Origin of the sequence: Amycolatopsis mediterranei (assembly GCF_026017845.1) — a bacterium.
GTDB lineage: Bacteria > Actinomycetota > Actinomycetes > Mycobacteriales > Pseudonocardiaceae > Amycolatopsis > Amycolatopsis mediterranei.
This window is the reverse complement of record NZ_CP100416.1, coordinates 6,742,326-6,955,891: the sequence shown is the minus strand read 5'-3', so window position 1 is coordinate 6,955,891 and position 213,566 is coordinate 6,742,326. Positions and strand designations below refer to the sequence as shown.

General features: G+C 71.1%; 214 protein-coding genes, 1 tRNA gene and 3 pseudogenes. 110 read left to right on the top strand and 108 right to left on the bottom strand.

Features of this window, described 5'->3' with window-relative positions:
• The coding region (locus tag ISP_RS30850) for an aspartate/glutamate racemase family protein (RefSeq protein WP_265049872.1) at positions 1 to 326 on the bottom strand (326 nt) is incomplete at its 3' end.
• Positions 323 to 1,744 carry an NCS1 family nucleobase:cation symporter-1 gene (locus ISP_RS30845; RefSeq protein ID WP_013227811.1) on the bottom strand — a complete coding sequence of 474 codons (1,422 nt, stop codon included), beginning with the start codon at positions 1,742 to 1,744 and terminating at the stop codon, positions 323 to 325. The genes ISP_RS30845 and ISP_RS30850, both read right to left, overlap by 4 nt.
• A gap of 209 nt (positions 1,745 to 1,953) precedes the next feature.
• Here ISP_RS30845 and ISP_RS30840 point away from each other — a divergent pair, with 209 nt between their 5' ends.
• From ISP_RS30840 to ISP_RS30825, 4 genes are all read left to right on the top strand, one after another.
• Complete coding sequence (locus ISP_RS30840; RefSeq protein WP_013227810.1) at positions 1,954 to 2,607, top strand: GntR family transcriptional regulator; 654 nt, start codon at positions 1,954 to 1,956, stop codon at positions 2,605 to 2,607.
• Between the two features lie 205 nt (positions 2,608 to 2,812).
• Entirely contained in the window at positions 2,813 to 3,973 is a 1,161-nt protein-coding gene (locus ISP_RS30835; RefSeq protein WP_013227809.1) for an acyltransferase, read from the top strand.
• An 89-nt stretch (positions 3,974 to 4,062) separates the two neighbouring features.
• Positions 4,063 to 5,763, top strand: coding sequence for a CTP synthase (locus ISP_RS30830; RefSeq protein WP_063606961.1), 1,701 nt, complete (start codon positions 4,063 to 4,065; stop codon positions 5,761 to 5,763).
• Complete coding sequence (locus ISP_RS30825) at positions 5,760 to 6,389, top strand: NUDIX domain-containing protein (protein ID WP_013227807.1); 630 nt, start codon at positions 5,760 to 5,762, stop codon at positions 6,387 to 6,389. The genes ISP_RS30830 and ISP_RS30825 overlap by 4 nt, the downstream gene beginning before the upstream one ends.
• Positions 6,390 to 6,485: 96 nt before the next feature.
• On the opposite strand, the gene ISP_RS30820 is transcribed toward ISP_RS30825, so the two are convergent.
• On the bottom strand, positions 6,486 to 7,013 hold the full coding sequence (locus ISP_RS30820; protein WP_013227806.1) for a DUF1707 domain-containing protein: 528 nt from the start codon (positions 7,011 to 7,013) through the stop codon (positions 6,486 to 6,488).
• 107 nt (positions 7,014 to 7,120) lie between these two features.
• Between ISP_RS30820 and xerD the strand changes: the two genes are divergently transcribed.
• The 6 genes from xerD to ISP_RS30790 all read left to right on the top strand — a co-directional run bounded on the left by xerD (position 7,121) and on the right by ISP_RS30790 (position 12,038).
• Positions 7,121 to 8,023 (top strand): site-specific tyrosine recombinase XerD, encoded by a 903-nt coding sequence (xerD, locus tag ISP_RS30815; RefSeq protein WP_034286377.1) that lies wholly within the window; start codon positions 7,121 to 7,123, stop codon positions 8,021 to 8,023.
• Between the two features lie 147 nt (positions 8,024 to 8,170).
• Positions 8,171 to 9,142 (top strand): ParA family protein, encoded by a 972-nt coding sequence (locus ISP_RS30810; protein ID WP_013227804.1) that lies wholly within the window; start codon positions 8,171 to 8,173, stop codon positions 9,140 to 9,142.
• Positions 9,139 to 9,558 (top strand): hypothetical protein, encoded by a 420-nt coding sequence (locus ISP_RS30805; protein ID WP_013227803.1) that lies wholly within the window; start codon positions 9,139 to 9,141, stop codon positions 9,556 to 9,558. The genes ISP_RS30810 and ISP_RS30805 overlap by 4 nt, the downstream gene beginning before the upstream one ends.
• On the top strand, positions 9,558 to 10,460 hold the full coding sequence (locus ISP_RS30800) for a segregation and condensation protein A (protein ID WP_013227802.1): 903 nt from the start codon (positions 9,558 to 9,560) through the stop codon (positions 10,458 to 10,460). Before ISP_RS30805 ends, ISP_RS30800 begins: the two co-directional genes overlap by 1 nt.
• On the top strand, positions 10,457 to 11,299 hold the full coding sequence (gene scpB, locus ISP_RS30795; protein ID WP_013227801.1) for an SMC-Scp complex subunit ScpB: 843 nt from the start codon (positions 10,457 to 10,459) through the stop codon (positions 11,297 to 11,299). The genes ISP_RS30800 and scpB overlap by 4 nt, the downstream gene beginning before the upstream one ends.
• Positions 11,286 to 12,038, top strand: a complete 753-nt coding sequence (locus ISP_RS30790; RefSeq protein ID WP_013227800.1) for a pseudouridine synthase — start codon at positions 11,286 to 11,288, stop codon at positions 12,036 to 12,038. Before scpB ends, ISP_RS30790 begins: the two co-directional genes overlap by 14 nt.
• Before the next feature lie 9 nt (positions 12,039 to 12,047).
• Here ISP_RS30790 and ISP_RS30785 read toward each other — a convergent pair whose 3' ends face one another.
• Entirely contained in the window at positions 12,048 to 12,875 is an 828-nt protein-coding gene (locus ISP_RS30785; protein ID WP_013227799.1) for a class I SAM-dependent methyltransferase, read from the bottom strand.
• Positions 12,876 to 12,945: 70 nt separating this feature from the next.
• On the opposite strand from ISP_RS30785, the gene ISP_RS30780 reads away from it, so the two are divergent.
• Entirely contained in the window at positions 12,946 to 14,775 is a 1,830-nt protein-coding gene (locus ISP_RS30780) for a Xaa-Pro dipeptidyl-peptidase (RefSeq protein ID WP_013227798.1), read from the top strand.
• Here the strand turns inward: ISP_RS30780 and ISP_RS30775 are convergent.
• Genes ISP_RS30775 through ISP_RS30765 form a run of 3 tightly spaced genes read right to left on the bottom strand, consistent with a single transcriptional unit; the run spans position 14,772 to position 16,861 of the window.
• Positions 14,772 to 15,965, bottom strand: coding sequence for a cation:proton antiporter (locus tag ISP_RS30775; protein WP_013227797.1), 1,194 nt, complete (start codon positions 15,963 to 15,965; stop codon positions 14,772 to 14,774). The genes ISP_RS30780 and ISP_RS30775 overlap by 4 nt on opposite strands.
• Before the next feature lie 8 nt (positions 15,966 to 15,973).
• Complete coding sequence (locus ISP_RS30770; protein ID WP_014467392.1) at positions 15,974 to 16,456, bottom strand: cation:proton antiporter regulatory subunit; 483 nt, start codon at positions 16,454 to 16,456, stop codon at positions 15,974 to 15,976.
• Between the two features lie 36 nt (positions 16,457 to 16,492).
• Entirely contained in the window at positions 16,493 to 16,861 is a 369-nt protein-coding gene (locus ISP_RS30765) for a DUF4267 domain-containing protein (protein WP_013227795.1), read from the bottom strand.
• 112 nt (positions 16,862 to 16,973) lie between these two features.
• Between ISP_RS30765 and ISP_RS30760 the strand changes: the two genes are divergently transcribed.
• The 9 genes from ISP_RS30760 to ISP_RS30720 all read left to right on the top strand — a co-directional run bounded on the left by ISP_RS30760 (position 16,974) and on the right by ISP_RS30720 (position 32,043).
• Positions 16,974 to 17,519, top strand: a complete 546-nt coding sequence (locus ISP_RS30760) for a TetR/AcrR family transcriptional regulator (protein WP_013227794.1) — start codon at positions 16,974 to 16,976, stop codon at positions 17,517 to 17,519.
• A 90-nt stretch (positions 17,520 to 17,609) separates the two neighbouring features.
• Positions 17,610 to 18,314: a (d)CMP kinase gene (cmk, locus tag ISP_RS30755; RefSeq protein WP_013227793.1), complete on the top strand. Its 705-nt coding sequence runs from the start codon at positions 17,610 to 17,612 to the stop codon at positions 18,312 to 18,314.
• 164 nt (positions 18,315 to 18,478) lie between these two features.
• The gene (locus tag ISP_RS30750) at positions 18,479 to 19,039 is read left to right on the top strand and encodes a lysophospholipid acyltransferase family protein (RefSeq protein ID WP_013227792.1); all 561 of its coding nucleotides are present in this window, start codon (positions 18,479 to 18,481) and stop codon (positions 19,037 to 19,039) included.
• Positions 19,040 to 19,056: 17 nt separating this feature from the next.
• Positions 19,057 to 20,517 carry a ribosome biogenesis GTPase Der gene (der, locus tag ISP_RS30745; protein WP_014467391.1) on the top strand — a complete coding sequence of 487 codons (1,461 nt, stop codon included), beginning with the start codon at positions 19,057 to 19,059 and terminating at the stop codon, positions 20,515 to 20,517.
• Between the two features lie 332 nt (positions 20,518 to 20,849).
• Positions 20,850 to 24,746, top strand: a complete 3,897-nt coding sequence (locus ISP_RS30740) for a Pls/PosA family non-ribosomal peptide synthetase (protein WP_013227790.1) — start codon at positions 20,850 to 20,852, stop codon at positions 24,744 to 24,746.
• Between the two features lie 88 nt (positions 24,747 to 24,834).
• Positions 24,835 to 26,256 (top strand): M1 family metallopeptidase, encoded by a 1,422-nt coding sequence (locus ISP_RS30735; protein WP_013227789.1) that lies wholly within the window; start codon positions 24,835 to 24,837, stop codon positions 26,254 to 26,256.
• A gap of 187 nt (positions 26,257 to 26,443) precedes the next feature.
• A complete protein-coding gene (locus ISP_RS30730; RefSeq protein ID WP_013227788.1) occupies positions 26,444 to 28,738 on the top strand; it encodes a glycosyl hydrolase family 95 catalytic domain-containing protein in 2,295 nt (764 codons plus the stop codon).
• 26 nt (positions 28,739 to 28,764) lie between these two features.
• Entirely contained in the window at positions 28,765 to 31,041 is a 2,277-nt protein-coding gene (locus ISP_RS30725; protein ID WP_013227787.1) for a glycosyl hydrolase family 95 catalytic domain-containing protein, read from the top strand.
• 78 nt (positions 31,042 to 31,119) lie between these two features.
• On the top strand, positions 31,120 to 32,043 hold the full coding sequence (locus ISP_RS30720; RefSeq protein WP_013227786.1) for a peptidylprolyl isomerase: 924 nt from the start codon (positions 31,120 to 31,122) through the stop codon (positions 32,041 to 32,043).
• A gap of 141 nt (positions 32,044 to 32,184) precedes the next feature.
• Here the strand turns inward: ISP_RS30720 and ISP_RS30715 are convergent, their stop codons facing one another.
• The 3 genes from ISP_RS30715 to ISP_RS30705 form a co-directional block, all read right to left on the bottom strand.
• Positions 32,185 to 33,927, bottom strand: a complete 1,743-nt coding sequence (locus ISP_RS30715; RefSeq protein WP_013227785.1) for an FAD-dependent oxidoreductase — start codon at positions 33,925 to 33,927, stop codon at positions 32,185 to 32,187.
• A complete protein-coding gene (locus ISP_RS30710; protein ID WP_013227784.1) occupies positions 33,924 to 35,669 on the bottom strand; it encodes a maleylacetate reductase and hydroxyquinol 1,2-dioxygenase domain-containing protein in 1,746 nt (581 codons plus the stop codon). Before ISP_RS30710 ends, ISP_RS30715 begins: the two co-directional genes overlap by 4 nt.
• 75 nt (positions 35,670 to 35,744) lie before the next feature.
• Positions 35,745 to 36,620 carry a helix-turn-helix domain-containing protein gene (locus ISP_RS30705; protein WP_013227783.1) on the bottom strand — a complete coding sequence of 292 codons (876 nt, stop codon included), beginning with the start codon at positions 36,618 to 36,620 and terminating at the stop codon, positions 35,745 to 35,747.
• Positions 36,621 to 36,702: 82 nt separating this feature from the next.
• Between ISP_RS30705 and ISP_RS30700 the strand changes: the two genes are divergently transcribed.
• The gene (locus tag ISP_RS30700) at positions 36,703 to 37,440 is read left to right on the top strand and encodes a DUF4184 family protein (protein WP_013227782.1); all 738 of its coding nucleotides are present in this window, start codon (positions 36,703 to 36,705) and stop codon (positions 37,438 to 37,440) included.
• Here ISP_RS30700 and ISP_RS30695 read toward each other — a convergent pair.
• Both ISP_RS30695 and ISP_RS30690 read right to left on the bottom strand, forming a co-directional pair.
• Entirely contained in the window at positions 37,414 to 38,295 is an 882-nt protein-coding gene (locus ISP_RS30695; protein WP_013227781.1) for a PDR/VanB family oxidoreductase, read from the bottom strand. The two genes, ISP_RS30700 and ISP_RS30695, sit on opposite strands and share 27 nt — an antisense overlap.
• Before the next feature lies 1 nt (position 38,296).
• A complete protein-coding gene (locus tag ISP_RS30690) occupies positions 38,297 to 38,917 on the bottom strand; it encodes an MSMEG_1061 family FMN-dependent PPOX-type flavoprotein (RefSeq protein WP_034286365.1) in 621 nt (206 codons plus the stop codon).
• A gap of 56 nt (positions 38,918 to 38,973) precedes the next feature.
• On the opposite strand from ISP_RS30690, the gene ISP_RS30685 reads away from it, so the two are divergent.
• On the top strand, positions 38,974 to 39,591 hold the full coding sequence (locus tag ISP_RS30685; RefSeq protein ID WP_176742110.1) for a TetR/AcrR family transcriptional regulator: 618 nt from the start codon (positions 38,974 to 38,976) through the stop codon (positions 39,589 to 39,591).
• Here ISP_RS30685 and ISP_RS30680 read toward each other — a convergent pair.
• The 3 genes from ISP_RS30680 to ISP_RS30670 all read right to left on the bottom strand — a co-directional run bounded on the left by ISP_RS30680 (position 39,581) and on the right by ISP_RS30670 (position 42,010).
• On the bottom strand, positions 39,581 to 40,852 hold the full coding sequence (locus ISP_RS30680; protein ID WP_013227778.1) for a right-handed parallel beta-helix repeat-containing protein: 1,272 nt from the start codon (positions 40,850 to 40,852) through the stop codon (positions 39,581 to 39,583). The two genes, ISP_RS30685 and ISP_RS30680, sit on opposite strands and share 11 nt — an antisense overlap.
• Before the next feature lie 96 nt (positions 40,853 to 40,948).
• Complete coding sequence (locus tag ISP_RS30675; protein WP_013227777.1) at positions 40,949 to 41,377, bottom strand: aminoglycoside phosphotransferase/kinase family protein; 429 nt, start codon at positions 41,375 to 41,377, stop codon at positions 40,949 to 40,951.
• 54 nt (positions 41,378 to 41,431) lie between these two features.
• Positions 41,432 to 42,010, bottom strand: coding sequence for a LuxR C-terminal-related transcriptional regulator (locus ISP_RS30670; protein ID WP_013227776.1), 579 nt, complete (start codon positions 42,008 to 42,010; stop codon positions 41,432 to 41,434).
• Between the two features lie 22 nt (positions 42,011 to 42,032).
• Between ISP_RS30670 and ISP_RS30665 the strand changes: the two genes are divergently transcribed.
• Positions 42,033 to 43,022: a histidine kinase gene (locus ISP_RS30665; RefSeq protein ID WP_013227775.1), complete on the top strand. Its 990-nt coding sequence runs from the start codon at positions 42,033 to 42,035 to the stop codon at positions 43,020 to 43,022.
• Here ISP_RS30665 and ISP_RS30660 read toward each other — a convergent pair.
• Entirely contained in the window at positions 42,964 to 43,695 is a 732-nt protein-coding gene (locus ISP_RS30660) for a polysaccharide deacetylase family protein (protein ID WP_014467388.1), read from the bottom strand. The genes ISP_RS30665 and ISP_RS30660 overlap by 59 nt on opposite strands.
• 110 nt (positions 43,696 to 43,805) lie before the next feature.
• Here ISP_RS30660 and ISP_RS30655 point away from each other — a divergent pair, with 110 nt between their 5' ends.
• The gene (locus ISP_RS30655; RefSeq protein ID WP_013227773.1) at positions 43,806 to 44,015 is read left to right on the top strand and encodes a helix-turn-helix domain-containing protein; all 210 of its coding nucleotides are present in this window, start codon (positions 43,806 to 43,808) and stop codon (positions 44,013 to 44,015) included.
• Positions 44,015 to 44,677 carry a Clp protease N-terminal domain-containing protein gene (locus ISP_RS30650; protein WP_013227772.1) on the top strand — a complete coding sequence of 221 codons (663 nt, stop codon included), beginning with the start codon at positions 44,015 to 44,017 and terminating at the stop codon, positions 44,675 to 44,677. The genes ISP_RS30655 and ISP_RS30650 overlap by 1 nt, the downstream gene beginning before the upstream one ends.
• 35 nt (positions 44,678 to 44,712) lie before the next feature.
• Here ISP_RS30650 and ISP_RS30645 read toward each other — a convergent pair whose 3' ends face one another.
• A complete protein-coding gene (locus tag ISP_RS30645) occupies positions 44,713 to 45,519 on the bottom strand; it encodes an NAD-dependent epimerase/dehydratase family protein (RefSeq protein ID WP_013227771.1) in 807 nt (268 codons plus the stop codon).
• A 23-nt stretch (positions 45,520 to 45,542) separates the two neighbouring features.
• Complete coding sequence (locus tag ISP_RS30640; RefSeq protein WP_013227770.1) at positions 45,543 to 46,352, bottom strand: IclR family transcriptional regulator; 810 nt, start codon at positions 46,350 to 46,352, stop codon at positions 45,543 to 45,545.
• Positions 46,353 to 46,505: 153 nt separating this feature from the next.
• On the opposite strand from ISP_RS30640, the gene ISP_RS30635 reads away from it, so the two are divergent.
• From ISP_RS30635 to ISP_RS30605, 7 genes are all read left to right on the top strand, one after another.
• Positions 46,506 to 48,014 (top strand): sodium:solute symporter family protein, encoded by a 1,509-nt coding sequence (locus ISP_RS30635; RefSeq protein WP_014467387.1) that lies wholly within the window; start codon positions 46,506 to 46,508, stop codon positions 48,012 to 48,014.
• A gap of 49 nt (positions 48,015 to 48,063) precedes the next feature.
• On the top strand, positions 48,064 to 48,999 hold the full coding sequence (locus ISP_RS30630) for a 5-dehydro-4-deoxyglucarate dehydratase (RefSeq protein WP_013227768.1): 936 nt from the start codon (positions 48,064 to 48,066) through the stop codon (positions 48,997 to 48,999).
• Complete coding sequence (locus ISP_RS30625; protein ID WP_013227767.1) at positions 48,999 to 50,255, top strand: glucarate dehydratase family protein; 1,257 nt, start codon at positions 48,999 to 49,001, stop codon at positions 50,253 to 50,255. The genes ISP_RS30630 and ISP_RS30625 overlap by 1 nt, the downstream gene beginning before the upstream one ends.
• Before the next feature lie 4 nt (positions 50,256 to 50,259).
• Positions 50,260 to 51,387, top strand: coding sequence for a hypothetical protein (locus tag ISP_RS30620; RefSeq protein WP_013227766.1), 1,128 nt, complete (start codon positions 50,260 to 50,262; stop codon positions 51,385 to 51,387).
• A gap of 15 nt (positions 51,388 to 51,402) precedes the next feature.
• Entirely contained in the window at positions 51,403 to 52,857 is a 1,455-nt protein-coding gene (locus ISP_RS30615) for an aldehyde dehydrogenase (NADP(+)) (RefSeq protein ID WP_013227765.1), read from the top strand.
• Positions 52,858 to 53,164: 307 nt separating this feature from the next.
• Complete coding sequence (locus tag ISP_RS30610; protein WP_014467386.1) at positions 53,165 to 55,537, top strand: polysaccharide lyase 8 family protein; 2,373 nt, start codon at positions 53,165 to 53,167, stop codon at positions 55,535 to 55,537.
• Positions 55,538 to 55,608: 71 nt separating this feature from the next.
• Positions 55,609 to 57,057, top strand: a complete 1,449-nt coding sequence (locus ISP_RS30605; protein ID WP_013227763.1) for a flavin-containing monooxygenase — start codon at positions 55,609 to 55,611, stop codon at positions 57,055 to 57,057.
• Positions 57,058 to 57,063: 6 nt separating this feature from the next.
• Here ISP_RS30605 and ISP_RS30600 read toward each other — a convergent pair whose 3' ends face one another.
• A complete protein-coding gene (locus ISP_RS30600; RefSeq protein ID WP_013227762.1) occupies positions 57,064 to 57,693 on the bottom strand; it encodes a winged helix-turn-helix transcriptional regulator in 630 nt (209 codons plus the stop codon).
• An 88-nt stretch (positions 57,694 to 57,781) separates the two neighbouring features.
• On the opposite strand from ISP_RS30600, the gene ISP_RS30595 reads away from it, so the two are divergent.
• The gene (locus ISP_RS30595) at positions 57,782 to 58,150 is read left to right on the top strand and encodes a VOC family protein (protein ID WP_013227761.1); all 369 of its coding nucleotides are present in this window, start codon (positions 57,782 to 57,784) and stop codon (positions 58,148 to 58,150) included.
• Between the two features lie 237 nt (positions 58,151 to 58,387).
• Here the strand turns inward: ISP_RS30595 and ISP_RS30590 are convergent, their stop codons facing one another.
• From ISP_RS30590 to ISP_RS30565, 6 genes are all read right to left on the bottom strand, one after another.
• Positions 58,388 to 58,510 (bottom strand): ribosomal protein bL36, encoded by a 123-nt coding sequence (locus ISP_RS30590; RefSeq protein WP_013227760.1) that lies wholly within the window; start codon positions 58,508 to 58,510, stop codon positions 58,388 to 58,390.
• Between the two features lie 76 nt (positions 58,511 to 58,586).
• Entirely contained in the window at positions 58,587 to 59,750 is a 1,164-nt protein-coding gene (locus ISP_RS30585) for a VWA domain-containing protein (protein WP_014467385.1), read from the bottom strand.
• A 35-nt stretch (positions 59,751 to 59,785) separates the two neighbouring features.
• Positions 59,786 to 61,969 (bottom strand): DUF5682 family protein, encoded by a 2,184-nt coding sequence (locus ISP_RS30580; RefSeq protein WP_013227758.1) that lies wholly within the window; start codon positions 61,967 to 61,969, stop codon positions 59,786 to 59,788.
• On the bottom strand, positions 61,966 to 63,054 hold the full coding sequence (locus tag ISP_RS30575) for an ATP-binding protein (protein ID WP_013227757.1): 1,089 nt from the start codon (positions 63,052 to 63,054) through the stop codon (positions 61,966 to 61,968). Before ISP_RS30575 ends, ISP_RS30580 begins: the two co-directional genes overlap by 4 nt.
• Positions 63,051 to 64,436: a DUF5691 domain-containing protein gene (locus ISP_RS30570; RefSeq protein ID WP_013227756.1), complete on the bottom strand. Its 1,386-nt coding sequence runs from the start codon at positions 64,434 to 64,436 to the stop codon at positions 63,051 to 63,053. The genes ISP_RS30575 and ISP_RS30570 overlap by 4 nt, the downstream gene beginning before the upstream one ends.
• Before the next feature lie 40 nt (positions 64,437 to 64,476).
• A complete protein-coding gene (locus ISP_RS30565; RefSeq protein ID WP_230468442.1) occupies positions 64,477 to 65,796 on the bottom strand; it encodes an SWIM zinc finger family protein in 1,320 nt (439 codons plus the stop codon).
• A 154-nt stretch (positions 65,797 to 65,950) separates the two neighbouring features.
• On the opposite strand from ISP_RS30565, the gene ISP_RS30560 reads away from it, so the two are divergent.
• Both ISP_RS30560 and ISP_RS30555 read left to right on the top strand, forming a co-directional pair.
• A complete protein-coding gene (locus ISP_RS30560) occupies positions 65,951 to 66,460 on the top strand; it encodes a PadR family transcriptional regulator (protein WP_013227754.1) in 510 nt (169 codons plus the stop codon).
• Complete coding sequence (locus tag ISP_RS30555; RefSeq protein ID WP_013227753.1) at positions 66,460 to 67,059, top strand: GyrI-like domain-containing protein; 600 nt, start codon at positions 66,460 to 66,462, stop codon at positions 67,057 to 67,059. The genes ISP_RS30560 and ISP_RS30555 overlap by 1 nt, the downstream gene beginning before the upstream one ends.
• Positions 67,060 to 67,187: 128 nt before the next feature.
• On the opposite strand, the gene ISP_RS30550 is transcribed toward ISP_RS30555, so the two are convergent.
• Positions 67,188 to 69,254 carry an AMP-binding protein gene (locus ISP_RS30550; protein ID WP_013227752.1) on the bottom strand — a complete coding sequence of 689 codons (2,067 nt, stop codon included), beginning with the start codon at positions 69,252 to 69,254 and terminating at the stop codon, positions 67,188 to 67,190.
• A gap of 298 nt (positions 69,255 to 69,552) precedes the next feature.
• The gene (locus tag ISP_RS30545; RefSeq protein ID WP_013227751.1) at positions 69,553 to 70,491 is read right to left on the bottom strand and encodes a helix-turn-helix transcriptional regulator; all 939 of its coding nucleotides are present in this window, start codon (positions 70,489 to 70,491) and stop codon (positions 69,553 to 69,555) included.
• A 97-nt stretch (positions 70,492 to 70,588) separates the two neighbouring features.
• Between ISP_RS30545 and ISP_RS30540 the strand changes: the two genes are divergently transcribed.
• On the top strand, positions 70,589 to 70,981 hold the full coding sequence (locus ISP_RS30540) for a VOC family protein (protein ID WP_013227750.1): 393 nt from the start codon (positions 70,589 to 70,591) through the stop codon (positions 70,979 to 70,981).
• Here the strand turns inward: ISP_RS30540 and ISP_RS30535 are convergent.
• A complete protein-coding gene (locus ISP_RS30535; protein WP_014467383.1) occupies positions 70,935 to 71,375 on the bottom strand; it encodes a hypothetical protein in 441 nt (146 codons plus the stop codon). The two genes, ISP_RS30540 and ISP_RS30535, sit on opposite strands and share 47 nt — an antisense overlap.
• Positions 71,376 to 71,461: 86 nt before the next feature.
• Here ISP_RS30535 and ISP_RS30530 point away from each other — a divergent pair, with 86 nt between their 5' ends.
• The 8 genes from ISP_RS30530 to ISP_RS30495 all read left to right on the top strand — a co-directional run bounded on the left by ISP_RS30530 (position 71,462) and on the right by ISP_RS30495 (position 79,471).
• The gene (locus ISP_RS30530) at positions 71,462 to 72,307 is read left to right on the top strand and encodes a helix-turn-helix domain-containing protein (RefSeq protein ID WP_230468441.1); all 846 of its coding nucleotides are present in this window, start codon (positions 71,462 to 71,464) and stop codon (positions 72,305 to 72,307) included.
• Positions 72,304 to 72,492, top strand: a complete 189-nt coding sequence (locus ISP_RS30525; RefSeq protein ID WP_071831515.1) for a DUF397 domain-containing protein — start codon at positions 72,304 to 72,306, stop codon at positions 72,490 to 72,492. Before ISP_RS30530 ends, ISP_RS30525 begins: the two co-directional genes overlap by 4 nt.
• A gap of 49 nt (positions 72,493 to 72,541) precedes the next feature.
• Complete coding sequence (locus tag ISP_RS30520) at positions 72,542 to 73,291, top strand: 3-hydroxybutyrate dehydrogenase (RefSeq protein ID WP_013227748.1); 750 nt, start codon at positions 72,542 to 72,544, stop codon at positions 73,289 to 73,291.
• Positions 73,292 to 73,327: 36 nt separating this feature from the next.
• The gene (locus ISP_RS30515) at positions 73,328 to 74,695 is read left to right on the top strand and encodes an MFS transporter (RefSeq protein WP_013227747.1); all 1,368 of its coding nucleotides are present in this window, start codon (positions 73,328 to 73,330) and stop codon (positions 74,693 to 74,695) included.
• Positions 74,696 to 74,755: 60 nt separating this feature from the next.
• Positions 74,756 to 76,609 (top strand): helix-turn-helix domain-containing protein, encoded by a 1,854-nt coding sequence (locus tag ISP_RS30510; RefSeq protein WP_013227746.1) that lies wholly within the window; start codon positions 74,756 to 74,758, stop codon positions 76,607 to 76,609.
• A 153-nt stretch (positions 76,610 to 76,762) separates the two neighbouring features.
• Entirely contained in the window at positions 76,763 to 76,936 is a 174-nt protein-coding gene (locus ISP_RS30505; protein ID WP_014467382.1) for a hypothetical protein, read from the top strand.
• Between the two features lie 115 nt (positions 76,937 to 77,051).
• Positions 77,052 to 77,291, top strand: a complete 240-nt coding sequence (locus tag ISP_RS30500; RefSeq protein WP_013227745.1) for a hypothetical protein — start codon at positions 77,052 to 77,054, stop codon at positions 77,289 to 77,291.
• A complete protein-coding gene (locus tag ISP_RS30495; RefSeq protein WP_013227744.1) occupies positions 77,288 to 79,471 on the top strand; it encodes a TOMM precursor leader peptide-binding protein in 2,184 nt (727 codons plus the stop codon). The genes ISP_RS30500 and ISP_RS30495 overlap by 4 nt, the downstream gene beginning before the upstream one ends.
• A gap of 117 nt (positions 79,472 to 79,588) precedes the next feature.
• Here ISP_RS30495 and ISP_RS30490 read toward each other — a convergent pair whose 3' ends face one another.
• The gene (locus tag ISP_RS30490) at positions 79,589 to 80,791 is read right to left on the bottom strand and encodes an extracellular catalytic domain type 1 short-chain-length polyhydroxyalkanoate depolymerase (protein WP_013227743.1); all 1,203 of its coding nucleotides are present in this window, start codon (positions 80,789 to 80,791) and stop codon (positions 79,589 to 79,591) included.
• 215 nt (positions 80,792 to 81,006) lie between these two features.
• Between ISP_RS30490 and ISP_RS30485 the strand changes: the two genes are divergently transcribed.
• The gene (locus ISP_RS30485; RefSeq protein ID WP_013227742.1) at positions 81,007 to 82,311 is read left to right on the top strand and encodes a tannase/feruloyl esterase family alpha/beta hydrolase; all 1,305 of its coding nucleotides are present in this window, start codon (positions 81,007 to 81,009) and stop codon (positions 82,309 to 82,311) included.
• Positions 82,312 to 82,319: 8 nt separating this feature from the next.
• Here the strand turns inward: ISP_RS30485 and ISP_RS30480 are convergent, their stop codons facing one another.
• The 4 genes from ISP_RS30480 to ISP_RS30465 all read right to left on the bottom strand — a co-directional run bounded on the left by ISP_RS30480 (position 82,320) and on the right by ISP_RS30465 (position 86,167).
• Complete coding sequence (locus tag ISP_RS30480; protein WP_013227741.1) at positions 82,320 to 82,721, bottom strand: hypothetical protein; 402 nt, start codon at positions 82,719 to 82,721, stop codon at positions 82,320 to 82,322.
• 335 nt (positions 82,722 to 83,056) lie between these two features.
• A complete protein-coding gene (locus ISP_RS30475; protein ID WP_013227740.1) occupies positions 83,057 to 84,037 on the bottom strand; it encodes a TolB-like translocation protein in 981 nt (326 codons plus the stop codon).
• On the bottom strand, positions 84,034 to 85,287 hold the full coding sequence (locus ISP_RS30470) for an MFS transporter (RefSeq protein WP_378251290.1): 1,254 nt from the start codon (positions 85,285 to 85,287) through the stop codon (positions 84,034 to 84,036). Before ISP_RS30470 ends, ISP_RS30475 begins: the two co-directional genes overlap by 4 nt.
• A gap of 4 nt (positions 85,288 to 85,291) precedes the next feature.
• Entirely contained in the window at positions 85,292 to 86,167 is an 876-nt protein-coding gene (locus ISP_RS30465; RefSeq protein WP_013227738.1) for an alkaline phosphatase family protein, read from the bottom strand.
• Positions 86,168 to 86,389: 222 nt separating this feature from the next.
• Between ISP_RS30465 and ISP_RS30460 the strand changes: the two genes are divergently transcribed.
• The 6 genes from ISP_RS30460 to ISP_RS30435 are packed head-to-tail and all read left to right on the top strand — an operon-like array spanning position 86,390 to position 90,298.
• Positions 86,390 to 86,644, top strand: a complete 255-nt coding sequence (locus ISP_RS30460; protein ID WP_013227737.1) for a hypothetical protein — start codon at positions 86,390 to 86,392, stop codon at positions 86,642 to 86,644.
• Positions 86,641 to 87,633 (top strand): FAD:protein FMN transferase, encoded by a 993-nt coding sequence (locus tag ISP_RS30455; RefSeq protein WP_013227736.1) that lies wholly within the window; start codon positions 86,641 to 86,643, stop codon positions 87,631 to 87,633. Before ISP_RS30460 ends, ISP_RS30455 begins: the two co-directional genes overlap by 4 nt.
• A complete protein-coding gene (locus tag ISP_RS30450; protein ID WP_013227735.1) occupies positions 87,630 to 88,181 on the top strand; it encodes a ferric reductase-like transmembrane domain-containing protein in 552 nt (183 codons plus the stop codon). Before ISP_RS30455 ends, ISP_RS30450 begins: the two co-directional genes overlap by 4 nt.
• The gene (locus ISP_RS30445; protein WP_013227734.1) at positions 88,178 to 89,308 is read left to right on the top strand and encodes an NADH-ubiquinone oxidoreductase-F iron-sulfur binding region domain-containing protein; all 1,131 of its coding nucleotides are present in this window, start codon (positions 88,178 to 88,180) and stop codon (positions 89,306 to 89,308) included. Before ISP_RS30450 ends, ISP_RS30445 begins: the two co-directional genes overlap by 4 nt.
• Positions 89,305 to 89,499, top strand: coding sequence for a ferredoxin (locus ISP_RS30440; protein WP_034286349.1), 195 nt, complete (start codon positions 89,305 to 89,307; stop codon positions 89,497 to 89,499). Before ISP_RS30445 ends, ISP_RS30440 begins: the two co-directional genes overlap by 4 nt.
• Positions 89,500 to 89,554: 55 nt before the next feature.
• Entirely contained in the window at positions 89,555 to 90,298 is a 744-nt protein-coding gene (locus ISP_RS30435) for an SIR2 family NAD-dependent protein deacylase (RefSeq protein WP_013227733.1), read from the top strand.
• 73 nt (positions 90,299 to 90,371) lie between these two features.
• Here the strand turns inward: ISP_RS30435 and ISP_RS30430 are convergent, their stop codons facing one another.
• The 4 genes from ISP_RS30430 to ISP_RS30415 all read right to left on the bottom strand — a co-directional run bounded on the left by ISP_RS30430 (position 90,372) and on the right by ISP_RS30415 (position 94,156).
• Entirely contained in the window at positions 90,372 to 90,923 is a 552-nt protein-coding gene (locus ISP_RS30430; protein WP_013227732.1) for a YciI family protein, read from the bottom strand.
• 55 nt (positions 90,924 to 90,978) lie between these two features.
• A complete protein-coding gene (locus ISP_RS30425; RefSeq protein WP_013227731.1) occupies positions 90,979 to 91,263 on the bottom strand; it encodes a hypothetical protein in 285 nt (94 codons plus the stop codon).
• A gap of 234 nt (positions 91,264 to 91,497) precedes the next feature.
• Complete coding sequence (locus tag ISP_RS30420; RefSeq protein ID WP_230468440.1) at positions 91,498 to 93,153, bottom strand: serine/threonine-protein kinase; 1,656 nt, start codon at positions 93,151 to 93,153, stop codon at positions 91,498 to 91,500.
• Between the two features lie 37 nt (positions 93,154 to 93,190).
• Positions 93,191 to 94,156: an SDR family NAD(P)-dependent oxidoreductase gene (locus tag ISP_RS30415; RefSeq protein ID WP_013227729.1), complete on the bottom strand. Its 966-nt coding sequence runs from the start codon at positions 94,154 to 94,156 to the stop codon at positions 93,191 to 93,193.
• A 104-nt stretch (positions 94,157 to 94,260) separates the two neighbouring features.
• Between ISP_RS30415 and ISP_RS30410 the strand changes: the two genes are divergently transcribed.
• Positions 94,261 to 94,833 (top strand): DUF6069 family protein, encoded by a 573-nt coding sequence (locus tag ISP_RS30410; protein ID WP_013227728.1) that lies wholly within the window; start codon positions 94,261 to 94,263, stop codon positions 94,831 to 94,833.
• On the top strand, positions 94,830 to 95,255 hold the full coding sequence (locus tag ISP_RS30405) for a nitroreductase/quinone reductase family protein (protein ID WP_013227727.1): 426 nt from the start codon (positions 94,830 to 94,832) through the stop codon (positions 95,253 to 95,255). Before ISP_RS30410 ends, ISP_RS30405 begins: the two co-directional genes overlap by 4 nt.
• 21 nt (positions 95,256 to 95,276) lie before the next feature.
• On the opposite strand, the gene ISP_RS30400 is transcribed toward ISP_RS30405, so the two are convergent.
• The 5 genes from ISP_RS30400 to msrA all read right to left on the bottom strand — a co-directional run bounded on the left by ISP_RS30400 (position 95,277) and on the right by msrA (position 100,869).
• A complete protein-coding gene (locus ISP_RS30400) occupies positions 95,277 to 96,080 on the bottom strand; it encodes an ABC transporter permease (protein ID WP_013227726.1) in 804 nt (267 codons plus the stop codon).
• Positions 96,077 to 97,054 (bottom strand): daunorubicin resistance protein DrrA family ABC transporter ATP-binding protein, encoded by a 978-nt coding sequence (locus ISP_RS30395; RefSeq protein WP_014467380.1) that lies wholly within the window; start codon positions 97,052 to 97,054, stop codon positions 96,077 to 96,079. Before ISP_RS30395 ends, ISP_RS30400 begins: the two co-directional genes overlap by 4 nt.
• A gap of 79 nt (positions 97,055 to 97,133) precedes the next feature.
• Positions 97,134 to 97,643, bottom strand: a complete 510-nt coding sequence (locus ISP_RS30390) for an OsmC family protein (RefSeq protein ID WP_013227724.1) — start codon at positions 97,641 to 97,643, stop codon at positions 97,134 to 97,136.
• Between the two features lie 76 nt (positions 97,644 to 97,719).
• Positions 97,720 to 99,996 carry a M4 family metallopeptidase gene (locus ISP_RS30385; protein ID WP_034286347.1) on the bottom strand — a complete coding sequence of 759 codons (2,277 nt, stop codon included), beginning with the start codon at positions 99,994 to 99,996 and terminating at the stop codon, positions 97,720 to 97,722.
• A gap of 357 nt (positions 99,997 to 100,353) precedes the next feature.
• The gene (gene msrA / locus ISP_RS30380) at positions 100,354 to 100,869 is read right to left on the bottom strand and encodes a peptide-methionine (S)-S-oxide reductase MsrA (protein ID WP_013227722.1); all 516 of its coding nucleotides are present in this window, start codon (positions 100,867 to 100,869) and stop codon (positions 100,354 to 100,356) included.
• A gap of 139 nt (positions 100,870 to 101,008) precedes the next feature.
• Here msrA and ISP_RS30375 point away from each other — a divergent pair, with 139 nt between their 5' ends.
• A complete protein-coding gene (locus ISP_RS30375) occupies positions 101,009 to 101,389 on the top strand; it encodes an STAS domain-containing protein (protein WP_013227721.1) in 381 nt (126 codons plus the stop codon).
• A 15-nt stretch (positions 101,390 to 101,404) separates the two neighbouring features.
• Here ISP_RS30375 and ISP_RS30370 read toward each other — a convergent pair whose 3' ends face one another.
• Both ISP_RS30370 and ISP_RS30365 read right to left on the bottom strand, forming a co-directional pair.
• Positions 101,405 to 102,115 carry a 2OG-Fe dioxygenase family protein gene (locus ISP_RS30370; RefSeq protein WP_013227720.1) on the bottom strand — a complete coding sequence of 237 codons (711 nt, stop codon included), beginning with the start codon at positions 102,113 to 102,115 and terminating at the stop codon, positions 101,405 to 101,407.
• Between the two features lie 28 nt (positions 102,116 to 102,143).
• Positions 102,144 to 103,010, bottom strand: a complete 867-nt coding sequence (locus ISP_RS30365; RefSeq protein ID WP_014467379.1) for a helix-turn-helix domain-containing protein — start codon at positions 103,008 to 103,010, stop codon at positions 102,144 to 102,146.
• A 347-nt stretch (positions 103,011 to 103,357) separates the two neighbouring features.
• Between ISP_RS30365 and ISP_RS30360 the strand changes: the two genes are divergently transcribed.
• On the top strand, positions 103,358 to 103,792 hold the full coding sequence (locus tag ISP_RS30360) for a hypothetical protein (RefSeq protein ID WP_013227718.1): 435 nt from the start codon (positions 103,358 to 103,360) through the stop codon (positions 103,790 to 103,792).
• Positions 103,793 to 103,802: 10 nt separating this feature from the next.
• Here the strand turns inward: ISP_RS30360 and ISP_RS30355 are convergent, their stop codons facing one another.
• Positions 103,803 to 104,108: a hypothetical protein gene (locus ISP_RS30355; RefSeq protein WP_013227717.1), complete on the bottom strand. Its 306-nt coding sequence runs from the start codon at positions 104,106 to 104,108 to the stop codon at positions 103,803 to 103,805.
• Positions 104,109 to 104,230: 122 nt separating this feature from the next.
• Here ISP_RS30355 and ISP_RS30350 point away from each other — a divergent pair, with 122 nt between their 5' ends.
• Both ISP_RS30350 and ISP_RS30345 read left to right on the top strand, forming a co-directional pair.
• Positions 104,231 to 105,136 (top strand): hypothetical protein, encoded by a 906-nt coding sequence (locus tag ISP_RS30350; protein WP_013227716.1) that lies wholly within the window; start codon positions 104,231 to 104,233, stop codon positions 105,134 to 105,136.
• Between the two features lie 78 nt (positions 105,137 to 105,214).
• On the top strand, positions 105,215 to 105,652 hold the full coding sequence (locus ISP_RS30345) for a L,D-transpeptidase (RefSeq protein WP_013227715.1): 438 nt from the start codon (positions 105,215 to 105,217) through the stop codon (positions 105,650 to 105,652).
• On the opposite strand, the gene ISP_RS30340 is transcribed toward ISP_RS30345, so the two are convergent.
• Complete coding sequence (locus ISP_RS30340; protein WP_235204789.1) at positions 105,607 to 106,014, bottom strand: hypothetical protein; 408 nt, start codon at positions 106,012 to 106,014, stop codon at positions 105,607 to 105,609. The two genes, ISP_RS30345 and ISP_RS30340, sit on opposite strands and share 46 nt — an antisense overlap.
• Positions 106,015 to 106,046: 32 nt before the next feature.
• Complete coding sequence (locus tag ISP_RS30335) at positions 106,047 to 106,484, bottom strand: hypothetical protein (protein ID WP_013227713.1); 438 nt, start codon at positions 106,482 to 106,484, stop codon at positions 106,047 to 106,049.
• A gap of 105 nt (positions 106,485 to 106,589) precedes the next feature.
• Here ISP_RS30335 and ISP_RS30330 point away from each other — a divergent pair, with 105 nt between their 5' ends.
• Positions 106,590 to 107,951 carry an NAD-dependent succinate-semialdehyde dehydrogenase gene (locus tag ISP_RS30330; RefSeq protein WP_013227712.1) on the top strand — a complete coding sequence of 454 codons (1,362 nt, stop codon included), beginning with the start codon at positions 106,590 to 106,592 and terminating at the stop codon, positions 107,949 to 107,951.
• A 37-nt stretch (positions 107,952 to 107,988) separates the two neighbouring features.
• On the opposite strand, the gene ISP_RS30325 is transcribed toward ISP_RS30330, so the two are convergent.
• From ISP_RS30325 to ISP_RS30245, 17 genes are all read right to left on the bottom strand, one after another.
• Positions 107,989 to 108,828 carry a tyrosine-type recombinase/integrase gene (locus tag ISP_RS30325; protein WP_013227711.1) on the bottom strand — a complete coding sequence of 280 codons (840 nt, stop codon included), beginning with the start codon at positions 108,826 to 108,828 and terminating at the stop codon, positions 107,989 to 107,991.
• On the bottom strand, positions 108,828 to 109,298 hold the full coding sequence (locus ISP_RS30320) for a hypothetical protein (RefSeq protein WP_013227710.1): 471 nt from the start codon (positions 109,296 to 109,298) through the stop codon (positions 108,828 to 108,830). Before ISP_RS30320 ends, ISP_RS30325 begins: the two co-directional genes overlap by 1 nt.
• A 94-nt stretch (positions 109,299 to 109,392) precedes the next feature.
• Positions 109,393 to 109,605, bottom strand: a complete 213-nt coding sequence (locus ISP_RS30315; RefSeq protein ID WP_013227709.1) for a helix-turn-helix domain-containing protein — start codon at positions 109,603 to 109,605, stop codon at positions 109,393 to 109,395.
• Between the two features lie 14 nt (positions 109,606 to 109,619).
• The gene (locus tag ISP_RS30310; protein WP_013227708.1) at positions 109,620 to 111,215 is read right to left on the bottom strand and encodes a replication initiator; all 1,596 of its coding nucleotides are present in this window, start codon (positions 111,213 to 111,215) and stop codon (positions 109,620 to 109,622) included.
• Positions 111,215 to 111,601, bottom strand: coding sequence for a hypothetical protein (locus ISP_RS30305; RefSeq protein WP_013227707.1), 387 nt, complete (start codon positions 111,599 to 111,601; stop codon positions 111,215 to 111,217). Before ISP_RS30305 ends, ISP_RS30310 begins: the two co-directional genes overlap by 1 nt.
• Positions 111,598 to 113,142: a cell division protein FtsK gene (locus tag ISP_RS30300; RefSeq protein ID WP_013227706.1), complete on the bottom strand. Its 1,545-nt coding sequence runs from the start codon at positions 113,140 to 113,142 to the stop codon at positions 111,598 to 111,600. Before ISP_RS30300 ends, ISP_RS30305 begins: the two co-directional genes overlap by 4 nt.
• Before the next feature lie 332 nt (positions 113,143 to 113,474).
• Positions 113,475 to 113,726, bottom strand: a complete 252-nt coding sequence (locus ISP_RS30295) for an AMED_5909 family protein (protein ID WP_014467377.1) — start codon at positions 113,724 to 113,726, stop codon at positions 113,475 to 113,477.
• Positions 113,707 to 113,973, bottom strand: coding sequence for a hypothetical protein (locus tag ISP_RS30290; protein WP_013227704.1), 267 nt, complete (start codon positions 113,971 to 113,973; stop codon positions 113,707 to 113,709). The genes ISP_RS30295 and ISP_RS30290 overlap by 20 nt, the downstream gene beginning before the upstream one ends.
• A 246-nt stretch (positions 113,974 to 114,219) precedes the next feature.
• Entirely contained in the window at positions 114,220 to 114,672 is a 453-nt protein-coding gene (locus tag ISP_RS30285) for a hypothetical protein (protein ID WP_013227703.1), read from the bottom strand.
• Between the two features lie 36 nt (positions 114,673 to 114,708).
• Positions 114,709 to 114,981, bottom strand: a complete 273-nt coding sequence (locus ISP_RS30280) for a hypothetical protein (protein WP_034286343.1) — start codon at positions 114,979 to 114,981, stop codon at positions 114,709 to 114,711.
• A gap of 103 nt (positions 114,982 to 115,084) precedes the next feature.
• Positions 115,085 to 115,642 carry a flavoprotein gene (locus tag ISP_RS30275; protein WP_013227701.1) on the bottom strand — a complete coding sequence of 186 codons (558 nt, stop codon included), beginning with the start codon at positions 115,640 to 115,642 and terminating at the stop codon, positions 115,085 to 115,087.
• Between the two features lie 4 nt (positions 115,643 to 115,646).
• Positions 115,647 to 116,882, bottom strand: a complete 1,236-nt coding sequence (locus tag ISP_RS30270; RefSeq protein WP_013227700.1) for a helix-turn-helix domain-containing protein — start codon at positions 116,880 to 116,882, stop codon at positions 115,647 to 115,649.
• A gap of 271 nt (positions 116,883 to 117,153) precedes the next feature.
• Complete coding sequence (locus tag ISP_RS30265; RefSeq protein ID WP_141748458.1) at positions 117,154 to 118,005, bottom strand: DUF5677 domain-containing protein; 852 nt, start codon at positions 118,003 to 118,005, stop codon at positions 117,154 to 117,156.
• 35 nt (positions 118,006 to 118,040) lie between these two features.
• Positions 118,041 to 118,706: a hypothetical protein gene (locus tag ISP_RS30260; protein ID WP_141748459.1), complete on the bottom strand. Its 666-nt coding sequence runs from the start codon at positions 118,704 to 118,706 to the stop codon at positions 118,041 to 118,043.
• A 446-nt stretch (positions 118,707 to 119,152) separates the two neighbouring features.
• Entirely contained in the window at positions 119,153 to 120,145 is a 993-nt protein-coding gene (locus tag ISP_RS30255; protein ID WP_141748460.1) for an LPO_1073/Vpar_1526 family protein, read from the bottom strand.
• A 696-nt stretch (positions 120,146 to 120,841) separates the two neighbouring features.
• Positions 120,842 to 121,540: a hypothetical protein gene (locus ISP_RS30250; protein WP_141748461.1), complete on the bottom strand. Its 699-nt coding sequence runs from the start codon at positions 121,538 to 121,540 to the stop codon at positions 120,842 to 120,844.
• A 33-nt stretch (positions 121,541 to 121,573) separates the two neighbouring features.
• Positions 121,574 to 124,363, bottom strand: a complete 2,790-nt coding sequence (locus ISP_RS30245; RefSeq protein ID WP_013227699.1) for an AfsR/SARP family transcriptional regulator — start codon at positions 124,361 to 124,363, stop codon at positions 121,574 to 121,576.
• A 117-nt stretch (positions 124,364 to 124,480) separates the two neighbouring features.
• Here ISP_RS30245 and ISP_RS30240 point away from each other — a divergent pair, with 117 nt between their 5' ends.
• Together ISP_RS30240 and ISP_RS30235 are read left to right on the top strand one after the other, a co-directional pair.
• Complete coding sequence (locus ISP_RS30240) at positions 124,481 to 124,624, top strand: hypothetical protein (RefSeq protein WP_014467376.1); 144 nt, start codon at positions 124,481 to 124,483, stop codon at positions 124,622 to 124,624.
• Between the two features lie 161 nt (positions 124,625 to 124,785).
• A complete protein-coding gene (locus ISP_RS30235; RefSeq protein ID WP_014467375.1) occupies positions 124,786 to 125,157 on the top strand; it encodes a DUF742 domain-containing protein in 372 nt (123 codons plus the stop codon).
• Here the strand turns inward: ISP_RS30235 and ISP_RS30230 are convergent.
• Together ISP_RS30230 and ISP_RS30225 are read right to left on the bottom strand one after the other, a co-directional pair.
• Complete coding sequence (locus tag ISP_RS30230) at positions 125,144 to 125,974, bottom strand: alpha/beta fold hydrolase (RefSeq protein ID WP_013227697.1); 831 nt, start codon at positions 125,972 to 125,974, stop codon at positions 125,144 to 125,146. The genes ISP_RS30235 and ISP_RS30230 overlap by 14 nt on opposite strands.
• A 64-nt stretch (positions 125,975 to 126,038) precedes the next feature.
• Entirely contained in the window at positions 126,039 to 126,662 is a 624-nt protein-coding gene (locus tag ISP_RS30225) for a TetR/AcrR family transcriptional regulator (RefSeq protein WP_013227696.1), read from the bottom strand.
• A 29-nt stretch (positions 126,663 to 126,691) separates the two neighbouring features.
• Between ISP_RS30225 and ISP_RS30220 the strand changes: the two genes are divergently transcribed.
• Positions 126,692 to 127,552 carry an SDR family NAD(P)-dependent oxidoreductase gene (locus tag ISP_RS30220; RefSeq protein WP_013227695.1) on the top strand — a complete coding sequence of 287 codons (861 nt, stop codon included), beginning with the start codon at positions 126,692 to 126,694 and terminating at the stop codon, positions 127,550 to 127,552.
• Positions 127,553 to 127,604: 52 nt separating this feature from the next.
• A complete protein-coding gene (locus tag ISP_RS30215; protein ID WP_013227694.1) occupies positions 127,605 to 128,621 on the top strand; it encodes an aldo/keto reductase in 1,017 nt (338 codons plus the stop codon).
• Positions 128,622 to 128,624: 3 nt separating this feature from the next.
• Here the strand turns inward: ISP_RS30215 and ISP_RS30210 are convergent, their stop codons facing one another.
• Positions 128,625 to 129,203 (bottom strand): DinB family protein, encoded by a 579-nt coding sequence (locus ISP_RS30210; RefSeq protein WP_013227693.1) that lies wholly within the window; start codon positions 129,201 to 129,203, stop codon positions 128,625 to 128,627.
• Positions 129,204 to 129,216: 13 nt separating this feature from the next.
• Positions 129,217 to 132,486 (bottom strand): glucodextranase DOMON-like domain-containing protein, encoded by a 3,270-nt coding sequence (locus tag ISP_RS30205; protein ID WP_013227692.1) that lies wholly within the window; start codon positions 132,484 to 132,486, stop codon positions 129,217 to 129,219.
• A gap of 123 nt (positions 132,487 to 132,609) precedes the next feature.
• Between ISP_RS30205 and ISP_RS30200 the strand changes: the two genes are divergently transcribed.
• A complete protein-coding gene (locus ISP_RS30200) occupies positions 132,610 to 133,020 on the top strand; it encodes an ATP-binding protein (protein ID WP_013227691.1) in 411 nt (136 codons plus the stop codon).
• Between the two features lie 3 nt (positions 133,021 to 133,023).
• Here ISP_RS30200 and ISP_RS30195 read toward each other — a convergent pair whose 3' ends face one another.
• From ISP_RS30195 to ISP_RS30170, 6 genes are all read right to left on the bottom strand, one after another.
• Complete coding sequence (locus ISP_RS30195; RefSeq protein WP_013227690.1) at positions 133,024 to 133,755, bottom strand: GAF and ANTAR domain-containing protein; 732 nt, start codon at positions 133,753 to 133,755, stop codon at positions 133,024 to 133,026.
• Positions 133,756 to 134,026: 271 nt separating this feature from the next.
• Positions 134,027 to 134,329 (bottom strand): STAS domain-containing protein, encoded by a 303-nt coding sequence (locus ISP_RS30190; RefSeq protein ID WP_013227689.1) that lies wholly within the window; start codon positions 134,327 to 134,329, stop codon positions 134,027 to 134,029.
• Positions 134,326 to 138,411, bottom strand: coding sequence for a SpoIIE family protein phosphatase (locus ISP_RS30185; RefSeq protein WP_013227688.1), 4,086 nt, complete (start codon positions 138,409 to 138,411; stop codon positions 134,326 to 134,328). Before ISP_RS30185 ends, ISP_RS30190 begins: the two co-directional genes overlap by 4 nt.
• Positions 138,412 to 138,473: 62 nt before the next feature.
• Complete coding sequence (locus ISP_RS30180; RefSeq protein ID WP_013227687.1) at positions 138,474 to 138,905, bottom strand: ATP-binding protein; 432 nt, start codon at positions 138,903 to 138,905, stop codon at positions 138,474 to 138,476.
• Positions 138,902 to 140,485: a PP2C family protein-serine/threonine phosphatase gene (locus ISP_RS30175; RefSeq protein ID WP_013227686.1), complete on the bottom strand. Its 1,584-nt coding sequence runs from the start codon at positions 140,483 to 140,485 to the stop codon at positions 138,902 to 138,904. Before ISP_RS30175 ends, ISP_RS30180 begins: the two co-directional genes overlap by 4 nt.
• Positions 140,485 to 140,865, bottom strand: coding sequence for an STAS domain-containing protein (locus ISP_RS30170; RefSeq protein ID WP_013227685.1), 381 nt, complete (start codon positions 140,863 to 140,865; stop codon positions 140,485 to 140,487). Before ISP_RS30170 ends, ISP_RS30175 begins: the two co-directional genes overlap by 1 nt.
• 168 nt (positions 140,866 to 141,033) lie before the next feature.
• On the opposite strand from ISP_RS30170, the gene ISP_RS30165 reads away from it, so the two are divergent.
• Positions 141,034 to 141,417, top strand: a complete 384-nt coding sequence (locus tag ISP_RS30165; RefSeq protein WP_037373710.1) for an STAS domain-containing protein — start codon at positions 141,034 to 141,036, stop codon at positions 141,415 to 141,417.
• 21 nt (positions 141,418 to 141,438) lie between these two features.
• Here the strand turns inward: ISP_RS30165 and ISP_RS30160 are convergent, their stop codons facing one another.
• Entirely contained in the window at positions 141,439 to 142,662 is a 1,224-nt protein-coding gene (locus ISP_RS30160; RefSeq protein WP_013227683.1) for a PP2C family protein-serine/threonine phosphatase, read from the bottom strand.
• Between the two features lie 81 nt (positions 142,663 to 142,743).
• Between ISP_RS30160 and ISP_RS30155 the strand changes: the two genes are divergently transcribed.
• Complete coding sequence (locus ISP_RS30155; protein WP_013227682.1) at positions 142,744 to 143,463, top strand: histidine phosphatase family protein; 720 nt, start codon at positions 142,744 to 142,746, stop codon at positions 143,461 to 143,463.
• On the top strand, positions 143,441 to 144,310 hold the full coding sequence (locus ISP_RS30150; protein ID WP_013227681.1) for an NAD(P)H-hydrate dehydratase: 870 nt from the start codon (positions 143,441 to 143,443) through the stop codon (positions 144,308 to 144,310). The genes ISP_RS30155 and ISP_RS30150 overlap by 23 nt, the downstream gene beginning before the upstream one ends.
• Positions 144,311 to 144,459: 149 nt before the next feature.
• Here ISP_RS30150 and ISP_RS30145 read toward each other — a convergent pair whose 3' ends face one another.
• The 3 genes from ISP_RS30145 to ISP_RS30135 are packed head-to-tail and all read right to left on the bottom strand — an operon-like array spanning position 144,460 to position 146,900.
• Positions 144,460 to 145,179 carry an SDR family oxidoreductase gene (locus ISP_RS30145; protein ID WP_013227680.1) on the bottom strand — a complete coding sequence of 240 codons (720 nt, stop codon included), beginning with the start codon at positions 145,177 to 145,179 and terminating at the stop codon, positions 144,460 to 144,462.
• Positions 145,176 to 146,036, bottom strand: a complete 861-nt coding sequence (locus ISP_RS30140; protein WP_013227679.1) for an oxidoreductase — start codon at positions 146,034 to 146,036, stop codon at positions 145,176 to 145,178. Before ISP_RS30140 ends, ISP_RS30145 begins: the two co-directional genes overlap by 4 nt.
• Before the next feature lie 42 nt (positions 146,037 to 146,078).
• A complete protein-coding gene (locus tag ISP_RS30135; protein ID WP_013227678.1) occupies positions 146,079 to 146,900 on the bottom strand; it encodes a helix-turn-helix transcriptional regulator in 822 nt (273 codons plus the stop codon).
• Positions 146,901 to 147,115: 215 nt separating this feature from the next.
• Here ISP_RS30135 and ISP_RS48165 point away from each other — a divergent pair, with 215 nt between their 5' ends.
• Both ISP_RS48165 and ISP_RS30120 read left to right on the top strand, forming a co-directional pair.
• On the top strand, positions 147,116 to 149,350 hold the full coding sequence (locus ISP_RS48165) for an extracellular catalytic domain type 1 short-chain-length polyhydroxyalkanoate depolymerase (protein WP_013227677.1): 2,235 nt from the start codon (positions 147,116 to 147,118) through the stop codon (positions 149,348 to 149,350).
• A gap of 63 nt (positions 149,351 to 149,413) precedes the next feature.
• Positions 149,414 to 149,626: a hypothetical protein gene (locus ISP_RS30120; protein ID WP_013227676.1), complete on the top strand. Its 213-nt coding sequence runs from the start codon at positions 149,414 to 149,416 to the stop codon at positions 149,624 to 149,626.
• Positions 149,627 to 149,792: 166 nt separating this feature from the next.
• Here the strand turns inward: ISP_RS30120 and ISP_RS30115 are convergent, their stop codons facing one another.
• Positions 149,793 to 150,308, bottom strand: coding sequence for an ATP-binding protein (locus tag ISP_RS30115; protein WP_230468439.1), 516 nt, complete (start codon positions 150,306 to 150,308; stop codon positions 149,793 to 149,795).
• 246 nt (positions 150,309 to 150,554) lie between these two features.
• On the opposite strand from ISP_RS30115, the gene rho reads away from it, so the two are divergent.
• Positions 150,555 to 151,616 (top strand): transcription termination factor Rho, encoded by a 1,062-nt coding sequence (gene rho, locus ISP_RS30110; protein WP_013227674.1) that lies wholly within the window; start codon positions 150,555 to 150,557, stop codon positions 151,614 to 151,616.
• Positions 151,617 to 151,620: 4 nt separating this feature from the next.
• Here rho and ISP_RS30105 read toward each other — a convergent pair whose 3' ends face one another.
• From ISP_RS30105 to ISP_RS30085, 5 genes are all read right to left on the bottom strand, one after another.
• On the bottom strand, positions 151,621 to 151,797 hold the full coding sequence (locus ISP_RS30105) for a hypothetical protein (protein WP_014467373.1): 177 nt from the start codon (positions 151,795 to 151,797) through the stop codon (positions 151,621 to 151,623).
• Positions 151,798 to 151,829: 32 nt separating this feature from the next.
• Positions 151,830 to 152,108, bottom strand: a complete 279-nt coding sequence (locus ISP_RS30100; RefSeq protein ID WP_013227673.1) for a hypothetical protein — start codon at positions 152,106 to 152,108, stop codon at positions 151,830 to 151,832.
• Between the two features lie 332 nt (positions 152,109 to 152,440).
• Positions 152,441 to 152,641 (bottom strand): DUF3072 domain-containing protein, encoded by a 201-nt coding sequence (locus ISP_RS30095; RefSeq protein ID WP_013227672.1) that lies wholly within the window; start codon positions 152,639 to 152,641, stop codon positions 152,441 to 152,443.
• A gap of 66 nt (positions 152,642 to 152,707) precedes the next feature.
• Entirely contained in the window at positions 152,708 to 153,130 is a 423-nt protein-coding gene (locus tag ISP_RS30090; RefSeq protein WP_013227671.1) for a hypothetical protein, read from the bottom strand.
• A gap of 61 nt (positions 153,131 to 153,191) precedes the next feature.
• Positions 153,192 to 154,247 (bottom strand): C40 family peptidase, encoded by a 1,056-nt coding sequence (locus tag ISP_RS30085; protein ID WP_013227670.1) that lies wholly within the window; start codon positions 154,245 to 154,247, stop codon positions 153,192 to 153,194.
• Between the two features lie 420 nt (positions 154,248 to 154,667).
• On the opposite strand from ISP_RS30085, the gene ISP_RS30080 reads away from it, so the two are divergent.
• Positions 154,668 to 155,498: a peptidoglycan-binding domain-containing protein gene (locus ISP_RS30080; RefSeq protein WP_013227669.1), complete on the top strand. Its 831-nt coding sequence runs from the start codon at positions 154,668 to 154,670 to the stop codon at positions 155,496 to 155,498.
• Between the two features lie 83 nt (positions 155,499 to 155,581).
• On the top strand, positions 155,582 to 156,397 hold the full coding sequence (locus ISP_RS30075) for an LLM class flavin-dependent oxidoreductase (RefSeq protein WP_013227668.1): 816 nt from the start codon (positions 155,582 to 155,584) through the stop codon (positions 156,395 to 156,397).
• Here the strand turns inward: ISP_RS30075 and ISP_RS30070 are convergent.
• Positions 156,339 to 157,292 carry a threonine/serine dehydratase gene (locus ISP_RS30070; protein WP_013227667.1) on the bottom strand — a complete coding sequence of 318 codons (954 nt, stop codon included), beginning with the start codon at positions 157,290 to 157,292 and terminating at the stop codon, positions 156,339 to 156,341. The genes ISP_RS30075 and ISP_RS30070 overlap by 59 nt on opposite strands.
• A gap of 84 nt (positions 157,293 to 157,376) precedes the next feature.
• Here ISP_RS30070 and ISP_RS48385 point away from each other — a divergent pair.
• Together ISP_RS48385 and ISP_RS30060 are read left to right on the top strand one after the other, a co-directional pair.
• Positions 157,377 to 157,505 (top strand): annotated as a pseudogene (locus tag ISP_RS48385) (LysR family transcriptional regulator); the annotation flags it as partial.
• 73 nt (positions 157,506 to 157,578) lie between these two features.
• Positions 157,579 to 157,851 carry a LysR substrate-binding domain-containing protein gene (locus tag ISP_RS30060; protein ID WP_013227666.1) on the top strand — a complete coding sequence of 91 codons (273 nt, stop codon included), beginning with the start codon at positions 157,579 to 157,581 and terminating at the stop codon, positions 157,849 to 157,851.
• A gap of 379 nt (positions 157,852 to 158,230) precedes the next feature.
• Here the strand turns inward: ISP_RS30060 and ISP_RS30055 are convergent, their stop codons facing one another.
• Positions 158,231 to 159,166 carry a LysR family transcriptional regulator gene (locus tag ISP_RS30055; RefSeq protein ID WP_013227665.1) on the bottom strand — a complete coding sequence of 312 codons (936 nt, stop codon included), beginning with the start codon at positions 159,164 to 159,166 and terminating at the stop codon, positions 158,231 to 158,233.
• Between the two features lie 73 nt (positions 159,167 to 159,239).
• On the opposite strand from ISP_RS30055, the gene ISP_RS30050 reads away from it, so the two are divergent.
• Genes ISP_RS30050 through ISP_RS30035 form a run of 4 tightly spaced genes read left to right on the top strand, consistent with a single transcriptional unit; the run spans position 159,240 to position 162,254 of the window.
• Entirely contained in the window at positions 159,240 to 160,154 is a 915-nt protein-coding gene (locus ISP_RS30050) for a DMT family transporter (protein ID WP_013227664.1), read from the top strand.
• A gap of 10 nt (positions 160,155 to 160,164) precedes the next feature.
• A complete protein-coding gene (locus tag ISP_RS30045; protein ID WP_013227663.1) occupies positions 160,165 to 161,061 on the top strand; it encodes an NAD(P)H-binding protein in 897 nt (298 codons plus the stop codon).
• A complete protein-coding gene (locus ISP_RS30040; RefSeq protein WP_013227662.1) occupies positions 161,058 to 161,672 on the top strand; it encodes a CPBP family intramembrane glutamic endopeptidase in 615 nt (204 codons plus the stop codon). The genes ISP_RS30045 and ISP_RS30040 overlap by 4 nt, the downstream gene beginning before the upstream one ends.
• 6 nt (positions 161,673 to 161,678) lie before the next feature.
• Positions 161,679 to 162,254: a SecDF P1 head subdomain-containing protein gene (locus ISP_RS30035; protein ID WP_013227661.1), complete on the top strand. Its 576-nt coding sequence runs from the start codon at positions 161,679 to 161,681 to the stop codon at positions 162,252 to 162,254.
• A 4-nt stretch (positions 162,255 to 162,258) separates the two neighbouring features.
• On the opposite strand, the gene ISP_RS30030 is transcribed toward ISP_RS30035, so the two are convergent.
• Positions 162,259 to 162,729 carry a MarR family winged helix-turn-helix transcriptional regulator gene (locus ISP_RS30030; RefSeq protein ID WP_013227660.1) on the bottom strand — a complete coding sequence of 157 codons (471 nt, stop codon included), beginning with the start codon at positions 162,727 to 162,729 and terminating at the stop codon, positions 162,259 to 162,261.
• Positions 162,730 to 162,811: 82 nt separating this feature from the next.
• On the opposite strand from ISP_RS30030, the gene ISP_RS30025 reads away from it, so the two are divergent.
• The 3 genes from ISP_RS30025 (at position 162,812) to ISP_RS30015 (ending at position 164,817) form a co-directional block, all read left to right on the top strand.
• Complete coding sequence (locus tag ISP_RS30025; RefSeq protein WP_013227659.1) at positions 162,812 to 163,453, top strand: FMN-dependent NADH-azoreductase; 642 nt, start codon at positions 162,812 to 162,814, stop codon at positions 163,451 to 163,453.
• A 165-nt stretch (positions 163,454 to 163,618) separates the two neighbouring features.
• Positions 163,619 to 164,125 carry a hypothetical protein gene (locus ISP_RS30020; RefSeq protein ID WP_013227658.1) on the top strand — a complete coding sequence of 169 codons (507 nt, stop codon included), beginning with the start codon at positions 163,619 to 163,621 and terminating at the stop codon, positions 164,123 to 164,125.
• 65 nt (positions 164,126 to 164,190) lie between these two features.
• Positions 164,191 to 164,817 carry a response regulator gene (locus ISP_RS30015; RefSeq protein WP_013227657.1) on the top strand — a complete coding sequence of 209 codons (627 nt, stop codon included), beginning with the start codon at positions 164,191 to 164,193 and terminating at the stop codon, positions 164,815 to 164,817.
• Here ISP_RS30015 and ISP_RS30010 read toward each other — a convergent pair.
• Complete coding sequence (locus ISP_RS30010; protein ID WP_013227656.1) at positions 164,798 to 168,163, bottom strand: indolepyruvate ferredoxin oxidoreductase family protein; 3,366 nt, start codon at positions 168,161 to 168,163, stop codon at positions 164,798 to 164,800. The two genes, ISP_RS30015 and ISP_RS30010, sit on opposite strands and share 20 nt — an antisense overlap.
• Positions 168,164 to 168,329: 166 nt before the next feature.
• On the opposite strand from ISP_RS30010, the gene ISP_RS30005 reads away from it, so the two are divergent.
• Entirely contained in the window at positions 168,330 to 168,770 is a 441-nt protein-coding gene (locus tag ISP_RS30005; protein ID WP_013227655.1) for an Lrp/AsnC family transcriptional regulator, read from the top strand.
• 287 nt (positions 168,771 to 169,057) lie between these two features.
• The gene (locus ISP_RS30000) at positions 169,058 to 170,287 is read left to right on the top strand and encodes an HNH endonuclease signature motif containing protein (RefSeq protein WP_013227654.1); all 1,230 of its coding nucleotides are present in this window, start codon (positions 169,058 to 169,060) and stop codon (positions 170,285 to 170,287) included.
• Between the two features lie 194 nt (positions 170,288 to 170,481).
• Here the strand turns inward: ISP_RS30000 and ISP_RS29995 are convergent, their stop codons facing one another.
• Both ISP_RS29995 and ISP_RS29990 read right to left on the bottom strand, forming a co-directional pair.
• Entirely contained in the window at positions 170,482 to 172,101 is a 1,620-nt protein-coding gene (locus ISP_RS29995; protein ID WP_013227653.1) for a thiamine pyrophosphate-binding protein, read from the bottom strand.
• Positions 172,098 to 172,871 carry a cyclase family protein gene (locus ISP_RS29990; protein WP_013227652.1) on the bottom strand — a complete coding sequence of 258 codons (774 nt, stop codon included), beginning with the start codon at positions 172,869 to 172,871 and terminating at the stop codon, positions 172,098 to 172,100. Before ISP_RS29990 ends, ISP_RS29995 begins: the two co-directional genes overlap by 4 nt.
• A 110-nt stretch (positions 172,872 to 172,981) precedes the next feature.
• Here ISP_RS29990 and ISP_RS29985 point away from each other — a divergent pair, with 110 nt between their 5' ends.
• The 9 genes from ISP_RS29985 to ISP_RS29945 all read left to right on the top strand — a co-directional run bounded on the left by ISP_RS29985 (position 172,982) and on the right by ISP_RS29945 (position 183,356).
• Positions 172,982 to 173,377 (top strand): GntR family transcriptional regulator, encoded by a 396-nt coding sequence (locus ISP_RS29985; protein WP_013227651.1) that lies wholly within the window; start codon positions 172,982 to 172,984, stop codon positions 173,375 to 173,377.
• Between the two features lie 10 nt (positions 173,378 to 173,387).
• Complete coding sequence (locus tag ISP_RS29980; RefSeq protein ID WP_013227650.1) at positions 173,388 to 174,272, top strand: ABC transporter ATP-binding protein; 885 nt, start codon at positions 173,388 to 173,390, stop codon at positions 174,270 to 174,272.
• Positions 174,269 to 175,240, top strand: coding sequence for an ABC transporter permease (locus ISP_RS29975; RefSeq protein WP_013227649.1), 972 nt, complete (start codon positions 174,269 to 174,271; stop codon positions 175,238 to 175,240). Before ISP_RS29980 ends, ISP_RS29975 begins: the two co-directional genes overlap by 4 nt.
• Positions 175,241 to 175,393: 153 nt before the next feature.
• Positions 175,394 to 176,938, top strand: a complete 1,545-nt coding sequence (locus ISP_RS29970; RefSeq protein WP_230468438.1) for a trypsin-like peptidase domain-containing protein — start codon at positions 175,394 to 175,396, stop codon at positions 176,936 to 176,938.
• A complete protein-coding gene (locus ISP_RS29965; protein ID WP_013227647.1) occupies positions 176,935 to 179,148 on the top strand; it encodes a serine/threonine-protein kinase in 2,214 nt (737 codons plus the stop codon). Before ISP_RS29970 ends, ISP_RS29965 begins: the two co-directional genes overlap by 4 nt.
• 4 nt (positions 179,149 to 179,152) lie before the next feature.
• Positions 179,153 to 180,583 (top strand): VWA domain-containing protein, encoded by a 1,431-nt coding sequence (locus tag ISP_RS29960; RefSeq protein ID WP_013227646.1) that lies wholly within the window; start codon positions 179,153 to 179,155, stop codon positions 180,581 to 180,583.
• Positions 180,580 to 181,695 (top strand): membrane protein, encoded by a 1,116-nt coding sequence (locus ISP_RS29955; RefSeq protein ID WP_013227645.1) that lies wholly within the window; start codon positions 180,580 to 180,582, stop codon positions 181,693 to 181,695. Before ISP_RS29960 ends, ISP_RS29955 begins: the two co-directional genes overlap by 4 nt.
• Positions 181,695 to 182,981, top strand: coding sequence for an ABC transporter substrate-binding protein (locus ISP_RS29950; RefSeq protein ID WP_013227644.1), 1,287 nt, complete (start codon positions 181,695 to 181,697; stop codon positions 182,979 to 182,981). The genes ISP_RS29955 and ISP_RS29950 overlap by 1 nt, the downstream gene beginning before the upstream one ends.
• A 24-nt stretch (positions 182,982 to 183,005) precedes the next feature.
• Positions 183,006 to 183,356, top strand: a complete 351-nt coding sequence (locus ISP_RS29945) for a CU044_2847 family protein (protein WP_013227643.1) — start codon at positions 183,006 to 183,008, stop codon at positions 183,354 to 183,356.
• Positions 183,357 to 183,360: 4 nt separating this feature from the next.
• Here ISP_RS29945 and ISP_RS29940 read toward each other — a convergent pair whose 3' ends face one another.
• Complete coding sequence (locus ISP_RS29940; RefSeq protein WP_013227642.1) at positions 183,361 to 184,215, bottom strand: SAM-dependent methyltransferase; 855 nt, start codon at positions 184,213 to 184,215, stop codon at positions 183,361 to 183,363.
• Between the two features lie 84 nt (positions 184,216 to 184,299).
• Positions 184,300 to 184,494, bottom strand: a complete 195-nt coding sequence (locus ISP_RS29935) for a hypothetical protein (protein WP_013227641.1) — start codon at positions 184,492 to 184,494, stop codon at positions 184,300 to 184,302.
• 215 nt (positions 184,495 to 184,709) lie between these two features.
• Between ISP_RS29935 and ISP_RS29930 the strand changes: the two genes are divergently transcribed.
• Positions 184,710 to 185,444 (top strand): sugar phosphate isomerase/epimerase family protein, encoded by a 735-nt coding sequence (locus ISP_RS29930; protein ID WP_013227640.1) that lies wholly within the window; start codon positions 184,710 to 184,712, stop codon positions 185,442 to 185,444.
• Entirely contained in the window at positions 185,441 to 186,541 is a 1,101-nt protein-coding gene (locus ISP_RS29925; RefSeq protein WP_013227639.1) for a Gfo/Idh/MocA family protein, read from the top strand. The genes ISP_RS29930 and ISP_RS29925 overlap by 4 nt, the downstream gene beginning before the upstream one ends.
• Here the strand turns inward: ISP_RS29925 and ISP_RS29920 are convergent.
• Positions 186,538 to 187,125, bottom strand: a complete 588-nt coding sequence (locus ISP_RS29920) for a TetR/AcrR family transcriptional regulator (RefSeq protein ID WP_013227638.1) — start codon at positions 187,123 to 187,125, stop codon at positions 186,538 to 186,540. The two genes, ISP_RS29925 and ISP_RS29920, sit on opposite strands and share 4 nt — an antisense overlap.
• 123 nt (positions 187,126 to 187,248) lie before the next feature.
• On the opposite strand from ISP_RS29920, the gene ISP_RS29915 reads away from it, so the two are divergent.
• Both ISP_RS29915 and ISP_RS29910 read left to right on the top strand, forming a co-directional pair.
• Entirely contained in the window at positions 187,249 to 188,025 is a 777-nt protein-coding gene (locus ISP_RS29915) for a DeoR/GlpR family DNA-binding transcription regulator (protein ID WP_034286332.1), read from the top strand.
• Positions 188,022 to 189,221 carry an MFS transporter gene (locus ISP_RS29910; protein ID WP_013227636.1) on the top strand — a complete coding sequence of 400 codons (1,200 nt, stop codon included), beginning with the start codon at positions 188,022 to 188,024 and terminating at the stop codon, positions 189,219 to 189,221. The genes ISP_RS29915 and ISP_RS29910 overlap by 4 nt, the downstream gene beginning before the upstream one ends.
• A 7-nt stretch (positions 189,222 to 189,228) precedes the next feature.
• On the opposite strand, the gene ISP_RS29905 is transcribed toward ISP_RS29910, so the two are convergent.
• Positions 189,229 to 191,283 (bottom strand): leucine-rich repeat domain-containing protein, encoded by a 2,055-nt coding sequence (locus ISP_RS29905; RefSeq protein ID WP_013227635.1) that lies wholly within the window; start codon positions 191,281 to 191,283, stop codon positions 189,229 to 189,231.
• 40 nt (positions 191,284 to 191,323) lie between these two features.
• Entirely contained in the window at positions 191,324 to 192,292 is a 969-nt protein-coding gene (locus ISP_RS29900; protein ID WP_013227634.1) for a cation diffusion facilitator family transporter, read from the bottom strand.
• A gap of 55 nt (positions 192,293 to 192,347) precedes the next feature.
• Between ISP_RS29900 and ISP_RS29895 the strand changes: the two genes are divergently transcribed.
• On the top strand, positions 192,348 to 192,704 hold the full coding sequence (locus ISP_RS29895; RefSeq protein WP_013227633.1) for an ArsR/SmtB family transcription factor: 357 nt from the start codon (positions 192,348 to 192,350) through the stop codon (positions 192,702 to 192,704).
• Here the strand turns inward: ISP_RS29895 and ISP_RS29890 are convergent.
• Both ISP_RS29890 and ISP_RS29885 read right to left on the bottom strand, forming a co-directional pair.
• Positions 192,701 to 193,510 (bottom strand): MerR family transcriptional regulator, encoded by an 810-nt coding sequence (locus ISP_RS29890; RefSeq protein ID WP_013227632.1) that lies wholly within the window; start codon positions 193,508 to 193,510, stop codon positions 192,701 to 192,703. The two genes, ISP_RS29895 and ISP_RS29890, sit on opposite strands and share 4 nt — an antisense overlap.
• Positions 193,494 to 194,792 carry an amidase family protein gene (locus tag ISP_RS29885; protein WP_013227631.1) on the bottom strand — a complete coding sequence of 433 codons (1,299 nt, stop codon included), beginning with the start codon at positions 194,790 to 194,792 and terminating at the stop codon, positions 193,494 to 193,496. Before ISP_RS29885 ends, ISP_RS29890 begins: the two co-directional genes overlap by 17 nt.
• A gap of 126 nt (positions 194,793 to 194,918) precedes the next feature.
• Here ISP_RS29885 and ISP_RS29880 point away from each other — a divergent pair, with 126 nt between their 5' ends.
• Positions 194,919 to 195,074 carry a hypothetical protein gene (locus ISP_RS29880; protein WP_014467369.1) on the top strand — a complete coding sequence of 52 codons (156 nt, stop codon included), beginning with the start codon at positions 194,919 to 194,921 and terminating at the stop codon, positions 195,072 to 195,074.
• Positions 195,075 to 195,120: 46 nt separating this feature from the next.
• Positions 195,121 to 195,567 carry a nitroreductase family deazaflavin-dependent oxidoreductase gene (locus ISP_RS29875; RefSeq protein WP_230468437.1) on the top strand — a complete coding sequence of 149 codons (447 nt, stop codon included), beginning with the start codon at positions 195,121 to 195,123 and terminating at the stop codon, positions 195,565 to 195,567.
• Between the two features lie 18 nt (positions 195,568 to 195,585).
• Here ISP_RS29875 and ISP_RS29870 read toward each other — a convergent pair whose 3' ends face one another.
• Positions 195,586 to 196,017: an Hsp20/alpha crystallin family protein gene (locus tag ISP_RS29870; RefSeq protein ID WP_013227629.1), complete on the bottom strand. Its 432-nt coding sequence runs from the start codon at positions 196,015 to 196,017 to the stop codon at positions 195,586 to 195,588.
• Between the two features lie 106 nt (positions 196,018 to 196,123).
• On the opposite strand from ISP_RS29870, the gene ISP_RS29865 reads away from it, so the two are divergent.
• From ISP_RS29865 to ISP_RS29855, 3 genes are all read left to right on the top strand, one after another.
• Positions 196,124 to 196,732, top strand: coding sequence for a DUF3156 family protein (locus ISP_RS29865; protein ID WP_013227628.1), 609 nt, complete (start codon positions 196,124 to 196,126; stop codon positions 196,730 to 196,732).
• 62 nt (positions 196,733 to 196,794) lie between these two features.
• Complete coding sequence (locus tag ISP_RS29860) at positions 196,795 to 197,031, top strand: DUF6480 family protein (RefSeq protein WP_013227627.1); 237 nt, start codon at positions 196,795 to 196,797, stop codon at positions 197,029 to 197,031.
• 29 nt (positions 197,032 to 197,060) lie between these two features.
• Positions 197,061 to 197,234: a hypothetical protein gene (locus ISP_RS29855; RefSeq protein WP_014467368.1), complete on the top strand. Its 174-nt coding sequence runs from the start codon at positions 197,061 to 197,063 to the stop codon at positions 197,232 to 197,234.
• Here the strand turns inward: ISP_RS29855 and ISP_RS29850 are convergent.
• Positions 197,231 to 198,034, bottom strand: coding sequence for a cellulose-binding domain-containing protein (locus ISP_RS29850; RefSeq protein ID WP_230468436.1), 804 nt, complete (start codon positions 198,032 to 198,034; stop codon positions 197,231 to 197,233). The two genes, ISP_RS29855 and ISP_RS29850, sit on opposite strands and share 4 nt — an antisense overlap.
• Positions 198,035 to 198,266: 232 nt before the next feature.
• On the opposite strand from ISP_RS29850, the gene ISP_RS29845 reads away from it, so the two are divergent.
• Positions 198,267 to 198,350: transfer RNA gene (locus ISP_RS29845), tRNA-Leu, on the top strand.
• Here the strand turns inward: ISP_RS29845 and ISP_RS29840 are convergent.
• From ISP_RS29840 to ISP_RS29830, 3 genes and pseudogenes are all read right to left on the bottom strand, one after another.
• Positions 198,332 to 200,086 (bottom strand): recombinase family protein, encoded by a 1,755-nt coding sequence (locus tag ISP_RS29840; protein ID WP_013227625.1) that lies wholly within the window; start codon positions 200,084 to 200,086, stop codon positions 198,332 to 198,334. The two genes, ISP_RS29845 and ISP_RS29840, sit on opposite strands and share 19 nt — an antisense overlap.
• Entirely contained in the window at positions 200,076 to 200,240 is a 165-nt protein-coding gene (locus ISP_RS29835) for a hypothetical protein (protein WP_155258935.1), read from the bottom strand. Before ISP_RS29835 ends, ISP_RS29840 begins: the two co-directional genes overlap by 11 nt.
• A pseudogene (locus ISP_RS29830) lies at positions 200,237 to 200,917 on the bottom strand (cell division protein FtsK); the annotation flags it as partial. The gene ISP_RS29835 and the pseudogene ISP_RS29830, both read right to left, overlap by 4 nt.
• A gap of 108 nt (positions 200,918 to 201,025) precedes the next feature.
• On the opposite strand from ISP_RS29830, the gene ISP_RS29825 reads away from it, so the two are divergent.
• Positions 201,026 to 202,666, top strand: a complete 1,641-nt coding sequence (locus ISP_RS29825; protein ID WP_326938356.1) for a WD40 repeat domain-containing protein — start codon at positions 201,026 to 201,028, stop codon at positions 202,664 to 202,666.
• Positions 202,667 to 202,865: 199 nt separating this feature from the next.
• On the top strand, positions 202,866 to 203,240 hold the full coding sequence (locus ISP_RS29820) for a hypothetical protein (protein WP_230468434.1): 375 nt from the start codon (positions 202,866 to 202,868) through the stop codon (positions 203,238 to 203,240).
• A gap of 216 nt (positions 203,241 to 203,456) precedes the next feature.
• On the opposite strand, the gene ISP_RS29815 is transcribed toward ISP_RS29820, so the two are convergent.
• Positions 203,457 to 204,038 carry an aldehyde dehydrogenase family protein gene (locus ISP_RS29815; RefSeq protein WP_265049871.1) on the bottom strand — a complete coding sequence of 194 codons (582 nt, stop codon included), beginning with the start codon at positions 204,036 to 204,038 and terminating at the stop codon, positions 203,457 to 203,459.
• A 362-nt stretch (positions 204,039 to 204,400) separates the two neighbouring features.
• On the opposite strand from ISP_RS29815, the gene ISP_RS29810 reads away from it, so the two are divergent.
• A complete protein-coding gene (locus ISP_RS29810) occupies positions 204,401 to 205,087 on the top strand; it encodes an MlaD family protein (protein ID WP_141748526.1) in 687 nt (228 codons plus the stop codon).
• A 47-nt stretch (positions 205,088 to 205,134) separates the two neighbouring features.
• Here the strand turns inward: ISP_RS29810 and ISP_RS29805 are convergent.
• A pseudogene (locus tag ISP_RS29805) lies at positions 205,135 to 205,914 on the bottom strand (transposase family protein).
• Between the two features lie 133 nt (positions 205,915 to 206,047).
• Here ISP_RS29805 and ISP_RS29800 point away from each other — a divergent pair.
• The 3 genes from ISP_RS29800 to ISP_RS29790 all read left to right on the top strand — a co-directional run bounded on the left by ISP_RS29800 (position 206,048) and on the right by ISP_RS29790 (position 207,481).
• On the top strand, positions 206,048 to 206,371 hold the full coding sequence (locus tag ISP_RS29800) for a hypothetical protein (protein ID WP_176742215.1): 324 nt from the start codon (positions 206,048 to 206,050) through the stop codon (positions 206,369 to 206,371).
• Positions 206,372 to 206,414: 43 nt separating this feature from the next.
• Positions 206,415 to 206,852, top strand: a complete 438-nt coding sequence (locus tag ISP_RS29795) for a hypothetical protein (RefSeq protein WP_013227620.1) — start codon at positions 206,415 to 206,417, stop codon at positions 206,850 to 206,852.
• A gap of 80 nt (positions 206,853 to 206,932) precedes the next feature.
• On the top strand, positions 206,933 to 207,481 hold the full coding sequence (locus ISP_RS29790) for an integrase core domain-containing protein (protein WP_013227619.1): 549 nt from the start codon (positions 206,933 to 206,935) through the stop codon (positions 207,479 to 207,481).
• A gap of 123 nt (positions 207,482 to 207,604) precedes the next feature.
• On the opposite strand, the gene ISP_RS29785 is transcribed toward ISP_RS29790, so the two are convergent.
• Positions 207,605 to 208,645 (bottom strand): effector-associated domain 2-containing protein, encoded by a 1,041-nt coding sequence (locus ISP_RS29785; protein ID WP_013227618.1) that lies wholly within the window; start codon positions 208,643 to 208,645, stop codon positions 207,605 to 207,607.
• A 243-nt stretch (positions 208,646 to 208,888) separates the two neighbouring features.
• On the opposite strand from ISP_RS29785, the gene ISP_RS29780 reads away from it, so the two are divergent.
• The gene (locus tag ISP_RS29780; protein WP_141748525.1) at positions 208,889 to 209,149 is read left to right on the top strand and encodes a hypothetical protein; all 261 of its coding nucleotides are present in this window, start codon (positions 208,889 to 208,891) and stop codon (positions 209,147 to 209,149) included.
• 690 nt (positions 209,150 to 209,839) lie between these two features.
• Here ISP_RS29780 and ISP_RS29775 read toward each other — a convergent pair.
• From ISP_RS29775 to ISP_RS29770, 3 genes are read right to left on the bottom strand one after another with little or no spacing between them, the layout of a single operon-like run.
• Positions 209,840 to 210,187, bottom strand: a complete 348-nt coding sequence (locus tag ISP_RS29775; RefSeq protein WP_141748524.1) for a hypothetical protein — start codon at positions 210,185 to 210,187, stop codon at positions 209,840 to 209,842.
• Between the two features lie 37 nt (positions 210,188 to 210,224).
• Positions 210,225 to 210,455, bottom strand: coding sequence for a hypothetical protein (locus ISP_RS48380; RefSeq protein WP_412162407.1), 231 nt, complete (start codon positions 210,453 to 210,455; stop codon positions 210,225 to 210,227).
• A gap of 31 nt (positions 210,456 to 210,486) precedes the next feature.
• A complete protein-coding gene (locus tag ISP_RS29770) occupies positions 210,487 to 210,906 on the bottom strand; it encodes a hypothetical protein (protein ID WP_014467361.1) in 420 nt (139 codons plus the stop codon).
• Positions 210,907 to 211,351: 445 nt separating this feature from the next.
• Between ISP_RS29770 and ISP_RS29765 the strand changes: the two genes are divergently transcribed.
• The gene (locus ISP_RS29765) at positions 211,352 to 213,208 is read left to right on the top strand and encodes an NACHT domain-containing protein (RefSeq protein ID WP_013227617.1); all 1,857 of its coding nucleotides are present in this window, start codon (positions 211,352 to 211,354) and stop codon (positions 213,206 to 213,208) included.
• The last annotated feature ends 358 nt before the right edge of the window (positions 213,209 to 213,566 follow it).

The following is a 213,566-nucleotide window of genomic DNA, read 5'->3' as shown; positions in this document are numbered from 1 at the left end:
CGGCGGCGTGGCGGGAGGGCGTGTGGGGGGGGGGGCGGGTTTTTGGCGAGGCCGGGGTCGGCCCGCTGTGGGCGCGCCCCCCCGGGGCGTGGAGCCCCCACCGGGGCCCCCACGACGGCGTCGAACGGCTCCTCCAGGCCCCGCAACAGGTCCAGCACGGCCGCGGCGGACAGGAAGCTGTCCAGCCAGCCTTCGGCCGACTCCGGGCCCCAGCGTGGCGTTTTGGCGAGGATCTCGGTGCCGGGGCTCGCGGCCGCGCGGGCCCCGGCTTCGATCTCCTTCGTCATCGCCTCGGTGGTGTTGCAGTTGGTGACGACGATCCTCATCGGTGTTTCCTGGAAACCGCGAAGTACAGGGCAGCCGACGACGCCGTGCCGATGAACCACGAGTACGGCGCGGCCGACGCGAAGTACGGCACCAGCGCGATGACCGCGGCCAGCGCGGCGGTCGGGAAGAACGTCACCAGCGCGCGCGGGTTCACCCGCGGGTAGGTCCCGCCGACGACGAACAGCTGGGCGACGTCGACCTTGCCGCGCCGGATCAGGTAGTAGTCGACGATCATGATCCCGAACAGCGGGCCGAGGAACGCGCCGAGCCCGCCGAGGAAGTAGTTGACCACCGCCGGCGAGGAGTACAGCTTCCACGGCAGCACGCACAGGGCGGCGACCGCGCTGATCATCCCGCCGACGGTGAAGCTGATCCGCTTCGGCCAGATGTTGGCCAGGTCGTAGGCGGGGGAGACGAAGTTGGCGACGATGTTGACGCCCATGGTGGCGATGGCGAACGTCAGCGCGCCGACGATGAGCACCGGTGTGTTGTGCACCTTGGACAGCAGCTCGGCCGGGTCGGTGATCGCCTCGCCGAACACCTGCATGCTGCCCGCGGTGACGACCACCGACAGCAGCGCGAACGCCGTCGAGTTGATGGGCAGGCCCCAGAAGTTGCCGCGCCGCACGGTCTTCTGGTCCGGGGCGAACCGGGAGAAGTCGCAGAAGTTGAGCATGAGGGTGCCGTAGGTGGCCAGGATGAGCCCGGCCGCGCCGAACCACTGCCGGATCTGCTCGCCGGTGGACAGCTGCTTCGGGCTGCTGGTGAAGGAGATGTTCCAGTGCCCCGCGGCGAGGATCCAGACGGCGAGGGCGATCATCACGACCCAGATCGCCGGGCCGCACCAGTCCTGGAACTTGCGCACCGACTCCATGCCGCGGGTCAGGATCAGCGCCTGGACCGCCCACAACGCGACGAAGCAGATCCAGCCGAGCGCGTGCAGGCCGAGGAAACCGTGTTCGGTCAGCGGTTTCAGGCCCGGGTCGATGGCGAGCACGAGCAGCGTGATGGCGACGCTCGCGAGGTAGGTCTGGATGCCGTACCAGAAGATCGCGATGACCGCCCGGATCAGCGCGGGCAGGTTGGCGCCGAACGTGCCGAAGCTGATCCGCGCCACGACCGGGAACGGCACGCCGGTGCGCTGGCCGATCCGGCCCATCAGGTTCATCCCGGCGTAGATGATGACGAACCCGAACAGCAGCGCGGTGAACACCTGCCACGCCGACAGCCCGAGCACGAACAGGCCGGCCGCGAAGGTGTAGTTGCCGAGGTTGTGCACGTCGGACATCCACAGCGCGAAGATGTCGTAGACCTTCCACCGGCGTTCTTGGGCCGGGGCGAGGTCTTCGTTCCAGAGGCGGGGGTCGGGCGGGGTGGTCGTCTCTTGCGACGGTTCGGTGAGCGGGGCGGCGGTCATGCGGGCCCTCCGGTCGACTGATGCTCTCGGGGGTTCCGGGTGGCGGAGCCCCCGGCCGGGGCGGAGCCCCGTTTGATGCAGTGCGGCGACGGCGATTTGGGATACCAAAATTTGGAATCCCAAATATCGCCCCGGCGTCCACGCGAGTCAACCCTCCGGCCGATAAACTCGTGTTACGGCCGGTTACGGCGGTGTTGAAGGAGGGCTGCGTGGACGAGCGGCAACCCCTCGCGGCCACGCGGCAGCGGGTGCGCGAGGAGCTGCGCGAACGGATCCTGACGGGCCGGCTCCGCCCGGGCGACCGGCTGGTCGAGCGCGAGCTGGCCGAGGACCTCGGCGTCTCCCGCGTCCCGGTCCGCGAAGCCATCCGTGCGCTCGAGGCCGAGGGGTTCCTCGTCGTCCAGTCGCCGCGCCGGGTGGTCGTCCGGCAGCTGGCGCAGGTCGACGTCGAGGAGCTGTTCGACGTCCGGGAGGCTCTCGAAGGCCTCGCCGCGGGGCTCGCCGCCGAGCGGGCGGGTGCCCCCGAGCTCAAGCGCCTCGACCGCGTCCTCGCCGACGCCGCCCGCGCGACGGCCCGCGGTGACGCGGCCCGGATCACCGTCCTCAACTCGCGCTTCCACGACGAGATCGTCGCCATCGCGGGCAACGCGCTGCTGACCACCATGCTGCAGCCGCTCGAAGGCCGGCTCCGCTGGCTCACGAGCCAGAACGAGCACTGGACCGAGCTGCTCGACGAACACCGGCGGCTGTACGAGGCGATCGCCTCGGGGGACGCCGAGCGGGCGAAGGCGTCCGCGGTCGAACACGTGCGCGTCAACCGCGAGGTCACGCTGAGGTCACTCTTTCCGCAGGTCACAGCTTGATGACGAAGGTCACGCTGCGTACCTGACGGCTCACCCGATAACATGATCGCGGGCGCTTCGCTCCTTGAGCGGAAGTGGCATATCCGACACGCCCCAGGAGCCCTGCCAACAGGCGCTTCCCAGCAGCTTCATGGGAAATTCACAGAATGGGTGGCAAGTCTGACAACGTGAACCACGCCGACGACGGTGCCGGATCGGCGGCACGATGACGACTGCCCAGGCCACGCTCGAGGCCCCCGCCCGCGCTGCGAGACCGGGCGGCAAAGCGCCCTACCTCCACCAGATCGACCTCTTCCGGTTGATCACGTTCGCCTGCGTCATCCTCATCCACGTGGTGGGCGCGACGAACTTCGCGCAGGACGTCGGGGCCAACGCCGTCGAGACGCCGCTGCACTTCACCCGCGAGGCCTTCTTCGCGCTCACCGGGTTCGTGCTGGTGTTCCAGAACCGCCGCCGCGAGATCACCGCGGGTGACTTCTGGCGACGGCGGCTGCCGCTGGTCGCCACGCCCTACCTCGCGTGGTCGATGTTCTTCTGGGCCTACGGCCTGGTGACCGGGGTGCAGCAGCCGGGCTCGCTCGAGGCGTCGATGCGCCTGCTGCTCAAGGACCTCGTCACCGGCGGCGCCTGGTACCACCTGTACTTCCTGCTCGTGACGATGCAGGTCTACCTGCTGTTCCCGGCGCTGATGAAGCTGCTGCGGGCGACCGAGGGCAAGCACAAGTGGCTGCTGCTCGGCAGCGGGCTGGTGCAGGTCGGCGTGACGCTGTTCATGACCTACCAGCCGCTCGGCGTGAGCTACGAGACGATCACCCACCTGTACGGCACGATCCTGCCGTACCAGTTCTACACGCTGTTCGGCGCCGTGGTGGCCATGCACTTCGAGACCGTGCACGCCTGGGCGGGGCGGCACCGGCTGCTGCTCGGCGGCACGCTCGTGGCGGTGCTCACGGGCACCGAGTGGTACTACCTGCGGACTGTCCACAGTGGAACTTTCCCGCAGGTGGCCAGCGACCCGTTCCAGCCGTACCTGATCCCCTGGTTCCTCACCGTCATCGCGGCGATCTACGCGCTGGCGACGAGATGGGCGGCGCGCCGCCGGGAGGGCAGCCGCGGGGCCAGGGTGGTGTCCTGGGCGGCGAACCGGTCGTTCAGCATCTTCCTGGTCCACCCGCTCGCGCTGGCCCTGCTCGGCCCGGCGATCCCGCACGTCGCGGAGCGCTTCGGCGCGCCGTGGCTCAGCGTGATCATCTACCTGGCGACGATCGTCCTCACGATCCTGATCGTGGAGGTCCTGCGGCGGCTGCCGGGCAGCCGGGCGCTGACGGGCCGGCCGCGGCTGCGTCCGGCGAAGGTTGCGGCTTAAGTCACCCGTGCGGGTGGCCCAGGTCATATCCGGCGTCTGGGGCATGTCACAACGCGCGGATCCGCAGCAGTGGGATATGCTGGCGGCCCGTGGGACTTCAGTCACGGGCAACCAAGTACGTTTTTGTCACCGGAGGCGTTGCCTCCTCTCTGGGTAAGGGACTCACGGCTTCCAGCCTGGGTCAGCTCCTTACCGCACGCGGGCTTCGCGTCACGATGCAGAAGCTCGACCCCTATCTCAACGTCGACCCCGGGACGATGAACCCGTTCCAGCACGGTGAGGTGTTCGTCACCGACGACGGCGCCGAGACCGACCTCGACATCGGGCACTACGAGCGGTTCCTCGACCGCGACCTCGACGGCAAGGCCAACGTCACCACCGGCCAGGTCTACTCCGAGGTGATCGCCAAGGAACGCCGCGGCGAGTACCTCGGCGACACCGTGCAGGTCATCCCGCACATCACCGACGAGATCAAGGCCCGGATCACCGCGGCGGCCGAGCCCGACGAGAACGGCCAGTCGCCGGACGTCGTCATCACCGAGGTCGGCGGCACGGTCGGCGACATCGAGTCCCTGCCGTTCCTGGAGGCCTGCCGCCAGGTCCGCCACGACGTCGGCCGTGACCACTGCTTCTTCCTGCACGTCTCGCTGGTGCCGTACCTGGCGCCGTCGGGCGAGCTCAAGACGAAGCCGACCCAGCACTCGGTCGCCGCGCTGCGCAACATCGGCATCCAGCCCGACGCGCTGGTCTGCCGGGCCGACCGGGAGATCCCCGAGGACCTCAAGCGCAAGATCGGCCTGATGTGCGACGTCGACACCGAGGCCGTCATCGCCTGCCCGGACGCGCGGTCCATCTACGACATCCCGAAGGTGCTGCACAGCGAGGCGCTCGACGCCTACGTCGTCCGCCGCCTCGGCCTGCCGTTCCGCGACGTCGACTGGACGGTGTGGGGCGACCTGCTCGACCGGGTGCACAACCCGAACGAGGTCGTGCGGATCGCCGTGGTCGGCAAGTACATCGACCTGCCGGACGCCTACCTGTCGGTCACCGAGGCGCTGCGTGCGGGCGGGTTCGCCCACCGCGCGAAGGTCGAGATCGTCTGGGTCGCCTCCGACGACGCGCAGACCGCGTCCGGCGCGGCCTCCGTGCTGTCCGATGTGGACGGTGTGCTGATCCCGGGCGGGTTCGGCATCCGCGGCATCGAGGGCAAGGTCGGCGCGATCGAGTACGCGCGCACCCGCGGCGTCCCGCTGCTCGGCCTGTGCCTGGGCCTGCAGTGCATGGTCATCGAGGCCGCGCGGCACCTGGCCGGCATCACCGACGCCGGGTCCTCGGAGTTCGACGAGAACACCACGCACCCGGTGATCTCGACCATGGCCGACCAGCGCGACGTCGTCGCGGGGGAGCGGGACATGGGCGGCACCATGCGCCTGGGCGCCTACCCGGCGAAGCTCAAGGCGGGTTCGCAGGTCGCGAAGGCCTACGGCACCACCGAGGTCTCCGAGCGCCACCGCCACCGCTACGAGGTGAACAACGCCTACCGCAAGCAGCTCTCGGAGGCGGGCCTGGTCTTCTCCGGCACGTCGCCGGACGATCGCCTGGTCGAGTTCGTCGAGCTGCCCGCCGAGGTGCACCCGTTCTTCGTCGGCACGCAGGCGCACCCCGAGCTCAAGAGCCGCCCGACCCGGCCGCACCCGCTGTTCAGCGCGTTCGTCAAGGCCGTGGTGGACCGCAAGGTCGCCGAGCGGCTGCCGGTCGAGCTGCCCGAAGCCCCGGTGGCGGCCCGGTGACCGCGCCGGGCGAGCACGAGTTCAGCGTCGCGTCCAGCCGGGACGTCCACATCGGACGCGTCGTCGGCCTGCGGATCGACGACGTCGTGATGCCGGACGGGGAGACCGCGGTCCGCGAGGTGATCGAGCACCTCGGCGCGGTGGCGATCGTCGCGCTGGACGAGGAGCAGCAGGTCACCCTCATCCACCAGTACCGGCACCCGATCGGGCACCGGCTGTGGGAGCTGCCCGCGGGCCTGATCGACCACCTCGGCGAGGACCCGGTCGGCACGGCCAAGCGCGAGCTGGTCGAAGAGGCCGGGCTGGCCGCGTCGGACTGGGTGACCCTGGTCGACGTCGCGGCGTCGCCGGGCTTCACCGACGAGGTGGTCCGGGTCTTCCTGGCCCGTGGACTGTCCGATGTGGACCGCGACGTGCTCGGCGAGGAGGAGGCGGACCTGGTCATCCGCAAGTTCCCGCTCGCCGAGGCGGTCCGGATGGCCCTGGCCGGCGAGCTGCTCAACGGCGCCACCGTCTCCGGCGTGCTGGCCACCCACGCGGTGCTCACCGGCGTGGCTCCGGCCCGCCCGGCGGACGCCCCGTGGGCGGACCGCCCGACGGCGTTCGCCAAGCGCAAGCAGGCCTGACCCCAGCGCCCCAATGTGGCCTTCGGTGCGTTCAACGCACCGAAGGCCACATTGGGTGCGTTCAACGCAACCAAGGCCACATTGGGGCGCTCGGGGCTAGGGGCGCAGCGGGCGGCCCTCGGCGTCCGAGCCGCCGTTGACCAGGAGCACGATGCCGTCGATGATCGGCCACAGCACCCCGACCCCGGTGCAGAACGTGGCGAAGAGCTGAGCCACGCCCAGCGCGGTCTGGCCGGTGTAGAACCGGCCGACGCCGAAGGGCAGCAGGATCTGCAGCACCCCGGCCACCGTCTTCGACCGGGGCGAGTACGGCATGGGCATCGACGGCGCGTACGGCACCGGGGCCGGTGGCGCGTACGGATCCGGCCCGTACATCGGCAGCTGCGTGGTGGGTTGCGCGTACACCGGCGCCGACATCGGCGGCGGCCCGAAGAACCCCGGGTGCGGCGGCGGCAGGTCGCGGAACAACGGCCGCAGGTCGCCCAGCGTCGTGGCCGCGTAGGCGTCGGTCACCCGGATCTCGTACTCGTCCGGGGTGATGCGGCCCATGCCGAAGTGGTCGGCGAGCAGCCTCGCCGCTTCCTCGCGCTCGGCCGTCCCGATGCGGAGCTCGTCGGACCCCATGAATCCAAGGTAACCGCGTGCCGCCGGGAACGGGGTTTCTGCCGGGTCACGAGTGCCGGGCGGCCTAAGGTGACCGCGTGGCCTCCAGCCCGCACCGCACGGCCGACGTGATCGCCGCCTACCTCGACCACCTGGTCGTCGAACGCGGGACCGCACGCAACACCCTGGACAGCTACGCCCGCGACCTGCGCCGGTACGCCGCGCACCTGGACGGCCTGGGCGTCGCGAAGATCGCCGACGTCACGTCCGCGCACGTCACGGCCTTCGGTGCCGCCCTGCGCGAGGGCGACGACGAACACCGGCCCCTGGCCGCGTCGTCGGCCGCCCGGGCCCTGGTCGCCGTGCGGGGCCTGCACAAGTTCGCGCACGCCGAGGGCCTCACCGAGCACAACCCGGCCCGCGAAGTCCGGCCGCCGACGCCGGCGAAGCGGCTGCCCAAGGCGCTGCCGGTCGACGACGTGCTGCGGCTGCTCGAGACCCCGCCGCCCGACGGCGAGCGCGCGCTGCGCGACCGGGCGCTGCTGGAGCTGCTCTACTCCACCGGGGCGCGGATCTCCGAGGCGGTCGGCCTGGACGTCGACGACGTCGACGGCGCCGAGCGGACCGTGCTGCTCGACGGCAAGGGCGGCAAGCAGCGGCTGGTGCCGATCGGCCGTCCCGCGCTCGCCGCGCTGCACGCCTACACCGTCCGCGCCCGCCCGGCGCTCGCCGTCCACGGCCGGGGCACGGCGGCGCTGTTCCTCAACGCCCGCGGCAGCCGGCTGTCGCGGCAGAGCGCGTGGCAGGTCCTCAAGGACACCGCCGGACGGGCGGGCATCACCGCCGTCGTTTCGCCGCACACCCTCCGCCACTCCTTCGCCACGCACCTGCTCGAGGGCGGCGCCGATGTCCGGGTCGTCCAAGAACTTCTCGGCCACGCGTCGGTGACGACGACCCAGGTGTACACGCTGGTCACGGTCAACACTTTGCGCGAGGTGTACGCCACGGCGCACCCGCGAGCACTGGGCTAGACGGCCCTATAAAGCGTCAAGGGCCTTGCCAGCCTGCACCGACGGTCGAGTGACATTGCCCCGTCGAGTCCGGCGCGTTGCTTTGCCGGGGCTCCGACTCCGCGCATAGGCTGCGGCGGACGCTGACGAACAAGGAGCTTTCGCGCCATGTCGACACCGAACCAGCCGGCCCCTTCGGCCGAGTCCGCCGGGTCGGCGGCGGCGAACCTCAGCCAGGTCACCATCGCCACGCCCGCGATCCACGACGGCGACGAACAGCACGAGCGCAACGGCAAGAAGGTCAAGCTCGAAGGCATCGGCCCGACCGGCCGCCCGATCCGCGAGCACCCCGACCCGGCGCCGCTGGACAAGCACGGCCCGGCCAAGATCATGGCGATGTGCAACCAGAAGGGCGGCGTCGGCAAGACGACGTCGACCATCAACCTGGGTGCCGCCCTCGCCGAGTACGGCCGCAAGGTGCTGCTCGTCGACTTCGACCCGCAGGGCGCGCTCGCCGTCGGCCTCGGCATCCAGCCGCACGAGCTCGACCAGACGGTCTACAACGCCATCATGGAGCGCTCGGTCAGCGCCACCGACGTGCTGATGAAAACCCGCGTCGACGGCGTTGACCTGCTGCCGAGCAACATCGACCTGTCCGCGGCGGAGGTCCAGCTCGTCGCGGAGGTAGGGCGCGAGCACACGTTGTTACGGGTCCTGCGTCCGGTCATGAACGACTACGACTATGTTCTTGTCGACTGCCAGCCCTCGCTCGGCTTGCTCACGGTGAACGCGCTGACCGCCGCGGACGGCGTGATCATCCCGCTGGAGTGCGAGTTCTTCAGTCTGCGAGGCGTCGCCCTCCTGATCGACACCATCGAGAAGGTCCAGGAACGCCTCAACCCCAAACTGGACATAGTCGGGATTCTCGCCACCATGTACGACCCGAGAACCCTGCATTCGAAGGAGGTCATGGCTCGCGTGGTGGAGGCATTCGGCGAGACCGTGTTCGACACGGTCATCAACCGCACGGTGCGGTTCCCCGAGACGACGGTCGCGGGTGAGCCGATCACGACCTGGGCGCCCAAGTCGGCCGGCGCGGCGGCGTACCGCCAGCTGGCCCGCGAGGTGATCGCTCGGTGAGCAGGCGCGCTTCCCTGCCCGGAGCGTCGGAACTCTTCAGGATTACGACCAGCACCGCCAGCCCCGCCCTCGATCTCCCTCCCCAGCCACCGCCCGAGCCCGTCGAGAAGCCCCAGCCGAAGCCCGCGGGCGACGACCGGGCCGACCAGCTCGCGCGCAGTGCGGCTCCGCACGGTTCGGGCCGGACCAAGCACGACGCGAAGATCACCGTGTACGTCTCCGGCGACGAGCTCGTCGCCATGGAGCAGGCGCGGTTGACGCTGCGCGCGAAGCACGACCTGGTCGTCGACCGCGGCCGGCTGGTGCGTGAAGCCGTGGCGGTGCTGCTGGCCGACTTCGACCAGAACGGTGAGGAATCGGTGCTGGTGCAGCGGCTGCGGGTGGTCGGCTCAGACGGCGGCGAAACCGAGGGCTGATGGACGAGCCGGCACCGGCTCCGGAGGAACAGGCACCCGAAGAGCACCAGACGGTGCACGGCGGGATGATCCCCGAAGGCGTCAACACCGAAGAACTGAGCACGTCGAAGTTCAAGGTGCGGCTGGCCAACTTCGAAGGGCCGTTCGACCTGCTGCTGCAGCTGATTTCGCAGCACCAGCTCGACGTCACCGAAGTGGCGTTGCACCAGGTCACCGACGACTTCATCGCGTACACCCGCGCGCTGGGCACCGACTGGAACCTCGACGAGACCACGGAGTTCCTGGTCATCGCGGCGACCCTGCTCGACCTCAAGGCCGCGCGGCTGCTGCCGTCGGCCGAGGTGGAGAACGAGGACGACCTTGCCCTGCTCGAGGCCCGCGACCTGCTGTTCGCGCGGATCCTGCAGTACCGCGCGTACAAGCAGGTGGCGGCGCTGTTCGGCGAGCTGGAACAGAACGCGCTGCGGCGCTACCCGCGGTCGGTCGCCCTGGAGGAGCGGTTCGTCGGGCTGCTGCCCGAGGTGATGCTGGGCGTGACGCCGCAGAAGTTCGCCGACATCGCGGTGGCGGTGTTCCGGCCGAAGCCGCCGCCGACGGTGTCGATCGCCCACATCCACATGGGCCGCATTTCGGTGCGCGAGCACGCGGCGATCCTGCGGGTGATGCTGGCCGAACGCGGCCAGGCGACGTTCGGCGAGCTGGTCGACGACTGCGAGCACACGGTGGAGATCGTGGCGCGCTTCCTGGCGCTGCTGGAGCTCTACCGCGAGGCGACGGTCCAGTTCGAGCAGACCGAGGCGCTGGCCGAGCTGCACGTCCGGTGGACGGGCGGTTCGAAGGAAGAAGCCTCCGCCGCGGCCGAGCTCGACCGCACCGCCGGAGACGAAGAGGAGTACGGGTGAGCCCCGAGAACGACGAAGTGGCCGAGACGCCGGAGCCGCCCACGGCCGAAGAACCCGAGCAGGCCGCAGCCGAGCTCGCGCTCGAGGAGGCGTTGTCCGGCGAGCCGGTGACCGAGGACGGCGAGCCGGTCGAGCCACTGGCCGAGGAGGGCGCTGCCGCCGAGCCGGAAGCGCCGGTCGAGGATGCGCCCGCCGAGCCGTCCGAGCCCGAAGCGCCTGCCGAACCCGAGCCCGGCCCGGCCGATCCCGAGTCCGGCCTGGTCGCCGCCGGGGACGCCGACGCCATGCCGGACGTCACCTCCGACGAGGCCCTCGAAGCCGCCCTCGAAGCGCTGCTCCTCATCGTCGACTCGCCCGCCGGCGAAGAACTCCTGGCCGGCACCCTCGGCCAGCCCAAGTCGCGGATCGTCGTCGCCCTGCGGACCATGGCGCAGAAGTTCACCGACCGGGCGTCCGGGATCGACCTGCGGCGCGTCGGCGAAGGGTGGCGGTTCTACACTAGGGACGTCTACGCCCCGTTCGTGGAGAAGCTCCTGCTGGACGGCCAGCGGTCGAAGCTGACCCGGGCCGCGCTGGAGAGCCTCGCCGTGATCGCGTACCGGCAGCCGGTGACCCGGGCCAGGGTCGCCGCGGTGCGCGGCGTGAACGTGGACGGCGTGATCCGGACGCTGCTCGCGCGCGGCCTCATCGAAGAGATGGGGACCGATCCCGAGACGACCGGCACGCTGTACGTGACGACCGAGCTGTTCCTGGAGCGACTGGGGCTGTCGTCACTGAACGACCTGCCCGCCATCGCTCCGTTGCTACCCGAAGTGGACACCATCGATGACATCCAGTGAACACCCCGACGGCGTCCGGCTGCAGAAGGTGCTGTCGCAAGCCGGGGTCGCCTCCCGGCGCGCGGCGGAGGACCTGATCGTCGCCGGCCGGGTCGAGGTGGACGGCGAGGTCGTCACCGAGCTGGGCCGCCGCGTCGACCCGGACGCCGCGATCATCCACGTCGACGGCACCCGCGTGAACCTGCGCGACGACCTGATCTACCTCGCCCTGAACAAGCCCAAGGGCGTGCACTCGACGATGTCGGACGACCGTGGCCGCCCGTGCGTCGGCGACTACCTGCGCGGCCGCTACGAGGAGACGCCCGGCGTCGTGCACGTCGGCCGGCTCGACGAGAACACCGAGGGCCTGCTGCTGCTGACCAACGACGGCGACCTCGGGCACCGGCTGATGCACCCGTCGTACCGGGTGCTCAAGACCTACCTCGCCGAGGTCGACGGCCTCGTCCCGCGCGGGCTCGGCAAGGAGCTGCGCAACGGCTGGGAGCTGCCGGACGGCATCGTCAAGGTCGACCAGTTCCGGGTCAAGGACATGCACTCCGGCAAGTCGCTGGTGGAGCTGGTGATCCACGAGGGCAAGAAGCACATCGTGCGCCGCCTGCTCAAGGACACCGGGCACCCGGTGCTCAAGCTGGTCCGCACCGCGGTCGGCGACGTCCAGCTCGGCAACCAGCGCGTCGGCTCGATCCGCCGGCTGACGAAGACCGAGGTCGGCGCGCTCTACCGCAACGTCGAGCTCTGACGCCGGTTGTCACCGCACGGCGGTGACGAAGCCGCCGGCGGTCGCGTCGTCGTCCGAAGGCCGGCCGTAGGCGGCGGCCAGCTCGGCGCGGGTGACCGTCGACGGCTCCCAGCCGTGGGCGGCCAGCCATTGCGGCGCCCGGCCGCCGAGCCCGCCGCGCCACAGGTCCGTGACGTGCTTGCCGCCCGCGGCCGCCTTCGCGCGGGCGATCAGGCTCCCCGGCGGGGTGCCCGGCCGGTGCTCGAACGCGATCCGGCTGCCCGGCGCCGCCAGCTCGCCGACGGTGGTCAGCAGCCGCTCGGCCTCCTCGGGGGTCAGGTACATCAGCAGGCCTTCGGCCAGCCACGCGGTCGGCACGGCGGGGTCGAACCCGGCTTCGCGCAGCGCGGCGGCCCAGTCTTCGCGCAGGTCGGCGGGCACGACGACCCGCGCACACGCCGGTTCGGCGCCGTGCCTGCCGAGCACCTCGTCCTTGAACGCCAGCACCTCCGGCAGGTCCAGCTCGAACAGCCGCGTGCCGTCCGGCCAGGCGAGCCGGAACGCCCGGGTGTCCAGCCCGGCCGCGAGGAGCACGACCTGCGCGCAGCCGGCGCCGAGCAGATAGTCGTCGTAGAACCGGGTGCGGATCACGACCTGCGGGTAGAACATCGCGCCGAGCCCGGCCTGCGGTCCCTCGGGGGAGGTACCGGGCAGCGCCGAGCGGCCCGCCTCGAAGAACGCGGCCGCGTAGGGATCGTCGAACAGGCGGTCCGGGCGGCGGCTTTCGTAGGCGCGCAACGCGGCGACACCGATGGCCGTCCGGCTCACCGCGGGCAAGGACTCGGTCACGAATCCCAACGTACGCCCGACTTTCCGCCGTAGCAGGCCAGGACCCGGGCTCGCTAGCGTGACCGGTATGCGACTCGGAGTGGTGAGCGGGATCCTCGCGGTGCTCCTGTCCGGCACGGTGGCCCCGGCCGCCGCGGCGTCCCCGGGGAGCGAACCGGTCTACGACTACGCGAAGGCGGTCCGCGAGACCGTCTGGGTGGACATCGGCCGCGACGGCGACGGCGACGGCCGTTCGGACCGCGTCGCCGCCGACATCGTGCGGCCGAGCGAGGCCACCTCGCGCGTGCCGGTGATCATGGACGCCAGCCCGTACTACTCGTGCTGCGGGCGCGGCAACGAGAGCGAGCTGAAGTCCTACGACAGCGCCGGGAAACCGGTGAAGTTCCCGCTGTTCTACGACAACTACTTCGTGCCGCGGGGCTACGCCGTGGTGCTGGTCGACCTGGCCGGGACGAACCGCTCGGCCGGCTGCGCGGACGTCGGCGGCGCCTCCGACGTCGACTCGGCCCGCAAGGTCGTCGACTGGCTGAACGGCCGCGCGACCGGCTACAGCGCGAAGACCGGCGGCAGCGCGGTGACCGCGAGCTGGAGCACCGGGAACGTCGGGATGATCGGCAAGTCCTACGACGGCACGATCGCCAACGGCGTCGCGGCGACCGGCGTCGCCGGGCTGAAGACCATCGTCCCGATCTCGGCGATCAGCTCCTGGTACGACTACTACCGCTCGGACGGCGCGACCTTCGGCTTCAACCCGGCCGGCCTCGCGCAGACGGTCGAAGCCCGCAACAGCGGGCAGAACTGCTCGGCGCAGAACCAGGTCCTGACGCAGGGCGCCACCGCGAACGGCGACTACGGGCCGCTCTGGGCGGACCGGGACTACGTCCGGCGGGCCGGCACCGTGCGGGCCAGCGTGCTGCTGTCCCACGGCGTCAACGACCTCAACGTCAAGACCATCCACTTCGGACAGTGGTGGGCCGGGCTGAACGTCGAGAAGAAGATCTGGCTGTCGCAGACCGGGCACGTCGACCCGTTCGACTACCGGCGCGCGGACTGGGTCGACCTGCTGCACCGGTGGTTCGACCACTACCTGCTCGGGATCGGCAACGGCGTGCAGAACGGGCCGCAGGCCAGCGTCGAGCGGCAGCCGGACCAGTGGGCGGACCAGAGCGCGTACCCGGCGGCCGGTGCGGTGGCGACGACGTTGCGGCCGGGCGTGTCCGGCACGCTGGGCACCTCGCCGGCGTCCGGGACGGCGTCGTTCACCGACAACCCCGGCTTGGGCGAGGACACCTGGGTGACCGATCCGGGGAGTGCCGCGCTGACCTACTCGACCGGGTCGTTGGCCTCGGACCTGCAGGTTTCCGGCACGACTTCGCTGACCGTGACGGCGACGCCGAGCACGTCGTCGGCCCGGCTGTCGGCCCTGCTGGTGGACCTCGGCCCGGCGACGATCCGCAACTTCGCGGGCAGCGGCGAGGGGATCAAGACGGGGACGTCGGAGACCTGCTGGGGCTCGTCGACGTCCGGCGACGACGCTTGTTACCGCGTGGCGACGGCGGACGCGAAGAAGGTGAGCTACACGATCCTCAGCCGCGGCTGGGCGGACCTGGCGAACTACGCATCCCTGTCCCAGGAGCGCCCGTTGACACCGGGAACGGCGTACACGATGACGTTCCGGCTGGCGTCGACGGACCACATCGTGCCCCGCGGCCACGCACTGGCGCTGATCATCGGCGGCACGGACGGCAGCTTCATCCGCGGACCCGCCCAGCCGGGCCGGGTGACGCTCGACCTGGCCCGGACATCGGCCTCGGTCCCGCTGCTGGGCATCCCGCCCGCGGCGACGACCCACCCGGCCCCGGCCGTCGGCGAGCACGTGCCGTCGGCGGACCGGGCGGACCTGCGCTAGTTCGCCTCGGCCGGCGTCGTCTTCGGGGCCGTTTTCCGGTGCAGGGCGCGGGCGACCGGCTCGACGACCCGGGCCGCCGTCGGGCCGAGGATCGCCATCAGCAGGACGTACGCGGTGGCCAAAGCGGCCAGCTCGCCGGTGACCGCGCCCGCCGCCACCGCCAGGCCGGCGATGACGATCGAGAACTCGCCCCTCGCGACCAGGGCCGCGCCGGCCCGCACGCGGCCCAGGCGGCCGATGCCCTGGCGGCGCGCGGCCCACCAGCCGGTGCCGACCTTCGTCAGCGTCGTCACGACCGCCAGCACGATGGCCCAGCCGAGCACCGGCGGGATCGACGCCGGGTTCGTGTTGAGCCCGAAGACCACGAAGAACACCGCCGCGAACAGGTCACGCAGGGGTTCCAGGATGCGCGTCGCGTTCTCCGCCGTGGAGCCGGAGATCGCGATGCCGAGCAGGAACGCCCCGACCGCCGCCGACACCTGCATCGCCGACGCCAGCCCGGCCACCAGCAGCGCCGCGCCGAGGACCTTGAGCAGGAACACCTCGCGGTCCGGGCTGTCGACGGCCGCCGAGACGTACCGGCCGAACTTGAGCGCGACCACCAGCACCACGGTGATCACCAGCAGCGAGATGCCGACGGCCTCCAGGCCGCCGAGCAGGGAGACGCCGCCCAGCACCGCGGTGAGGATCGGCAGGTAGAGCGCCATCGCGAGGTCCTCGAACACGAGGATCGAGAGCACCACCGGCGTCTCGCGGTTGCCGAGCCTGCCGAGGTCGCCGAGCACCTTGGCGACGATCCCGGACGACGAGATGTACGTGACGCCAGCCAGCACCATCGCGCCGACCGGGCCCCAGCCCAGCAGCAGCGCGACGGCCGCGCCGGGGGCGGCGTTGAGGACGATGTCGAGCAGGCCCGCCGTCCACGAGCGGCGCAGCCCGGTGAACAGCTCGGCCGCGGAGTACTCGAGGCCGAGCAGCAGGAGCAGCAGCACGACGCCGATTTCGCCGGCCAGGTGCGTGAAGCCGCCGATGTCGGTCAGCGGGATCAGGCCGCCGGAGCCGAAGCAGAGGCCGCCGAGCAGGTAGAGCGGGATGGGGGAGAGGCCGATCTTGCCGGCCAGGCGCCCGAGCACGCCCAGCACGAAGAAGACCGCCCCCAGTTCGATCAGGGACAGCGCGGTGTGGTTCATCGGACCGCTCAGCCGTACTTGAGGATCTTGGCGGCGGCTTCGAGGCCCTCGCCCGTGCCGACCGCGACCAGCAGGTCGCCCCCGGTGAAGGTGAAGTCCGGCGCCGGCGACGGGTGCACCTGGCCGGCCCGCGCCACCGCGACCACCGAGACGCCGGTGCGGGTGCGCATCGCGGTGTCGCCGAGCGTCCGGCCGTCGAACGGGCCGGACGGCTTGATCGGCAGCTGCCGCGTGCTGATCCCCGGCAGGTCCCGGTGCTCCTCCGTCAGCTGCGCGACCAGCTGCGGCGCGCCGAGCAGGTTGGCCAGCGCGCCGGCCTCGTCCGCGGTGAGCGGGATCGAGGCGGCGCAGGCATCGGGATCGTCCGATTTGGACACGATCAGCTCGATGTGGCCGTCCCGCTGGGTGACGACGCCGATGCGGCGGCCGGTACGGGTGGCGAAGTCCTTGCGGACCCCGATGCCGGGCAGGGGAGTCACTTCGACGTTCACCAGACCACGGTAACCCACGTGTCCGATTCGCGGCGTTCAGCCGAGCAGCAGGAGCAGGCTCGCGACGACCATCACGGCGGCGGTCAGGCCGTGGACGCCGAAGGCGATGGCCTTCTTTCCCCGGTGGCGCAGGACGATCAGCATGTCGAAGACGGGCCAGACGGCCGCGGTGAGCATGACCCAGCCCAGCGCGTGCGGGTCGCCGTAGATCATCAGGGCCAGCGGGATCAGGCCCGCCCCGATGTCGCGGCCGCCCTTGACGTTCAAGAACGTCTCGGCGTTCTCGGGGACTTCGCCGAAGCCGAAGCCCGCGGCGATCTTCGCCGGCGCGAAGAGGTAGTTGAGGCCGATGTAGATGATCCCGAGCGCGACGATCGCGGTGAGGACGTAGCCGGTGACGAGCATGGTGTTCCCTCCAGTTTTCTAGCATCGCTAGGATTGCTAGCAACGCTAATCTAGCGGCGCTAGTTTGTCTAGCAGTGCTAGCATGTGACCTATGACCCAGCGACAACGGCGAGTGCGCGACCGGACCGAGCGAGCGCAGCGGATCGTCACCGCGGCCCGGGAGCTCGCCGAGGCGGAGGGCTGGGACGCGGTCACCACGCGGCGGCTCGCGGCGCTGATCGAGTACAGCCAGCCGGTGCTCTACAGCCACTTCCCCGGCGGCAAGGACGCGATCATGGCGGCGGCCGCCCTGGAGGGCTTCGCCGAGCTGGCCGCGGTACTGGCCGGAGCGCGCGACAGCGGTCTCGCCGGAATCGCGGGCGCGTACATCGAGTTCGCCGCCGCGAAGCCGGCGCTCTACGACGCGATGTTCACGCTCGCGTCCGAGCTGCCCTTCGCCCAGGACGACACCCCGGAGGTGATGAAGGCGAACTTCGCGGAGCTGCTCGCGGTCATCGAGCCGGTGGCGGGACGCCACGATGCCGGCGTGCTGACCGAGGTGTTCTGGAGCACGCTGCACGGCCTGGTGACCCTGGATCGCGGCCGGCGGCTGTCCCCGGCCCACCGTGACGAGCGTCTCGCGCTGGTGGTGGCGCGCTTCGGCACGCGGGGCGACTGATCTCCTCCGGGGCCCGACCGGCAGAATGGACGCCGAGCCGACCGAGACGAGAACGCGAGGAGAGTGCCGGTGACGGGAGCCCTACGTGGTGTGGTCGCGCTGGACGGCCCGTCGGGGACCGGGAAGACCACCGTCGCCCGCAAGCTCGCCCAGCGCCTCGGGGCCGGCTACCTCGACACCGGGGCGATGTACCGGATGGTCACCCTGGCCGTGCTGCGCGCCGGCGTCGACCCGGCCGATGCGAGCGCCGTCGCCGCACTGGCCGACCGGGCCGAGTTCACCATCGGCACCAGCCCCGACCGGCCCGAGATCCGCCTGGCCGGCGAGGACGTCGCCGCCGACATCCGCGGGCCGGAGGTCACCAAGGCCGTCTCGCCCGTGTCCGCCGTGCCGCACGTGCGTGAGCTGCTGGTCGCGCGGCAGCGGCAGATCATCGACGACGTCGTGGCGCACCGCGGCGGGATCGTCGTCGAGGGCCGGGACATCGGCACCGTCGTCGCGCCGGATTCGCCGCTCAAGGTCTTCCTGACCGCCTCGGCCGACGTCCGCGCGTCGCGCCGCAGCACCCAGGACACCGCGGCCGGGCGCCAGTCGTCGGTCGCCGACGCGCTGGCGAGCGTCGAGCGCCGCGACCACCTCGACTCGACCCGCACCGCCTCGCCGCTGCGCGCGGCCGACGACGCCGTGCCCGTCGACACTTCGGAACTGTCGATCGACCAGGTGATCGTCGCCCTCAGTGAGCTCGCCAGCCACCGCGGACTGCTGGCGGGGTGCAAAGAAGAAGTGGCGCGATGACTGATGGTTCTGGGGCCAAGCCCCAGACCCGTCCAGGGGGGCAAGCCCCCCTGGACCCCCCGAAAGCCGGGTGTGACGGACTCCCCGAGGGATCCGTCGGCGCACTCCACGACGCCGGACGGGTCGTCGCCCGGTACTATCTGCGCTCGGCGTTCCGCATCCGGGTGCACGGCCGCGAACGCGTCCCCGCCACCGGGCCGCTGCTCGTGATCGCCAACCACAGCTCCATGATCGAGCCGCAGCTGATCTTCGGAATGCTTCCGCGGCGTTCGGCGTTCCTGGTCAAAGCCGAGATGTTCGGCGGGATCGCCGGCAAGTTCCTGCTGACGGTCGGGCAGATCCCGCTCAAGCGCGGCGAGATCGATCGCAAGCCGCTGCTGACCGCGGTCGGCGTCCTGAAGGACGGCGGAGTCGTCGGGATCTTCCCCGAAGGCACCCGCGGTGCCGGGGACGTCGGCTCGGCCGAACGCGGCGCGGCCTGGCTGGTCCGGGCCTCCGGCGCGACCGTGCTCCCGGTCGCAACGCGGGGCACGCTCAAGCCGGCCGAGGGCAAACGACGGTTCCGGCCGCGGGTGGACATCCTCGTGGGCGAGCCGTTCTCGCCGAAGGTCGGCCCCGGGAAAACCGGGCTCGACCAGGGCACCGAAGAGCTGCGCGGTGAGCTCGCGGCGCTCGTGAAGACTTTGGACGATTGGCGTTCCGAAAACGGATTCGGCTCGCCATAAGGGAAATTGGGTCAGTGATGGAAGAGTTGGACAGCGTCGGCGAAGTCGACGGCACCTGGTCGGAAGAGACCGAGTTCGCCGCGCTCGACGCGCAGATCGAGGCGGCGGAAGCGGCCGAGGAGGCCGCCCTCGCGCAGCCGGTGCTCGCCGTCGTCGGCCGCCCGAACGTGGGCAAGTCGACGCTGGTCAACCGCATCCTCGGCCGGCGCGAAGCCGTCGTGCAGGACGTGCCGGGCGTGACCCGCGACCGCGTCGCCTACGACGCCTACTGGGGTGGCCGCAAGTTCACCCTGGTCGACACGGGCGGCTGGGAGCCGGACGCGACCGGCCTGCAGGCCTCCGTCGCCGCCCAGGCCGAGCTGGCCATGCAGACCGCGGACGCGGTGCTGCTGGTGATCGACGCCTCGGTCGGCGCGACCGCCACCGACGAAGCCGTCTCCAAGGTGCTGCGCCGCTCGAAGAAGCCGGTGCTGCTGGCCGCCAACAAGGTCGACGACGACCGGCTGCTCGCGGACACCGCGTCGCTGTGGTCGCTCGGCCTCGGCGAGCCGCACCCGGTCAGCGCGCTGCACGGCCGCAGCTCCGGCGATCTGCTGGACGCGATCCTCAAGGCGCTCCCGGAGTCGCCGCGCGAGGGTGGCGCCGCCACGTCGGGCCCGCGGCGCGTCGCGCTGGTCGGCAAGCCGAACGTGGGCAAGTCGAGCCTGCTGAACAAGCTGTCCGGCGAGGAGCGTTCGGTCGTCGACTCGGTGGCCGGCACGACGGTCGACCCGGTCGACTCGCTGGTCGAGCTGGACGGCGAGACCTGGCGGTTCGTCGACACGGCGGGCCTGCGCAAGCGCGTCAACTTCGCCGCCGGCGCCGAGTACTACGCCTCGCTGCGCACCAAGACCGCGATCGACGCGGCCGAGGTCGCGATCGTGCTGCTGGACGCGGCCGAGCCGCTGTCCGAGCAGGACCTGCGGGTGCTGACCATGGTCGTCGAGGCCGGCCGCGCGTGCGTGCTGGCGTTCAACAAGTGGGACCTGGTCGACGAGGACCGCCGCTACGCGATGGTCCGCGAGCTGGACCGCGGCCTGGTCCGGGTGCCGTGGGCGGAGAAGGTCAACATCTCGGCGCTGACCGGCCGTTCGGTGCGCAAGCTGGCGCCGGCGCTGCGCACGGCGCTGGCGTCGTGGGACAAGCGGGTGCCGACCGGCCAGCTCAACGCGTGGCTGTCCGACCTGGTCGCGGCCACCCCGCCGCCGGTCCGCTCCGGCAAGCAGCCGAAGGTGCTGTTCGCGACGCAGGCCGGCATCCGCCCGCCGACGCTGGTGCTGTTCACCACCGGCTTCCTCGAGGCGGGCTACCGCCGGTTCATCGAGCGCAAGTTCCGCGAGCAGTTCGGCTTCACCGGCAGCCCCGTCCGGGTGAATGTCCGGGTTCGCGAAAAGAAGGCGAAGCCCAAGGTCGGCGGAAAAGCCGCCCGAACGCGGTAATTCCCGACAGTTTCGGACGACACGCGTCCCTGAGCGGACGACACGCGTACCTGGATGGACGACACGACGAATCTTCGGCGATCCGGCGTGTCGTCCGGCCAAGTACGCGTGTCGTCCGGCTGGATGCGCGAGTCGTCCGGTCCGGGGTGAGGTCCGACACTCCAGCGTGATCCGGGAGATATCTTTCGTTCATCTTGCGTTAGAGTGAAAGGTCGTTGCGGGCGCCTCACTGGGAGAGCGAGCCCGGTTGAGGCTCCCGAAAGGTGAGTGGTGGGCTTGCGCGCCCATGGTTTGTCCTTGCACGTCTTCGTTCCGGTCGAGGTGAACGTCCGATGACCGTCACGATCGAACCCACCGGATCCGCTGCCGCGGTGACGGCTGAAGTGACTCCGGCCCCGGTCGCCGACCGGGCCCTGTTCTGGTCCGGCCTCGGCGCCGGCGAACGCACCCTGCTCGACGTCCTCGCCGCCACCGCGGAGCGGCACCCGAACGCCGCCGCGATCGACGACGGCGTCACCACCCTGACCTACCGGCGGCTGCTGGAGGAGATCGACGCCTACGGGCGCCGCCTCCAGGGCTACGGCGTCGGCCTCGGTGACCGCGTCGGCATCCGGATCTCCTCCGGCACGGCCGAGCTGTACATCGCCATCCTCGCCACCCTGTCCGTCGGCGCCGCCTACGTGCCGGTCGACGCGGACGATCCGGACGAGCGCGCCGAGCTGGTCTTCGAAGAAGCCCAGGTCGCGGCGGTCGCCACCGATGGCAAGATCAACGTCCACAGCACGCCGGGCGGCCGCGAAGGCACCCCCGGCCCGGCTGACGACGCGTGGATCATCTTCACCTCCGGCTCCACCGGCAAGCCCAAGGGTGTCGCCGTCACCCACGCGAGCGCCGCCGCCTTCGTCGACGCCGAGGCCGAGCTGTTCCTCACCGAGGAGCCGATCGGCCCCGGCGACCGCGTCCTGGCCGGGCTGAGCGTCGCCTTCGACGCCTCCTGCGAAGAGATGTGGCTGGCCTGGCGGCACGGCGCCTGCCTGGTCCCGGCGCCCCGCGCGCTGGTCCGCACCGGCGTCGATCTCGGCCCGTGGCTGGTCGCGCAGCGCATCACCGTCGTCTCGACCGTGCCGACGCTGGCCGCGCTGTGGCCCGCCGACGCGCTCGAAGACGTCCGCCTGCTCATCTTCGGCGGCGAAGCGTGCCCGCCGGAGCTGGCCGAGCGCGTCGCCGTCGAAGGCCGCGAAGTCTGGAACACCTATGGCCCGACCGAGGCCACCGTCGTCGCCTGCGCCGCGCAGCTGACCGGCGACGGGCCCGTCCGCATCGGCCTGCCGCTGGTCGGCTGGCAGCTCGCGGTCGTCAACGAAGAGGGCGTGCCGGTCGCCATGGGCGAGACCGGCGAGCTGGTCATCGGCGGCGTCGGCCTGGCCCGCTACCTCGACGCGGCCAAAGACGCCGAGAAGTTCGCGCCGCTGCCCTCGCTGGGCTGGCAGCGCGCCTACCGCTCCGGCGACATGGTCCGCGCCGAAGAGGAAGGCCTGCTGTTCCTCGGCCGGCTCGACGAGCAGGTCAAGCTCGGCGGCCGCCGCATCGAACTGGGCGAGGTCGATGCCGCGCTGCAGGCCCTGCCGGGCGTGCAGGGCGCGGCCGCCGCGGTCCGCCGCACCAAGGCCGGCAACCAGGTCCTCGTCGGGTACGTCGTCCCCGGCACCGAGCCGTTTGACCTCGACCAGGCCGCGACGCGCCTGCGCGAGCACCTGCCCGCCGCGCTGGTGCCGCTGCTCGCCGTCGTCGAGGACCTGCCGACCCGCACCTCCGGCAAGGTCGACCGCAACGCTCTCCCGTGGCCGCTGTCGACAGTGGAGGCGTCCGGGCTGACCCCGACCGAAACGTGGGTCGCCGAAGGCTGGGCCGAGATCCTCGGTGTCTCGGTCGACAGCCCGAAGGCGGACTTCTTCACCCACGGCGGCGGCAGCCTGACCGCCGCCCAGGTGGTCGCCCGCATCCGCACCCGGCACCCGCAGGTGTCGGTGGCCGACATCTACGCCCACCCCAAGCTGGGCGCGCTGGCCGCGATGCTGGACGCGCTGAGCGGCCAGGCCACCGAACGCCGGGACATCGCGCCCACCAAGCGCCGCGCCGGGGTGATCCAGACGGCGCTGATGGTCCCGCTGACGGGTCTCGTCGGGCTGCGCTGGGCGACGCTGGCCGCCGCGCTGTCGAACATCCTGTCGCTGCTCGGGTTCGCCTGGGCGCCGACGCTGAGCTGGGCGTGGATCGGCCTGGCCTGGGTGGTGCTGTTCAGCCCGGCGGGCCGGATCGCCATCGCCGCGGGCGGCGCGCGCGTGCTGCTCTCGGGCGTGCGCCCCGGCACCTACCCGCGCGGCGGCAGTGTCCACTTGCGACTCTGGACGGCCGAGAAGCTCGCGGAGTTCAGCGGCGCGGACAGCGTCGCCGGCGCGTCCTGGATGACGACGTACGCGAAGGCGCTCGGCGCGCGGATCGGCAAGGACGTCGACCTGCACTCGCCGCCGCCGGTCACCGGCTTCCTCAAGCTGGGCCGCGGTGCCGCGATCGAGCCCGAGGTCGACCTGACCGGCCACTGGGTCGACGGCGACGTCGTGCACATCGGCAAGGTCCACGTGGGTGCCGACGCCCGCATCGGCGCGCGCAGCACGCTGTTCCCCGGTGTCCGCGTCGGCAAGGGCGCGGAGATCGCGGCCGGGTCGACCGTCCGCGGCGCCGTCCCGGCCGGGCAGCGCTGGGCCGGTTCGCCCGCCGCGCGCGTGGCCAAGGACGAGCGCGACGCGCTGAAGTGGCCGTCGAGCCGGCCGCCGCGGTCGCACTTCTGGGCCGCCGTCTACGGCGTGACCTCGCTGGCGCTCGGCTTCCTCCCCGGCGTGGCCGGGCTGGCCGGGGTCGCCGTGCTCGGTTACGGGATCGCGGGCGCCCCGACGCTGCTCGACGCGTTCACCCGCGCGCTGGTCTTCGTGCCGGCCGCGACCGCCGCGTACTTCCTCGCGTACATGCTGCTCGTGCTCGTCGGCGTCCGGTCGCTGAGCATCGGCATGGTCGAGGGCTACCACCCGGTGCACGGCCGCGTCGCGTGGCAGGTCTGGGCGACCGAACGCCTGATGAGCATGGCCCGCGAAGGCCTGTTCCCGCTGTACGCCAGCCTGTTCACGCCGGTCTGGCTGCGGCTGCTGGGCGCGAAGGTGGGGCGCAACGTCGAGGCGTCGACCGTGCTGGCCCTGCCGAAGATGACCAAGGTCGACAGCGGCGCGTTCCTGGCCGACGACACCATGGTCGCCACCTACGAGCTCAACCACGGCTGGCTGCACGTCGCCCCGGCGCGGATCGGCAAGCAGGCCTTCCTCGGCAACTCGGGGATGACCGCGCCCGGCCGTTCGGTGCCGAAGCGCGGCCTGGTCGGCGTTCTGTCTTCGACGCCGCTGAAGGCGAAGAAGGGCTCGTCGTACCTCGGGATGCCGCCGCTGCCGGTCCGCCGCGCGATCGGCGACACCGACACCAGCCGCACCTACACCCCGGCGCTGCACCTCAAGGCGGCGCGGGCGCTGGTCGAGCTGTGCCGGATCGTCCCGGTGATGTGCGGTGTCGCGCTGACCGTCGTGGTCGCCTTCGGGCTGCTGTGGACGGCGTCGGCGTTCGGCTTCGGTGTGGCCGCGCTGCTGGCCGGGCCCGCGTTGCTGGCCGCCGGGGTCGTCGCGGCGCTGACCGCGACGGTGATGAAGTGGCTGCTCGTCGGGAAGTTCCGCGAGGTCGACCACCCGCTGTGGAGCTCCTTCGTCTGGCGCAACGAGCTGGCCGACACCTTCGTCGAGGCCCTGGCCGTGCCGTGGCTGATCGGCTCGGTCGGCGGCACCCCGCTGCTGACCGCGTGGCTGCGCACGATGGGCGTCAAGATCGGCCGCGGCGTCTGGCTGGAGACGTACTGGCTGCCCGAAGCGGACCTCGTGTCGCTGGGCGACGGTGCGACGATCAACCGCGGCTGCGTCGTGCAGACGCACCTGTTCCACGACCGGATCATGAGCATGTCGAGCGTCACCCTCGGCGAGGGCGCGACGCTCGGCCCGCACGGCATCGTGCTGCCGGGCGCGGGCATCGGCGCCCGGACGACGGTCGGCCCGGGCTCGCTGGTGACCCGCGGCGACGAGGTGCCGGCCGACACGCGCTGGCTGGGCAACCCGATCTCCACGTGGCCGGGCAAGTAGAAAGTCACGAAGTACCCACCAGGCTCGCCGGACTCACCCGTCCGTGCGAGCCTGGTTTCAGTACGGCTCGAGGAAAGGTTCGGCACGGGTGATTTCGAAGGCTCCTGCTCCCGCACCCGGCGCGGACACCTCCGGCGACCCCTACCTGCCCGCCCACGGCAACGGCGGCTACCGGACCCGGCACTACGACCTGAACCTCGACTACAAGGTCGCGCCCAACCGGCTGTCGGCGTCGGCGGTGATCACCGCGGAGGCGACGCAGGCGCTGTCCCGCGTCAGCTTCGACTTCGGAACGTTCCGGATCAACCGCGTGCTCGTCGACGGCAAGCCCGCGAAGTACCTCAAGCGCGGCGCGAAGCTGCACGTCAAGCCGGCGAAGCCGATCCCGGTGGGTGCCGTGTTCACCGTCGAGGTCCACTACGTCGGCAACCCGCACCCGGTGGGGAGCCGCTGGGGTGACGTCGGCTGGGACGAGCTGACCGACGGCGCGCTGGTGGCGAGCCAGCCGGTCGGCGCGCCGTCGTGGTTCCCGTGCAACGACCACCCGTCGGACAAGGCGGCCTACCGGGTGAGCGTGACGACGGCGTCGCCGTACCTGGTCGCGGTCACCGGCACGCTGGTCGAGCGCACGACGTCGGCCAGCACGACGAAGTGGGTGTTCGAGCGGCGCGAGCCGACGGCGACGTACCTGATGAGCGTGCAGATCGGCCGCTACGACGAGGTCGAGCTGACCGGCCGCGGCTGGTTCCCGCACACGGGCGTGCTGCTGCGCCGGCTGAGCCTCGGCATCGGGCGCGCGAGCGGCCAGGTCGAGTCGATCTTCGAGACGGTGCCGCAGCGCGCCGCCGTACCGCCGCGCCTGCGGCGGGCGTTCGACCGCGACTTCGGGCGGCAGGGCCGGATGATGGAGTTCCTGCAGCGGCTGTTCGGCGCGTACCCGTTCGCGGAGTACGTCATCGTGGTCACCGACGACGACCTCGACGACCCGATCGAGGCCCAGGGCATGGCGATCTTCGGCGCCAACCACGTCGACGGCCGCCGCACCCACGAGCGGCTCGTGCTGCACGAGCTGGCCCACCAGTGGTTCGGCAACAGCCTGACGGTGGCCGACTGGCGCCACATCTGGCTGAACGAGGGCTTCGCGACGTACGCCGAGTGGCTGTGGTCGGAGGAGTCCGGCGGCCAGTCCGCGGCGGCGCTGGCCCGCGCCTGGCACGCCCGCATCAAGATCAAGCCGGCGGACGTCCGCATCGCCGACCCGGGGGTGACCCGGATGTTCGACGAGCGCGTCTACAAGCGCGGCGGCCTGACGCTGCACGCGCTGCGGGCGGAGATCGGCGACCCGGCGTTCTTCGCGCTGCTGAAGTCGTGGGCCGAGGAGCACCGGCACGGGCTGGTCACGACGGAGGCTTTCGTCGCCGCGGCCGAGGCGCACGCGGGGCGCTCGCTGGGGGCGTTCTTCACCCGCTGGCTGGACACGCCGGCGTTGCCCCCGCTGCCCGGTTCGTAAGTCCTTTCGTTCACGGTCGTGACAACTCGTTCACGGCTCTGAACACATGCGTCCTTTCGGCGGGATACATCCGATGTATCTTCGGCTTTCTCGCGAACAACTCTGGTATTTCGGCTCTGTGTCTGGAAACATCCCCGGCGCCCACCGTTGATCTCGGCGAAACGTAGTATGAATCCGGAGGCACTTCATGGACGCAGTGTCCCGGCGGACGGTGCTCCGCTCCGCCTCGGTCCTGGCCGGGGCCGCCGCCTTCGGGGGTTTGTGGGCCCGAGCCGCCTCGCCCGCGCTCGCCACCGGCGGGAACCCGCATCGGGAGGTCGCCGCCGATGCCCGGATGCTCTGGCGGCGGCTGCCGAAGAACTGGCAGGAAGGCCCGTTCCTCGCCAACGGCTACCTCGGCGCGCAGGTCTACGCCGGCAAGACCCCGCAAGAGCTCAAGGTCATGCTGAGCCACACCCAGGTGCAGGACCAGCGGATCCAGTGGGAGGCCGGGATCGGGCTCTCGCGGCTGCCCATCGGCTTCCTCACGCTCACCCTGGCCGGCGCGATCACCGCCGTCGACTGGACCCTCGACCTCTACAACGCCGAGCTCGGCGGCACCATCACCACCACGCAGGGCTCGGTCGCCTTCTCCGCCGTCGTGCACAACGACCTGAGCGTGCTGCTCGTTTCGCTGACGCCGAGCGCGGGCGAGGCCGGCGCCACCTGGGCGTTCCAGCCGCTGGAGTCGGCGACCACCCGGACCGTCCGCAAGCCGCCCGAGTACGTCGCCAACCCGGCGCCCGAGACCGGTGACGGCTACTGCGCGCAGCCCCTGCTCGCCGGCGGTGGGTACACCACCGCGTGGCAGGAACGCGCGATCGGCACGCGACGGCTGTTCGCCGCCGCCGTCGCCTACAGCTTCCCGGGCACCACGCACACCGCGGACGCCCGCGCGGCCGTCCGGAAAGCGCTTGCCGTCCACCCGGACCTCCTGCTCGCCCGGCACCGCCGCTGGTGGAACGACTACCACCGGCGCAGCTTCGTTTCGGTGCCCGACAAGCAGGTGCAGCGGTTCTACTGGATCCAGCTGTACAAGATCGCGGCCGCCACCCGGGCGGACGGGCCGGTTGTTTCCGAATGGGGGCCGTGGTTCCCCGAGGTCGGCAACAGCTGGACCGCCGTCTGGTGGAACCTCAACGTCCAGGTCACCTACCCGATCGTCAACAGCGCCAACCACCCCGAGCTGGACGCCGTCACCGAGACCTTCCGGCGCGACCACGCGAACCTCGAGGTGTCCGTCCCGCCCGCGTACCGCGACGGCGACACCTACGCCCTCTCGCACCCGGGCGACTGGCGGCTGCGCCCTGGCGGCACGCGTTCGGTGGGCGTCCCCGGGACGACGTCCAAGACCGACCAGACCGGGAACCTGTTGTGGGGCCTGCACAACGTGTGGCTGGCCTACCGGCACCACTTGGACAAGCGCGTGCTGCGCGATGTCCTGTACCCGACGCTGGCGAAGGCGCTGAACTTCTACCGGCACTTCCTGTTCACCGGCCCGGACGGCTCGCTGCACCTGCCGCTGACCCGGTCGCCGGAGTACGCCGACGCGCCCGACTGCACCTACGACCTGTCGCTGATCCGGTGGGCGGCGCGCACGCTCGTCGATTCCGCCCGCATCCTCTGCCTGGACGAGCCGCGCGTGCCGATCTGGCGGGAAATCGGCGCGAAACTCGTGCCGTACCACGAGGACCCCGCGAACGGCGTGCTGATCGGCGACGGTGTCCCCTTGGCCGCCTCGCACCGGCACTTTTCGCACCTGCTGTGGCTGTACCCGCTGCGGGAGAAGGTCTGGGACCGTCCGGACGACCGCGACGTCATGACGCGCACGTTCAAGCACTGGGTCGCCGACCAGACGGCGTGGCACGGCTACAGCTACGCGGCCGCGTCGTCGATGAGCTCGGTGATGGACGCGCCCGAAGAAGCGTTGCGGTACCTGAAGTTCTTCCTCGACCGGAACGTCGTGGCCGACACCGAGCTGACCGCGAACACGATGTACCGCGAGGGTGCCAACTTCGCCATCGAGAGCCCGATCACCGCCGCCCAGTCCGTGGTGGACATGCTCATGCAGGGTTCGGGCGCGGTGCTCAAGGTCTTCCCGTCGGTGTCGGCGACCTGGCGCGACGCCTCGATCGCCGGGCTGCGCGCGGAGGGTGCGTTCCTCGTGGACGCCTCCCGTCGCGACGGCAAGACCGAATTCGTCCGCGTGCACAGCGAAGCCGGCGAACCGCTGGTGCTCCAGCACGGCGTCCTCGGGGAGGTCGACGTCCGCGACGAGCACGGCCGCCGGCTGCCGTGGCGGCCGGCCGGGCCCGGCCGGATCGCGATCGGGCTGCTTCGCGGCGGCACCGCCGTGGTCACCCCGCGGGGTGACCGGCCGGACTTCGCACCGCGGGACGTCCCCGCGCTCGGCCCCGCCCCGGCGTGGGGCCTGCCGAACTGAACCCCGCTTTCGACAAGGAGGTCGGAATGGACATCACCCGCAGAACCGTGCTCGGCGGGGCACTCGCCGGGCTGGCGGTGGGCGCGGCCGGGATCACGCCGGCCCTCGCGGACGTGCCGGGCAGCGACGACTTCGGCTGGGCCGGGTTCCTGGGCACCGCGGACCTGTACTGGCGGCGGCTGCCGAAGACCTGGTACGAGGGCCCGTTCCTGGGCAACGGGTTCCTCGGCTCCGGCATCTACGCCGAGCCCGGGCAGAACGCGATCCGGTTCAACGTCCAGCACAGCCAGGTCCAGGACCACCGCCCGGAGTTCGGCTCGCTGTTCGGCCTGGCGCGGCTGCCGATCGGGTACTTCACGCTCGAGCCGGTCGGGGCGATCACCGCGATCGACTGGCGGATGGACCTGTGGAACGCCGAGCTGACCGGCACGATCACGACGGCGGCGGGCAGCCTGAGCCTGCGCGCGATCGTCCACACCGGACAGTCGCTGCTCGCGGTCGAAATCCGGCCGTCCGAAGGGGAGCGGGCGTTCAAATGGGTGTTCCACCCGGCGGTCGCGGTCAGCCCGCGGGCCGATCCGGTGTGGAACAAGCCGCCGCCGGCCGGCTACACCGCGAACCCGCCGGTGCAGCTTTCGGCCAGCGGTGACGCGCAGCTGGCCGTCCAGCCACTGCCGGCCGGCGGCGAGCACGTGACGGCGTGGCGTGAAGTCACGCGCGGCGGCGCACGCACCTTGTACACGTCGGTGGCGTGGTCGCACCCCGAGAAGACGTCGGCCGCGCGGGCGCTGGGCACGGTCCGCCGGGCGTGGGAGTTCGGCGCGCTCACCCAGGACCACCGGCGCTGGTGGCACGACTACTACCGGCGCAGCTTCCTGTCCATTCCGGACACCCGGCTGCAGGGCTTCTACTGGATCCAGCTGTACAAGGTGGCTTCGGCGGCCCGGCGCGAGGCGCCGGTGATGGCGACGTCCGGACCGTGGCTGGAGAACACGCCGTGGCCGGCGACCTGGTGGAACCTCAACGTCCAGCTCGAATACTGGCTCATCCACGGCTCGAACCACCTCGAGCTGGACGCGGTCAGCTACGCGCTGGACAAGTACCGCGCCAACCTCACCAGCCAGGTGGCGCAGCCGTACCAGGCCGATTCGGCGGGGATCCCGCGGACGACCGACATGACGCTGCTCAACGGCGTCTCGAATCCCACCAGCGGGTTCCCGGTCGGGATCCCGGGGCAGGACACGCCGACGCCGGAGGTCGGCAACCTGACCTGGGCGCTGCACAACGTGTGGCTGTCCTACCGGCACACGATGGACCGGAAGCTGCTGTACGGCACCCTGTTCCCGTTGCTGCGCCGGGCGATCAACTACTACCTGCACTTCCTCGCGCCGGGGCCGGACGGGCGGCTGCACCTGCCGCCGACGTTCTCGCCCGAGTACGGCGTCAACGCCCCGGACTGCAACTACGACCTCTCGCTGATCCGCTGGGGCTGCAAGACGCTGCTCCAGACCGCGCCCGGCGATCCGCTGGCGCCGAAGTGGCGCAACGTCCTGGCGACGCTGGTGGACTACCCGGCCGACGCCAACGGCTACATGATCGGCGCCGGGGTGCCGTTCGCGAAGTCGCACCGCCACTACTCGCACCTGCTGCAGATCTACCCGCTCTACGACGTCACCTGGGAACAGCCGGAGCACCGGGCGATCATCGAGACGTCGCTGAACCACTGGGTCGGCTTCGAAGGGGCGCTGCAGGGCTACACCTTCACCGGGGCCGCGTCGATGTCGGCGCAGATGCTGCGCGGCGACCAGGCCGCGTTCTACCTCGGGGAGCTGCAGCAGCGGTTCATCCAGCCGAACACGATGTACAAGGAGTCCGGCCCGGTCATCGAGACGCCGCTTTCGGCGGCGAAGTCCCTGCAGGACATGCTGGTGCAGAGCTGGGGTGGGGTGATCCGGCTGTTCCCGGCGGTGCCCGCGGCCTGGGGCGACGTCGCACTGCGGGACTTCCGCACCGAAGGCGCGTTCCTGCTCAGCGCGTCCCGGGCCGGCGGGAAGACGCGCTGGCTGAAGGTGCACAGCGAAGCCGGAGCGCCGTGCGTGCTGCGGCCGGGCATCGACGGCGACCTCGCGGTGACGGACGCGCGGGGCCGGGTTCGGCGCTGGCGGCGGCTGGCCAACGGGGACGTCCAGGTGGAACTCGGCTGCGGCGAGGAGGCGTTCGTCTACCGGAAGGGGGATCGGCCGGACTTCGGTGTCCGGCCGGTCGCGCCGGGTGGGGCGAGCGTGCCCTGGGGCCTGCCGTGAGCTGAGCCGGCTTTCCGGGTTCACGCCCGGGAAGCCGGCCCGCACGGCAGAATGGGCTCTCCGACGAGGGGAGCGCGGATGAGCGAGCCGGACGGCAGGCCCGGGCCGGGCGGGCCGCCGTACCACTACCCGCAGTGGCAGCCACCGGTGCCGCCGAAGCGGACGTCCCCGGCCGCCGTGGTGCTGATCGTCGGGTCGGTCGGGGTCGTCATCCTGATGGTGCTGGCCTTCGTGGCCTGGGGTTATCCCGGGTTCCTGCGCGAGCCGGACGGGCGGGGGGACGTCGCGCCGGGGCGCTGGCCCGCCATGTCGGCGACGGTCGTGCCGCCGACGCCGACGCCTACGTCGCCGAGCACCCCGGTGACCCTGCCGGGTGGACGGGCTCCGATGCCGAAGCGGACGAAGCCGCTGGCCGACCCGGTGACGTGCGCGTTCACCCCGGACTCCACCTCACCGGCACCGAAGAAGGTCGCGCTGCCGCCCGACGGGCCGGCGCCGTCGACCGGGACGGCCGGCGTGCGGCTGGCGACGACCGCGGGCGACCTCGGCCTCACCCTGGACCGCGCGCTGGCGCCGTGCACCGTGGTGAACTTCCTGAGCCTGGCGAAGCAGGGCTTCTACGACGGCACGTCGTGCCACCGGCTTTCGGTGACCACGGGCCTGCAGATGCTCCAGTGCGGCGACCCCGTCGGCGACGGCACCGGCGGCCCGGGCTACACGATCCGCGACGAGCTGTTCCCCGAGCTGACCTACGGCCGCGGCGTCGTCGCGATGGCGAAGACGTCCGCTCCGGACTCCGGCGGTTCCCAGTTCTTCCTGGTCTTCGGCGAGACCACCATCCCGCCCGAGTACACGGTGTTCGGCAGCATCGACGACGCCGGCCTGGAGATCCTCGATCGGGTCGCCCGCGGCGGGATCGACCGGTCGAAGCCGGCCATCGGCGACGGCAGCGGTCCCCCGAACACTCCGGTGACCTTCAACCACGTCACCACGACCCCGTGACTCGCGGGATCGAAGGGTCGACTCGCGTGATTGAGAGGCCGACACGCGTGATTGAAGGGTCGACACGAGCTGCCGCGGCCGGTTCGCCGTGTCGTCGCTCCAATCACGCGAGTTGACCTTCTCATCACGCGTGTCGACTCCTCAATCACGGTCGAGGAGCGTGCGAAGGGCCTTGATGAGAGACTCTGTGGGGGTGGGGGACTGCGTGGGGTGGCGGTAGGCGACGTAGCTGTCGGGGCGGATCAGGAGGCAGCCGTCCTCGTCGATGCCGCTCAGGCGGGACCAGTCGCCGTAGGCGTCGCGGACGCCCGGCTCGCCGATGCGGACCGTCCGCAGGTCCAGGCCCAGCTCGGCGCCGGCCTTGGCCGCCGCGTCGCGCCACGGCGTGCCGGTGAGCCCGGTCAGGAGCGTCCAGCGGCCGCCGCCCACGAGGTCCAAAGTGGACACGCGCCGCCCGTGCGCGCCGACCAGCCACGCGTGCGGCAGCTTCGCCCCCGGCTCGGTGCTCGGCCGGTGGAACAGCTCGGGATCGCGGCCGGGCACCGGCGGGACGCCGTCGGGCAGCACCGCGCCCGAGACGTACCGCTGGTCCAGCTCGACGCCGTGCGCGTTGAACTCGTAGTGCTTCAGCTCGATCGCCTGCTCCAGCTCACGCCGTTTCCGCGCTCCCTCGGCCGTCGGCGCGAGGCAGGTCTCGAGCCCGGCCGTGATGCCGTCGGCGTCGGTGCCGCCGGAGATGCCGAGGGCGGCGAAGATCGGCCCGAACTGGTCGCGGCTGAGGTTCGCCCGATCGACGATCTGCTTGCCGACCGGCGCCCGTTCGGCGGTGTAGCTGTCCAGCAGCCCCTCGCCCGCCTCGCCGCGCAGCACCATCGCGAGCTTCCACGCCAGGTTGTAGGAGTCCTGGATGGACGTGTTCGAGCCCAGCCCGTTGGACGGCGGGTGCCGGTGCACAGCGTCCCCGGCGCAGAACACCCGGCCGGCGCGGTACTCGGTCGCGTAGTTGTGGTTGACCGTCCACAGTGACGTCGAGGTGATTTCGACGTCCAGCGAAGGGTCGCCGACCAGGTCGCGCACCAGCCGCGTCGCTTCCTCGGCGTCGACATCGGGCGGCGGCTGGGCGATGTCGTAACCCCAGGTCAGCAGCCATTCGTTCCACGGCCGCACCATCCGGACCAGGCCCATCCCGATCCCGCCGAGGTGCGCGCCCGGCCGCATCACCCAGTACAGGACGCTCGGCCGGTGCGCCACGTACCGCGCGAGGTCGGCGGTGAACGTGATGTTCATGCTGCCCGCCTTGCCGGTCTGCCCGGCGATGGGCAGCCCGGCCTGCTCGGCGACGCGGCTGCGGGCGCCGTCCGCGCCGACGAGGTACTTGGCGCGCAACGTGAACTCGTCGCCGCGCACGCGATCGCGGAAGCGGGCCGTGACCCCGGAATCGTCCTGGGTGCAGGAAAGGAACTCCGTGTCCAGCCGCAGTTTCGCGCCCCGCGCGGCGGCTTCGCTCACCAGGATCGGCTCCAGGTAGGTCTGCGGCAGGTCGATCATGTGGCACGGGCTGGCGGCGGCGTATTCGGACGCCGACCGGTCGCCGGTGCCCCAGCTGGCGATCCGGCCGATCTCCGGCCCGGTCAGCGACGTGCAGAGCACGGTGTCGCCCATCAGCTCGGGCGGCGTCCCGGCGGCGAGGGCCTTGTCCTCGACGCCGAGGTCGCGCAGCACCTCCATGGTCCGCTGGTTGGTGATGTGGGCGCGGGGCGTGTTGGCCGTCCAGCCGTACTTGGTGGCCAGCACCGTGGGCACGCCGTAGGTGGCGAGCAGCAGCGCCGCGGAGCCGCCGGCCGGGCCGCTGCCGACCACGATGACGTCGGTGTCGTAGTTCACGCGCTGCTCCCTGAGATCCGGAAGGTGAAGTCGAGCCGGCCTCCGGCGAAGTCGGCGATCAGGCCGTCCTTGACGCCGAACACGGTGTCCGAGTCGAGGTAGTCCCCACCGGCGACGAACAGCTGCGTGATCAGCGTGCGGTAGCCGGGTTTGGCGATCATGAAGTGCAGGTGCGGTGCCCGGTAGGGGTGCCGCCCGACGGCGTCGAGCAGTTGTCCGACCGGGCCGTCGGCCGGGATCGGGTACGCGCTCGGCACGATCGTCCGGAAGCGCAGCCGTCCTTCGGCGTCGGTGCGGAACCGTGCGCGCAGCACCGGACCGTCGACGTCGGGCAGCTGGACGTCGTAGAAACCGTCCTCATTGGACTGCCAGACGTCGACGATCGCGTCCGCCACCGGCACGTCCGCGGTGTCCACCACCCGGATGTCCGTCCACAACGGAGTGCCGGACAGACCCGCGGCGAGGTCGGCGCCCTGTGGGGTCTCCGGCGGGCCGTCCACGTAGAACGGGCCGAGGACGGCCGACGGCGTCGTGTCCGGCGTCCGTGAGTTGGTCAGGACGTCGACCACGCTCGACACGCCGAGGGTGTCCGACAGCAGGATGAACTCCTGCCGCGTGTCGGTGGTGATGTGCCCGGCGCGGGTCAGGAAGCCGATCGCGTACTCCCACTCGTCCTGGGTGAGGTCGGTGCGGATCGCGTACCCGTGCAGCGTCTCGACCAGCTCGGTCAGCAGCAGGCGCACCCGGTCCGGCGCCCCGGCGAAGCTGTCGACCACCTGTTTCGTGAGCGCCTTGAGGCTGGGGCGCGCGGCCGGGCGCGTGCCGTGCAACGCCTGACGCAGCAAATCCGGCTCGCCCTCGATGTCGGCTTCGGTGAGACCCAGCTCGGCCAGCGAATGCGGGATCGGCAGGGACGCGGCGAGCTCGAAGACGTCGTCCGCGTCGTCGAGCCCCTGGTGCGCCATGACGTACGGGAGCAGGACGGCGTGGGTTTCGGCGTGCGGCAGGCCGAACTTGCCGCCCAGGTGGTGGCAGAGCCGGTGGTGCAGGCCCATTTTCACCGTGTCGAGGCACGTCCCCGCGAGCCACGCACCGCGCAGCGCGTCGGTGCGGGCGTCCACATCGGACGGATCGGCCGCGATCCGCGGCAGGGCGGCCATGAGCCGCTTCGTCGCTTCCGCGGCGAGCAGGTCGGTCATCGGGTTGGCGTCCGGGGCGTAGCGCGCTTCGACGGCGTGGGCGAGCGCGTTGAGCCCGCTCGCCGCCGAGACGGGGACCGGCAGCTCGAGGGTGAGTCCGACGTCGTAGAGGACGGTCTCCGGCCGGACCGCCGGGGTCCGCCGGGTGGTCTTGCGGCCGTCGGCGGTCTCGCCGAGGACCGACGTCAGTTCGGAACCCGCGTACGTCGTCGGGACGATCAGCTGCGGCAGGTCCGTCCGCAGCGCGATGGCCTTGGCCAAGCCCGTCGCCGAGCCGCCGCCGATCGCGACGACGCCGTCGACGTCGTGCTCGGCGACGACCTTGAGCGCGCGCTCGGTGACGTCGACCGGGGTGTGCATGGTGGCGTCTTCGAAGCGCGCGGCCAGCCGGGGGCCGAGCGCCGCCGCGGCCCGGTCGCCGTGGCGCGGACGGCCGATCAGCAGAACGCGGCCGAGCCCGAGGCGATCGGCCTCCGCGCCGAGGGTGTCGAGCGAGCCGAAGACCACCCGGACGGGGTTCGCGGCGTAGCTGAACGAGGTCATGCGAGGCAGTATCAAGCCGCAAAGGCGCCCGGTCCTGCACGTTCGAGCCGTGCAACAGCACGAAACGCGCGTTGTTCAGCCGGAGCGGCGCAGGGCGGCCGGTGTGGTGCCGAGCTGGGCGCGCAGCACCCGCGTGAGGTGCTCCTGGTGGGAAAACCCGCAGCGCACGGCGATCTCGGCGATCGGGTCGTCGCCCGTGCGCAGCAGCAGCCCGGCCTGTTCGACGCGCAGCCGCAGCAGGTAGCGGTGCGGCGGCAAGCCGGTGCGGGCCTTGAACCGGCGGGAGAACTGGCTGACGCTCAGCCCGGCGAGCGCGGCCAGGTCGGCCAGCGGCACCGGCTCGGCCAGCCGTTCGGCCATCAGGTCGCGGACCCGCGCGAACTGGCGGTCGGACAGGCCGCGGGCGGGCTCGGGCTCGGGGACACGCCCGGCCCGGTGCCGGCGCACGAGCTGGGCCGCCACGAGCGCGCCGAGCTGGTCGGCGTAGGTGCGGGCGCCCGGCTCCCAGTCGCGGACGACCCCGTCGAGGCCGAGCACGAGCTGTTCGAGCAGCGGATCGTGGCTGCCGAGCTCCTCGGCGAGCCGCACGGGCGCGTGCTCGCCGGCGGCGTCCTGCACGGCGTCGTCGGCGAGGTAGACGTGCACGGTGTCGAGCTCCCCGCCCAGCTCCACCGACAGCTCGGCGTGCGACGGCTGCAGGAAGAGCCCACCGGCCGGCATCCGCCGGCTCTGTTCGCGCGCGGTCCCGACCCCGCGCCGGACGGTGACCGGGCCGTCGACGTGCAGGATCAGCTGGTGGCTGCGGGCGGCCCCGAACTCGGCGCGGTAGGGACGTTCCCGCTGGCGGGAGACGTAGACCCGGTCCCAGCCGAGGCCGGCGCTGGTCCGGTCGGGGCGGACCCAGGGCAGCGCGAGGATGCCGTTGGTGTCGGCCAGCCCGAGTTCGCCCACGCTGCCTCCTCGACGTCGAGGCTGAGCGCGATGGTACCCGCCCTAAGCTGGGCGCCCGGACAGTCAGACACGGGGGAGTCCGTTGCCCTTCACCTTCGCGCACCCGGCCGCCGTGGTGCCGCTGGCCCGGTGGCTGTGGCTGCCCGGCCTGGTCGCGGGTTCGCTCGCGCCCGACGTCGCCTACTACGTGCCCATCCCGGGTGGCGCCCTGACCCACGAACCCGCCGGCCTGGTGAGCGTGGACCTGCTGCTCGGGCTGGCGCTGGTGGCGGCCGGGTACGCGGTTCTCGCGCCGGTCCTGGCGTTCGGGCCGGCCGGCTGGCGGGAGCGGGTGCCCCGCCCGGCCGGCCGCGTCCCGTGGCTCGGCTCGGTGGTCTCGGTCCTCGTGGGAGCGGCGACCCACCTGCTCTGGGACGCCTTCACTCACACCGGCGGCTTCGCCGTGCGGCACTGGGCGTGGCTGCGGGTCTCCGTCGCCGGCCCGCACCGGCTGTACAACGTCATCGGGTACGTGTCGTCGACCGGTGGCCTGGTGCTGCTCGCGGTACTTGTCGTGCGCTGGTACCGCCGGGCACCGCGGGCCGAGCGGGCGTGGCCGGCGCTGCCCCGCACCGGCCGGACGGTGGTGGCGGCCGGGCTCGGCGCGGGGCTGGTGGTGGGAGCGCTGCTCGGGCTGACGGACCCGGTGAGCCGGGTCAGTGGCTACGACTGGGTGAGGTGCCTGCTGATCGGCGCGGTCCGCGGCGGCTTCGTCGCGGCGGCCTGCTACGTCGTCGCGTGGCCGCTGATCCGATCAGAGGTCCAGCACGAGCCGCGATGACCGCGCGCGGGACACGCACGGGTACATCCGGCCCGCGGCGGCGCCGATGTCGTCGCGGTGCTCGGGTTCCCCCTCGACGACCGTGACCTCGCAGCTGCCGCAGACCCCTTCCCGGCACGCGGACGGCACCGGGCGTCCGGCGTGGTTCAGCGCGTCGAGCAGCGACTCGTCCGCCGGGACCTGGATCGTGCCCCCGGAACGGGCGCACACGACCTCGAACGCGGTGTCCGGCCCGAACGTCCGCCGGGTGGGCTCGAACCGCTCGGTGTGCACCCCGGGGAACACCGCCTCGGCCGCGTCCACCATCGACGCCGGGCCGCAGCAATACACCTCCGCGGCCGGGAATTCCTCGGCCAGGGCCGCGAAATCGGGGCGCGCGAGCCGCACGCGATCTCCGTAAAGCGAGGTGAGTTCCGCGGCGAACGGCCGGGACCGGCCCGCGTACACGAGCGTGACCGCGGCACCGGAAGCGACGGCGGACCGCAGCATCGGCACGATCGGCGTGATCCCGATCCCGCCCGCCACGAACAGGTACTCCGCGGCCGGGAGCAGTGGGAAGTGGTTGCGGGGCAACGAAACCGAGAGCGTCCGGCCCGGCTGCAGGAACAGGTGGATGTATTCGGAGCCACCGCGGCTCAGCGGGTCGTGGCGGACCGCGATGCGGTAGGCCGACAGGTCGCCGGGGTCGCCGCACAGCGAGTACTGGCGCGTCAGCCAGTTCGGCAGCTCCAGGTCGATGTGCGCGCCCGGCTCCCACGGGGCCAGCGGGCCGTCGTCACCGCGCAGGACCAGGGAGACGACGTCGTCGGTGACGTGCTCGACGTGGTCCAGGATGGTTTTCTGCAGTTCGGGCACGTCAGTACAGCTTCCGGTAGCCGTCTTCGAGGAGCTGCTCGAACAGCGCCGGGTCGACGTTCATCTTCTCGGCGGCCATCTCGGCGGCCGACGGCAGTTCCGCCGCCAGCGCCTGGCTCGCCGGGTCCCACAGGCGCGACCGGATCAGCGCGCGGCCGCAGTGGAAGTACACCTCGGCGACGTCGACGACGACCGCCAGCATCGGCGCCTTCGCCTCGGTGCGCATCCGGGCGAGCACGTCCGGGTCGTCGGTCACGTACGCGCTTCCGTTGACCCGCAGGGTTTCCCGCATGCCGGGGACGAAGAACAGCAGGCCGACGCCGTCGTTCTCGGCGATGTTGCGGAACGAGTCGGCGATCTTGTTGCCGAGCCGGTCGGGCAGCGCGAGCGTGCGCTCGTCGAGGACCTTGACGAAGCCGGGGTAGTCGCCGCGGGGCGAGCAGTCGGCGCGGCCCGCCGCGTCCGCGGTCGCCAGCGTCAGGAACGGCGAGAGCGCGATGAAGTGGCGGGCGTACTGGTCGATGCGGTCGCCGATCTTGGCCTTGATCATCGCCTCCGGCTCGCCCAGCCGGGCCCGCACCTCGGCGGGGGAGACGTGATGCAGCGTATTTGTGCTGGTCATGGCACAATTATGAGCAAACATTCAGATCTTGACTACTCGCTTTCCCGGGGGAAGCCGTGCCGTCGGACCAGCGCCGCATCCAGCCACGTAAACAGCCGCGTCAGGTGCGCGCCGAGCTGACCCGGCAGCGGATCCTGACGGCGGCTGCTCACGTTTTCGCCGACCACGGCTACTCGGCCGGCACCACCAACCGCATCGCCGAGCGCGCCGGCATCTCGATCGGCTCGCTGTACCAGTACTTCCCGAACAAGGACGCGATCCTCGCCGAACTGCTGACCCGGCACCTCGACGACGGTACGGCGGCCCTGGCGAAGCTCCTGGCCGGCCCGCTGCCCGGTCCGATCGAAGAGGTCTTCCGCGTCTTCGTCCGGCTCGCGGTCGAAGCCCACCTCGACGACCCCCACCTGCTGCGCATGCTGCGGGAGCAGGCCCCGCGGTCGAACGAGCTGATCGAGCGGCTCGACGGGCTGAAGCGGACCATGGTCGACCACACCCGCGTCCTCCTGGAGGGGCACCCCGAGGTCCACGTGGCCGACACCGCCACGGCGGCCCGCCTGATCTTCGCCACGGTCGAGCTGGCCGTCCACGACCTGCTGGCCGAGCCCGACCCGACCGACGCCCGGCGGCTCGAGGACGAGATGGTCGCGATGCTGACGCGGTACGTCAGGGGGTGAACCGGTAGGCGCCGGCGTCGATCCGCGTGCCGACCGCGTTGCCGTCGATGTCGATGTCCGCGTACTTCTCGACGCCGAGCCCGATGGCCGGGCTGCCGGTCTTGAGGGTCAGGTTCGTCGCGGACGTGAACATCGGATCGGCGACCTTGTCCGTGGCGCCCGGGGTGAACTGCCGCTGGCCACCGTAGAAGACGTTGTGGTCGGTCGCGGTCCAGCCGGTGTCGGCGTACCCGACCTTCATCGCGGCCTGGATGACGTTCTGGGTCAGCTTGAGCGTCTGGTTGGTGCAGCCGCCGTAGCAGACGAACCCTTCGGACTCGGCGTGGCCGAGCCGGACGGAGTTGTTGCGGAAGACCGTGCCGGTCACCGGGCCGTTGCCGTCCTGGGCGCCGCGCGTCACGATGCCGCCGCGCGTCTTGGCGCCGAAGACCGCGTTGTACTCGTAGACGTTGTTGCGGGACAAGCCGTCCGGGTCCTTCGCGTTGGTGCCGAGCTCGGTGAAGGACTCGTTGTCCTCGGAAATGTTGTGGTGGATGACGTTGTCGGAGCCGTAGAAGACCTCGACCGCGGCGCCGTCGAGGCCGCCGAAGTCGTCGCTCACCGCGATCGACCCGCTGATCCGGTTCCAGCCGATGTCGGAGCCGTTGCCCTGCACCAGGATCGCGAAGGCGCCGGAGTCGTCGTTGCCGCCCGGTGTCACGACGGTCATGTGGTTGTTGTCGACGAGGTCGTTCTGGGTGACCTCGGTCCCGTCGGCGCTCGGCGCGATGTAGACGCCCGCGCCGGCGCCGGTGATGTAGTTCGAGAGGACTTTGTCGTGGTCCCCGCCGACCTCGACGCCGGCCCATGAGCAGCGCCCGGCATCGGCCGCGACGCCGACCTGAAGGTCCTGCACGGTGAGGTAGTCGCCGGGCAGGTTGACGCAGGCTTCTTCGTTGCCCTGGACGATCGGGCGTGCGCCGTCACCGTAGGCGCCGATGGTCACCGGCGCGGAATCCGACCCCTTGCCGAGGACACTGAGGCCGCCGGTCCAGGTCCGGCCGCGCCGCAGCAGCACGGTTTCGCCGGGCTTCAGTTCGGTTGCGGCGACCTTGGCGAGGGACTTCCACGGCGCGGCCTGGGTCCCGGCCGCGTTGTCGTTGCCGAGGGTTTGGTCGACGTAGTAGGTGTTCGGCGCGGCGGTGGCCTCGGTGGCGGTGACCGTTGTGGCCGCGAGAGCGGCGAACACGCCGAGCGAGAGCAGTTTCCACTGGTTCGACATGGCCCGCGACGCTAACCCGGGCGGGTACACGGGCCGTACAAGTCAGCCGAGCCGTCCCCGAGGACGTAGCAGCCCATCAATGGACGGCCGTCTCGGTCACCACCCGCAGGCACCCCGCTCTGGTCCCCGTTCGTCGAGGAAGCCGGTCGACGGCCACAGCCCGGGATCGGTGTGGTCCCACCGTGCCCAGCGCGGGTTCGGCAGCGGCGGCTCGACATCGACCTCGGTCAGCTCGGACACCAGCCGGGCGAAGACCGCCGCGTAGCGCACGGCGACGTCCGGGGAGCCGCCGCGCAGCATTTCCCCGCCGGGCAGGAATTCCTCGGCGTGGACGGCCAGCGTGCCGACGGCGGTCACGGGGGTGAGCGGCCGCGGGCACGGGAACCCCCGCTGCGCCAGCCGGGCCTGAGCCTCGACACAGGCCGCGGCCCTGCCCTCGTTCTCCCGTGCCTTGACCACGACTTCCCGTCCGTCGGCCAGCCGCAGGCCGATCACGGCCGACAGCGACCGCCGTTCGAACAGCACGCCGGACGGCGCCGCGCGCAGGTGGCCGGTGCACCAGGACGGAAGCCAATCCGTTCAGCGGTCCCTGGCCGCGAGGGCCGCCTGGGTGCGGCTGGTGACGCCCAGCTTGGCCAGCACGTTCCCGACGTGCACCTTGACCGTCCGCTCGGCCAGCCGCAGCCGGGCCGCGATGTCCCTGTTGGACAGTCCTTCGCCCAGCAGCTCCAGCACGTCCCGCTCACGCGGCGTCAGCACACCACCGCCGCTGAGGGCCGATGCCGCCGCCGGGCTCAGTGCCGTCACGCCCTGGTGGGCCGCCCGGACGGCGGCCGCGAGCTCGTCGCCCGAGGCGTCCTTCAGCACGAACCCGGCCGCGCCCGCGGTGAGGGCTTCGCGGATTTCGCGGGGACGGCCGACCGTCGTCAGCATCAGCACCCGGGGTGCCGCCGGGCCGAGCCGGCGGAGGACTTCGAGGCCGTCCATCCCGGGCAGGTACAGATCGAGCAGCACGACGTCGGCTTCGACGGCCGAAGAAAGCAGCTCCGGGCCGCTCGCGTACTGGGCGACGACGTCGAGGTCCGGCTGCGCGCCCAGGATCAGCGCGATGCCCTCGCGCACCAGCGCGTGGTCGTCGACGACCTGAACCCGGATCATGCCCGCACTCTACTGTCGGCCCATGCGCCAGTCTTTCGTCACGACGGCGGCCGTCGCCGCGGTGTTCTTCGCGAGCGGGGCGTGGACACCGCACCAGGGGTGGCTCGCCGCCGGGCTCAGCGCGGCCCAGCTCGTCCCGCTGCTGTGGTCGCGTCGCGCCCCGGCCCTCGTGCTCGCCGTGGTGACCCTCGCGACGGCCGGGCACCTGCTGCTCGAGCCCCCACGCAACGCGATGTACGTGCCGGTGCTGCTCGCCCTCCACAGCACGCCGCAGCGCTGGCTCGCGGCGGCCGCGACGCTGGTCGTCGGCGCCGCCGTGTTCCCGGCGAAGGGCCCGCTCGACGGCACGGTCCTGGCGGTCACGATCTCCGCGGTGGCCTGGCTGCTCGGCGCCGAACGCCGCCGCGCGCTCGCCGAGCGGGCCGAGCGCGCGGCCCGGCGGCTGCACGACACGCTCGCCCAGACCACGGCCGTCATGCTGGTGCAGGCCGAGACGCTGCGCGCGGTCGGCGACCTGACCGACGCCGACCGCGAGCGCCTCGACACCCTCCTGGCCGCCGGCCGAGGCGCGCTGACGCTCGTCCGCCGCACGCTGGACGACCTGCGTGACGACGCCGAACGCGCCCCGGACCTCGCCGAGGTGCTGGCCCGGCTCCGCACCGCGGGGCTGGTCCTCGACCGCGACCCGGTGCTGCCCGCGCTGCCGCGCCCGGTGCGGGAGCTGGCCGAGCGGTTCGTCGCGGAAACGGCGGTGAACGCCTTGCGCCACAACGGTCCCGGCGTCCGGCTGCGGCTCGACGTCGAAGCCGGCGACCGGCTGACGATCACCGCGCGCAACACGATCGAGGGAACCCCGCACGAAGGCGACGGCTACGGGCTGGCCGGCCTCGCGGAGCAGGCCGCGGCGGCCGGGGGAGTGCTGACCCGCGGCCCGCGGGACGGCGAGTGGGTGGTCAGCGTCGAGCTGCCAGCAGCTGCGACACGGTCACGAACCGGTAGCCGCGCTGCTTGAGCCCGTCGAGGATCGGCCCGAGCGCCTGGCGGGTCTGCGCGCGGGAGCCGTACATCGCGTGCAGCAGCACGATCGAGCCCGGCCGCACCTGGCCGAGGACAGCGCTTTCGACGGTGGCCGCGTCCGGGGTGCCGTCGGAATCCGGCGCGACGTCCCAGGTGATCGTCGTGCGGTGGTGTTCGGCCAGGTAATGCGGGAGGGCGAAGAGCTTCTTGCCGTTCGGTGGCCGGAAGAGGATTTCGCCGGTGTACCCGGCAGCGCGGATGAGGGCATCGGTGGCTTCGACCTCGTCGGCGACCCACGACGGCGTCACGCCGATCATCCGGTCGTGGCTGAAGCTGTGGTTGCCGAGCTCGTGCCCGGCGGCGGCGATGTCGCGGGCGAGGTCCGGGTGTGCGGCCATGTCCCGGCCGATGAGGAAGAAGGTCGCGGGTACCTGACGGCTGTTCAGCGTGTCCAAGATCGCGTGGGTGCCCGCGGGATCGGGCCCGTCGTCGAAGGTGAGAGCGACGAGCTTCTCGGTGGTCTCGACGCGGTCCACCAGGGTGCCGAAGAACTGGAAGGTCCGCGACTTCGACACCTCGAACAGCACGACCGCACCGGTGAGCACGACGACCAGCGCGCTCGCCACGACGATCGTCCACTTCCGGGCACGGCGGGATTTCAAGATCATGGCGCCACCCTGGCGGTGGTGCCGGGACGCGGGGAAGCCGCAAAGGTACTAGTACCCGTCAGCATATGTTGACGACTCGATCGGGTCAGCATATGCTGACACGGGTGAGCATGACGACCGATCTGGACCACGCGGTCCGCAGCACCGATCCGGACGTCGCGCTGCGGGCGGTCGCACGGCTGCGGCGGCTGACCGAGCAGCTCGAGGCCGATCAGGTGGCCGCCGCGCGGAGGGCCGGCTGGTCGTGGCAGGACATCGCCGAGCGGCTCGGCGTCACCAAGCAGACCGTGCACCGCAAGCACCGGAGCCGGGAGGGCTGATGTTCAAGGGGGACCATCCCGCGGTGGGGCGGGTGATGCGCCGGGCGTCCGAGCTGGCGCGGGAGTTCGGGCACGCGCGGGTCGGCAGCGAACACCTGCTGCTCGCGCTCACGGAGGGGCCGCTGCCCGGCCTCGGCGGCGTCGAGCAGGTGGTGCACCGGGCCGCTCCGGACGGCGCGGGCGTGGCCGCCGACCGGGAGGCGCTGGCCGTGCTCGGCGTCGACCTCGGGCCGCTGCCGGGAGCCCTTGCGGATCGGCGGCCGGCGAAGGAGCCCCTGTTCCCGCTGGGAGCCGGGAAGGCCCGGCGGCGGTGCGCCCGTGCGGTGCCGCCGATCGGCCTGGACCTCCAAGCCGTTTACGCCGCGTCCTTGCGGCTCGCGCTGGCCCGCCGGGAACGCCGGCATCGCGTGGAACACCTCGCGCTGGCGCTCGTCGCGCTCGATCCCGGCGCCGACTGGGTGCTGCGCGCCGCCGGCGCCGACCGCGGAGAACTGCTCGACCGGCTCGCCTCCGCCTTCCCGCCGCCGCGGCGCAACCGGATGCTGCGGGCCGAACGGCGGGTGGGGTGCCGGTCGAGGTGCCGCGACATCGTGCGCGGCTACCAGCACACCACGGGCCGCACGGCGGTGGCGCCGTCGGCGTTGGCCACGCTGGTGCACTGAAGGAGGGGCACCCCGGGAGGTGCCCCTCCGGTGGGTCAGAGGGGGTTGAACACGCCCAGCGGCGCCGTGCAGAACGGGCCGCCGACGTACTCGGCCGCGGGGCCCGTCGGGGCCGGCTTCGATGCCAGCTGGTCCGCGTACACCTCCGCGTCGTCCAGGGACTTGTAGCCCAGGGCCTCCGCCTCCGCCAGCGAGTAGATCCGGCGCGTGTTGTCCGAGACGCCCCAGATCAGCCGGTACCCCGGCGACGGCGCCGCAAGGCACGCCTCGAACAGCCGTGCGCCGTCGTCCGGGGAGAGCCACGTCGTCAGGCCGCGCGGGCCCAGCGGCAACGGCGTCTCGAAGCACGAACCGATCCGGATCACGATCACGTCCATGCCGAAGCGCGAGTGGTACAGGCTCCCCAGCGCCTCGATCGCCGCCTTCGAAACCCCGTAGAACGTGTCCGGCCGCGGCGACGAGTCCGCCGGGAGGTCGGAATCGACGCGGCGGAAACCCACCGCGTGGTTGCTCGACGCCAGGATCACCCGCTGGACGCCCGCGGCCCGCGCCGCCTCCAGGACCGTCTGGGTCCCGTTGATGTTGACGTCCAGGGTCGCTTCCCACGAGTTCTCGCGGCTGTGCCCGCCCAGGTGGATCAGCGCGTCGACGCCTTCGCACGCTTCCGCCATCGCCGCCGGATCGGTCACCGAGGCCGTCACGATCTCTTCGGAGTCGGAAGACGCCGTCTGCGGGGCCAGGTCGAGCAGGCGCAGCACCCGGCCCGGGCGCCGCAGGCGGGGGCGCATCAGGGTGCCGACGACTCCCGCCGACCCGGTGATGAGCACGCGCTGGTCCGTCATGGGGTTCCTCTCACACAGAAGGGTTAACGGATGCCGGCCCGGCGCAGCTGCTGCCCGAGCTCGGCGGTGGTCTCGGCGAGCAGTTCGCCGACGCGGCGGGCGTCGTCGTCGGTCACCTGGGCGATGGGCATCGAGCAGCTGATCGCGTCGGTGCCCGGGATGCGGTAGGGGATCACCGCGGCGACGCACCGGACGCCCAGCGTGCCTTCCTCGACCTCGGCGGCGTACCCGCGCTCGCGGGTGGCGGCGAACTCGGCGTGCAGGCCTTCGAGCGTGGTGATCGTGTTCGGCGTCAGCGCGGTCAGCGTGGCCGGCATCAGCGCCTCGATCTCGTCGTGCGTCAGCTCGGCCAGCAGCGCCTTGCCCAGCGCGGTCGCGTGCGCGGGCAGCGTGCGCCCGACGCGGGAGACGAGGTGCGTCGACCGCTGCGACTCGCGCGTCTCGAGGTAGACGACCTCGGTGCCGTTGCGGCGCGCGAAGTGCGCGGTGAAGCCGGTCTTCTCCCGGATGCGCTCCAGGGCTTCGGTGGCGAACGGGACGACGGCGTCGCGGTCCAGGTACGCCGTGCCGCAGATCAGCGCCCGGACGCCGAGGCGGTAGCGGGCGGTGTTCGCGTCCGCCTCCAGCCAGCCGGCCTCCAGCAGCGTCCGCAGCAGGCCGTGCAGCGACGAGCGCGGGAAGCCCGTGCGCGCGTGCAGATCGGACAGGGACAGCCAGACGTCGTTCGCCGCGAACGTCTCGATGAGGTCGACGGCCCGCCGCGCGGATTTGACGCCCGAAGTCTCGGCGGGGGCGCCATCGGCCGCTGCCGGGTTGTCCACCTTCTGCGGCATTTGTGCGCCTCCGTCCGGCCGTTGACTTGTGACCCCGGCCATATTAGCGTCCCGAACAACGTTCTTATGGATGAACATAATCACTATAACAGACTCCGTTCATAGATGTGAACAGTGGCACCACATCGACGTGGACGCGGAAGGGAGCCTGCGGTGCACGCACTCGACTGGGCGATGGTCTGCGCGTATTTCGCGCTGATGATCGTGATCGGCTGGTGGTCGCACAAGAGAGTCAGCGACGTCAAGGACTTCTTCACGGCCGGTGGCAAGATGCCGTGGTGGCTGGCGGGCATCTCCCACCACATGTCCGGCTACAGCGCTGTGCTTTTCGTCGCGTACGCGGGCGTCGCGTATACCACCGGCGTCACCGTCTACTTCTGGGGTTTCGCGAGCATCGGCATCGGCGTGGGCATCGGCAGCTGGCTGTTCGCCGCCCGCTGGAACCGGTTGCGCTCGAAGCTCGGCGTCGCCTCCCCGCTGGAGTACCTGGCCAAGCGGTACAACGTGCCGACGCAGCAGGCGCTCGCGTGGAGCGGCAGCCTGCTGAAGATCTTCGACATCGCGGCCAAGTGGTTCGCCGTCGCGACGCTGCTGCACGTGTTCGCCGGGCTGGACTACAACCTCGGCATCCTCATCACCGGCGCGGTCACCCTGGTCTACTGCACCATCGGCGGCCTGTGGGCCGACGCGCTCACCGACTTCGGTCAGTTCGTCATCCAGGCCATCGCCGCGATCGTGATGATCGTCGTGGTGCTGGGCAAACTGGGCGGGATCTCGGCGCTCTGGACGATGTGGGACAAGCTGCCCGAGGGCCACGTCGATCCGGTGACGTCCAAGTACACCACCATCTTCCTGCTCGTCTACGTGCTCGTGAAGACGCTGGAGTACAACGGAGGCATGTGGAACCTGGCGCAGCGGTACATGGCCGCGCCGACCACGAGCGCGGCCAAGCGCGGCGCGCGCCTTTCGTCCGCGCTGTACCTGGTGTGGCCGCTGGTGCTGATGTTCCCGATGTTCGCCGCCCCGCTGCTCATCCCCGGCGTCAAGGACCCGACGCAGTCGTACGCGATCATGACCACGACGTTCCTCCCGCCGGGCCTCGTCGGCCTGGTGCTGGCCGGGATCTTCTCGCACACCATGGCGATGGTCTCCTCCGACGCCAACGCGATCTCCGCGGTGATCACCCGCGACATGATCCCGGCGATGTTCCGCCGCACCCGGCAGTGGACCGACGTCCAGGGCCTCAAGGCCGCGCGGATCACCACGGTGATCTTCGTCGCGCTGACCATGCTCGTGGCCACCCAGGCGCAGAACCTCGGCGGCGTGCTGCAGATCGTCGTCAACTGGGTCGCCGCGCTGATGGGGCCGATCTCGATCCCGCTGCTGCTGGGCATGCTGCCGTGGTTCCGCAAGTGCGGCCCGCGCGCGGCGCTGATCTCCTGGGCGGGCGGCCTGATCGACTACGCCCTGGTGTACTACGTGTTCAAGGCGAACCAGACCGTGCTGGTCGCGACCCCGATCCTGGTCTCGCTCGCCCTGTACATCGGTCTCGGCCTGCTCGCCCCCGAGCGCAGTGCGGCCGCCGATGAGATCGTCGACACCGTGAACCTCGCCGACGACGACGTCGACCGCAAGAAGGAAGGCACGACCGTGCCCGCCTGAGGCAGGCCACACCCGGCCGAACCCGAAAAAGGACGAGAGAGCAGAACTGATGGCACAGAACGAGATCGAGCTGGACGGCCTGCTGGCGTTCCCCCTCACCCCGTTCACCGAGGACCTCGAGGTCAACCTCGACGCACTCGCGGAGAACGTGGAGAGCCACATCGCGGCGGGCGCCGGTGCGCTGTTCGTGGCGTGCGGCACCGGCGAGTTCAGCTCGCTCTCGCCCGCCGAGCACGCCTCGGTGCTCACCCGGGCCCGGGAGGTGGCCGCCGGCCGCGTCCCGGTCTGGGTGGGCGCCGGGGGCGGCGCGGCGTCGGCGCGGGCCGGCATCGCGACAGCGCAGGCGGGTGGTGCGGACGGCGTCCTGCTGCTGCCGCCGTACCTCGTCACCGGGCCGTCGTCGGGCCTGGTCGACTTCGTCCGCTACGCCGTCGGCCACTCGTCCGTGCCGGTCATCGTGTACCACCGCGGCACCGGCGTGTTCACCGCGCCGGCCGCGGCTTCGCTGCTGGACATCCCGTCGGTCGTCGGGCTCAAGGACGGCTACGGCGACGTCGAGTGCATGACCCGGATCGTCACCACGATCCGGTCGCTGGACACCGAGCGGGCGCGGAACTTCCTGTTCTTCAACGGGTTGCCGACCGCGGAGGTCTCGGCCAAGGCGTACGCCGCGATCGGCGTCGCCCGGTACTCCTCGGCGGTGCACTGCTTCGCGCCGGAGATCGCCCACCGCTTCCACCGCGCGCTCGGCGAAGGCGACACGCGCGTGATGGACGCCCTGCTCACCGGGTTCTACCTGCCGCTGGTGGCGTTGCGGGACGAGACGCCCGGCTTCGCCGTCTCGCTCGTGAAGGCCGCCGCCCGGCTGCGCGGCGACAAGGTCGGCCCGGTCCGGCCGCCGCTGGTCGAACCGACGCCCGAGCAGGTCCGCCGGCTCGAGAAGGTCGTGGAGGACGGCTTCGTGACGCTGAAGGGGCTCGGCTGATGCGAATCCTCGACGTGGTGCTCACCCCGGTCGCGTTCGCGGACCCGCCGCTGCTCAACGTCATGGGCGTGCACGAGCCGTTCGCGCTGCGCAGCATCGTCCAGGTCAAGTGCGAAGACGGGATCGTCGGGCTCGGCGAGTCCTACGGCGACGACGCCTTCCTCGGCGAGGTGCGCAAGGTGCTGCCGCGGCTGCGCGGCCACGACGTTTTCGACCTGCCGGGCCTCCAGCGGCTGGTCGCCGAAGCGCTGTCCGACACGGTGCTGACCGATGCGCACGGCCTGATCGGTGGGTTCTCCATCCGCAAGACGATCGCGAGCGTGTACTCGCTGTTCGAGGTCGCCTGCCTGGACGCCCAAGGGCACCTCCTGGGCCGTCCGGTGACCGACCTGCTCGGCGGCCGGGCCCGCGAAGCGGTCGAGTTCTCCGCCTACCTGTTCTACAAGTACGGCAAGCACGTCGACGGCCGCGAAGACTCCTGGGGCGAGATCACCACGCCCGAGACGCTGGTCGGGTCGGCGAAGCGGATGTTCGACGAGTACGGCTTCCGCTCGATCAAGCTCAAGGGCGGGGTCTACGAGCCCGCGCAGGAGATCGAGGGCGTCCGCGCGCTGGCCGAGGCGTTCCCCGGGCACCCGCTGCGGATCGACCCGAACGGCGCCTGGACGGTCGAAACGAGCATCCGGGTCGCTTCCGAGCTCGACGGTGTCCTCGAGTACCTGGAGGACCCGACGCCGGGCATCGACGGGATGGCCCAGGTGGCCGCCGAGGCGTCGATGCCGCTGGCCACCAACATGTGCGTGGTCAACTTCGGCGACGTCGAGCCGGGGTTCCGGGCGCGCGCGATCGGCGTGCTGCTGTCCGACCACCACTTCTGGGGCGGGTTGCGGGCCACGCAGGCGTTGTCGGTGACGTGCGAGAGCTTCGGCGTCGGCCTGTCGATGCACTCGAACAGCCACCTCGGGATCAGCCTGGCCGCGATGGTGCAGGTCGCCGCGGCGACGCCGCACCTGACCTACGCCTGCGACACGCACTGGCCGTGGAAGGTCGAAGACGTCATCGAACCCGGGGTGCTGGAGTTCGCCGACGGCGCCGTCGCGGTGCCGACCACCCCGGGGCTCGGGATCACGCTCGACGAGGACGCGCTGGCGAAGCTGCACGAGAACTACGTCCGATGTGGACTGACCAAGCGGGACGACGTGACGTACATGCGGAACTTCGTCGCCGGTTTCGAACCGAACACGGCGAGGTGGTGAGCCGGTGAAGGTGACGGGATACGCCTACCCCTGGGACGTCCTGGAGGACGGGTTCGCCGCCCGGGCCCGGGATCTGGGTGTCGACGAGGTGGCCGTGGCGCTGTCGTACCACAGCGCCCGCGCGGCGACGCCGTGGTCGCCGTCCCGGACGGCCGTCGTGGCGCGGCACGCGGCCTTCTACCGGCCGGTGTCCGGGGAGTGGGGCACGCTGCGTCCGTCCACTCCGGACTGGGTGTCGTCTTCGGATTCCGGGGGTGACGCCGTCCGGCTGCTCAACGCGGCCGGGATCCCGGCCGCCGCCTGGATCGTGCTGACCCACAACTCCCAGCTCGGCTACGAACACCCGGACGTCGTGGTCCGCAACTGCTTCGGCGAGGCCTATCCGTGGGCGTTGTGCCCATCACAGCCCGCCGTGCGCGAGTACGCGGCGAAGGTGACCGCGGAGGCCGTCGCGGGGCTGGAGCTGGCTTCGGTGATCCTCGAGGCCTGCGGCCCGCTCGGCGCGGTGCACCAGCACCAGCACGAGAAGACCGACGGCGTGTGGGCGCCCGCGGTGGCCCGGCTGCTGTCGATCTGCTGCTGCGAAGCCTGCGCTGCTTCCTGGGACGTCGACGCGGAAGCCGTCCGGGCCCAGCTCGTCGAGGAGGTGCGGCGGCTGATCGCGACCGGGGATCTGCAGATCACCGGCGATCGGCTGCCCCCGGAGCTGACGCAGCTGCTGCTGCGAGCCCGGCAGAAGGCGACCGACGAGCTGCGGGCCGCGGTTTTGGCCACGCTCCCGGAGGGCATCCGGATCGTGCTGCACGGCGCGCTCGACCCGTGGGTCACCGGCGCGCTGCCCGGGCTGACGCCGTCGGCGCCCGACGACGTCGACGCGGTCGTATTGTTCGGGTGGGCCCCCGCGACGGGTGCCGAGGCCGTCGCGGCGGCCCGGGAGGCCCTGCCCGAACGGGTGGCGATCGCGAGTTACATCACCGCGGTCGCCGCCGCGCCGGTGCCGGACATCGCCGCGTACGTCGGCGAGCTGGCCAAGGCGGGGGCCGCCGAGCTGCACCTGTACCACCTCGGACTGGCCGGTCCGGGTCGCTGGGGCGACCTGGGCACGGCCACCGCCGCCGCCCATGAGAACTGAGGAGCTGTTCCACCCATGAGCCAGGCCACTGACGCTGCCACGCTCGAGAAGATCCTGGCGGGAGCCGCCGACGCCGCCCGTCCCGCCGCCGAGGCGACCCCGGCCGAACGCGCGGGCTGGCTGACCGCCGTCGCCGACGCCCTCGACGCCGCCGCGGGCGAGCTCGTCCCGCTGGCGCACGCCGAGACGCACCTGCCGGAGACCCCGCGGCTGGCCGGCGAGCTGAAGCGCACGACGTTCCAGCTGCGCCTGTTCGCCGAGGTCCTCACCGACGGCGAGTACCTCGGCGCCACCGTCGACCACGCGGACCCGGACTGGCCGATGGGCCCGCGCCCGGACATCCGCCGCGTCAAGACCGCGATCGGGCCGGTGCTGGTGTTCGCGGCCAGCAACTTCCCGTTCGCGTTCAGCGTCGCCGGTGGTGATACGGCGTCCGCGCTGGCCGCGGGCTGCCCGGTGGTCCTCAAGGCCCACCCCGGGCACCCGGAGCTGTCCGCGCAGACGGGCTCGATCGTGCGGGAGGCGCTGATCAAGGCGGGCGCTCCGGCGGCCCTGTTCAACGTGATCTTCGGCCAGGAGGAAGGCGTCACCGCGCTGAAGGACCCGCGGATCGCGGCGGCGTCGTTCACCGGCTCGATCCCCGGCGGGCGGGCCCTGTTCGACATCGCGAACGCGCGGCCGCGGCCGATCCCGTTCTACGGCGAGCTGGGCAGCGTCAACCCGGTGGTGGTCACCGAGGCCGCGATCGCCGCGCGCGGGGAAGCCGTGGCGAAGGGCTACGCCGGGTCGTTCACCCTCGGCGCCGGCCAGTTCTGCACCAAGCCGGGCCTGCTGTTCCTGCCGGAGGACCACGGCCTGACCGACGTGCTGCGTTCGGCGCTGGACGGCGCCCCGGCCCAGCCGATGCTCAACGACCGGATCGCTTCCGGTTTCTCCGCTCAGCTGTCCGCGCTGCGGGAGGTCCCGGGTGTCGAGGTCGTGTCTTCGTCGGATTCTTCTTCGCCCGCGTTCACCCCGACGCTGCTGACCACCACCGGCAAGCAGTTCCTCGAGGGCGGCGACACCGTGCACGAGGAGTGCTTCGGGCCGGCGTCGCTGATCGTCACCTACGCCGACCAGGCCGAGCTGCTGCGCCTGCTCGACGTGATCGAACCGGGGCTCACCGCCACGATCCACGGCGAGGAGTCCGATGTGGACTGGCTCCGGCCGGTGCTGCCCTCGCTGGCCCGCATCGCCGGCCGGCTGCTGTGGAACGACTGGCCCACCGGCGTGACGGTGAGCTGGGCCCAGCAGCACGGCGGCCCGTACCCGGCCACGACGGCCCCGACGACGACTTCCGTCGGCACCGCGGCGATCGAGCGGTTCCTGCGCCCGATCGCCTGGCAGGGCTTCCCGGACGCCCTGCTCCCCGAACCCCTGCAGGAGGCCAACCCCTGGCAGCTGCCCCGCCGCACCGACGGCTCCCGCTGATCCGCAGATTCCGCTGACCGCCGCGGGGGCGCCCCCCGGTTCCAGCCTATCGCTCGGCACCGACAGTTTCCGTTGATCCGGCGCCACTGACCCCACACCACCGATCGGCGCCACCGACCCGCGGGGGCGCCCCCCGTTTCCACATTACCGCTCGGCACCGACAGTTTCCGGAGCCGAGAGCCGGAAAAGTCACCTTCGGGGCACCAGATGCCCCGAAGGTGGCACACACAGAACAAATTCCGCCGCCGCACAACTGAATCCCCGTTCCCCGCAAGCCAAGGATGTCTTGATCCTGGAAGGCGTTGTCATGCCCGTGAACCGGAGAAATGCCCTGCGCGGCGGTGCCCTGGCGGCCGCTTCCACCGTGCTCCTCACCCGCCCGGCCTTCGCCGCATCCGCGGCCACGCCCGCGGCGAAAGCGGCCGGCCCGGTGCCCGCCGCGACCGCGCCGATCGTCGCCGCCTACCGGCAGCTGCAGACCGGCATCAACCGGCCGTCGCCGGAACGCGCCGCGGCGCTGGCCAACCTCGGCCGGGTCGCCAAGGCCTACAACGCGAGCCTGTCCGTCGCCGGCGGGGCTGCTCCACTGTGGACGGACCTGCCGCTCGGTCCTGGCAGCGACTACACGACGTCGATGTACGCGCGGCTGCGCGCGATCGCCGTCGACTGGGGCACGCCGGGCGGGGCGCTCTCCGGCGACCCCGTGGTGCTCGACCGCATCAAGTCGGCGCTGGAACTCATCAATGCCAGCCAGTACAACGAAACCGTGGGCGAAATCGGCAACTGGTACACGTACGAAATCGGTATCCCGTACTACCTGCTGCACACGCTGTCGGTGGTCGCGGACCAGCTCACCGCGGAACAACTGGCCCGCTACCTGGCGCCGGTCAAGCGGTTCGTCGGCAACCCGAACCTGCGCGCGAACAACGCGTCGGTGGTCGAAACCGGCGCCAACCGCGCGGACAAGGCCCTCATCTCGATCGTCTCGGGCGCGCTGCTGGGCGACACGGCGTGGATCAAGACCGGCATCGACGCGCTCACCGACGTCGCGGGCGGGGGTGCGGCGAGCGTCGTCGCCAAGCTGGATCGCGCGGCGGGCGACGGCTTCCACGTCGACGGCTCGTTCATCCAGCACGACACCATCCCCTACCCCGGGCACTACGGCATCGTGCTGCTGACCGCGCTCGCCGGCGCCATCCACGTCACGCAGGGCACCGCGTACGCGCTCCCGCAGCCGCTCAAGGACAAGATCTACGCGCTCGTCGCCGACAGCTACGCGCCCTTCGTCTACGCGGGCGCGCTGATGGAGCCGGTGCGCGGGCGGATGCTGTCGCGCCAGGGGGAGACCGGCCACGACATCGGCCACCAGCTCACCGTCGCGACGCTGGTGCTGGCCCGGACCGCGTCGGGCAAGACGAAGAGCGACCTCAACGCGCTGGCCGCGAAGTGGATCAAGGAAGGCGAGTACGCGCCGCTGCTGAAGATCCCGGACCCGGAGCGGTTCGCGCCCGGCCCGGACCTGGTGGCGACGCCGGGCATCGAGTTCGCGCAGGACATGCTGGCGTCGGGGGCGCGCCCGGCGCGGGTGGTGGCGACGCACCGGATCTTCGGCCAGCAGGACCGGATGGTCCACGTCACCGACGACTGGTCGGCGTCACTGGGCGTCAGCTCGACGCGGATCTCGCGCTACGAAGCCATCAACGGCCAGAACATGAAGGGCTACCACGTCGGCGACGGCGTGCTCTACACGTTCCTGCCGAGCGCCAAGGGCCACTACACCGACGCCTACTGGCCGACGGTGGACCCGCTGCTGCTGCCGGGCACGACCGAGCACGACGGCCCGGTCGACCCCAAGTTCGGCGGCGTGCCGGTGGGGCCGGACCCGCACACCGGCGGCGTCCGCTGGGACGAGCGGTACGGCGCGTACGCGTTCGGCTTCAAGAACTGGGACGGCTCGCTGGTCGCGAAGAAGTCGTGGTTCTTCACCCCGGACGGCATCCTCTGCCTCGGCGCCGGGATCACCAGCACGTCGCCCTACGCCGTGCGCACGACGATCGAGAACCGCAACCTCGGCGAGGGCGGCCGCGGGACGCTGCTGGCCGACGGCCGGCGCGTGGCCACCGACCTCGGGAAAGCCTCCGCGCTGCGGCGGCCGCGCTGGGCGCACCTGGAGAACGTCGGCGGGTACCTGCTCCTCGACGACGCCTCGGTGACGGCGTTGCGCGAAGACCGGACGGGCGCGTGGCGCGACATCGACACGGGCGCCAACACCAAGGGCACCACGACACCGAACACGCGCCGGTACCAGAAGCTGGTCCTGGAACACGGCGTGAAGCCGACGGACGCGAAGTACGCGTACGCGGTGCTCCCGGGCGCTTCGGTGATCGACACGCTCACTGCGTCCTGGGCGTGGCGGGTGCTGGCGAACACCCCGGTGGTACAGGCGATCCGCGTGGCCGGCGGCACGGTGCTGGCGAACTTCTTCGCGGCGGGCACGGTCGGCGACCTCGGCGTGTCCGGGCCGGCCTCGGTGGCGATCGGGCGGTGCGGGGCCCGGACCCAGCTCGCGGTGTCGGATCCGACGCAGCTGCAGGACAGCGTCACGGTGACGGTGCGCGGCCGATCCGTGGAGGTGCCGCTGAAGGGCACGTTCGGCGCGACGAAAGTGATCGCGGTGTAGGCAGACCTCCCCGCCGGGCCGGTGCCCCGACCCGGTCCGGCGGGGTCCCCACCTCGGTTAGGCTGCCGGTCATGACCGAGCACGTGGACGTCCTGATCGTGGGCGCCGGCCTGTCGGGGATCGGCGCGGCCTGCCGCCTGCAGGAGCGCTTGCCGGGCAAGACGTATGCGGTGCTGGAAGCGCGCGACACCATCGGCGGCACCTGGGACCTGTTCCGGTACCCGGGAATCCGGTCCGATTCGGACATGTTCACCCTCGGTTACCCGTTCCGGCCGTGGAAGGACCCGAAGGCGATCGCGGACGGGCCGTCGATCCTGAGCTACATCCGCTCGACGGCCGAGGCGTTCGGCGTGACCACCCATATCCGCTTCGGGCACCGGGTCGTGCGGGCTTCGTGGTCGTCGCCGGACGCGCGGTGGACGGTCTCGACCGCGCACGGCGCCACGTTCACCTGCCGGTTCCTGTACCTGTGCAGCGGCTATTACTCGTACGAGTCCGGGCACGTCGTCGACTTCCCGGGCCGCGCGGAGTTCGCCGGGGAGATCGTGCACCCGCAGCACTGGCCGGATTCGCTGGACCACACGGGCAAGCAGGTCGTGGTGATCGGCAGCGGGGCGACGGCGGTGACGCTGGTCCCGGCGCTCGCGTCGCGCGCTTCGCACGTGACGATGCTGCAGCGGTCGCCGTCGTACATCGTGGCGAGGCCGGGGCACGACGCGCTGGCCGACCGGCTCCGCGCGCTGCTGCCGGAAAAGCTCGCCCACCGGCTGATCCGCGGCAAGAACGTGGTCATGGGCACGCTGTTCTTCCAGCTGATGCGGCGCCTGCCGGACCGGACGTCACAGGTGCTGCGCAAGCGGGTGGCGGCGCAGCTGCCCGCGTCGATCCCGGTGGACCCGCACTTCGTGCCGTCGTACGACCCGTGGGACCAGCGGCTGTGCCTGGTGCCGGACGCGGACCTGTTCCGGGCGTTGCGCTCGGGCCAAGCGGACATCGTGACGGACCGCATCACGCGGTTCACCACGTCGGGCGTGGCTTTGGAGTCGGGTCGCACGCTGAAGGCCGACGTCATCGTGACGGCGACCGGTCTGCGGCTGGTGGCGTTCGGCGGGATTTCGCTGACGGTCGACGGGCGGGCCATCGAGCCGGGGGAGCAGCGGGCGTACAAGGGCACGATGTTCGGCGGCGTGCCGAATCTGGCGTGGTGCATCGGATACACGAACAGCTCGTGGACGCTGCGGGCGGACCTGGCGTCGCAGTACGTGTGCCGCCTGCTCGCGTACCTGGACCGGAACGGGTACGCGTTCTGCGTGCCGGACGCGGCCTCGGCGTCGGGCGCGGGCCGGCCGCGGCCGATCGTGGACCTGCAGTCGGGGTACATCAAGCGGGCCGCCCACGGCCTGCCGAAGCAAGGCGGGCGACGGCCCTGGACGATGCGCCAGAACTACCTGCTGGACCTGGCGGACATGCGGTTCACCCGCGTGGACGACGGGGTGCTGCGCTTCGGCCACGCGGGCTGAAGGTGCTCAGCTTTCGTGCTCGTGCAGCAGCCTGCGGACCGCGTTCCGGTCGCCCTCGATCGTGATCCGGTTGTCGGCGATGGCCTTCTCGAGGTCGGAAGGCTGCTCGAGCAGGGCGTTCAGCGTCGACGGGTCGGTCCGGATCGCCGCGTCCGGGGCGCCGGGCTCGCCCGGCTCGATCGTCAGGCGGCCCGGCTCGGTGCGGACCGTCCACACGCGAGCGTCCAGTTCGACGCGGTAGCAGGCGGTGCCGCGCGGGCGGGCGGACCCGCGGAGGAACAGCAGCACGGAGGTGACGCCGAGGGACGCGGGCCGGGGGAGCGGGACTCGCGCGCCCCACGCGCCCAGCGCCAGCACGACCGGCTCCAGTTCGCGGCCCCAGCCGGTGAGCTCGTAGACCGTCGACGCGGCCGGGGGCGGTAGCTGCCGGCGCGTCACGACGCCGTGGCTCTCGAGCTCGCGGAGCCGGTCGGTGACCAGGTTCGAGCTGGCGCCGGGGAGCGCGCGGCGGACGTCGGAGAACCGCTGCGGCCCGAGCAGCAGTTCGCGCACCACGAGCAGGGCCCAGCGTTCCCCGACGACGTCCAAGGCGCGGGCGATCGTGCAGGCGTCCCCGTAGCTGCGGCTCGTCGGCATGGTCCTAATGTACAACTCGGTGGTTGTTTTTAACAACTGGATGGGCGTACGGTCGGCCCTGTCCGCACGTCGACGGAAAGGAACGGTCATGGGCCGGCCAGTCGTGCACTTCGAGATCATCGGTACCGACCCGGCGCGGCTGCGCGGGTACTACGGCGAGCTGTTCGGCTGGGACTTCGACACGTCCGGCCCGGTGTCGGACCAGGTGTCGGAACCGGGCGAGTACGGGTTCACGGAGACGGACACCATCCCGGGCGGCGTCGGCGGCGGCGCGGGTTTCGAGGGTCACGTGGTGTTCTACGCAGGCGTCCCGGACGTCGCGGCGGCGCTGGCCGAGGCCGAACGCCTCGGCGGCACCCGCCGGATGGGCCCGGACCGCGTCCCGGGGCGCGACCTGGTGGTCGCCCACTTCACCGACCCGGAGGGCAATCTCGTCGGCCTCGCAGGCCCGGCCTGACCCGGCGCTTGCGCCAGGGGGCATCTCGCGTGATTGGGAGGACGACTCGCGTGATTGAGGAGTCAACTCGCGTGTTTGGAGGGACGACACGCGTGATTGGAGGGGCATCTCGCGTGATTGGGGAGGCATCTCGCGTGATTGAAGGGGCATCGGGCTGATGCCTGCGTGATGCCCCTTGGGATGCGGCAGGGCCCCGGAACCCACGTGGGTTCCGGGGCCCTGCCGGGTCGCGTGCGGTCAGCCTTGGCGGGCCTTCGAGCGCGGGTTGTCCTTGTTGATCACCAGGATCTTGGACCCCCGGCGGATGACCTGGGCGCCCGGCTGACGGGCGAGCGAGCGGATCGAGCTGCGAACCTTCATGGCGAGCCGTCCTTCCTGCGGGAGCTGTCGTCCCACGTCTGCTTCAACCGGCGGGCCGTCAGTTTCATTCCGCAACTCAGCTGCTCTCGCGGGCTGCCCAGCTCTGCAGGTCGTCGCCGCGGATGGCTGCGGCCATCAGGTCCGGGAACTGGTCCGGGGTGCACGCGAAGGCCGGGATGCCGAGCTCGGCCAGGGCCGCCGCGTTCTCGTGGTCGTACGACGGTGCGCCGGAGTCCGACAGCGCCAGCAGCGTCACCACCTGGACCCCCGCGCCGGCCAGCTCGGCGATCCGGTGCAGCAGTTCCTCCTCGTCCCCGCCCTCGTAGAGGTCGCTGATCAGCACCAGCAGCGTCCGCTCCGGGCGCTCGACCAGGCCCTGGCAGTACGCGATCGCCCGGTTGATGTCCGTGCCGCCACCCAGCTGGGTGCCGAACAGGACGTCGACCGGGTCGGCGAGGTGCTCGGTGAGGTCCGCGACCTCCGTGTCGAACGCCACGAACGACGTCTTCAACGCCCGCATCGACGCCAGGACCGCACCGAACAGCCCCGAGTACACCACCGACTCCGCCATCGAGCCCGACTGGTCGACGGCCAGGATCACGTCCCGTTGCACCGCCTGCTGCCGCCGGCCGAAGCCGATCAGCTTCTCCGGGACGATCGTGCGCAGCTCGGGGGAGTAGTGCTTCAGGTTCGCGTGGATCGTGCGGGCCCAGTCGACGTCGCCGGGGCGGGGCCGGTGCGTGCGCGACGCCTTGTCCAGCGCGCCCCGGATCGCCGCGCGGGTGCGTTCGGCGAGCCGTTCCTCCAGCTCGGTGACGACCTTGCGGACCACCTCGCGCGCGGTCTCCTTGGTTTCCTCCGGCAGCACGCCGTTCAGCGACAGCAGCGTGCCGACCAGGTGGACGTCCGGCTCGACTGCCGACAGCAGCTCCTTTTCCAGCAGCATCCGGGTGAGCCCCAGCCGGTCGACCGCGTCGCGCTGCATGACCTGCACGACGGTGCTCGGGAAGTAACGCCGGATGTCGCCGAGCCAGCGCGCGACCCGCGGCGCCGAGGCACCCAGGTTCGCGCTGCGCGGGCCGCCCGAGGCTTCCTCGTCGGGCTTGTCGTAGAGGGCGGCCAGCACCGCGTCCACGCCACTGTCCTCTTCGGACAGCTGAGCATCGGTCAGTCCGGGCCCGGCGCCGTCCCCGCCCAGCACCAGCCGCCAGCGCCGCACCCGGTCGGTGGCAGTGCTCATCGCCGCCTCCGCGGGAGGGAGTCCGTCGGCGGTGGTCATGCCCCCACCCCCAACAGCGTCGCCAGGACCGGAAGTACGCGCTCCGCACGGTCCTCGTCGAGTTCGTCGGCCACGGGCACGACGCGAGCGGCGCCGGTGAGCCCGGCCGCGCGCTGCCCGATCGCTCGTTTCTCCGGTCCGCTGAACGCCCCGAACGTGCGGCGCAGCAACGGAAGCACCTCGGTGAAGACGTCGTCGGGGATCGCCGCCAGCCACGCGTCGATCACCCGCAGCAGGCCTTCGTCGTGCACCAGCAGCAGGGCCCCGCCGTCGAAGAAGCCCTCGACGTAGGCCGCGCCCGCCGACGGCACGACCCCCGGCGTGAGGGCCCGGCCCAGCCGCAGTTCGATGTCGAGCGCGTCGAGCAGCCCGGCGTCGTGCAGGATCCGGGTGAGCCGTCCGGCCAGCAGCGGGGGCAGCGACGGCCGTTCGGCCAGCCGGGCCAGCGCCGCCAGCCAGCGTTCCTTCGGCTCGTCGCCCAGCAGCGAGGTCGCGTCGTGCACTCCGTCGACGAGCTTGGCCAGCCGGGCCGCGGCGTCGTCGTCGATGCCGTGGGCGGCCGGGGGCAGGCCGGCGCAGATCCGGTCGAGCATCCGGTCGGCGACCGCCCGCAACGCGCCGGTGTCCGTGCCGCGGACGTTGCCGTACCGGGTCGCCCTGGCCAGCGCGGGCAGGGCCGACATCAGCCGGGCGACGTCCGCGTCCGCCGCCGCGCGCGCGTCGAGCGCCGCGAGTGCTTCGGGCAGCGCCTCCGGCAGGTCGGCGAGCAGGCAGTTCTCGACGGCCGTGGTGACTTCGTCCAGCGGTGGCGTGCCTTCGACCGTGCCCCGGACCGCGGCGGTGGCCGCCGACGGCACGGTGGTGCCGTGCACCGCGGCCGCGACCAGGTCAACCTCGAACGACGGTTCCCAGGCCAGCGCCCAGGTTTCGCGGAAGGTGCCCTTGTTCCGCCGCGCGGACGCCTCCCGGCTGCCCCACTCGATGCCGAGGATCCGCAGCCGGTGCAGCAGCTTCGAGCGATCGAGCCCGCCCGGCGTCCGCAGGTCGAGGTCGAGCTCCTTGACGACCGGGTCCTTCTTGAGCCGCAGGCGTTTCGCGGTTGCGGTCAGGTCCGCGGCCAGCGGCGGCTGCGGGACGCGCTCGGGCACCTCGCCGAGCCGTTCGCCGACCACCAGCCGCCGCGTGACCAGCTCGACCTGCACCTCGTCCCCGCCGCACAGCACGGACCGGGTGGCTTCGGTGACCTCGGCGAGCCCGGCCGACGACCGGCCCCGCAGCGTCGCGAGCGTCTCGGCCAGGCGGACCGCCTCGATGACGTGCGCGGTCGAGACCGGCAGGTCCTCCTCCCGCAGCACCGCGGCGACGCCGGTCAGCCAGCGCGTGGTGACGTCTTCGGGGGTGGTGAAGAGGTGGTGGTACCAGCCCGGCGATCGCACGCCGGCGCCGTAGCCGCTGGCCGTGGCGAGGCGCCCGTGCGTCCACGGCACCCAGGTGCACGCGACCTTCCGCTTCGGGAGTCCTTTGAGGACGGCCTGGTCGTGCGACGCCGGTGGCAGCGGATCCGCCAGCGCGGGCACGTGCCAGGCGCCGCAGACGACGGCGATGTTCTCGAAGCCGTCCTTGCGGGTGCGGCGCAGCACCGAGCGCATGTACGCCTCGCGGCGGGCTTCGTTGCCCTGCGCGGGTTTTTCGTCTTCCCGCACCGCGCTCATCGCCTCGGCGATCACTTCGAACGGGCTTTCGGTGTCCCGCCGCGACTCGACGACGTCGTCCCACCAGCGTTCCGGGTCGTCGTACCCGCCGGCCGAGGCCAACAGGGCGAGTGGGTCGACCGGTGGGCCGGTGTGCTCGTCCGGCCCCGCGGCGAACGTGTTCGCGGCCGGCAGGTCGCAGAACCGCACCGGGATCCCGGCCTCGCGGGCGTAGGCGAGCGCCTGCCATTCGGGGCTGAAGACGGCGAACGGCCAAAACGCGGCGCGCGAGACGTCGTCGGTCGCGTAGGCCAGCAGCGCGACCGGGGGTGCCATGGCCGGGTCTTCGGTGAGCTCGACCAGGGCGTCGGCCTCGGGTGGCCCCTCGATGAGCACGACGTCGGGTTCGAGTTCGGCGAGCCGCGCCGCCACGGCCCGGGCGGATCCCGGGCCGTGGTGGCGGATGCCGAGCAGGTGGGTCGCCGTCACGAAAGCTCCTGGCCCGCCCGGTAGAAGTCGGCCCAGCCGTCGCGTTCGCGGACCACGGTCTCCAGGTATTCGATCCAGATCGCGCGGTCGGCCACCGGGTCCTTGACCACCGCGCCGTGGATGCCCGCCGCGATGTCGTGCGGGCGCAGGACGCCGTCGCCGAAGTGGGTGGCCAGGGCGAGCCCGCCGGTGAGCACGCTGATCGCCTCCGCGGTCGACAGCGTGCCGGACGGTGACTTCACCGCCGTGCGGCCGTCTTCGGTGCGGCCCGAGCGCAGCTCGCGGAACACCGTGACCACGCGGCGGATCTCGGCCAGCTCGGCGGCCTCCGCGGGCAGCTGCAGCGCCGTGCCCAGCTCGGCGACCCGCCTGCTGACGATCTCGACCTCCGCCTCGGCGCTGTCCGGCAGCGGCAGCACGACCGTGTTGAACCGCCGCCGCAGCGCGCTGGACAGCTCGTTGACGCCCTTGTCGCGGTTGTTGGCCGTTGCGATCAGGTTGAAGCCCGGCCGGGCCTGCACCTCGGTGCCCAGTTCCGGGACCGGCAGCGTCTTCTCGGACAGGATCGTGATCAGCGAGTCCTGGACGTCGGCGGGGATGCGCGTCAGCTCCTCGAGCCGGGCCAGCTTGCCGTCCCGCATCGCGCGCAGCACCGGGCTTTCGACGAGGGCGGCGGCGCTTGGGCCCTCGGCGATCAGCCGGGCGTAGTTCCAGCCGTAGCGGATCGACTCCTCGGACGTGCCCGCGGTGCCCTGCACCAGCAGCGTCGAATCGCCGCTGATGGCCGCCGAGAGGTGCTCCGACACCCACGTCTTCGCCGTGCCGGGCACGCCGAGCAGCAGCAGCGCGCGGTCGGTGGCGAGCGTGGCGACCGCGACCTCGATCAGCCGCCGCGGACCGACGTACTTCGGCGTGATCACCGTGCCGTCCGGCAGGGTGCCGCCGAGCAGGTACTCGACGACGGCCCAGGGCGAGAGGTTCCAGTTCGGCGGCTTCGCCCGTTCGTCGGCGGCGGCCAGCGCGGCCAGCTCGGCGGCGTGGTCCTGCTCGGCGTGCGGCCGGAGGACGGTGGCGGGGGCGGTCATGCGAGCTCCTCGTACATTTCGCGGCGGAAGTTCAGCGTTTCGGTGAGCGCCCGGCGCCACGGCCCGGCGTCCATGGTCAGGCGGGTGGTGGCCAGCGGGTGGCGCAGGCACTGCGGCGGCACCGCGCGCGCGATCACGACGGCGGCGTGCGAAACCAGGCGGTGGTCGTCCTGACGGGCGATCCAGTCGAGCAGCGCGGTGCCGAGTTCCTTCGTCCACGGCCGGGGCAGTTCGTGCACCAGCCGCGCGAACGATTCGACGGGCAGCCGGCTCACCAGGTGCCCGACCGTGGCGGCCTGGCCGGCCGGGCTCAGCACCCCGAGCAGCGGCGGCGTGGTGCGCCCGCCGGGGTCGGCGCCGATGAGGGCCTGCGCCCAGGTTTCGTCGCGCTGGCGCAGGGTGGCGGTGGCCCAGGAGTCCCGCAGCACGGCGGCCGGGCAGCCTTCGACGGCCATCCGCACGACCTCGGCCGGCGGGCCGAACTCGGCCCAGAAGGACAGCGGCGCGGCCGCGACGAGGGTGCGCAGCCGGACGGTGCCGTCGCCGCGATCGCCGGAGGGCAGGGAGACGGTGAGCACCCGGTCCCGGCGGTGGACCAGCGGGCGCAGCCGTTCGGCCATGCTCCGGCCGTAGCGCGTGCCCGGCAGCCGGCCGAGCAGATCGGCGGCCTGTTCGCGGACGGCGGCGGCCCGATCGGCGAGCGCAGCCTCGAGGAAGGCTTCGTCGCCGGCCCGGACATGCCCGGCGAGGACGCCGAGGAAGTCGGCGCGGATGTCGGCGGGCTCGGTCTTCCACGACGTGGTGAGGGCTTCGCGGGCGGCGTCGGGATCCTGGGCGAGCTTGGTGCCGAGCCACCGGCGGCGCTGGGCGAGGCTGCCGTACTGCCAGACGTCTCCGGATTCTTCGGCAGGCGCGGCCAGGAACGCCCAGTCGGGGTTCCGCTGCCCGAGCCAGGCGCCGACGGACCCGGCGACGGCCGCCAGCGGCCCGCGCAGGGCGACCTTGGTGCGCGCGGCCTCGGCGAGCAGCGGCAGGGTTTCCGGCGGCACGCGGTAGCCGGTGCCTGCCACGATGCCGAGCCACTCGAGCAGGAGGTCGGGGTGACTGGCGGCGAGCAGCCGGCCGAGCCGCTCCCGGGCCGGCGGCGGCACGAAGGGCCGTTCGTCGGCGGCGGCCACGGGGAGTGGCCGGACGTCGTGCAGCGGCCGCCGCCCGGCCCGCCGGTAGGTGCTGAGCACGGCCGCGGCGGTGAGCAGCTGTTCGGCGGGATCGGCACGGCCGGCGATGAGCTCTCGGACGGCGGCCGGCTGGGCGGCGGGGTCCAGGGCGCGCCGCCGGGTGCCGAGCAGGGCGGTGCCGACGAGGTCTTCCCAGGCCTTCATCGGGACACCTCGGATTCCTGGTGGTAGTAGTGGAAAACGGTCACAGCCGCACCGCCCGGTTCTCGTGCCAGCACGTCAGCGGCCGCAACCCCGCCGGGCTCCACTCGCCGGCCACCGTCAACGGGCGCCCCGCCGACAGCGCCGGCAGTGACCACGGGAACGCGTACGGCACCAGCGGCATCGCCGTTCCGTCCTTTTCGGACAGACACCAGCCGCCTGCGTGCTCCGCCGGGGTGACGCCCGACAACAGCACCGGCCAGCGCTCCAGCCACGGGTCCGCCGCCATCGCCTGTGTGTGCGCCGCCAAGGCGTCCGCGATCGAACCCCCTTCGGCGGTCGGAGCCGCGAGGGGGATTCCGCGCTCCGCCACCAGGGCCCGCAGCGGCGCCGCGCCCGGGTAGAACGCCAGTTCGGCGGTCAGCCGGTGGCCCGGTGGCAGCGTCGCGTCCAGGGGACGGCCCGGTGGGGCGAACGACAGCACCAGCGCGTCCCGGCCCGTGCCGAGGCCGCGCAACCACGTCCGGCGGGTGAGCAGCCGGTCGTTCTCCTCGTCCGCCGCGCCGGTGATCAGCCAGTCGTCCGCGACGCGCTCGCCGGTCTCCAGCACCCGGGCCGTCTCCACCGAAAACCCCAGCCGCGTGCGGACGGTATCCGCCAGCGCGGGCGGCAGCGACTCCAGGCGCGTGGCCGCGTCGGCGAGCAGGTACAGCTGGGACAGCTCGGCCAGCAGCGCCTCCGGCCAGTCGCGGCGGCCGACGATCCCCGCCGCCCGGCGCAAGCCGCCCGCGAGGCCCGACGCCTGTGCGTCGACCATCCGCGCCGCGACCGTGCGCAGCTCTTCCCCGCCGTTGCGCTCGAAGCGCGCGAAACCGGCCCCGATCCGGTCGGTCAGCCAGACCTTCAGCTCCGCGACGCCGCCTTCGACGCGGGCCGCCCGATCGGCAGCGCGCCGGGCGGCCGCCTCCTCGTCCTTCGGGCCCGCCGCCTCGGCGCGGTTTTCCGCCCGGCGGGCGCGGTCGGCGCGTTCGGACAGCCACGCGTGCACCCAGTCGGGTGGTTCCGCGCCGTCGACCCGGCCGGCCGCCCAGAGCAGCAGCAGCCCCAGCGCGTGCTTGCACGGGAACTTCCGGCTGGGACAGGAACACCGGAACGCGGGCTCGGCCAGCTCGACGCACGTCTGGTACGGCTTCTTGCCACTGCCCTGGCAGAAGCCCCACACGGCGTCTTCGGACGCACCCGCGCCCGACCACTTCGCCGGCGTGGCGAGCGCCCGGCCCGCCTTCTCCGAAGCGGGATCCGGCGCCAGCCCGGCCACGCGTTCCGCGGTCCACGGCACCGCCGTCACCACCTGTCCCCCCACTGTGCTCCCTCGCTTTCCGGTCCTTGCTGAAGCATGCCAGCACCCACCGACATTTTTTGGGGGGCTCGGGTGGCGGAGCCCCCGACCTGGGGCGAAGCCCCAGATGTCACCGACAATTTCCGGAACGCGAGTATTCTAGTGCTAGAGTAAGAGCGTGCTGACCGACGCGGAACTGACGGTGCTCGGCCTGGTGGTCGAGCGGCCGAGGCACGGCTACGAGCTGGACGAAGTCGTCTCGGAGCGCGGCATGCGCGACTGGACGGCCCTCGGCTTCAGCTCGATCTACTACGTCCTGGGGAAACTCCGCGAGAAAGGCCTGGTCGCCGAGGTCGCGGGCGAACGCCCGCACCCCAAGGCCAAAAAGACGTTCACGGCCACCGAAGCGGGCCGCAAAGCGTGCGCGGCGGCCGCCGAAGCCGCCGTCGCGGAGCTGCGCCCGGTGCACCCGCCGGTGCTCGTCGGCCTGGCGAACAGCCCGGCCGTGCCGCCCGAACGCCTTGCGGCCGCGCTGGCCCGGCGCGCGGAAGCCGTAAAAGAGCGGCTGGCCGAGGTCCGCCGCGCGGCCGCGGCCCAGGAACACGCCCCGCCGTTCGTCCGCGCGATCTTCGACTACTCCATCGCCCAACTCGAGGCGGAAGCCCGGTGGCTGGAAGGAATGACCTGATGCCCTACGACGTCAAGAAGGACCTGAAGCAGCTCTACGCGCCCAAGAACACCGACTGGGCCCTGGTGGACGTCCCCGAACAGCGGTTCCTCGCGATCGACGGCCGCGGCAACCCGAACACGGCGGAGAGCTACCGGAAAGCCGTCGAAGCGCTCTACGGCTTCGCCTACACGATCAAAATGGTGGCGAAGCAGCGCGGTGAGGACTTCGTCGTGGGCCCGTTGGAGGGCCTGTGGTGGGCCGAGGACTACGCGGCTTTCACCGTGCGCGCCAAGGATTCCTGGCAGTGGACCATGCTCATCGCGCAACCGGAGTGGATCGGCGAAGACGCCGTCGAGGAGGCCCGGGAAACGGTGCGGCGCAAGAAGAAACTCGAGGCGCCGGTGCGGTTGGAGAAGCTGCACGAGGGCCGCTGTGCGCAGGCGCTGCACATCGGGTCGTACGACGACGAAGGTCCGCTGCTGGCCCGCCTGCACGACGAATACCTTGCGGCGCAAGGCCTGAAGCCGACCGGCTTGCACCACGAGGTGTACCTCGGTGATCCGAGACGGGTGGAGCCCGCGAAGCTGCGGACGGTGCTGCGCCAGCCGGTCGGCTAGATCGCCGCTCGTTGGCCGGTCGCCAGCGCCCCAATGTGGCCTTCGGTGCGTTGAACGCACCGAAGGCCACATTGGGTGCGTTGAACGCAACCAAGGCCACATTGGGGCGCTTGAGGCGACCGCCGCGGTCAGTATTCGCTGGTCGCCGGCCAGGTGTCGTCGTGGAGGAGGCGCTTGAGGATCTTGCCCGTCGCGTTGCGGGGCAGGTCCGGGACGAAATACACGTCCCGCGGCACCGCGAAGCGAGCCAGGCGGTGGTGGATGTACTGGCGGATGTCCTCCGCGTGCAGCGACGCACCCCGGCGCGGGACGACGTACGCCGCCAAGCGCTGGCCCCACTCCGCGTCCGCCACGCCGACCACCGCCGCGTCGTGCACGCCCGGGAGCGCCACCAGCGCCTCTTCCACCGGGCGGGGAAACACGTTCTCGCCGCCCGAGACGATCATTTCGTCGGCCCGGCCGGTGACGAACAGGCGGCCCGCCGCGTCGAGGTAGCCGACGTCGCCGCTGGCCATCATGTCCGCCGCGCGAGCCGGGTCCGTTCCGCTCGTGTAGCCCTCGAACAGCATGTCGTTGCCGACGAAGATCTGGCCCTCGCCGCCCGGCGGCACCGGCTTGCGGTCCTCGTCCAGGATCGCCAGCCGCGTGCCGAGCGGGCAGCGGCCGGCCGTCGTCGGTGCCGCGCGCAGGTCGGCCGGGTCGGCGATGCTGGCCCAGGACACCTCGGTCGAGCCGTAGAAGTTGTAGAGGACGTCGCCGAAGGTGTCCATGAACGACGTCACGAACGGCCCGGACATCGCCGAGCCGCTGCTGGCCACGATCCGCAGCGACGACAGGTCGTAGCGCGCGCGGATCCGCTCGGGCAGGTCCATGATCCGCTGCAGCATGATCGGCACGGCGAACAGCGCGTCGCACTTCTGCTCGGCGATCGTCCGCAACGTCTCTTCGGCGTCGAACTTGCGGATCAGCGCGAGCGACGCCCGCAGCGCCATCCCGATCTGCATCGCGGCGAGGCCCCATGTGTGGAACAGCGGCGCGGCCACGAGCAGCCGGTCGCCGGAGCGCAGCGGGATCCGGTCGAGGATCGCCGCGGCGGTACCCAGCCCCTTCGGCGTGGGGCGCCGCGCGCCCTTCGGCGTCCCGGTGGTGCCGGAGGTGAGCACGATCAGCCGGCCGGGCCGCTCGACCGGCTTCGGGCGGTCGGCGGGTGCGGCGTGGATCAGCTCGTCGACGGTGGGGTAGCCGGCGTCGGCGTCCGGCCAGGTGCTGATCCGCGCGAAGTCGCCCGGCACGTTCGCGATCGTCTGGGCGAACTCGTCGTCGGCCAGCACGGCGGAGGGCTGGTGCTCGGCGAGCACGTCCTTGACCGAGGCGGCGGACAGGCCGGTGTTCAGCAGGATGACGTCGGCACCGAGCTTGCTGGCCGCGACGAACGACTCGATCATCGCGGCGTGGTTGCGGCACATCAGCGCGATCCGGTCGCGTTCGACGACGCCGAGTTCGCTCAGCGCGTTGGCGAGCCGGTCGCTGCGCTCCTGGACCTGGCGGAAGGTGCGGACGCTGCGTTCGTCGTGCAGGGCGAGCTCGTCCGGGACGCGGGCCGCCGCGGCCTGGTAGCCGCCCGCGACCGTGGCGCCCCACTGCGCGAGGGAGTTCAGCTGGCGCGCGACTTTGTCCGGCCGCCCGGCGCTGACCACCCCGGCGCGCAGCAGGATGCTCGTGGTGCGCAGCTTGGTGGCCTTGTTGGTCTCGCTCTCGGTGCCGGGGTCGTGCTCCCCGGCCAGGTGCAGGTCGAGGCGCCGGGCGAGGGCGCGGACGTCCTTCTTGATCGTCGACACCAGTTCCAGGTACGACGGCGGCAGCATCATCCGCACGAACAGCTCGGTCTGGCCACCGGCCAGCGGTCTCAGCTCCAGGGAGACCCAGGTGCCCTCGTCGGGGACGCCGCACCACACGACGTGCTCGCCCGGCCGGTAGACGACGGCCTGCATCTGCGTCTCGAGCATCGGTCCCCGCGCCGGGACGATCCGGACCACGGCCTTCGGGCCGCGCCCGCGCCCGGCCGGCTCCTGGATCTCGCACCAGCTGATCTCCGGCACGAACCGCGAGTACCACTCCGGCGATCCGACGATCTGCCACACCACGTCGGGCGGGTGTCCGACCACGGCACTCGCCTCGACCACATCGTCACGCATTGTCTGCCCTCACCGAGGTGTCGCCGAACGCACGTTCAGGTCACGGAGGCGTCACAATAGCAGCAAACGGGTGATCAGGGATACTCCGAACGGCCAGATACCGGCCGGTAACGGACACTCCGAGTGTGCTCCGCTGCCGTCCATTGTAGACCGATGAACGGCGTTCACCAAGCTGAGGGGTGATCACGGCCGTTCGACATGATCGACGTGCAAGGTCCGGAAAGTGTGCAAGTGCCTTTCGGGAGGTAGTGAGGCTGGACGGCACGTTTGCGACATCCGGTGTCATAACGGGCAGCGATCACGTCCGATAGCGCGCGACCAGCTCCGCACCGAGCCGGGCCAGTTCCGCCTGCACCGACGCCGGGCCCTCGACCTCGACCAGTGCGCCCCACCCGGCCAGCTCCTGCGCGATCATGACCGGCGCCGGCGCGGCCACCCGCGCGCGGACCCGCTCCCCGGGCAGCTCGGCGACCAGCTCGCAGTGCCGTCCGAACCGGTCCTGGAGCACCCCGAAGTGCCGGCGGCCGAGCACCACGTCCGCACTCAGCAGTGAGCGGCGCTTCTCCATCTCTTCGACGACCTCCTGCCAGACCGCCGCCAGCTCGAAGTCCGACGGCCGGTCCGCGGGCTCGTCGGTCGGAGTGGCCGAGACGATCCGGTCGACGCGGAAGGTGCGGCGGCCCTTCGCCGTCCCCGCGACCAGGTACCAGACGTCGTCCTTGTCGACCAGGCCCCACGGATCCACGAGCCGCTCGGACTTCTCGCGCCCGGCGTACGCGAGCCGGACCCGGCGACGGGCGATGACGGCGTCCCGCAGCAGCGAGACCATCGGCGGCCGGTCCTTCGGGCGCTCGCCCCAGCCGGCCTGGTCGACGACGACCGCCTCCGCCGCCGCCTCGGCGTCCGCCCGGAACGTGCCGGGCAGGGCGCCCATCAGCTTCCGCAGCGCCGATTTGACCTCGGGAGCGCCCGCCGCGGCCGGACCGGCCAGCAGGAAGAGCGCCTGCGCCTCGCGGGCGCTCAGGCCGGAGAGATCGGTGCGCGCGCCGCCGACGAGCTGCCAGCCGCCGCCGCGGCCCGGCTGGGGGTAGACGGGCACCCCGGCCGCCGAGAGGGCTTCGAGGTCACGGCGTGCGGTGGCGACGGAGATCTCCAGCTCCGCCGCCAGTTCGGCGGCCGTGACGCGGCCGCGCGTCTGCATCAGCAGGAGGGTGGCCACGAGGCGGTCGGCGCGCATGGGAGCAGTCTCGCAAACAAAGTGGTCACTCGATGAGCACTTTTGCTCCGCATGCTGACTCCACAAGCTCGAACGAGGCGCTTCAGAGGAGCCGGACATGCTGCGAGGAATGGCCACCGTGACGTACTACGCCGAGGACCTCGAGGCCGCGAAGGCCTGGTACGCGGAGTTCCTGGGGGTCGAGCCGTACTTCGACGTCCCCGGGTACTCCGAGTTCCGCATCGGCGACTACCGGCACGAACTCGGCATCATCGACCGCAAGTACGCCCCGTTCACGCACGCCGAACCGGGCGGCGAGATCGTCCGCTGGCACGTCGACAACCTCGAAGCGACGTTCGCGCGCCTCCTGGAGCTGGGCGCGAAGGAGTACGAGCCGATCATCGAACGCGGGCCCGGGTTCGTGACGGCCTCGGTCGTCGACCCGTTCGGCAACGTCCTCGGGATCATGACGAACGTGCACTATCTCGCGGTGCTGGCGGAACGCTCATGAGCCGGTACGCCTCCTTGACGCACTTTTCGCACCGCTCGTGCCGCTCGGTCCGGCCCGCCGGATCGGTGCCGTAGAAGGGGAAGCACCCCGCGCCGCAGCTCGCGAAGTAGATCAGGCCGAGCCGCACCTCGCCGCGGCCGACGTAGTGGGACAGCCGGCGCCGCGGCTCCGGCCCGCACTCGGGGATCCAGCCGTGGGCGGGCAGCCGCGCGGCGGCGATCTCGTCGAGCACGCCCGCGCGGCTGATCAGGTCGGCGCCGAGGCAGCTGAGGCGCTCGCCGAGGTCGCGCAGGCCGTCCGCGCGCAGGGGCGGGCCGGTCAGCCAGGCGAGGTCGCCGGGGAGCGTTTCGGCGAGGTCGCGAAGACGGGTCAGAAGGGCGTGGTCCGGGTCCATGACCAGCAGCGAACCTGACGCGGATCCGCGACACCAGCCGACGGACGGCGAAGGGAAATGTCGGACCCCGATGACAGAATGCGGTCATGGCGACACCCTTCGCGACACCCCGGGCGAGAGCGCTCGGGTTCGGGCTGCGCACCTGCCGGGAAGCGCGGAATCTCGGCGTGCGGCAACTGGCCCGGAAGATCGGCGTGCATGCGCAGGAGCTGTCCAACTGGGAGTACGGCAAGCGGATTCCCAAGGTGGAACAGGTGGCGCTGCTGATGGGGGCGCTCGTCGTGGAGCCGGGGGAGCGGGCGAGGTTGCTGGACCTGGCTCGCTCGGCCCACGAGCCGAGCTGGCTGGAGAAGAGGGTGCCCGGTGTGGCGCCGAGTGTTTCGAGCTATGCCGAGCACGAGCGCGCGGCAACGGCGATCTTCGATTGGGAGCCCGCGGTGATCCCGGGACTTTTCCAGACCCCGGACTACATCCGGGCCTTGCTGAGCGGCCAGGAGCAGCCTGATCAGATCGAGCGGATCGTGCATGCGCGGATGGCGCGGCGGGAAGTGCTGGCGAGATACCACCCGCTCGACTACCACGTGGTGGTGGGCGAGGGCGCTCTGCGGGCCGAGGTCGGCGGTGTGCCGGTGATGGCGGAGCAGCTTCAGCACCTGCTGCACGTTTCGATGCGGCGGAATATCCGGCTTCAGGTGCTCCCGGTGCGGGCTAGTGCGCAGGCGATCACCCACAATTTCGGTGTGCTCGAGTTCGAGGCCCTCCCGGCGATTGTTTTCGTGGAGCTCTACCGGGCGAGCGCCTACCTCTACGATGCTGATCAGGTGGCCAGTTACCGCGCGGCGGCGAAGACCATGGCGGCCTCGGCGATGGACGAGCACGAGAGCGGCGAGTTCATCCGGGAGGTGATCGCCGACTTGGGAGAGGCAGCATGACCTGGCGGAAGTCCAGCTACAGCGCGACTCAAGACAAGTGCGTCGAAGTGGCGCTCGGACCTGCGGCAAAAATCCGCGACACCAAGGACCGCTCCGGCGGCACCCTCGAAATCTCCACCCGATCGTGGGGCGCCTTACTCTCCGCATTGTGTCGGCCGAACACACTGGATCTTCCCCAGATGTAGTCCTCGCGCACATAGCTAGCGACCGGGGTCACGCTTACCGTTCCCCTCCATGACCAGCGATCTGGACGGGCGCACCGCCCTCGTCACCGGCGGTGCGAGCGGCATCGGCCTCGCCTGCGTCCGCGCTCTCGCCGCGGCCGGGGCGAAGGTGCACGTCGTCGACATCGACGAACACCGCACCGAGGCCGTCGCCTCCGAGGTGGGCGGCTGGGCGCACGTCGCCGACCTCACCGACCCCACCTCGATCGATGCCCTGCCCGCCGAAGTCGACGTCCTGGTCAACAACGCCGGGATCCAGCACGTCGCGCCCCTCGAAGACTTCCCGCCCGAGGTCTTCACGCGGATCCAGGCCCTGATGGTCACCGCTCCTTTCCTGCTCATCCGGCACACCCTCCCCGCGATGTACGCCCGGGGGTGGGGCCGGATCGTCAACATGTCGAGCGTCCACGGGCTGCGCGCCTCCGCCTTCAAAGCCGCTTACGTCGCTGCCAAACACGGCCTAGAAGGCCTGTCGAAGGTCGCCGCCCTGGAAGGCGCCGAACACGGCGTCACGAGCAATTGCGTGAACCCCGGGTACGTCCGCACTCCGCTGGTCGACGGGCAGATCGACGCCCAGGCCGCCGAGCACGACATCCCGCGTGAGGACGTCGTCGCCGAGGTCCTCCTCAAGCGGGCCGCGATCAAGAAGCTCATCGAACCCGAGGACGTCGCTTCCCTGGTGGTGTGGCTGTGCTCCCCGCACGCCGGCCACATCACCGGGGCCTCCATCCCGCTCGACGGCGGTTGGACCGCCGCTTAAGCAACGCCCTACCACCACAAGGAAGTGGAGCCCGCAGTGAGCCAACCCCACCGGTCGGCGATCGCCAAGATCGTCGGCGCGAGCCTGATCGGCACCACCATCGAGTGGTACGACTTCTTCCTCTACACCTCGGCCGCCGCCCTTGTCTTCAACAAGCTGTTCTTCCCGACGGCGAACCCGCTCACCGGCACGCTGCTGGCGTTCCTGACCTACGCCGTCGGCTTCCTCGCCCGCCCGGTCGGCGGCCTGGTCTTCGGCCACTTCGGCGACCGGCTCGGCCGGAAGAAACTCCTGGTCGTCAGCCTCGTGCTGATGGGCGGCTCGACCTGCCTGATGGGCGTCCTGCCGACGTACGCCACCGCGGGTGTCCTGGCGCCGATCCTGCTCACGCTGCTCCGGCTCGTCCAGGGCTTCGCGCTCGGCGGGGAATGGGGCGGGGCCGTCCTGATCGTCTCCGAACACGGCGACGACCGCCGCCGCGGTTTCTGGGCGAGCTGGCCGCAGTGCGGCGCGCCCGGCGGGAACCTGCTGGCCACCGCGGTGCTGGCGATCCTCTCGGCCACCCAGTCCGACGCGACGTTCATGTCGTGGGGCTGGCGCGTCCCGTTCCTGCTCTCGGGCGTGCTGCTGCTGATCGGGCTGTGGATCCGGCTGGCCGTCGCCGAGTCGCCGGTCTTCCTGGCGGCTCAGCGCCAGGCCGAGGCGCGCGCCGAGAAGCACGTGCCGGTGGTCGAGGTCTTCCGCAACAGCTGGCGGCAGGTGCTGATCACGATCGGCGCGCGGATGGCCGAGAACGTCTCGTACTACGTGATCACCGCGTTCATCCTGGTGTACGTCACGACCGGGCTGCACCTGCCGAAGGGCGTCGGCCTGACCGCGGTGCTGATCGGCTCCGCCGTGCACTTCGTGACGATCCCGCTGTGGGGTGCGCTGTCCGACCGCGTCGGCCGCCGTCCGGTCTACCTGTTCGGCGCGATCGGGATGGCGTTGTGGGGCTTCGCGTTCTTCGCGCTGCTCGACACGAAGTCGTCGGCGGTGATCGTGCTGGCCACGACCGTCGGGCTGGTGTTGCACGGCGCGATGTACGGCCCGCAGGCCGCGTTCTTCGCCGAGCAGTTCCCGACCCGGGTGCGCTACACCGGCCTTTCCGTCGGCGGCCAGCTCTCGTCGATCGCCGCCGGGGCCGTCGCGCCGCTGATCGCCGTCGCGCTGTTCTCCAGCTGGGGCAGCACCGTGCCGGTGTCGCTGTACGTCGCGGCGATGTGCCTGATCACGGTGATCGCGCTGCTTTCGGCCCGGGAAACCCGCGGCGAATCGCTGCAGGACGACGTCGAGGCGGAGACGGCGACCGTTTCGCCCACTGTGCCGATCGTTACTAATCCGACCACAGCCACGGCCGAATGACTTCGTGGCAACGGTTACGCGCCGCGCGGGGGTCGGCCTACTTTTGGCCGGATTAGTAACATGACCGCCGTGACCGCACCCTCGGACGCGTTGCGCCGGCTGCTCGACCTGCTCGCCTCCGGGGCGAGCACCGAGCAGCTGGCGCACGTCGTCGTGGCCGCCCGCGCCGAGGGCGCCCTCGACCCGGCCGACCTGGCCGCGCTGGCCAGCGCGGGCGAGCTGGCCCTGCGGATCCGCGAGACCCTGGCCGAGCACCGGCGGCGCGAGGCCCGGCTCACCGCGTTGTTCGAGACCGCGAGCGAGCTCGCCGCACTGTCCGATCCGGACACCGTGCTGCGCTCGATCGTCCGGCGGGCGAGGGCGCTGCTCGGCGTCGACGTCTCCTACCTCAGCCTCAACGACGAAGCCGAGGGCAAGACCTACATCCGGGTCAGCGACGGCTCGGTGTCGGCGGAGTTCCAGCAGATCGTGCTCGGCATGGGGGAGGGCCTCGGCGGGCTGGTCGCGCAGACCGCGCGGCCGTACGCGACGTCGGACTACTTCAACGACGACCGGTTCAAGCACACCCGGCCCATCGACTCCGGCGTCGAAGACGAGGGCCTGACCGCGATCCTCGGCGTCCCGCTGGCCATCGGCCCGAAGGTGCTGGGCGTGCTCTTCGCGTCCGACCGTGCCGCCCGGGAGTTCTCCGCCGACGAGGTCGCGCTGCTGTCGTCGCTCGCCGACCACGCGGCGATCGCCCTGGACAGCGCGAACCTCCTGGACCAGACCCGCCGCGCGGTCGCGGAACTCAACGAGGCCAACGCGACGATGGAACGCGCCGAGGACGCCCACGACCGGCTCACCGACCTCGTGCTCCGCGGGGGCGACCTGCCGGACGTCGCCGACGCGGTCGCGGCCGTGCTGCACGGAGAGCTCACGGTGTACGACGCCGACGGCACGCTGCTGGCGAGTTCGGCGGATCCGGTGGCCCTCGATCCGGACGCGCTGGCCGCGGCCCGCACCACCGGGCGCGCGGTGTCCACAAAGGACAACTGGGTGTGCGCGGTGCAGGCGGGACCGGAACTGCTCGGCAGCCTGGTGCTGGCCGGTCGCCCCGGGCTCGGCGACCCCGACCGGCGGCTGTTCGAACGCGCCGGCGTCGTGACGGCGTTGCTGCTGATGCTGCGGCGATCGGTGGTGCGCGCCGAAGACGAGGTCCGCGGCGAGCTGCTGACCGACCTGCTCACCGCGCCCGGCCGCAATCCCCGGGCGCTGCTGGCTCGCGGCCGCCGGCTGGGCATCGACCTCTCGGCCCCGCACGCGGTGCTGGTCGCCCACGCCGACGGCGGCTCACGGCGGCGCGTGGCGAGCGCGGCCGCCCGGTACGCGACGCTGGTCGGGGTGCACGCCGAAGAGGTCGTGCTGCTCGCCACCGGCGACCCGGACGAGCTGGCCCGCCGCGTCGCGGCCGACCTCGGCTCGGCGACCGGCCGCCCGGTCACGGTGGGCGCCGCGGGGCCGGCGAGCGGCCCCGCGGCGATCGCGGAGGCCCACGCGGAGGCAGCGCGCTGCGTCCGGGCGTTGCTGGCGCTCGGCCGGACCGGCGAAGGCGCGGCGATGGCGGGGCTGGGCTTCCTCGGCCAGCTCCTCGGCGACCGCGCGGACCTGGACGTGTTCGTCCGCCGGACGCTGGGGCCGGTCCTGGACTACGACGAGCGCCGCGGCACGGAGCTGGTGGCGACGCTGCGGGCCTACTTCGCGAACGGCGCGCAGCTGGCGCGCACGAAGGACGTGCTGCACGTCCACGTGAACACGGTGGTGCAGCGGCTGGAGCGGGTGGCGTCGCTGCTGGGGGAGGACTGGCAGGCGCCGGATCGGGCGCTGGAGATCCAATTGGCGCTGCGGCTGCACCGGCTCGGCGCACCGCGGTGATTCTTCGATTTCCTTCGATTTCTTCGAGATTGCCGCGGACCAGTAGCCGTTGCGCCGCTCGGCAGCCCGGTGCGTCGGCCGCCCGGGTCTAGCGGGCCGTGGCCTGGCCGGGCACCGTGGAAACCGACGGATATCGCCGATGATGGGGGTTTCATGAAGGAATTCGAAAGCGCGCTCGCGTCCGCGTTCGAGGTTGGCCCGGCCGCGGTGCCCGGGCTGGCGATCGACCAGCTCGACGGCCGGTCGGGTACCGGGGCCGGCCCGGTGCCGATTTGCTACACCTGGGTGGCGGATCCGGTTCGCCCGTCGGTCAGCCCCTGTCGGTGATCGAATCCGGGAATGCCGCCGGATGAACGCGGGAAACCGCCCGACCAGCCCTATCGAATCGCTCGGCGAACGGGCACGGTGGAAGTTGACGTCCACTGGAATCGAGGGGGTTTCCGTGAGTGAATTCCAACGTGCACTGACCGCCGTGTTCGAAGCAGGGCCGCCCGAGGTGCTCGACCTGAGGATCGACCAGCTCGACGGCCGGTCCGGCGCCCGGCGTTCCGGACCGGTACGGGCGTGTGTCGCCACCTTCTGCGCCGAGCCGGTGCGGTTGTGCGTCTTGTGCGTCTGCGCCGAGCCGGTCCGGTTGTACCTGCCCGAGGTGGCCGAGCCGGTGACCGCGGCCGCCGGGTGACCGAACCGCCGCCGGTCGTCGGGTTCAAGCGGCACCTGCGGACCGCGGTGGTGCCCGGCGACGCGGTCTACGTGCTGTCCGAAGACGGTGCGACGGCGCTGCGCGGGCCGCACCTGGAGTCCCTGGTTCCGTTGCTGGACGGCACCAGGGACTTCGCGGCCCTGCGCCGGGACCTGCCCGCCGACGTCCCCGCCGAAGAGGCGTCCGGGGTGCTGACCCGGCTCGCCGAAGCCGGGCTGATCGGCTTGCGCCCGGCGGCTTCCACGCCCGAACTGGCCTACTGGGACGCCGTGGGCGCCGAGCCGGCGCGCGGCCGGGTCGCGTTGTTCGGCGGGGATCCCGCGTCGGCGGACGTCCTGCGCGCGGCCGGGCTCACCGTGGCCGAAGAAGCCGAGCTTTCCGTGGTGCTGTGCCACGACTATCTCGGCGAAACACTGTCCGAAGTGGACGCCGAACACCGCGCGTCCGGACGTCCGTGGCTGCTCGCCAAACCCCTCGGGGCGCGCTTGTGGCTCGGCCCGTTCTTCACCCCCGGCGACGGCCCGTGCTGGCACTGCCTGGCCGCCCGCCTGTGGGGCAACCGGCCCGCCGAGGCCCACGTCCGCGCCGCGCTCGGCCGGCCCGGGCCCCTGCCGCGCCCGGAGGTCACGCTCACCCCGCTGACCGCCGTCGCGCTCAACCTGGTCGCGCTCGAGGCGGTCAAGTGGCTGGCCGGGCAGCGGTACCCGGGCCAGCGGGCCCTCTGGACGTTCGACAGCCGCGACCTGACCGGCGAACGGCACGAGGTGCGCGCCCGGCCCCAGTGCCCGTCCTGCGGAAACCCGGAGCTGGTGCGCGAACGGACGCGCCGGCCGGTGGTGTTCGAGTCCCGGCCCAAGTCCCGCACCGACGGCGGCGGGCATCGCGTGCTGCCGCCGGAGCAGGTGCTCGACACCTACCGGCACCTGGTCAGCCCGCTGACCGGCGTCGTCAAGGAGCTGCGCCGCGACACGCGCGGGCCGGCCCTGTTCGCGTCGTACCGCTCCGGACCCAACATCGCGCTGGGCCGGCGTGGCGCCGATCGGCTGGCCACGGCGTTGCGCAGCCAGAACGGCGGCAAGGGCGTCACCCCGATCCAGGCCGAGGTCGGCGCGCTGTGCGAGGCCCTCGAACGGCACAGCGGCCACCACGACGGTGACGAAGAACGGGTGCGGGCGAGCTTCCGTTCGCTGGGCGACAAGGCGGTGCACCCCGGCACGTGCCAGCTGTTCCACGAACGCCAGTTCGCCGACCGGGCGCGCACCAACGCGAATCACGGGCCGTTCCAGCACGTCGTCGAGCCGTTCGACGACGACGCCGTGCTGGACTGGACCCCGGTGTGGTCGCTCACCCGCGGCGAACACCGGCTGTTCCCGACCGCCATGCTGTACTTCGGCGCACCCGGGCCGCCGTCCGTGCTCGCCGACTCCAACGGCAACGCCGCGGGCGGCACCCTGGAAGACGCCGCGCTGCAGGGAATGCTCGAGGTCGTGGAACGCGACGCCGTCGCGCTGTGGTGGTATAACCGCACCCGGCAGCCGGCGGTCGACCTGGACGCGTTCGGCGACCCCTGGATCGCCGAGCTGCGCGAGGCGTACGCGGGTCTGGGCCGCGAACTCTGGGTCCTCGACCTGACCGCCGACCTGGGCGTGCCCGTGCTGGCCGCGGTCTCCCGGCAGACCGGCGGGGCGCGCGAGGCGATCATGCTGGGGTTCGGCGCCCACCTCGACCCGGCCGTCGCGGTGCGGCGCGCGCTGACCGAGCTGAACCAGATGATGCCCGCGCTCCTCGACGGGTGGGACGGCGGCGACGACCCGGACGCGGCGCGGTGGCTGCGGGACGCGACCGTGGCCGGCCAGCCGTACCTCCTGCCGGACCCGGCGCTCGGCCTGGCCCGCTTCGATGACGTCTCGTCGCCGGACCTGCTGGCGGACTTGCGGCTGGTGCAGGCCCGGCTCGAAGCCGCCGGCCTCGAGGTGTTCGTGCTCGACCAGACGCGGCCCGACATCGGCCTGCCGGTGGTCAAGGTGATCGTGCCGGGCCTGCGCGGGTTCTGGGGGCGCTTCGCGCCCGGGCGGCTCTACGACGTGCCGGTGCGGCTCGGCCGCCTGGCCGAGCCGACCGCCTACGAAGACCTCAATCCGATGCGGATCTTCCTTTAGGTGTGCATGTCGGTCAGCGCGGCGGGTCCGACGCAGTGAATGACTCATTCATGTCGTCCGACGACAGGAATGAGTCATTCACTGCATCGCTGCGGGGGCCGGGTGGCGGAGCCCCGGTCAACACTGCCCGTCGGCGAGGACCCAGTAGCCCGGGGACGTCTCCCGCAGCGCGTGCACGGTGAAGGTGTTCCACAGGCCCATGGCCTGGTTCGAGCCGTTCGCGTACGTCTGGCCGGCGCTCTGGTGCGCGCGGCCGGCCTGCGTGTGGGCGTAGTTGCTGGCGCTCACGCAGGTACCCGGCGGCGTGGTGGTCGTGGTCGTGGTGGTCGTCGGCGGCGGGGTGGCCGTCGTCGTGCCCGATCCCTGGTCCAGCCCGAAGAACACGCCGGTGTAGTAGCTCGAACAGATCCCGGCGAGGAAGTACGCGCCGGTGCTGCCGCACTGCGTCGTGCCGGTGCCCGGGTCGACCGCGGTGCCGTGGCCCATGCCCGCGATCGAGTACAGCTGGACCTGGCCGGCGTAGTTCGTCAACGTCGTGCCGCCGGGCAGGGACTGCGTGCTCGTCGGGGTCTGGGAGACGCCGTGCACCGCGGTCCACTGGTCGCGCAGCTCGGTGCCGTTGACCGGGTAGACGGTGTAGTCGCCGGTGCCCTGCCAGATCGCCACCCGCGGCCACGGGCCGCCGTAGCCGGGGTACTGCGCCTTGACCTTCGCCGCCCACTGCGCCGGCGTCAGGTGCTGGTCGTTCTGCTGGCAGTTCGTCGCTTCGGTGACGCTCGTGGCGCACTGGGCGGGCAGCCCGGCGTTGATCCCGCCCGCGGCGAAGACGTCCGGGTACGCGGCCAGCAGGTCGGCGGTCATCCCGCCGCCGGCCGAGAGGCCGGTGACGAACACCCGGGCGGGGTCCGAGCCGTGGTCGGCGATCGCCTTGTCCACCATGGACTTGACGGAGGCGGCTTCGCCGTTGCCGCGGGTGTCGTCGGCGGTGGAGAACCAGTTGAAGCACTTCAGCGAGTTGTTCGCCGTCGACTGCTGCGGGAACACGACCTCGAACCGCCAGCGGTCGGCCAGCTCGGGCCAGCCCGAGTGGGCGTAGTAGTCCGCGGCGCTCTGCGTGCAGCCGTGCAGCGCGACGACCACCGGACGGCCGGTCCCGAGCCCCGCGGGGGTGTAGGTGTACATCGCCAGCGCCCCGGGATTGGCGCCGAAATTGCCGACCGGTACGAGGGACGACGGCGGCGGATCGGCGGCGGCCACCCCGACGGTGGTGAGCACGGCGGCGGTGATCGCGGCGAGTCCGGCGAAGGCGAGCTTGCGCATGGTGAGCTCCTTCTCGTCGTTGAGAGGGTCTCGGTGACGTTAAGACGGCCGCGCGGCCGGAGACCATGTGGCCGTCCACCACATCGGCTCGCCCGTTCATGGTGACCGGCGGGATGGCTCCGGGGCGCCGCACGCGGTTGGGTTCGGGTATCGCGACGAGGCGGAGGTGGACCGTGCGGGGTTGGCTGGCTGGGGTTCTGGCGGGAGCGCTCGCGGTGACGTTGCCCGCGCCGGCGTCGGCTGCGGCCGGGCGCTGCTCGGTGCACGTGCCCGGGGCCGGGATGTCGGTGGCCGCGTGCCTGGACGACCTGACGACGACCGGCACCGTCGCGTCCGGGCACACCGTCGAGGCCGACTGGGCCGGGCTGACGTCGGCCGGGCTGCCCACCTTCGGTGCGGTGCCCGGCGTGCAGGTCGACGGGTACTTCCCGGACACGTCCACGGCGAACACCAACCACGGCTGGAACCACGACGCGCAGTTCGTGCTGCGCCTGCCGGACCGGTGGAACGGCGGCCTGGTCGTCTCCGGCTCGCCCGGCGTGCGGCGCCAGTACGCGAACGACCGCGCGATCGGCGACCAGGCGCTCGCGGAGGGCTACGCGTTCGCCGCGACCGACAAGGGCAACACCGGCGCGGCGTTCTTCACCGACGGCGTCCGGCCGGGGGACGCGCTGGCGGAGTGGAACTCCCGCGTCACGCAGCTGACGCTGGCCGCTCGCGCCGCCGCGGCCCGGCACTACGGCCGTCCGGTCGCGAAGACCCTCGCGGCCGGGCTGTCCAACGGCGGGTACCTCGTGCGGTGGCAGCTGGAGAACCGGCCCTGGCTCTACGACGGCGGCGTCGACTGGGAAGGGACGCTGTGGCGCGCCGACGGGCCGAACCTGCTCACGTTCCTGCCACCGGCGCTGCGGGCGTATCCGGCGTACGCGGCGGGATCGCCGTCGGCCCACCAGTCCATTTTGGACGCCGGCTTCGCGCCGGGGTCGGAGTTCCTGTGGGACTACCACTACCGCGTCTACTGGGACCTGACGCAGCGGATCTACCGCGAGGAGCTCGACCCGTCGTTCGACGGCCCGGCTTTGGGTGGCACTCCGTTCTGTGCTTCGGGAACGCCGTCCTGTGACGCCGACTACGTGTATGCGTCCCGGCCGCCTTCGGTGGCGCGGGCGGTCGAGCGCATCTCGCTGACCGGCCGGATCGGCAAGCCGCTGCTGACGCTGCACGGCACGCTCGACACGCTCCTGCCGATCACTCGCGACTCCGACGTCTACGACCGCATGATCACGGCGGCGGGACGCGGGGCACTGCACCGGTACTACCGGATCGAGGGCGGCAACCACGTCGACGGCCTGGCCGACGCCTTCCCGGACCGGCTGCGTCCGCTGGGCCCGTGCTTCCGGACGGCGTTCGACACGCTGGCGGGCTGGCTGGGCGGCACCCGTCCGCCGGCCTCGGCGACGATCGCCCGCCCCGCCGGAGCGACCCCGGCGGAGCTGGCCCGCACCTGCTCGCTGGGCTGAGCGCGCGGTCAGTCCAGTTTGCGCAAGCCGTCGAGGATGCGGCGCATCAGGTCCGAGTCCGGCGGGGCGAACGCGAACCGCGGGGCCGCGAACCCGGCGGTGGCGGAGGCCGGCGGGGGGAGGAAGCCCGCCACGCGGGACGGCAGCCGGGCCGGGGCCGGTTCGCGGCGGGTCTGGGCCGGGATCGGCAGCGTGGGCAGGGCGACCGTGCCCGCGTCGGCCAGCTGCCGCGCGGCTACCTCGCGGCGGAGGCGCGACTGGATCCCGGCCACGGTGAAGTCCGGCTCCGGGTCGGGGACGGCCGGGGACCGGCGCGGCCGCCGTTCCAGGGTGATCGCCCAGGCCGCCGCGGCGAAGGCCGGCAACAGCACCCCGGCGACGATCGCGAGACCCGGCAGGTCGACGGCCATCAGGCGGCCCCGGGCACAGGTAGGAGCATGACGTTCACTTCCGGACGGACGGTACTTCCGCAGCATGGCCGACACCTGGATATTCGACATTAACGAATTTTCGCGGACCCCGAAGCCATCATGAATGACGGTCGACGCTCCCGCAAGCGGCCGAACGGGGTCGACCGTCCGGACGGTAAAACTGCAGCTCAGCACGGGTTTCGCGGTGGGTAGACCGCGCCTCTCACCCAGTAATACGGCCGGCGGTTCGATCCGGTTCACCGCATTTTCGCGCGATTCGGTGCCTTACCGGGAAAGGTGCCTCGGCGGCACCCGGCCGGAGTCCGCCGCGACGCTCACGAACCCAGGGCCGCCGGGGAGTCGGCGTCCGGGATCAGCAGCCGGGCGGCGCCGGAGCCGTCGGCCGGGACCGACCAGACGTCCGCGTGGCCCGGGCCGCGGGGCAGGCCGTAGCCGATCGTGTGGTCGTCGAGCCAGGCCGGCTGGTCGTCGACGCTGCGGGTCTCCGCCAGCGGGGTCACCTTCGAACCCGCCAGGTCCAGCACCGACAGCCGCCAGCCCTTGGCCGGGTCGCCGTCCACGGCGGACTTGAACGCCACCCGCGTCCCGTCCGGGGACAGCGACGGGCACTCGACGTTCTCGCGCAGGGTGCGGACCGTGTGCGCGGCGAAGTCGCCCGCGACCAGGTAGCGGCGGCCTGCCGTCGACATCGTCGCGTAGAAGCGGCGGTCGTCGCGGGTGAACGTCACGCCCCAGAAGTTGAGGTCGGCGGCCTGGTACGGCTTCCCGTCGAGCGTCACCGCGTAGTCCTCCAGCGTGCCCGCCAGGTCGCCGGTCGCGGTGTCGAGGATGCCGGCGCGGGTGGAGAACGTGCCGCCGTTGTACGAGTCGCCGGTGACGAAGACGGTCCACGCGAGCATCCGGCCGCTCGCCGACACCCGCGCCCGGTTCGGCAGCCCGACCAGCGGGATCTCCCGCTGCACGGCCAGGCCGGAGTCGAGCACCGCCAGCTGGTAGGTGGTCAGGTCGCCGTCCTGGCGCAGGCAGAGCCCGGTGCCGCCGGCCGCGTACACCCGCGCGCACGACAGCGGCGACACCGTCCGCGGGCCGCCGGGGTCGGCGACCGGCACCGTGGCGACGTGTCCGCGGTCGGCGTCGCCGGTGCTGCGGAACAGCAGCCGCGGGCCGGGCTCGAGGCTGACGACGCCGGTCGCGGTGGGGTCGTGGCCGCGCGCGCTCGCGAACCCGACGTAGGCGACCGCCGCCCCGGCGAGCACCAGCACGCCGGCGATCGCGATGAGGATCCGGGTTTTCACGCCGGCACCTTCCGCGGGGCGAGCACCGCGAACGTGACGCCGATCGCGACCACGGCCCCGCCCGCGGCGACCACGATCGCGAGGTCCGCGCCCCAGAACTGCCACGCCAGTCCGAAGAGGACGGACGAGGTGAAGTAGGCGAGCGCCTGCACGGTCTGGACGAGCGAAATTCCGGTGGTGCGCAACGACTCCGGCAGCAGCGGGCCGGCGAGCGCCATCAGGACACCGTCGGTCGCCGCGTAGAACGCGCCGTACAACGCCAGGGCGAGCACGAACAGCGGCCAGCCGGACACCGGCCCGGCCAGCAGCAGGTAGACCAGCGCCAGCGCGCCGTAGCCGCCGAGCACCACCGGCAGCCGCCCGACCTTGTCGGCCAGCACGCCCAGCGGCGCGGCGAGCAGCAGGTAGCTGAGGTTCGTACCGACCGCGAGCAGCGGGAACCAGCCGGTGGCGATGTCCTCCTTGTGCTGCAGCAGCAGGTAGACGAACCCGTCGCCGACCGTGGCCAGCCCGAGCACGCACGCGGCCACCAGCAGCCGCCGCACGCCGCTGCCGCGCAGCAAGGCCGCCGCCGCGCGGGGGGAAACCGGGTGCGCGGCCGATTTCGGCGTCCGGCGGTCGCGGACGAACAGCACCAGCAGGAGCACCCCGATCGCGGCGATGCAGAAGCTGACGAAGAACACGGCGTTGAAGGCTTCGGGGTCGGTGGCCCCGACGGCGGCCAGCACGGCGAGCGCGACCAGCGGCCCGGCGAACGCGCCCACGCTGTCCATCGCGCGGTGCACGCCGAAGGCCCGCCCGAGCAGCGGTTCGGGTGCCGACAGCGTGATCAGCGCGTCCCGGGGCGCCGTCCGCAGGCCCTTGCCGGTGCGGTCGAGGGTGATCACCGCGCCGATCGCGGCCGCCGACGCTCCGGCGGCGAGCAGGCCGAGCTTCGCCACCGCGGACAGCGCGTAGCCGGCGCCGGCCACGACCTTGCGCCGCCGGACCCGGTCGGCGACGTACCCGCCGACGATCCGCAGCAACGCCGTCGCGCCGGTGTAGAGGCCGTCGACCAGCCCGTACGCGGCGGGGCTCAGGTGCAGCCCGAGGACGAGGTACACCGGCAGGACCGCGGTGACCATCTCCGAGGAGACGTCGGTGACCAGGCTGACGGCACCCAGCGCGAAGACGTTCGCGCCGACCGCCGAGAGCTTGGGCTTGGACACCGCCCCAGCATGCTCTCGGCGGCCGATGGTGGACAGGTACACGCGGTTACTGCCAGACGTCGAGGATCGGCGACTTGCTCGCGGCGCTGCCGATGCCGGGCAGGCCGTAGGCGGCCTCGATCGTGCGCAGGACCGTGTAGTGGTTGATCGACTCGCTGTAGCTGCCGACCTTGACGCCGGCGCCGGTGAACGTCGTGAAGATCTGGTTGACCGACGTGCCGCTGTCCTCGTCGAAGGTGGTGATCAGCAGGCTGTTGTGCGTCTTGGCCCACTGGGCGTAGGCGTCGAGGTGGTTCTTCAGCCAGGTGTCGCCGGTGCCGATGCTGCAGTCGTGCATGTCGTTGCACATATCGGGCGTGACGAACGAAACGGTCGGCAGCTGGGTGAAGTCGCTCGGGAAGGCGGAGTAGCGGAGGTTGCTGGTGGCGGGGACGTTCGAGAAGTCGACCCAGCTGTTGTGCTTGCGCCGGTAGGTGCCGCTGGAGCAGCCGGTGTAGCCGTCCGAGGGCATGGCTTCGGAGTAGCCCTTGAAGGTCTTGCCCGCGCCGATCAGCTGCTGGCCCAGGTTGGCCTTCGCACCGAGGTTGGCCGGGCAGGTGTCGTCGGTGACGCCCTGCGTCGCGCCGGAGAAGAGGGCGACGTAGTTGGGCTGGCTCGGGTGGGTGATCGCGAAGGAGTTCGTGAACTTCGCGCTCTGCGAGGCGAGGGTGTTGAAGTAGGGGGCGCTGGAACTGCCGTTGATCGAGGAGTACTTCTTGTTCTCGAACATCACGAGGACGATGTGGTCGAACGCCGGCACGGCCGCGGCGGTCGGCCGGACGGCGGCGGACTCGTCCGTCCGGGTGACGACGGCCGCCGTGGCGGCGCCGGCGGTGACCAGGGTGGCCGCGGCGAACGCGGCGAAGATCCGCTTGCGGATCATGGGTCCTCCAGCACTGAGGGGGTGGGCGCCTCATGGTGCCCACGGCAGGGGGCCGGTGCGTGAGGTGCTGTGGTCCGGTTCGTGAACACCAGGAAACCTCCGGCGGACAACGGAAAGAGTGGGTGAATGGCTTTCCGGTGTCAACCTCCTTTGGTTGGGGCGTCAGGGCTTTGACAGGTCGTTCCCAGCTCGTTCAAAGGAACGGCGCCGACACTCGGTGCCATGGAATCCATCACCCCGGCCGGACCCGCCCGCCGCGAGCAGGGACGCCGCAAGGCCGCACTGGCGACGGCGGCGGCCGCGGTACTGGCCGCCGCTGCAGCCGGCGCCATCGGCTTCGGCCTCTCGACGGCTTCGGCGGACACCACGCAGAACTCCACGACCACTTCGACTGATTCCCAGGACCAGCTCCAGGCGCCCGACAGCGGCTTGAGCAGCGGCTCCGGCCACGCGCACACCGGCTCGGGTGCGTCGTGACCACGGCGTTCCCGGCGCTGGGCACGACGGCGGAGCTGCTGGTGACCGACCCGGCCCGGCTGGGCGCGGCGGTCGCGGTGCTGCGGGAGGAGCTGGCGGCCATCGATGCGGCGTGCAGCCGGTTCCGGCCGGATTCGGAGATCTCGCGGCTGCACGAGGCGGCCGGGCGGGAGGTCCGGGTGGGGCCGTTGCTGGCGGAGGCATTGGGGGTGGCGTTGCGCGCGGCCCGCTTGACGGAGGGGGTGGTCGACCCGACGGTGGGGGCGGCGGTGCGAGCGTTGGGGTACGACCGCGATTTCGCCTTGGTTGCCGGTGATCGGAACGCGGAGGGACTCGGCGGTGCCGATGATCGGTGCACCGCGGCGGAGCTGAGCCAGGAGCGCGCCGAGGCCGCTGACCTGTACCCCGCATCCGTCCCCGCGCCCGGCTGGCACCGGGTCCTCTTCGACCCCGTCCGGCGGCTCGTCGTCCTCCCGCGGGGTGTCCACCTCGACCTCGGCGCGACCGCCAAGGCCCTCGCCGCCGATCGGGCCGCCCGGCGGATCCACGCCACCGTCGGCTGCGGGACCCTGGTGAACCTCGGCGGCGATCTGCGCGCCTTCGGGCCGCCGCCCACCGGCGGCTGGCTGGTCGCCCTCGGCGACGATCACACCGAGGCCGTCTCCCGGCCGGATGCCACCGTCGCCCTGCACCGGGACGGCGCGCTCGCCACCTCCGGGACCACCCGGCGGCGCTGGCGCCACGGCGGCCGGACCGTGCACCACATCGTCGATCCGCGCACCGGCGACGTTCCCGAACCGCGGTGGCGCACCGTCACCGTCGCCGCCAAGTCCACTGTGGACGCCAACACCGCGAGCACCGCGGCGATCGTCCTCGGCGCCGGCGCACCCCGCTGGCTCGAGCAGCGGCACCTCCCCGCGCGGCTGGCCGGCGTCGACGGCGACGTCGTCACGACACCCGGCTGGCCCGGAGAGCGGGAAGCGGCATGAGCTCCGCGGTGTGGTACTTCAGCCGCGCGACCGGGCTCGTTTCGCTGGTGCTGTTCACCGGTGTCGTCGTCCTCGGCGCGCTCGGCGCCGGCCGGTTCGCCACGCGCGAGTGGCCGCGGTTCGCCGTCGCCGCCGTGCACCGGAACCTCGCGCTGACCAGTCTCGCGTTCCTCGCGGCGCACATCGCGTCGGCGGTCCTCGACGGGTACGTCCCGCTCGGCTGGCTCGACGTCGTCGTCCCGTTCGGCGCGGACTACCAGCCGCTGTGGGTCGGGCTCGGCGCCGTCGCGATCGACCTGGTGCTCGCGATCGTCGTCACCAGCCTCGTGCGCACCCGCCTGCCCGCGCGGGTGTGGCGCACCGTGCACTGGCTGGCCTACCTGTGCTGGCCGGTCGCGCTGGTGCACGGCTTCGGCATGGCCGAGGACGACTCCGCGTACGGCTGGATCGTCGCGCTCGACGTGCTCTGCGTGCTGGCCGTGCTGGGTTCCGTGGGCTACCGCGCGGCCCACGTCCGCAAGTTCGCTGCCCTGGGAGGCACCCGATGAGCATCCTGCCCCCGCACCGGCTCGACCTGGCCGGCCACCGGCGCCGCAACGGCGTCGTGCCGTGGGTCGCCTACCACGGCGACGACGGCCGCGACCGGCTGATCGAAGCCGTCGAGGCGGCGGACCTGCGCGGCCGCGGCGGCGCGGGCTTCCCGACGGCGGTGAAGCTGCGCGCGGCCCGGTCGAAGCGCTCGATCGTCGTCGCGAACGGGTGTGAAGGCGACCCGCTGAGCCGGAAAGACGTCGCGCTGCTGACGCTTTCGCCGCACCTCGTCCTCGACGGCCTGCAGCTCGCCGCGCACGCCATCGGTGCCGCCGAGGCCGTCCTCTGCGTGCACGCGGACAGCCCGGCGCTGCCGGGCGTCGCCGCGGCCCTCGCCGAGCGCGAAGACCGGGCGCCGGTGCGGGTCGCGCAGGTCCCGCGCCGGTACGTCGCCAGCGAGGAGACCGCGCTCGTCCGGTACCTGACGTCGGGGGACGCGCGGCCGCTCGGCAAACGGCCCCGGCCTGCCGAACGCGGCGTGCGCGGGCGCCCGACGCTCGTGTCCAATGTGGAGACCCTGGCGCAGCTGGCCTCGGTGGTTCTTCTGGGGCCGAACCACTACCGGGCGTCCCGGACCGAACTCGTCACGGTCACCGGCGCGGTCCGGCGGCCCGGCGTCGTCGAAGTGGCCGCCGGGACGTCCCTGGCGGACGCGCTGGCCGCGGCGGGTGGCGAAGCGGAGCCGGTGCAGGCGGTGCTCGCCGGCGGTTACGGCGGGACGTGGACGGCGGAGCTCGGCGGCGGTGTGCCGGGGATTGCGGCGGTGCACGCGTTGCCGGTGCGTGCGTGCGGGCTCGAGTACACGGCGAAGGTGCTGGCGTTCCTGGCGGCCGAGTCGGCCCGGCAGTGCGGGCCGTGCACGTTCGGGTTGCCCTCGATCGCGGCGGACTTCGCGGAGTTGGTCCGCGGCGGCCCGGCGGCGCCCCGGCTGGCCCGCCGTCTCCCGCTGCTCACCGGCCGCGGCGCGTGTGCCCACCCGGACGGCGCGGCCCGCCTCGCGGCGAGCGCGCTGCAGGTGTTCGACGCCGACGTCCGCGCCCACCAGGCCGGCGGCCGGTGCCGGGTCCCGGCGGGTGTCGCATGAAGGTGACGGTTGACCCGATCAGGTGTCGCGCGCACGGGTTGTGCGCCGATCTGCTGCCGGAACTGGTGCGGCTCGACGAGTGGGGCTATCCGGTGGTGGCTCCGGGCCCGGTGCCGGCGGAACTGGCGGCGGAGGCGCGTGCCGCGGCCGCGGCGTGCCCGGCATTGGCGTTGCGGCTGCGGAAAGACTGAGCCGGTGCGGTAATCCGGTCGTGCCCTCGTGGTGAAGCGGTTAGCCTTCGCGACCATGGACGGCAAGCTCATCGACCGGATCCGCGGCGCCTGGCGGGTCGCCGCGCTGACCGGCGCGGGCATCTCCACCGCGTCCGGGATTCCCGACTACCGCGGCCCCGAAGGCGTCTGGACGCGCACGCCGAGTGCGGTGAACGCCTTCACGCTCGAGAACTTCATGGCCGACGCCGACGTGCGGCGGGAATTCTGGCGGACGTACGCGGGGCACGCCGCCTGGCGCGCCGAACCGAACGCGGCCCACCGCGCGCTGGCGGAACTCGACGGCGCGGGCGTCGCCGTCCGGGTGCTCACCCAGAACGTCGACGGGCTGCACCAGCGGGCCGGTCTCGCCGCGCGCAAGGTTCTCGAACTGCACGGCACCATGCACACCACGCGGTGCACCGGGTGCGCGGCCGGCTTCCCGACCGCCGAAATCCTCGAGGCGGGCGACGACGACCCGTCGTGCCCGCGCTGCGGCGGCATTCTCAAGCTCGACATCGTCCTTTTCGGACAGAGGCTCGACGGCGACATCCTCGGCCAGGCCAGGAACATCGCGGCGGCGAGCGAACTCTTCCTGGCCATCGGCAGTTCGCTGCAGGTGGAGCCGGCGGCGTCGCTGTGCACGGTCGCGGTGGGGGCCGGAGCGACGCTGGTCGTCGTCAACCGCGACCCGACGCCGTACGACGACGACGCCGATTTCGTGCTGCGGGACGACATCGAGGCCGTCGTGCCGGAACTCTGCGCCGCGGTGAACCGGTGATCCGCGAAAGCCCGCGGCGGCGACTGGCCCGCGATCCGGCCGATCCCGGACGAGGGTGACGTCGGGCTGCGCATCATGTGGCTGGACCTGCGGTGACCCGCCCGCCGAACCGCCAGGTATGCACTTCGACGGCGGCGTACCGATCCGGGGTGAGGACGGCGCGTGCCGCGCTCAGGGTCGCCGCTCTCGTCAGCGCGGCGGTGCCGAGCCAGGCGGTGCCGTCGTCGGACAGGAGTGGTCCGTAGGCGATGAGGTCGTGCCCGTCCGGTGGTTCGACGTCGGCGGGCGGCCCTTCGCCGAGGCCGAGGACCAGGTAGCCGGCCGGCTCGCCGGGGGAGTCCCACATCGTGGTTCTCAGGGTGTTGCGCCACCGGCGCAGCAGGACGTCCCGGTATCCGCCGGCCTGGTAGGTGGGCTCGTCGAAGGCGAACGCGCGAGCCGCGGCCGGGTCCGGCAGGTCGAGGGCGTGCACGCTGCCGGTGGGGGTGCCGGCGTCGTCCAGCGTCGGGCCGCGGGCGATCATCCGGGCCGCGTAGTGGTCCATGTAGGCCCAATGCGCTTCCAGCGTCACCTGCCGCAGCGCCGATGACCCGGGGCGATCGCGGTGGTAGCAGAAGAACTCCATGGACCGAACACTAGCTTTCGGCCGGTCAGCGAATGATCGAATGGGGCGCTTTCGTTCAAGACTGGTCCCGTTCGGTCAGTTCTTCGGCGAAGATGGTGTCGATCTTCCGGGCCGCCGTCCGCAATTTCGCGATGCTCGCCACCAGCAGCGTGAATGCGGCTGCGGGCACCACGAGCAACACGGGCGACCACCCGAAACCGGTGACGGCGACGACGCAGACCAGCGCGAAGATCAGGAAAACTGCCCGGCCGGCGACCCGCGGCCACGCGGGACGGGGCTTGGCGTGCCGGCCGCGAGGTGTGCGGAGAACCGGCCGCGCGAGGGCAGCGTGGACACTCATCCAGACCTCCGGAAATATCGTCGAACCGGCGGGAGGGGATTCCCGGCGGCAGTGCCCGGCGCGGAACGACGCGCCGATGGCACGTGGTGTGTGTCGGGCCGGACGGGGCTCCGGTTACCTGTCGTTATTGGTTCGAGTCCCAATTCACGAAATCGAATTACGGCGCGTTCCGGACGGTTTCCGCACTAGGGCCGTTGGACCCGGTTTCGCGTGCCGGAGGTCCCGTGCCGCCGGTCAGGAGTCGTGGCCTTTGCCTTTGCCCTTGCCGGGGTTTTCGGTCTTCTCGGGCTTGCCGCCCTGCTTCGGCGGCTGGGCGGCGGTCGCCGGGGTTTCGTGGGTGACGGCGGCGGGCTCGAGCGACGCCGGTCCGCTGGTGGCCGGCCCCCGGCTGCCGGCGTCGGAGGGCGGCGCGGAGGTACCGGATTCGGCGAGCGGGGTGGACGACGAAGGTGCGGAAGTGGCGACCGGAGTGTGCGCGGCGGGTGGCTGGGCGGGGGAGCTGGTCCCGCTCTGCTGCTCGACCAGCACCAACGCGGCCACGGCAGCCACGGCGGCGGCGGTCATCCCGGCCGCGACGGCCAGCCGGCGGCGCTTCGGGCTTTCGGCCGGGGGTGCGGCCGCGACGGGATGGAGGTGGGTCGGCGCATCGTCGGCGGGCCAGTCGTGGCCGCCCGAGGTGGTGTCGTGTGTCGAGGCCGCGTCGGCGGTGGGCCGGCTGGGGTCGGCCGAGGGGGTGTCATGTCTCGACGCCGCGTCGGCGGTGGGCCGGCCGGGGGCGGCGGCCGTGGCGGTGCTGCGTGCCGGAGTCGCCTCCTGGTGGGCCGCGTCCGCAGCACCCGAGCCCGCAGCACCCGAGCCCGCTGCACCTGAGCCCGCAGCACCCGCGACCGGGCGGCGACGCCACCGCGGGCTGCGCTCCAGCCGGCTCCACGGCAGCGTCGGCGGCGGGGCGTGCAGCATGTCCAAGGCCTTCGCGGCCGTCGGCCGGTCGGCGGGCTCGCGCTGCGTCATCCGGCGCAACGTGTACGCCAGCGCCGCCGGTGCGTCCTCCGGGATGCGCGGTGGTCTCGTCAGCCGGGCCATGGCCGCCTCGACCATCGTGCCCGGGTACTCCCGTTGTCCCGTCAGGCATTCCAGCAGGATCAAGCCCAGCGCGTACACGTCCGCCGGCGGGCCCGCCGGCTCGCCCGACACCTGCTCCGGCGCCAGGTACGCCGCCGTCCCGGGGATCAGGCCCGTGCCCGTGATGTGGGTGGTGTCGAGCGCGTGGGCGATGCCGAAGTCACCGATCAGGGGACCGTCCGCGGACAGGAACACGTTGGCCGGCTTCAGGTCGCGGTGCACGATCCGCCGCGCGTGGACGTGGGCCAGCGCCTCGGCGAGCCCGTCGGCCAGCGCCGTCACGTCCGCCGCCGGCATCGGACCGCCCAGGAGGCGCTCCGCGAGGTTCTCGCCCTCGACGAGCTGCATCACCAGGTACGTCCGGCCGTTCTCGTCGCCACTGTCCAGCAGGGCGACCACGCCCGGGTGGCTGATGCTGCCCTGGATCGTCATCTCGCGCAGCCGGCGCCGCTGGTCGAGCGCCACCGCGTCCCGGTCGTAGATCTTCACGGCGACCTCGCGGGTCAGCCGGACGTCGTAGGCGCGGTAGACGCGGGCCGTGGCGCCGCTGCCGATCAGCCGGCCGACCTCGTAGCGCCCGCCCAGCAACCCGGGTGGGTGCTCGTCGTCGAGGGCGCTGCGTGGGGTGATGGTGAATTCACCGAGTGCATAACGGCCACGGGTGACTTCTGCCCCGTCCCTCGTCGGCGGGCGCCCCGTTCTCCCGGCTTCGTCGGCCACGGGCGCCAGGTACCCCGGTCCCGTGGACGGCAAACGTCGGAAGATCACGAAGAGAGTATCGTCCGAGGCCCCGCCGACGTGACAATCACTCCTGCGCGAACGCGTCCACGCCGGTCAGCCGGGCCGACAGCGTCCACAGGCGCGCGGCCTGCTCACGGTCGACGGCGTACTGGCGGACCCCGGACTCGGCGAGGCCCTCGGCGCCCTCCGGCGCGAGCTCGGCGACGTCGCAGTCCTCCAGGTACAGCCCGCCGAGCCCGGCCAGCTGCGGCGAGGTCGCCGCCCAGACCGTGGTCGCGGCGCCCTGCTCGGGGGTCTTGAACCGCACCAGGTAGTTGCCGGCCTCGTCGATCCAGCCGCGTTCGATCATTTCCGCCCGCGGCAGGTGCCGCTGCAGCGGTGTCATGATGCCGCCGGGGTGCAGCGCGAACGCGTGGACGTCCTTCTCGGCGCCCAGCCTGTCGAGCTGGACGGCGAAGAGCACGTTCGCGGTCTTGGCCTGCCCGTAGGCCTGCCACTTCTCGTAACCGGTCTCGAAGTGGACGTCGTCCCAGCGGATCGGCGAGTAGTGGTGGCCGCGCGAGGACAGCGAGACCACGCGGGCGCCCTCGGCGACCGCCGGCCACAGCCGGTTGACCAGCGCGAAGTGGCCGAGGTGGTTGGTGGCGAACTGGGCCTCCCAGCCCGGCCCGACGCGGGTCTCGGGGCAGGCCATGATGCCGGCGTTGGCGATGAGGAGGTCGATCCGCCGTCCGGTCGCCAGGAAGCGCTCGGCGAACGCGCGGACGCTCTCCAGGTCGCCCAGGTCCAGCTCGTCGATCTCGACGCCTTCGATGCCGGCGAGCGCTTCCTCGGCGGTCTCGCGGCGGCGGGCCGGGACGACGACGTGGGCGCCGGCGCCGGTCAGCGCGCGGGTGGTTTCGAGGCCGATCCCGGAGTACCCGCCGGTGACGACGGCGAGTTTCCCGGTGAGGTCCACGCCTGCGACGGCTTCGGCGGCCGTGGTGGTGGCGCCGAAGCCCGAACCGATCTTGTGCTGTGCGGTGGTCATGGATCCGACGCTACGAGCTGGAGTGCACTCCAGCGCAAATCGCGGCCGGGGCCGAAACGGGGGACAATCGGCGGGAGAGGCACACCCGACCCAGGAAGGCTCTGATGGCCGACTACTACGGGAACCAGCCCCAGGACGTCCGCCCGGGCATCGACGCGCGCCGCCTGTGGGCGGGCGGCGTGGCGACGGCGGTGGTCGCGGCCCTGCTCGCGGTCGTCGGGCTGCTGATCGCACGCGGGATCTTCGAGGTCGAAGTGCTCGCCCCAAAAGGCGAAGGCGTCTGGGGCAACGCGAGCACCACGACGTACGCGCTGGTCGCCGCCGCGGTGGCCCTGCTCGCCACCGGGCTGATGCACCTGCTGAGCGTGGCGACGCCGGCGCCGTCCCAGTTCTTCGGCTGGATCATGGTGCTCGTCACGTTGATCGCGGTGGTGCTGCCGCTGACCCTGACGGTGGCGCCGAGCGCGAAGATCGCCACGGCGGTGATCAACCTGGTGATCGGCCTGGTCATCGCCGCGGTGGTGAACAGCATGGCGGCCAGCGCCCGGACGCTGCACCGGCGCCGCACCCAGCAGCAGAGCGCGCCGCCGCCGAACCGGCAGCAGGGCGCGCCGCCGCCGCCGACCCGGCAGCAGTGGACCCAGCAGGACCCGCCGACCCGGTACTACGACCGGTGACCGTCGTGGACATCCGGGAGACCAACCGCCGGGTGATCGAGCAGTTCCGCGCGGGCGGCGAGGTCGAGGGCATGCACCGCGAGCGCCTGGCGCTGCTGACGACGACGGGCCGGCTTTCCGGCGAGCCGCGGACGGTTCCGATGATGGTCCACCGCGACGGCGAGAGGTGGCTGGTGGTGGCGTCCAACATCGGCGCGCCCCACCACCCGGACTGGTACCTGAACCTCGAGGCCGACTCGCGGGTGCGCGTCGAGGTGGACGGCCGGTCCTTCGACGCGGAGGCGCTGCCGCTGCTGGGCGCGGATTACGTGCGGACGTGGACGGAGCTGGAGAAGGAGTACCCGTTCCTGGCGGATCACCAGGCGAAGGCCCGGCAGGCCAGGCGGGTGATCCCGATCGTGGAACTGTCCGAAGAGGACTGATCTAGTCCTCTTCGGACGGTCCTACTTGCTCGCCACGCGGCGGTACCGCGCCGTCGCCAGGGGGGCGAAGATCGCGATGATCGCCAAGCAGCACAGGATCGCGTACAGCGCCGCGTTCTCCGCCGGCCAGCCTGTCGGCGGGACGCCGAAGCGGTTTCCGAACAGGTCCCGCGTCGCGTTGATCACCGCCGTGAACGGGTTCCACTCCGCGATCGCCTTCAGGAACGGGGGGAGCGTGTCCGTCGGGACGAACGCCGAGGAGATGAAGCTCAGCGGGAACATCCAGATCAGCCCGGCGCTCTGCGCCACCTCCACACTGCGCGCCGCCAGGCCGATCAGGGCGCCGACCCAGGACAGGGCCCACGCGAACATCAGCATCACCAGGTAGCCGAGCAGCGCGTCCCAGAAGCTGCCGCGGATGCGCCAGCCGACCAGCAGCCCGCACAGCGACATCACGATCAGCGCCACCACGCTCACGACCAGGTCCGACGTCGTGCGGCCGAGGACCACCGCGATGCGGGACATCGGCAGCGAGCGGAACCGGTCGATGATGCCCTTCTGCAGGTCGTTCGCGAACCCGATCACCGTGAACGCCGAGTTGAACGCCACCGTCTGGGCGAAGATCCCGGCGATCAGGAACTCGCGGTACGCGGCGCCGCCCGCTTCGCCGCCGATCGCGTTGCCGAAGACGTAGGCGAACAGCAGCACGAACATGATCGGCTGCAGCGTCGCCGCCATCAGCCAGTCGGGGTTGCGGCGGACGTTCATCAGGTTGCGCCACGTGACGATGCCGCCGTCGGAGATGCCCTTCGCGAACGCGTTCATTTCGAGACCCCTTCGGTCGACGAGGCGCCGTGGCCGGTCAGGGACAGGAAGACGTCGTCCAGCGTCGGCCGGTGCAGGCCGACGTCCTGGACGGTGATGCCTTGGGAATCGAGCCGCCGCAAGGCCTCGATCAGCGCTTTCGGCCCGGTGTCGACCAGGATTTCGGCGCGCCGCGTGTGGGCGTCGCCGGCCGGCTCGCCGGTGCCCACCTCGCGCAGCACATCCAGGGTCTTCGGCAGGTCCGCGGCCGAGGCGACGACCAGCTCCAGGCGTTCGCCGCCGGTCTGCGCCTTCAGTTCGTCCGCCGTGCCGCGGGCGATCACCCGGCCGTGGTCGATCACCACGATCGAGTCGGCGAGCTGGTCGGCCTCTTCGAGGTACTGCGTGGTCAGCAGCACGGTCGTGCCGTCGGCGACGAGCTCCTTGATGACCTCCCAGGTGTCGAGCCGCCCGCCCGGGTCGAGGCCGGTGGTGGGCTCGTCCAGCACCACGACGGTGGGCTCGGCGATCAGCGCGCCGGCCAGGTCGAGACGCCGCCGCATGCCCCCGGAATAGCCCTTCGCCGGCCGGTCGGCGGCCTCCTCGAGCCGGAACCGCGTGAGCAGCTCCCGGGCGCGGGAGCGGGCCGCGGCCTTCTTGCGGCCGTAGAGCCGCCCGACCATGTAGAGGTTCTCGAACCCGGTGAGGTTCTCGTCGACGGCGGCGTACTGGCCGGACAGCCCGATCCGCTGCCGCACCTCGTCCGGCTCGGCCAGCACGTCGTACCCGGCCACGTGCGCCGACCCCGAGTCGGGGCGCAGCAGCGTGGTCAGGATGCGCACGGTGGTGGTCTTCCCGGCGCCGTTCGGGCCGAGCAGGCCGAGCACCTGCCCGGCCGGGATGTCGAGGTCGACGCCGTCGAGCGCGCGCGTCGAACCGTAGGTTTTCACGAGCCCGCGTACCCGGACGGCTGGGTCCGGTTCCGGCTGTGGCATGGCGGCTCCCCCTTCAGGTGACCCCGACAAGCTAGGCCACCCTGCCCGGTTTGTCCTCGGGGTTTCTCCCTGAGACGGCTCAGCCTGCCGAAAGCGTGACGGCGAACTCCGGGGGCGTCCGCAGCGACTGGAACACGACGCAGTAGCGCTCGGTCAGCTTCTTGAGCGTCGCCAGCTGGTCCTCGCTCGCGTCGGTGTCGAGGTCGAACGCCAGCCGGATAGCGCGGAAGCCCACCGGAGCGTCCTTCGCCACGGCGAGGGTGCCGCGGAAGTCGAGGTCGCCTTCGGCCCGCACGCGCCCGCCCCGGACGGTCAGGCCCAGCGACGTCGCGACGGCCCGCAGAGTCACCCCCGCGCACGCGACGAGCGCTTCGAGCAGCATGTCACCCGAACAGGCGAGGGTGCCGTCGCCGCCCGTGGCCGGGTGCAGGCCGGCCTCCACGACCGCGCGGCCGGTTTCGACCTTGCACGAGATGCCGAGGCCGGCCAGCTCGGCGTCGGCGTGCAGCGTGATCAGCGCGCTTTCCGGGTCCTCGCGGTACTTGTCCTTCAGCGGCGCCTGGGTCGCCCGCAGTTCTTCGGTGTCCATCCGCCGATTCTGCTCCTGGAAACGCGGAAGCGGGGAGGCCGGAATCCCGGCCTCCCCGCTCCTACGGTTCAGTTGTTCAGCTCAGGGTGACGGCCACGTCGTCGATGACGAACGAGGTCTGCAGCGAGCTGTCTTCGGTGCCGGTGAACTTCAGCGCGAGGGTGCCGCCGGCCGCCGACGAGACGTCGATGGTCTTGAGCGCGTACCCGGACGCCTTGTTCAGGTTGGAGTAGCTGCCCAGCGTCGTGCTGCCGTTGGTCACGGTCAGCTTGTCGTAGGCGGTGGAGGTGGTCGTCTCCGCGGTGTCGATGTGCAGGTAGAACGTCAGGCTGGCGTGGCAGCCCGCCGGGACGCTCACCGACTGCGCGATCGACTCGGTGGTGGTGGAGCCGTAGCCGTCGAGCCAGGACGAGTAGGTGCCGCCGTGCGCGGCCTGACCCTGCGAGGCCCACTGGCCGATGGAGCCGGTGGTGCCGGTCCAGCTGCCGCTACCGGATTCGAAGCCGCCGTTGACGATCTTCTGGCCGGAGCAGCCGGTGGTGGTGCCGACGGTCCAGCTGAACGACGCCGTGCCGGTCTTGTTGGCCGCGTCCTTCGCCGTCACCGTGACGCTCGAGGTGCCCGCGGTGGTCGCGGTGCCCGAGATGACGCCGGTGGAGGCGTTGATCGACAGGCCGGCCGGCAGGCCGGTGGCGGTCCAGGAGTACGGCGCGGTGCCGCCCGAGGCCGACAGCGGCAGGTTCACCGCGGTGCCGGTGACGGTCGACTGGTTGCCCGGGTTGGACACGGTGACCGTGCCGGTCGCCGAGCAGGTCGGGTCGGCCGACTGCGCCGGGACGGAGATCGCGTCCCACGCCGCCTTGACGGTGTTGAACTCGGTGCAGCTGCCCGGGAACAGGTTCTTCGCCGCGGTCAGCGTCCAGGTGCGGTACTTCAGGTACGAGCTGCCGGAGGTCTTGAGCAGCATCGCGTTGTAGAAGATCTTCACCGCGGTCTGCACACCGAGGCCGGTGACCGTCGAGCTGTTGCACGTGGTGCTGGTCGGCTGGCCGTTGGTCGGGTTCGTGCCCTCGGCCAGCAGGTAGAACCAGTGGTTGCCGGGGCCGGCGGCCGCGTGCACCTCACCGTTGGGAACGCTGCTGTCGTAGCAGTTCTTGTCGCCCAGCGCCGACGGGTTGTACATGTTGCGGATCGGGCCGGAGCCGACCAGGTTCACCTGCTCGCCGACGAGGAAGTCCGGCTGGTCGTAGGGAGCGGGCTCGTTCGCGAACCACTCGGTCGAGGCGCCGAAGACGTCCGCGACGAACTCCTGGGTGCCCGAACCCGAGATGCCGCCGGGGGTGTGGTCGTCGATGCCGTGGCCGTGCTCGTGCGCGACGACGTCGATCGAGCCGATCCAGCCGCCGGCGGTGTTCTTGCCGATCTGGACCTGGCTGCCGTCGTAGTAGGCGTTCTGGTCGTTCAGGCCGACGCGGATCGGCCAGCCGCCGCCGTTGCCGTCGAAGCTGTTGCGCCCCAGCCACTGCGAGAGCATCTTGTTCTCGGTCTGCGCGGCGAACAGCGCGTCGACGCAACCGGTTTCGCGGTTGCTCGCGGTGCCGTTGCCCCAGAGGTCGTCCGGTCCGCTGAAGGTCGTGTTGTTGGCCGCGTCCTGGCAGGACGTGTTGGTGATGGTCGGGTCCTTCAGCGAGTACGTGCTGCCCGAGTGCGTGGTGTCGAGGTGCACCGGGTTCGGCCCGTTCCACGCGCTGGTGCCGTCACCGTTGAGGACGTGCTCCTGGGTCTTGAGCACCTTGCCGGTGGTGGCGTCGACGATGACGTCGAGCCGGCTCGGGCCCTCGGCGTCGCGGCCGACGACGGTGCTCTTCCACGCCAGGGTCGGGGAACCGAGCGCGAAGACGACCTGCTGCGCGGGGCTCACGCTGTCCACCGCGGACAGCTGCTGCCGCGCGGTCGCCTCGGCCGCGGCCTGCGAGACTTTCGCCGTGTTCGTGGCGAGGTCGATCGTCTGGTCCTGGGCGACGGAGGTGCCGAGCACCTGGCCCGTCGAGTCGGTCGCCACCACGAAGTCGCCGCCCACCACGGGCAGGCCCTTGTAGCTGCGCTCGTAGGGGATGTACTTCAGGCCGTTGGTCGCGGAAATCGCTTTCTGGGCCAGGAAAACGTCGTCCGCACTCGCGTGCAGCGCGGCGGGACGGCTCGCTACGAGCCCGGCCGCCGCCGACACGGCCAGGGTCTGGGCGTCCGGGACGGCGTTCGGGGTGGCGGGCTGGGCCTGGGCGGTGGTGGTCGTGCACACCGCGGCGATCAGCGCGCCGCTGGCGGCCAAGACCAATGGACGTCTCAGGTGCATCGGGGGAGCTCCTCCGGGCAGGGCGAACCGGCCCGGGGTCGAGCCGGGCCGAGAACGGGGACGACGGGGAAAAATGGTGCGGCTTAGCGGAAATCAGCATCCGGTGTGAAAGCCCCGTGAACAAGCGACGAACGTAGGAGTCTTATCGGCGAGTAGCAATACATCGCAAATGGGACATTCGACACGATTGGGATCTTGGGCGACGAGTGTCCACTGAGGACTGAATGGAGATCACCGCCGTTCGGGCGATCTTCACCGCTGCATCGGGGGCCGGGTGGCGGAGTCCCGGATGGCACTGCGTCCAAACGCCGAAGGCCCCTTCGCCAATCGGCGAAGGGGCCTTCGGTGGTACTGGTGTCAGGCGGTCTTCTCGCGCTTCGGGAGCTTCCAGCCCGGGCGCACGAAGTGGCACGTGTACCCGTTCGGGATGCGCTGCAGGTAGTCCTGGTGCTCCGGCTCGGCCTCCCAGAAGTCACCCACCGGGCTGACTTCGGTGACGACCTTGCCCGGCCACAGCCCCGACGCGTCGACGTCGGCGATCGTGTCCTCGGCGACCCGCTTCTGCTCGTCGTTCTCGAAGAAGATCGCCGAGCGGTAGCTCAGGCCGATGTCGTTGCCCTGGCGGTCCTTCGTCGTGGGGTCGTGCACCTGGAAGAAGAACTCGAGCAGGTCGCGGAACGTGGTCTGCGCGGGGTCGTAGATCACCTCGATGGCCTCGGCGTGCGTGCCGTGGTTGCGGTAAGTGGCGTTCTGGACGTCGCCGCCGCTGTAACCGACCCGGGTCGAGATCACCCCGGGCTGACGGCGGAACAGCTCCTGCATGCCCCAGAAGCAGCCGCCGGCCAGGACGGCCCTTTCGGTTGACGTGGTCACGGCGTCACTCCTTCTCCTCGTGCGGTGCTACCGCCCGTTACAACTGCCCCGGACCCGCGATGATTCCACGCGGGTATTACGGAAGCCTGACGTGACGTGGGACGATGGTCCCGGGACGGGATGACTCCCGGGAGGCGCGATGCGCAACGACGACATCGCCTCGGAACGCTCCGGCGGCGTGCTGGTCGTCGAGATGTGTGGCGAGCCCGGCATCACGACGGTGCTGCGCCGGGCGTCGGTGCTCGAGACCGCTCTCTGCGGACTGCCGTGGCCCCGGCTGCTGGTGATCGACCTCGCCCGGCTGGACTTCCTCTCCGAACGCGGGGTCCGCGGCCTGCTCGAGGCGATCGAGCGCTGCCGCGACCGGGGCCTGCCGGGGTGCCTGGTCGCCTCGCCGGGCACGGGCGTCGAACGGGTGGTCCGCCGCACCGGGCTCGCCGAGCTGGTGCGGGTGTTCCCGGACCGCCTGGCGACGATCGCCGCCTACCAGCCGGTCGAGATGCGCTGGCTGCCCTGCTGAGCGTCAGCGTCAGCGTCAGCCGAGGCCGTAGGTCTGCGGGTGGTCGACCGTGCAGACGAGGGCGTCGCGCCGGGCGCGCCCGCCGTCCGGGGCGATCAGCGGGCTGGCGGTGTGCAGGAAGCGGGCGTCCTCGAACACGATCAGCTGCCCCGGCTCCAGCCGCTGGGTGTGCACCGCGGTCCCCGGCGCGCCGGGGCGGAACAGCGACGTCTCCGCGCCGGCGCCGGCCCGGTCCACGACGTAGACGAAGACGAACTCCTCGCCGTCGGCGTGCGGGCGCGTCACGACGTTGGTGAACGTCCGGAAGAGGTTGACGCCGAACGTTCCCCGCAGCTGGCGGCGGCCTTCCGGGATGAGGCCGAGCGCGGCCCGGATCCAGGACGCGAACAGCGGATCGTGCGCCACGGGCGTCCGGGCGTACTCGCGCCGCCCGGGGCGGCCGCCCCGGTCCTCGATGGCGATTTCGGAGTGCTCGGTGAGCACCGGGGTCTCGCCGTCCCACGCGTACTCGACGACGTCGCGGGCGCGCTCCCGGTCGGCGGGGATGTCGCCGGGGTAGCAGCGGAGGACGTCCGGGGTGAAGTACGTGCTCAGCAGGTGCTCGCGCAGGCGCGCGCCGGGCAGCCCGAGCTCGTCGTCGGACACGACGAGGTAGCCGTCGGTGTCGAGCCGCTTCCGGTACAGGTGGAGTTCTTCGCCTGCGGGAACGGGAAAGTCGAAAGCCATGCGTTGTCCCAACGTGAAGGGAAGGGGATCAGCCGAACTGCGCGGTCTGGATTTCACGGATCAGGGCGCGGCTTTCGTCGGGTTCGAGGGAGGCGGCCACGAGGGCGTCGTGGTAGCCGCGGTAGTACTCGACCGTCTTGGCGGTTTCGATGTGCCGAAACCCGGCGTGGGTTTCGATGTGCACGATGTCGCGGTCGAGCTCGTTCTCGAACTCGAAGTAGGCGTACATGCAGCTCATCGAGAACAGCGGGGGATGGGCGAAGGGGAACACGCGCAGTTCGATGTTCGGCGCGGTCGACCGTTCGACCAGGTGGTCCAGCTGGGCGTGCATGATCTCGCGGGAGCCGACGAACTGCCGCAGGGCGGACTCGTGGGTCACCGCGACCAGTCTCAGCGGCTCCATGTCCTCGCGTTCGGCGAGGACGTGCTTGCGGTGCTCGCGCAGGTCGACGAGCCGGTCGACCTCCTCGGCCGACCACCACGGCTCGTGCGTCGAATACTGGGCCCGGGCGTAGTCGGGGGTCTGCAGGAGCACCGGCAGCAGCGGGATCGTGTAGATCCGGGCCACCGAGGCTTCGGACTCGTACGCGAGGTGGGCGTCGAGGCCGGGGGTCGCCGTGGTCTGCGAGTAGTCGGTCCACCAGCCCTGCCGCCCGGACGCCTTCACCCAGCGCATCAGCCGCTCGGCCAGCTGCGTGTTCTCGATGCCGTAGAAGCGGATCAGGTCGCGGACGTCCCTGGCCTGCGGGCTGCCCTGCGCGTTCTCCAGCCGGGACAGCTTCGACGTCGAGATCAGCAGCGCTTCGGCCACTTCCTCGAGGGTCCGGCCGGATTCGTCACGCAGGCCCTTGAACGTGTCCGCGATCCGGCGACGCGGCACGATCGGACCTTGCATGGGGGCCATGGGACCTTCGTTCTCGCGGTGGGTCGTTCGCGATGGGATCCAGCTCGTGGGTTTCCCACCGCGCCGCGGACCCTACTCCTTTCGGTCGCTGATGGTGGTAAGCCACCCCTCGATCGCGTCAATTGGTGGGTTTCCGCTGGTGAGCCGCCTGCTGGGCCGAACGGGTGTTCCACCCTGGGATTCCCCCGTGGGAATTGCAAAACGAGACTTCCCGGAGCGACACTTGCAGGACAAGGCCGGAGCAGGCCCGGAACCCAGGACGACCCAGGACAGTGAGGACGCACCAGGACGACGACAGGGACCGGACCGGCCGACGGCGCCGAGGGGAAGGAATCGCCATGTTCGTCGTGCTGAGACCGGGTGTGCTGATCAAGGTGCTGGCCGCCACCGCCTTCGTGGCCTTCCTGCTCTACCTGTTGCTCGGCGGCCTCGCCTCGGGCCCGGCGGGCTCATCCGGCCCGCCGCCCGCCGCTCCCGCCGCCGGCGGCAGTGACCTGCTCGCGCGGACCGTGCCGACGCCGTACGTCGTGGCCGGGACGGGCAAGAACGGCCTCAACGTCCGCTCGTGCGCGGCCGCGACCTGCCGCCGGACCGGCTGGGTCGCCGAGGGCGGCACGTTCGAGGCGGAGTGCTGGACGCACGGCACGCCGGCGTCCGCGGACGACCGGTGGCTGCGTGGCACGGTCGCGGGGCACGCCGGCTACGCGGCCGCGCACTTCCTCCGCGGCAGCGGGGCGCCGGAGTGCGGAACGAGCGCCGCGCGCCGGATGTGAGGGTGCGCGCTCACTCGCCGCGCATCGAGCGGCGGATCTCGGCCAGCCGGTCCTTGGCCGCCTGGTCGCGGTCGGCGATCTGCTTGTCGAGGGTCTCGGCGGTGTTCTCGGTGCCGAGACCGGCGACGTCGACCGAGCCGAGCGACGTGGTGTACCGGTTCTCGATCTTGTCCCGGACGAAGTCGAAGCTGGGCACCCCGCCCTCGCTGTAGTCCGGGTCCGGCAGCGGCGGCGACGGGATCGCCAGTGCCGCGGTGGGGGTGTCGTCGACGATCTCGCCCTCGACCACGTTCGGGTCGCCGTCGGGTGTGCTCATCTCCCGACCTTAGCGCCGGTGTGGGCAGTCCGGCCGCGATCAGTGGGTAATTCGGCCGTGGACCGGTCCGGCGCGGTGGGGAATTCTCGATGCGCACAGCCGGTGTCCGGAGGGAGCAGACCATGAGTGCCGGGGCCTACCACGCCGAAACGGCGGAGATGGGAACGATCGCCCACGCGGTCGAAGACGTCGGGTCGTCCTTCCTGTCGGCCACCCGCGACCTGGAAGGCCTGGTGCTGGACGCGTTGTCGTTCGCCGGGATCGGCAGCGGCGTCGCGGCCGCGAACTCGGCGCTGCACTCGACGCTGGGCAGTGCCCTGCAGAAACTCCTGCACCTCCTGACGAACGTGAACCAGAACGTCCGGACGGCCGCGGACGGATACCGCGCCGCCGACTCCGACGTCGCCCAGGCCTACGGCGGCGGGCAGAGCGGGGGCGGCGCCGCCGCGGCAGCCGCGCCGCAGCAGCTGGACCCCCGGGTCGTCGACTCGATCATGCGGTCCGAAGGCGCGACGGGCGAGCAGGGCGGCGTGCCCGAGGCGTACGGCTTCCGGCAGAACATGCACAACGGCTACGACCGGATCATCGCCGCGCGCGAGGAGTACGGGATCGGCAGCGCCGAGGAACGCGCGGTCGTCGCCGACCTGATGACCGCGAACGCGCGCACGGCGGGCGCGCTCAACTTCACCGATCCCGGCACCCAGGCCGCGATCATGTCCGGCGCGCACATGCGCGGCGCCGGCGGCGTCCGCGCGATCCTCAACCACATGGCGGGGGAGGACATCGTGCGCAGTTCGCGGACGCTGGGCGACGCGACCATCCAGCACGTCCAAGGGCTGACGCCGGAGCAGTTCCAGCAGGAGTTCCGCGACGCCCGCGTCGAATACGACCGGCAGATCTACGGCGGGACGAACACCACCCAGGGCGGGCACACGCAGAACTGGTGGGACCGCTACGGCACCGGCCTGACCCGCCGCTATGACCGCGAGCAGGCCGAATTCCTCGGGCTTTCGCAACCGCAGCATTGATTTTTCGGTCCTGCGGGTTCGAAGATCGCCCGAGTGGGCACTCTCTTTGTGTAGCCGAACGACAACGGGAGGCACACGATGAACCGGAGGATGATCGCACTACTGGGCGGGGTCGCCGCGATGGCGGGGACCGTGGCGTTCGCGGGAACGGCCGAAGCGGCGCCGACGCCGTGCAGTGCCGAAGCGAAAGCCTGCGTCCAGCGCAGTTCGAATACCGCGTGGCTGACCGACGGCGCCGGGAACGTCACCTACGGCGGCGTCCCGATCACCGTGGGGCTGCCGAAGTACCCGACCCCGCTGGGGAAGTTCCACGTGCAGTACAAGGACATCGACCACTACAGCAAGCAGTTCAACGGGCCGATGCCGTACTCGGTGTTCTTCACCAACACCGGGGTCGCGTTCCACCAGGGCAGCCTGAAGGTCAAGTCCCACGGGTGCGTACACCTTTCGCACGATTCCGCGGTGACGTTCTACAACTCGCTGCACCCGGGTGACGTCGTCGAGGTCGTGCCCTGATCCGTCCAAACCGGACGATCGAGGAGCGCGCCGGTGACGGCGCCGAACACCAGGTGATCCAGGATCTGCGGCCCGCGTGGCAACGCCCGCACGGCGGGGTACGCGCGGGCCGCGATCCCGAGGTCCAGCGCCGCGATGGCCAGGCCCGCGATTGCGCCGCCGCCGGCCCTGAGCCGGTGGTGCCGGGCGATCGCGGCGAGCACGCCGGTCCAGGCGGCGGAGACGACGACGTGCGCGATCAGCCCGGCGGCGACGCCGGGCCGGGTGCGCCGTCCCGGCAGCAGGGTGCCCGCCGCGCGGGTGGCCGCCAGGACGTCACGGCCGGTGAGGAGCGCGTGGGCGGTCGACGGTATACCGCTCACCACGGCGGCGACGGCCCCTGCTCGAGCCGGTGTCATCCGGCCAGGTACGCCGCCACCCGGATCCGCAGGCCGCGGACGCGGGGGAGCGCGATGCTGAACGCCCGCGCGGGCCGGTAGCCGGGCCACGGGCCGCCGTGGGCGCAGGGGCCGGCGAAGTAGACGAAGCCGTCTTCGTCGTCGTAGTGGCCTGGAGACCAGACGGCCGCGTCACCCGCGTGCCGGTCCGGGCACTTGGCCCGGGCGATCCAGTAGACGTCCTTCTTCATGACGTGGCGCAGTTGCGCCGCGAAGCCCGCCAATTCGGCTTCCGGCAGGCCGAGACCGCGTCCGCTCCACACTCGTGGCGTGCGTTCCGGCGTGCGGGCGGGGCAGCCGAAGGTGACCGCGGCAGCGGTGTACCGCCGGGTCCAGCGCGGGTTTTTCGGGGCCGGTGCGGCGAAAGCGGGTCCGCCGGTGAGTTCCAGCGTCATGGGGGAACGATAGTCGATCAAGTGGCGCCGGGTACCGCCGCGCGGGTGTCGATCATTGCTCACATAGTGTATACAGTATCCAGTAGGCTGACGAAGGAGGCCGCTGTGTACACAGTCATCAACCCGGCGACGGGTGAGCTGGTCGACGAAATCCCGAACGCGGCCGACGAGGAGGTCCGCGACGCGATCGACCGGGTGCACCGCGGGTACGCGGCTTGGCGGGCCCGGCCGGTCGCCGAACGCGCCGCGATCGTGCGGCGCGCGGGGGAGCTGTTCGCCGAGCGCGCGGACGAGCTCGCCGCGATCATGACGCTGGAGATGGGCAAGCGGATCAACGAAGGCCGCGGCGAATTGGGCGTCGTCGCCGACATCTTCCGGTACTACGGCGAGCGCGGCCCGGACCTGCTGGCGGACGAGCCCCTGGCCATCCGCGGCGGCGAGGCGGTGCTGACGAAGGAGCCGATCGGGGCACTGCTGGGCGTGATGCCGTGGAACTTCCCGTGTTACCAGGTCGCCCGGTTCGTGGCGCCGAACCTGGTGCTGGGCAACACGATCCTGCTCAAGCACGCGTCGATCTGCCCGCGTTCGGCGGTCGCGATCGAGGCGGTGCTGCGGGACGCCGGCGTGCCGGCGGACGCGTACGTGAACGTGTTCGCGTCGAGCCGCCAAGTTCCGTGGATGCTCGCGGACCCGCGCCTCGCCGGGGTGTCGCTGACCGGCAGTGAGCAGGCGGGCATCTCGGTGGCGGCCGAAGCCGGGCGCAACCTCAAGAAGTGCGTCCTGGAACTGGGTGGCTCGGACCCGCTGATCGTGCTGGACACCGACGACCTCGACGAGACGGTCAAGATCACGGCGACGGCCCGGATGCGCAACTGCGGCCAGTCGTGCAACGCGCCGAAGCGCATCATCGTGCTGGGCGGGTGGTACGAAGAGTTCACCGACCGGTTCGCCAAGCGCGTGACGGAGTACTACGTCCCGGGCGACCCGGCCGACCCGTCGACAACCCTGCCCCCGCTGGCCTCGAGCGCGGCGGCGGACGAGGTGTCGGCCCAGATAGAGACGGCGATCCGCGAAGGAGCAACGCTGCGCGCGGGCGGCCACCGCATCCCGGGCCCGGGCGCGTACGTGGAGGCAACGGTCCTGACGGAGGTGACGCCCGAGATGGCGGCGTACCACGAGGAGATCTTCGGCCCGGTGGCGCTGCTGTTCCGGGCGGAGACGGAGGAAGAGGCGGTCGCCCTGGCCAACGACACACCATTCGGGCTGGGGGCAAGCGTGTTCGCAGCCGACCGAACCCGGGCGGCTCGCGTGGCGCGGAGGATCGAGGCGGGAATGGTGTACGTGAACAAGTCGGGCGGGTCGGAGGCGGACCTGCCGTTCGGCGGGATCAAGCGGTCGGGCATGGGACGCGAGCTGGGGCCGTTGGGGATCGAGGAGTTCATGAACAAGAAGCCCATCCGCCTCTGACCTGCTGTTTTGTTGCGTTTGGCCCGCCAGGCCGTCGTCAGGCCGTCTCGGAATCCTGGGCCGTCTGCTCCGGCCGGCGGGGCTTGAACACCTTGTTGGTAGCCGCCCGAGCCCGCTTGTGGCTCGACGGGACGAGGTGCGTGTAGATCCGGAGCGTGTATCCGGGGTCGTGGTGACCCAGGTACTCGGCGACTTCCTTGATCGACACGCCGTTGGCGAGCATCGTGGACGCGAAGAAGTGCCTCATGGCGTGCATCCCGTCTCGCCGTTCGACGTAGTCCAGTCCCGCGCTCGCGAAGGCCGGCCGCCAGACGTGGTATGCGAAGTTGGCGCCCTTGATCACGTTCCTGATCGGCTGGCCCGCGTAGACGCTGCGCTTCGTCGTCCGGCCGATCAGCACGCGCACGGTCTCGGGCCGACCACCCGGTTCGAGCCAGGGGAGCGTCAGCGTGACCGGCTCGAAGGTGGCCATGTAGTCGTCGATGTCGTTGAGCACGCCTTGCCCGAGCGGCACCACACGCGTCTTGCCACCCTTCGGAGGTGAGAACACCGGCTGAGTGCCGATCCACCGGATCTGACGCTGAACGTTGACGATCATCTCGTCCCGGTCGACGTCATCCGGACTGAACCCGAAGATCTCCATCTGCCGTAGGCCGAGCCCGGCCCCGAGCGGCACCGTGACGGTGTACTCGGCGGGCAGGGCGAGCCGCACCGCGCGGACCCGGCTGTCCGGCCACGGGATGACCTTCCGCTGGACGGGCTTGGGCCGCTTGATGCTCTTCGCCCGGCAGGGGTTCGCCCGGATCTTCTTATCGTCGTAGGCCGCCTGGAGGATGGCGGATACGGTGTCGAAGAGTACCGCGCGAGTGGACGCCATCAGGCCGCGTCCGCCTCGCTCTTCGGCCGTTCCAACCAGTCGAGCCAGTCCCGAATGGTGTCGGTCTTCGCAGCCACCTTGAGTGGCTTGTCGCCGAGGAACGGGAAGATCCCGGTCTTGAGGTGGTTGCTCACGGTCTGCCGGGTCCCCGCGTCGGCGGACTGGCCCTTGCGCCACTGGGCCGTGTAGTCGCGGAACTTCTCTTCGCCGGACTCGGCCGAGATGTACTCACCGGCGAGCACGTCGTGTTGCATCTTGGTCAGGAAGGTCTTGGCCTTCGTGAGTTGCTTGTCCGGAAAGGACTTACTGCGTTCGTTGCCTTCGGGGTCGTAGTAGCGGACCTTGTACCGGTCGCCCTTGCCGAACAGTTCGGTCTTCTCGCGGACCGGATGACCCTTGGCATTGAAGACCGGCTTACCCTCCGCGTCCTTCTTTTGCCGCCACCACCTGTCTTGCACGTGGCCTTTCATGAACTCGCCTTTCTCTTGCTGTATAGGAAAAATCGCCTACCCCATGCCTCTTGGTGGAGGCATGGGGTAGGTCCTCGTCGTGGGTAGTTGATCGCTATGCGGCTTCTGTCGATCCGTTCAGCGTGTCGAGCCACCGGCGCACCGTCTCCGGGTCGTACCGAACGTGCTTTCCCAGCCGCAGCCACTGCGGGCCATAGCCCTTGAAACGCCAGTCCCGCAGCGTCTTCACGGGTATGCCGAGGAACGTGCTCAGATCATCCGGAGTCCACAGTCCCTCGACGCTGACGACCTTCACCTGTGCTTCCATTGCTTCCCCCTTTGTCATGCAGCGAGTCCAGTTGCCGAAGTTTCTGGAGGTCTCTCCGCTGCCAGTAGCGCCCGGTCGTACTCGGCCTTCCACGTGATCCGTTCCGCGATCGCACGCATTACCAGGTGCGGCCGGGGCGGGACCTGCGGATCGCCGGGCTCGACCTTCCGCCAGACCTGCTGTGACCGGTCGGTCTCCGGCTTCTCGATCCCGACCGCCGCGAGCGCTTGCAGCACGAACGTTCGCCGGTCGGCCTTGTGATCCACCAGCGTCTTACCCGACCACTTCCGGGAGACCAGCACACGGCGGCCGGGCAGCCCGAGCGTCGTCCGGCGGTGAGCCCGGCCCTGGCAGTGCCCGGGGGTGGTCTTGCCCGTGACGCCCTTGGGCTGGACGCCGTAGAGCAGCCAGACCGCGCAGCGCGGCGAACACGGCGTGACCGACAGCTCGGCATGGAGCCGGTCGTGGTGATCGGCCTGCGACGCGCTGTCCGCCTCGACCACCTCACCCGTGGATTTCGTGAGGTACTTGGTCAGGTAGCCGATGTGACGGCCGGCCTCCTCAGTGCCGCCGAGGATGCCCTTCGAGTGCACCTGACGCCCAAACGTGACGACGTGCGCCGGGCACTCAACCGCCTCTATCGCGTCGTCCCAGCGGGTCAGCGGCTGACGCGTTTCCGGGTCGACGAAGCCGGTGTCCGGGCCGTCCCACACTGGGCGCCGGTCGGCATAGACGATCTCGTCATGCGCCGGCCACCAGACCTGGTGATAGGTGGCTTCGGTGACCTGGCGGATCACGTCGTGCGGCACCGAGCCCCGAATAGCGGCGTGCAGGTGCGGAGCGGCCCGACGCTGCGGCTCGACCGTGGCGAAGTACTGCGCATCCCAGCCGACAACCCGCCGCAGGTTCTGCCACCACCGATCCACCAGCGCCGAGAAGTGCACCGCATCCCGAGCAGCCCGCCGGTAGTCATACCGGGACGGGTCGACCGGGGCACCGTCGCCACGAACCGGCCCGTAGGTGTCACAGGTCAGCGTCACGAACATCGACGGCCGGAACTTCCCCGCGAACTCCCGGCCGACCGTCGTCTTCGCGACCTTCCGCCGAGGCAGGTTCGGAGCGTCCTGCCGCCGCTTGGTCGACCGTTTCACCGCCCGCTTGGTCGGCACGTCGAGGGCGGGCAGCCGGCCCCGCATCCCGAGTTGCCGAAGTTCCGCATCAACCCCGGCGACCTCCTCCCGCAACTCCTCGGCCTCGGCCTGGTCGTGCTCGACCACCTCCCGGTAAGCCGCCACCAGGTCCGCCCGGTAGGTCAGCAGCTCCGTGTGACCCTCGGACGGCGGAGCCGGGGTGAGATCGGGCTCTTCGGTCAGGTGCCAGCCCTCACGGCACTGGGCCTGCCGCAGCGCCTTCGCCTTCCGCGCACACGGCAGGCACACCGATTCCACGGTAGAGCCGCAGGGGACCGGGACGTAGCGGAGTTCGCCGGTCGCGGTGTCGCCGACCTCCATCGTGAACGGTCGTACGCAGACCCCGTGCTTCTCGGCCGTCGCCCGGATGACGTCGGCGGCCAGCGGTGTCCGCATCCGTTCGGCGCGTGTCTCGGTCATCAGGCCGCCACTTCCCCGGGCGTCGACCAGCCGCGCAGCAGGTAGACGGGCATGTCCTGCTTTGCCCCGGCCGGGAGGTCGGGGAACGTGCTCGGCTCGAACCGGACCACGCCGAACACCGCGACGGGGATGCCGCAGGGTGTCCGGCCGGTGATCGAGATGTGCACCCACTTGCCGTCGACCAGCCGCCACAGCCGGGCCGAGACGTCCTCGAGCGTCTGGCTCCACACCAGCAACGCCCGAGCGACCTTCGCGAGGCCGTCGACGTCGAGTTGGACGGTGATCGGGCTGGACCAGGCGTTGACGTCGACCGAGGCGGCCGGCGGCAGCTGGTGGGAGTCGAGGTGATCGCGGATGGCGTCGAGGAAGATCATCAGCCGGTTCACGCGGCCACCCCCTCGCCGCCGTGTCGCAAATCCGCGACACCCCCATTGGTCACGTACGCCTCCAGCGCCTTCACGGTGCCGTCGGAGACCCACCCGGCCCGGATGCGCAGCGGTTCGCGGATGCCTTCACCCCACACGTAGCCCACGCCGGCCTCCGAATCACCGATCCGGTTCGCCCACGCCCCACGCTCATACGCGCCGTCACCGAGGACCATCCCGACGTGCGTCTTGGACGTCACGCGCAGGCACACGCGTCGGGTGAACAGCTCGCGGACCGGAACGGTGTCCTTGGTCGGTTCTTGGACATAGCCACGGACCGAGATACCCAACGCCCGCCCCTGGGTCGTCAGCAGCGCGACACGTTCCACAATGGCCTCACGGGTCTTGCGGTCCGTGTACTTCGTCAGCGCGCCGATCTCGTCGAACTCCAATAGCTCCAACGGATACTCCGTCGACACCGGGACGGTCCGCAGCCGACCGGCGAAGATCCGCTTGCGGGATTCCATCTCCTCCACCAGGCCGTCAAGCAGCTCGACCGCGTCCTTACCACCAACCGCGTACCGGGTGAAGATGCCGCGCCCGTAGGCCAGTTCCATGCCCTTGGGGTCAATGCCGGACATGCGTACCACCCCGGCCCGGATCGCCGAGGCCGCCGCGACCAGCGGGCACCACATCACCGAATTCTTGCCCGCCCCGGAGGCACCGGCGGTCAGGCAGTGCGCACCCGAGCCGAGCAGCGGGACGCGCCAGTCACGCCCGTACTCGGTCCGGCCCGCCCAGACGTTGCGCAAGTCCACACCGGACAAGTCGACGCCATCGGGGACCTGAGGGCCGGCCACTCCGCCGCCGAGCAGGTCACGCCGCTGGAAGTCGATCGACACCACGTTCGGTGCCAGTTCACGGACCTGGCAACGAGCGACCTTGCGCGCCACCGCCAAGGCCCGGGCAGCGTTGTCGAAGTCCTCCGGCTTCTGGCCAGCCACCAGTTCCACCCGCACCTCATCCCACGACGCGCCGGAGCGGACGCCGAGCACCTTCGGCATCCGCGCGTTCGGCCGGTTCGACGTCGAGCGGGACAGCGCGCGTCGGCGACCGACCAGGTTCACGTTCACCACCACCGGCAGCGCCTCGTCCCGCACCGATAGACCGCAGGCGTGCAGCCACCCGGGCAGCTTCCGGCCGTAGACGGCCCACCGCACCCACCAGGAGCGCAGGAACCGCCAGCACCACTGATCGAACGAGACCGCGTCGATCACCCACCACGCCACCACGACGCTGCCCACAGTGATCGCCAGGGAGAGCCAGCCGAACAGCTCACACCAGGCGTAGACCGCGACCACGGCGAGGCTCGTCCGCCACCGCGTCACGACCTGCGCGAGCATCCAAACCACGGCCTTGCACAGCCACCACAGCGCCACGAACACCACGGCCGCCGCAGCCAACGCTTCCAGAATCGACGCCAGGGCACGGCCGACCTTGTGCAGCACCCACACACCGAGCCCCAGCCCAGCCAGGGCCATCACCGCGAAGCCGGGAGACATCACCGACCACCCCGCTTCACCCGCAGGTCCAGCGGCAGCATCCCCAAACAGGGAGCGCACTGGGTCTCGCCGGGCAGCAGTTTGGCGAATCGTTTGCAGGAGGCGCAGCGCGTTCGGGTGACCCCCGTTGACGCTCGCCCGTTGTCATCGTTTAGCGTTGTCATTGTTCACTTCCGCTGGTTGTGGACAGCGCAGGAGCGGCAAGGTTGGTAGCCAGGTTCCGCTTCTGCGCCTTACGGATCACACGCACCCGCAACAGGACGTGCTTCATCGCCGCACGTCATAGCGTGCGTTTTCGCTTTACTGTTGACTTTTTGGTCGTCTACATGCGATTAATCGGCGGACTTGCCTTCCGCTTGCAGTTCGGCCGAGATCTCACCCGCCTGCCGTTCCTCGTATCCGGCCCAGTACAGCGCCTCGTGGTGGTGGCCCCGGTCGACGTCTGCGATCGCTTTGTACAACCGCGCGTTGCCGAGCCGGAACGCCAGCCACGCTGACGGGTTCGCGTTGTTCGGCGGTCGGCGGTCCATCACGACCTCGTGGGCCTCCCGCAGCGTCTTCGGCTCACCCTTCGCCACGATCACGCCTCCCCGCGCGGGCTTCCAGCAGCACCGCCAGTTCCTCGGCGTGGTCGCGGAGCCGGCGAAGGAACACCGCGCATCCCGTCCAGGCGGTCTGGTCCTCCGGCGGCACCAGCGTCACCACGCACAGCCCACCGGCCAGCACCAGAACCGGCGGATGTGACGCGCCCGTCCCGGTCTCCTCCACCGTCACCTCGGTACCCGGCCCCACCGTCCACCGCAGCCCCAGCCCGTCCCACGTTGCCGTCATGCTCTTCCCAATCCCGGGCCAGGTCGGCGAACCCCTCGGCCGCCGACTCCAGCGCAGCCACGCACCACCACGGCAACCCGCGCGCCTGCGCCAGCTCGTGCCACGCCCGCGACACCCGCCGAGCAGCGTTCGCCGTGTTCGTCGCACTCATCGGCGACAGCACCGCACGGCCGTGTTCCCACGCGGCCATGTAGTCCCGATACGCCCGCTCCCACGCCTCTACCTGCTCGCGGAAGCCCATCGCTGTCACGCCGCCTTCGGCGTCTCACCGGTGCCGCCGGACCGAGACGTCTTCGCGTTGCTGTTGGCCTGCTTGAAGCCGGTCGCCCGGAACACGTACGACTGGTACTTGAACTCGCCCTGCCCAGCCACGCGCGGTTCCGCCGTCAGCCCGTCCAGCTCGATCGGTCGCATTCCGGGCAGCGCCTCCGAGGTGGTCGGCACCGGCTGCACGTCGGCGAGAAGCGTGATCTCGAACGACGCCCGCTTCGCGCGGGTCTCGGCCGGGTCGGTGACCATGACCTTCCACTGCCGCTTGCCGGTCACCTCGTCGACCCGCTGCCTGACCGGACGATTGGCGGCCCGGTCCTCACGCGACTGGTACTCGTTGTCCGGCGACACTTCGCCCACCATGACCAAGCCCTGCGGAAACGCGTGGTCGAAGTCGATGTCGAACCGGTGTCCCTTGTCGATAGCCATGCTGAATTCCCTTTACTGGTATGGGTTTCTTCGCGCTCAGTCGCGCTCTTCCGACCACTGGTCGCCGAGAGGAGAGGAGTAGGTGCGGGTGCGGTTCTGCGTCTCGCACCACTCGCCGAACTCGTTCGCGGCCACGGCGAGGCTCCGCGCGAACCGCGCGGTGTCCATCAGGCCGCCGATCCGAGCCGGTACCTGGATCATGATCGCGGTTTCATCGCCCCCGGCCACCAGTTGGCGGACTCCCGGGGAAGGTGACACGACGGCAGCGCCGTATCCGACGAGGGGCTGAATCACCACGTGAATGCCCATGTGCTCTCCCGATGTCTCGGCTTTCGCGCGTCCGATCGGGCGCGCTGTGATCAGGAGACACCCGCGTGGGAGAGATCACCCGGACAAACTGTCCGGGTGGGTTCTAGCGGTCGGCCGGAACGGCCTTCTCGATCGCGTCCAGCATGGCTGACCAGGGCAGATCCCGGCCAGGAGCGGACCGTGGTTCGTGCAGCGGCCAGACGTCATCACCGTAGAGCAGGTCCACGCCAACGCGCCGCAGGTTCTCGATGTGCATGGTCCAGAACGGCTGACGCGCGTGGGCCGCGTTGACGCGCGGGAACACGATCACCGGCAGGTTCAGCGTCCCGATCGCCTCGTTGACCTGCGTCAGCGCCTGGTTGTCGGCGATGCCGAGGGACATCTTCGCGACGAAGTTCGCCGAGGCCGGCGCCACTAGGTAGCAGCTCGGGGCCGGGTGCGGGCTCTTCTGCGACGGCGAGCGGGGCTCGACCCGCACCGGGTAGCCGGTGGCCTGCCCGATCTCGTCGAGCTGCCCGGTCTCGGCCAGCCAGCGGCCGGCGGTGGGGGTCAGGGTGACCGCGACGGTCCAGCCTGCTTCCTGGGCAGGCTTGATCAGGCGTGGAAGCAGGTGTTCGACCCCGCCGGCCCCGGAGGCGACCAGCCCGAGAACTCGAGACATGCGGCTACCTCACCGCGCCGCAGCGCTCAGCCAGCGCGAGCAGCGCCGAGGACTTGCCAGCCGTGGCCGGGGCACGCCGGTACATGGACCGCACGACCTCCCGAACCATCGTGTTGTGCCGGACGATGGTCGGCGACTTCTGCTCGGCCTCCAGGAGGACCTGTAGGGCGTCGTCGTCCTTGGCGAGCAGGCTGAGTGCACGGGCGAAGTCGATCAGGTGCGTGACCTGGCGTTCCACGGGCAGGTGGTCGACGTTGACGCGCGGAGCAGTCTCGATCACCTGGCTGACGTCGCCGAGGTCCAACGCGGCTGAGAGCCGGTGCAGCTCGACGTTGGCCGGCCCGAACCCGGTCTGCCAGTAGTTCGCGTCCACACCCAGCTGGTCAGCGGCGGTTTTCGCGTGTCCGAGGAGGTCGTTCGCGGTAGTCCGGTCCTGGTGACGCGCCGCCGCGACAGCCGTACGGAGGTAGAGCATCCCGTACAGGCTCAGCGCGGCAGGATCACCTTCGGCCATCCTTGGCAGCAGCCACTTCGCCGCGACGTCGCCCAGCTCAAGCGCGTCATCGAACCGACCCACGGCCAGGAGCGCGTGCGTGCCGGAGCGTGCGGCGGAGGCCAGGACCAGTGGGTCGTCGGAGTCGTCCGCCGCCTGCATAGCGCGTTCGGCCGCGATCCAGGCGAGGTCAGCCTCACCGATCTTGCTCAATGTCGTCGCGGCCAGATGGTGCACCCGTGCCGAGATCGCCGCGCAGGCCCGCTTGTACCCGGCATCATCCGCTGAGGCAGCCTCCATCGCCTGCGTCGTCTTGATCAGCCCAGGCAGCGCGGTCACGACCCGCCCCAGGTCACCCTTCTGGTAGCTCGACCAGGCACCCTCGACCAGTTGCCGAACAGGCTGCGGGTCGATGTACTCGGGCGACATGGCCGAGGAGAACAACGTCCGCGACAGCCGGCGGGGAGCCATCAGCGCGTCCCGGATCGCCGGTACGTCGTCGTGCTTGTCCTGCTCTTCCATCAGCACGGGTTCGCCGAGCAGGTCACCCAGCGTCACCCGCAGCGCTCGCGCCAGGTCGGCCAGCACGTCCAGCCTGCGGATGTCCCGCTCACCACGCTCGATCTTGCTCAACCAGTCCTCGGTACGGCCCACCAGGTCAGCAAGAACCGCCTGCGACAGCCCACGCCGCCGCCGGTAGAACGCGATCCGCTCACCGATGCTGAGCTGGTCACCCGCACCACGCATGACCTCAGATTACAGCCTGGGGCGAAGTCGACCCTGCCGCCGGCTGCACACCACAACCGTGTCCGGCGGTGCCCTGCCTGCTTCCTCTCATCTGCTCCGCCACGACAGCTCACGTCGAGCAGGAAGCTGAGCTGTTAGACATCGCGGCGAACCGGCCGATGGTCCAGATTGCACAGACGCTTCTCGTTGTAGACGGATTTGGTGCCAAAGACGATCTCAGTAGAGACAGCCCAGATCCTGTTCCGGGTCGACCGATACGAACTTCGCTACGTTATGGAGATTCGTTAGAGTCCTTCTGTCTTGGACTCTTCCAGTTGGCGCGCCGCTCCTCCTTCTCGGCCTTCGCTGTTCGAAGCTTAGCTTTGTCAGACAATTTGAGTACTTCAGCAATTCCAAGCGTACGTGCCGCATCGCGAAGCTTGTTGCGATGCGTACGATCAGCATCTACGAAGTCGACTGCTCGGCCCGCCCATACGAACGAATAAGCCAGGAAGTGAACCCACATTATTGTGTCTGTTTCGGCAGGTTCGAGACGCAGTGCAGAAATATTCTGTCTGTCTTCTGTGGGAACTACGTAACTATCGATGATTCTTGAACTTGGGTGGGAGTACCAGCTCATCAAGCGGTAGTACGCGTATGCGTCTACGCCACCAGGCTCTAGATCGCGACAGAGCTGCTCAAAGTTTCGTGCCTGCGCCTTGGAAGATGTCCGGAGAAGTTCCGCGTCTGCGGCGGGAAAATCTTGTGCTCCTGAACGCAGCACTTCTGATCGAGCGTTCAGTAGTGTCCTAATTGCGATTTCTCTGCTGTGAACGTCGCGGTTCAGAAGTGCCTCTGCTCCATCGATATTCTGCGCAATCCAATGCGAGGTTAGAGCCGATTCATATGACATACGTATCAACGGCATGGCTTCCAGGGTTGCGCCCGAGGTGCACATCGTGAGAGCCTGCTCGCCAACACGATAAGTGTGTGCGACAAGTCCGTGTACCGATAGGAACTTCATGAGACCAGGATTCGTGCGACGGTCTCGATAGCGCATCTCGCTATCTTTGCGGGTTTTCCAGAGTGCAATCAAATCTTGGCAAATATCTAAGATCTTCACATTGCTGAACTGGTCGCTCATGTGGTCCTTCGCCGGCTGCTGTGTTTGGATTTCGGTTAATCTTGAATGGGGTTTGGGTTCTCTCCGGCGGCCAGGTCTTCGTCGATCAGGGCGAAATTCCCTTCGCGGTAGCGCAAGACCTCCCCAATTAGTAGATACGTCTGAATTATGCACATATCTGCCTCGTCGGCTGTAATATCAGCATGAACCCCTTTGCTGCTAAGTTCATTCAGGTTTGTAAGCCGCCTGCCAAGGCTTTCAAGCGTTGCGGAGACAACCTTTGCGGACCCGTGAGGCCCAATAGTTTCGGTGATGTATTGCAGCAACCGGCCGATATATTTCTCGGCGTTGAGTATTCGCTCTTTGCCGTCGAATCCCTTGACGGGTTCCTTCTTGGGCGGATAGACGAGGTCGGCGACAGTCTTGATTATCCTTCTGCAGGAAGTGAGCGCGTGTGATCGAGCTTCAATGTCACCCTCTTGTAAACGCTTGTACGCCGCTTGGAACTGTTCAAGTGGCTCGGGCGCAAGTTCGGCAAGCTTCGAATCGACGAACGTGCGCGCCCGCTCAAATATGTCTGATGATGTTCGACCTAAAAGAAGTTGCGCTTCGGTTCGAACCAGAAATAGGTAGATGCGGTCTTCGATGCGAGAGAGAATTGACTCAACTTCCCGGAGATGTTCTCGCAATGTGAGCGCATGATCTCTGTTGCTTTTTGACATGACGTAAGTGTCTTGAGGGTGCATTCCGGCGGGAGTCGCGAGCATGTCCAACGTCTCACGCATGTCTTGTGCCGAAATCTCAAGCTCTCGGACTGAGCTAGGAAGTACGTTAGAATTCTTATCGGCGCCAATCTTACGCCCAGTGAAGTAAATTTGAGCGGCGCGCAACGTCGAGTCGTCTTCATCTCCGGTGGCATTGATTTGTGCGGATAGCTCAGCGCGCCTCAATACTCGTTCGTTTCGCGATGTTCCAATATGTGAATCTGCCTCCATCTCAAGCCATATGAGCGCAAAAACGTCGTTCCTAAGGGTAGCTATGCGTATCGCCCTTCGGAGCGAAGTGGAAACTCTAACAGATTGGTTCGAGCATGCCTCGATAGCCTCTCTGGTGAGCTCCCGTAAGTAGTCGAGCGTGGTCATTCCTTGCCCCCGCCTTCCGGGCTGGCCTAGTGTTTATTCTCCGTGATCCAGGTAGAAAGTGGACTTAGTCCACCTGTCACGGCCACCCAATTGCTGTGAGCGATCGCCGTTCCAACGCTGGAAGCGGTGAGTGAAGAAAGATTAGTACTCTGCCAAACGTGAATCAAGTCCGCCCAGAATGCTCCTGAATCAATAAGCCTCTTTTCGACTTCTTCGTCGCTGTGGCGATAGCTGTTGAGCAGGCCAACATATTGCTGCTCAAGATTGCTAAGACCCACTTTAGCTAGCTTCTCGCGCGCCTTCGGCTCGTCCGGTGCGTCAACCTGCCAGAGAGTCGAGTCGTACAAATTTACCGAGAATAGCTCTTGTCTCACTGGTTCTTGCCACAGTGGTTCCGGTATTGCGTTGACTGGAAAACCGCGTTGAAATAACCCGGGGACCTGATTTGATAGCAAGTATCCGAGACTGTTTCCCATGCCTGGGATGGTGGAGCCGGTGTACTGAATATGAGCATATTCTGAATTATTGACAGGTAGGTTCGAGCAGAACGGTTGGTAGTTTACTTGTGCATAGTCGATGAAGTCGTCGAAGGTTTGAACGCTGGTCGGCGTGGTCGACCGAAGCAGCCAGCAGATCGTTAGTGCGGATATCTGCTTTGAAGTAAGCTTCCGCGCTGTCTCTATTGCTTCGCCTAGTACGATTTTTTCTAGATCTTCATGCGCAGAGCTCCGTTCGACCAGTAGGTCGACAAGAAGTTTCTTGAGAGAGTCGTTTCCGGACCTGGCATAGTCACGCTGGCTAGCGAGCAATAGATATTGAACATCTGGGTCGGCAGCCGCCGATAGGCTAACCCCGCGGTCTATTGCTTTTTCGATGAACGCTTCCGCTAGGTCGGAAGCCCGGGAAGTGACTGTCTCCTGTGCGGATTGGCTCAATCTTGGAAAGTTGTCCGCGAACAATCGCTGCGCGACTGCGCGGACTTGCTCTGGTGTCGATCCTTGTATGCTTACTGCGATCATGCTATCTCCGGCGGTCTTACCCGCCTGGTCCGCTGTGCTCTCGGATTCAGTTGACATGATCGTCCTCGCGTCAAAATAGTCGCATGCTGCCGAATTTGGCTCTATGGGATCAAGGCGCGCCGCCAGCGGCGGCGCGCACGTCACCGCCCGCGCGGCGGGCTCGCCCGGTCGCGACACGGACGGCCTGCCGCTCCGCTTCGGCCGCCGGTCGCCGGGCGGCCCGCCGGAGGGCCGGCCGCGTACGCGCGCCGCCGAGAGCTGACTGATCCACCCGTCCACATACGCCCAGAGACGTCGCCGAGTCGATCAGTGTTACGCCGGATCAGGCCACGATCAGGTGACCGCTCCCTCGTCAGCGATCGTTTAACACCGGCCGACCGCCATCAAGGGCGCCTACGGCGTCGCTGCGCGATGGTCGCAAGCGCCCACCCTTGACACCGGCCCTCCGGCGCTAACGGCAGCGGGGACGAGGAAGACGGGGGAGGGCTGCCACCAGGCCAGACGGGCACAGGGGCGGCGAGGAGCCAGGCCGTCTACAGGCCGTCAGACGTCCAGACAGACTCGGACGCGACCGGACCCAACAGGCGCAAAAGAGCAGGTCAGAGGCGGTAAGCCCAAGAACGCCCCCAGGCCCACCGACCGCCTGGATAGTTCATGAACAAGAAACCGATCCGCCTCTGACCTGCTGTTGGCATGTCATAACGAATGGGTCAGGAGTGGTATCAACACGGCTGGTGAGCAGGTGATGACCAGGGTGATACCTTCCAATATTATCGTGACCATTTTCGTGTTCATGGCGGGAATTTGATTGTTCCGAAGCAGGGCTCGCCAGGATTCCAGTGCCAAGTTGCAGGTGATCAGCACGGTGGCTCCGGCAGCAAACATCGCTGCCGTCCGAGCATCCAATACCTTCAATATTCCGGCAATGGCACACCACTCTGCCGCGATACCTGCCGCAAAGGCCAGTACGGTATAGATGCTCAGTAGCAGGAGTTCGCGACGTGTCTCGATCTGGGATCCGGCTACCAGTTTATCGGCCCTGTCCTTGGCTTCTTGTGCTGCAATCGTGAGCTTTGCGAAGCTGTCCCTCATTTCAAGGGCGCTGGTGATGCGATTTTGTATCTCGATTTGCTCGCGAAGGTCGTCCGTCGTGTCGAGTAGTGCGGTCGCTTCGTCGAGAGTCTCTTGGGTCGACTTTGTTCTGCGGTTGATTTCATTCAAGAAGTCGAAAGACTCTTTATGGACTTTTTCGATCTCTTTGCCGTCAGGGGGAACCACCACTCGATTAACGACAAAAAGAGCGATGAGGAGAGTGGGAACAACCTGTGCGGCGACAATGCAGAAGTCACGGGCATCTTGCGGCGAAGCAACGACTGGCTCCTTGTTCAGTGGCACATCCCCGATGAGAGACGCTCGACGCAGGGCGGCTCAGCTCTCCCGCCCCCCGAGCAGGACGCGCACCTCCTCGGCCTCCGGCGCCCTCAACTCCGTGTACGCGACCAAAGCCGCTTCCAAGTGCGACACCGCCTCAGCCTCGTTCCCGGCTACCCGGTGCGCCACCCCCAACCCGTGCTGGGCGACAGCGCGCTCCCGAAGGTGACCACTCCGGCGGGCCAGAGCCAACGCCTTCTCATACAACGAAATCGCCTCCGCACCCGTCTTCGTCGCCGCCAGGTCGTTGAGGGCCGTGACCTCCAGGTTCGTGTTGCCGCCCGCCCGGGCGAAGTCCAAGGCCCGGCGGAAGTGCTCGTCGGCTTCGTCGGGACGGCCCAGGCCCGCGTACGCGCTGCCCAAGGCCGCCAGCACCGGGGCGCCCAAGCCCGCCGAGCCGAGGTCCTCCGCTATTCGGCCGCTTCGCTGCAGGTACTCCACCGCCTTCCGGTGGTCGCCGCACCAGCGGTGGTGCTCGCCGATGTTGCACAGCGCTATTCCCTCCAGCAGCGCGTGGCCCGTGCGGCGCGCCGCCGCGAGGGCCAGGTCGTACTGCTCGCGGGCCGCCCGGCGGTGGCCGCGGTGGTCGGCGATCGTGGCGATGCTGTTGCGGGCCATGCTTTCCAGGAGGTCGTCTCCCCGCTCCAACGCCAGGAAAAGGGTTTGCTCGAGCTGCTCGGCGGCCGCGTCGAAGCGGCCGAGGAAGATCAAGCTCTTGCCGACGGCGTGGCCCGCGAATCCCCGTTCCCGGGTGCCCGGGCCGGTCAGCGCGAGCGCGGTCGTGTGCAGCGCGAGGGCCTCGTAATGGTGCGCCCCGACGTACAGGTACCGCCAGAGCGTCGCCGACAGGCGGACCACGTGCCCCGCCAAGGCCGCCGGGGCGCTCGTGGCCAGCGCCACCATCGTCGCCCGCTCGGCGTCCAGCCACGCACGCGCGGCTTCGCCGGACGCGAATAACGGGCGCGGCCCGTTCACGTCGGGCCGCAGGTAGGGCTCGTGCGGTGAGAACCGGTCCATCGCCGCCGACGCCCAGCACAGGTAGTGGTCGAACAAGCGGGTCGACGCCGCGAGGCGGGTGGCCGGGTCGTCGGCCGCCACGAGCTCGGCCGCGTAGAGCTTGACCAGGTCGTGCATCCGGAAGCGGCCCGGCTGGTGCTCCTCCAGGAGGTGGGCCGCGCACAGCACGCGCACGGCCCGGGCGTCGCCGAACAGAGCCGCCGCGGCCGCGCGCTCGATGTCCTCGGTGGGGACCAGCCCCAGCAGGCGGAACGCGGTGGCGGCGCCGACGGAGAGAGACCGGTACGACGCGTCGAACACCGCCCGCAAGCTCGCGGCCAGCTCCCCGGTGTCTAGCGCGTCCAGCCGGCTTTCGCGCAGTTCGGCGGCCAGCGCGGCGAGCCGCCGCTGCGGCTGGGCCGCGACGCGGGCGGCCACGATCGCCAGCGCCAGGGCCAGTCCGCCGCACTGGTCCAGGATCTCCTGCGCCGCCTCGGGTTCCGCGGCCAGCCGAGCCGCACCCAGCTTGTGCGCGAGCAGCTCCCGGGCCTGGTCTTCGTCGAGGGTGCGCAGCGGCAGCGCGCTCGCGCCGTGCGTGGTGAGCAGGCCGCCGAGCTCGTGACGGCTGGTGATGAGAACCGAACAGGACGGCCCGCCGGGCAGCAACGGGGTCACGTGCCGGGTGTCGCGGGCGTTGTCGAGCACTACCAGCAGCCGGCGGCGGGCCGTCAGGCTGCGGTACAGCGCCGCCTGCCCCTCCGGCTCCGACGGGATCGACGCGGACGCGACGCCCAGTGCGCCGAGGAAGCCGCGGACCGCGCGCTCGGCGGGCACCGGTTCGTGGGCCGGGTCGAAGCCGCGGAGGTCGACGTACAACTGGCCGTCGGGGAACCGGCTCGCGTGGCCGGTCGCCCACCGCACGGCCAGCCACGTCTTCCCGAGACCGCCCGCGCCGGAGATCACCGCGACGGCGCCGTCGGGGGTCAGCATCCGGTCGAGGGCGGCCAGTTCGGCGGTGCGTCCCGAGAACGAGGGCGCCGCGGCCGGGAGCTGCCGCGGTTCCGGCCCGGTGTCGCCGCCGGTCAGGATGCGTTCGTGGAGGCTGCGCAGCCGCGGGCCCGGGTCGGTGCCGAGCTCGTCCGCCAGGCGGACCCGGACCCGTTCGTACTCGCGCAGCGCGTCGGCCGGACGGCCGTCGAGGAACAGCGCTTCGATCCGCTGCGCCGCCGCCCGTTCGCCGCCGACGCCGTCCGGGACGGGCTGGGCGAGGACGGCGGCGTGGGCACCCGTGCGCAGCCGGAGGTCGTCGCGGTCCAGCACGGCTGCTTCGCGCTTGCGCTCCAGCTCGCCGCGGACATCGTCCACCCACGGCGAGTCCAGGTCGCTGAGCGGTGTCCCGCGCCAAAGCGCCAAGGCCTCGTCGTACAGCGCCAGCGCGGCGTGGTCGTCCTCCGTCGTCCTCGCCCGCCCGAGGAGGCTTTCGAACCGGTGGACGTCCACCACCAGCGGATCGGCGACGAGGAGGTAGCCGTCACGCCGGCGTTCGATCGCCACGCCGTCCAGTGCGCTCAGCAGCCCACGCAGCCGCGAGACGTACGCGTACAGCGAGTTCCTCGGCTGCCGCGGTGGCCGTTCGCCCCACACCCGGTCGATGAGCCGGTCGACCGGGACCGCCCGGCCGACGTCGAGGAGCAGCACCGCCAGCACGTCACGCTGCCGCGCGTGCCCGATGTCGAGCCGGGTGCCACCGGCCACGACCTCGACGGCGCCCAGCACCCGCAGTTCCACCACGACCGATCCCTCCCAGCCTCAGGCGTAGCGGATCGGCGTCCTCCCGACAAGGTCTGTTCAAGATTTTCCCAATGGCCCCGGCGCACCGTGACGGCACGGACGACCAGGGGAGCAGAAATGATCACCGACGCCTACCTCCGCGCACGCATGGCCGAGGTCCGGCAGGAGTTCGCCGCCGCCCGGGGGTGGCGGCGGAAGCTGGCACGCCTGTGGGCCCGCGCCCGGAAGGCGCGGACGCCGGCCGAGTTGTCAGAACCCTGATAATCCCGCTGGATGACCTTCGCCCGGCGGAGTGGTGTCGTTCAACGGTGCCGGACTGACCTGCAGTTTACCGTCCGTTAGCCTGTTCGGTCGATTGCGGTGGAGTGGATCACGGTGTCGAATAATCGCCTACAAGGATTAATCGCCGTGAGGAGCTGGCTGTGCACTGGGGGACCGCGCTCGAAGACGGAGGGGCGGCGGGGCTCGTCCGTCCGTACTTCCGCACCCATGGCCGAACGCGCCCGACCAGGGACCTTCCCGTCGAGACGCTCGTTTCGACCACCGCGCGCGGGCGGGCCATGACCCGCGGGAGCACCCAGGAAGAGTCGGAAATTTGCGTGCTGTGCCGCACTTCGCAGTCGGTGGCCGAGGTGGCCGCGCGGCGGCGGCTGCCGCTCGGGGTGGCGCGGGTGCTGCTGTCGGACCTCGCCGACCGCGGTCTCGTCGCCGTGCACACCACGAAACGGGGCAACGGCAACCGGCCGAGCATGGACCTGATGAAGCGCATCCTGCACGGCCTCAGCCGGCTGTGAACTCCCGGACCAGCCGCGCGAACTCCGCCGGCTGGTCGAGCGGCAGCAGCGTGTAGCTGTCGGCCAGCTCGACGAGCTTTCCCTGGGGGAGCAGGGCGGCGAGCCGCCGGCCGTGCTCCAGGGGCATCACGCGATCCTCGGTGGCCCAGACGACCAGTGCCGGCCGGTCGAAGCCCGGCAGCCGCTCGGCCGCCTCCAGCAGGATGCCCGGCGCGGCAGCTGCCGCCCGCAGGACGCGGACCGTGTCGCGGCGGATGCCGGCCTGGCTCAGCAGCGGCCGGATCCAGCGGGCCGTGGCGGCGTCGCCGCGTTTGGTCAGCCAGCCGAAGGCGATCGGGAGCCGGCGCACCGCGCGCAGCCGCATCTGCTGCATGAACGCCCCGAACAGGCGCGGCGAGAGTTTTCCGGTCAGGAACAGCGTTTTGCCGGTGAGGCCGGGCGGGAAGTTGTCGAACGCGTCGCAGGAGGCGAGCACGACCCGGCCGACCCGCGGAGCGTCGTCCGCCATGAGCAGCTGCACCAGCGCGCCGCCGGTGTCGACGCCGACCAGGGTCACGTCCCGCAGGTCGAGCCGCTCCAGGAACTCCGCGAGCAGCCGTGCGAGACCGGGCAGCGAAAGGTCGGCGTCGTCCCGCATCGGGTGCCGGTGCGCGCCCAGCGGCAGTGTCGGGACGACGCGGCGGAGGCCGTCGAGGCCGGTGACCGGGCCGTCCCACAGCGAGCCGTCCATCAGCAGGCCGTGGACGAAGACGATGGCCGGGCCCGCCCCGCCCGTGTCCGTGTACTCGACGGTGCCCGCGGACAACTCGACCTGCATGCCGGCCTCCCAGTGACGTCCCCCTGGGCAGAAGTGAACCACGTGGTTCGCAAACTGTCGAGGATCAGGGCGCCGCTTCCTCCCGTTCGACCGCCCGCAGCAAGGCCGCGACGCCGGCCTCCGTGCCGTCGCCGTCCGGGCTGGTCAGCAGGTCCACGAGGAAACCGCGCAGCGTCGCCAGGATCATCTCGGCGACCTCGAGCTTGCGCCGCTCCGGCCAGTGCGGCGGGCAGAACGACACCAGCGTCGGCAGGTACTGCTGCGACGCACCCCGGCCGAGCGCGGCGTACCGGCCCGGGTCGTACATCGCCAGGCCCATCGCCTGGTCGAGGACGCGCCGCAGCTGCGTCTCCTCGGCGCGGAGGCTGGCCCAAGCGGCCCGGACGCGGCCGGCGAGCGTCGGCGACTCCGCGGCGACGGCCGTCAGCGCGTTGCCGATCCGCCGTTCGCGCAACGCGAAAACCACCTGCCGCAGCAGGTCTTCGGTGCCTTCGAAGTGGTAGAGCAGCACCTTGTGCGTCGTCCCCGCCGCCCGGGCGGCCCGCCGCAGCGAGAAGTCGACGAGCCCGTTCTCGGCGACGTCGTCGGTGATCTTCGCCAGCAGTTCCCGGCGCCGGGCCTCGCCGCGGGGCGACCCGGCCGAGCGCCGGTAGCCCGGCCGGGCCGGGTCGTCGGTAGCGTTGTCCACGAAGGACAGCTTGGCACGGAGGGGTCGCGATGCGGGTATTGGTGACCGGGGGCAACGCGGGCATCGGGTACTTCGCCGCCGAGCAGCTGGCTTCGGCCGGCGCGGAGGTGGTGATCGGCAGCCGCGACCCGGTCAAGGCGCAGGCCGCGACCGAATCGATCCGTTCGCGGGTTTCCGGGGCGAAGGTGGGGCACGTCCGGCTGGACCTGGCCGACCTGGGCTCGCTCGAACCGGACGCCGGCGTGCTGGACGCCGTCCTGTGCAACGCCGGGGTGGCCCTCGATGCCCCGCCGCGGCGGGAAACCGCGGACGGGCACGAGCTGATGTTCGGCACCAACCACCTCGGCCACTTCGCCCTGATCGCGCGGCTGTTACCGGTGCTGACGCCGACCGCCCGGATCGTCACCACGGGCAGCTTCGCGGCGAAGTCCGCTCGCCTCGACTTCGCCGACCTCCAGAGCGAGCGAGACTACCAGCCGAAGCGCGCGTACGAGCGGTCCAAGCTGGCCCAGATGCTGTTCGCGCTCGAACTCGACCGGCGGCTGCGGGCAGCGGGCGCACGGCAAGTCAGCGTGCTCGCCCACCCCGGCGGCGCGCTCGACTCGCTGACGCCGTCGCGGCCGCCGGTGCACACGCGCACGACCGGCGCGTGGCTGCGCGGGCTGCCGGCCCGGCTGGTGTTGCACGGCAAGGACGCCGGGGCGCGGCCCGCGGTGCGCGCGGTGCTCGACCCGGACGTCGAGGGCGGCCGGCTGTGGGGCCCGCGCGTGTTCGGCCTGCGCGGCCGGCCGCGGCTCGAACAGCGGTGGGCCAACTTGACCGACGACGCGGCCGCCGCCCGGCTGTGGACGGAAAGCGTGGCGCTGACCGGGGTGGAGCCGCTCGCTTAGCGGCGGCGGTGCGGGTTGACCCGGAGCGCGGTCCGGGTTGCACGATCGGGGCATGACCGCATTGGACGACTACCGGCCGCTGGGCCGCTCCGGGCTGCGCGTGTCCCCGCTGGCGCTGGGCGCGATGACCTTCGGCACCGGCTCCTTCTGCGCCGGCGACGACACCGCCCGCAAGATCTTCCGCGCCTACGTCGAGCGTGGCGGCAACTTCGTCGACACGGCGGACAACTACGGCAACGGCCGCAGCGAGGAACTGGTCGGGGACTTCCTCCGCGACGTCGGCCGCGACGACGTCGTGCTCGCCACGAAGTACTCCGGGCCCGGCTTCAGCGGCGGCGCACCGCACTCGGACCCGCGCCGCCGCAGCAACGGGCGCAAGAACATGATCGCCTCGCTGGAGGCGTCGCTGCGACGGCTGGGCGTCGACCACGTCGACCTGTACTGGCTGCACATCTGGGACGGCCGCACCCCGGCCGAAGAGGTGATGGCGGCGTTCGGCGATCTCGTGCGCGCCGGGAAGATCCGGGCGGTCGGGCTCAGCGACGTCCCCGCGTGGTACGCGACGAAGGCCGCCATGCTCGGCGGACCGCCGGTGACGGCGCTGCAGCTGGAATACTCGCTGGTCGAGCGGGCGATCGAGGCCGAGTACGTGCCCTTGGCGGGCGAGTTCGGCATCGCGATCCAGCCGTGGGGCGCGATCGGCGGCGGATTCCTCACCGGCAAGTACACCCGCGACGGCGCCGGCACCGGCCGGCTCGCGGGCCCGGACGCGGCCGCTTTCCGCGCCTTGCCCGAAACCCGCTGGGCGGTGCTGGACGCCGTGCGCGAGGTCGCGGCCGAAACCGGCGCCACCCCGGCGCAGGTGGCCCTGCGCTGGGTGACGAGCCGTTCGTCGATGCCCGCGCCGCTGATCGGCGCGCGGACACCGGAGCAGCTCGCCGAAACGCTCGGCGCGCTCGCCCTCGACGTGACCGGCGCCCAACTGGACCGGTTGACCGAGGTGAGCGCCCCCGCTCTGCCGTTCCCGCACGGCATCCTGGCCCGGCTCAACGCGGATCTGCCGGTCTGACGTCTACAGTGGACGGTCGGCGGCCCGGGCGGCCCGGGCGGCCCGCTCGACCGCCGCGTGCCGGGCCGCCCAGAACTGCGCGTCGCGGTGGCCGTCGGTGGCGAGCGAGCCGTCGAGCTGTTCACGCAGGATGTCGGCGTGCCCGGCGTGGCGGCTGGTCTCGGTGAGCACGTGCACCAGGACGTTGAACAGCAGCACGTCCGGGCGCGGCCACCACGGCACGTGCCCTGGAGCGTCGACGGCGAGCGCGGTGATCGTCGCGTCGGAGTGGGCCCACGCGCGCCGGTAACGGGTGATGATCTCCGCGCGCGTCTCGTCCTCGGTCGCCCACATGTCCGTGCCGCGCGCCCCGAGGTCGTCCCACCGGGGCAGCGGCTCGGGGAACGGGCGGCCGAAGATCTCGCCGAAGTACCGGGCTTCGGTCAGGGTCAGGTGCTTGACGAGACCGAGCAGGTTGGTGCCGGTCGCGGTCAGGGGACGGCGGATGTCGTACTCGCCGAGCCCGTCGAGTTTCCCGAGCAGCTCTTCGCGGATCTCGCGCAGGTCACCGTGCAGATAGTTCTTCGCGAACTCGTCGATCATGACGACCAGCTTGTCAGCCCACGGGCACCCCGCGCAGCGAAACCGGGCCGCGGGTCGGGTCCAGCTCCGCCCGCTGGTCCACATCGGACGGTGTCAGCACGTCGAACGCCTTCGGGGCGGTCGCCGGGTCCGCGGTGCAGATCGGTGCCATCCCGCCGGTCGCGCAGAGGCCGAACGTGTACTGGCCCGCCGTCGGCGTGAACGGCCGGGCCTGGTCGGAGGAGTTGCCGTCCTGCCCGGTGAGCACCACGGCGAACGTCCAGCCCGGTCCCGGCGTCCCGAAGGCCGCCTTCGCCACGCTGACCGTGATGTACCGCGTGGCCTGCGAAGCCTGTACGGAGGGCGTTGCCAGCGAAGCGCCCGAAGCGTCGACGAGTGCCGGCTCGGCGAAGCCCTGGACCTCGATGCGCCGGCTCCACGCGTCCTGCGGCGCGATCGTGTACGCCCGGCTCGGGAACGGCGCCGCGGTCGACGTCGCCGTCGCGGCCGGGTCGTGCCCGTAGATCGTCAGCAGCTGGGCGCCCAGCGGCGAGCCGAACGTCGGCGACAGGTCACGCAGTTGCGCCCGGAAGACCAGGCTGGTGCCCGAATCGATGACCTGGAACCGCTGCAGGTCGAACGCGCCCGCGTGGAAGTCGCCCGCGGTCGGGTAGGTGTACGTGCCTGGGCCGTTGTCGTCGCCGTCGGGGTCCGTGGTGTCCAGGAGCACGGTGCCGGTGACGAAGTCCGAGCTGATCGTCTTCTGCGCGTACCCGGTCCCCGCGCCGGTCGCGGCCGCCGTGACGACGTTCGCGCCGAGCGGTGTCGGCACCGTGGCACTGAACGTCCCCGCCGCCGAAGCCCGGGTCGACAGCACCGTCGTCGTGCCCGCGTCGGTGGCCGAGACAGCGAGGTCGACGCGGCTGCCGGCGGGCGCGGTGCCGGTGACCTGGGCGGTCGCGGTGGACACCGACGCGGGTGCGTCGAGCGTCACCGCCAAAGCCGCGGGCGGCGTGGTGTACCGGGAGCGGACTTCGGCGGGCTGCTCGGGCAGCCGTCCGTCGTCGAGGGCCCTGGCCAGCCGCACCGACTGCGACTGCGCCCAGCTCAGCGGCGCGACCGAGCCGACGGACTGCCCCGGGGTGAAGCCGATCGACGCCGTCTTCGGGTCCGCGCCGTACGGCGACGCGGGCAGCGCCGGGTTTTCCCAGATCTGCTCCGGAATCAGGCCGGCCCCGCTCGTCTGGGCCCGCATCGCGCGCAGCAGCGCGGCCGCGCCGGCCCGGTCGCCGGTCTGCACGGCCTGCTCGCCGCGTTCGCCGGCGAGCACCGGCCACAGGTGCCCGGACCCGGTGTTCGTCGACGGCCAGGGAGCGCCGGTGGGGGCGCAGTTCGTCGGGTCGGGTTCGTAGCAGTCGCCGTAGCCGTCTTCGCTGCCCGGCGCCGACGTCCCGTAGCGGTACCAGCCCGGCCCGGCCGGGGTGTCCCGCTTGATCACGCGGTCGACCACGCCGAGCGACGCGGCGACGTCCGGGTCGTTCGCGGGCAGCACACCCAGGCGCGTCAGCTCGAGGAACCCGGCGTCGACGACCGCGCGCTGGTCGGCGTCGACCGAGCCGTTGCCCAGGTTGTAGTTCCACTCCGAGTTCGGGTCGCCGTTCTTCGTCAGCCGCAGGAAGTACCGGCCGCCGTAGGGGCCGTTCTGCGTCACCGTCCAGCCCTTGATGCTGCGCTGGAAGTGGTCGGCGGTGGCGCGGTAGACGTTCGCGCGCGCACTGTCGCCGTTGCGGTCGGCGATCACCCCCGCGGCGACGAGCCCGGCGATCTCGGCGGCGATCGTCGAGGGGGAGTAGCCGCCCTGCTCCTCCCAGCGTTCCGAGCCGAACGCGGGCCCGTGCGCGACGACGAAGTCGGCGGCGGCGCGGATGTGCTCGGTGTAGAGGGTGCGGTCGCGGTCGAGCCCGGCCTGCAACGCCATCAAAATCGGGTACGCGCTCTCGTCGAGCTGGTCACCGCCGGAGTCCGGCGCCTTCTTGCCGTTGAGCAGCGAGTTGCGCGGGAACCGGCCGTCCGGTTGCTGCTGGCGCGCGAACAGCCACCGGACGCTCGCCCGCGCCGTCTCGCGGTCGCCGGCCGCCAGCAAGCCGGAGAAGCTTTCGTAGAGGTCGCGGGCGAAGATCTCGCGGTAGGACCCGAAGTAGACCGGCTTGCCGCCGGGCGCGTCGCCCGCGGACACCGCCTGCCCCCACGGGCTGCCCAGCGAAGCGACGACCGCGCCCGGGAAAGTCTTGTCCTCGCTCGCCTTCAGCACGTTGACGGACTGGTAGTACGCGTCGGAATCCTTGCCCCGCAACGGGATCAGCCCGTTGTCGTAGTCACGCCACTCGCGCGCGTACTGGCGGTAGCTCTGCTCGAACGGCGTGCGCACGCTCGCCCCGGCCGTGGCGACGGCGGTGCGCGCGTCCGCGCCGAAGCCGAGCGCCAGCACCGCCGGGCGGCGCGGCTGGAGGTCCAGCTGCGCGGTCTGCACGACGTTGCCGTTCACCGCCGACGGTGTCGTGTCGGTGAGCCGGTGGTCGCGGTCCAGCTGGGCCAGCCCGTCGCCCGCGGTGCCGGCGTACCCGCTGCTCGTGGCCAGGAACCGGCGGTCGGCGCGCAGCGCGGCGGCCAGCGGGGTGCCGTAGTCGCGGGCCGGCGCGCTGGACACCGTGTTCGTGTCCGCGCTGACCAGCGCGGACGTCGCCGCGTCGACCGTGGCGGTGTCGCCGCCGCCGTTGGCCGGGCCGCCCCCGCCGTTGCCGTTGACGCTCGCGTCGAACCGCACGTAGACCTTCAGGTCCCGCCCGGAGTCCCGCAGCGGCTCCAGCCGGGTGCGGATGAGCACGCCGGTCCGGGCCGGGTCGGCCAGGTAGTCGGTGACCAGCCGGTACCGCCCGCTGCGCGCGGTCGACGTCACCTCGCACGCCATCCCGCCCGCGCTCGTGCGGACGGTGTAGGTCATGTCGCGGGCTTGCAGGTCGGTGAAGCTGTGGCCGTCGGTGACGGCGAACTGCAGGGTTTCGACGTTCGTGTTGTCGATCACCGGGGCGTAGACGTCGGAGAGGACGCCGCCCGCCACGGTGAACCACGCCTTGCTCGCCGTGTTCCGCGCGGTGCCCAGGCAGTCCTTGCGGGCCAGGCCGAAGTGCGAGACGGCGCCCGGTCCGGGCGCCGCGGTGGCTGCGTCGGCTGTGTCGGACACAGCGGGCAGGAGAGTCGCGGCCAGCACCGCGCACAGCACCACGGACGACGTCGACCGAATCATCCGCCCATCCGACCACGACCGCCCCGGCGCGCACCAGGTCCGAACGGCGCGAGGGCGGCTTTACCGGTGATTGAGAATTCGAACCGGTGGGTAGCAAACCTGATATCCCCCGAGGAGGTGAACGTGGAAGAGCTGGGATCGGACGGATGGCGGTACCGCGGCACGATTTCGCCACGGACGCTGCCGAGCCTGCGCCGGCACCTGGTGTCCTGGTTGCGGCGGCGCGCCGGTGACGAGGTCGGGCGGCAGGCCGACGACGTCGTGCTGGCCTGCTGGGAAGCGATGGCCAACGTGCTCGGCCACGCTTACCACGGCCGGCCGGGGCTGATCGACGTCCGCGCCCGGATCGACCAGGACGTGCTGATCGTCACCGTCGCCGACCAGGGCCGCTGGGAGTCGGTGGCCGAGCGCGCGGACGGCGGCCGCGGGCTGCGCCTGATCCAGGCCCTGGTCGACGGGCTCGACCTCCGCTCGACCGACGGCGGCACCGTCATCACGCTCACCTGGCCGTTCCCGGCCCGCCGCAGCGCCTGAGGTTCAGCTCGATTTCGTCGAGGACAGGTCTTCGACGAACCTGGCCGCGATGTCCCGGAGCTTCACGTTGGTCCGCTGCGACTCCGTGACCAGCCGCTTCATCGCGTCGTCGGCGCTGATCCGGTGCACGGCCATCAGGATGCCCTTGGCCTGCTCGATCACCGCCCGCGACCGCATCGCCGCTTCGAGTTCGACGGCCCGCTGCCGGGCCTGGTGGTAGCGCCGCGTGGTGCGCAGCCCGAACGAGACGACCGTGGTGTAGAGCTGCAGCAGCCGCGAATCGGTCTCTGCGAAGCCGTGGTCGCCGTAGCCGAAGAGGTTGAGCGCCCCGGACAGGCGTTCGTCCACGCGCAGCGGCGCGGCGAGGTAGCTGCCGACCCCGAGTTCTTGCGCGCGTCCGGTGAATTCCGGCCACGCCGCCCCCGCCGTGGCGAGCGGCACCCGGACGATCTCGCCGGTCTCCGCGGCCTGCAGGCAGGGACCCGCGCCCGCCGCGTACTGGGCCTGGTCGATCTCGACGGCGCGCTCGTCCGTGCTGGCCGCCGTCTTCGGCTCGCCGTCCCGGATCGCGGTGATGCTGGCCATGTCGGCGCCCGGGATGGCCCGGAGGGCTTCGGCGCAGACGGCGTCGAGGATGTCCCCGTCGGCTGGTTCGGTCTCCAGGGCGCCCGTGAGGTCCGCCATCGCGGCGGTCAGCTCGTCGAGGTGCTCGGGCAGGATGGGCTCACCGGTCATTGGCATCGTCTCCGTCCCGGACCGCTGCGGTTCGTGCCGAACCGCTGCTGCTTCAACGGAACGGCAAAACCTTACTCGCGTCCGCCGCGCCTTCCGCAACAACACCGCGCGACACCGGGGTTCCGGGAGAGGGGGCGGTGGCTCCGGCCCGGCGCTCGCTGCTGAACGTCGTGGGTTGGGCGCCGGGGCCACCTCGCGACGAACGGCAGCACAACCCACCCGACCCGCCGTCGCTGCGGATCGCTTACCCCGTGAGCGGGCGGTCAACCGTTCAGCGGATCATGACCTTCGCTACCTGGGTGAGCCCCGACACGCGCAGTACCCGGTCGAGCAGCGGCGGGGCGACCAGCCGCAGGTCGTGTTCGCCGACCCGGTCGAACAGCACCGCGACGCCGGCACTGTCGAGGTAGGACACCCCGGTGAGGTCCACGGTGACGGCGGCGCCCGCCGCCAGTTCGCCGTCCAGCGCCGCGCCGAACTCCGCGGCGTTGCTCATGTCGATCTCCCCCGCGACGGAAAGGACCCGGTCCCCGTCGTCGCCCTGGCCGCCGGCCAGTGTGAGTGCCGTCGTCACGAACCGATCCTCCATTCCAGCGTGACGGTGGTTCCGGTGGCGTCGTGCCGGAAGGCGACCGCGTCGGCCAGCGCTTCCATCATCGGCACGCCGCGCCCGCGCAGCACGTGGTTGTCCGGCGGCGGCTGTCTCCAGTGACCCCGGTCGGTCACCGTGACGACCAGGTGGGCGCCGGTGAGCCGGGCCGAGAGGTGCGCGGTCGCCCCGGTGCCCTCGAGGTAGGCGTGCTCGACGGCGTTGGCGCAGGCTTCGCCCGCCGCGACGAGCACGTCCTGGGCGAGGTCCGGCTCGAGGGCCGCGTTTTCCAGCCAGGCGCGCAGCCACTGGCGGGTCGAGGCGAGGTGGTCCGGGTGCGCGGCGAACTCGAAGTCCAGCGCGGGGACCGACCGGCGGTAGAGCAGCAGCGCGACGTCGTCCTCGTAGCCGTCGGCGGGCCGGAGCCGGTCCATCAGGGCGGTCGCCAGCTCGCCGAGCTCGGCGTCCCGCGTGTCGTGGGCGACCGTGGTGGCCCGGTCCATGCCGTCGTCGAGCGACTCGCGGCGGCGCTCGACCAGCCCGTCGGTGTAGAGCATCAGCAGCGAGCCGATCGGCACGACCGCCGTGGCTTCCGGGCGCGACACCGTGACCCGGACGGCCAGCGGCACGCTGCCGCCCGCGTCGAGGAAGTCCGCCGTGCCGTCGCGGTGCACGAGGGTGGCGGGTGGGTGCCCGGCGCTGCTGTAGGTGAGCGTGCCGGTGGCCGGGTCGAGCACCCCGCAGAAGACCGTGGTGCACAACGCACCCGGCAGCCGCCCGGCGAAGCGGTCGAGTGCGCTGAGCGTGTGCGCCGGGCTGCTGGCTTCCAGCAGCAGCGCGCGGCAGGCGCTGCGGAGCTGGCCCATCACCGCGGCCGCGGCGAGTCCCCGGCCGACGCAGTCGCCGACGACGATGCCGATCCGGTCGCCGGCCAGCGGGACGACGTCGTACCAGTCGCCACCGACCTCCAGGGGCGGGTTCGCCGGCTCGTAGCGCACCGCGAAGCCGTCGGGGAGCCGGGCCGGCCCGAGGATCGAGCGCTGCAGCGCGAGGGCGACTTCCCGCTGCCGGTCGTCGCGGTGGGCGCGGCGCAGGGCGTGCGCGAGCGTCCCGGCCAGCAGCGCCAGCAGCGTCCGGTCTTCGGTGCCGAGCGGGCGGCCCGGCGCGGGCTCGACCCACAGCGTCAGCCGGCCGCCGGGGTGGTCGACGGTGGTACCCGCGCCGCTGCCGGCCGGGGTCGCGTGCAACGCCGGGAGCGAGCGGAGGTGGTCCAGGGTCGCGCGCAGCGGCGAGGCGAGGTCCGGCCAAAGCCGGTCGGCGGGATCGGTGGACGCGAGCTCCGGCTCGCCGTCGCGGGGCCAGGTCACCGCGAGGACGCGCTGGGCGTCCCACAGCTCGCGCAGCAGCTCCAGCGCGGTGCGGAGCACCTCCGGCGCCCCGCTGATCCCGGCGAGGCGCTGGTTCATCGAGGCGAGCGTGCTTTCGCGCTGGACCGCGTAGCGCTCGGCCGTGACGTCGCGGATCGTGCCGACCAGCCGCCGCCTGCCCTCGTCGTCCTGCAGCTGGTTGTAGGCGACCGCGACCCACAACCGGTGCCCGTCCCGGTGGCGCATCGGCAGCACGAAGCTGCCGCCCGGCTCGTCCCAAGCGCCGCCGAAGGCGTCCGCGACCTGGTGATAGGCGGCGGGTTCGGCGTCCCGGTCGGGCCACCACGCGAACGGCGGGGCGTAGGGCAGCCCACCGGTGCCGAAGCCCAGCAGTTCGGTGAACGCCGTGTTGATCTCCACGACCCGTCCGTCGGCGTCGCAGACGAAGAAGCCCTCCTGCAGCGAGTCGATCATCGCCGCGCGCCACCGGGCGTGCTGCGTGCGCAGCCTCGCCAGCTGGACGGTCGTGCGGACGCGGGCGAGCAGCTCCCGCGCCGAAAACGGCTTCACGAGGTAGTCGTCCGCACCGGCGGCCAGCCCGTCGACGGCGGCTTCCTGACCAGCCCTGGCCGACAGCAGCAGGACGGGCACGGCGGCGGTGCGCGGGTCGCCCCGCAGCTCGGCGAGCAGGCCGAGGCCGTCCAGCCGCGGCATCATGACGTCGCTGATGATCAGCTCGGGCGGCTCGGCGCAGGCGGCGGCGAACGCCTCGACGCCGTCGCGCACCGCGGTCACCGCGTAGTCGTCGCGCAACAGCCGGACGAGGTAGTCGCGCATGTCGGCGTTGTCGTCGGCGACCAGCACGCGGGCGCCCAGGTGCTGGTCGCCGTCGACCGCCGGGCGGCCGGCTCGGTCGCCGTCGGGCAGCCATCGCAGGGCTTCCTGCACGTACGGTTCCGCGGAATCCGCGGCGAGCTGGCCGGTCGTGGCTTCTTCGACGACGTGCTCGGCGGGCAGGTGCCGGGTGCCCAGCGGCACCCGGACCCGGAACGTCGTCCCGGCACCCGGCGTGCTTTCCACCGCGACGCTGCCGCCGTGCATGCCGACGAGCTCGCGCACCAGCGCCAAGCCGATGCCGCTGCCTTCGTTCGACCGCGCCCGCGCCGACGGGATCCGGTGGAACCGCTCGAACAGGCGCGGCAGCTCGGCGGCGTCGATCCCGATCCCGGTGTCGGACACCGCGATCACGGCGTGCCCGGCCTCGACGGCGCTCGTCACCCGGATCGCGCCGTCGAAGGTGAACTTGACCGCGTTGGACAGCAAGTTGAAGACGACCTTCTCCCACATCCCGCGATCGACGTGCACGGGCTCGTCCGACGGGCGGCAGTCGACGTCGAACGCCAGCCCGGCCCGCTCGACGGCGGCGCGGAAGACGCTCGCCAGCTCCGCGGTGAACGTCCCGAGGTCCACCGGTTCGAAGCGCGCCTGCATCCGGCCGGCTTCGATCCGGGAGAAGTCGAGCAGGTTGTTCACCAGCCGACCCAGCCGCAACGCGTTGCGCTGGATGACGTCGACCTCCTCGCGCACCCGCTCGCCGGCGCCGGCCAGCGCCTCCCGCAGCTCGGCGGCGGGGCCCAGGATCAGCGTCAACGGGGTCCGGAACTCGTGGCTGATGTTGGCGAAGAAGGTGGTCTTCGCCGCGTCCAGTGCGGCCAGCTCCTCGGCGCGCCGCTGCTGGACCTGGTAGGCGATCGCGCCGTTGACCAGCGCCGTCGTCTGCTGGGCGACCAGCCCGAGGAAGGTCCGGTAGGACTCGTCGAGCGCGCGCCCGGCGCTCGCGGCCAGCACGATCACCCCGGTGGCGGCATCACCGGCGTCGCCGGGCAGCGGCAGCACCATCGCTTCGGCGGGCGGCGTCGACCAGCCGCCCGAGGGCAGTTCGCCCAGCATCCCGTCCGAGACCGTCCGCGCGACCCCGTCGGCGAGCACGTCCTTGAGCGGCCACGCGGTCTCGTCGCCCGCGCCGGCGCCACCGGGGGTGACGGCCGCGAGCGCCGGTTCGCCGTCGGCCCCGCGGACGTGGATCGCGGCGTAGGGGACGTCGGCCTCCGCGCGCCCCAGCACGCCGGCGACCAGCTCACAGGCTTCGTCCACGGTGCGGGCGACCCCGGCCTGGGCGCCGAGCTCGCGCAGCGTCGCCAGCCGGCGTGCGCCGATCACGCGCTCGGTCGTGTCCGAGACCGCGGTGAACACCGCCCGGACCGTGCCGCGGTCGTCGTGCACCGGGCTGTATGAGTACGTCCAGTAGGTCTCTTCCCAGTAGCCGTGCCGGTTCATCGGCAGCAGCAGATCCTCCGACCAGGTCGCCTCGCCGGTGGTCATCACGCTGTCCAGCATCGGGCCGATGATGTGCCAGATCTCGTTCCAGACTTCCGAGCCCGGCTTGTCCAGCGCCGGGTGCTTCGTGCCCAGCAGCGGCAGGTACGCGTCGTTGTAGAGGAACCGCAGCTCCGGACCCCACCAGACGATCATGGGGAAGCGCGAGGTCAGGCAGATGCGCACCGCCGTCGTCAGGCTGGCCGGCCAGTCCCGCGGCGGCCCGAGCGGAGACGTCGTCCAGTCGAAGTCCCGCATCCGGGCGGCCATCCGGCTGCTGCCCGGAAACACGGCACGGTGGCCGGCCTCTTCCCCGACGCTCATCACACTCCAGGTTCACGCGGCCCTGGCCGAGCCTACTCGACCGGCCCCCACCGTGCCGGGTGTCAGCCGGTCAGCCAGGTCATGGTGACCGTGGTGCCGTCGTCGCGGTGCACCTGCGCGCTGTGGTCGGCGAGGGTGTCGATGAGCAGCAGGCCGCGGCCCCGCAGCCCGTCGGAGGCGGCCGGCGGCCGCCAGGTGCCGTAGTCGGTGACCGTCACGGTCAGCCGCCCGGGCTGTGCTTCGGCCCGGACGTCGACCGGGCCCGCCTCCCCGTGCGGGTAGGCGTGCTCGGCCGAATTGGCCATCGCCTCGTAGCCGGCGAGCACGATGTCCTCCCGGCGTTCGACGCTCAAGCGCACGTCGAACCGGCTCAGCGTGGCCAGCCACCGGGCCAGGGCCGCGCGCAGGGCCGGCAGCCGTTCGGCGATCGCGGCGGTGCGCTGGTGGAACGAAACCGGGAGAGCGGGCGCGCCCGGGGGGAGGGGGTCCGTCATGGGGTGTCCTCTCCGCGGTGGCGCACGTGGATGACGGCGATGTCGTCGTCGTGCCGTCCGCGCGTCAGTTCGTCGACGAGCTTGTCCCACGCCGTTTCCAGGTCGTCCGCGGTCAGCAGTCCCGGGATACCCGCCAGCAGCCATTCGATGCCCAGGGTGAGGTCGCGGGTTCGGCTCTCGACCAGTCCGTCGGTGTAGAGCACCAGGTCCGCGCCCACCGGGAAGCCCGCGCTGCGCTGCGGGAAGACCGAGCCGACGCCCAGCGGCTGCGCCAGCGCCTCGCCGATCTGCTCGGGCGGCTCGCCCGGCCGGATCAGGATCGCGGGCAGGTGGCCGGCGTTCGCGAAGGCGAGCGTCCCGTCGGCGGGCTGGTGGACCGCGTAGAAGCAGGTCACGAAGCTTTCGCCGAACAGGCCGGCGGTCAGCTCGGAGACGTTGCGCAGCACCTCCGACGGCGGCAGTTCCAGCAGGGCGTAGCTGCGGACGGCCGTGCGGACCTGGCCCATCACCGTCGCGGCGGTGACGCCGTGGCCGACGACGTCGCCGATGACGAACGCGGTGGCGCCCGACGGCAGCCGGATCACGTCGAACCAGTCGCCGCCGACCTTGCTCCCGGTGGCCGCGGGCAGGTACCGGGTGAGCACGTCGAGGCCCGGGGTGGGCGGGGCCACCGGCAGCATGCTGCGGGACAGTTCGGTGGCGAGGGTGCGCTCGCGTTCGTAGAGCCGGGCGTTGTCCAGCGCGATGGCCGAGTAGGCAGCGATGCCTTCGGCCAGGTACTCGTGCCGGGCGGTGAACCGGCCGGGTTCGGGGTGGCCGAAGAAGAACCCGCCCAGCACCTCGCCGGAGGTGGGGCTGATCGCCGAGACGGCCAGGTAGCTGCACACGGGCAGGTGCCCTTCCGGCATCCCGTGGTGCGGCGCGTTGTTCCCGAACCGCGGGTCCTGGGTGATGTCGGGGCTGCGCACCGTGCCGGTGCCGTCGAAGGTGGGCGCGAACACGTCGGTGTTGCGCGGCATGGGGAACCGGGCGAATGCCTCCCGCGGGACCCCGGAAATCGTGTACAGCGTGTAGGACTCGCCGAACTCGTCGATCAGGTTGTAGAAGAACGCGCCGAAGCCGGCGCCGGTCGCTTTCGTGGCCGCGTCGGTCGCGTCCTGGACGATCCGGTCGATGTCCAGCTGTGCGGTCAGTTCGCGGCCCGTGGAGTGCAGCGCGTCGAGGACCGCGGCTTCGCTCCGCAACCGCCGGACGGTGGCGGCCAGCCCGGCGGTGGCGGCCTCGATGGCGGCGGCGACGGCCGGAGGACCTTCGCCGATCTCCTCGGTGGTGTAGACCAATGCGCCGTACTCGCCGTCGTCGGCCGCGACGGCGATCGCGTGGGTGATCTCGTTGCCCGGCACCAGTTCTTCGAGGACCGTGCGGTCGGTCACCGTCAGCACGAGGTGGTCGCCGAGCACCGCGCGCACCTCGACCGGGCCGAGCGAGCGGACCGCGGTGGCCGCCGGAGCGCCGTCGCGGCCGGCGAAGGCCCCGCGCACGGCGTCCACGACTGCGTCGAATTCCGGCCGGGACGTCATCAGGGGGCCAGCGCTTCCGAGAGCGACGGGTAGATGGCGAGTTCGTCGACCAGCCGGGTCAGTTGCAGCGGGCGCAGCGTGATCCGGCCGGCGGCCACCACCCGCAGCGGTGCCGACGCGGTGGGCCCGCGGTGCGCCCGGACGAGTTCGGCCATGCCCGCCGAGGCCAGGAAGGTGACGCCGGTGAGGTCGATGACCAGCAGCGACGGCCCCAGCCGCGCCGCCCGTTCGGCCAATCGGCGTAATTTCGGTGCCAGCGCCAAGTCGAGAGCGCCGTCGACGCGCAGGACCACTGCGCCGTCGCGGTTCTCCAGTGCGACCGATCCCGCCGAACTGGCTGCGTCGTCGAGTGAGTCCCCGGTCACGTCCCGTTCGCCCATGGCGACATCCTGCCTGTTCGGCGCGGCGACCGGAAGCCGAGGGGGTGCTGACACGGCGGTGTGTCGCCCGGGCAGGCATGATTGGCAGTGGTTGAGCAGACAGCCTTCGTGAACACGCACGCCCACCGGTTGCCGGAGGGTGCTGCCGAAGGCGAGGAGACAAACGCCATGACCGAGCACACCCACTTCGAAAGCTCGGCCACCGCTGTGCCGTTCGGGGAATTCCGGATCGCCCGGACGGAGCAGGGAGAAGCGACCGTGGTCGAGGTCGCCGGGGACGTGGACACCACCACCGCGCCGGCGCTCGTGCAGGCCGCGGACGAGGCACTGGCCGAGCAGCCGCCGGTCCTGGTGGTCGACCTGAGCCGGGTCGAGTTCCTCGCCTCGCCCGGACTGACCGCGCTGCTGACCATCCACCGCAACGCCGGAACCGGCACCGCGGTCCGGATCGTCGCCTCCGGCCGGGCCACCCTGCGCCCGATCCAGCTGACCGGGCTCGAGGAGAGCCTCTCGCTCTTCCCGACCCGCGAAGCGGCACTGGCCGGGTCCTGATCCGGATCGTCCCGGCCCCGCTCAGGCGCCGGCCGGGACGTCACGGCGCCGGATGGCCAGCACGGCGACGTCGTCTTGGGCCGGCCTGCTGCCGATCATCGCGGCCATGACCTGCGCGCAGACCCATTCGGGATCCCCGGCGCGCACGGCCTGCGCCAGCTGCTCCATGCCGACGTCCACCGGGCGGTCCCGGCGCTCGACCAGCCCGTCGGTGTAGAACACGAGCACGCCGTCGGAGGGCAGTTCGACGACGGTGGTGCGCCGCTCGGGCACGCCGATGGTCAGCCCGATCGGGGGATCCGGGGGCGAGTCCACCAGCCGGGCCGCCGCGCCGGGCAGGGCGAGCACCGGGGGCAGGTGCCCGGCGAGGGACAGCGTCAGCGTCTCGCGGTCCGCGCCGATGATCCCGTAGGCCACCGTGGCCATCGCCCCGTGCTCGAAGTGGTTGGCCTTGCGGTCGAGCTTGGCGAGCACCTCGGCGGGACTTTCGCAGTCGAGGGCGTAGGCCCGCAGGGCGCTGCGCAGCCGCCCCATGATCACTGCCGCGTCGAGGCCGTGCCCGGAGACGTCGCCCATCACGACGCCGAGCCGGTCACCCGGCAGGGAGAACAGGTCGTACCAATCCCCGCCGAGCCCGGTCTCCGCACCGGGCACGTACCGGGCGCCGAAGGCCAGGCCCGGCACCTCGGGCAGGCTGCTGGGCAGCAGGCTGCGCTGCAGTGCCATGGTGGCCGTGCGGTTCTCTTCCAGCGCCTCCACCTGGACGGCCATCGCCAGGCGGTCGGCGAGCAGCTGCATGGTGATCACTTCGGACTCACCGAACTGCCTGAGCGCGACGGAACCGATGTGCAGCACGCCCACGAGCTCGCCGCCGGCGATCATCGGCACGCCGAGCATGGAGTGCAGCCCGCGTTCCCACAGCAGGGAGTTCACGACGGTCGTTTCGTCGACGTGGTCGAGGATGACGGGCGCCCGTTCGAGCGCGACCCGGCCGGCGAAGCCGCGGCCCACCGGCACCCGCACGCCCTGGTGGACCTCCTCCTCGATCCCGGCCGCCGCGAAGGCCACCAGCTGGCGGCCGCTGGGCTGGTAACGGAGCACGGTCGCGGTGTCGACCGCCATGACCTCGCGCAGCCTCTGGAGGGTTTCGGCGAGCATCTCGGCCAGCCCGAGGTGGGTGGCCGGAGCACCGATGATCGCCTCCAGCTGCTGCAGCCGGTTTTCGGCGTCGAGACTTCGCGACATGGCACGACCCTAGCCGCAAGTCCTTTGCGGGCCTAACCATCCCGGGTTTCGACGGCGGGTCTCCCGGGGTACCAGGCCGTCGTGAACGTCGACTTGGACTGGGTGGGTGTGCTGCGGCACGGCCAAAGCACCGGAAACGTGGCCAGGGAAGAGGCGGAGGCGGCCGGCGCGGACGTGATCGACATCGCCGAACGCGACGCCGACGTGCCGCTGACGGACCTGGGGCGGGAGCAGGCTTCGGCGGCGGGGAAGTTCCTCGCGGAGCAGCCGCCGGATGTCGTCATCACCTCCACCTACCGCCGTGCCTGGGACACCGCCCGGCTGGCCACCCCCGAAGGGGTGACGATCATCCCGGACGAACGGCTGCGCGACCGCGAGCTCGGCGTGCTGGACCTGCTGACCTCGCACGGCGTCGGTGAGCGGTGGCCCGACGAGCTGCGGCGCAAGCGGCGGCTCGGCAAGTTCTACTACCGGCCGCCGGGCGGTGAGTCCTGGGCGGACGTCGTGCTGCGGCTGCGGTCCCTGCTCAGCGAGCTGAGCGTGGACCACGCCGGAAAGCGCGTTCTGCTGGCCGCCCACGAGATGACCGTCTTCGCCCTGCGCTACCTGCTCGAAGGGCTGCCCGAACCCGACCTGCTGCGTGCCGCCGACGCCACCGAGGTTCCGAACGGCTCGGTGACGGCCTGGGAACGCGACTCCGACGGCGGGTTCACCATGGTGCTGGCCCAGGAAGTCGGGCACCTGCACGCCACCGACACCCCGCCGACGGCGGACGACGATGCCGCGCAGCAGCTCTCCTGACCCGGCGCCGATCAGCCCGGCCCTGCTGCGGGACTGGCGGATCGGCGCGGAAGACCGCGGCACCGTGCTCGTCGTCGGCGGCGCCCGGACCGTGCCCGGTGCGCCGGCGCTGTCCGGCACCGCCGCCCTGCGCGCCGGGGCCGGCACGCTGCAGCTGGCGGTCGCCGACCGGCACGCCACGGCGATCGGGGTCTCGGTGCCCGAGTCGTCGGTGTTCGGGCTGCCGGAGACCGGCACCGGCGCGATCGCCGCCGGTGCCGTCGACCGGCTGGCCGAGGTGCTCCCCGACGCCGGCACCGTCGTGGTCGGCCCCGGTCTCATCGGCGTTTCGGAGACCGAAGAGCTGCTGCGGAGCTTGGTCCCCGCCATCGCCCCGGACGCGAAGGTGGTGCTCGACGCGTTCGCGCTCGGCGCGCTGAGCCGGGACCCTTCGCTCGCGGAACCCTTGGCGGGCAGGCTGCTCCTCACGCCGAACCGGGTCGAAGCCGCCTTCCTCGACGGCTGCGAGGAAAAGGACGTCGACGACCTGGAAACGGCGGTGCGGATCGCCGGGCGCTACGGCGGCGTGGTGCAGCTCATGGGCGTGGTCGCCGAGCCGGGCGGGCGCGCCTGGCGCGACGGCAGTGGCCACGTCGGGCTGGCGACGTCCGGCAGCGGCGACGTCCTGGCCGGGCTGACCGGCGGCTTCCTCGCCCGCGGCGCGGCCGTGGACCAGGCCGCCTGCTGGGCGACGCACGTCCACGCCGTGGCCGGCCAGCGGCTGATCCCGGACACCGGCAGCACCGGCCTGCTGGCACGCGAACTCGTGGCGGAGATCCCGCGGGTCATCGCCGAGCTGGAGCGCTGAGCCGTGTCGACCCGGCAATCACGCGTGTCGACCTCCTGATCACGCGTGTCGGCCCCGCAATCACGCCGAGCCCCTCCGGACGCTGTGCCGGAAGGGACGACACGCGTGATTGAAGGGACGACACGCGTGATTCGGCGGACGACACGGCGTCACCGCTGGGCGGTGGGCCGCACGACGATCTCGTTGACGTCCACGCCCTCCGGCTGCCCGATCGCGTAGGAGACGGCCCCGGCGATCGCGTCCGCCGGGAGGGTCACCGCCCGGTAGACGCGCATCGCCTCCTGCGCGCCGGGCTCGGTGATGGTGTCGGCCAGCTCGGACTCGGTGACGCCGGGGGAGACCGTCGTCACGCGGAGGCCGGGGCCGGCCTCCAGACGCAGGCCTTCGGTGATCGCCCGGGCCGCGTACTTGGTGCCGCAGTAGACCGCGGCCGTCGGCACGACCTCGTGCGAGCCGGTGGAGGCGATCGTCACGAAGTGGCCGCCGCCTTGCCGCCGGAAGTGCGGCAGGGCCGCGGCGATCCCATGCAGCAGGCCGCGGACGTTGACGTCGATCATCCGGTCCCACTCGCCGACGTGCAGTGAGTCCAAACGCGACAACGGCATGACGCCGGCGTTGGCGACGAAGACGTCGAGCCGTCCGTGCGCCTCGGCGGCGGCGTCGGCGAACGCGGCGACGTCCGCGCGGTCGGTGACGTCGAGGCGGTACACGTCCGCGATGCCACCGTTGTCGTGGATTTCCTTGGCCAGGTCCGCCAGCCGGTCTTCGCGCCGGGCGCCGAGCACGACGTGGTGGCCTTCGCAGGCGAGGCGCAGCGCGGTGGCGCGGCCGATGCCGCTGCTGGCTCCGGTGATGAGGACGGTTTTCACGGGGTTCCTTCCGGGAAGTCGGCGGAGAGGGTGGTCTCGCGCCAGGTGTCGAAGGTGGCGCGGAGGTTGTCGAGCCGGGCCGTGGCGATGCCGTAGGCGGCCCGGCCGAGGAGCAGGCGCAGCGGCGGTTCGTCGCTGCCGACGGCGGTGAGGATCGCTTCGGCCGCGCGGGCCGGGTCGCCCGGTTGCCGCCCGTAGGTCGCGAGCGTCGCCTCGCGGCGGGCGCCCGCGGTCTCGGCGTAGTCGTCGATGCGGATCGCCGACTGCCGCATCGAGGGGCCGGACCAGTTCGTGCGGAACGCGGCGGGCTCCACGATGGTCACCTTGATGCCCAGCGGTGCCACTTCCGCGGCCAGGGACTCCGAAAGCCCTTCCACGGCGAACTTCGTCGCGTGGTAGTAGCCGGTGGCGCCGAACGCGGCCAGGCCGCCGAGGGAGGACACGGTGACGACGTGGCCGCTGCGGCGCGCCCGCATGCCCGGCAGGACCGCGCGGGTGACGTCGGCGAGGCCGAAGACGTTGGTGTCGAACACTTTCCGGATCTCCTCGGGCTCGCCTTCCTCGACCGCGGCGAGGTAGCCGTAGCCGGCGTTGCCGACCAGGACGTCGATCCGGCCGAACGCCGCTTCGGCCCGCTGCACGGCGGCGGCGACCTGGGCGTGGTCGGTGACGTCGAGCGGCAGGGCCAGCGCGCGGTCGCCGTGTGCTTCGGCGAGGTCGGCGACCCGCGCCGGATCGCGGGCGGTGACGACCGCGCGCATTCCGCGGTCGAGCACGGCTTCGGCCAGTGCGCGGCCGAGGCCGGTGGAGCAGCCGGTAATGAACCAGACGGTGCTTTCGGGCAAGTTTTCGGGCACGACGAAGTACTCCGTCCATTGTGGGAGGATAGGGAAAGTGATTCAGGAAGCGGCGAGACTGCCCAGCAGGGCCAGTGCGGCTTCCGACGGGCTGCCGGGTTCGGCTTGGTAGACGATCAGCTGCTGGCCCGGGGCACTGTTGACGGTCAGCGCCTCGTAGCTCAGTTCCAGCTCGCCGACCAGCCGGTGCCGGAACCGCTTGGTTTCGTGGGTCTTCTGCCGGATGTCGTGGCGCGCCCACAGCCGGCGGAAGTCCGCGCTCTTGACCGACAGCTCGCCGACGGTGTCGATGAGCTGCGGGTCGTCGGGGTCGATCCCGGCGGCCGCCCGCAGGCCGCCGACCGTGTTGACGGCCACGCGCTCCCAGTCCGGGTAGAACTCGCGGGCGTCCGGGTCGAGGAACACCAGCCGGATCAGGTCGCCGCTGTAGACGTGCCCGGCGAACAACGCCTCGCCCAGCGCGTTGTGCGCCAGCACGTCGAGACAGCGGCCCAGGACCACCGCGGGCGTGGCCGGCCAGCCGTCCATCAGGCGCAGCAGGTTCGGGCTGACCCGTTCCGGCCGCCGGGTGCGCCGCCGGCGTGCGGGCGCCGGCCGGGCGAGCCGGTGCAGGTGGGCCGAGGCGTCCTCGTCCAGTGCCAGCCCGCGGGCGAGCGCGTCGACGACCTGCGCCGACGGGTTCCGCTCCCGGCCCTGCTCGAGCCGGACGTAGTAGTCGGTGCTGACCCCGGCCAGCAGCGCCACCTCTTCGCGGCGCAGGCCCGCCACCCTTCGTGACCCGCCCGGAGGCAGGCCGAGTTCCTCCGGTCCCACCTGTTCCCGGCGGGCCCGGAGGAACTCCCCGAGGGTGTTGTCCTTGACCATGCTTCGAGATTAACCCGGAATCGGCTCACCCGGGTGGCCGTGCCACACCCACCCTCGGGCCGGCCGCGGAACTCGGCCCGGGCCACGGAGGCGTGGTGCACGCTGACCGGCTCGCTCGAAACTTCCCGAAAGGTTTCGATAATCGTTGACCGGCCGGGCGCGCGGACGAACCATCGTCGCAGCTGCGTTCCCGCCCCCGGAAAGGATTTCCTCGAGTGCGAAGACTCCTCACTGCCCTTTCCGCCGCCGTGCTGGCGATCGCCGCGGCGATCGTGCTGGTCGTGGCGGCGCAGCCGGCGTCCGCGGCCACGTTGACCCGGGTCACCGACTTCGGCAGCAATCCCAGCAACCTCAACATGTACACCTACGTCCCGGACCACGTGGCGGCCCGCCCGGCGCTGCTGGTGGCCGTCCACTACTGCACCGGCTCGGCGTCGGGGGTCTTCAACGGCTACGCCCGCGACTACGTCACCGCGGCCGACCAGTACGGGTACGTCATCGTGTTCCCGGAAGCCACCCGCAGCGGGCAGTGCTTCGACGTCTCCTCGCCGCAGGCCCTCACCCGCGGCGGCGGCAGCGACCCCGTCGGCATCCTGTCGATGGTCGGCTGGGCCAAGCAGCGCTACAACGTCGACCCCTCCCGCGTGTACGTCACCGGCTTCTCCTCGGGCGCGATGATGACGAACGTGCTCGCCGCGGAGTACCCGGACGTGTTCGCCGCCGGCTCGGCGTTCATGGGTGTGCCCGCCGGCTGCTTCGCGACCACCGACGGGTCGAGCTGGAACAGCCAGTGCTCGGGCGGCCAGCTCATCAAGACCGCGCAGCAGTGGGGCGACCAGGCCCGGCAGATGAGCGGCGGGCGCACCGGCCCGTTCCCGCGGATGCAGCTGTGGCACGGCACGGCCGACGACACCCTGCGCTACCCCAACTTCGGGGAGGAGATCAAGCAGTGGACGAACCTCAAGGGCGTGAGCCAGACGCCGTCGTCGACTGATTCCCCGCAGTCGGGCTGGACGCGCACCCGGTACGGCGCCACCGGCACGCAGGCTCCGGTCGAGGGCATCAGCGTCCAGGGTGCCGGGCACTCGCTGCCGCAGAACGGGATGGTCCAGTACGCGATCGCGTTCCTGGGCTTGAACAGCGGTTCGACCACGACCACGCCCACCACGCCGACCACCACGACGTCTTCGGTGCCGCCCGCCGGCAGCACGCTCGGCAACGCGGCGGCCCGGACCGGGCGCTACTTCGGCACGGCGGTCTCGGCGAGCAAGCTGTCGGACAGCGTGTACACCGGCATCCTGAGCCGCGAGTTCTCCATGATCACGCCGGAGAACGAGCTGAAGATCGACGCGACCGAGCCTTCGCAGAACCAGTTCTCGTACACCAACGCGGACCGGATCGTGAACCAGGCGACCAGCCAGGGCGCCCGGATGCGCGGGCACACGCTGGCCTGGTACTCGCAACAGCCCGGCTGGATGCAGGGCATGGAGGGTGCGGCGCTGCGGCAGGCGATCCTGAACCACATCACCCAGGTCGCGTCCCACTACCGCGGCAAGATCTACGCGTGGGACGTGGTGAACGAGGCGTTCGCCGACGGCGGTTCCGGTGCCCGGCGCGACTCGAACCTGCAGCGCACGGGCGACGACTGGATCGAGGCGGCGTTCCGCGCGGCGCGGGCGGCCGACCCGGACGCGAAGCTGTGTTACAACGACTACAACACCGACGACTGGAACCAGGCGAAGACCCAGGCCGTGTACCGCATGGTCCAGGACTTCAAGTCCCGCGGCGTGCCGATCGACTGCGTCGGCTTCCAGTCGCACTTCAACAGCAACAGCCCGGTGCCGTCGAACTACCAGACGACGTTGCAGAACTTCGCGAACCTCGGGGTGGACGTCCAGATCACCGAGCTGGACGTCGAGGGCTCGGGGACCGCGCAGGCGGACAACTTCCGCACGGTCACGCAGGCGTGCCTCGCGGTCGCGCGCTGCACCGGGATGACGGTGTGGGGCATCCGTGACACGGACTCGTGGCGGGCGTCGGCCACGCCGTTGTTGTTCGACGGCAACGGGCAGAAGAAGGCGGCCTACACGGCGGTGCTCGAGGCGTTGAACGGCGGAGCACCCCCGGACGGCGGCACGACCACTCCCACCACCCCGACCACCCCCACCACTCCGTCACCCGGTGGCTGTTCGGCCGCTTACGTCAAGACGGCGGAGTGGAACGTCGGCTTCAACGGCCAGGTGACGGTGTCGGGGACCGACAACTGGGTGCTCACGGTGACGTTCCACGCGCCCCAGAAGGTCATCGGCAGCTGGAACTACACGGGAACGTGGGACAGCACGGGCTACGTGCTGACGGCGAGGCCCAACGGAAGCGGCAACGTCATCGGCTTCACGGTCCAGCACGGCGGCAACCTGACTGCCCCGACGGTGACCTGCGCGAGTCCATAGTGGTCGTGATCACAGGTTCGAGGTGCTGCGGAAACTGTCGGTGGTGACGGATAGCCTCAGCACATGAAAACGGACGACGCGACAGTCCCGGCGCACCAGCTCACCAAGGGCCAGTGGTTCTGGCACGAGCCGGCGCCGGGGCTGCCCGCGTGGCAGCTGCAGGTGAATTCGGCGGAGTTGCGGGAGGACTCCGTCGAGATCTTCACCACGGACGAAGAGCGAGAGCTGGTCTCGTACCCGAGGAACAGGCTGATCCGCCTGGCCGAAGTGGCTTGAGGGAGGTTGTTGGGGGAGTTCGAGGGGGGCGCCTGGCCGCCGGGCACGAACCCGCCGGCGCGCTGGTGAGCGAGCCGGCGGGCGTGGGGTTCAGTGGCGCTCGGCGGGGCCAGTCGGCCGGCGGTTTCCTCGGGACTGACAGCTGGGCCGGGTCGCGAGGGGGCGGCTAGCCTGCGTCCCGGAGGGACGGCGGGCGCCACGTCATGCGGACCGTCGTTCCCGTGGCGCTCGTGGCTATGTCGGACTGGTCCGTCACCTGGTCGATCAACAGCAGGCCGCGGCCACCCGAAGTGCGCAGGCCCGCCACTCGCGGGCGCGTCGCCGGGATGCCGCAGCCGGTGTCCGTGACCGTCACCGTGATCGCGTCGCCCTCTCGGCGGGCCTGCAAGCGGCCCCAGCCGTGGCCGTCCGGGTAGGCGTGGGCCGCTACGTTGGCCAAGGCCTCGTATGTCGCCAGCGTGATGTCGTGCTTGCTGTCCGGGTCGAGCGGGAACTCGCTCAGCCAGTGGATCAGCTTGCGGCGCAGGCCGGCCATCTCGTTGGGCAGGGCCGGCGCCAGTTCTTCGAATGCCGGGGCGACCACGGCTCCGGAGGTGAAGCGCTCCGGGGCCGTGGTCCCGGCTTGGTCGGCGTCGGGGCTCTCGCCCGTATCGACGCCAGCTTCCGGGGTATGTCGATACACGATCCGCTCCCATCGTTCAGCCGCGGTTCCCCCGTTTCAGCGGGCTTCTCCGATGGACTACCCACCGCCACGGAGTCTTACCCGTTGTGCTTCGTGAGATCTGTCGCTACAGTGGAGACGCTCCTCGCGGATGTCGGCCCCTAGGCCGCCCGGAGGCAGCTCCCCGGATCCAGGCCAGTCGGCCTCTTTCCTTCTTTCCGGCCTCGCCGTCTGTGCGCGGGCCCATCACCATCTCAGGAGACACCCATGTCTTTTCACGGAATCCTCGACCTGTCCGGCAAAACCCCGTTCGCCCGGCCCGGCTACCGGCCCGCGCCCGACGACGTCGCCGTCCCGCTTTCCCTGGTCCGCAAGCACAACCTGCGGCCCGGCGACGAAATCACCGGCACCGCCGAGAAGATCACCAGCGTCAACGGCCGCGACCCGCAAGAGCCGCGCCCGTGCTTCGCCGACCTCGTGCCGGTGCACCCGGACCGCCGGCTGCTGCTCGAAACCACGCCGGCGCGGCTGCTGCCCCGCGTCATCGACCTCGTCACCCCGCTCGGCCGGGGGCAACGCGCTTTGGTCGTCTCGCCGCCGAAAGCCGGGAAAACCACGGTGCTGCAGGAAATCGGCCACGGGCTGTCGGTCAACCACCCGGACTGCCGGTTGCTGGTCCTGCTCGCCGACGAACGTCCCGAAGAGGTCACCGAGCTGAGCCGCACCGTGCGCGGCGAGGTGATCTCGTCGACTTTCGACCGTCCGCCTGCCGAACACGTGGCTGTCGCGGAACTCGCCGTCGAGCGCGCGAAACGCTTGGTGGAGCACGGCGAAGACGTCGTCCTGCTGCTCGACTCGCTGACCCGGCTCGGCCGCGCGTACAACCTTTCGGCGCGCCCGTCCGGCCGGACGCTCTCCGGCGGTGTCGATGCGGCCGCGTTGCAGCCGATGAAGCGGATCCTCGGCGCCGCACGGAACATCGAGGGCGGCGGTTCGCTCACGATCATCGCGTCGGCACTGGTGGAGACCGGTTCGCTGGCCGACACGGTGTTCTTCGAGGAGCTGAAGAGCACCGGCAACGCCGAGCTCAAGCTCGACCGCAAGACGGCCGAGCGGCGCGTCTTCCCGGCGGTCGACGTGGCCGCCTCCGGCACCCGGCGCGAAGAATTGCTCGTCACCCCCGGCGAACTCGCCGCCATGCGTGAAGTCCGGCGGGCGTTGCCGGGCCCGCACGCGATCGAGCAGCTGCTGGAGCAGCTGCGCAAGACCGGCTCCAACGCCGAGTTCCTGTTCCGCGTGACGGGTGCGGCGCTGCCGGAAGCGGCCTGACCGCTCAGCTTTCGCGCCGCTCCCGCAGTTCGCCGATCACTTTCGCGCCGATGCCGCGGGCTTCCCCGGGACTGTCGGCCGGTTCGCCCTCTCCGGGCCGGTAGAGCCGGTCTTCGGGACGGCCGGGATCCTCGGTCTCGGGCCGGGCGATCTCGGGTTGTTGTTCGTTCGGATGAGACATTCCCGAGAGGTACCCGGTACGCGAACCTTCACTCATCGGGGCGGCTGGTAGGGGGTCGACGGCGGGTAGGAAGCCCGTTCGGGCCCGCGGTTCAGGGTGGCAACGAGAAACCCGAACCCGACCACGGTGACGACGAGCGGCGCGGCCCCGGGAGCGAAGGCCCACCACCCGACCCCGCCGGCGGCCACCACCCAGGCGGCGACCAGGGTCCGTTTCGCGGTGAGCGGATACGGCTTCGGCAGCTCCCGCACGGCGAATCCACCGAGCACGAGCAGCCCGGCCAGGGCGACGAGCAGAACGGTCACGTACACGGGATGTCCTCCTTCGGGGGAGTAGCACCTCTCGGATGACTACCCCCACCGACGGGTGACAAGCCGTGGCGTCGGGCACACCGGCAGCCACGGGCCGGCGCACCGGGTGGGCACGGGCCGGCGCACCGCCCGCGCGGCGCCCAGGCACCGCACCTCGTGGCACCCTCAGGTGCACACCGCTGGCCACGGGCCGGCGCACCGCTGGCCCCAGTCGGCGCACCGGCTCCATCCGCCGAGCCCGCGCGGCACCCGGACACCAGACCTCGTGGCACCCTCAGGTGCGCACCGGCGCGAAGGCCGGGTTCACCCCGCCGAGCCGCCGCAGCGCACCCTCAGGTGCCGCGGCCGGTCGTCTTCTGCAGGGCGTCGATCCGCTCGGACGCCTCCGCCTTCGTCAGGTTGTCCGGTACCTCTTCACCGGCTTCCTGCGCCAGCGTCTGCAGGTACGACTTCTGCGGCCCGGTCATCGGCTCGTCGCCGGTGGTCCAGTCGCTCGGGTCCTTCTCGGGGTTCGGTTCCACCTGATCGGTCATCTCAGCTCCCATCGAACATCTGTTCGCCTGCGGTCGACTGTAGCGCAGGGATCCGACGATCGCCGCTCACGAGCCGGCCGGGGGCGTGCTCGGGCCGCCTGCCTCGTGACCCGGCCGGCCGTGCGTGCGGCGGTCGTCCTTCATCTGCTGTTCGTGCAGGTGGCGGCGCCCTCCGGTGAGCGAGGTGAGCAGCTCGCGCTCAAGGTCGCGGCACGCCTTGTAGTAGCCGTCGTCGTACTCCTCGACGACCTGGAAAGTCCACCGATCGGGTAACACGTTGAGCCCGATGAGCTCTTCGGAGATCCGCCGCGCCCAGTCGCCGTGGCCGGCCTTCTCGAGCTGCTCCACGGCCTCCCCGAGGGCCAGGTCCGCGCTGCCGGTCAGCTGGTGGAAGGAGTAGAGGTGCCCGCGGGCGCGCTCGATCGTCTCGAGCGCCTCGGTCACCTTGCCGACGGCTTCGACGGTGGCGGCGTCAGGGTTCTCGTCCATGCGCGAAAAGTGCCCCGTTCCGCGATTTCTACACTTCGCGAAACGGGGCACCGGCCGGACGTCAGGCCGTGGGGCGCGTGGCTCCCGCGTACTCGCTCATCAGCGGCGAGATCTTGACGACGTCGCCGCTCGTCGGCGCGTGCACCATCTTGCCGTCGCCGATGTACATCCCGATGTGGGACACGGGGGAGTAGTAGGCGACGAGGTCGCCGGGCTGCAGCTGGTCGCGCGACACCGGGGTGCCGAAGCCGGCCTGTGCCGCGGAGTTCCGCGGCAGGGTGATGCCGGCCTGCTTGTACGCCCACTGCATCAGGCCCGAGCAGTCGAACGTGCTCGGCCCGGTCGCGCCCCAGACGTAGGCGCTGCCGAGCTTGCTGAGTGCCGCGTCGACCGCCTTCTGGGCCGCCGCGCTGGGCGCCTTCACGGTCGGCGCCGCACCGCCGGTGTCCTTCTGGGCGGCCTTGTCGGAGGTGCTGAGGTTCCGGCTCTGCGCCTCGATCTGGTCGATCTGGCCCTGCAGGTCCTTCTTCTTGGCCTGGATGTCCGAGGCCAGCTTCGCCGCCGCGTCCCGGGCGTCCTGAGCCCGCTTCGCCGCGTCGGCAGCCGACTTCTCGGCCGCTTGGGCCTTGGCCGCCGCGCCGTTGAGGTTGCCCATCGCGGCGTTCTTGTCGGTCGCGATGACCTCGAGCGCCGCCGAGCGGTCCAGGAAGTCCTGAGTGGACGTTCCGGCCAGCAGCGCCGACAGCTTGTTCATCTGGACGCCGCTGGTGAACGAAGCTCCGGCGAACTTGTCCACTTCGGACTGGTACTGCTGCTTGGCCTGGATGGCCTGGGCACCGGCGTTCTTCGCGGCGTCGACGTCGGCGTTGGCCTTGTCGAGCTGGCCCTGCTTCGCGGTCAGGTCGTCCTGGGCCCGGAGCAGGTCTTCGTTGAGCTTTTCCGCTTGTGCCGCAAGATCGCGGTACTTGGCGAGGGCGTCCGAGCCGGCGGGGGGCGGCGCCTGGAGGACGGGGACGGGGGCGGCGGTGGCCACCGGCTGGGCCATGGTGACGAGGGTGATCACCGAGGCCGCGGCGAGGGCACCTGACACCACGCGCTTGACGGGATGCGAACGCATTCTCGCGCGGGTCTCCTTTGCTGATCGGCCGCCGGCGGGTACCGGGACGGCGAGCCGGGGGCCTCGCCCGTGCCCAGGGCGCGCTCGACCGCAACAGGAAGAGCCCGCGGTGGGGTCCGGTACCCGGCAGGGGGGTATCGGCGGCGATCTCGCGTCGCCGTCGGGGGACGACCGGGGGCCGCGAGATCTCGAACAGGTTACGAAACGAGCACGGGAACGTCCAGTGCGGGTGGCCGGAAACTGTCCGTGACGCGACATCACACGCCTGGACCTGGAGGAACCCGAACGGATTGTGGCTGGGATTACACGTCGTCACGGCGGAAAAGTGGTCCCGGACACGTGAATCCGGTTTGTACGTCCCTTGTATCCGGTTGCGTGATCCTCATGGCCGTAACGGATTCCGACCCATGGAGGACCAGGATGTTCACGAAGGCCGCCGTGCTCACGGCGCTCACCGCCGCCGCGTTCGCCGTGGCCGCACCGGCTCAGGCCGAGACTGCGGTCACGACGGTGCTGCCCGGTGCGAACATGGAGGCCGTGCTGAAGGCGGCCCAGATCGACCCGCGCCGCGCCGACGACACCCAGACCCCGGGCGCGCACGACAGCGTCCTGCTCGTCGAGCAGGCGCTGCAGGCGAAGGGGCTGCTGGCGAGCCAGTACGTCGACGGCTACTTCGGCACCACGACGATCACGGCGTACTCGCAGTACCAGAAGTCGTTGGGCTACACCGGTCTCGACGCTTCCGGCCTGCCGGGCAAGACCTCGCTGGAGAAGCTGGGCGAAGGCCGGTACACGGTCACGAACGCCGTCTCCGCGGGCAGCCAGGTGACCTACCACGGGCAGACCCTCAACACCCGCACCAAGGCGATGCTCGTTGCCGCGGAAGGAAAAGCCGGCTTCCAGGTCAGCCTGACGCAGGGCTCGTACAACCCCGGTGGCGTCGACGCCTCGGCCGGGACGCACGACGGCGGCGGCGCGATGGACATCTCGGTGTCCGGGATGTCCTCGACCACCCGGAACACCCTGCTGAAGGCGCTGCGCAACGTCGGGTTCGCGGCCTGGTACCGCACGCCGGCGGAAGGCTTCGAGTACCACATCCACGCGATGGCCATCTCCGACCCGGACCTGTCCTCGGGTGCGCAGCACCAGACCGGCGACTACTACCTCGGGATGAACGGCCTGGCCGGCCGCGGCGCCGACGACGGCCCGCAGGTCGCGAAGGTCACCTGGGAGGAGTACCAGCGCGGCTGATGCCGGGCGCGCGCCCGGCCGTGGTGGCACGGCCGGGCGCACCGGTGGTTTGATCGAAGGACCAACGACGTGGGGGTGCTTCGATGCCGCAGAAGGCGTTCCGGTTCGGCGTGGTCGCGGGCGCCAATGACGCAGCCGGCTGGCTCGCCACCGCTCGCCGGGCCGAGGAACTCGGCTATTCGACGCTGTTGTGCCCGGACAACCTGAACATGCCGACGCCGACCGCCGCGCTGGCGGCGGCCGCGGCGGCCACGACCGAGCTGCGCGTCGGCTCGTTCGTCTGGGCGAGCCCGCTGCGCACCGCGCGGGCGGCGGCCTGGGAGGCGCGCAGCCTGACCGTCGTCACGAACGGCCGGTTCGAGCTCGGCCTCGGCACCGGGCGGCCGGAAATGCGGCAGCAGGCCGAAGAACTCGGGCTGCCGTACGGCTCGGGGCAGGAGCGCCTCGACTCGATTTCCGAGACGATCGACCACGTCCGGCGGCTGGACGGCGACGGGCACACGCCGGTGATGGTCGCCGCGGGCGGCCCGAAGGCCCGCCGCCTCGCCGGGATGAAGGCCGACATCGTCACGATGGCAGGCGACGTGCTGACCACCCGCGAGGAAATGACCGGGTACGTGCGCGAAGTCCGGTCCGCGGCCGGTGACCGCGATGTCGAGTTCGCGATGAACATCTGGGTCGTCGGCGATACGGTCCCGCCGTGGATCCGCGGCTTCATCGGCGTCGATGCCGAGACGCTCATCGAGCACGACTCCCTCGGCCTGCTCCGCGGCGACGTCGACGACATGGTGGCGGAGCTCGAACGCCGCCGCGAGGAACAGGGCGTGTCCTACTTCAGCGTCAACGGTGCGTTCCTCGAGGAGTTCGCTCCGGTGGTGGCGCGGCTGTCGGGGAAGTGAGCGTGGCGGGGTCGGTGTTGGCGCCGCACAGCAGGACGGCGACCCGTTCACCAGGGTCGGGCCGGTAAGCGCCGGAGAGCAGGGCGGCGAACGCGGTCGCCCCGCCGGGTTCGACGGCGAGGCGGTAGCGGTCCCACAGCACCGCCCGCGCTTCGATGATCGCGGCGTCGTCCACCAGCACCGAGCCCGCGTCCGTGCGGGTGGCGACCGCGAACGCGATGTCGCCGAGCCGGGACGCCCCCAGCGAGTCGGCGGCGACCCCGGAGACGCCGACCGCGACCGGCTCGCCGGCGGCCAGCGCCGAGTGCAGCGTCGGGATCGTGCGCGGCTCGACGCCGATCACGCGTGCCCGGCCTTCGACCCCGGCGGCGACGCCGGCCAGCAGCCCGCCGCCGCCGACCGCGACGAGGATCGTGTCGAGGCCGCCCGCCTGGTCCAGCAGTTCGAGGCCGAGGGTGCCCTGGCCGGCGCAGATGTCCGGCTGGTCGTAGGCGTGGCAGAAGAGCTCGCCGGAGTCCGCCGCGTGCTTGACGGCCGCGTCGTAGGCGTCGGCGTACTTCTCACCGGCGAGTTCAACCGCCGCGCCGAGCTGCCGGAGTTTCGCGACTTTCACCGCGGGCGCGGTCGCCGGGACGAAGACCCGTGCCGGGAGGCCGAATTCGCGGGCAGCGTAAGCGACGGCGAGCCCGGCGTTGCCGCCCGAGGCGGTCACCACCCCGGTTTGCGCGCCGGCGGCGAGGATCCGGTTGAAGGCGCCACGGGCCTTGAACGACCCGGTGTGCTGCAGCTGCTCCAGCTTGAACCACACGCCTTCGTCCGCGGCGAGCACCGGCGTCCGGCGGACCCGGCCCTCGATGCGCACGGCCGCCCGTTCCACATCCGCAGTGCTGATCATGGCTCCAGCATGCGCGCGAGCCACCGTAAGCACCAGCGACGTCTCCTGTGCTGGATTTAGCAGAACTTACGGCCGGAGGCTCCCGTGCTCGACGCCCACCGCCTGGCCGTGCTGGCCGAGGTCGCGCACGCCGGCTCGATCGCCGCGGCCGCCCAGCGGCTTTCGTTCACCCCGTCCGCCGTCCTGCAGCAGCTGGCCAAGCTGGAGCGCGACGTCGGGGCGCGCCTGCTGGACCGGCACGCTCGCGGCGTCACGCTGACGCCGGTTGGGGAGGCACTGCTCGGGCATGCCGAAGCAATCGTGGGGGAACTGCGCACGGCCGAGCGGACGGTCCGCGCTGCTCGACGAGGAGCTCACCGTCGGCACGTTCGCGAGCGCGGGCATGGCCCTGGTGCCCGCCGCGCTCGCCGGCTTCCGCCGCGACCACCCCGGCGTGGCGCTGCGGCTGCTGGACCTGGAGCCGCCGGACGGGTACGGCCCGGTCAGCTCCCGCGAGCTCGACCTGCTGATCACCCACCGCTACCCCGGCGCACCCCTGCCCGACCCGCGTGGCCTGTAGCGGTCGTTGCTGCGTTCGGAGCGGTTCCGGCTGATCCTGCCGAAGGGGCACACGAAGGCGCGCCCGCCGCCTCACCCTGCGGGCGCTGGCCGCGGAGGACTGGATCTCCGGCAGCCCCGGGCGTGCCCGGTCGAGCGTTCGGCGAGCAGGCGGACGCCCGTGGCCAGCCGGAGTTCGAGGTTGCGGTGCGGCGTCGGCTCCCACTCTCTCTACACCCTAGGACTAAATGCCACACTGATGAGGCATTTAACTGCTACGCTGATGTGACAGATCAGCGTAGGGAGGCAGGGGTGATCACCTCGAGCGCGGCCGGCGCGGGAGATCTTCCTGGTCCACCACCGGCGTCCGGGCTCGCTGGTGACCGAGATGGTGGCGCAGCTCAGCCGGTGATCCGGCCGGTCGTCCGTCCCGCGGTCTCGAACCGCGCCGACGCCGCCCGCAGCGCGTCCAGGCAGGCCCGCACCGCGCCGCGATCCTCCTCCCCGGCCCGGCAGACCGCGTAGATCGTGCGGGTCAGCGCCGGGCGCGTGGCCAGGATCCGCACCCCGTCGGGCAGCCGGTCGCGGGCCAGCCGGGGCACCAGCGCCGCGCCGACGTTGCCGGCCACCAGGGCCAGCTGGGTCGGGTAACCGCCCACCGTGCAGCTGATCCGCGGCTCCAGCCGCTGCTTGCGCAGCACCTGCACCAGCCATTCGTAACACCCGGACCCGGCGTTCCAGCCGATCCACGGCAGATCGTCCACTTCGGACAGGTCGACCGCCTTGCGGTGGGCCAGCCGGTGCCCCGCGGGCAGGGCGAGGTCCGCGACGTCGGAGAACAGCGCGATGCGCGTCGTGGACGGCGGGAGCACCGTCGGGCGGTCGTTCCAGCTCTCCAGCACGCCGACGTCGAGGTCGCCGGCCAGCACGCGCGGCAGCGTCTGTTCGGCCTCGCCCTCGTGCAGCGTCACGGCCAGCCGCGGGTGCCGTTCGGCGAGTATGGCCAGCGCAGGCGGCAGCAGCGCGTGGACCGTCGTCGGGATCGCGCCGATCCGCAGCGGCCCGATGACGTCCTCGCGCAGCAGCTCCAGGTCCGCCTTCGCGGCGGCGACCTGCGCGAGGATCCGCTCGGCGTGCCCGGCCAGCACCTGGCCCGCCTTCGTCAGCCGGACGCCGCGGCCGCGCGGCTCCAGCAGCGGCTGGCCCGCCTCCCGTTCCAGCTTCGCGAGCTGCTGCGACACCCCGGACGGCGTGACGTGCAGGGACTCGGCCGCCGCGGCGACCGAGCCGTGGGTTGCGACCGCGTGCAGCGCCCGCATCCGCTCGAGTCCGTACACGGTAGAGATGCTACCGAATTCCGCGCAGAAACATTCGCTTGTCCTTGACAGTCGCCCACCGCACGCTGGAGATGTGCTCACGACCGACGCCCCGACGTTCACCCATCGCTTCGACCCGCGGCTGCTCGCCGCGCTCGGCAGCTTCTGCATCTCGCTGTCGTCGGTCTTCATCAAGGTCTCGCACGTCAGCGGCAGCACGAGTGCGTTCTGGCGCTGCCTGCTCGCGTGTCCGGTGCTGCTCCTGCTCGCCGGGCGCGAACGGCGGAAGGCCGGCCCCGCGCCGCGCCGCCGCGTGCTCTTCCCGCTGCTGGCCGGGACCGGGCTCGGCCTGGACTTCGTGCTCTGGGGTGAAGCGATCCCGCGGGTCGGCGCCGGCATCGCGACCGTGCTCCTCGCCGTGCAGGTGGTGATCGTGCCGCTGCTGGCGTTCGCGTTCCTGGCCGAGCGGCCCTCGAAGCGGTTCCTCGCCGCGGTACCGGTGCTGCTCGGCGGGATCGTGCTGGCGGGCGGGTTCGCCGGCACCGGCTCGTTCGGCTCGGACCCGGTCACCGGCGCCGTCGCGGCGCTGCTCGCCGGTGCCGGGTACGCCGGGTACCTCTTCCTGCTCCGGCTCAGCGGCGGCACGGGCACGCAGGCGCACTCGCTGGTGCTGGCCACGGTCTCCGCCGGCGTGGTGGCCGTCGTCCTGGGGGTCCCGACCGGCACGCTCGACCTGGCGCCGGGCTGGCCCGCGTTCGGCTGGCTGCTCGCGCTCGCCGGCGTCGGCCAGCTGGCGGGCTGGCTGCTCATCTCCGCCGCGCTGCCCCGGATGTCCGCCACCACCGGGTCGACGCTGATGCTGCTGCAGCCGGTCGGCGCGGTGCTGCTCGGCGTCGGCCTGCTCGGGGAGACACCCGGCTGGGCCCAGCTGATCGGGTGCGCGGGCGTCGTCGCCGCGGTCTGCTTCGCCGGAAGCGGACGTTCTGCGCGCGAAGGCCGTCCCGGCTAACGTCGCGGGCATGCGGGTGCTGGTGGCCGGGGCGTCGGGGTTCGTCGGCGGCCGGTTGTGCCCGGCGCTGGAGGCGGCCGGGCACGAGGTGCTCGCGATGACGCGGCACCCCGCGAAGTACCGCGGCGCCGGGAAAGCCGTCCGCGGCGACGTCGCCGACGCCGGCTCGCTGCGGGACGCGCTCAAGGGCGTCGAAGCCGCCTACTACCTCGTGCATTCACTCGACAGTGCGGATTTCAAGCGCCGCGACGCCGACGCCGCGCGCGCGTTCGCCCGGGCCGCGGCCGGCGCGGGCCTGTGCCGGATCGTCTACCTCGGCGGGCTCGGGGACGACGCCGATGCGCTGTCGGAGCACCTCGCCAGCCGCCGCGAGGTCGAACGGCTGCTGGACGAGACCGGCGTGCCGGTGACGGTGCTGCGCGCCGGGATCGTGATCGGGCACGGCGGCACGTCGTGGGAACTGACGCGGCAGCTGGTCGAGCACCTGCCGGCGATGGTCACCCCGCGCTGGGTCGGCACGCGCACGCAGCCGATCGCGGTCGCCGACGTCGTCCGCTACCTCGTCGGCGTCCTCGACCACCCGGAGGCCGCGGGCCGGACGTTCGACATCGGCGGCCCCGAAGTGCTGGCCTACCGCGACATGCTGCAGCGGGTGGCGGCGATCGAGGGCAGGCCACTGCTGATCCTGCCGGTCCCGCTGCTTTCCCCGCGCCTGTCGTCGTACTGGCTTTCGCTCGTCACGGACATCGACGTCACCACCGGGCGGGCGCTGATCGACTCGATGACCAACGAGGTCGTCGTCCGCGACGACGCGATCCGCCGCATCGTCGAATTCGAGCCGATGGGCTACGACGAAGCGGTCCTGCAGGCCCTGGGCGAGCGGGCGAAGAGCCGGCGGCCGGCGTGAAGCCGTTCCTCGCCGCGGTGACCACCGCCGGGTCCGGGCTGCTCGGCGCGTCGCTGGCCAGCCGTCCCGGCTCCCGCCGGTTCCACGTGCTCACGGCCTCGGTGGCGGCGACGTGGTTCGCCGGAGCCCAGGCGGCCGGACCGGTGCCCCGCGGCCGCCGGGACGTCGTCCAGCCGGTGGTGGCGGGAGCGGGTGCGTTCGGCGTGTTCTACGGGTGCGCGCTGGTGGCCCGTCGCATCCCGCCGCTGCGCCGGGCGATCACCGGCGTCCTGGACCACGCCCACCGCGGATCGAAGGCCTCGGTGGCGGCGACGGCGTTGCTCACGGGAGCGGCCGAAGAGGTGTTCTTCCGCGGCGCGCTCTACGACGCGGCGGGAGCCCGGGCTTCCACGGCCGTGTACGTGCTTTCCACGACGGCGACCCGGAATCCCGCGCTGGTGCTGGCCTCGGCGGTGATGGGGACGTTGTTCGCGTGGCAGCGCGGCCGGTCGGGCGGGGTGCAGGCGCCGCTGCTGACGCACGTGGTCTGGTCGGCGCTGATGCTCGGCTTCATGCCGCGCCTCTTCCCGCCCAAACCGCTCGACATGCCTGGTGCGCACCCGTCAGGATGACCGCTTGTGCGGATCTTCCTCGCGGCCATCGCCGTCCTCACGACCGTCGCCGGCTGTCAGGCCGGTGCCGCCGTCAAGGACGGGACGCAGCTGCGGTTCCGGCCCGTCCTGAGCGAACTGCCGTCCGGGCCGGCGGCCGGCCCACCGGGCGGGCGGCAGAGCACGGACCCCGGCACCCGGGAGGCGGCTGCCCGAGCGCTCCTCTGCGCGCCGGACGCACCGGACGACCTGGACGGCCACGACGACCCGGCGCTGCCGCTGGCGAGCTGCGATCACACGCGGGGCACCCGGTACGTCCTGGGACCGGGTTTCCTCAGCGGCGCCGAGGTGGCTTCGGTGGAGGCCGGCGTCGATTCGCGGACGGGTTCCATCGTCACCTTCAGCTTCACCGAAGCGGGGACGAAGACGTGGGCGGAGTGGACCGGGCACAACATCGGCAAGCCGGTCGCGGTGCTCCTGAAGAGCCGGGTACTCGACGCGCCGATGATCTATGCCGGCATCACCGACGGTACGGCGCAGATCAGGGTGAAGTTCACGCGAGCGGAGACGCAGCAGCTGGTGCGGGAGATCACCGGCGCTTGACCGCTCAGCAGGGCGGCGTCTCCCGGCAGGCTTCCACGCCCGTCTTGTTCGTCGCCTGCTGCAACAGCGTGTAGAGCGTCTCCCGCTGCTCTCCGCTCAGTCCGCTGAACACCTCGTCCTCGACCGCCGCCAGGGCGAATTCGGCGCGGGCCAGCAGCTTCGCGCCGACGTCGGTCAGCTCCACCAGGTGGCGCCGCCGGTCCGTGGGTGACCGGCGCCGCTCGATCAGGTTCTCGGTCTCCAGCTCGTTGAGCAGGCTCACCACGTTCGTGCTGTCCATCTCCAGGATCTTCGCCAGGTCCTGCTGTGCGCTGCCGCCCTGATCGCGCAGGACGGTGAGGGCGATCAGGTGGCGCGGCCGCAGGCCGAGCGGGGCCAGCACCGACTCGCTGCGCAGCCGCAGCCGGCGCGCGAGGTGGTCGACCAGCGCGCCGCAGCGGTGCGGGGGCTGGTTGACGACCGGGAGCGAGGTCATACGCCCAGTATATGGGCAGACCGATGGTCCATGTGCTATCAATAGTTTGTCCTACATCAACGATCTACGGACGGCTAACGACATGGCGCATCTCCTCCACATCGACTCGAGCATCCAGGGCGAGCGTTCGGTGAGCCGCCGGCTCAGCGCGCGGGCCGCGGCGGCGTGGCGCGCCGCGCACCCGGACGGCACGGTCGCCTACCGCGACCTCGGCGCGCACCCGCTGCCCCACATCGACGCGGCGAGCGGCCTGGCCGGGATGGTGCCGCCGGACCAGCACACGCCCGAGCAGGCGGCCGCGTGGGCGCGGACCACCGAGCTGGTCGCCGAGATCAAGGCGGCCGACACCGTGCTGCTGGGCCTGCCGCTCTACAACTTCGGCGCGCCGAGCAGCGTGAAGACCTGGGTCGACCACCTCATCGCGCCGGGCCTCTCGGTCGACCACGCAACCCAGACCGGCCTCCTCGGCGGCCGCGAGTTCATCGTGCTGGCGTCCCGGGGCGGCGGGTACGGCGAGGGCACGCCCCGCGAAGGCTGGGACCACGCCGAGCAGTGGCTGCCCCACGGCGTCTCGCTGACCGGCCTGGAGCCCCGCTTCATCACGGCGGAACTCACGCTGGCCCACGTGAACCCGGCGATGGCCGAGCTCATCCCGCTCGCGGACGCGAGCCTGGCCACCGCGGAGCGCATCATCGACGAGCTGTGGGTCCCGGCGCACGTCTGACCCGGCACCGGAGTCCGGCCGCGCGGCAGAGCCCGCGCGGCCGGCGCGCCGGACCTCGCACCGATGGCCCCGACGGCGGCAACGCCCGGCCCGGGCGGTAGCGTGCCGCGGCGGGCGGACTGACGCGGTGCGGCACGGGCGGCACCTGGGCGAGGAAGGTCGGGTTTGAGCGCGCACACCTCCCAGATGGACGACATCCGGCTCGTCGCGCAGCCCAGCGCGCTCCCGGTCACCGAGCTGTTCGTCCGCCTGATCCTCACCGACTGGTCCCTGCTGCCGATGCTGGAGCAGGTGACCGCCACCGCGAGACGCCTGGTCGAGGCCGTCGTCGACGCCAGTGACCCCAAGGCCCCCGCCTTCGTCACGCTGCGGCTGCGGCTGCGCGCCGAGGTGCTCTCGATCGAGGTCGACGACGACATCCCCGGGCGGCCGGACCCGCAGGCCCGGCCCGGCGAGCGGCTGGGCGTCGAACCCGCCGACGGCGGCGGCCGCACCACCTGGTGCGAACTGCCGCTGCCCGGCGGGATGACCGCGCGGCAGGTGCGCCTGCCCCGGCGTCAGGACCGCCGGACGCTGGTCGACGAGCCCGTCTCCGGCGACCCGGTGGCCGCGGACCCGGAGGTCCTGGAGCGCCTGCTGACCCGGCTGAGCGGCTGGTCCGGCCAGAGCTGAACGCTTTCCCGCCCGCGTCCGTGCATCCAGGCAGGGGGTGACGTGGACGCGAGGAGGCAGCCGCCGTGCGGATCGTGATCGCGGAGGACGACGCCCTGCTGCGGGAAGGGCTGGTGCTGCTCCTGCGCAGCGAGGGGTTCGAGGTCGCCGCGGCCGTCGACCACCCCGGCGACCTGGTGGCGACGGTCGAGGCTGTGGAACCGGACCTGGCCGTCGTCGACGTCCGGATGCCGCCGACGTTCACCGACGAAGGGCTCCGCGCCGCCCTCGAAGCCCGGCGCCGCGTGCCCGGCCTGGCGATCCTCGCGCTTTCGGCGTTCATCGAAGACGGCTACGCGGGCGACCTCCTGGCCGCCGGCGGCGGGGGAGCCGGGTACCTGCTCAAGGAACGCGTCGGCAAGCCCGACGAGTTCCTCGACGCCCTGCGGCGCGTCGCCGCGGGCGGCACGGTCCTGGACCGGGACGTCGTGGCGGTCCAGCTCGCCCGGCCCCGGCCCGGCGACCCGGTGGCCACGCTGAACGCCCGCGAGCGCGAGGTCGTGGCGTTGCTGGCCGAGGGCCATTCGGTGCCGACGATCGGGCGGCTGCTCGGCATCGGCACCGCCGCGGCGCGGCAGCACGCCGGGGACGTCAGCACGAAGCTGCGCGTCCCCGACGGTGCCCAGGCGATGCTCAGCTACCTGCGGGCGTGAGGACTTCGGCCTGCCGCTGCCGGTACCGGGCCACGTTGGCCAGCTTGACGTCTTCGTAGCCGCGGACGAGGTCGGGCAGCTCGGCCAGAGCCCGCGCCTTGCCGACGTCCCCGGCGCGCAACGCCTGGAGCACCACGCTGCGGTAGTCCTCGATCAGCTCGCGCTCGACCTTGCGCACCTCGGCGCGGCCGAACGGGTCGAAGCGGGTGCCGCGCAGCCGCCGCAGCGCGTGCAGCAGCCGGAACGCCGGGCGGAACCACGGGCCGAGGCTGATCTTGCGCCGCATGCCGAGCGCCCGCAGCACCGGCGGGTGCAGCCGGTAGGCGTACTTCGTGCCCGCGCCGAACTGTTCGGCCAGGCCGTCGGTCAACGCCGGGTCCAGCGACAGCCGGGCGACCTCGTACTCGTCCTTGTACGCCATCAGCTTGTACAGGTGCTTCGCGACGGCCTCGGTGAGCTCCGTCGGGCCGTCCTCCAGCACCCGCACCCGCTCGACGAACTCCGCATACGCGCGGGCGTAGGCCTGGTCCTGGTAGGCGACCAGTTCGGGGATGCGGATGTCGAGCAGCCGCGCGAGTTCGGAGCCCGGCTCGGCGTGCACCAGAGCGCGCACTGGGCTCGGCTTCGCCGGCGCGGGCTTCGGTGCCGGCGCCTTTTCCCCGGGCGCGGCCACGACCAAGCGACCACGGCGGAACGCCTGCACGTTCGCGGCGACCTGCGTGCCGTTCAGCTCGATGGCGCGTTCGATCGCCGACGCGGGCAGCGGGATCGCGCCGGTCTGGTAGGCCGCGCCGAGCTGCAGCACGTTGGCGAACTGGTCGTCGTCGAAGAACTCCTCGGCCAGGCCACGCGCGTCCAGCGACACCGTGCGCGCCGCGGCGGTGTCGATGGGCGCGAGCACGCTGGCGGGGTCCGGGAAGGACACCGTCGTGTCGACGACCATCCGGCCGGTCGGGACCTCGGTCGTGGAGACGACGGCGGTCGTGCGGGCCGGGTCGGCGACCCCGAGGTTCGCCGCGTCCGCGCCGACCAGCGCGTCGCAGGCCAGGTAGAGGTCGCACTCGCCGGCTGCGAGCTTCGGGGCCTGTTCGACCGGTTCCGCCGTCACCTTGAGGTCGGAGACGACCGCGCCGCCCTTCTGCGCGAGCCCGGTCTGGTCGAGCGTGCGGACGTGCCGTCCGTCGAGCACCGCGGCGGTGGCGAGGATCTGCGTCACGGTGACCACACCGGTGCCGCCGATCCCGGTGATCCGGACGGTGAAGTCCTTCGCCGGGTTCTCCGGCGCCGGGACGACGTCAGCGGCCAGGTCGGCGGTCTTCCGCCGCTGCTTCCGGCCGGTCGGCACCACGGTGACGAACGACGGGCAGTCCCCGGCCAGGCAGGAGTAGTCGACGTTGCACGACGACTGGTGGATCGCCGTCTTCCGGCCGAATTCGGTGTCCACCGGCTGCACGGACAGGCAGTTCGACTTGGTGCCGCAGTCGCCGCAGCCCTCGCAGACGCGCTCGTTGATGACCACGCGCGTGGCGGGCGCGGTCTGCTTGCCGCGGCGGCGCTTCCGGCGCTTCTCGGCCGCGCACTCCTGCTCGTGGATCAGCACGGTGACGCCCTTGACCGCGGCCAGTTCCTCCTGCGTGCGCAGGAGTTCGCCGCGGTCGCGGACCTCGACGCCGGCCGGCAGCTTCCGGTGCTTCGCCGGCGCGTCACTGGTGATCACGACCCGCTTCGCGCCCTCGACGAGCAGCAGCTCCGCGACCTTCTCCACGGGCAGTCCGCCGACGGCGTCCTGGCCGCCGGTCATCGCCACGGTGGAGTTGTAGAGCAGCTTGTAGGTGATGTTGACGCCGGCGGCGACCGCCGCGCGCACGGCGAGGCTGCCGGAGTGGGTGAACGTGCCGTCGCCGATGTTCTGGACGAAGTGCTCGGCCTCGACGAACGGCGCCATGCCGATCCACTGCGTGCCTTCGCCGCCCATCTGCGTCACGCCGAGGACGGTGCCGACCTGGTCCGGCTCCATGAACAGGGCCATGGTGTGGCAGCCGATGCCCGCGCCGACGAGCGTCCCTTCCGGCACCTTCGTCGACGAGTTGTGCGGGCAGCCCGAGCAGAAGTACGGCGTCCGCGCGAGCAGCGGGACGGCGATGCGCTCGCGACGGCGCCGACCCCGGTAGGCGTCGACCGGCGGGATGCCCGCCGGCAGGATCCTGGCCAGCCCGGCGGCGATGCCGTCCGGGTCCAGCTCACCCAGCTCGGTGAACAGCGTCCGGCCGTCGTGGTCCTTCTTGCCGGCGATCTTCGGCGCACCGGGGCGGCCGTAGAGGATCTCCTTGAGCGCGGTCTCCACGAAGGCGCGCTTCTCCTCGACGACGACGATCTCGTCGAGCCCGTCGGCGAACTCGCGGACGATCGTGGGCTCGAGGGGGTGGATCGCGCCGAGCTTGAGGATGCGGATGCCGGGCGTTTCCCCGTCCAGGCCGAGGATGCGCACCGCCTGCTGGAGGTCCAGATAGGACTTGCCGGCGGCGACGATGCCGATCCGGTCGGCCGGCCCGCGCCGGGTGATCCGGTTGATCCCGCTCGCGCGCAGGTACTCGAGGGCGAGCGGGAGCCGGACGGTGAAGAGGCTGCGCTCCAGTTCGGCGAGGCTCGCGCCGAGCAGTCGTGACGTCGGCTTGTGCCGGTACCCGGGGATCTCGGGCCTGGTCCACTGAGGACTCACGGTGGCGGTGCCGGACGCGTCGGCGACGTTGGCGACGATCTTCAGCGACGTCCACAGCCCGCTGGCCCGCGACAGCTCGACGGCGTGCATGCCGAGGTCGAGCACGTCTTGGGCGTCGGCGGGGAAGAGCACGGGAATGGCCAGGTCGGCGAGAGCGAGCTCGGACGCGCACGGGACGGTGGACGACTTCGCGTTGGGATCGTCCCCGACGAGCGCGACCGCGCCGCCGCGCGGGTCGGTGCCGGCCAGGTTGGCGTGGCGGAGGGCGTCGCTGGCGCGGTCGAGACCGGGCGCCTTGCCGTACCAGAAGCCGGTGACACCCCGCTGCCCGCCGGCACCCGCGACGAGCTGGCTGCCCATGACCGACGTCGCGGCCAGCTCTTCGTTGAGGCCGGGCCGGTGCACGACGTCGTGCTTCTGCAGCAGCGTCGCGCGGCGGCCGAGTTCGAGGTCGTAGCCGGCCAGCGGCGAGCCCTCGTAGCCCGAGACGAAGACGGCGGGGTCGCCGCCGCGGGCGCGGTCGTGGCGGACGCGGTCGAACAGCAGCCGCACCAGGGCCTGCACCCCGGTCAGGTGCACGGTTCCCGCCTCCCGCAGGTAGCGGTCCTCCAGCGTGAACGTCTCCACGGCGCGGCTCCTTTCGCCTCGGGTTTTGCCTCGGTGCGCTTCGGGGCAGGGTGCGACGTGGGCCACAGTGACGCAACAAGCGTCGTCGTTTTGCGGTCTTCCACGCAAGCTTCCTGCGGATTTCGCGGCGTTTGACGCCGATTTTTGCGTGAGGTTAGGCTGGCGCATGCCCGAAGAGCTGCTCGACGCCACCGACCACGAGATCCTCGGCCTGCTGCGCGAGGACGCCCGCCGCACGCTGTCCGACATCGCCGGCCGCGTGACGCTGTCCACGGCGGCGGTCAAGCGCCGCATCGACCGGCTGCGTGAGAGCGGCGTGATCACCGGGTTCACGGTCCAGGTCGACCACGCGAAACTGGGGTGGGGGATCGAGGCGTTCACCGAGCTGCGGTTCGTCGGCAACACGAAGGTCGCCGAGATTCTCCGGACGACCACGCGGATGCCCGAGGCTCAGGCGGTGTTCACGATCGCCGGTGATCCGGATGCGCTGGTGTGGCTGCGCGTCCGGGACATGGCCCACCTGCAGAAGACGATCGACGAGATCCGCCGGCACCACCAGGTGACGGGGACGAAGACGTTGATCGCACTGGAATCCTGGTCGCGGTAGCTGTGGAGACCGTGAGGCTCCCTATCCGCCGGGGTTGCCTCGGTTCGTGGAGGCAGCCTGACCAGCTTGGGGTGTCACATCAGGTGGCTGGGTTTCAAGATACGGCTTCGCCGTGGCGTGGGAAATCGGCGCTCCTCGTGGCTGGTTCGCGTCGTGGTCGGTAGCGCCGATTCCCCACGCTTCGGTTGCCCTGCCGGGCTTTCCGATGTTCTAGGGTTTGGACAGCGGCTTATCCTTATACCCTTTCGTGTGATGAACTGGTGTTCGATGCTCGGTAATCTTGAGTTATGACCGACAACGCGGCCCTCTCCTCCGATGCGGTGGTCCTCGCCGACCGCATCGGTGAGCTGGTCGCGTGCATGCGGTCCGCCGAGGCCGAACTTGGTGCGCTGCTGGTGGAGATTGAGCAGCGTGGAGTGATGGAGCTGTTCGGCTACCGTTCCGCCGCGCGGCTGCTGGAGCACCTGGCCGATGTCCCGAAGCAGGCGGGCGAACGGATGGTGAAACGCGCCCGGGCTCTCCACCCGGGCCGCAACCTCGATGGCAGCCCGATTCCCGCTCTCGCGCCTGCGACCGGTGCCGCGGCGCTGGCGGGAAGGGTGAGCAACCCGATGATCGACGTGATCACCGGCGTCCTCACCCAGGTCCCACCCGAGCACCATGCCGGCGTTGAGCAGAATCTCCTGTCATTCGCCGCCGACGCCGGACACAAACAGGTCGCCGCCCTCGGCGCCAGGATTCTGGCCCACCTGAACCCCGACGGCGCCGAACCCGCCACCACCGAACCCGCCACCCCCACCCGGGAACTGTTCCTGCGCCGCAAAAGAACCGGCATCTGGGAACTGAACGGCACGTTCGACGACGAGACCGGCACCCGCGCCAGCGCCGTCCTCGACGCCCTGGCCGAGCGCCGCACCAGCGACGAGGGCCCCGACCACCGCACCCTGCCCCAACGCTACGGCGACGCCTTCTCCGACACGATCGACCTCGCCCTCAACTCCCCGGACCTGCCCACGCAAGCCGGGGAACGAGCCCACGTGATGGTCGCGGTGTCGCTAGCGGACCTGAAGACCGGGGTCGGGACGGCCACCCTCGGCGACACCGGCGAGATGTCCGCCGCGGAAGCACGGGTGCACGCCTGCGACAGCATGCTCATCCCCGCCGTCCTGGGCGAGAAAAGCGAACCCCTCAACCTCGGCCGCCTCCGCAGACTGATCTCCGCCGGACTCCGCCGCGCCCTCTACCTACGCGACCGCGGCTGCGCGTTCCCCGGCTGCCACCGCCCACCCCGCCACTGCCAAGGCCACCACATCCGCCACTGGGCCGACGGCGGTCCCACCGACCTCACCAACCTGGTCCTCATGTGCGCCCACCACCACCGACTCCTGCACCGCTCCGGCTGGCAAGTCCGCATCGCCGCCGATGGCCTCCCAGAGTTCCTCCCACCAGCATTCCTCGACAAACGCCGAAAACCCAGGCGCAACAACCTCCACCAACCACTGCCATTCGCAGCCTGAACACGGGAAAGGCCCGCAGCCACACGGCTACGGGCCCACACCCACGCGGCTTGGCGTCTCCAGAACCCGCAGCTCGGCTGCGTTGGGTCGCGCCAGACACTGCTGATCTCCGCGCCCTAGGCGGGTCAGGACGGTGCCGGCCCGAGTCCGCCAGCGCGGCGAGCAGGGCGGCCGCGGACCGTGTCAAGGCCGGACTAGTGGCGGAACGCCTCGGCCAGCCACCACGATCCGCCGTCGTCGGCGATCTTGGCGTCGATCACCAACGGGGCCGAACGCGGCTCCGTCAGCCACTCGCGCACCGCCGGCAAGTCCTCGGCCGATCGCACCGTGACGCCCGTGCAGCCGAAGCCGCGGGCGATGGCCGCCAGGTCGGAGTCGGGGAAACGGACCGTCGTCATGTCCGCGTCGCCGAAGTGGTGGATCTCCGCGCCGTACGCCGCGTCGTTGTAGACGATCACCACCAACGGCAGTTCCAGGCGGACCGCCGTGTCCAATTCGGACAGTGCCATGTGGAATCCGCCGTCGCCCGTGCCCAGCACCGGCAGGCGGTCCGGGCGGGCCAGCGCCGCTCCGATCGCCGTGCCCAGGCCCAGGCCGATGCTCTGGAACGCCTGGGTGAAGCAGAACCCGTGCTCGTCGGGCACCGACAGGTACGCGCTCGGGTACCCCATGAAATTGCCCGAGTCGATCGAGACGATCCGCTCGGCCGGCAGCAGCTCGTCCAGGAGCCGGCTCAGCGTCCGTGGGTCGATCCGGCCGTCGCCGGAGAGGTCTTCGTGCTCGACGTCGTTCCAGCGGCCCGCCGCGATCCGGGCCGCCACCTCTGCGGTGCGGTAGCCGCGGTGCTCCTGCGTCAAGGCGAGCACGTCGAGGGCGGTGGCCGCGACGTCGCCGACGACACCCAGGTCGATCGGGCGGTGCGCGCCCAGGGCTGCCTGCTCGACGTCGACCTGGACCAATCTCGCGTGCGGGCTGAGCAGCTTGCCGTGGCGCGTTGTCCACATGTTCAGCGCGCAGCCCCAGCCGACGACCAGGTCGGCGCCCACGATCAGCTCGGCCGCCGCCGGGGACGCGAAACCGCCCGAGATGCCCAGTGCGAACGGGTCGTCGAGGAACAGGCCGTGCGCCACCGCGGACGTCGCCAGCAGCGCGCCGCACCGTGCAGCGAGCTCACGCAGCACGTCTCCGCTGCCGCGGGCGCCTCGGCCGGCGATGAACACCGGCCGCTCGGCGGCGGCCAGGAGGTTCGTCAACGCCGCCACCGCGGCGGTGTCCGGTCGCACGAGAGCCGGGCCCGGGATGTCCGGCAGCGGCAGCGGTGACGGTGCCGGCTGGGACTGGACGTCGAGCGGGAGGTTCAGCACCACCGTCCGACGCTGCTGGCGCGCCGTCCGGAACGCCCGCGCGGTGTCGGCCACCGCCGTCGCCGCCGAGTGCACGCGCTCGGGCACCGCGCCGACCGCTGCCGCCAGGCCGTCCTGGTCGATGCGGAAGTTCGACAGCACCGACGCGGCCGCGGAGTCCGCCGTGAGCACCAGCATCGGCGTCCGGCTCTTGGCCGCTTCGGTGATCCCGGTGACGGCGTTGGTCAAGCCGCAACCCTGGTGCAGCGAGAGCACCGACACCTGGCCGCTCATCCGGGCGTACGCGTCGGCCATGCTCGCCGCGCCGCCCTCGTGGCGGGCCGCGACGAACCGGACGCCGCCCGCGCGCAACGCGTTGGTCACCTCGAAGTTGCCGCTGCCCACCACGCCGAACGCCGTGCCGGCGCCGAGGCCGGCCAGGGTGCGGCCGACGAGTTCGGCGACGTTCACCGCTCCACCAGGGCCAGCACGCGGGCGGGGCTGCCCGAGCCGCCGACGATCGGCAGCGGCGAGACCAGCAGCAGCACGCCGGTCGGCGGCAGGGACGCGAGGTTCTGCAGCTGCGTCAGGCCGTGCTTCCCGGCGCCCAGCAGGAGCTCGTGGCAGGGGAACATCGGCTCGAGGCCGGGCGCCTGTCCCGCGTCGGTGCCCACCGTTTCGACGCCGAGCCCGGTGATCGGCGTTTCCTCGGCGAGCCACCGCGCGCACTCGGGTGCGACGCCGGGGGTGTGCGAGCCGGCCTCGTCGGCGTTGAGGAAGTCTTCCTGGTCGTTGCTGCGGGCGTCCCAGCCGGTGCGGTAGAGCAGCCAGCCGCCGTCGGGCAGCGGCCCGTGCTCCGCCGTCCAGGCCCGGACGTCGTCGATCGAGAGCAGGAAGTCCGGGTTCTCGGCCGCCCGTGCGGAGAAGTCGAGCACGACCGCGGGCGCCACCAGCGTCTTCAGCGGGACCTGCGAGACGTCGTGACCGTCCTTTCCGGACACCCAGTGCACCGGGACGTCGAGGTGGGTGCCGGTGTGCTCGCCGGTGTGGATGTCGTTCCAGTACCACCGCGGGCCGCGGTCGTCGTACCGGCTGATCTCCTCGAGCCGGAACGGGATCGTGTTGGCGAACGGCTCGGGCAGTTGCAGGATCGGCGTGCTCGCGCTCAGGGGAGCGGTGAGGTCGACGATCTCGATCGCCCCGCCCGCGATCGACTTGCTCAGCCCGTCCAACAACGACATGCCTGCCTCCCGGTGCCGGTGTGCGTCCGTCGACCGAGACCCTATGCCTTGACAGGCGGACGCCGTCAGGTGTTGTCTTAATGTCGTAGGACAATAGGAGGGTGGGCAGGGTGATCGAGTTCGTCCTCGACGGCCGTTCCCGGGTGGCCACGTACATGCAGCTCGTCGTCCAGGTGAAGCAGGCGTTGCGCGTCGGCCTGCTGCGGCCCGACGACCAGCTGCCGAAGGTGCGGGACGTGGCCGAGGCGCTGGCGATCAACCCGAACACCGTGCTCAAGGCCTACCGCGAGCTGGTGCTGGAGGGGCTGGCCGAAGGCCGCCCGGGGGTGGGCACCTTCGTCACCGGCACCCTGGCCGGGCCTTCCCTGGGTCACCAGGCACAGCTGCGCGACGAACTGGTGGCCTGGCTGGAGCGGGCCGAAACCGCGGGGATGTCGCCCGACGACATCGCCGCCCTCATCGAAACCACGATCCGCGGCACCCGGGTGCCGCACGACCTGTCGTAGGGAGTCCGGAATGGAACCGGCGGTGGAAGCCAGGGCGCTGGGCAAGCGCTACGGGCGCACCTGGGCATTGCAGGACTGCGAATTGGAGGTGCCCGCCGGGCGGATCGCCGCGCTGGTCGGCCCGAACGGCGCGGGCAAGACGACGCTGCTGCACCTGGCCGTCGGCCTGCTGAAACCCGACGCGGGCGAGGTGCGCGTCTTCGGGCGGGCACCGCGGTCCGCGCTGCCGGACATCGGGTTCGTCGCGCAGGACACCCCGCTGTATAACGACTTCACCGCGGCGGAGCTGGTCACCATGGGCGGCAAGCTGAACCGCCGTCGCTGGGACGCCGCGCTGGCGCGTGACCGGCTCGCCATGCTCGGCATCCCGCCGGACAAGCCGGTGGGGAAGCTGTCCGGTGGCCAGCGTGCCCAGGTCGCGCTGGCCTTGGCCCTGGCGAAGCGACCGCGGTTGCTGCTGCTCGACGAACCCATCGCGAGCCTCGACCCGCTCGCGCGCCGCGAGTTCATGCAGACGCTGATGGGTGCCGTGGCCGAGAGCGAGACGACCGTGCTGCTGTCCTCGCACCTGCTCGCCGACCTCGAACGCAGCTGCGACCACCTGATCGTCCTGCAGCGGTCCCGCGTCCAGCTGGCCGGCCCGGTCGACGAGCTGCTCGACAGCCACCGCACGCTCGTCGGCCCGCGAGCGGGCAGCGAATCCATCGCCGGGGTGGCGGAGGTGGTCCGCGTGAGCCACACCGAACGCCAGTCGACGCTGCTGGTCCGCCGCGGCGACGGCCCGATTGATCCACTGTGGACGGAGCACGAAGTGACCCTGGAAGACGTGGTGCTGGCCCACCTCGCCGAAGCGGAGACCCGCGTCCCGGCGTCCGCGTGGGAGGTGCCGGCATGATCTGGCTGATCTGGCGCCAGCACCGCAAGCAGGCGCTGTTCACCCTCGCCGCCCTGGTCGCGCTCGCCGCGATCATGGTGCCCACCGGCCTGGCGATGCACACGAAGTACGACGGCCTCGGCTTGGGCGCTTGCCGGGCGGCGCTCGGCAGCGCGTCGCTGATCACGCAGACCGAGGCGGGTTCGCGCTGCGAAAGCCTCGGCCACCAGTTCCAGCAGGAGTACGGCGGCATGGTGTTCATCGCCGTCCTGTTCGTGGTCCTGCCGGTGCTGGTCGGCGTGTTCTTCGGCGCGCCCTTGGTGGCCCGGGAGGTCGAGCAGGGCACCCACCGTCTGGTGTGGACGCAGGGGGTGACCCGGCTGCAGTGGGCGCTGGCCAAGTTCGGCCTGGTCGGGGCGATGACCACCGTGCTGGCGATCGGGTATGCGCTGGGCGTGTCGTGGTGGTTCGAGCCGCTGGTGGGCGCGAGCACCGGCCGGCTGACCTACCTCTCGTTCGACGTGCAGGGAATCGTCCCGGTTGCCTACACGCTGTTCGCGCTGGCGCTGGGCGTCTTCGCCGGGACGTACTGGCGGAAGGTCCTGCCCGCCATGGGGATCGCCCTGGTCGGGTTCGCGGCGGTCCGCGTCGCGATCGAGGTCCTCGCCCGGCCGCGGTACCTGCCGGCGCAGAGCCTCACGTTCACCCCGACCGGCGGCCAGACGCCGAATCCGGCGTCGGGCAACTGGGTGATGGATCTGGGCGTCCGCAACGCGGCCGGGGAGCTGGTCCTGCCGGACGCGCAGATCGGCCCGTGCCCGCCCGCCGGCTGTGGTGACAACCCCGCCGGTCCCGGGGCGGTCAACTGGCTGCAGTACCAGCCGGGGGACCGGTTCTGGCTCTTCCAGGGCATCGAGACCGGGATCTTCGTGCTCCTGACGGCGGCGCTGGTGTTCTTCGCCCTCCGCCGGCTGCGCACGATCGCCTGACCCGGCGCGATCGGACACCGGCCACCGGCCGTCGGCGCGGGTTCGTGAGTTTCCCACGGTGGCACGGAGTTCAGCGGCCGATCGGGTGATCTGGCGGGGTAAGCGGGCGAACCCGTCCCGGAGGGCCGGTGCGGGGTCGTAATGTCACACCCGGTGAGGGAGCTCAACGGTTCTGCCGAGGGGCGCGCGGGGGATCCGGAACCGTGGCGAGTGTGCCTGGTGAACTCGTCCGGCCGGGCACTGGGCGCCGGGATGCTGCTGGGCGAATCCACGGTGCTCACCTGCGCGCACGTGGTGCAGGCCGCGGGGGAGGAAGCGCTTTCGGGAGCGCGCGTGCTGGTGCGCTTCGTCGGCCTGGACGGGATGCCGGAGACGCTCGCCGCCGTGCGGCCCGGCTGCTGGGTGCCGCCGTCGGACGACGGCCGCGGCGACATCGCGCTGCTCGATCTCACCGAAGCGTTTCCCCACGTGCCCGGCGCCCCGCTGGTGCGCCTGGGTGCGGTTCGTGACCGGGTGGTCCACACCTACGGCTTTCCGGCGCCGCACCGGTACGGCGTCTGGGTGAACAACGCCGAGCTGGCCGGCCCGGCCGGCGCCGCCGGGGAGTGGATCCAGCTCAACTCGCCGCTGCCGGGCGAGCGCGTGCGGCGCGGGTTCAGCGGCGCGGGCGTGATCGACAAAGCGACCGGTGCGGTGCTCGGCATGGTGGTCACCGAGTACACCGACGAACGCGCGGGGCTCGCCTACCTGATCCCGGTGGAGGTGATCGTCCGGCACGTGCCGGACGTCGCCCGGTGGGTGGGCGAGCCGCCGCGGCCGTCGGCCGGCCCGCTGATCGTCGTCATCGGGGATCGCGACTCGGCCGTCCGGGAGGGCTTCCTGGCGCAGGTGCGGCGCGAACGCCGGGTGTCCCGTCCGCCGGGGACGGACCGGGTGCGCGGCGAGCGGCTCGCCGCGATCGTGGACGCGACCGGCAAGACCGCCGGCGAGGTGGCCGAGCACGTCAGCGCCGGCATCAGCACCGGAGAGGTCCTCACCGTGCTGGAGGCCAACCCGGAGGACGTCGCGGTGGCGGTGACCGGCGTCGAAGACGCCCGCGCCCCGGAAGAAGTGCTCACCGACGTGGTGCGGCCGCTGGTGGACAAGGGCGCCACCGTGCTGGTCCAGTTCAGCGGGCCCGACTCGCCCGGCGCGCACCTGGCGCGGCGCTGGGAGAACGAGCGGAACGCGCGGCGCCTGGATCGGCTGGCGCTGCTGGTCGACATGGTGGAACACGAGGAGGACCGCACGCGGGAACGAGCCGCCCGGATCGGTTCGCGCACGGCGGTCCCCGGCAGTTCCGCGGACCTGCGCCTGCGGCTGGCCGCGCTGCGCTCGGCGGGCGCGCGGATCGAACCCGGCCGCGTGCGGCGGGCCCTCGCGGCGACCGAACGGGACGCGGAAGCCGCCCGGTGGGAGCTGGTCCGGCGGTACGCCGAACTCGACGCACTGGCCGCGCGGCACGACGAACTGCACGGGCGGCTGCGCGGCTACAACGCCAAGGCGACCGACGCGGGCCTGATGGAAGACGAGGAACTGGCCGACCTGTACCGCCCGGCCATGGCCGCGCTGACCACGCGGCCGGCCGAACCGGAGGCCGCGGCCGGGCTGGTCGAGCGGTACGTGCGGGCGGTCCGCCGCCGGCTGGAGGGCGCGTGACGACGGAAACGGCGTGGTGCCACGGACAACCGGTCGGGCCGATCGGGTTCTGTGAGGTGTGCGGCCGCCGCCGGGTGCCGGCCGAGCCGCCGGCCGCGTCCGGACCGGCCCCGGAGAGCACCCGGCGCAGTGTTGAACTCGGACGCAGTGTTGAACTCTGGAGCGGCGAGGCGGACTTCCAGTCGCTGCCCGCGATCGAGGTGCCGGACCCCGAGAAGCTCGTCCTGGCCGACCCGGACTACCCCGAGCAGCACCGGTTCTGCGGCCACTGCGGGGCACCCGTCGGCCGCGCCTTCGCCGGCGAACCGGCGTTCGCCGAGGGGTTCTGCGAAGACTGCGGCGAGCGCTTCTCCTTCCTGCCCAAGCTGAAACGCGGCGAGCTGGTCGGCGACCGCTACGACGTCCTCGGCTGCTTCGCCCGGGGCGGGCTCGGCTGGGTGTACCTGGCCGCCGACACGGCGCTGGCCGGCCAGCACGTCGCGCTCAAGGGCGTGATCAACAGCGGCAACGCCGTGCTGCGTGCGATGGCGCGGGTCGAGCGCGACGTGCTCGTCCGGCTCGACCACCCGAACATCGTGCGCATCAGCGACTTCGTCGAGCACCCGCCGCCCGGCGGCGGCGAACCGGACACCTACCTGGTGATGGAGTACGTCGGCGGGCGGTCGCTGCGGGACCTGCTGAAGCAAGGGCCGCCGCCGCGCGTGGAGCACGTGATCGTCTACGGCCGGGCGATCCTCGGTGCGCTGGACTACCTGCACGGCGAGGGCCTGCTCTACTGCGACATGAAGCCGGAAAACGTGATCCACGGCGACAAGCGGGTCAAGGTCATCGACCTCGGCGCGGCCCGCTCGATCGCGGACCCGGCCGGGCCGAGCGTCGGCACCGAAGGGTTCCAGGCACCGGCGCACGAGCTCGCCCGGTACGGCCTGACCGTGCGCTCGGACCTGCACACCGTGGGCCGGACGCTGCAGGTGCTGCTCGAAGCCGCGAGCGAAGACGCCGACCCGGCCCGCGTCGCCGGTGGCCTCGACTCGCTGAACCGGGTGCTCGAACGCGCCGTCGCGCCGTTCGAGCGGCGGTTCGCCACCGCGTCCGAAATGGCCGAGCAGCTCGACGGGGTGCGCCGGGAAATCCTTTCGCTGCGCGACGAACGGCCGCGGCCGGTGCCCTCGGCGCTGTTCGAGGACACCGCGGAACTGCTCGACGACGGCCTCGGCGCGGTGCCCGGCCTCGACCACTGGGTCGGCGGCGAACGCGTCGCCGTCGGGTTGGACCTCGGCCTGCCGCGTGCCGCCGACGGCGCCGGCCGGCTGCCGATCCCGCGCGTCGCTCCCGACGACCCGGCGACCGAGTTCATCGCCGCCGCGGGGGCGCCGGGGCCGCACCGCTGGCTGGACAAGCTGACGATGTTCGGCGAGCCCTCGGTCGAGATCGCGTTCGCCCGGACGCGGGCCCAGGTCGCGCTCGGGAACTCCGATGCCGCGGCCGCGGCACTGGCGTTCGCCGAAGAAAAGCTCGGGACCGAGGCCGCGCGGGACTGGCGGGCCGCGTGGCACCACGGGCTGCTGGCGCTGGCCCGCGACGACGCCGAGCAGGCGGCGGCCGCGTTCGACCGGGTGCACCGCAGCTGGCCCGGCGAGATCGCGCCGAAGCTGGCGCTCGGGTTCTGCGCCGAACTGCGCGGGGACACCGAGCAGGCCGAACGCCACTACCGCTCGGTGTGGCACCGCGACCACAGCCAGGTCAGCGCCGCCTTCGGCCTGGCCCGCTGCCACTTGCGGACCCGCGGCCGCGACGCCGCGGTCACCCTGCTCGACGCCGTGCCACCGATCTCGCGCCACTACGACGCCGCGCGGATCGCCGCGGTGCGGATCCGGGCCGGGCGCCTGCCGTCCGGCCCGCCCGGCCGCGACGACTTCGCCGACGCGGCGCGGCGGCTGCCCGAGCTCTACCTCGACCGGGAGGCCCAGGACCGGCTGGAGGCGCTAGTCCGCGAGGCCGCGCTCGCCGGCCTGCCCACGCTGGCCGGGCTCCGCGGCCTCGAAGACTGGAACGGCGGCGCGCTCCTCGGCGAGCGCGTCACCGAACGCGGCCTGCGGTCGCTGGTGGAAGTGTCCCTGCGCCGGCTCGCCGAGCGGGCGCCGGACCGGAACTCCCACGGCGTGCTGGTCGATCTCGCGAACTCCGTCCGGCCGAAGACGAGAAGGTGATCGGATGCCCGACCGGGACCGCCCGTCGTTCACCCTCCAGCTGAACCAGAACAAGTACCTGGCGCCCTCGGACGACCGGATGGACGTCGTGCTCACCGTGCGGGTGGGCGACGCCGGGGTGCCGGCGGCCGGGCTGCCGCCGACCGCCGAGCTGCTGCTGGTGGACTGCTCGAGCTCGATGGACTGGCCGCCGACGAAGATCGAAGCCGCCCGGCACGCCTGCCGGGCGGCCATCGGCTCACTGCGGGACGGCGTGCTGTTCGGGGTGGTCGAATGCACCAGCCGGGCCCGGCTGGTGTACCCGGCCGAGCCGCCGCTGGCGGTGGCCGGCGAGCGGACCCGCCGCGAGGCGAAGGCCGCGGCCTCGGGGCTGATCGCCGGGGGCGGCACGGCGATGAGCACGTGGCTGGACCTGGCCCGGGACCTGTTCGGGAAGACCCCGGCCGTCATCCGGCACGCCGTGCTGCTCACCGACGGCAAGAACGAATCCGACCACCGGGGCGCGCTGGACGCCGCGCTCGAGCGCTGCCGAGGCGAGTTCGCCTGCGACGCCCGGGGAATCGGCGACGACTGGGAGCCGCGGGACCTGCAGCGGATCGCCGCCGCCCTGCGCGGCAGCGCGGACGCGGTCCTGGAGGACGCGGAGCTCGCCGGGGACTTCCGGCGCCTGGTCGAGCGGGCGATGGGCCGGACCGTGCCGGACCTGCGGCTGCGGCTGACCACGCTGCCCTACAGCCGGCTGCGGTTCGTCAAGCAGGTCTTCCCGACCGAGGTCGAACTCACCCAGCAGTGCCGGTCAACAGGGGGCCGTGTGCTCGAGCTGCCCACCGGCGCGTGGGGCGACGAGCTGCGCGAGTACCACCTGTGTCTCGACGTCGAAGCGGGAGAGCTGACGCGGTACGAGGACCGGTTGCTGGGCACCGTCACGCTCTTCGCCGGTGCCGACGAGCCCGTCGGCGAACAGCTGGCCGTCGTCGGCTACCTGACCGACGACCTGGCGCTCTCCAGCGTGCCGGACGACAACGTCGCCCGCGTCACCGGGCAGGCCGAGCTGGGCCGCGCGGTCCGGGCGGGCTGGGACGCCTTCGAGCGCGACGACCGGGAGGCGGCGGCGCGGGAATGGGGCACCGCGGTCCGGCTGGCGACCGAGCTGGGCAACGCGGAGATCCTCAAGCGCCTGGGCCGGCTGATCGACCTGCACGAGGACGGCACGGTCGCGATCAAGGACGGTGTCCGCCCGCGCGACGGCTTCTCCCTGGTGCTCGGTTCGACCATCTCCACCTACACCGCTCCGGCGGAACCCGCCGTCGCCGTCCCGCCCGAAGCCGCGGGCGCACCGCGCGAGTGCGTCCACTGTGGACAAAAGGTGCGGCCGACGGCGGAGTGGTGCGGGCACTGCGGCGAGCCGCCGTTCGAGGCGGGAGCGTCTTCGTGACCGCGACCAGCACCACCCGGCAGACCCTGTGGTGGCTGCGGTTCGGGCTCGTGGCCGGCAGCGTGCTGGTGCTGGGGACGGCGCTGGCGACCTTCCTCGGCGTGCGGGCCAGCATCGCCGAGGTGCGGGAGCGAACCGCACCCGCGGTGCTCGAAGTGTCGCTGGCCAAGGAGGCGATCGTGGCCGCGCACCGGGCGGCGGTGACCGCGTTCGAGGCCCGGCAAGCGCGCCTGACCGGGCCCAGCGAGCAGTACGAGGACGAAATCGCCCGGACGAGCCAGCAGCTCGCCCAGGTCGCCGAGCACAACGCGGCGGGCGAGGCAGGCAGCCAGACGCTGCTGTTGATCGAAGGGCTGCTGCCGTCGTACAACGGCTTCATCGGGCACGCCGCCGCCCACTTCCGGCAGGACCCGGACGGCCCGCTCGCCGCGAGCAACCTGCAGTCCGCGTCGGACCTGCTGACCGCGCCGGACAACGGGATCCTCGCCCGGCTCGACGCGCTCGAAGCCGCTCAGCGCGCCGCCCTCGACGAGCAGCTCGGGGCGAACTGGCTGGGGCCCGCGATCACCGCGCTGTGGGCGGTTCCGCTGGTCCTGCTGCTCGCCACGCTCGTCTGGGCCCAGCGGTTCCTCGCCCGGCGGTTCCGGCGCACGGTGAACACCGCGCTGCTGGCCGCCACGGTGGCGTGCGTGCTGCTGGGCGCGGGAACGGCGCTGCTGCTCGGCATCCAATCCGACGCCCGGGACGGCGGTGCCGCGCTGGAGCATGCCGTCGACGCGCGGTCCGCGGCCACCGCGGCCGCCGCCGCCCGGGCCCGGTGGACCCTCGCGCAGGTGCTGACCGCCCAGTGCGGGATCCAGGGAGTGGCCGCGTGCGGCGAGACGGTGACCGCGTTCGCCGCCGGGACACCCGTCCCGCCCGCCGTCCCGGACGCGCCGCCGGGCGCCGTCGACGAATCGGCGTTGCTGGGCCCGGGGCTCACCGAACCGGGCTGGAACGGTGTCCTCGGGTTCGGGATTCCGGTGCTGGCCGCGGGGATCGGCGTCCTCGCGGCCGGTGGCCTGCAACCCCGTCTCGACGAATACCGGTTCCGTGCGAGGAGAGAGCCGTGATGAAGCGCTGCGCCGGTTCGGCGCTGGCCCTCGTGCTCCTGATCTCCGGGTGTTCCGCCGCGACCGGTGCGGAGCCGGTGACCGTGCTGGGGTCGTGGACCGGCGACGAGCAGACGGCGTTCCTGCGGGTCCTCGACGGGTTCACCCGGGAGACCGGGATTCCCACGCGCTACCAGGGCACCCGCGCGCAGAACCAGGTGCTGCGCGGGGACCTGCAGCAGGGCACCCCGCCCGACGTGGCGGTGCTGTCCAACCCGGCCGAGCTGGCGGGTTACGCGCGTTCCGGGCAGCTGAAGTCCCTTGACGGCGTTCTCGACGCGGACGCGACCGCCGCGTACAGCCCGACGTGGCGGAAACTGCAGCAGCTCGGCGGGAACACGACGTACACGGTCGTGGTGAAGGCGGATCTGAAGAGCATCGTCTGGTACGACCCGGACCGGTTCCGGGAAGACCCGCCGGCCACCTGGGACGCGCTTCTGGCGACCTCCCGACGGCTTTCCGCCGCCGGGCAGCAGCCGTGGTGCCTCGGCATGGGCGCGCCGCCGAACTCCGGGTTCCCGGGCACCGACTGGCTCGAGGACATCCTGCTGCACCAGGCCCCGGACCGATACCGCAAGTGGGCGGCAGGCGAGCTGGCCTGGACCGACGAGGTCGTGCGCGACGCGTGGCAGAGCTGGGGCACGCTGGTCCTGGCGCCGGGCGCGGTCCGCGGTGGCAGCACGGCGGCCCTGCTCACCTCGTTCGCCGACGCCGGCCGGGGCCTGTTCACCAATCCACCCGGCTGCCTGCTGGAGCACCTCGGCTCGTTCGCGATCGGCGGCTACCGGGCGGTCCCGCGGCCGGCCGGGCCGCCCGTGCCCGACCGGGACTTCCGGTTCTTCCCGTTCCCGGGCACCGGGAAAACCGCGCGGTCGGAGGTGTCGGCCGACCTCGCCGGGATGTTCCACGACACCCCGGCCGCGCGCCGGCTCATGGTCTACCTGGCCGGGGAGCAGGGGCAGCGGATCTGGCCGTCCGGGGGGACGACGTTCTCGGTGCACCAGCGACTTGCCGGCCCGGACGTCTACCGCAGCGACGTGACCCGGCGGATCGCGACGACCCTGGCCAAGGGCACCGACCTGTGCTTCGACGCGTCGGACCTGATGCCCTCGGCGATGACCAGCGCGTTCTACCAGGCGGTGCTGGAGTACCTGGCCCACCCGGACCGGCTGGACACCCTGCTCGGGGAGCTGGAGCAGGTGCGCCGCGGCATCGGCCGGGAGCAATGGCTCGACCTGCCGTGCTGAAACCGTGCGAAAGAAGGAGATCCGGTGCAGGAGTTCGTGCGTTTCCCGCTGGCCGACGGCGGTTCGGTGGTCGTCGAGGTCGAGGGGGAACCGGGCCTGGAGCAGGCTTCGGTGCCTTCGGGGGTGCTCCGCAAGGCGACCACGACCTTCGAGCACGCGCTGAGCGAGGTCCGCGCGGCCGCGTCCGCCGCGCTGGCGCAGTTCCGCGACCTGGGCCCGGATGAGGTGGAGCTCAAGTTCGGCGTCAAGCTCGACGCCCAGGCCGGGGCCGTGATCGCGCGCACCGGGCTGCAGGGCCAGTTCGAGGTCAAGCTGAAGTGGCTGCGCGACGGGGCGGTCCCGGCCGAAGAGACCGCGGAGGAACCGGAAAGCTGAGGCGCTACGGCTTGTAGCCGACGATCCCGGCGACACACTTCGCCGAGTCGCTGAGCGGCGTGAGCCGGGGACCGTCCGGCCACCACTCGTCGCAGACCGCCATGCCCGGTCCCGACGTCGCGTTCGGCTGGACGATCTCGAGACCGGCCATCATCGCTTCGATCTCCGCGCGGGTGCGGAAGCGGCCGGCGCCGAGCGGGCCGGAGACGAGGATCTGCTCGATCCGCTTGGCGATCTCGGTCAGCTCCGGCACCTCGGGGTCGAAGAAGTGCGACAGCACCACGTACGAGCCCGACGGCAACGCGTCGATGTACTCGCGCATGATGTCGAAGACGCTATCGCCCTCGAAGTGGTGCATCGTGCCCACCTGCAGCAGCGCGACCGGCTCGGAGAAGTCGACGTGCGCCAGGACTTCCTGGTGACCCAGGACTTCCTGCGGCTTGAAGATGTCCGCCTCGACCATGTGCGTGAAGTCGTTTTCGACGAGCAGCGCGCGGCCGTGGGCCAGGACCACCGGGTCGTTGTCGATGTAGACGACCGTGTTGTCCTTGTCGATGCGCTGCACGATCTGGTGGGTGTTCTCGGCCGTCGGCAGCCCGGAGCCGCAGTCGAGGTACTGGCGGATTCCGGTCTGGTTGGCCAGCATCCGCAGCGCCCGGTTGTGGAACCCGCGGTTGCCGCGGGCGATGTCCACCGCTTCCGGGACCGCCGTGCGGATCTTCTCCATCACCACGCGGTCGACTTCGTAGAAGTTGTGCCCGCCGAGGAACCCGTCGTAGATCCGCGCGATGCTCGGCCGGGCGGGGTCGACGCCCACCGGCTTCTGGCTCGGGGACAGCACGGACGGCGTGTCGGACATGGCGACCTCGCAGGACTTTCGGCGGCGGCGTAGGCCACCCAGAGTAATAGGTCGCGTCCTGGCGGTGAAGCCGAGGTGGCTTGGCTAGCCGCTGGGGCGCAGCCGCTGGCCGGGGATGTCGGCGGCGCGCTGGGCGCGTTCCCGGCGCAGCCGCTCGAGGTGCTGCTCGATCCGCCGGTCGAGGTCGCGCGCGGCCTCGGACAGGTCCGTCAGGTCGCGACGGGACGCCGGGCGCCCGGCGGCGGCCCCCGTGTCCCTTTCGTTCCCTGCCCTGTCCACTACCGGCACCTCCCGGATCGGCCCTGGCTCCCTGCTCTTGGCGTTACTGCCCCATCGGGCGGTTGGCAAAACCCCCTCCGGCGTGAGCCGTCGCACGCGGGTGCCGCCGCCGTCCGGTGGAACGTCCCGGAAATCCCCTGGTCACAATTTTGACCAGGTGGTAGAAATTGAGAAGCCGCGGCGGACGGCGCCACGGGGAAGTGGAGGAGCCGGTGATGAGCGTGCCTTCCGTGCAGCTGTATTCGGTCCGCGATGCCTTCGCGGCCGATCCCGCCGACACCCTGCGGCGGCTCGCCGCGATCGGCTTCACGCAGGTCGAGCCGTACGGCGTCCTCGAAAACGCCGAGGCACTGCGGGCCGGGCTGCCCGCCAACGGCCTGACCGCGCCGACCGCGCACGCGCAGCTGCTCGGCGCCGACCAGCCTGCCGTCTTCGCCGCCGCGGCGGAGCTGGGCATCGGCCTGGTGATCGACCCGTTCGTACCGCCCGAGCGGTGGCAGGAGCCCGCCGACATCGCGGCCACGGCGGACGCGCTGAACGCCGCCGCGAAGCTCGCGGCCGAGCACGGCGTCGGTGTCGGCTACCACAACCACTGGTGGGAACTGGAGTCCCGGATCGGCGGCCGCAGCGCCCTGGAAGTCTTCGCCGAACAGCTCGATCCGGCGGTCGCCCTGGAGGTCGACACGTACTGGGCCACCGCGGGCGGCGAGGACGCGCCCGCCCTGCTGCGGCGGCTCGGTGACCGGGTGCGGGCCATCCACGTCAAGGACGGCGGGCTCGCCACCGACGCCACCGGCCAGGTCCCGGCCGGGCAGGGCCGGGTGCCGGTCGCCGAGGTGCTGGCCGCCGCGCCGGACGCCCTGCGCGTGGTCGAATTCGACGCGTTCGACGGCGACCTCTTCGAGGCCATCGCCGCCAGCCTCGCCTTCCTGACCGGCGCGGGCCGGTGACCGGCGGGCCGGTCGGCGTCGGGATCATCGGCACCGGCGTCATCAGCGGCACCTACCTCGAGAACCTCACCGCCTTCCCGGACGTCCGCGTGGTGCGGGTCGCCGACCTCGACACCGGGCGCGCGGCGGCCCGCGCGGCCGAGCACGGCGTGCCGCACTCGGGCACCGTGGCCGAGCTGCTGGCCGACCCGGACGTCGAGCTGGTGGTCAACCTGACCGTCCCGGCCGCGCACGCCGAGGTCGGGCTCGCCGCGCTCGACGCGGGCAAGCACGTGTGGACGGAGAAGCCCCTCGCGCTCGACCGCCAGACCGGCCGCAAGGTCCTCGATCGCGCCCGGGAGAAGAACCTGCGGGTGGCGAGCGCTCCCGACACCGTGCTCGGTGCCGCGCTGCAGACCGCACGGCAAGCCGTCGACTCAGGCCGGATCGGCCGTCCCCTGACCGCGCTGGCGCTGTTCCAGGTGCCCGGGCCGGAGCGGTGGCACCCCGCGCCGGAGTTCTACTTCCAGCCCGGCGGCGGCCCGCTGCTCGACATGGGCCCGTACTACCTGACGGCGCTCGTGCACCTGCTGGGCCCGGTCCGGCGCGTCACCGGGGCCGGCGGGCGGGGGCGCGACACCCGGGTCGTCGGGTCCGGGCCGCGGGCGGGTACGGAGTTCCCGGTCTCGGTGCCGACGACGGTGACCGCGCTCGTCGAGTTCGAAACCGCCTCGGCGCAGCTGGTCCTGAGCTTCGACTCGGCGCTCAAGCGGGCCGCGCTGCTCGAGCTGACCGGCACGCTCGGCACCGCCGCGCTGCCCGACCCCAACCGGTTCGACGAGCCGACCCGGCTGCACCTGCTCGACCGCGACGAGCCGGAAGAGCTGGCGCCGCAAGGACACTCGGCGTCACGCGGCACGGGCGCGCTGGAACTGGCGCGGGCGATCCGGGCCGGTGTGCCGGAACGCGCGTCCGGCGAGCTGGCCTACCACGTGCTCGACGCGATGCTTTCGATCGACGAGTCCATGACGCGCGGGCAGAGCGTGGAGGTCGCGAGCACCGTCGACGTCCCGCCGCTGCTGCCGGCGGGGTGGGACCCGTACGCGAAGACCCTCTAGAGCGGGACGGTGAGCAGGTTCTGCAGGTAGAAGCGCAGCGAGCCGACCAGGTCGACGTCGCCGGGCACGGTCAGCCACTGCACCTGCAAGCCGTCCATCAGCGCGATGAACGTCAGCGCCGCCATCGCGGGCTCGACGCCGTCCCGCAGTTCGCCGCGGGCCGCGAGGGCTTCGAACGATTCGTACACGCCGTCGCGCGCGGCCCGGTAGTGGTGCACGAAGTACTCGTGCGCCGGGTGGTCCGCGGCGACCGCTTCGGCGGCGAGCCGGGAGTAGAGGTCGACGATCCCGGGGTGGCGGACGTTGTGCTCGGCGAGCGCGACGAAGTGGCGCAGGACCGCCAGCCCGGGCGGCACGGTCAACTGCTCGCGTTCGGAATCCTCGGCGTCCCGGCGTTCGAGCACGGCGGCGAGCAGGGCTTCCTTGGTGGGGAAGTAGTAGAGGAGGCCTGCGTGGGAAATCCCCACGCGCTTGGCGATCTCGCGCAGCGACGAGCCGTGGTAGCCGAGTTCGCCGTACGCCGCGGCCGCCGCCGTGATGATGTCTTCGCGGCGGATCCGGCCCTTCAGGTAGCCCCCGGTCACGGGGTCGCGGTGGTCTCGGCGGCGGTCACGGCACCATCATGCCGCAGCGGTCGTTCGCACAAGTTGCGTGAGCGAACGAACAAACCGGTTGTGCGAACGCGGGCGGCTTGCGAGCATCACGGCGTGAAGAGCGCGGAACGGCAACGGGTGATCGTGGAACGGCTGCGGGACGCCGACCAGGTGGGCGTCGCCGAGCTGGCCGAAGCGACCGGCGCATCGGAGATGACCGTCCGCCGCGACCTCGACCACCTGGCGTCCCGGGGCGTGCTGCGCCGGGTGCACGGCGGCGCGGTCCCGGCGTCGCCGTCGGGGGTCGAACCTCCGTTCGCGGCCCGCGCGACGGCTGCGATCGCGGCGAAGCGGGCCATCGCCGCCGCGGCGGCGGAGCTGATCCGCGACGGCGAGACGGTCGTGCTCGACAGCGGCACGACGGCGCTGGAGCTGGCGCGGCTGCTGCGCGGGCGCCCGATCACCGTGATGCCGCTGTCCCTGCACGCGGTCCGCGAGCTGGCCGACGACCCGGACGTCCGGCTGCTGCTGCCCGGCGGCGAACCGCGGCCGGGGGAGCAGGCCCTGGTGGGCCCGCTGACGCTGGCGTCGCTGCGGGCCCTGCGGTTCGACGTCGCCGTGCTCAGCCCCTGCGCGTTCGGCCTCGACTCCGGGCTCACCGCCTTCGACCTGGGCGACGCCGAGGTCAAGCAGGCCGCCCTCGACGTCGCGGCGCGGGCGATCGTGCTCGCCGACGGCGCCAAGTGGGGCCGGGCCGCGCTCGCCCGCATCTGTCCCGCCGACCGCGCCGACGTGGTGATCACCGACCCCGGCGCGCCGGAAGACCAGCGTGCCGCGCTGGCCGAGCGTGGCGTGCTCGTGCACGTCGCCGTCCCTTGGGAGAGCCGATGACCGTCCCGCCCCGCCCGCGCGCCGCCCGGTTCGCGACCTTCATGTTCTTCGGCCTCAACGGGTTCGCCATGGGCATGTGGGTGGTGCACATCCCGAACATCGAGCGTGCAACGGGCATCTCGCACAGCACGCTGGGCGCGCTGCTGCTGGTGCTCGGCGGCGCCGCGTTCGCCGGCATGCAGGTGGCCGGCCCGCTCGTCGACCGGCTCGGGCACCGGCGGCTCGTCCCCGCCGCCGGGATCCTGCTCGGCCTCGCGGTGTGCGGGCCGGGGTTCGCGAGCTCGTGGTGGGCATTGGGCCTGTCGCTGATCTTCTTCGGCTTCGGCAACGGCGCGATCGACGTCGGGATGAACTCCCACGCGGTCATCGTCGAGCGGGCCTACCCGCGCCCGATCATGGCGGCCTTCCACGCGATGTGGTCGATCGGCGGCGCGATCGCGGCGGTCATCGGCGCGGGGACGCTGAAGGCGGGCGTGCCCACCGGGGTGACGCTGACCGGCACGGGCCTGCTGTGCGTGCTGCTTTCCGTGCTGTCGGCGCGATTCCTGATGGAGCCCGCCGACGCCCCTGCCGCCGCTTCTTCCGACACCGCCTCTGCTGACGCCGCCGGGCCGGTGCGCCGGACCCCGGGCCGCACGGTCTGGCTGCTCGGCCTGCTGGCGCTCGCGCTGATGCTGTCCGAGGGCGTCGCGAACGACTGGGCCGCGCTGCACATGGAAAAGGTGCTCGGTACTTCGGCGTCCACGGCGGCGCTGGCGTACGGCGCGTTCGCGGTGGCGATGACGACCGGCCGCTTCCTGACCGACCGCGTCGCGGCCTGGGCGGGCCCGGCGGCGATCGTCCGATATGGAGCGACGTTGGCGGCGGTGGGCCTGACGACGGCCGCGGCGGCCCCGTGGGTACCGGTGTCCCTGGTGGGCTGGGCGCTGTTCGGCCTGGGCCTTTCGGGCGGTGTCCCGCAGCTGTTCACGGCGGCGGGCAACCTGGACACGCGGGCTTCGGGCGCGTTGATGGCCCGGGTGGTCGGCCTCGGCTACGTCGGCCTGCTGGCCGGTCCGGCGCTGATCGGCGGGCTGACCCGGTGGATGCCGTTGAACGTGACCTTCGGGGTGCCGGTGCTGCTGTGCGTGCTGGCGGCGGTGTTCGCCGGCGTGCTGAGCCCGAAGCCGGAACCGGCGGAGCAGCCGGTCGGCTGACCGGGTTTCAGCCGGTGTCCCCTTCCCGCAGGCGGCGGGCGAAGTCGCGTGCCTGGTCGACCGACTCGGCGTGCCGCGCGGCGGCGTCGGGCCGGAAGTCGTGGCCGCCGCGCTCTTCGGGCTCGCTGTCCACCTCGTCCATCTCCAGGTGGGTGAGGAAGGCGACCAGTTCGGGGCGGGCGGTACCCGAGGCGAGGAGCTCTTCCCGGGCCTGCGGCGGAAACCCGCAGGAGTAGCGGGCGCCGTGGTACTCGTCGACGACGCCGAGCAACATCGCATCGAGGTTCGGGAAGGCCGCCGGGTCGGCGATTCCGGGCGGGAGCGGGACACCGTACGGCTGCTGGGCGTCGTTCCAGCAGTCCTGCTCGAGGTCCAGCTCGACCAGCAGCTGGGCCGCCCGCGACCCGGCCAGCTCGGCCAGGCCGTCGTCGCCGAGGACGTTGTCGTGCAGGTTCAGCTCCCGCAGCCGGGGCAGCGCGCTCCAGGACGCGAGGGCTTTCGCACCCGCCGGGCCGATCGTGTTGTACGCCAAGGAAATCCCGGTGAGGGCGGGGACCGGCCCGGCCGCGGTGAGCGCCCGGACGTCGTCGTCGCCGAGGCCGCACTGGGCGAGGTCGAGGGTGCGCAGGGTGGGCGGGAGGTCCGCGGACCAGCCGGCCACCGGGTTGCCGGACACGTCCAGGTCGGCGAGGTTCCGCAGGTTCTCCGACCGCAGCAGGGCGTCGAGCCCGCCGGCGCCGAGGCCGGTGGCCGCCAGCCCGAGCCGGGTCAGGTTCGCCGCGTTGGGGGAGGTGGCCCACGCTCGGGCCCCGGCGTCGCCGATCGGCTGGAGCAGTGGACGCGAATAGTACGGTGAGCCGGCGCCACTGCCGGACAGGTCGAGGTGCTCGAGCGCGGGGAACCGGACGTCGGCCGCCAGGTGCCGGGCGCCGGCCTCGGTGAGGTGGTTGCGGCTCAGGTCCAGGTGGCGCAGCCGCGGAAAGGCGCCGGTGAACGCGGCGGCGGTCACGTCGGTGGCCACCACGTCGGTGAGCGTCAGCTTCTCGACGCGGTCGTGGTCCAGGGCCTTGACCACTTGGGCGAGCGGGGCGTCGCCCAGGGGCAGCAGGGTGAGTGTGAGTTCGGTCAGCTGCGGGAGGACGGGGGCGACGGCCGCCACGCCTCGCGCGCCGAGGCCCTCGCGACCCAGTGGCAGCTGGACGCCGTGGATCTCCAGCGTCTTCAGGCCGGACAGGTCCGCCCGGCCGAAGAAAGCCGCGCAGGCCTCGTCGTCGGCCTCGATGACGTTGCCGAAAAACGGCGTCGCCAGCGGGGACCGGCGGTCGTGGCCGCAGCGGAAGCCGATCGCCAGCCGGTCGAGGCGGGCGAGCCCGGGGCAGCCGGCGAGGTCCCGCGCTTCGGCGGCGCTGCCCACGATGACGTCGGCGGAGCGCAGGTCCGGGACGAGGTCCGAGCGCAGCAGGTGCACCAGGGCGGGGGCGCGCAGCCCGGCGTGCCACAGCCGCAGGGTCCGGCCGGCCGGCGGCCGGAACGGCGGGCAGTCGAAGTTGAACAGATCTTCCCGCAGCTCGATCAGGTTCAGCGCTTCGAGCCGCGCGAGGCCGGGGGCGGCCGCCAAGCCGGCGACCACCTCGGTGTTCAGCCGCGAGAGGAAGCTCGTCCGGAGGGTCCGCAGGTTCTCCCAGTGCGGCAGGTCGCGGGTGACGGCCGCGAGCTCCTCCGCGGCGAAGTAGCCGAGATCGAGCACGCTGATCCCGCGGACCTCCGGCCGTTCGCGGGGATCCGGGAACGGCGGATCGGCCGTGCCGATGGGTCCCGACCGGAAGGCGATCGAGCGGGCGAGCGGCCAGCCCGGTCGCGCGTGCCCCGCGTCCAACGCCGTGAGCCAGGACCACGGCGCTTCGCGCACCTCGTCGGGCCACGCCGCGAGCCGCCGCTCGCACCGCTCGACGAGGGGCGCGGGGCTGCCCGCCCGGTCGAGGAGCGCGCACAGGGCGCGGAAGGCGAGTTTGCCCGGCGGGCCGTCGAGCACCCGTTCGATCTCCGCTTCAAGGTCGATCACGTGAGCGAAGCTAGCGGACGGCACCGACAGTTTCCGGAACTCAGTGGTGATGGGCGACGGCCTCGTGCGCGCGCTCGGCCCCGGTGGCCGGTTCGGTGTGGACCACCACCGCGGTCAACCGGGGGATCGTGTGCAGCAGCCGGTGTTCCACCTCGTGCGCCAGCGCGTGGGCGGCCTCGACGGTGAGGTCCGCCGCCACCGTCACCGCCAGCTCGGCCCGCAGGTGGTGCCCGATCCAGCGCATCCGGAGGTCACGGGCGCCGAGCACGCCGTCGACCGCCCGGGCCGTCCGTTCGGCCAGCTCGACCGACGCCGGGTCGACGGCGTCCAGCAGCCGCCGGAACACCTCTTTCGCTGCGTCGCGCAAGACGAACAGGATCGCGACCGTGATCACCAGCCCGACGATCGGATCCGCCGCGGGAAAGCCGAACGCGACGCCCGCCGCGCCGGCGACGACCGCCAACGACGTGAAGCCGTCCGTGCGGGCGTGCAGCCCGTCGGCGACCAGCGCGGCCGAACCGATCTCGCGGCCGACCTTGATCCGGTACCGCGCCACGAGTTCGTTGCCGGCGAAGCCGATCACGCCGGCCACGGCGACCACCCACGGGTGCGCGACGGGCCGCGGATCGAGCAGCCGCACCACCGATTCGTAGCCGGCGATCGCCGCCGAAGCCGCGACGACGAGCACGACCACCACGCCGGCCAGGTCTTCGGCGCGACCGAGACCGTAGGTGTAGCGGCGGGTCGCGGCGCGGCGGCCGAGCAGGAACGCGACGCCGAGCGGGACGGCGGTCAGCGCGTCGGCGAAGTTGTGGATGGTGTCGCCCAGCAGCGCCACCGAGCCGGTGACCAGCACGAGCACCAGCTGCGCGACGGCGGTCAAGGAGAGCGCGGCGAACGACCACACGAGCGCGCGCACGCCGCGCCGGCTGGTTTCGAGGGCGTGGTCGACTCGGTCGGCGCTGTCGTGGCTGTGCGGCCGCCACTTCGAGTGTCCGTGTCTCGGCATGGGGGGCAGTCTATCTGCGCAAGCATGCAGATACGCAAGTAGTAAGGTTGCCGCCATGCACGCGTCGCTGCCGGAGTTCGACATGCCCACCGAAGAGCAGGTCCACCTGGCCGCGGAGTCCTTCCGGCTGCTCGCCGACCCGACCCGCATCAAGGTGCTTTGGGCGCTGCTGCAGGGGGAATCCTCGGTGGCCTGCCTGGCCGAACTGGCGGGCGCCGCCCCGACCGCGGTCAGCCAGCACCTGGCCAAACTGCGGCTGGCGGGCCTGGTGAAGGGCCGCCGCGAAGGAACGTTCGTGTACTACTCGGCGGCCGACAACCACGTGCGCGGCCTGCTGGCCCAGGCCCTGCACCACGCGGAGCACGTCGACCGCGACCTCCCCACGGGCGAGCACGCCCATCGCCCGGCCTAGCCGATCGGCTCCTGCAGCTCCGTCACCCAGCCCGCCGGATCCTCCGGGCAGTCCAGGTACGCCTCCCGCTGCGGCCCGGCCGACCGGCAGCCGTGGTCGTCGATCCAGCGCACCACCGCCTGCCAGCTGGGCAGGACGCCGTCGATCGCGCCGCGGTGGACGAGCGTCGCCGCGCGGACGGCCGGCAGGTCCGCCACCGCCAGGCCGTTGAGATCGCCGCCGCCGACCGACGCCGGGATCGCGGCGTGCACGATGACCTCGTCCTCCGCGCGCTGCTCGTAGTAACAGGTCAGCCGGCCGGCCGGCGTGACGTCCGCCTGCGGTAGGCGGCGGCCGAGCTCCGCGCACAGCGGGTGGACGACCGGCCCGATCGCCTCCGGCGCGAACCCCGCCGCGACCCCCGTCAGCTCCACCACCCGCATGCCGGGCAGCTCCTTGACGACGACGTCGTGGGCCGGTGGCCGGCCTTCCGCCTCGATGGTCCGCAGCCGCGCTTCGACCTGCGCCAGCCGGGCCGCGCCTTCGGCCAGCGCGGCTTCCAGCTCCGCGCGCCGCAGCGCCAGCATGCCGCGCACCTGCTCGACCGTGACCTCGTCCGCCAGCAGCGTGGCCACCTGCTCCAGCGTGAACCCGAGGTCCTTCAGCGCGACGATCCGGTTGAGCCGCGCGAGCTGGCCCGCGGTGTAGCTGCGGTAGCCGGTCGCGGGGTCGACGCGCGCCGGGCGCAGCAGGCCGAGCGCGTCGTAGTGGCGCAGCATCCGGACCGAAACCCGGCCGTGGCGGGCGAAGTCACCGATCGAGAACACGGCTCGATCCTGCCCCAGGCGGGACGAACCCGCCGACGACGTCCGCGGCGAGTTCCGCGAACGTGAGCGCGGTGTCGTCCTCGTGCGGGGGCCCGACGACCTGCAGCCCGGCCGGCCGCACCCCGCCCACCGGGGCGCTGACCGCCGGCAGCCCGGGCAGCGACGCCTGCGCGATCCAGAACACCTGGTCTTCGTAGCGGTGCCGGTCGTCGTGCGCCGGCGCCGTGGTGAACACCGTCGGGCAGAGAAACCCGTCCAGGTCGGCGAAGTACCGGTCCCACGCGGCGGTCAACGCCGCCCGCCGCCGCTCCTGCTCGGCGGTCCCGGCCGGTTCCCGCCCTTCCTGGCTCGCGAAGAACAGGTCCACCTGGAAGCCGAACGCCTCCGCTTGGGCGATCGGGTCGACGTCCGCCGGCCAGCCTTCGCGGATCCGCACCCCGGCGCGGGCCAGCGCGTCGACGGCGTCCGACAGCGCCGCGCCGACCTCGCCGGTCACCGGGCAGGCCGGATCGTCGAGCACGACGCCGACTCGGAAGTCCTCGAGCCGGGCGTGCCGGGCGGGTCGCAGCGGGCCGCCGGTGACGTCCAGGGCGAGCCGCAGGTCGGCCGCCGACCGGGCCAGGGGACCGACCGCCGAGGGGAATTCCCGGGCGAGGGGTGCGGGCGGTCCCGGCGGCTGGAACCCGCGCAGTGACACGGTGCCCGGGGTGGGCTTGAGGCCGTACACACCGCAGTAGGCGGCCGGGATCCGGATCGACCCGGCCAGGTCGGAGCCGTATTCGAGGGAGGTCAGGCCGTCGGCGAGCGCGGCCGCGGCGCCACCGCTCGAGCCGCCCGGTGTCCGGGTGTGGTCGCGCGGGTTGAGCGTCCGCCCGTGGAGCGGGTTGTCGGTCCGGCCGAAGTCGGCCAGCAGGTGGTGCACGTTCGACTTGCCCACGACGATCGCGCCCGCCGCCCGCAGCCGGGCGACGACCGCCGCGTCCTCGTCCGCGACGCAGTCCGCGAACGCCGGCTCGCCCCAGGTCGTCGGCAGGCCCTGCACGGCGAAGGCGTCCTTGATCGTCATCGGGACGCCGTGCAGCGGGCCGACGTCGTCGCCGCGCGCCACGGCCCGATCGGCCTCCGAAGCGGCCTCGAGCGCGAAGTCGCGGCAGGTCGCGATAACCGCGTTGACGGTCGAGGCGTCGATGCGGGCGAAGAGCTCTTCGGTCAGGTCACGCGCCGAGAGCTCGCCGCGGCGGATCCCGGCAGCCACCTCGATCGCGGTGCGGAAAGGTGTCATGGCTCCGGGATAGCGCCTGACACGGTGTCAGGGTCAACGAGTTTCCCCGACCCGCCACAGCGGGTAGCCCCTCTGGATGATCGCCGTCCGAATCACGGGCGGCGCAGTGAGGCGGAGGGAAGACCGATGTCGACCGCACCCCCGATACCGCCCGAACCGATCCAGCCCGCTCCCGTGGGCCCGGACCCGGGGCCGGACCAGCCACTGCCGGAACCCGGCGTGCCGGTGCCGGACCCGCTGCCGCCGGAGCCGAAGCCCGGTCCCGACCGCGAGGAGATATGACGGACAGATCGTATGAGTTTCGTATGAATTCGTGTACCGTCGGGGTATGACAACAGCGCAGAGCTACCGCCGGATGGTCAACGCCGGCAACAAGATCGTCGTGGGCCTGCAGCGGCTCGGTGTCGCCTTCGGCCCGATGCAACTGCTCACGGTGCCCGGGCGGCGCACCGGCGTCCCCCGCACGTTCCCGATCGCGGTCATCCCCATCGACGGTGCCCGCTACATCGTCCAGGCCTATCCGAAGGCGGCCTGGGTGGCGAACGTGCGGGCCGCGGGTGAGGTGACGCTCACCCGCGGCCGCCGTTCGTCGGTCGCCCGCCTGGCCGAGCTGCCCGTGGCGGAGCGTCGGCCGGTCTTGCGCCGGCTCGTCGAATCGAGCCCGCCGAGCGTGGGAAAGCGGTTCGTGACCACCGGCCTGGCGGACGCAGCGACGCCGAACGCCGTTGCGGCGGCCGCGGAACGCATCGCGGTCTTCCGCGTCGAACGGCCCTGAGCCGGCTCGCCCTGGGGGTCAGGCCTCGAGCTGCGTGCGATCGCCGGCGCCGCCGACCTCGATGCGCCGTGGCTTCGCCTTCTCGACGATCGGGATGCGGACGGTCAGCACCCCGGCGTCGTAGTTCGCGGTGATGTGCTCGGTGTCCAGGGTGTCGCCGAGGAACAGCTGGCGGGAGAACACGCCCAGCCGCCGCTCGGAGACGTGCATCCGGACGTCGTCACCGGTCGGCAGCGGCCGTCGTTCGGCCTTGACGGTGAGGACGTTGCGCTCGATGTCCAGCTCGACGGCGCCGGGATCGACGCCGGGCAGGTCGAAGCACACCACGAACTCGTCGCCGGCGCGGTAGGCGTCCATCGGCATCGCGGCCGGCTTCGACCAGGTGCCGGCGCCGAAGACCTGCTGGGCGAAACGGTCGAGGTCACGGAACGGATCGGTGCGCATCAACATCGGGATCCACCTCCTGGAACTCGTCGACTCTGGTGTCAACACGCGGACCTGTTCTAGCATGTCGTCAAAACGATGACAAGACGTGGGTCGTCGAAAGGATGACGTGATGGACGGGATCGATCCCACCGGCGTGCTGCGCCGGATCCAGGAGGTGGTCGCGGCCGCCCGGGCCGGGACGGGCGACCAGGCCCGGGTGCTGGACGCGCTGTCCGGCCTGCGGCTGCTGCGCGAGGAGCTGGCGAGCTGGGAACCGGAGCTGATCGCGGCGGCCAGGGCGGCCGGTGCCAGCTGGGTGGCGCTCGCGCCCGCGCTGGGCGTCGCGAGCCGACAGGCCGCGGAACGGCGCTACCTGCGGCTGCAGCCGTCGCACACCGGCGAGAAGACCGGCGAAGCGCGGGTCGACGCGGAACGCGACCGGCGCGCGGGCGACCGGGCCGTCGCCGACTGGGCCCGCCGCAACTCCGCGATCCTGCGCCAGCTCGCCGGCCGGGTCAGCGCACTCGACGGGCTGGGCCCGGCCGGCCAGGCCAGCGCCGACCGCCTCGGCGCGGCCCTCGGCGACGACGACCCGGCGACGCTGCTCCCGCCGCTGGCCGCCGCCCAGCCGCACCTGACCGGCGCACACGCCGGACTGGCCGAGCAGCTCGGCGAAATCTCGGCCCACACCGACCAGCTGCGTCGCGACGCGGCCGGCAACCGCCGCTCCCGGGATTGACCGGTTTGCCCGGCCGCCGGCCCGGGCACCCGCCGCGGGAGCGACGGAAGGACGGTGCCGCCATGACCGCCGAACCCCCGGATCCGGACCCCCGCCGGACCCCGGACCTGGAAGCCGGGGGCGGGGTGCCCCCGGGCAGCACACCACCCGACTCCGCTCAGACGTCGGGGTTGTCGCACCCGCAGCCGATGCCGTCCAAGGCGATGCCGGTGCTGTGGCTGGTCCTCACCGGCGTCCTCGTGCTGATGGTCGCCGGGCTGGTCGTCGCGCTCGCGTTCGGCTGGCTGCGCGGTGTCTGAGATCGCTCCGGACCGGGTACCTGCGAAGCATGACCGACACTCCTGACCGGACCGAAACCCGCGCCGAGCTGCTGCCGGAAGAGCAGGCCGTCGACAGTGCGGACCCCGAGGGCCAGGCCCGCGAGGTCCTGCGCGACTCCGACCGCCGCACCGAGCACCCGGAGGCGACGCTGGGCCGTCGCCGTCCGGAGGACACGGTCTAGTTCGTCCCGCAGGAGGCGCCGTTGAGGGTGAAGCCGACGGGCGTGGGGTTGCCGTGGTCGAAGGCGCCGTTGAAGCCGATGTTGACGGTCGCGCCCGGGGCGAGGGTCAGGTTGTAGGAAACCGCCTTCATGGTGACCCGCGAGCCGCTCTGGGAGTAGTCGCCGTTCCAGCTGTGGGTGACCCGTTGCCCGGCGGTGAAGGTCCAGCCGGCGGTCCACGGTTCGATCGTCTGGTTGCCGGTGTTGGTGACGGCGACGCCGGCGGTGAACCCGTTGTTCCACTGGTCGGTGACGGCGTAGTGGACGGTGCACGAGGCGACCGGAGCGGGCGGCGCGGCAACCTGGGTCTGGCTGGTGGCGGCGGTGGTCTTGGGCGCCGCCGTCGTGGGCGACGCGGAGGTCGAGATCTGCCGCAGAACGGTGGGCACCGGCGTGGGGCTCGGCGCCGTGGTGGCGACGGTTCGCGAAGTGGTGGCGGGGGCAAGCGGATCAGGAGCCATGGCGACTTGCCGCCCGGGCGAGCTCTCCGAGGTGACGGCAATGATCACCAGGCTCCCGATGACGACAAGGCCCCCGCAGAGGGCGGACACCCACCGAATCCGCCGCCCGGCCCGCTGCTGAGCGGCGGCGGCCTCCCGCGCCCGCTGCTCGAGCCGTTCCCGATAGCCGGCCCCGGTGTCATCCTCACGCACCCGCACATGGGGCTCGGAGGCATCCAGCGACCGAGGCATGGCCCCGGTTTCCCGCAGCAGCTCGTCAACGGAAATCTCATCATCAGACTGCCACCCTGCGCGCGCCATACCGAACCTCCAGGTCCTGAGGGGCGCTAGAACGCGCTGGCTTGCCCGGCGAATCCTAGGAAGCAGAGCGGGTCTTGTAAACCGTATGAGCAAGGGCGTTTCGCAGGCAGAGGACGCACCTGGATCGATGCAGGGTGGCGAAACCGGCCGATCATGCCAGACCCTGCTCGTGCGCGGACCCGGACCCCCCTGAACGAGGGGGCGGGGTGGCCGTATACTCTTTTCTCAGCAGGTCCGAGTGGCGGAATGGCAGACGCGCTAGCTTGAGGTGCTAGTGCCCTTAACGGGCGTGGGGGTTCAAGTCCCCCCTCGGACACACGCACTATCTACACCCGGGCTGGTCGTCGCATAGACGGCCAGCTCTTTTGGTTCGTAGCGTAGCTCCAGGTTCAGGGCGCGGTACAGGCGGCTCATGCCAGCCGTGGTCGCGTCGGCCAAGGTCCCGCAGACATCGCCGAGAGCGTCGATCCTCGCGTAGATCTCGGCGCGGCTTACCGTCGAATCGGCTGGAACGCTCTCGATCTGCGCTTTCGCGGCCGCTCGTTCGGCCTGTGCTTGGTTGATCGGGGCGACGAGGGCTTCGGGCTCGACGCCGGCCGCGATCGCTGCCTGATACCGCTGGAGCCTCGCCTCCGCGTCTGCCAGCCGGTTTCGTGCCGCTTCGAGCGGACCACCGTTGGCCTGACTGCCGTCCGAGCCGAGTAGCGCGGCCGCTGTTCGGTCGCGGTTGTCCGGGTGGAACAACTCGTGAAGCCATCCGTTGATCGCCTCGACGACCACGCCCTCGCGCAGATTGACCGTCGTCGGGTGGTCCGCCAGTTTCGGTGAGCCGGGCGCCATGGTCCGTGAGGTGCAGCGGTAGTAGGAGCCCTTCCTGATCGTGGCGCCTTGCATCTTCCGGCCGCAAACTCCGCATCGGACCAGACCACGCAGCAGATAGGACCGCGCGGTCTTCCGGGCGCCCCGCTCGGCCTTGCGCGCCGTCTTCAGCCCACCTGCCGACTTCGACCGGCGCAGTAGTTGAGCCTGCGTGAACGTTTCCACGGACACGATCGCCGGATGGGCCTGCACGCGCGACCGTACGATCCGGTCCGGAGCAGCGCGCTTGAACCGCACCACGTGGCCCGCGGCGACGTCCTCAGGGTCAAGCAACGTCTCGTGTTTCGTCCAGCGCCCGAAGATCGCGTAGCCGGTGTACCGCGGATTGTCCAAGATCGCCCGCACCGAGCTGCCCTGCCAGCCGTCCGCAAGCCGGTGTCGGTTCTGCTCCCGCCGATGCGCGGAGGGACAAGGAATACCGTCCCGATTCAGCAGGTTGGCGATCGCCCGGTCACCGTTGCCGTCGAGGTACTCGGCGAAGATTCGCCGCACGACGTCCGCCGTCGTCTCGTCGAGCGCCAAAGCACGCAACTTGAACCCTTCGGCAGCCTTCCGCGGATTCGGGTGAGGACCACTGTCGACAACGATGTACCCGTACGGCGCCCGGCCGCCTTGGTGTCGTCCTTCGTTGATCACCTGCGCGTCCATCGCCGCACGAACGCGCGCCTGAACGTGCTGGCGCTCCGACTCGCTCATCCCGCCGAGCACGCTCATCAGCATCTTGTGCGACGGGTTCCGCGCGTCGTACTTCCCGCCCAGCTCCGGCACCCACAGATCCACGCCATAGGCCGCAAACTTCGGCGCGATCAGGGAGAACTGGTTGCCGAACCAACAGCGGGTGCCTTCACCGACCACGATGGCATCCCACCCACGGCGCGGATTCTTCAACTCTGCGAGCAGCCGCGCGCTCTCGGTTCTCCGTTCCCACGGGACGGACCGCGACTGACCGATGTCGAAGAACTCCGCCACGATCTGCCCGCCGAGCGGCTCGACGAACTTCCGCGCGTTCCCGAACTGCCAACCGCGCGAGGTCTCCGGGTCCTGGTTGTCCTCAGTTGAGCACCGGCCGTAGCCCGCCAACGCTCCGATCCCGTCGTCCGCCACGTCGGCGACCTCAAGACCGAGAATGTCGTCCAGGGTCGACCACGGGTCGCTGATGATTTCAGCTGCCACGGTTCACCTCCTCCGCCAGCGCGTCCAGCACCGGCACCTCAGTAACTTCGATCAGAACGGCCAGCAGTGCACGCGCAACAGCAGGCGTTAGCTCGGGCAATCCCGCAGGTAGAATAACCCGGATCGGCGGATCTTCGGAACGAGCGGCGCTCATCGCTGATCGTCCTCGTCTGCCGCCCCGGTGCCAGCGGCCGCGCGGTCGATAGCGATCCTGATTTCAGCCGTGAGGTACCCGCGTACCTGCCGTGTCTCGCCGTCTTCGCTGGTCACGCGGTCTCGCGTCGGCCGGCATCCCGCGTCGGTCATCTGCTGCGCGAACGTCTTCCGGTCGATCTCCAGAGCGCTCAGCAGCTCGGCCGTTGGGACGAAGTCCCTGCCGTCCGGGCTCAGGTCATCGCCCAGGTACTCGACGAGCGACGCGAGCACCTCGGGCAGCTCACCAGGTGACTGAACCGCGTCAACCGCGTGACCTGCGCCGATTGCCTTGACCGCGGCCGCATGGTCAAGGACCGGCATGGTGTCCTGTCCGGCCGCGTGCCCGGTGAGCGTCCCAGCCGCTTCGCGCAGCGTCCGGCCCTGTTCGCAGATGGTCCGCCAGTCCTCGTTCGGCATGTAGTACGTCCGAACCGTCATGGCCAGCACATCGGCGCCGACCGATGTGTCGCCGTCCGGCCGCAGGATTCCGACGCCCTTGTGAGAGGGGAGCAGCCGGGACGAGTCGAACCCGCGCGTGTTCATCTGCTCGCCGAGCACGATGTTCGAGTCGCGCCAGTCCATCACCCGCAGGGCGAACCGCGACCCGAGCACCGCCCGCGTCTTCGACTCAAGTGTCGCGTCGGTAATCTGAAATCTCTGATCGTATCTGCGAACGGAGAATGGATTGCCGTTGCCGTAAATGATACCGTGGTTCGCGTTTGGAGTGTGGCAACTGGGCGATTGATGGCAAAACTGTCTGGCGGGCCCGGTGAACTGCGAATATTGGTTGGTGCTCCGGATGGAAGTTGGCTCGCAGGTGCTGGCTACGGAAAATTTGTCCGCGTCTGGGATGCCGTGAAATGGCGAGAAGTCGCTCGCCTTGAGTGTGGTGCCGAAGAAACTACGGCGCTTGCGGTGGCGCCGAGTGGAAACTGGTTGGCGGCAGGTGGATTCGGTAAAAGCGTGCAAGTCTGGGACGCTGCAACTTGGGTGCAGATACTTCTGATCAGTAAAGATCGAGGTGGACCGATTTCTTTGGCCGCAGCCCTGAGTGGAGCTTGGCTTGCGGCATCTGCTTTCTATGGCACTATGTATGCTTGGCGAGTTCCTTCGGGAGAGCTGTTTCAGTGTCCTAGTTCTATTCGAAGCATGGGCGACTTAGTAGTTGCGCCAGATGGATCCTGGATTGCGAGTGCAACCCAGGATACAACGGTGCACCTCTGGTATATGCAGGTAGAGCGCGAAAAGGAGCTTCTTGCGGGCAATGTCAGAAATAAGCCAATCCTGCTAGCGGCGCCAGACGGGAGCTGGCTCGCCAGTGTTGCTGACGTTGGCAGCGTGCAGATCTGGGATACGTCCATACGCGACATTGGCGACGAGGAACAACTTGCTTCAGAATCTGCTGTGGATGGTTTTATTGCTGGGCCTGATGGGAAATGGGTTGTTGGCGCGACTCGTGGTGGCGACGTGCGAGTTTGGGATGTCGCAAAGAAACGTGCGTGGTTTGACTTTGCTCCACGCATCGCAAGCTCGGGAGCATTGGCGGTTGCGCAAAATGGGGAATGGATTGCGGTTGGGACTACGCTAGGCTCGGTGCGGATTTTAGAGACGGCAACCTGTCGTGTCGTGGTTGAGTTATTCTGCTGTGATCAATATGGCTGCGAAGTGGAGTTATTGACCACTGCGGTCTGCGGCCGTTGGCTTGCTGGGGCCGATACAAGAGGCAAGTTAACTGTCTGGAATGTCGACACCTGGAAGCCTGAGTTCGAGGTCGATGGTTACGGTAAAGGTGTTACCGCTTTAGTGATTTCTCCTGATGGCACCTGGCTGGCGGCACGATACACGGATAGCATCTTGCAGATTTGGAGTGTCAAGCCAGGTTTCGATCGCATGTCCCCCGTTGCTCGTTCGAGTGGTATTACAAGTATCGCTGGTGCGCCGGATGGTAGTTGGCTGGCCGGAGGAGATGTCGATGGGAATGTGACTGTCTGGTGTACAAAGGAGGGGAGTGAAGTGGCGCACTTCTCGGGCGGACGAGAGTGGATCATGGCGATGACTGTTGCGTCAGATGGCAGTTGGCTCGCGGCGTCGACAAGTGGTGGTCTCCTCTTTCTTTGGGACACGCGAGACTGGAAGATTCGATTCCGGGCAAGCGGTCATGCTGGACGTGTGAGAGCGTTGGCCGCCGCATCTCATGGAGATTGGCTCGTTAGTGCAGCGACCGACAGATCGCTGAGAATTTGGGATACGGGTACTGGTCGAACGCTAGCCGTGATGCGTTTGGCTGTCGAACCATTAACTTGTTTCGTTTTACCCGAAAGCGATGTTGTTGCAGGGATCGTTCTGGGTGGTCGTCCGTATGTCTTCGATTATCACCCCGGATAAGTATGATATAAGCATCGCGCGCAAACGTGGCTTGAGAGGAGGCGAGTGCTGGGCGGAGCTCCAGTTGTCCGCCTTCTATCAGCTGAGAGAGAGCTTGGCATGCCCGGCTGACCTGCACCGATGATGACGGTGAAAATCCACAACTCGATGCACTGGATTGACTACCGCGCGCGTCCGGCCTTGCCCTCACGGCCCGTCCGTGACGGATCGGGTGCGCTACTCGCTCGCGGCCGCGTTTCTTGCAATCTTCGTAGCCGGACGCATCTCGGACCGGGCTTGTCTTCGCCGCACCGAGCGCGGCTCCGAAGTCGTGCTTGCAGCGGTCGGCTTGACAGTCGCCGCGGTCGCGTCTCCGGTGCTCGCGGCAGCTCCGGGGCGCAGCCCGCGGGTAGGGCACCGCCTGCTGACCTGCCTGACGGCCACCGAGAGGCGCATGTGGCGATTCATCATGATCATTGCCTTCGCCGTGACGATGGTCTTCGTAACGATTGGCCGCTCGAACGTCGATCTCGACGAGACGCCCGGCTCGATCCGTATCGGGCCAGCTGGCGCGGCGCACGTCGCCCAGTCTTGATGGGGCGCTAGTAGCAGCCGACCGGGAAGCCTGCCGCGGCGACATCGACCAAGTCGGCTTCACGCAATACCCACGGAAGGGCCCGGCCTTACGTAGCGGAGGTCCGAGTCGCGGCGCGTTAACAGCTCCCAGATCGCGTCGCGTAGCCGGTCGGCCTACCGCTGTCGTCTAGGCATGCCAGCGGTTGCAGCGTCAGTTTTCCGCCCGCTGCCAAATTTAATCTTGGAATCGGCGGCCGTCGTGTACTCGGAGATGCTCCGGCATCTCGGGTGCATCGAAGGTGTATAACGCCCTGTGCAACAGCTCGGCGTGCCTGGTGTGCCAGTACATGATTGGTCCGAGAAAAATCTTCAAGTGCAGCGACCGCCAGGTCGCGGCCGTATCCGAGCCCTCGAACGCGCCCCATGGCACTTCGTTGGTCGGCGCGAGGTGCGAGTTCACCCAGACCGTGCCGAAGTCCGGCTGGGCCACGAGTGAGTGGCTGTGTCGCCGAGCGCTCTCGGTCGACACCGACTCCGCCAGGCCATACGGGACGTCGTTCACGCAGGCCATGGCCTCGGTCTCCGAAGCGAACGTCTCGACTGTTACCGCTGGGCCGAGGTCTCGTCCGGAACGTCGACCAGGGCCGTCGGTGTCACGAGGAACCCCGGTGTGACCAGCGGTTCCAGTCCGTCGCCGGACGTATTCCCGCCGCCGCGGCGCGGTCGAGGAAGCCGGCGGCGCGGTTGAAGTGCGTACTGGAAACTGGTGGCCCGGATCGTGGAGGCTTTCGTTGGCGGTGGGCTCGACAACCACCATCGCGCCCAGCTCCCCGAGGCGCGTGTGTCAGGAACGATCGGTCGGCCCGTGCGCCGGCACCCAGCATGCCGCCGCACTCCGCGCATGTCATCAGGGCTTTTGCGCAGGAGTTCGGATTGACTCCGTCCGCGCGGACCCGGATTGAGCAGAGGGACGGGGCTGGCCGCGGCGGCGAAAATAACCCGTTCGCAGGCACCGGATGACTCCGTTCGGACCCTGTTCGGTTCTGGCTTGCGGCGGACGTCAATTCAAAGCGCTCGGCCGAACGGGTGGGGTTCCGACGTGAGTTCCCCCAGGGGAGGCAAGGCTGTCGTGCCTGGGTGTACTAGTTGCGGGATCGCACATTTTAGGGAGGAGATCGCGTGCCGCCTCGCAACTACACGCGCGGCGATCGAGCCGCACTGATCCTGCTCGGTCGTGGCAAATGTTACTGGGGTCCCGGCTGCAACGAGCCAGTGCTGAAGAAAGTCGAAAATCGCTATAGGCTCAATTTGCAGATAGCTCACATTCGCTCAGATGTGGCAAGTGAAGAGCGCTATGTTCCAGATTATCCACCTTCGCTGATCGATGCCTTTGAGAATCTCATCTTTCTCTGCAAGCCTCATCATGAAACGATTGACGAGCCGGGTGCTGGCGAGCGATTCACAATCGAATTGCTGGAGGCGTGGAAGGAAGAGCGCGAGGAAGGGAACTATGATAAGCTCCGCGGTCTGCACGACGTGACCGAGGATGCTCTGGTTGACAGGATTGCGTCGGCATTCTCCGATCAGAGTGAAGATATTCGGGCCACGTTGGCCCGCCTGGAGGTTAGTGACGCTCAGGCGGCGGACCTGATTCGGGAGCTGACCGCAGAAATCAATTCACTCCGCAGCGCCGGACCGGTTATTGATCCAGATGTCGTTGCGAGGCTCAGCATGGCGGCACAAGATCTCGCCCATCTTGAAACGAGCGCGTCCATACTATCCCAGGTTGTTACCGATGCACGCGGACTCGGGGACGTGGCAACACGTCTGCAGAACGCGGTGGACGAGGCTCGAACCCTGAACTAAGGGATGTCTCATAACTCGTGTTGTGGTTGGTGGGACTGGTGTTGCGGTCAGTCGGTGAGGAGGATGTTGTGCAGGTGCGCGATGCCGGAGGCCGTGTCGGCGAGCGTGCTCGCCGCGCGACGGTAGTCGCGGAGGATCTTGAAGTTCTTCATCCGGGCCAGCACGTGCTCGACGCAGGCACGGACCTTGCGGTGGGTGGCATTTGAGGTCTTCCTTCCAGCCCGGCAGCTCGCTGCCGTCGCGGGGTTTGCGGTACGGCATGATCACCTCGGGATTTCCTTGGTAGCCACCATCGGCCATGACCGGCCGGCCGGCGAGTACCTCTGCGATGCCGCAGGCGCGGTAGACGGTGCAGTCATTGCGACTGCCGGGCTGCGGCTCGCCGGTGGCGATCACCAGCCGGGTCTCGGCATCGATCGTGACCTGCACGTTGGTCGAGGACCGGTAGTTCTTCGACGGGGTCGCCTGCCGATGATCCCGCGTGGGCACCAGGGTGCCGTCCACGATCGCGACCGCATCGACCCGGCGTTTGCGGACCGGCGCCAGCGCCAGCAGCGGCCCGGTCGTGTCGATCACCCGGTGCTCGGCGGAATGCGACACCCCGAACAGCGGCCCGAGCTGGCGCCTCGTCAGGTTCGTCCGCCAGTACGTCGCGACCAGCAGCACCCGGTCGGCCAGCGGCAACGCCCACTGCCGGCCCGGGCGGCCGTCCGCGATCTCGCCCCTTCCCCGTTCGCGACCAGCCGCACGAGCTTGCGGAACTGGCCGGGCTGCAACCCGGTGAACGGGGCGATCCACTCCGGCTGCGACGCTGTGATCACCTGCACCACACCAACATGATCAACTACCGGCCTCGCCAGCCCGACACCGGGGTTACGAGACATCCCTTACAGGAGAGCTGCGTGCTTCGGCTGCTCTCGCCCGTACTGACCCGGAGACGGGAAGAGGGCGAGGGCGGCCTTGGCGACGAAGGCAACCCGTTCGCAGGCACCGGCTAAGGCCAAGCGTCCGCCGAGCCGCGCGACGCTCGCCCGGCTGAACATCTCGCCGGAGGTCGGCTGGTACCTGCACTCCCGGGGTATCCCGCTGCCGGACTGCCCTCCCGCGATCAAGACCCCTGAAGGCGGCGCCCGACGCGGCGCCAGGTTCGACCCGGCCCGGGTGGACCGCGTGCTGGACGTGTTCGCCCGGCTGCGGCACACGCAAGGAAATTGGGCCGGGCAGCCACTCCGCCCGGACCCGTGGCAGGTTGAGGGGTTCCAGAAGTTCGCTCATGTACTCTGACCTGCGGCAATAGCGTTCGGCGGGTAAGGCATGATGGTCAGCCATGTCGTTGCGTCTGCTCTACTTGATCTTCCTGCAGATGGTGGGCCTGGTGGTGTTGCTCGGGCGTTCATCAGCGTCCAAGGACATCGAGTTGCTGGTGCTACGCCACGAGGTTGCCGTATTGCGGAGAGGCAACCCGAAACCCCGTCTCGATTGGGCTGATCGGGCTGTGGTCGCCGGGCTGGCTCGGCTGCTGCCCAAGGTGCTGCGAGCACGCCGGCTGGTTACTCCGGGCACGATCTTGCGGTGGCATCGTCGGCTGGTATCAGCGAAGTGGACCTATCCACACCGAGCCGGCCGGCCGGCTGTCGACGAGGCGATCGCCGGGCTGATCGAACGGATGGTTAGGGAGAACCACCGTTGGGGCTACAAGAAGATTCAGGGTGAGCTGCTCAAGCTCGGACACCAGGTCGGGCCTCGACGATCCGGCGAATTCTGAAGCGGGCACGCGTACCTCCCGCGCCGACCCGGCACACCGACACGACCTGGCGGCAATTTCTGCGCGCGCAGGCCTCGACGATGCTGGCCTGCGACTTCTTCCACGTCGATTGCGTGCTCACTCTCAAGCGGATCTACGTGTTCTTTGTGCTGGAAGTTGGCAGCCGCTATGTCCACGTCCTGGGCACGACAACGAATCCGGACGGCAGATGGACCACCCAGCAGATCAGGAACCTCGTGCTGGATCTCGGGGATCGACTCGACGGGCTCAGATTCCTCATTCGTGACCGAGCCGGTCAGTTCGCGGCCTCCTTCGATGCCGTCTTGGCTGATGTGGGCATCGAGGCGATCAGGATTCCGCCACGTTCTCCTCAGGCGAACTGCTATGCCGAGCGGTTCGTGCTGACAACCAGAACCGAACTCACGGACCGTATGTTGATTCTGAACGAGAGGCATCTGCGGGCCGTGCTCGCCGAGTACGTCCGGCACTACAACGGGCGCCGGCCCGACCGTTCCCGCGAGCTTCGTCCACCCCGGCCGACCCATCCTGCGGCAGACCTCAACTTTCAGCGGATCAAGCGGCAGCGGCTGCTCGGAGGTCTGATCAACGAGTACGAACGAGCCGTGTAAAGTCCCTGGTCAGCGCCAGTAACCGACTTTCGGAACCCCGCAGGACCTCGCCGAGGAGGTCTCCGACGAGTTGGCGGACGTGGTTTGCCGTTCCTGGCCGAGGTTTCCGGAGTCTCGGGTGTGCTAACCGGCGCCGGCCCGCATGCGCGTGTAGTTCTTGACCTTCTCGAGGGCGAAAACGGTCGATTTGGAGTTCGGCGATATGACAGATACGGCTTCGGCGAACTTCACCAACGTGCCGGGGTGGTGCACGATGCACGCTTTCGCGATGGCGGCGATGTGCGGTCGGGTTATCGGTATCTCTTCGACGCCGAGGTCGATCCCCAGAGATTCCGTGAGCATCTCGATGGCGAGGTTGCGCCCGGCGAGTTCGCGGAGCTCGGGCACTCTTTCCAGTGCGTCGACGACTTCGCCCAGGTCGTCGGCTTGCGATATCGGACCTGGCGAGGCCGGCACCTTGAGCATGGCCCTGGCTTGATCGGTCGGCGGGCCGTCCGACCCCGTCAGCATGTCGATCACGTCCAACAGCCGGATGAGAGCGCCCGGCTGCTTGTGACAGGCCAGGACGAGGGCGAAGAGGTGCGGCCGCGCTGTCGAATGCTCGGCGACAGCGACGCTGCAATCCGGATCGTCGTTGAGGATCTGGATGGTGAGACGTCGCCCGTCGGCTTCGCGGAGGACTGCGAACTGAGTCAGGTGGTCGACGAATTCGCCGAGGTGGTGGTGGAATTCCTGGCCACTGGCTAGCGAGAGATCCCCGTTCGGATCAGGTTGTGTTCCGGTATCGGACCGCGGCATTGTCGGGGCGCCAGGGCCTTCGGTAGCCGAACGCGGGTGAACCCGGTCGTCGTGAGCGTCCTGCCACAGCCGCTCAAACGAATCGAGGATTGCTTCCTCGTCGCCAATGCGCCCTAGCCCGATGAACGCATCGACGACCCAGAGCATCACGTTCCGGTTCGGCAGTTCGCCGGTGATCAGCGCCTTGTGGCACGTGGTTGTCGAGAACGGGCGGCTGCTGTCTTCCTCTGTCCAATTCCGGGCGATCCAGCGGGCGACCTGCATGACGCTGGGATACCCGGCTTTCGCATGCAGCCGGTGCAACGCGGTCTTCAGCGCTCGGACCGGGCCGGGAGGCAGGTCCGGCTGGTGCCAAGCGCGCCCCATGGCGTCTCCTCTCGCGGCATCACGCAACGTAACTCATCATAAACCGAGTTACCGATGACCAATGCGCGCGAGCGGGGACCGATAGGCTCGCACACCCTGGTTTCGGCCTGGGATCACACCGTTTCTGAGCCGCCTCAGATGAGCGTAACGAGATGTCATCGAGGGTAAAACCGCCGTTGACCTGCTGAGATAGTGGATTCCATCGGTAGCGGAAGCCCTCGGTGAGTCGTGTTGGGAGCGGAAATGGACAGACCACGTGTGGACCGGTCGCAGAGCGGTCGAGCGGTGGATTCGGCCGGCTGGAGGCAGCTGGCTCGGCTTGTCGAGCTGGCCTTCGCCGACGACCGCGAGTCGTTCGTGCGGATGCTTCTGCTCTTGGTAGTTGTCGCTTCGATCGGCTTGGCGGCGATCGGGTTGCTAGGTCCGACGCTTGTCGGCGGTGTCGGCGGGGGAACGGTGCTGCTGAGTGCGTTTCGCCGTCGACACGGCGATGGCGGCGCGTGATCGCGACCGGCTGGGATTGGCTCACTGCTCGACGTGCATTCCCCGGCGGAATCACCAGGGGCGCGACCGCCGCGGCGACGAAAATGGCCGCCTCCGCCGCTAGGGTCGTGGTGGTCGCCGAGGTGAAGGCTCGCCGGCCGCGACTGACGGGACCAGCAGGGTTCCGGAGATCGCGAAACCGGCCGCGACGCCGATCTGCAGGACGGTGTTGATCGCCCCCGGAGCCGGGCCGTGTCCCGCTCCGGCACCTTGGCCGACACGATTCGTCCAGCATGCTGGAAACCGAAGTCAGCCCGATCCCGTACATCAGCGCGCCCTATGGATGATCTCCCAGGTGGTCAGTGCGGGCCCGCAGCGGTGCACCGCTCGTCGGTCAGGACGCGGCTGCTCGCCTTGCCCGCGACTATGCCGTGGAACTGTCGTCTTCGCGGCCGGCGACACACCACGCCGGTGATGCGCGCGGCGCGGCCTGCCTCCGACATCTGCTCCCGGGCCTCCGAAGGCCAGCGACGAAGACGGCGCGGACGGGGCCCTAATGACTACTGAACGAGCCAGCTGTTCTCGGGCGGTCAATGCGTTCGTGGCGGACACGCCTGGCCGAACCGGTGCTGGGCCGGTATGAGCGCCGCACGACCATCGCGCTGGCGACGATCATAGCCCCGCCAAGATGGTCTCTGCGCCGGCACGACTCTAGGAGAAGCCCTTGGTCGTGCTGTCGTTGTGGTGGGCGGCGTGGGCCATGCTTTTGCCATCCCAGTCGGTCACGGCCCAGTGCTGGTCCCGGTTTTGCTGGTCCGCGGTAGTAGTCAGCAAAGCCTCGTAGGCGGGTGGCGGCAGCAATGTGGCTTGCAGCTTGAGGCGCACGACAACGTCGTCCGCCTGATCCCGCTGCAACGCGCGGCGACGGATGAGGTGACGGCGCGGTCGGTGAGAACTCAGCTGTGGGTGCGCGCGCGAAGGTTCGGGCCCGTTCGCCGCGAGCACCAGCAGGAGCGCGGGGACGGTCACCGCTTCTCTCGTCAGGCGAAACTCACTCATGTGGGTGAGATTGAGCTGATGTGCACTGCTCACGAGTTCAGCAGTTGGAAGCCCTCGGCGAAGACGCTGTGATGCCTTGACGTGTCTGTCCGAGCGCCTGGACGAATACCTCCTTCGCCTGTTGGTCAGACGCGCCGGGGTCGAGCTCGACTGCGACCTGGGTGCTCGGTGTCCGAATTTGGACACGCGTTGGCTGCTTACGAGGACGCAACCTAGCCACGACCGCCATGGCTAGAGACCCCAGAGCGGTCAGGGCGCTGACTGACATGGCCACGACGGCCCACACCAATGCGTTCATCTCATGCCGCCGTTCCTACCGCGATGGTGGTCCCCACTACTGTCGCCGAAAAGAAGATCAAAGACAAGCTGGTCATAGCTGAGTGTGATGGTCCGACAGCGATGAGATACAAAATCGTGTCAGCTGCGAAGGCGGCAATGACGGCAAACCCGGCAAATATCCACATTAGGTTGGCTACTATCCCGTCGGTGGACCTCCCTCGGCTGGAGGCAAAGAGTTCTCCCGTTGCGCCTGCGGCGATGACCGCTCCGACGATCAGAAGTTCACCACTTCCCAGCATCTTGTCGAGGTTGAGCCCTTCGGGTGATACCGAGTCCCTGAACGCTGCGATGATCACCGGCAGGAGGCCGAAGATGACTCCGAAGAGCACCCAGACCACGACGCGGACCAGTTTCACCTTCCACGCCGGCATTTCCTCCATCTCGAGCTCCTCAGCTGTGTTGACTCCCGTCTGCTTGCGTGGTCCTATATCGCCATCTCGCGACCCCGTGTTGCAACTTCCCTCCTGCGAATTTCGGTTTTAGAGGAACTTCGTCATAAGGTTACAAGCTCGCGTCGGATTCGGAAGGATCTTCTGCTGCGCGTAACGGTGCAGCCGACGAGGTTGGGCGCGACGTCAACTGCGCGTGTCGATCGACCAGGCTTCACTCTCGGTGAAAGAGCCCACCGAGTGGACGAATCTGGCTTAGTGGACAAAAACAGGACGCCACGAAATCCGGTGCTCACCTGTGGGTACCGGAAACGCTGTCATGGGGTGCTGGCCAGCCGTTCGCGGAGTGTGGGCGGGAGGTTGATGGAGTGACGATGCCGTGCCTCGCAGAACCCGGACACAGGACGTCACACAAGTCTACCTATAGTGATGATCTGTGTCGGACGGCGATGTCATGGTTTTCAACGGTCTGAGCCGGTTTGCTGTGCCGGTGGAGAAGCCGGTTCTCCTCGATGACGACGGCTTCCTCCTGGCGACGTCGGACGCCCGGTGGCGATCGGGAGAGGCGGTGTCGCCGGTCCCGGTGGCCGAACTGCCGACCGAGGTGGTGAGTTTTGCGTTGCTTGCTGCTGGTGGCGCCGGCAAGACCGTTACTTTCACCGAACTCGCCAATGCAGAGCCGGACGCCCGGCGGATCGACACCTCCGCGCTCACGATCGACGGGCTTGAGCGGGAACTGGACGACGCGTGCTTCCACGAATCCGCGGTTTACCTGGACGGCCTCGATCAGGCGGCGTCCGTCGAAGCGCGCCTGTTCCCGTGGCTTGAGCGGTACTTGACTGCGCCCGCACGTCGCGGGATGCGCTCGCGGCTCGCGTGCCGCGCGGCCGCGTGGGACGCGGTACTCGGCCGGGCGCTGTTTCAGCAGATGACTGCGTTCACCGTGTGGAAGCTGGCCCCGCTTGACCGCGACACTGCATCCAAGGCGGTTGAGCACGCGATCGGTGTGTCGGAGGTCGACTCCGCGGCGTTCATGAAGGCACTGGTCGGGGCCAAGCTCGGCAGACTATCCGGGTGCGTGGGCCAACTCGTCGCTGTCGCGCGGTACTGGAATGCACAGGGTGTGCTACCACGCAGCGCGGCGGACGCGATGAAATTCGAGATCGAGTACCTGCTTCGCGAGACCGACGAGCGTCGGCAGCCACGGCTGCCGCTGGACCGGTCAATGCGGGTGGCCCAGCGGCTCGGCGCCTTTACGATGTTCGCCGGCAACCAGGCACTCACCGTCAGGGCGGTGGGGGATCGCGCAACGCTTCCGGTCAGTGATCTCCCGTCGGACGCGGAGCCGGATCAGCCTGCACGGACCATCGAGCCCCTCGACTACGGAGCAGTGCTCGACACAGCGTTGTTCGATTCCGGGCCGGCGGGTTCGGTGATGTTCCGGCACCAGCGTTACCTCGAGTATCTTGCTGCCGCCTACCTGGTCCAGCGAGGAATCCGCGCTGGGCAGATTCCGGTTCTGCTCGGCGTGCACGTCAACGGCTTGTTGCCAACCCCGCGGATCGGCGTCGCATCCTGGTTGGCCGCTCTAGCCCCAGATCTGGTCGCGCAGTTGTTCATCGACAACGCCGCGATGTTCGCTTCTGCCGCTGCGGTGGTCGAGCTGCCATCTGACGAAGCACGAGCGGCTCTCGTGAAGGGCTTGCTCGAAGCTGCAGCCCGGGACGACGCGGAGCCTGATTGGCGACTCGACCGGACAGGACTGCTCCACGCGGGGCTGACCGAGCAGCTGGCCGAATACCTCGGGAGGGGTCCGGCGAACGCGCCGCAGCTCTGGTGGATCGCCCGGCTGGCCGCGGCGGGCGGCTGCCGTACCCTCGCGCCCGCGCTGGCCCGTGCCGCTTTGGAGCCGGCGTGGTTCGGCTACGTACGCCGAGCTGCAGTCGCCGCCGTCGCCGACCTCGGCGAGGACGATCTCCAGCTGTCGCTGCGCCAACTGCTCGCCGAGCCGACCGACACCGACCCTGACGCGGACAACGAAGTCCGTGCCGCGGTGATCGATGCTCTTTATCCTCGGCTGTTAAGCACCGTCGAGCTCACCCAGGCGCTTAGACCGCACCGATCGATGCTGTTCGGCGGCTATCTCCAGTCGTTGCGAGAGTTGCCCAGCCGCGTTCCCGAGAACGACCTCGCCGACTTTGTCGCCTGGCTGGCCGACCACGCTTGGCGAAGCGATGTCCGCGATGACGACCAATTCGAAGACCTCTATGCCGGCGTGATCAAGCGGGCCTAGCCGCAGGTTGGCGACGAAGCCGTTCGCGCGGGGCTGGCCCGGTTGCTTGTCGGCTTGGTCCGGTCCGGTCTGTGGCATCGCCCATCGGCTCGAATCAAGCAGATTCCTTGGGCTGATGGTGCTCCCGAACGCCGCCGGGCTCTAGCCGTCGACGCAGCAGCCGTCGGGGAGAAAACCTGGTACGCGGTGTTGACCCTGGGGCTGCTCACCAGCGAGGACGCTGGATGGCTTCTCGACACGCTGCCTTCCGCTCCGCCACAGGCGACAGTCGCGTTGGCGAACTGAGGTTCACCCCGGGTAGTGGACACCGAGTTAGCAGGACCAGGGGTTCTGCTGGAAGGATGTCCTCATGCCTCCT

Excerpts from the sequence above, each read along its gene's own strand:
- ISP_RS30025 (WP_013227659.1), top strand. The coding sequence starts at position 162,812 with ATGGCGCATCTCCTCCACATCGACTCGAGCATCCAGGGCGAGCGTTCG.
- ISP_RS30555 (WP_013227753.1), top strand. The coding sequence starts at position 66,460 with ATGCCCTACGACGTCAAGAAGGACCTGAAGCAGCTCTACGCGCCCAAG.
- ISP_RS29860 (WP_013227627.1), top strand. The coding sequence starts at position 196,795 with ATGACCGCCGAACCCCCGGATCCGGACCCCCGCCGGACCCCGGACCTG.
- ISP_RS30690 (WP_034286365.1), bottom strand. The coding sequence starts at position 38,917 with ATGACCAGCACAAATACGCTGCATCACGTCTCCCCCGCCGAGGTGCGG.
- ISP_RS30275 (WP_013227701.1), bottom strand. The coding sequence starts at position 115,642 with ATGTCTCGAGTTCTCGGGCTGGTCGCCTCCGGGGCCGGCGGGGTCGAA.
- ISP_RS30410 (WP_013227728.1), top strand. The coding sequence starts at position 94,261 with ATGGCCGACTACTACGGGAACCAGCCCCAGGACGTCCGCCCGGGCATC.
- ISP_RS30220 (WP_013227695.1), top strand. The coding sequence starts at position 126,692 with ATGCGGGTATTGGTGACCGGGGGCAACGCGGGCATCGGGTACTTCGCC.
- ISP_RS30060 (WP_013227666.1), top strand. The coding sequence starts at position 157,579 with ATGCCGAAGCAATCGTGGGGGAACTGCGCACGGCCGAGCGGACGGTCC.
- ISP_RS30530 (WP_230468441.1), top strand. The coding sequence starts at position 71,462 with ATGGCGACACCCTTCGCGACACCCCGGGCGAGAGCGCTCGGGTTCGGG.
- ISP_RS30810 (WP_013227804.1), top strand. The coding sequence starts at position 8,171 with ATGTCGACACCGAACCAGCCGGCCCCTTCGGCCGAGTCCGCCGGGTCG.
- ISP_RS29835 (WP_155258935.1), bottom strand. The coding sequence starts at position 200,240 with ATGAGCGCCGCTCGTTCCGAAGATCCGCCGATCCGGGTTATTCTACCT.
- ISP_RS30400 (WP_013227726.1), bottom strand. The coding sequence starts at position 96,080 with ATGAACGCGTTCGCGAAGGGCATCTCCGACGGCGGCATCGTCACGTGG.
- ISP_RS29975 (WP_013227649.1), top strand. The coding sequence starts at position 174,269 with ATGATCTGGCTGATCTGGCGCCAGCACCGCAAGCAGGCGCTGTTCACC.
- ISP_RS30260 (WP_141748459.1), bottom strand. The coding sequence starts at position 118,706 with ATGTCAAAAAGCAACAGAGATCATGCGCTCACATTGCGAGAACATCTC.
- ISP_RS30345 (WP_013227715.1), top strand. The coding sequence starts at position 105,215 with ATGAACCGGAGGATGATCGCACTACTGGGCGGGGTCGCCGCGATGGCG.
- ISP_RS30005 (WP_013227655.1), top strand. The coding sequence starts at position 168,330 with ATGCCCGAAGAGCTGCTCGACGCCACCGACCACGAGATCCTCGGCCTG.
- ISP_RS30445 (WP_013227734.1), top strand. The coding sequence starts at position 88,178 with ATGAGCATCCTGCCCCCGCACCGGCTCGACCTGGCCGGCCACCGGCGC.
- ISP_RS30710 (WP_013227784.1), bottom strand. The coding sequence starts at position 35,669 with ATGACCTCGTTCAGCTACGCCGCGAACCCCGTCCGGGTGGTCTTCGGC.
- ISP_RS30030 (WP_013227660.1), bottom strand. The coding sequence starts at position 162,729 with ATGACCTCGCTCCCGGTCGTCAACCAGCCCCCGCACCGCTGCGGCGCG.
- ISP_RS30120 (WP_013227676.1), top strand. The coding sequence starts at position 149,414 with ATGAAAACGGACGACGCGACAGTCCCGGCGCACCAGCTCACCAAGGGC.
- ISP_RS30505 (WP_014467382.1), top strand. The coding sequence starts at position 76,763 with ATGAAGGAATTCGAAAGCGCGCTCGCGTCCGCGTTCGAGGTTGGCCCG.
- ISP_RS30390 (WP_013227724.1), bottom strand. The coding sequence starts at position 97,643 with ATGGACACCGAAGAACTGCGGGCGACCCAGGCGCCGCTGAAGGACAAG.
- ISP_RS30185 (WP_013227688.1), bottom strand. The coding sequence starts at position 138,411 with ATGAGCGTCGGGGAAGAGGCCGGCCACCGTGCCGTGTTTCCGGGCAGC.
- ISP_RS29875 (WP_230468437.1), top strand. The coding sequence starts at position 195,121 with ATGACAACAGCGCAGAGCTACCGCCGGATGGTCAACGCCGGCAACAAG.
- ISP_RS30610 (WP_014467386.1), top strand. The coding sequence starts at position 53,165 with ATGCCCGTGAACCGGAGAAATGCCCTGCGCGGCGGTGCCCTGGCGGCC.
- ISP_RS30605 (WP_013227763.1), top strand. The coding sequence starts at position 55,609 with ATGACCGAGCACGTGGACGTCCTGATCGTGGGCGCCGGCCTGTCGGGG.
- ISP_RS30680 (WP_013227778.1), bottom strand. The coding sequence starts at position 40,852 with ATGTCGAACCAGTGGAAACTGCTCTCGCTCGGCGTGTTCGCCGCTCTC.
- ISP_RS30355 (WP_013227717.1), bottom strand. The coding sequence starts at position 104,108 with ATGAGCACACCCGACGGCGACCCGAACGTGGTCGAGGGCGAGATCGTC.
- ISP_RS48380 (WP_412162407.1), bottom strand. The coding sequence starts at position 210,455 with ATGTCAGTCAGCGCCCTGACCGCTCTGGGGTCTCTAGCCATGGCGGTC.
- ISP_RS30195 (WP_013227690.1), bottom strand. The coding sequence starts at position 133,755 with ATGACCGGTGAGCCCATCCTGCCCGAGCACCTCGACGAGCTGACCGCC.
- ISP_RS30535 (WP_014467383.1), bottom strand. The coding sequence starts at position 71,375 with ATGGACCCGGACCACGCCCTTCTGACCCGTCTTCGCGACCTCGCCGAA.
- ISP_RS30325 (WP_013227711.1), bottom strand. The coding sequence starts at position 108,828 with ATGGCGTCCACTCGCGCGGTACTCTTCGACACCGTATCCGCCATCCTC.
- der (WP_014467391.1), top strand. The coding sequence starts at position 19,057 with ATGGAAGAGTTGGACAGCGTCGGCGAAGTCGACGGCACCTGGTCGGAA.
- ISP_RS30095 (WP_013227672.1), bottom strand. The coding sequence starts at position 152,641 with ATGACCGATCAGGTGGAACCGAACCCCGAGAAGGACCCGAGCGACTGG.
- ISP_RS30205 (WP_013227692.1), bottom strand. The coding sequence starts at position 132,486 with ATGATTCGGTCGACGTCGTCCGTGGTGCTGTGCGCGGTGCTGGCCGCG.
- ISP_RS30165 (WP_037373710.1), top strand. The coding sequence starts at position 141,034 with ATGACCGAGCACACCCACTTCGAAAGCTCGGCCACCGCTGTGCCGTTC.
- ISP_RS29785 (WP_013227618.1), bottom strand. The coding sequence starts at position 208,645 with ATGGGGCGCGCTTGGCACCAGCCGGACCTGCCTCCCGGCCCGGTCCGA.
- ISP_RS30175 (WP_013227686.1), bottom strand. The coding sequence starts at position 140,485 with ATGACGTCCCGGCCGGAATTCGACGCAGTCGTGGACGCCGTGCGCGGG.
- ISP_RS30255 (WP_141748460.1), bottom strand. The coding sequence starts at position 120,145 with ATGATCGCAGTAAGCATACAAGGATCGACACCAGAGCAAGTCCGCGCA.
- ISP_RS30460 (WP_013227737.1), top strand. The coding sequence starts at position 86,390 with ATGGAATCCATCACCCCGGCCGGACCCGCCCGCCGCGAGCAGGGACGC.
- ISP_RS30180 (WP_013227687.1), bottom strand. The coding sequence starts at position 138,905 with ATGACGGACCCCCTCCCCCCGGGCGCGCCCGCTCTCCCGGTTTCGTTC.
- rho (WP_013227674.1), top strand. The coding sequence starts at position 150,555 with ATGTCTTTTCACGGAATCCTCGACCTGTCCGGCAAAACCCCGTTCGCC.
- ISP_RS30835 (WP_013227809.1), top strand. The coding sequence starts at position 2,813 with ATGACGACTGCCCAGGCCACGCTCGAGGCCCCCGCCCGCGCTGCGAGA.
- ISP_RS29775 (WP_141748524.1), bottom strand. The coding sequence starts at position 210,187 with ATGAGTGAGTTTCGCCTGACGAGAGAAGCGGTGACCGTCCCCGCGCTC.
- ISP_RS30800 (WP_013227802.1), top strand. The coding sequence starts at position 9,558 with ATGGACGAGCCGGCACCGGCTCCGGAGGAACAGGCACCCGAAGAGCAC.
- ISP_RS30630 (WP_013227768.1), top strand. The coding sequence starts at position 48,064 with ATGGCACAGAACGAGATCGAGCTGGACGGCCTGCTGGCGTTCCCCCTC.
- ISP_RS29990 (WP_013227652.1), bottom strand. The coding sequence starts at position 172,871 with ATGTCGTTGTTGGACGGGCTGAGCAAGTCGATCGCGGGCGGGGCGATC.
- ISP_RS29790 (WP_013227619.1), top strand. The coding sequence starts at position 206,933 with ATGCTGGCCTGCGACTTCTTCCACGTCGATTGCGTGCTCACTCTCAAG.
- ISP_RS29850 (WP_230468436.1), bottom strand. The coding sequence starts at position 198,034 with ATGGCGCGCGCAGGGTGGCAGTCTGATGATGAGATTTCCGTTGACGAG.
- ISP_RS30600 (WP_013227762.1), bottom strand. The coding sequence starts at position 57,693 with ATGCCGACGAGCCGCAGCTACGGGGACGCCTGCACGATCGCCCGCGCC.
- ISP_RS29825 (WP_326938356.1), top strand. The coding sequence starts at position 201,026 with ATGGCAAAACTGTCTGGCGGGCCCGGTGAACTGCGAATATTGGTTGGT.
- ISP_RS30655 (WP_013227773.1), top strand. The coding sequence starts at position 43,806 with ATGACGACCGATCTGGACCACGCGGTCCGCAGCACCGATCCGGACGTC.
- ISP_RS30425 (WP_013227731.1), bottom strand. The coding sequence starts at position 91,263 with ATGAGTGTCCACGCTGCCCTCGCGCGGCCGGTTCTCCGCACACCTCGC.
- ISP_RS30650 (WP_013227772.1), top strand. The coding sequence starts at position 44,015 with ATGTTCAAGGGGGACCATCCCGCGGTGGGGCGGGTGATGCGCCGGGCG.
- ISP_RS30240 (WP_014467376.1), top strand. The coding sequence starts at position 124,481 with ATGATCACCGACGCCTACCTCCGCGCACGCATGGCCGAGGTCCGGCAG.
- ISP_RS29910 (WP_013227636.1), top strand. The coding sequence starts at position 188,022 with ATGACCGTCCCGCCCCGCCCGCGCGCCGCCCGGTTCGCGACCTTCATG.
- ISP_RS29885 (WP_013227631.1), bottom strand. The coding sequence starts at position 194,792 with ATGACACCTTTCCGCACCGCGATCGAGGTGGCTGCCGGGATCCGCCGC.
- ISP_RS30665 (WP_013227775.1), top strand. The coding sequence starts at position 42,033 with ATGCGCCAGTCTTTCGTCACGACGGCGGCCGTCGCCGCGGTGTTCTTC.
- ISP_RS30490 (WP_013227743.1), bottom strand. The coding sequence starts at position 80,791 with ATGCGCAAGCTCGCCTTCGCCGGACTCGCCGCGATCACCGCCGCCGTG.
- ISP_RS30135 (WP_013227678.1), bottom strand. The coding sequence starts at position 146,900 with ATGGTCAAGGACAACACCCTCGGGGAGTTCCTCCGGGCCCGCCGGGAA.
- ISP_RS30440 (WP_034286349.1), top strand. The coding sequence starts at position 89,305 with ATGAAGGTGACGGTTGACCCGATCAGGTGTCGCGCGCACGGGTTGTGC.
- ISP_RS29865 (WP_013227628.1), top strand. The coding sequence starts at position 196,124 with ATGGACGGGATCGATCCCACCGGCGTGCTGCGCCGGATCCAGGAGGTG.
- ISP_RS30320 (WP_013227710.1), bottom strand. The coding sequence starts at position 109,298 with ATGAAAGGCCACGTGCAAGACAGGTGGTGGCGGCAAAAGAAGGACGCG.
- ISP_RS30845 (WP_013227811.1), bottom strand. The coding sequence starts at position 1,744 with ATGACCGCCGCCCCGCTCACCGAACCGTCGCAAGAGACGACCACCCCG.
- ISP_RS30645 (WP_013227771.1), bottom strand. The coding sequence starts at position 45,519 with ATGACGGACCAGCGCGTGCTCATCACCGGGTCGGCGGGAGTCGTCGGC.
- ISP_RS30265 (WP_141748458.1), bottom strand. The coding sequence starts at position 118,005 with ATGAGCGACCAGTTCAGCAATGTGAAGATCTTAGATATTTGCCAAGAT.
- ISP_RS30480 (WP_013227741.1), bottom strand. The coding sequence starts at position 82,721 with ATGGCCGTCGACCTGCCGGGTCTCGCGATCGTCGCCGGGGTGCTGTTG.
- ISP_RS30415 (WP_013227729.1), bottom strand. The coding sequence starts at position 94,156 with ATGACCACCGCACAGCACAAGATCGGTTCGGGCTTCGGCGCCACCACC.
- ISP_RS29880 (WP_014467369.1), top strand. The coding sequence starts at position 194,919 with ATGTCGACCGCACCCCCGATACCGCCCGAACCGATCCAGCCCGCTCCC.
- ISP_RS29815 (WP_265049871.1), bottom strand. The coding sequence starts at position 204,038 with ATGGTGGTTGTCGAGCCCACCGCCAACGAAAGCCTCCACGATCCGGGC.
- ISP_RS30375 (WP_013227721.1), top strand. The coding sequence starts at position 101,009 with ATGCGCAACGACGACATCGCCTCGGAACGCTCCGGCGGCGTGCTGGTC.
- ISP_RS30720 (WP_013227786.1), top strand. The coding sequence starts at position 31,120 with ATGAGCGAGCCGGACGGCAGGCCCGGGCCGGGCGGGCCGCCGTACCAC.
- ISP_RS30230 (WP_013227697.1), bottom strand. The coding sequence starts at position 125,974 with ATGCAGGTCGAGTTGTCCGCGGGCACCGTCGAGTACACGGACACGGGC.
- ISP_RS29980 (WP_013227650.1), top strand. The coding sequence starts at position 173,388 with ATGGAACCGGCGGTGGAAGCCAGGGCGCTGGGCAAGCGCTACGGGCGC.
- ISP_RS30350 (WP_013227716.1), top strand. The coding sequence starts at position 104,231 with ATGAGTGCCGGGGCCTACCACGCCGAAACGGCGGAGATGGGAACGATC.
- ISP_RS30280 (WP_034286343.1), bottom strand. The coding sequence starts at position 114,981 with ATGGGCATTCACGTGGTGATTCAGCCCCTCGTCGGATACGGCGCTGCC.
- ISP_RS29770 (WP_014467361.1), bottom strand. The coding sequence starts at position 210,906 with ATGGAGGAAATGCCGGCGTGGAAGGTGAAACTGGTCCGCGTCGTGGTC.
- ISP_RS30045 (WP_013227663.1), top strand. The coding sequence starts at position 160,165 with ATGCGGGTGCTGGTGGCCGGGGCGTCGGGGTTCGTCGGCGGCCGGTTG.
- ISP_RS30360 (WP_013227718.1), top strand. The coding sequence starts at position 103,358 with ATGTTCGTCGTGCTGAGACCGGGTGTGCTGATCAAGGTGCTGGCCGCC.
- ISP_RS30070 (WP_013227667.1), bottom strand. The coding sequence starts at position 157,292 with ATGATCAGCACTGCGGATGTGGAACGGGCGGCCGTGCGCATCGAGGGC.
- ISP_RS30545 (WP_013227751.1), bottom strand. The coding sequence starts at position 70,491 with ATGCGCGCCGACCGCCTCGTGGCCACCCTCCTGCTGATGCAGACGCGC.
- ISP_RS30075 (WP_013227668.1), top strand. The coding sequence starts at position 155,582 with ATGCCGCAGAAGGCGTTCCGGTTCGGCGTGGTCGCGGGCGCCAATGAC.
- ISP_RS29870 (WP_013227629.1), bottom strand. The coding sequence starts at position 196,017 with ATGTTGATGCGCACCGATCCGTTCCGTGACCTCGACCGTTTCGCCCAG.
- ISP_RS30730 (WP_013227788.1), top strand. The coding sequence starts at position 26,444 with ATGGACGCAGTGTCCCGGCGGACGGTGCTCCGCTCCGCCTCGGTCCTG.
- ISP_RS30670 (WP_013227776.1), bottom strand. The coding sequence starts at position 42,010 with ATGATCCGGGTTCAGGTCGTCGACGACCACGCGCTGGTGCGCGAGGGC.
- ISP_RS30510 (WP_013227746.1), top strand. The coding sequence starts at position 74,756 with ATGACCGCCGTGACCGCACCCTCGGACGCGTTGCGCCGGCTGCTCGAC.
- ISP_RS30625 (WP_013227767.1), top strand. The coding sequence starts at position 48,999 with ATGCGAATCCTCGACGTGGTGCTCACCCCGGTCGCGTTCGCGGACCCG.
- ISP_RS30270 (WP_013227700.1), bottom strand. The coding sequence starts at position 116,882 with ATGCGTGGTGCGGGTGACCAGCTCAGCATCGGTGAGCGGATCGCGTTC.
- ISP_RS30085 (WP_013227670.1), bottom strand. The coding sequence starts at position 154,247 with ATGCGTTCGCATCCCGTCAAGCGCGTGGTGTCAGGTGCCCTCGCCGCG.
- ISP_RS30550 (WP_013227752.1), bottom strand. The coding sequence starts at position 69,254 with ATGCGTGACGATGTGGTCGAGGCGAGTGCCGTGGTCGGACACCCGCCC.
- ISP_RS30775 (WP_013227797.1), bottom strand. The coding sequence starts at position 15,965 with ATGAACCACACCGCGCTGTCCCTGATCGAACTGGGGGCGGTCTTCTTC.
- ISP_RS29950 (WP_013227644.1), top strand. The coding sequence starts at position 181,695 with ATGAAGCGCTGCGCCGGTTCGGCGCTGGCCCTCGTGCTCCTGATCTCC.
- ISP_RS30000 (WP_013227654.1), top strand. The coding sequence starts at position 169,058 with ATGACCGACAACGCGGCCCTCTCCTCCGATGCGGTGGTCCTCGCCGAC.
- ISP_RS30315 (WP_013227709.1), bottom strand. The coding sequence starts at position 109,605 with ATGGAAGCACAGGTGAAGGTCGTCAGCGTCGAGGGACTGTGGACTCCG.
- ISP_RS30660 (WP_014467388.1), bottom strand. The coding sequence starts at position 43,695 with ATGATCTTGAAATCCCGCCGTGCCCGGAAGTGGACGATCGTCGTGGCG.
- ISP_RS29855 (WP_014467368.1), top strand. The coding sequence starts at position 197,061 with ATGACCGACACTCCTGACCGGACCGAAACCCGCGCCGAGCTGCTGCCG.
- ISP_RS30370 (WP_013227720.1), bottom strand. The coding sequence starts at position 102,115 with ATGGCTTTCGACTTTCCCGTTCCCGCAGGCGAAGAACTCCACCTGTAC.
- ISP_RS30520 (WP_013227748.1), top strand. The coding sequence starts at position 72,542 with ATGACCAGCGATCTGGACGGGCGCACCGCCCTCGTCACCGGCGGTGCG.
- ISP_RS30740 (WP_013227790.1), top strand. The coding sequence starts at position 20,850 with ATGACCGTCACGATCGAACCCACCGGATCCGCTGCCGCGGTGACGGCT.
- ISP_RS30575 (WP_013227757.1), bottom strand. The coding sequence starts at position 63,054 with ATGACCGCCCCCGCCACCGTCCTCCGGCCGCACGCCGAGCAGGACCAC.
- ISP_RS30595 (WP_013227761.1), top strand. The coding sequence starts at position 57,782 with ATGGGCCGGCCAGTCGTGCACTTCGAGATCATCGGTACCGACCCGGCG.
- ISP_RS30615 (WP_013227765.1), top strand. The coding sequence starts at position 51,403 with ATGAGCCAGGCCACTGACGCTGCCACGCTCGAGAAGATCCTGGCGGGA.
- ISP_RS30215 (WP_013227694.1), top strand. The coding sequence starts at position 127,605 with ATGACCGCATTGGACGACTACCGGCCGCTGGGCCGCTCCGGGCTGCGC.
- ISP_RS30300 (WP_013227706.1), bottom strand. The coding sequence starts at position 113,142 with ATGTCTCCCGGCTTCGCGGTGATGGCCCTGGCTGGGCTGGGGCTCGGT.
- ISP_RS30435 (WP_013227733.1), top strand. The coding sequence starts at position 89,555 with ATGGACGGCAAGCTCATCGACCGGATCCGCGGCGCCTGGCGGGTCGCC.
- ISP_RS30285 (WP_013227703.1), bottom strand. The coding sequence starts at position 114,672 with ATGGCTATCGACAAGGGACACCGGTTCGACATCGACTTCGACCACGCG.
- ISP_RS30450 (WP_013227735.1), top strand. The coding sequence starts at position 87,630 with ATGAGCTCCGCGGTGTGGTACTTCAGCCGCGCGACCGGGCTCGTTTCG.
- ISP_RS30465 (WP_013227738.1), bottom strand. The coding sequence starts at position 86,167 with ATGATCCGCAAGCGGATCTTCGCCGCGTTCGCCGCGGCCACCCTGGTC.
- ISP_RS30640 (WP_013227770.1), bottom strand. The coding sequence starts at position 46,352 with ATGCCGCAGAAGGTGGACAACCCGGCAGCGGCCGATGGCGCCCCCGCC.
- ISP_RS30385 (WP_034286347.1), bottom strand. The coding sequence starts at position 99,996 with ATGCACCTGAGACGTCCATTGGTCTTGGCCGCCAGCGGCGCGCTGATC.
- ISP_RS29780 (WP_141748525.1), top strand. The coding sequence starts at position 208,889 with ATGGACAGACCACGTGTGGACCGGTCGCAGAGCGGTCGAGCGGTGGAT.
- ISP_RS29930 (WP_013227640.1), top strand. The coding sequence starts at position 184,710 with ATGAGCGTGCCTTCCGTGCAGCTGTATTCGGTCCGCGATGCCTTCGCG.
- ISP_RS29960 (WP_013227646.1), top strand. The coding sequence starts at position 179,153 with ATGCCCGACCGGGACCGCCCGTCGTTCACCCTCCAGCTGAACCAGAAC.
- ISP_RS30160 (WP_013227683.1), bottom strand. The coding sequence starts at position 142,662 with ATGTCGCGAAGTCTCGACGCCGAAAACCGGCTGCAGCAGCTGGAGGCG.
- ISP_RS29900 (WP_013227634.1), bottom strand. The coding sequence starts at position 192,292 with ATGCCGAGACACGGACACTCGAAGTGGCGGCCGCACAGCCACGACAGC.
- ISP_RS30525 (WP_071831515.1), top strand. The coding sequence starts at position 72,304 with ATGACCTGGCGGAAGTCCAGCTACAGCGCGACTCAAGACAAGTGCGTC.
- ISP_RS30790 (WP_013227800.1), top strand. The coding sequence starts at position 11,286 with ATGACATCCAGTGAACACCCCGACGGCGTCCGGCTGCAGAAGGTGCTG.
- ISP_RS30820 (WP_013227806.1), bottom strand. The coding sequence starts at position 7,013 with ATGGGGTCCGACGAGCTCCGCATCGGGACGGCCGAGCGCGAGGAAGCG.
- ISP_RS30090 (WP_013227671.1), bottom strand. The coding sequence starts at position 153,130 with ATGGACGAGAACCCTGACGCCGCCACCGTCGAAGCCGTCGGCAAGGTG.
- ISP_RS30585 (WP_014467385.1), bottom strand. The coding sequence starts at position 59,750 with ATGAGCACTGCCACCGACCGGGTGCGGCGCTGGCGGCTGGTGCTGGGC.
- ISP_RS30725 (WP_013227787.1), top strand. The coding sequence starts at position 28,765 with ATGGACATCACCCGCAGAACCGTGCTCGGCGGGGCACTCGCCGGGCTG.
- ISP_RS29795 (WP_013227620.1), top strand. The coding sequence starts at position 206,415 with ATGTCGTTGCGTCTGCTCTACTTGATCTTCCTGCAGATGGTGGGCCTG.
- ISP_RS30765 (WP_013227795.1), bottom strand. The coding sequence starts at position 16,861 with ATGCTCGTCACCGGCTACGTCCTCACCGCGATCGTCGCGCTCGGGATC.
- ISP_RS30430 (WP_013227732.1), bottom strand. The coding sequence starts at position 90,923 with ATGGAGTTCTTCTGCTACCACCGCGATCGCCCCGGGTCATCGGCGCTG.
- ISP_RS29895 (WP_013227633.1), top strand. The coding sequence starts at position 192,348 with ATGCACGCGTCGCTGCCGGAGTTCGACATGCCCACCGAAGAGCAGGTC.
- ISP_RS30590 (WP_013227760.1), bottom strand. The coding sequence starts at position 58,510 with ATGAAGGTTCGCAGCTCGATCCGCTCGCTCGCCCGTCAGCCGGGCGCC.
- ISP_RS30335 (WP_013227713.1), bottom strand. The coding sequence starts at position 106,484 with ATGACGCTGGAACTCACCGGCGGACCCGCTTTCGCCGCACCGGCCCCG.
- ISP_RS30395 (WP_014467380.1), bottom strand. The coding sequence starts at position 97,054 with ATGCCACAGCCGGAACCGGACCCAGCCGTCCGGGTACGCGGGCTCGTG.
- ISP_RS30290 (WP_013227704.1), bottom strand. The coding sequence starts at position 113,973 with ATGACGGCAACGTGGGACGGGCTGGGGCTGCGGTGGACGGTGGGGCCG.
- ISP_RS30210 (WP_013227693.1), bottom strand. The coding sequence starts at position 129,203 with ATGATCGACGAGTTCGCGAAGAACTATCTGCACGGTGACCTGCGCGAG.
- ISP_RS30105 (WP_014467373.1), bottom strand. The coding sequence starts at position 151,797 with ATGTCTCATCCGAACGAACAACAACCCGAGATCGCCCGGCCCGAGACC.
- ISP_RS30310 (WP_013227708.1), bottom strand. The coding sequence starts at position 111,215 with ATGACCGAGACACGCGCCGAACGGATGCGGACACCGCTGGCCGCCGAC.
- ISP_RS29940 (WP_013227642.1), bottom strand. The coding sequence starts at position 184,215 with ATGTCCGACACGCCGTCCGTGCTGTCCCCGAGCCAGAAGCCGGTGGGC.
- ISP_RS30570 (WP_013227756.1), bottom strand. The coding sequence starts at position 64,436 with ATGAAGGCCTGGGAAGACCTCGTCGGCACCGCCCTGCTCGGCACCCGG.
- ISP_RS30170 (WP_013227685.1), bottom strand. The coding sequence starts at position 140,865 with ATGGGCGAACGGGACGTGACCGGGGACTCACTCGACGACGCAGCCAGT.
- ISP_RS30540 (WP_013227750.1), top strand. The coding sequence starts at position 70,589 with ATGCTGCGAGGAATGGCCACCGTGACGTACTACGCCGAGGACCTCGAG.
- ISP_RS30150 (WP_013227681.1), top strand. The coding sequence starts at position 143,441 with ATGCCGCGCAGCAGCTCTCCTGACCCGGCGCCGATCAGCCCGGCCCTG.
- ISP_RS30365 (WP_014467379.1), bottom strand. The coding sequence starts at position 103,010 with ATGCAAGGTCCGATCGTGCCGCGTCGCCGGATCGCGGACACGTTCAAG.
- ISP_RS30080 (WP_013227669.1), top strand. The coding sequence starts at position 154,668 with ATGTTCACGAAGGCCGCCGTGCTCACGGCGCTCACCGCCGCCGCGTTC.